Origin of the sequence: Pseudomonas marginalis (genome assembly GCF_900105325.1) — a bacterium.
Taxonomy (GTDB): Bacteria; Pseudomonadota; Gammaproteobacteria; order Pseudomonadales; family Pseudomonadaceae; genus Aquipseudomonas; species Aquipseudomonas marginalis.
This window is the reverse complement of the sequence record NZ_FNSU01000003.1, coordinates 229,695-460,380: the sequence shown is the minus strand read 5'-3', so window position 1 is coordinate 460,380 and position 230,686 is coordinate 229,695. Positions and strand designations below refer to the sequence as shown.

The following is a 230,686-nucleotide window of genomic DNA, read 5'->3' as shown; positions in this document are numbered from 1 at the left end:
ACCGAGATAGGCCGGGGATCAGTGCATGAAAATTGCGATCAGGATGATCACCGGGATCGGCACGCCGAGGAACCACAGAAGTAATGAGCGCATGGTGTTCTCCTTGAATTAACGAACGTAGGTTTCGGTTTCGACGTACACCACGGCATCGCGGCGACGGCCACCAAAGGTTGCAGCGAAGCTGGCAAAGAAGGCGCCGATCAACAGGGCGACAAAGGTCCACAGCGAGGTATAAGCGGCGACTTTGGCGGCCGTTTCAGCGGCTTGCTTGGCCTTGAGCTTGGCGTCTTCGACGGCTTTACGCGCGTCGCCGTAGACTTTGTCGATACGCGCTTCGGCATCGGCCTGGCTGAGGTTGGTGCGCTGGCTGATCAACTGGGCCAGGTAGGCACGGTCTTCAGCGGCGAGTTGGCCGTCGTTGCTCAGGGTGCGGGTAAAAATGCGCGCAACCACGCCATGGGCAGCGTCATCACTGACGGCAACCGGGCGATCGTCACGAAACAGGCTGTCGACGTAGTAGTCAAAATCGCCGCCGTTGACGCCTTTGGCTGCGCTGCCTGCGGCCTGGGTGATACCGCTGGCCGCACCGGCTGCCACGCTGGCACCGGCTTTCACGCCGCCGGTGACCACACTGCTGACCGAACCGACCACCAGCACGGCAGTGATCAGCGTGGCGACGGCCCAGGCCAGGAAACCATGGGCGGTGTCGCGAAAGTACACTTCATCGCCATGCATATTGGCCCACTTCACCCGCAACCGGCCGGCGATGTAACCCCCCAGGCCCGAGGCGACGATCTGGGTAAAGGCCAGCCAGACAATCGTGGAAATGCCAAGCCCCTTGGCGCTGATGCCGCTGTCGGCCCACGGCGACACCGCCGAGAAACCCAGGCCGAAGCCCAGCAATACCAGAATCAGGGATAACGCAGCCGCCGCAGCGGCCCCGGCAAAGATAGCCCCCCAGGAAACCCCGGAGCGCGCGCTCGACTCTTGCAGCGTGGATGACGATGTGATCATTGTTATGGTGCTCCCGGCAGGAAAAATAGTGTTACAAGTCTCAAAAGGGACAGTGCAGGCAGCATGCCAGTCGCGCTTAAAATTAAATCCGTTGTATTTCAACAGGTTAAGTAAATTGAACTTGCCTGAACCATGCAACTTGCAAGAAATGATTGTTGCAGGCGGGCGTAATGCATTCCCTGTGGGAGGAGATTGCTCCCCGGCCGGTACCCGTCATGAAAGTTGTGTCAGTTTTGCCAACATGAAGTTTTATTTAGGAAGCGTTCAGCCGTTTCTTGGCAAAATGCCCCCACTTCTAGTGTGAATCGCTCACCAGGTAATCCTATGACCCGCATTTTGACCATCGAGGATGACGCCGTAACGGCCCGCGAGATCGTCGCCGAGCTGAGTAGCCATGGACTGGACGTAGATTGGGTGGACAACGGCCGCGAAGGCCTGGTCCGCGCCGTGAGTGGTGATTACGATCTGATCACCCTCGACCGCATGCTGCCGGAACTCGACGGCCTGGCCATCGTCACCACCCTGCGCACCATCGGCGTATCGACGCCGATCCTGATGATCAGCGCCCTCTCCGACGTCGACGAGCGCGTGCGTGGCCTGCGCGCCGGCGGTGATGACTACCTGACCAAGCCTTTCGCCTCCGACGAAATGGCCGCCCGCGTCGAAGTGCTGCTGCGCCGCAAAAGCACGGTCAAGGAATTCGAAACCGCCCTGCGCGTGGCCGACCTGGAACTGAACCTGATCAGCCGCGAAGCCAGCCGTGCCGACCAGCCCCTGAGCCTGCTGCCCACCGAATACAAACTGCTGGAATTCCTGATGCGCAACACCGGGCAGATCCTGTCGCGGATGATGATCTTCGAGGAAGTCTGGGGCTATCACTTCGACCCGGGCACCAACCTGATCGACGTGCACATCGGCCGCCTGCGCAAGAAAATCGATCCACCGGGCCTCCCGCCGCTGATCCGCACGGTACGAGGTTCCGGTTATGTCATTGCTGAACCCCTCTAAGGGCTGGCGCTCATCCAGCAGCCGCTTGCTGGCGCTGTACAGTTCGTTGTTCGTGGCCTGGAGCTGCATCCTCATGGGGGTGCTGTATTACGAGGTCTCGGGTTACCTGAGTGACCTGTCGCGCCATTCGCTGATGCAACGCCAGCACCTGTTCCAGCGCTTCGACGGCGAAGAACTGGTGGAAGCGTTGACCACCAGCATGACCTTCGACATGAAGGGCGTGGACGCCTACGGCCTGTTCGATGAGCAGTTCCGCCCCTTGAGTGGGCCGATCCGCGCGATTCCCCCCGACCTGCCGCTGGACGGCAAGATCCACGCCCTGGCCAATTGCGTCGACTCCGACGACCCCAAACTGCCCAAGGACAGCTGCGACGCCGTCGCCAGCCATACCGACGACGGCCGCTGGCTGGTACTGGTGCGCGCCAATGGCTCGCTGTTCGGGGTGACGCGGATCATCTGGCATGCCCTGCTATGGGCGCTGTCCCTGACCATTATCCCCGGCGCCGCCGGCTGGCATCTGTTGCGTCGCCGCCCGCTGCGCCGGATCCGCGGGATCCAGGCCAGCGCCGAAGCCATCGTCGCCGGCGACCTCACCCACCGCTTGCCGCTGTCCAACCGGCGTGACGAACTGGACATGCTCGCGGCCATCGTCAACGCCATGCTCGATCGCATCGAGAAGCTGATGAACGAGGTCAAGGGCGTGTGCGACAACATCGCCCACGACCTGCGCACCCCATTGACCCGCCTGCGCGCGCAGCTCTACCGCATCCGCCAGGAGGCCGAGCAGGACTCCGGCTACGCGGTGAAACTGGACGACGCCATCGCCGAGACCGACACCCTGATGGCGCGCTTTCGCGGGCTGCTGCGTATCTCCGAGCTGGAAGACCACCAGCGCCGTTCCGGTTTCCTGGTCATGGACCCGCTGCCGCTGCTGCGCGAGTTGCATGACTTCTACCTGCCCCTGGCCGAGGAAGGCGAATTGCAGTTGCGACTCGAAGTCCCCGAGTCCCTGCCATGGATCACCGGCGACCGCGCCCTGTTGTTCGAAGCCCTGGCCAACCTGCTGAGCAACTCCATCAAGTTCTCTCCAGCGGGCGGCGCAGTGATCCTGCGGGGACTCAACGATGCCGGCAGCACGCGCATCGAAGTGCACGACTCCGGGCCCGGCATACCGGCGGCGGAACGCGATGCGGTGTTCCAGCGCTTTTATCGGGTGGATGAAGGCGACCAGCAAGGCGGGTTTGGGTTGGGTTTGTCGATCGTGGCGGCGATCATCAACCTGCATGGGTTCAAGCTGGAAGTCGGCACCAGCGAGCAAGGCGGCGCGCGCCTGGTGCTGGAGTGTCGCCAGCAACTGATGCCCGAAGCCTGATCCATAAGCCAGTGAGGTCAAACTAGGGGGGCTTGCCCCAATGCCAGTCAGTTAAGGAGGAACACTGTAACTGTGGTGAGCGGGTTTGCTGTGGTGAGCGGGCTTGTCGAATCGTCGCACCGCCCGCGCTGGGCTGCGAAGCAGCCCCAATCAGGCTCCCTGTGTTCTGTCAGGTAAACCGCAGCGCCTGGTTTTGGGTCTGCTGCGCAGCCCAACGCGGGCGGTGCGACGATTCGACAAGCCCGCTCACCACAGGGCAACTCGCCAGTCTCTGAAAGTTGTGAAGATAGCTATCGCCCCTCCCACATTAGTCTTGCATTGCCTGGTAGAACGAATCAGGCCGGGAAGTTGGCGCGCAACGCCTCGACCCCGCCTTTGTACATCCCGGCAAACAGCTCTTCCACCGCCGCCTCCGTAGTACCCGCCGCCGGGGTAAACACACCGGACCAGGTCACTTTCGCCGACGAATCACTCAACGCCTCAACCTGCACGGTCGCAAGATAGGCACTCACCGGAAACGGCGACTCTTCAATGGTGTAGCTGTAAGTACGCCCGACGTTATCGAAGGTCTGCAAACGCTCGACGATCACACCGCCGTCGGCGGTCGTCAGATGGCGCACGCGGCCACCTTCACCGGGCTCGCTCTTGGCGATAAACGGAAGCCAGTCCGGCAGGCTGTTGAAGCCACCCACCAAGTGCCAGACCGTCTCGGCCGATACCGGGATTTCAATCACTGCAGATGCTGTTGGCACGCTAAATCTCCAAAAGTCGTAGGAAAACGTCGTGCACAGCCTGCCACGCCCCGGACTTCAATGCATCAATTCCCGCAAGCGATGCCACGCCATTCCCAACGCCAGCAGCGGCGAGCGCAACGCCTTGCCGCCGGGAAAGGTCATGTGCGGCACCTGGCTGAAAATATCCAGGCCCTGGCTGTGGCCCGCGTGTATGCCTTCGGCCAGCAGCCGCGCGCACCAGTGGGTCACGTTGAGCCCATGCCCGGAATAGCCCTGGGCGTAGAACACGTTCGGGTATTGCTTGAGCCGCCCGACCTGGGGGAAACGGTTGGCGGTGATGCCGATCCTGCCGCCCCACTGGAACGCGATGGCGGTGTCGGCCAATTGCGGGAACACCTTGAGCATCTTGGGCTGCATATAGGCCGCGATGTCTTTGGGATCGCGCCCCGAGTAATGGCAGGCGCCGCCGAACAACAGGCGACGGTCGGCGGACAACCGGTAGTAATCCAGGCCGACTTTCTGGTCGCACAGCGCCAGGTTCTGCGGGATCAACTGATTGGCCTGTGCAACCGACAGCGGTTCGGTGGCGATGATGTAGCTGCCCGCCGGCAGCACCTTGCCGCTCAGGCGCGGTTCCAGTTCCTCCAGGTGCGCATTGCAGGCCAATACCAGGCTGGCCGCGCGTACCGTGCCGCCAGCACAACGCACCTGCACCGTGTCGCCGTGGATCAGTTCCAGCACTTCGGTGTGCTCAAAGATCCGCACCCCAAGGGACTCGGCCACCTGCGCCTCGCCGAGCACCAGGTTCAGCGGGTGCAGGTGCCCGGAGCCCATGTCCACCAAGGCGCCGGCATACTGCGTCGAATCCACTACGTCGCGGATGTCCTGCGGGCCCACCAGGCGGGTTTCATGCACATAACCCAGGCGCGCCAGGCTGTCCTGCTCGCCCTTGAACGCAGCGAACTGCGCCGGGGTGTTGGCCAGCTCGGCAAATCCCCAGCGCAAGTCGCAGTCGATCCCATGCTCGCGAATGCGCTCGCCCACCAGGGCCACCGACTCGATCCCGGCCCGTTCCAGGTAACGCACGCCCTCCTCGCCCACGTACTTGGCGAACCCCGACACATCGTGGCCGATCCCGCGAATCAACTGCCCGCCATTGCGCCCGCTGGCGCCCCAGCCGATACGCCGGGCCTCCAGCAGGATCACCGAGAGCCCGCGTTGGGCCAGTTCGATAGCGGTGTTGACCCCGGTAAAACCAACGCCGATCACACAGACATCGGCGCTCAGGTCGGCGCCCAGTGCCGGGCGCTCCGGCATGGCATTCGCCGACGCAAGGTAGTAGGAACGGGCGTGGTCGCTGGATGGGATCATTTGTTGGTCTTCACTTTGCTCCAGGCGCGCGTCATCAGGCGCATGGTCGCCGGGGTCGGCGTGGTGGAAATATAGAGTTTGTCGAGCACGGCCTGGGACGGGTACACCTCGGGGTTGTTCACCAGTTCCGGGGCCATGAACGCCTTCGCCGCCGGGTTGGCATTGGCGTAACCGACCGAGGCGCTGACCTTGGCGATCACTTCAGGGTCGAGCAGGTAGTTGATGAAGGCATGGGCCTCTTTCGGGTGACTCGCATCGGCCGGGATCGCCAGCAGGTCGAACCACAGGTTGGAGCCTTCCTTGGGAATCGAGTAGGCGATATTCACGCCGTTCCTGGCTTCCTTGGCGCGGTTGGCGGCCTGGAATACATCACCGGAATAACCGAACGCCACGCAGATATCGCCGTTGGCCAGGTCCGAAATGTACTTGGAGGAATGGAAGTAGGTGATGTACGGCCGCAGCGTCAACAGCTTGGCCTCGGCCTGCTGGTAGTCCTCGGGGTTCTCACTGCGCGGGTCCTTGCCCATGTAGTTGAGGATCGCCGGGAACAGCTCATCCGCCGAGTCGAGGAAGGCCACGCCGCACTGGTTGAGCTTCTTGAGATTCTCCGGTTCGAACAGCACCGCCCAGGAATCGATATGATCGATACCCAACACCTGCTTGACCTTGTCGACGTTGTAGCCGATGCCGTTGGTACCCCACAGGTACGGCACCGAGTGCGCATTGCCCGGGTCGTTTTTCTCCAGCAGCTTGAGCAGCTTGGGGTCGAGGTTCTTGAAGTTGGGCAACTGCGAACGGTCGAGCTTGAGGAACGCGCCGGCCTTTACCTGGCGCGCCAGGAAGTGGTTGGACGGCACCACCACGTCATAGCCGGTGCGACCGGCGAGCAACTTGCCCTCCAGGGTTTCGTTGGAATCGAACACGTCGTAGATCACCTTGATCCCGGTCTTGGCCTGGAAATCCGCCAGGGTGGTCTCGCCGATATAGTCGGTCCAGTTGTAGACGCTCACCGTCGGCGCGGCTTGGCCGGCACCGCTGAACGCGGCCACCAGGGCCAGCGGAAGAAGCTTGTTCACAAGACGCATATCGACACCCCTTTTGTGTTTTTTAGACGCTCAACAGCAGGAACTCACGCTCCCAGGAACTGATCACCCGCTTGAAATTCTCGTGCTCGGCGCGCTTGACCGCGACGTAGCCGCGCACGAACTTGTCGCCCAGGTACTGCTTGACCGTGTCGCAGTCCTCCATCCGCGCCAGGGCGTCTTCGAGGGTGAACGGCAGGCGCAGGTTGCGGCGCTCATAGGCGCGGCCTTCTACCGGGGCGCTGGGTTCGATCTGTTCGATCATCCCCAGGTAGCCACACAGCAGGCTGGCGGCAATGGCCAGGTAGGGATTGGCATCGGCGCCCGGCAGACGGTTTTCCACGCGCATCGCATCCGGGCTCGAGGTGGGCACGCGCAGGCCGACGGTACGGTTTTCTTCGCCCCACTCCACATTGACCGGCGCCGAGGTGTCCGGCAGGAAGCGGCGGAACGAATTCACGTTGGGCGCGAACATCGGCAACAGCTTGGGGATGTACTTCTGCAGGCCGCCGATATGGTGCAGGAACAGCGGGCTCATGTTGCCGTCGGCGTCGACAAACACCGGCTTGCCTGTGGCGATCTCCACCACGCTCTGGTGCAGGTGCATGGCGCTGCCGGGCTCGTCGGCCACCGGCTTGGCCATGAAGGTGGCGGCCACATTGTGCTTGAGCGCGGCTTCGCGCAGGGTGCGTTTGAACACGGTGATCTGGTCGGCCAGGTCGAGGGCATCGCCGTGGCGGAAGTTGATTTCCATCTGCGCCGGGCCGTCTTCATGGATCAGCGTATCGAGGTCCAGGCCCTGGGCTTCGCACCAGTCGTAGACGTCTTCGAACAGCGGGTCGAACTCGTTGGCCGCATCGATGGAGAACGACTGGCGCCCGGTTTCGGCACGGCCGGACCGGCCAATCGGGGTTTTCAGCGGCAGGTCCGGGTCTTCGCAGCGCTGGGTCAGGTAGAACTCCATTTCCGGCGCGACAATCGGCTGCCAGCCCCGGTCGGTGTAAAGCTGCAGGACTTTCTTCAGCACGTTGCGCGGCGACAGTTCGATGGGGTTGCCATGCTTGTCGAAGGTGTCGTGGATCACAATCGCGGTGGGCTCGATGGCCCACGGCACCACGTAGGTCGCGTTGGCCACCGGGCGGCAGACCATATCGATGTCGGCCGGGTCCAGCAGGTCGTAGTAGATCTCGTCGTCGACAAAGTCCCCGGTTACCGTTTGCAGCAACACACTCTCCGGCAGGCGCATGCCTCGCTCATGCAGGAACTTGTTGGTGGGCGCAATCTTGCCGCGTGCGATGCCAGTCAAGTCACTGATCACGCATTCGACTTCGGTAATCTTGTGTTCTTTCAGCCAGGCGGACAGCTGATCGAAGGGGGCGTTCATAAGGACCTCATCATGGGGTGGGTGCTGCGCCGGCTTGTACTCGCGGCGCATTGAGGTCTATCTTGGGCCAGCCTTCACAGGCCATCTATCCACTTTGCACGCAGCACAACGCACCAATAGAGTGCGCACGGATCACCCATGACCCAGGCAACCGCTTTGCGCGTACAGGCCTTCACCACCGCTGATGTGGCCGCCCAATGCCGTGCGACACCCGGTTGGGTGCAGCAGTACCAGCAGATGTCCCCGGGGCATTTTGCCGGGCGCGTCCGCTACCTCGACCTGCACGGTGTGCAGGTGTACGAAGAGAGCATGAACACCCGTGTGGAGCAGCACTTCAACGCACCGCCGGGCGCGCTGGCGTTCTGTTTCGATGGCAGCGACAACGCGCTGTATCTGCTCAATGGCGAAAGCCGCAACACCTGGATCACCCCGGAAAACTACCGCGAAGTGGCGGTGGTGTTCGGGCCGCAATTCGTGCAGCGCCACGGCCTGGATGTGGAGACGCTGGAAGGCCTGTTCATGGCGCCGCTGACCTGCCAGCAGAACGCGCTGTTCAGCCGCTGGCTGAGTGGCACCCTGACGCGCTTGTCCACGGTCATCGACCCCGTTTCCCTCACTCAGCAACTGCTCGACGACTGCCTGTTCATCCTCGACAACGCCTGCGTGTGCCTGGATCGCAGCTCATTGCAAAAGCGCAGTGAAGAACGCCGGTTGATGGCGCGCATAGGCGAGTGGGCGGCGGATGCGCCGGACGAAACCGTCAACCTGTTGGAACTGGCGCGGATTGCCGGCGTACCGCTGCGCCAGTTGCAACAAGGGTTCAAGACCTACACCGGGATGAGCCCGGCGCAGTGGTTGCGCCTGCGCCGGTTGAACGGGGCACGGCGGGAATTGTTGAGCGGTGCCGGAACGACCGTGGCCGAGGTGGCGATGAATTGGTCGTTCTGGCATTTGGGGCGGTTCTCTAACAGCTATCGAGCGTTGTTCAAAGAGCTGCCGAGCGAAACCCTCAAGCACTCACTTTGAAATGCATCTGAAAATGTGGGAGGGGGCTTGCCCCGATGGCGATGGGTCAGTCAACATCTCTGTATCTGAACTACCGCAATCGGGGTGTAGAACCGTAGACATCGTTTACATCTGAAACCGGGGACATCGTTTACACATTTGAGGCCTGGACGCGGGTCATACCTCGTCCAAGCCTCCCCAAGGGATAATCACACAGGTACAAATCCCAAGCTTCATCTTCAGCTTCTTTGAGCCCTATCCTTTCCCCGGACAGCGCCTCGCTGATAAATACCAACTTGCCGTTCCACTTGATCGATCCGTCCTGCCTGACGCTTCGAACTTTCATTTCTGCCGGATATTCCACATCGGGCAAGCATCCTGGATAAATTCGGGTGGACGGCACATACAAGTCTCCCGGACGTTTCATGCCGAGCGCTTCGTGAGGGCGTACGTAATTAAACTCATGCCTGAAATGCTCCAGCAAAAGCTGCTGCTCGACTAAGTTTTTCCCTAAGGGCAACTCAAGTTTCAAGCTACGGTGCATTCGTTCATGGCGACCATTCTGGGCGGGTCTTCCCGGCATGGTTCGCTCGGGATAAATACCCAGCCGAATCCACCAAACTGCCAGTGTGGATATTCTTGCCAGGCCAGGAGAGGCGAACGGTACCCCGTTGTCCGAACGGATAACTTCCGGCATGCCGTACTCCTGAAAAAGCCTCTCAAAGGCCTGTTTTACAGGCTGGGTCATGATCTTGGGATGGGCCCTGCACGCTAAAATCAGCCGCGACGCATGGTCTGTGACGGTCAAAGGGAAGCACATCTGAGCATTAAGCATCTTGAACTGCCCTTTGTAGTCAGCACACCACGTCTTGTTAGGTTCGTCGGCCTTTCGCATTTGTGCGTGGGAAATGCTGTGTCGGCGTTTGAAGCGCCGCTTTTTGACGAGCCCAAGTCGGTCAAGCCATTGACCGGCCGTACTTGGAGAGGGCCAGGTGACGGAGGGATCTTCCAGCCGTAATAGCTCGAGAAGCTTTTTCGGCCCCCATTTATCGTGAGCCTCCTTCATCGCGACTACACGGGCCAAAATCTCGTCGTCGGTTTTATTTGGGCTGTTGTGAGGTCGCCGGGACAGTTCGGATAAAGACCTCAAATCGCCGTCGTGCCGGGCAATCCACTTATCGACGGTAGGTCGGCTAACGTCAAAGCGGCGTGCCAACTGGCTTTTGGTGAAGTTGCCAGAAAGCCAATCAGCTACCAGCTTGATTCTTTGATTCATGGGGGACTCTTGGTTCCAGGGCATGATCAGTTACCTCCTGATCATGCGTATTAGCCTGTAAACCATGTCCCCGGTTAGAAATGTAAACGATGTCCCCGGTTTGTACCGGGTGTAGCCCCCTCCCACATTGAATTGCATTTCAAGGTTGGGATTTTAGGAAGGTTGAGATTAGTTGGTTAACCCGCTCCGCCGCCTCCAACTGCACCATATGCCCCTGCCCCGGCAGAATCTCCACCTGGGCCTCCAGCCCCTGGGCATGGCCGGCCGGGATGATTGCATCGTCACTGCCCCAGATCACCAGGCTCGGTTGCTGCCCCACTACGTTGCGCAAATCCAGGCGCTGGCGCCCATCCTCAAACAACTGGCCATTGAGCTGACGAAGCGCCTGGTCCACCCCTTCCAACCGCTTGAACTTGAGCATGTCCTCCAGCATCTGCCGCGTCACCAGCGCCGGGTCGCTGAACAGTTGCATCAGTTGCGGCTTGAGCGCGTTACGGTTATTGGCTTCGGTGAAACCTTGCAAGTAATCGCCATTGATGTCCGCACCCAGCCCGGCGCTGGCGATCAGGGTCAGCGAGGCAACGCGCGCCGGCGCCTGGCCGGCAAGCGTCAGGCTGACCAAGCCGCCCATGGAGTGCCCGGCCAGGTGCACGCGCTCGAGCTTGAGGTGATCGAGCAAGGCCAGCACGGCCTGGCTCAGCTCCTCGGCGTCACCGGTTTGCAGATGCTTGCCAGACTCGCCATGCCCCGGCAAATCCACGGCGATCACCCGGCGCTCGGCGGCCAGGGCCGGTTGGTTGAACAGCCAGTTGTTCAAGTCGCCGCCAAAGCCATGCACCAGCACCAGCGGCGTACCGCCGTCGCCCAGGTCGAGATAGCGCAGCAAGCGCCCGCCCACCTCGACCTTCTGCGCACTCGGCCCGGTGGCTTCGGCTTCGGCGCTGCTTGAGACGAACCCGGCGTTGAAGCTTTCGATCACCGCATCGATCTCCGCCTCGCTGGCCTCACCTTCCACCACGATCCCCAGCAGCGCGCCCACCGGCAAGGTCTCGTCGCTCAGCGCCAGCACGCGGCGCAGCACACCACTGAACGGCGCCTCGACACTGCTGGAGATCTTGTCGGTCTCGACGTCCAGCACTTCCTCGCCCTTCTCCACCCGGTCGCCGGGCTGCTTGAGCCAGACGTCGATGCGGCCTTCGGTCATCGACAGCCCCCACTTGGGCATGGTCAAGGTATGGATCATGCGGCGTTCCTCTTGTCGGCGATCTTCAGCACCGCGGCCTCGATCTTCGCGGCGTTGGGGATGTACAGGTCTTCCAGCGCATCGGAAAACGGCACCGGCGTGTGCGGCGCGGTGACCATCTCGATCGGCGCACGCAGGAACGAGAAGCCCTGCTGGGCCACCAACGCACTGATGTCGGTGGCGATGGAACAGCGCGGGTTGGACTCGTCGATCACCACCAGGCGCCCGGTTTTCTCCACGCTCTCGAGGATGCTGTCTTCGTCCAGCGGGCTGGTGGTGCGCAGGTCCAGCACTTCGCAGTCGATGCCCTGGCGTGCCAGGTTGGCGGCGGCTTCCAGGGCGATATGCACCATGCGGCCGTAGGTCACCAGGGTCACGTCGCGGCCTTCGCGCACAAAGTTGGCTTCGCCGAACGGCACGGTGTACAGCTCTTCCGGCACCTCACCTTGGAGGCTGTAGAGCATCTTGTGTTCGAGGAAGATCACCGGGTCGTTGTCGCGGATCGCCTGGATCAGCATGCCCTTGGCGTCATACGGCGTGGCCGGGCACACCACCTTGAGGCCGGGAATGTGCGTCCACATCGAGGTGAGCATCTGCGAATGCTGGGCGGCGGCGCGCAGGCCGGCACCGTACATGGCGCGCACCACCAGCGGCGTGGTGGTCTTGCCGCCGAACATGTAGCGAAACTTGGCGGCCTGGTTGAGCAACTGGTCGAGGCAGCAGCCGATAAAGTCGACGAACATCAATTCGCACACCGGGCGCATGCCACGGGTGGCGGCGCCGACGGCCATGCCGACGTAGCCGACTTCGGACAACGGCGCATCGAGTACGCGGTCCGGAAACTCCGGGTACAGGCCCTTGGTCACGCCGAGCACACCGCCCCAGGCGTCCTGCTCGCCGGGGGAACCGGTGCCGCCGGAGACGTCCTGGCCGATAATGAACACGCTCTGGTCGCGGCGCATTTCCTGGGCCAGGGCTTCGTTGATTGCCTGCTGATAGCTGATTTTGCGAGCCATGAAATTCTCTCCGAGTCTTGTAGTTATTAGCGGTAGGCGACGTAGACATCACTGAGCAGGTCGGCGGCCTGGGGCTTGGGATCGGACTTGGCCAGGCGCACGGCGTCGTCGATCAACTGCGCGACCTCGCCGTCGATACGTTCGAATTGGGCCGCGTCAAGCCAGCCTTCGGCATTGCAGCGCTGGCGGAACAGTGCGAGGCAGTCGTGGGATTCGCGCAGGTTCTTCACCTCGTCCGGGCCACGATAGGTTTGTGCATCGCCTTCGAAGTGGCCGTAGAAGCGACTCAGCTTGACTTCCACCAAGGTCGGCCCGTCGCCTTTGCGTGCACGCTCCACGGCCACGCCCAACGCCGCGTGTACGGCAAAGAAGTCATTGCCATCGACAATCACCCCCGGCATGCCGAAGCCCACCGCCCGCTCGGCAATGTCCTTGCACGCCACCGACCAGCCGGAACCGGTGGCCTCGGCATAGCCGTTGTTCTCGGCAACGAACAGGCACGGCAGTTTCATGATCGACGCCAGGTTCATCGCCTCGAACACCGCGCCCTCGTTGGAGCCGCCGTCGCCGAAAAATGCGACCGCCACGCCCTGGCTGCCCTTGAGCTTGGAGGCCAGCGCGGCGCCCGCCGCCAACGGCGCACCCGCCCCGACAATGCCGTTGGCGCCGAGCATGCCCTTCTCCTGGTCGGCGATGTGCATGGAGCCGCCCTTGCCTCCGCACACGCCGGTTTTCTTGCCGTAGATCTCGGCCATCATGCCGAACACATCCACGCCCTTGGCGATGCAATGGCCATGGCCACGGTGGTTTGAGGCGATGCAATCTTCATCGTTGAGGTGGGCCATGACCCCCGCTGCGCTGGCTTCCTGGCCGGCATACAGGTGCACGAAACCGGGGATCTCGCCGGTGGCGAATTCAACATGCAGGCGTTCTTCGAAATCACGGATGGTGCGCATCACGGTGTAGGCATGCAGCAATTGATCGGTGGACAGGTGGGTGGACATCTTGTTGTTCTCCAGGTTGTCTCGACACACAAAAGGCTGGCTGCGGCCAGCTGCAAGCGGTTCAGCACAGCCTGTGCCAAGGTGCGATGAAACCTGGCAAAGCCTTGATCCAGAGCAGTGCCGTGCGGTTGTGCCGGGACGGTATGCCTGTGCAGAATGAGACGGTGCATTGCACTGTGCAGGCGGCGTCTCGGCCGGAATGAGACGCCACGTCTCACGCGGGGCTGTTGGTCAGGTCGCCCTTGTCCCCTCGCGCCCACGGGCGCTTAATGGCGGGCATAACAACAAAGATCGAGAACCGGAGGCCTTATGCTCGCCGCGAACTCCAGGGAGCACGTCGACTGCGTCAGTCGCGTGGTCCGCAATGCCGATCGCCTGCCCCAGGCGCCGGTGCCGTCGCTGATTTTCGATTCATGGCGGCGTTCCATGGAACAACACCACCTCGACCCCGGCTCGCTGCAGGGGCCACGCATCCTTACCGAACCCTTGCTCAAGGAATGCCGCGAACGCGCCGAGCTGTTCATGCGCATCGCCGGCGAGGAAGTCGGGCAACTGCACCACCGGGTGCGCCACGCCGACTACTGCGTGATGCTCACCGACGCCCAGGGCCAGACAATCGACCACCGCGTCGACACCACCATTCGCAGCGACTGCCGCAAAGCCGGCCTGTACCTCGGCACCTGCTGGTCGGAAGCCGAGGAAGGCACCTGCGGCGTGGCCACGGTGCTGACCAGCAAGGCCGCAGTGACCGTGCACAAGCGCGACCACTTCCGCGCCGCCTTCATCAGTTTGACCTGCTCCGCCGCGCCGATCTTCGACTCCCAGGGCAACCTGCTGGGGGTGATGGATGCCTCGGCGCTCAAATCCCCGGATGACCGGCGCAGCCAGCACCTGGTGCGGCAGATGGTGGCCCAGAGTGCCCTGGCCATCGAAAACGCCTTCTTTATGCACAGCGCCCGCGAGCACTGGGTGCTCCAGGCCCACAGCACACCGGGCTACGTGGACAGCCAGCCCGACCTGCTGCTGGCCTGGGACCAGGACGGGCGCCTGCACGCGCTGAATAGCAAGGCGCGCCAGGCACTGCGCCGGCGTTTCGGCCAGGTGCCGGAGCATATCGGCGAAGTGTTCGACCTGGATGCGTTGCGCTCGGCCACCGATCAATCAACCCAACACCTGCAATGGCTGGGCGAGCCTGGCATGCTGCACGTGCGGGTCAACGCGCCGCGCCGCAAACCGTCACGGCCCGTTGCGCACACCCAGGTCGACCCACGGGTGGAAGAACACCTGCGCCTGGCCGTGCGCGTCAAGGACCGCAACCTGCCGGTGCTGGTGCAGGGGGAAACCGGCGCCGGCAAGGAAGTGTTCGCCCGCCAGCTGCACGAACGCAGCGCCCGGCGAACAGGGCCCTTTGTGGCGGTGAACTGCGCGGCGATCCCCGAGAACCTGATTGAAAGCGAGCTGTTCGGCTACGTGGCCGGGGCCTTTACCGGTGCGTCCAGCAAAGGCATGCCGGGGCTGTTGGTGCAGGCCGATGGCGGCACCCTGTTCCTCGATGAAATCGGCGATATGCCGCTGGCGTTGCAGACGCGCCTGCTGCGGGTGATGGCCGAGGGTGAAGTCGCGCCCCTGGGCGGGGCCAAGACCCGCACGGTAGACATTCAGGTGATCTGCGCCAGCCACCGCGACCTGGCCGTGCTGGTCGGCGACGGGCGCTTTCGCGAAGACCTGTACTTCCGCCTCGGCTGCGCACGCTTCTACCTGCCGCCGCTGCGCGAGCGTAGCGACAAGCTGGCATTGATCAACCGGCTGGTGGAGCAGCAAGCACGCGGCAGCGGCGTCTCGGTCGGCATCGGCCAAGCCGCGCTGGAACGCCTGCTGGGCTATGCCTGGCCGGGCAATGTGCGCCAGCTGCACCACGCGCTGGCGTATGCCTGTGCGGTATGTGAAGGCGGCACCATCCAGTTGGCGGACTTGCCGGTGGAAGTGCGTGGGGAGCAGGTTTCGCCAGCCGCGGAACCTAGCGTGAGCCCGGAACGCCAGGTGGTACTGGACGCGTTGATCCGGCATCGCTGGAAGCCGTTGCCGACGGCGCAGGCGTTGGGCATTTCCCGAGCCACCCTCTACCGCCGAGTCAACCAACTGGGCATCGACATGCCCGGCAAGCACTGACACAACGGGGGTCAACAATGTGGGAGGTGCTTGCCCCCTCCCACATTTAATACCGTCGGCCTTGGGAGATCAGCGGTAAACCAGCCCGCCATCGATCAACGGCGCCTGCCCGGTCATGTAATCCGCGTCCGGTCCCGCCAGGTAGGCCACCAACCCCGCCACATCCTCCGGCGTTTGCGCACGGCCCAAGGCAATCCCATCCACGTACTTCTTATACGTCGCACCCACTTCAGCCCCGGTAATCTCGGCCATGCGCTTGTCGATCTCCACCCACATATCGGTGCCCACTACGCCCGGGCAGTAGGCGTTGATCGTGATCCCGGCGCTCGCCAGTTCCTTGGCCGCCGCCTGGGTCAAGGCGCGCACGGCGAACTTGGTGGCCGAGTACACGCCCAGCAGCGCGAAGCCTTCGTGGCCGGCGATGGAGCAGGCATTGATGATCTTGCCCTTCTGTTTGAGCGCCTTGAATTTCCTGCCGGCAGCCTGGATGCCCCACAACACGCCCTGCACATTGATGCCCAGGGTGCGCTCGACCTGTTCCGGGCTGACGTCCAGCAGCGCGTCGATCTGCGCGACCCCGGCGTTGTTGACGATAATGTCGAAGCCGCCGAGGGTCTGGTGTGCGTGTTCGACCGCCGCCACCACCTGGTCGCGCTTGGACACGTCGGCGATAAACACCGAGGCCTTGCGCCCCAGGGCCACGACTTCGGCGGCCACGGCTTCGAGCTTGGCGCCATTGATGTCGACCAGGGCGATGTCGGCACCGTCCTGTGCCAGGCGCAGGGCGATGGCCCGACCAATGCCCTGCCCGGCGCCAGTCACCAGCGCAACTTTTCCAGCGATACTCATGACAATCTCCTGCAACGATGAGAGAACGTTGTCTATCGCAGGTACGCGCACGGGCTGTCGAGGCGCAACGGGTTTGGCATAGGCGTTGAGACGCCCTGTCTCAGCGCACGCCCGTGTACCGAACGCTTGTAAAACCTGGCCGTTATGCCTAGCTTATGCGCCCCCCGCCCTGCGCTTTAAGGCCCTCCCCCATGGTTTTGCGTTTTCGTCCTGTCGTCAGTACACGTTTCGCCCTCGGCCTGCTGCTCAGCGGCGGGATCGGCAACAGTTGGGCGGCACAACTCGAGCTGCCGGCGGTGCAGGTCCAGGGCGAGGACGCGTCAGGCTATCGCGCAGACACCGCCTCGGTCGGCGGCTTCAACGAGGCGCCGCTGCTGGACACCCCGGCCTCGATCACAGTGATCAATGCCGCGTTGATCAAGGACCAGCAAGCGCGCCTGCTCAGTGAGGTGCTGCGCAACGACGCCTCGGTGGGCGACAGCTACGCCCCCATCGGCTACTACGAGAATTTCGTGGTGCGCGGTTTCTCGCTGAATGCGGCGAGCAGCTACAAGATCAACGGGCGCACCATCACCGGCGAGCAGAACGTCGCCCTGGAAAACAAGCAGCAGGTGGAAGTGCTCAAGGGCCTGGCCGGTTTGCAGAGCGGGATTTCCGAACCCAGCGGCGTGATCAACTACGTGACCAAGCGCCCGGAAGATGTGCGCTCGGTGACGGTGTCCACCGATGACCGCGGCAGTGGCTATATCGCCACCGATGTGGGTGGCTGGTTTGGCAGCGAGCAGCAATTCGGCCTGCGCGCCAACGTCGCCCATGAAGACCTTAATTCCTATGTGGGGCACGCCAACGGCCAGCGCGACTTCGTGTCCCTGGCCTTCGACTGGAACATCAGCCCCGACGCGGTGCTGCAACTGGACGCGGAATACCAGAACAAGCAACAGCGCTCGGTACCGGGCTACCAGTTGCTGGGCGGCACCGAGGTGCCCCACGATGCCTCGCCGAAAAAACTGCTGGGCCACCAGAGCGGCTCCAGGCAGGTCGGCATCGATTCGCTGAACCTCAACGGCACCTTCGAATACCGCTTCAGCGACCAGTGGAAAGGCAGCGTCAGCGCCGCGCGCAGCAAGGTGGTGATCGATGACTACAGTTCGTTTGCCTGGGGCGGCGACACCAACGGTGTCGGCAACCACTTTACGCCCGCAGGCAACTACGACGTCTACGACTACCGCAGCCCCGACGATACCCGCCGTGACGATGAAGTCCAGGCGGCGATGACCGGCCTGTTCGACACCGCCGGCATCGGCCATGAACTGACCTTCGGCACCAGCGCGTTTCGCCGGGTGATCGACAAGCGCAAGTCCGTCAACGAGTACATCGGCACGGCCAATATCGACGCTGACGCGCCGACGTTCACGCCCACCGACAAGCCGTTGAACGACAGCCATCGCACCCTCGACAGCCGCCAGTACGGCCTGTTCGTCACCGACCGCATCCGCTTCAACGAGCAATGGCAAACCATCCTCGGTGGCCGCGAAGTGCGCCTGGATGAAAAAGCCTTCGACGGTGTCACTGGCAACCAGGCCCGCCATACCCAGCAATACGTGTTTCTGCCCCAGGCGGCATTGATCTACAAACCCGTAGAAAATATCTCGCTGTACACCAGTTACAGCAAAGGCCTGTCCCTGGGCGGCACTGCGCCGTGGTTTGCCAGCAACGCCGATGAAACCCTGGCCCCTACCACCTCGCGGCAAATCGAGGCCGGGGTGAAATACGACTGGCGCCGCATCAGCTTCGCCGCCGCTGTGTTCCAGACACGCCAGGCCTACCAGTACGCCAGGCCGGATGGCGCCGCTACCTTTACCTATGTGCAACAGGGCGAGCAGAAGAACACCGGCGTGGAGTTGTCGGCCAACGGCTGGGCCACCGACCGCCTGCAGATTTCCACCAGCGTGGCGGCGATTCGTGCACGGGTAAGCGGCAGCGGCACACCGGAATACGAAGACCACCAGGCGATCAACGTGCCGAAGCTGCGCGCCAGTGTGTACGCCGATTATGCGTTGCCGTGGGTCAATGGCCTGGCGGTGCTCGGCGGCGTGCAATACAGCGCCAAGAAGTACGCCAACCGCAGCGGCAATGTGGAGGTGGGGGATTATGCGGTGGTCAACGTCGGCAGCCGCTACACCACCAAGGTCGACGGCTACGAGACGGTGCTGCGCCTGAGCGTCGACAACCTGTTCGACAAGCGCTACTGGCGCGACGCGGGCGAGTACATGGGCGATGACTATCTGTTCCAGGGCGCGCCGCTGACGGCGCGCCTGAGTGCTTCGGTGAACTTCTGACACTTACTGCTGTGGCGAGCGGGCTTGGCGAATCGTCGCACCGCCCGCGTTGGGGTGCGAAGCGCCCCTGATGAAGACGAATGGGGTATATCAGGCACTCCTCTGCGCCTGGTTTTGGGGCTGCTGCGCAGCCCAGCGCGGGACAAGCCCGCTCACCACAAAAGAGCCGTCTTCAACCTTTCTTATTTAGGCATCTTGCGAAACCCTACCGCGAGGCGATTCCAGCTGTTGATGGTGGCGATGGCCACGCTCAGGTCGACTTGCTCCTGGGGGCTGAACTCGGCGGCGAGCGCCGTGAAGTCTGCGTCCGGCGCGTGGGTCTGGCTCAGCAGCGTCAGGCTCTCGGTCCAGGCCAATGCCGCGCGCTCACGCGGGGTGAAGAACGGCGTTTCGCGCCAGGCCGACAGGGTGTACAGGCGACGCTCGGTCTCGCCGCCCTTGCGGGCATCGGCGGTGTGCATGTCCAGGCAGAACGCACAGCCGTTGATCTGCGACACACGCAGGCGTATCAGTTCCAGCAGTGGCAGCTCGATGGAGAGTTTGCCGACGGCGGCTTCCAGGGCGAGCATGGCTTTCATGGCGTCTGGGGAAGCGGTGTAGAAATCGGTACGGGCTTGCATGCGGAACTCCGGAACGGTGGGAAGTGGTGGCTAGGTTAGCCACCGGGCCATACGGGAGAAATAGCCAATTACGAGGAAGAACAGGTGACCAATGGTGCGATCAACCTGGTAATGGAATCACCCGCAACGGTCGCACCGACTTATAGGAAAAACTCGAATAAATCTCCTTGACGCACGGCAGCGTCTGCAACACCTCCCGCGCAAACTCGCCGAACGACTCCAGGTCCTTCGCCACCACTTCCAGCAGAAAGTCATAGCGCCCCGATACGTTATGACAGGCCACGATTTCCGGAATATCCAACAGGCGTTGCTCGAACGCCCGGGCGATTTCCTGGGTGTGGCTCTCCATCATGATGCTGACAAACGCCGTCACCCCATACCCCAGCGCCTTGGGCGAGAGGATCGCCTGGTAGCCGCTGATCACCCCGCTTTCCTCCAGGTTCCTGACCCGTCGCCAGCACGGTGAAGTGGTCAGGGACACGCGCTCGGCCAGCTCGGCCACGGTTAAACGGGCATTGCCTTGCAGGGCGTTTAATAACGCTTTGTCGGTGCGATCCAGCGTGATGGGCATGACGTGCCTCTGTTTATTGTTTTTAGCGAGTTTTCATCCCAGGACAAGGGATTTCTCGGCAAAGTTTGGAAAATCCAGCCGTAGTTATAAGCATAGCATTGTAGGAAATAAGGAGCGCCCGACATGAACACTAAACACAATGCATTCGGCTTTTCCACCCGTGCCATCCACCACGGCTACGACCCCAAGGACCACCACGGCGCACTCGTGCCGCCGATCTACCTGTCGGCCACGTTTGCCTTTCCCACTGCCGAATACGGCGCCGCCTGTTTTGCCGGTGAGGCCGGCGGCCATTTCTATACGCGCATTTCCAACCCGACCCTGGCGCTGCTGGAGTCCCGCATGGCCAGCCTGGAAAACGGCGAAGCGGCGGTGGCGTTCAGTTCGGGCATGGGCGCGATTGCCGCGACGTTCTGGACCCTGCTGCGCCCAGGCGATGAGGTGATCGTCAGCCAGACGCTCTACGGCTGCACCTTCGCCCTGCTGCATCACGGTATCGGCGAATTCGGCATCAAGGTGCGTCACGTGGACCTCACCGACCTGGCGGCCCTGCAAGCGGCACTCAGCCCCGCCACCCGCATGGTCTACTGCGAAACCCCGGCCAATCCCACCCTGCAACTGGTGGACATCGCCGCCGTGGCCGCCCTCGCCCATCAACAGCCGAACGTGACCGTGGTGGTGGATAACACCTACTGCACGCCGTACCTGCAACGGCCCCTGGAACTGGGCGCCGATGTGGTGGTGCACTCGGCCACCAAGTACCTCAGCGGCCATGGCGACATCACCGCCGGCATTGCCGTGAGCAACCAGGCCCTGGCCCAGCGCATTCGCCTGCAAGGCCTCAAGGACTTGACCGGCGCGGTGATGTCGCCCCAGGACGCCTCCCTGTTGATGCGCGGCCTGAAGACGTTGGCCCTGCGCATGGACCGCCATTGCAGCAACGCCCAGGCCGTGGCCGAAGCCTTGCAGGCGCATCCCGCCGTGGAGTGGGTGACGTATCCGGGGCTGCGCAGCTTCGCGCAATACGCATTGGCGGCGCGGCAGATGAGCCAGGCCGGCGGCATGATCGCCTTCGAACTCAAGGGCGGGATCGACAGCGGACGACGCTTCATGAATGCCCTCAAGCTGTTCACCCGCGCGGTCAGCCTGGGCGACGCCGAGTCACTGGCCCAGCACCCGGCGAGCATGACCCATAGCACCTACACCCCTGAAGAACGCGCGCATCACGGTATCAGCGAAGGCCTGGTGCGTTTATCGGTGGGGCTTGAGGACGTCGCCGACCTGTTGGCGGACGTGCAGCAAGCGTTGGCCAAGTGCACCCGCGCCGTGCCGCGCCAAACGCTCAAGCCTCTCGCGCCTTCACCTTCAAATGCCGCGCATACCAAGGCCGCTTCGGCACGCGCTTGAACAGGCCCTGCAACAGGTGCTCGTCCTCGCCAAAGGTAATGCGCAAGGCGAGCTTCATGGTCTCCGGGTCCATCTCCATCGACCGGCCCATCTGCAACCCCGGGGTGGTGCTGCAACCGTGGGTGTCCGGGCCCAGCCACGGGTCGCCGACTTCGACCCAGCGTCCCGCTGCGAACCAGGCCACGCCGTTGACGTCCAGGCGTCTGACTTCGCCGGGGTTGAAGCGTTCGTGGGCGCGGTACCAGTCTTCGATACGGTCGTCGATCCAGCCGTGGAAGTGCCAGAACACCGGGTTTACATGGGATGAAAACGGGTCGCCGAGGAAGTCGTTTTCTGCCGCGTACCAGCGAGGGGCAAAGTCTGCCGGGTCGCGGGCCAAGGGTACCGGCGCGCCGTTGGACGGGTCGCGGGGCACCGAGGCCCAGCGCATGTGCAGCCAGTCGTGCAGGCCCAGTTCCATTTCGGAGCCGAGTTGGCCCAAGGTCAGTTTGGCCAGGTAGCGCGGGTCGCGGTACTGCGATTCCCAGACCTGGAAGTTGCTGTGGTAGGTCTCGGCGGCCTTGATGTCGCTGACCCACTGGGTGTATTCGCTGTCGTCCGGGGCTGACCAGGTGGGCGGCAGCGCGAAGCCGTCGTGGTTGTCGAAGTAACGCAGGAAACCCAAGCGGTCGCGCTCCAGCGCCGGTTGCGGTTCGGGGAATACAGGCCACGAGGGCAGATCCTGCATGGAACGCGCGGTGCCGAGCATATGCCGGTGCATGAAGAAGAAATCGATGCCCGAGCCGTTGCGGTCTTTGTGTTTGCCACGGGCGTCACGCTCCTTGCCGCGCGGGCCGGGTTGCCAGCCGATGCCGCGCAGGGCGTCGCGTTTTTCTTCGGAGAGTTTGTGCCATTGGTCACGGGTGGCGTGCCACAGCTGGTGAAACAGGCGGTGCTCCGGAGCAATCAGCCAGGCCAGCAGGGTCGGGTTAAGGCCGATGCGTTGGCGGGCTTCGGGAAACAGCTGTTTGTGGGCGATAAAGCGGTTGTCACGTTCGGTCAAGGCCAGGGGCCGATCCAGGTCGAGGATGTGCCCGCTGAGGGTGCCGCTGCCGGCGTTGGCGAAGTCGGCCCAGACTTCATCGAGGGTCATCTTGAACTCATAGGCGGGCCTGCCGTCGAGGGCATCGCGGTCGATCAGGCGCCAGTAGAGCAAGGCGCCCTCGCCCGTCAGCAGGTCACCGAGCACGCGGTAGCGCGGTTCGCCTTCGCCGCGCAGGTTGGCAGCGGTGTCCAGGTAGCCGCGCAGGCCACGGCCACGGGGGGCGATGTCGAGCAGCAGTTCCAGGCCTTGCAGCGGCAGGCCCTTGAGGCCGGCGTCGCGGCCTTCCAGGCGCAGGCTCCACACCCCGCGCAAGGTGTTGGCCAGGTGCTGCCCGGCGGTGTCGGCCAGGTCCACGGTGGCTTCGCCGGGAGTGATGGGCAATTCTTCTTCGCGCGTCAACTCGCGATGGGCATAGAAGGCGGCAGGCACAGCCGCGCCGGTCAGCGCCAGGCCTGCGATGAACCCACGTCGAGAGATGGTCATTGTCTACCTTAGGAAACGGCTTTATCAGAGCTAGAACGTTTGCAGGCCGGGGAAATTTACCGCCCTGCCCGTGCCGCCTAAATTTCTCCGCGCACCACTCGTTCTTCCCTGATAGCGAAGGCCTCAACTGACTGAGATGGCAATGACAAAACCACGTTCGAAAAAGGCGCTGTACATCGGCTTGCCGCTGGCACTGGCCATCGGTGCCGGCGCAGGCTTCCTGGCCTGGGATCATTGGTTCAAGGGCAATGCCGGCTACCCATTGGCCGTGATCAAGCAGGCCAATGAACTGCAGGACCGCTTGCTGTCGTTCGACAGCCATATCACCGTTCCCATGGATTTTGGCACCGCCGGCAACGAGGCGGACAAGGACGGCAGCGGCCAGTTCGACCTGGCCAAGGCGGCACGCGGGCGCTTGTCCGGCGCAGCCCTGACGATCTTCGGCTGGCCGGAAATCTGGAATGGCCCCAACGCCCCGCACAAGCCTACTGACGGCTTTGTCGAGGAAGCCCGCCACGAGCAGGAGGTGCGCTACAAGATCATCTCCGGCATGGTGCGTGACTTTCCCAATCAAGTCGGCATCGCCTATACCCCGGATGACTTTCGACGCCTGCATGGCGAAGGCAAGTTCGCGATCTTTATCAGCATGCTCAACGCCTACCCGCTGGGCAATGACCTGAATCAGCTGGACCTGTGGGCCGCCCGGGGCATGCGCATGTTCGGTTTCAGTTATATCGGCAATAACGCTTGGTCCGACTCATCGCGCCCACTGCCGTTTTTCAATGATTCCGTCGATGCGCTCGAAGGCCTGTCGGACATCGGCAAGCAAGCGGTGCAGCGCCTCAATGACCTGGGGGTGATCATTGACGTGTCGCAGATGTCGACCAAGGCATTGGAGCAAGTCGCGCAACTGAGTCGCACGCCGATGGTGGCGTCCCACTCGGCACCGCGCGCGTCGGTAGACATCCCGCGCAACCTCAGCGACAAGGAACTGCAACTGATCAAGAACAGCGGCGGCGTGGTGCAGGTGGTGGGCTTCCCGGCCTACATACGCCCCCTGAGCCAGCCGACCCAGGACAAACTCAACACCCTGCGCGCGCGTTTCGACCTGCCGCCGCTGCCCAACCTGGCCATGGCCCTGATGCCGGGGGACGCGATCATCGCGGCATGGCCGGAGCAGAAGTTCGGCCAGTACGCCCAAGGGCTGTACGGGATTCTTGAGGAGGAACCCAAGGCCACGCTCAAGGACTGGGGCGACGCCGTCGACTACACCGTGCGCAAGATCGGGATCGATCACGTCGGCATCGCTTCGGACTTCAACGACGGCGGCGGCATCGACGGCTGGAACAACGTCGGCGAAATCCGCAACGTCACCGCCGAACTGATCCAGCGCGGCTACTCCGAAGCCGACATCGCCAAGCTGTGGGGAGGTAACTTCCTGCGGGTCTGGGACCAGGTACAAAAAGCCGCCAAACCCTTGGCCAACCGCTAATCACCTAGAAGCAAGTCCATGACTGACCGCCGTACGTTTCTCAAGCAGGCCGGGGTATTCGCCGCCAGCCTGCCATTGGGCGCTGCACTCATCCCGCAGGCACTGGCTGCCACCACCACGGATGCCCCATGGACGGGGTTCAAGCAGCTGTTCAACCAGGACCCCGATTACCTGCACTTCTCCAACTTCCTGGTGGCCTCGCACCCCAGGCCGGTACGCGAGGCCATCGAGCGTTACCGCGCCCAGATCGACCGCAACCCAGGGCTCGCCATGGACTGGGACCTGGAGGAAACCTGGAAGCGCGAAGGCCAGGTACGCGAATGGGCCGGCCGCTACCTCAAGGCCACCCCGGCGCAGATCGCCCTGACCGGCAGCACCTCCGAAGGCCTGGCGATGATCTATGGCGGCATCAAGGTGCGCCCGGACCAGGAAATCCTCACCACCGTGCATGAGCATTACGCGACCCAGAACGTGCTGGATTTTCGCGTGCTCAAGGAAGGCACCCAGGTTCGCCGGATCAAGCTGTTCGAGCGGGCCAGCCAGGTTTCTGCCGACGAGGTGCTGGCCAATATCCAGCGTAATATCCGCCCCAACACCCGAGTGCTGGGCATGACCTGGGTACAGTCCGGCAGCGGCGTAAAACTGCCCATCGGCGAGATCGGCAAGCTGGTGGCGGCGCACAACCGCAACCGCGATGACAAGGACCGCCTCCTCTATGTGGTGGATGGCGTGCATGGTTTCGGCGTGGAAAACCTCGACTTCCCAGACATGCATTGCGACTTCTTTATCGCCGGCACCCATAAATGGATGTTCGGTCCGCGCGGTACCGGGCTGGTGTGTGCGCGCACCCCTGAAAACACCTACGTCACGCCCATGGTGCCGACCTTCTCCGAAGACAAGGACTTCGCCACCATCATGACCCCCGGCGGCTATCACGCTTTCGAGCATCGCTGGGCGGCGGATGAGGCCTTCAAGCTGCACCTGCAACTGGGCAAGGCGCCGGTCCAGGCGCGCATCCATGGACTGAACGCCGAACTCAAGGAGCAATTGCTGGCGCACCCGCAGATCGAACTGGTCACGCCGCGCAGCCCAGAACTGTCTGCCGGCTTTACCTTCTTCCGGGTCAAGGGCCAGGACAGTGATCGGGTGGCAGCCTACATGCAGAAGAACCGCGTGGTGATCGACGCGGTGGACCGCGACGTCGGCCCGGTGATCCGCACGGCGCCCGGCCTGCTCAACAACTCCGACGAAATCCAGCGTTTCATGACCCTGCTCAGCCAGCGGTTGTGACGCGCCTTTTTCCCTTTGCACGAGAGGCCCCTATGACGCCACTGCGACTCAACCCCCTGACGACCCTGGCACTGACCGCCCTGTGCGGCGCGCTGCTGCCGGGCCTGGCCCAGGCTGCCACGCCGCAACCGGGCAAAGTGTTCAAGGACTGCAAGGACTGTCCGGAAATGGTGGTACTGCCCGCCGGCACCTTCACCATGGGGACGCCGGAAGACGAAGTCGGCCGTGAGCCGGACGAAGGCCCGATGCATGACGTGACCTTCGCCAAGCCGTTCGCCATGAGCCGCTTCCACATCACCGCCGGCGAATGGGACAGCTATATCCGCCAGACCGGCGTGAAGATCGCCGACGGCGACACCCGCCCCGGCCGCGAATGCATCGCCAGCAAGCCACGCTATCCCCAGGGCCCGCGCCAGCCGGCGGTGTGCATGGACATGGACGACATCAAGCACTATGTGGCCTGGCTGTCGAAAAAAACCGGCCAGCAGTACCACATGGTCAGCGAGGCCCAGCGCGAATACGCCGCGCGCGCCGGCTCCGCCGGACCATTCCCATTCCCGTTCGACGAGGGCAAGGGCTACAGCATCGCCAAGCATGCCAACACCTACGGGCCGGCGGACGGGTACAGCTATTCTTCGCCGGTAGGCAGCTACCCGCCGAATGCGTTTGGCATGTACGACATGCATGGCAATGTCTATGAGCGGGTGGCCGACTGCGAGCACCCCAACTATGTCGGCGCACCGACGGATGGCAGCGCGTGGATGGAGCCGAACTGCGAGGGCTACCAGATTCGTGGCAATGACTGGGGCGAAGCGCCGGTGTTTTCACGCTCGGGCAACCGCAACAACATCTACCCGCAAACGCGGGGGGATTGGATTGGCTTCAGGGTAGTGCGCGATCTCTAAAGCTGACGGGATTTAATGTGGGAGGGGGCTTGCTCCCGATGGGGTGCGGCAGTCGACATCGCCATTGACTGATACTCCGTCATCGGGAGCAAGCCCCCTCCCACAGTCAAATCGTGCGCGGCTTAGACCCCCTTCTGCGCCAACAACTCCAAACCTTCATGCAGCGCCGGGAACAGGCTGTTGTTGAAGTTGTTCCAGCGCAGTTCGAGGATGGTGTCGTCCGGCGAGATCTCGGTCTTGAGTACGTCGTGGAACACCTCGCCGGAGTCGATGCCGTTGTCCACGTAGTGGAAGGAGGCGCCGGTCAGGTACAGCGGCTCGGATGGCGTGGTGGCCTTGGTCACCCAATCCGTAACCGTCAACCCACGCGCACCGTACAGCGCATTCCAGGTCGCATAGGCCCCACGGCGCTCATAGGGCGATTCGATACGGGTGATACCGGGGTGAATGTTCATGATCCTACGGGCAAACGGCGCACCGGGGCGCACCAGCTCGTCCAGGATCACCAGCAGGCCGTCCAGCACCACAATATCGGCCTTCAATTCCACCAGCGTGTCATGCAGGCGGCGTTCGAAGTCCTGCTTGCCGGCGATATGCTCGGCGCTGCCCCGTGGCAGGCGGCGATAGGTGGACGGCACGCTCAACAGCAGGTCGTTGACCAGGTGGCCCTGCACCTGCAAATCCGCCGGATAAAGCCACTGGCGCCCCGGTTTATAGGCAAACCCATAGTCGACCACCAACTGCTGGTCGCGCGGGTTCTGCTCATCGTCGTCATACACCACGCCCACCAGGTTGTAGGCGTCACCCAGGGACGTGTCGTTGAGCGACCCCACCAGAAACTCCAGCACCGACTTCATGTAGCGCTCGTGGTCCTTGTAGGCCACCGGCTGGCCGGCCTTGTCGGCAGCGGCATTGCGCAGGGACCACACGTACACCAGGTTCTTTTTCGTCATTGTTTCGCTCTCGCTGGAAAGATCAGGCACGCGCCGATACGCGTGCGCCTACACCACAAGAACGAACCAGCCCACGCGCAATTTATCCGCCACCGCCACCGCCGGGCACGCCGAGCTAAATAGTCGCGCCAATCCTTCGTTTGTCATGGGTAAGGGTCTGTGTGCCCAGCCCCCTCTTTTTCACTTTCCGGGAAGTACTTATGACCGACCCCAAGCGCGGCGCCTTCAAAGGTTTGCTTGCATTGCTCAGGCCGTTTCGCACCATCGTGACGGTCTCCATCGCCCTGGGCATGGCCGGCGGCCTGGCCATCACGCTGTTGCTGGCGACCATCAACAACGCGCTGCACTCTTCCACGGGTATGACCCAGGGCGTGATCCTGAGCTTTGCTGCGCTGTGCGTGCTGGCGCTGACCAGTTCGATCGTCTCCGATATCGGCACCAACTACGTGGGCCAGCGGATCATCGCCGCCCTGCGCAAGGATCTCGGCGAAAAGGTGCTGTCGGCGCCCATCGAGCAGATCGAACAGTATCGCTCCCACCGCCTGATCCCGGTGCTGACCCACGACGTCGACACCATCAGCGACTTCTCCTTTGCCTTCACCCCGCTGGCCATCGCCACCACCGTGACCCTGGGCTGCCTGGGGTACCTGGCGTACCTGTCGGTGCCGATGTTCCTGATGATGGTGGTGGCGATCATCATCGGCAGCAGCGTGCAGTTCATCGCCGGCGCCAAGGGCATTCGCGGCTTCGACGAGGCCCGCGACCAGGAAGACGAGTTGCAACGCTACTACTCGGCAATCGCTTCCGGCGCCAAGGAGTTGCGCATCCACCGGCCCCGCCGCTACCGCATGAACACCCACCGCATCCAGGAAACCGCCGACCGTATCAGCGATATCCAGGTGCGTTCGGTGAACATCTATATCGTCGCCAAGACCTTCGGCTCGATGCTGTTCTTTGTGGTCATCGGCCTGGCGCTGGCGATGCAGGCCTACAACCCGAACCCGGACCCGGCGGTGATCACCGGTTTTGTGCTGGTGTTGCTGTACATGAAGGGCCCGCTGGAACACGTGGTGGGTTACCTGCCGATCATCGGCAAGGCGCGCATTGCGTTTGCGCGCATCACCGAACTGTCCGAACGCTTCTCTTCCCCCGAACCGCACCTGCTGATGGACGGCAGCGAAGCGCCGACACCGGTGGTGCACAGCCTGGAGTTGCGCGGCGTGAGCTACAGCCCGCCGCCGGTGGAAGGCAGCCAGCCGTTCCACCTGGGGCCGATCAACCTGAGCATCCAGCAGGGTGATATCGTGTTTATCGTCGGCGAGAACGGCTGCGGCAAGACCACCCTGATCAAGCTGCTGCTGGGCCTGTATCAACCCGAGGCCGGGGAAATCCGCCTCAATGGCGAAACGGTGACCGACCCGGCGCGCGATGACTATCGCCAGCTGTTCACCACGGTGTTCGCCGACTACTACCTGTTCGACGACCTGGTCCAGGGCAGCGCCACCCAGTCGCTGGACAGCGCCGCCAAGTACCTGGAGCGCCTGGAAATCGCGCACAAGGTCAGCGTCAAGGACGGCGTATTCAGCACCACCGACCTCTCCACCGGCCAGCGCAAGCGCCTGGCACTGGTCAATGCCTGGCTGGAAGAGCGCCCGGTGCTGGTGTTCGACGAATGGGCCGCCGACCAGGACCCGGCCTTCCGCCGCGTGTTCTATACCGAGCTGCTGCCGGACCTCAAGCGCCTGGGCAAGACCATCATCGTGATCAGCCACGACGACCGCTACTTCGATATCGCCGACCAGTTGGTGCGCTTGAGTGCAGGGAAAGTCGTTGCGGAGTTGGAGCCCGCATAATTTTTTCCGGTTTATGCGAGTGCGAACGTCTCATATGCAGCAATGAGAATTAACCGCATTAAGTACCCATCTGCCAACACTTAAAAAAGAGAAACAACACCATGCCAGTACGGCTTGCCCTCAGCCCATTGAGCACCGCACTTTCCATGCGGCGGGCCCTGAAATTCAACGCTCTGCCCAATAGCCTGGCCCTGGCGGCCAGCCTGTCGATGGCGAGTTATGTGCAGGCGCAAGAGTTCGAATTGAACATCCCCGCGCAGCCGTTGAGTACTGCACTGCAGGTATTTGGCCAACAGACCAACCTGCAAATCCTGTACAGCCCGGAAACCGTGCAAAACAAGCACAGCGTGGCGGTCAGCGGCAAGATGGACCCGGTACGGGCTATCGAGCAAATGCTGGGAGGGACCGGCGTCAGCTACAGCCTGCAAGGCAGCTCGATGATCATCAACGCGCCCGGCTCCGGTAGCGACGCCCTCGAGCTTGGCGCCACCCAGATCAACGCCAACCAACTGGGCACCATCACCGAAGGTTCCGGCTCCTACACACCAGGCACCATCGCCACCGCCACCAAGATGGTGCTGACACCGCGCGAGACGCCCCAGTCGATTTCCGTGGTCACCCGCCAGACCATGGATGACTTCGGCTTGAACGGCATCGACGACGTGATGCGCCACACACCGGGCATCACCGTCTCGACCTTCGACAGCGAGCGCACCAACTATTATTCCCGGGGTTTCCCGATCCAGAACTTCCAGTACGACGGCGTGCCGACCACCCGCAACGAAGGTTACTCGGCCGGCCAGACCCTGAGCGACATGGCGATCTACGACCGTGTCGAAATCCTCAAGGGCACCACCGGCCTGATGACCGGCGCCGGCGGCCCGGGCGGCACCATCAACCTGGTGCGCAAGAAGCCCACTGCCGAGTTCCAGGGGCATGTGGGCCTGGGCGCCGGCTCGTGGGACAACTACCGCTCGGAGCTGGACGTGAGCGGCCCGCTGACCGAAAGCGGCAACGTGCGCGGGCGTGCCGTGGCGGTATACCAGGACAAGCATTCATTCATCGACCACTATGAACGCAAGACCAATGTCTACTACGGCATCCTCGAATTCGACCTGTCGCCGGACACCCTGCTGACCATCGGCGCCGACTATCAGGATAGCGACCCCAAGGGTTCGAGTTGGTCCGGCAGCCGCTCGTTGTTTGATGGTGTGGGTAACGAGATCAGCTTTGACCGTGGCTACAACAATGGCCCGAAGTGGAGCAGCTGGGGGCAATACAGCCGCAGCGTTTTCGCCACCCTGGAACACGCGCTGGATAACGGCTGGATCGCCAAGGCCAACTACAGCAACCAGCTCAATGGCTATAACGCACCGCTGGGTTACGCTTCTCCAAAGCAAAATTCCACCGACAGAGCCTCGGTGTATGCCGCCAAGTACACTGGCAAGACCATCAGTAATAACGGCGACTTCTATCTCTCCGGGCCGTTCAGCCTGGGCGGTCGCGAGCACCAGTTGGTGGTGGGGGCATCGGTTTCGCGTTCGCACTGGGAAGGCAACGACTATTACAGTGCGACCTATAAGGACAGTAATGACTTCCCTCTTTATTCATGGGACGGCGACAGCCTGGAGCCGGATTGGGGCCGCGCTACCGAGAAAGACGACATCACCCGCCAGGCAGCGGTCTACTTCTCGACACGCCTGAGCCTCACTGACGACCTGTCCCTGTTGCTTGGTTCGCGCCTGACCGACTACCGGCTGACCGGCACCAACGACTCGCGCGAGACCGGCAAACTCATCCCGTATGCGGGCGTGGTGTACGACCTTAATAAAAACTTCTCGGTGTACGGCAGCTATACCTCGATCTTCATGCCGCAGCAGCTGCGACCCGACCGCAACAACAAGATGGTCGAGCCTGACGAAGGCGAAAACTATGAACTGGGTGTGAAGGGTGAGTTCTATGACGGCCGCCTGAATGCCAGCCTTGCCTACTTCGAGATTCATGAGTCCAATCGCGCCGAGGAAGACACCGAGTACAACAACAATATGCCGGCCAACTCGCCTGTCGAGTGGGCCTACATGGGCGTCCAGGCCAAGACCAAGGGCTATGAAGCCGAGATTTCCGGTGAGCTGCTGCCAGGCTGGCAGGTGCAGGCGGGCTACACCCACAAGGTGATCCGCGATGACGATGGCAAGAAGTTCTCCACCTGGGAACCTCAGGACCAGCTCAATTTCTACACCAGCTACAAGCTGAGCGGCGCCCTCGACAAGCTCACCCTCGGCGGCGGCGCGCGCTGGCAAGGTGAGGCGTGGCAGGATGTCTACAACCGCGGCAAGAGTGTCACCCAGCGGTTCTCTCAAGACCCGTACTGGCTGGTCGACGCCATGGCGCGCTACCAGATCAGCAAGAACCTCTCCGCCTCGATCAACGTCAACAACGTGTTCGACAAGCGCTACTACACCAACATCGGCTTCTACACGTCGTCCTACTCGGGCGACCCGCGCAACGTGATGCTGTCGACCCGCTGGGACTTCTGATCTAACCCCGGCAACCTCCAGACACCCTGCGCAGCCCGCCTGCCCAGGGTGTTTTTTATGGGCGATGCTTCACCGCCCTCCCCCCATAACCCACCATCGAGTAGGAGGCGGCCTCACAGCCGCCGTCCTCTCACACCACCGTACGTAAGGTTCCGTATACGGCGGTTCAGGTTATGCGGATATACGTCACAGCGATCCGTGCAAGTATTGGGCTTTGACGATTGTGGCCGTCTTACCCCGCTGCGCCGCCTCATCCGCTTCCTGTTCGTCAGGCCAGCATTTTGCCTCGGGCTTCCTTCAGATTCGCAGTCACCCGCGACAACCTTGCCTCTGGCTAGCACTTCCCCTTGCCGGGTGTGTAGAGGACTTGCACCTCCAAGTCGTTTGGCTCACCACCACAATGAGCTAAACAGCGCCAGTCACGGCGCTACGCGCCATGCCTGGCGCACCACAAAAAAGCCCCGGTTCACACCACGTGAGCCGGGGCTTTCTGCCCAAGTGACGGTTACGCCATGGCCGTCACCAGGCTGCGTACAAATTCAGCGTTGTCGATGATGCGCTCATGGTCCACCTCAATCACCACCGACCGCACCACACAGCCCTCGCCAATCACCCGCTGCATGCTGGCTTCGATCAACGCCCGGTGCTGACCGGCCCGGCTCATGGCGGCCCACCAGCAACTGACAGGCGCCTTGAGTGGCTTGAAGTCAGCCTGTTCCATGCGCTTGACCAACGTACGGTCGACGTCCCAGGACACCTGCGCTTCGTTGCCCTCCAACAGCGCTTGCCTGATGTCGAGGAAGGCGTCACCCAGGGTGGCCTCGGCCCATTCGACGAAGCGTGCCCATTGCGTGCCTGCATCGGCGTGGGTGGCCTGCACGTCCTGCCAGGTGGCATGGACAGCCTCTGCAAACGCCGGGAACATCACCCCGAGCAAGTCCACGCGCCGTTCGTTGTCGGATATCTCGCTGTCGTCGGTCACGATTGCCGCTTCCCAGTACGGGGTGAGCCAGCGCGGCGGCGACGAATCGATCCAACCGACAAACTCCACCTGTCGGCCCGCCTGTTCCAGGCGATAGGCAACCTCTACCGCCAGGTTGCCGCCCAACGACCAGCCCGCCAGGCGGAAGGCCCCTTCGGGCTGGGCTTCCAGCAATTGCGCGGAGTAATCCTCGACCATGCTGGACCAGGCCGGCACTTCGGCGCCCTCCTCGGCCAACGCACGGCAGATCACCCCGACCACCGGCCGCTGCTCACGCAACGCCAGGGCGATGGCCTTGTAGCAATGCACCGAACCGTAGCTGGGGTGGAACAGATAGAGCGGCGTGCCTTCGGTGCGGCTGTTAAGCGGCACCAGCAGCGAGCGGCGAGTGATGCCTGCGAGACAGCCGACCTGCGCGCGTACGGTCGGGTTGAGCATCAACTGGCTGACCGAAAGGCCGATGCCGCTGGCCTTGCGAATCCGCTCCTTGAGCATCAGCACCAACAGCGAATGGCCGCCCAATTCAAAGAAGTTGTCATTCAACCCGACGTGTTCCACACCGAGCACATCGGCCCAGATCGCGGCGACTTTCTGTTCAAGCTCGGTCCGTGGTGCTTCAAACCGCTGGGTCGACTGCGTGTCCGGTTTCGGCAATGCCTTGCGGTCCAGCTTGCCGTTGGGGCTCAGGGGCATCTGTTCCAGCAGCAACCATTGCGTCGGCACCATGTAATCCGGCAACTGCACAGCCAAGTGTGCACTGAGGGTTTCACGCCAGCCCTCGCCCTGCGCCTGCAAGACCAGGTAACCCACCAGGTGCTTGCCGTCCACCGCCAGCACCGCCGCCTCGCGCACCGATTCGTGCTCCAGCAGGCGTGCTTCGATTTCACCCAGCTCGATACGCAAGCCGCGCAGTTTGACCTGATGGTCGATACGCCCGGCGTATTCGATCACACCGTCAGGGCGGTAGCGCGCCAGGTCTCCAGTACGGTAGAGGCGCTCACCCTTGATGAACGGATGCGCGATAAAGCGCTCGGCGGTCAAGCCCGGGCGCCGGTGATAACCGCGCGCCAGGCCCACGCCGCCCAGGAACAGCTCACCCAGCACGCCGGCCGGTACCGGCTCGAAATGGCTGTCCAGGACATAGCAGCCCAGGTTGGCAATCGGCTTGCCGATCGGCACTGCGTCGCGGCCTTCATCCACGCACGTCCAGTGGGTCACGTCGATGGCCGCTTCGGTCGGGCCGTATAGGTTGTAAAGCGCGGTGTGCGGCAGTTTGGCGAACACTTGCTGTTGCGCATCCACCGGCAACGCCTCGCCACTGCACACAATGCGCTGCAGGCTGACGCAGGAAGACACGTTCGAATCCTGCAGGAACGCTTGCAGCATCGACGGCACAAAATGCAGTGTGGTGACCTGTTCACGCGTGATCAGGCCGACCAGTTTGTCAGGGTCGCGATGGTCCCCCGGTGCGGCGACCACCAGGCGTGCGCCGGTCATCAGCGGCCAGAAGAACTCCCACACCGAGACGTCGAAACTGAACGGGGTTTTCTGCAACACGGTATCGCGGGCATCCAGCGCGTAGGCCTCCTGCATCCAGCACAGGCGGTTGGTCAGTGCGCAATGGCGGTTGCCCGCGCCTTTGGGTTGCCCGGTGGAACCCGAGGTGTAGATCACGTAGGCGAGGTTTTCGCCGTCCAGGGCGACGCCCGGGTTCGCGTCGCTGTAGCCTTCGCACCCGGCGTCGCCCAGCACCAGGGTTTCCAGGCCTTGGGTAATCGGCAATTGCTCAAGCAAATGGGCTTGGGTCAGCAGCAGTTTCACGCCGCTGTCGTCCAGCATGTAGGCCAGGCGCTCACGCGGGTATTCCGGGTCCAGCGGCACATAGGCGCCACCGGCCTTGAGCACCGCGAGCAGGCCGACGACCATTTCGATGGAACGCTCCACCGCCAGGCCGACCAGCACGTCCGGGCCTACGCCGGCTTCGAGCAAACGATGGGCCAGGCGGTTGGCGCGGCGGTTCAACTCGGCGTAGCTCAGCCGCTGCGTGCCAAATGCCAGGGCGGGAGCCTGCGGCGTCAGGGCGACCTGATCTTCGATCAATTGGTGCACACCGCGCGGCAGCGGGTACTCGCGCGCCGTCGCATTCCAGTCCTCGACGATCACCTTGCGCTGTGTCTGCGGCAGGGATGGCAGGTCCGCCAGGCGCTCCACCTGCGCAAGAGTGAGTGCCTGCAACACCTGCTCGAAGTGCTCGGCCAGATGGACGATGTCCTGCTCGCCGAACGCAGCCGGGTCGTAGTTGAACTCCACGGCCAGGCGTTCACCCATGGCCAGCAATACGGTCAAGGGATAGTGCGTCTGCTCCAGGCTGTCCATCGCGCCGAAACGCAGGCCCGCCGGGGCGCCCTGCTCCAACGCCGCCGACACCGGGTAGTTCTCGAACACCAGGATGCTGTCGAACAGCGCTTCGCCACCGAGCCCGGCCCATCGCTGGATGTCGAACAACGGCGTGTGCTCTTGCTCGCGCAGACGCAGGTTTTGCCCCTGCACCTGCTGCAGCCAGGCGTCCACGCTCAGCTGCGGGCTCGGCGTCGCCACCACTGGCAAGGTGTTGATAAACAAACCGACCTGCTGCTCGATGCCCGGCAACTCGGCCGGACGTCCCGCCACCGTCGCACCGAACGCTACGGTGTCCAGGCCGGTATGCCGTTGCAACAGCAGGAGCCAGGCACTTTGCACCAGGGTATTGAAGGTGACCTTGTGCCGCTGGGCAAAGGCCTTGAGCTGCTCGGTGGCCGACTGCTCCAGTACCAGCCGGTGAATGCCGTTGACCTGGGACACACCCTGCTCGCGCCTGGCACCGCGCGACAGCCGGGTAGGTTCCTGCAGCCCCGCCAGCTGCGCCTTCCAGAAGGTTTCGCTGGTGACCGGGTCCTGTGCCTGCAGCCAGGCGATGTAGTCACGGTAACGCCCGTTCGGCGCGCGCAACACCTCACCGGCGTACTGCTGCAGCACCTCGCCGAACAACTGCGATGAACTCCAGCCATCCATCAGGATGTGGTGGTTGGTGTAAATCAGATGATGGCTGTCGGCACCGGTACGCACCACCACCAGGCTCAACAATGGGGCCTGCTCAAGCACAAAGCCTTCGGCCCGGGCGGCTTCGGCCAGTGCGTCGAGCGCTTCCGCGCGGTCCGCGCGGTGCTGCCAGTCGTGTTCGAGCAAAGGCACCCGCACCGTCTTGTAGACCACTTGCAACGGCTGCTCCAGCTCGGTCTGCCAGAGAAACGCCGTGCGCAGGATATCGTGATGTTCCACGGCAACCTGCCAGGCCGCCTGGAACCTGCTTACATCCAGCCCTTGCACATCGACGCGCATCTGGTTGATGTAGTCGCCGGAACCCTGCCCATACAAGGATTGGAACAGCATGCCCTGTTGCATCGGTGACAACGGGTAAATGTCCTCGACCCGGTTCAACGGCAACGACAGGCCATCCAACTGTGCCTGGCTCAAGCGCGCCAATGGGAAGTCCGACGGCGTGGCACCGGTGTTTTCAGGCTGGCAGCAATGCGCGATCAGTGCCTTGAGTTCCTGGGCATAGTCATCGGCCAATTGCTGGATGCTGGCCGGGTCGAACATCTGCTGGCTGAAGCTCCAGGTCAGGTTCAATTCGCCGCCATACACCTGGCCGTTGATTTCCAACCAATTGCCCAAGGATGCCTCAGGGCTTTGATCGGCCCCTGCAGCGTCACCGGAAGGCGCAAACAGGCCCGGCTCCTCGCTGTCATCAAAACTGGCATCGAACTGGCCCAGGTAGTTGAAGGTAATGCGTGGCTGCGGCAAGCGCGCCAGGGCTTCGCGAACCTGCGGTTGTCCCAGGTAACGCAAGGCACCAAAGCCGATGCCTTTGTCGGGAATGGCGCGCAGTTGCTCCTTGATCCCCTTCAACGAGTCCGTCAGGGTCAGAGCCGGCGTCAGTTTGACCGGGTAGAGACTGGTGAACCAGCCGACGGTACGGGTCAGGTCGATATCGTCGAACAGGTCTTCGCGGCCATGGCCTTCCAAACGGATCAGGGTCGACGCATGGCCGGTCCAGCGCCCGATCACCCGGGCCAGGGCGGTCAGCAACACATCGTTGATCTGGGTGCGATAGGCCGACGGTGCATCCTGCAACAGACGCCGGGTGTGAGTGCTGTCCAGGTGCGTGGTCGCACTGCCGGCATGCCGGTTGCTCAAGCTGGCACCCGGTCTGGCAGCTGGCAGGTCGACCTCGGCGTCGTGCAACTGCGCTTGCCACCATGCCAGTTCGCCGGTCAGCGCATCGCCCTGGGCGTACTGCTGCAGTCGGTGTGCCCAGTCGCGGGTGGAACTGGTCTTGACCGGCAATACCACGGCAACGCCACGGGCGAGCTGACGGTAAGCCGTTTGCAGGTCCTCCAGCAGGATCCGCCACGACACACCATCCACCACCAGGTGGTGGATCACCAACAGCAAGCGCTGTGCTCCACCGTCCAACTCGACCAGTACCGCCCGTATCAGCGGGCCGTGGCCCAGGTCCAGGCTGCGTTGTGCCTCTTCACCCAAGGCCGCGAGTTCGTCGATGTCCTGCAGCGTGCGGTGCCACAGCACGGCGTCGGCCTGGTGCTGTTCGGCACCGCGATAGACGCCCTGCCAGCCACCCGCACCGTCAACGAACTGCGAACGCAACGCATCGTGATGCACGATCAACGCCTGCAAGGCCTGGGTCAGCGTCGTGGCGTCGAGGTGTTCATGGGGTTGCAATACCACCGATTGGTTCCAGTGATGACGCTCGGCGATCTCATCGGCGAAGAACGCTTGCTGGATAGGCAGCAGCAAGGTTTCGCCACTGAGCGCGGCCTGGCTGATCGTCACGCCTTCGACGCCTTGGCGCGCGACACCGGCCAGGCTTTGTACGGTCTGGTGCTGGAACAGGTCCTTGGGCGTGAACCGAATACCCGCCTGGCGAGCACGGCTGACCACCTGGATCGAGATGATCGAATCACCACCCAGCTCAAAGAAGTTGTCGTTCAGGCCCACTTGCGGCAGGCGCAGCACCTCGGCCCAGATCGTCGCGAGCTGTTGTTCCAGCTCGCTCTGCGGGGCCACGTAAGCCTGTTGCAACAGGCTCGCATCCGGTTGCGGCAGGCCCTTGCGGTCGAGCTTGCCGTTGGGGGTCAGCGGCATTTGCGCCAGGAACATGAAGTACGTTGGTACCATGTAATCCGGCAGGCGGGTTTTCAGGGCACGGCGCAGGTGGTCGCGGAATTCGGCTTCGTTGACCAGGCTGGCGTCGGCCGGCACCACGTAGGCCACCAGCCGTTTGCCGGTCGGGCCGTCCTGGGCCACCACCACGGTTTCACCGACACCGTCCTGCTCACGCAAGCGCGCTTCGATTTCCCCCAGTTCGATGCGGAAACCACGGATCTTCACCTGGTGGTCGACACGCCCGAGGTAATCCACCACGCCATCCGGGCGGCCACGGGTCAGGTCGCCGCTGCGATACACGCGACTGCCCGGCTTGCCGAACGGGTCCGGCACGAAGCGTTCGGCGGTCAGCGCCGGACGTTCCAGGTATCCACGGGCCACGCCCTCGCCGCCCAGGTACAGCTCACCGGCGACGCCGATGGGTTGCAGGTTGAGTTGCGCGTCCAGCACGTAGCCGCTGCGGTTGCCCAATAGCGTACCAATCGGTGCATAGACGGCGCCGCAGGGGTCGCCCTTGCGCGCTTTCCACAGCAACGGCGTGACCACGGTTTCGGTAGGGCCGTAGCCGTTGAACAGGTAGGTCGGCTTGAGCGCGCGCCAGGCCAGGTCGTAGCTGGCTTGCGCCACCGCATCGCCGCCAAAGCAGTACACACGCACCTTCGGTGGGTTGCCGTCGCGCTCGGCATGCTCGGCCAGTTGTTGCAGGTACACCGGCGGGAACACCGCCATGGTCACGTTGTGACGGTGCATCTGCGCGTAGGTGTACTCGGGCAACCACAGGCTGTCGTCACGGACCAGCACGCTGGCGCCGTTGATCAGCGGGTGCATCCAGCCTTCGTGGGAGCCGTCGAAGGCGAACGACATGAAGTGCAGTTCGCAATCGGCCGGCGATGTCTCATAACGCTCGCCGGTGGCGATGATGTGCGCCACCAACGGCCCATGGGACACCGCCACGCCCTTGGGCAGGCCGGTGGAGCCGGAGGTGTAGATCACGTAGGCAAGGTTGTCGCCGTGCAGTTTTATCTCCGGCGCGGTGTCGCTGTAGTCGGCCCACGCCTCGGTGCGATCGATGGCCAGGCTGTCCAGGCCCTCGGGAATCGGCAGTTGCGGCAACGCACTGGTGTGGGTCAGCAGCAACTTCGCGCGGCTGTCCTGCATCATGTACAGCAGGCGATCACGTGGGTATTCGATATCCAGCGGCACATACACACCGCCGGCTTTCATCACCGCGAGGAACGCCACCAGGCTCTCGGCACTGCGCGGCATGGCAATTGCCACGCGCACTTCGGGGCCGATGCCACGGGCGATCAAGGCATGGGCCAGGCGGTTGGCCTGGCGGTCCAGCTCGCCATAACTCAGGGTTTGCGCATCGAACTTGACCGCCACCGCAGCGGGGTTTTCGGCGGCGCGGTCGGCAACCATTTCGTGTACCAGACGCTCGGCCGAGAAGCCGGCGTCAGTCTGGTTCCACAGCTGCAGGATGTGTCGTTGCTCATCCTGGCCCAGCAGGTTGAGTTGGCTGATGGATTGCTGTTGGTCGGCAACCATCGCCTGCAACAGGTTTTGCCAATGGCAGGCCATGCGCTTGATGGTCAAGGCGTTGAACAGGTCGGTCGCGTAACCCAAGGTGGCCCAGATGCTGTCGGTGCCTTCATGCACATCCAGGTCCAGGTCGAAATGGGCGGTCTGGCTCTCCCATTCCAGGCCTTCGACGCGCAGTGTGGACAGCGCGAGTTCGGCGCCGCCCAGGCGCGCTTCGGTCTGGTGGTTGAACATCACCTGGAACAACGGGTTAAGACTCAAACTGCGCTCGGGTTGCAGCGCCTCCACCAGTTGTTCGAACGGCAGGTCCTGATGGTCCTGGGCTTCCAGCGCACGCTGGCGGACCTGCTGCAACAGTTGCGTGACCGAAGTCTGCTCATCGATATCGGCCTTGAGCACCTGGGTGTTGACGAAGAAGCCGATCAGCCGCTCGGTCTCGACCCGGTTGCGGTTGGCAATCGGCACCCCGACGCGCACGTCTTCCTGGCCGCTGTAACGGTGCATCAGCGCCTGGAACGAGGCCAGCAACAGCATGAACAGGGTCACGCCTTCGCGTTGCGCCAGGCCCTTGAGGTCGGCAACCAGCGCGGGCGGCAGCTCGACAAACAGGCGCGCACCACGATGGCTTTGCTCGGCCGGGCGCTGGTGGTCGAAAGGCAATTCCAGCACCGGTTGCTCGCCGCCCAGCAAACCTTGCCAGTACGCAAGCTGCCGGGCTTTTTCGCCCGCGTCCATCCACTCGCGCTGCCAGCGGGCATAGTCGGCGTACTGGATCGGCAAGGCCGGCAGTTGCAGATCCAGGCCCTGGCTGTAGGCGCTGTACAACTGCACCAACTCATCGACCATGATTTGCATCGACCAGCCGTCGGAGACGATATGGTGCAGCACCAGCACCAGTACATGCTCGTCCTTGCCCTGGCGCAGCAACGTGGCCCTGAGCAATGGCCCGGCCTGCAGGTCGAACGGGCGGGCGATCTCGGCTTGCACCTGGGCCTTGAGCCGGGTCGGGTCGCTCTCGACCAGAACGATGTCGACCGTGGCCTGCGGCGCAATCACCTGCACGGTCTGCTCATCACCCTGATGCAAATGGGTGCGCAGACTTTCGTGGCGCGCTACCAGCATGTCGAAGCTGCGTTGCAGCGCGTTCAGGTCCAACTGGCCCTTGAGGCGCAACGCGCTGGGCACATGGTAGGCGGCGCTGTCGGGCTCCAGCAGCCAGAGGAACCACTGGCGCTCCTGGGCGTACGACAACACCAAGGGCACATCGCGGGAAGACGGCACCAACGCCGGCGCCGTCGAACCGACCTGCTTGCCCTCGCTTTGCAGGGCCGCGACAAAGCCGTCGAGGCGCGCTTGTTCGAACAGCACGCGCAGCGGCAACTCGATCCCCAGGTTATGCCGCAGGCGCGACGCCACTTGCATGGCCAGCAAGGAATGCCCGCCCATCTCAAAGAAATGATCGGTCAGGCCAATACGTTCAGCACCGAGGATATCCGCCCAGATCGCGGCAACCTGCTGCTCCAGCACACTGACCGGCGCCACCCAACTGTGCAGCGCCTGGCTCGCATCCGGGCGTGGCAAGGCATGGCGATCCAACTTGCCATTGGGGCTCAACGGCAGTGCCTTCAGGAACATGAAGTGCGCCGGCACCATGTAGTCCGGCAGCTCATCGCGCAAGGCCGTGCGAAGCTGCTCACGCAGTGCGTCCTGCTCGGACTCGGCCGTGGAGATGACCAGGTAGGCGATCAGTTGCTGGTCGGCAGCAATCACCAGCGCTTCGCGGACCGCATCCTGGGCCAGCAGGCGCGATTCGATTTCACCCAGTTCGATACGGAAGCCACGCACCTTGACCTGATGGTCGATGCGCCCGATGTACTCGATCACACCATCGGCACGGTAGCGCGCCAGGTCGCCGGTGCGGTACAGGCGACCGCCGCCAGCGGGGTCAAAGGGGTCGGGAATAAAGCGTTCGGCGGTCAGCGCCGCGCGGTTGAAGTACCCCCGCGCCAGCAATGGCCCGCCGATCACCAGTTCGCCGGCCACGCCCACAGGCACCGGGTTGAGGCTGGCATCCAGCAGGTAGATGGCGCGGCCGTCCAGTACGCGACCAATCGGCATCATTTGCGTGACGGCTTCGCGGCCATCGACATAACCCGCGCAATCGAGGGCCGTGACCGTAACAGTCGCCTCGGTGGGGCCGTAGGTGTTGAGCAGGCGCACATGGCCCAGGCCGGCATCGCGCCAGGAAGCCAAACCTTCCGGCGGCATGGCTTCGCCGCCCGCATGCACCTGGCGCAACCGCCCATAGTCCCGCACACCTCGCTCGGCAAAGTCCCGGGCAATCAGGTGCCAGTAGGCGGTGGTGAGGTCGACCACCGAAATCTCATGTTCGATCAGTTGGGTGTAGAAGGTGTCGCTATCCCACAGCTCGCCGCCACGCACCACCACCGCGGCCCCGCAGCAGAGCGCCGGGTAGAGTTGCTCGACGAAACCGTCGAAGTTGAATGTACCGAATTGCAGCACGCAGTCAGCGGCGGTCAGCGCAAACACCTCGGTAAACACCTCGACGTGGCGTGCCAACGAAGCCTGGTCGATGCCCACGCCCTTGGGCCGCCCGGTCGAACCCGAGGTGAACATCAGGTAGGCCAGGTTGGCCGGGAACGCGCGCACCTCGGGGTTACTCGACGGGTACTCGGCCAACCACTGCGGATCGGACTCCAGGCAGATCAACGCCAGGTCGGCACTGATCGGCAGGCGCTCCAGCAAGGGATGCTGGGTCAGCAACAGCTGCAAGCCGCTGTCTTCGATCATGCATTGCAGGCGGTCGCGGGGGTATTGCGGGTCCAGCGGTACATAGGCGCCGCCGGCCTTGAGCACGGCCAGCAGGGCCACGATCATTTCCAGCGAACGGTCCACGGCCACGCCGACCAGGCTGTCGGCGCCCACGCCCTGTTCGATCAGGGCGTGGGCCAGGCGGTTGGCGCGCTGGTTGAGGTCGGCGTAACTCATGCGCCGCTGATCCATGATCAGGGCGACGGCGTCGGGCCGGCTCGCCACCTGCTGCTCGAATTTAATCAGCACGCTGCTGTGGGCGGCACGCGCGGGTTGCGGCGGGTTCCACTCATAGAGCATCTGCGCTTGCTCATCGCGGCCCAGCATCGGCAAGTCGGCGACACACTGCCGGGCCGTGCCTACCACGCTCTTCAGCAGGTTTTGCCAATGCGCGGCGAAGCGCTGCAGGGTACTGGCGTCGAACAATGCGGTCGCGTAGGTCAACGAAGCGTGCAGGCCCTCGGCAGACTCCTGGGTGTCCAGGCTCAGGTCGAAATGCGCCGTATGGCTGTCCCACTCCAGCCCCTGCACCTGCAGCACCGGCAATTGCTGGCTGCCACGGTTGGCATGGGCGTCGGACTGGTGATTGAACATCACTTGGAACAGCGGGTTGTGGCTCAGGCTGCGCTCGGGTTGCAGGGCCTCGACCAACTGTTCGAAAGGCAGGTCCTGATGGGCCTGCGCCCCCAACGCATGCTCCTTGACCTGCTGCAACAGCTGGGCAAAGGTCATGTGCCCGTCGATCTCGGCCTTGAGCACCTGGGTATTGACGAAGAAGCCGATCAGTTGCTCGGTTTCCAGGCGGTTACGGTTGGCGATAGGCACGCCGACACGGATGTCCGACTGGCCGGTGTAGCGGTACAACATCGACTGGAAGGACGCGAGCAGCAGCATGAACATGGTCACGCCTTCGCGCTGCGCCAGGGCGCGCAAGCCCTCGACCACGGCAGGTTCGACCAGCACATCCAGGCGCGCACCTTCGTAACGTTGTATCGCCGGGCGCGGGCGGTCCAGCGGCAGCTCCAGTACCGGCTGCACATCCCCCAGGCGGGCCCGCCAGTAGGCCAATTGCCGGGCTTTTTCGCCCGCCTCCATCCAGCCACGCTGCCACTGGGCGTAGTCCGCGTATTGAATCGGCAGCAGCGGCAGCACTGGCTCGAGCCCCTGGCTGTAACCGGCATACAAACTCACCAGTTCATCGACCATGACCTGCATCGACCAGGCATCCGACACGATGTGGTGCTGGACCAGTATCAGCACATGCTCGCGCTCGCTCAGTTGCAGCAGTTTGATGCGCAGTAACGGGCCGGCCTGCAGGTCGAATGGCCGGGCGATTTCTCGCTCCACCCACCCCTGCAATTCGCCGGAGGTGCCTGCGCCCACGACCTGGTGTTCAATGACCGGCGCAGCCTGTTCGAGCACACGCTGAACGGTCTGGCTCACGTCGGAAAAAAATACCGTGCGCAAGGTTTCATGGCGCTGCACCAGAGTGTCGAACGCACGTTGCAGGGCCACACGGTCAAGCGCACCCGACAGGCGCAGCGCGGCAGGAATGTGATAGGCCGCGCTGTCGGGTTCCAGCTGCCAGAGGAACCACTGGCGCTCCTGGGCGTACGACAGGGCCAGCGGCTGTGTGCGATCGGCGCGGGTGATCTGCGCGACCTCGGCGCCTGCATCCCCCAATGACGCCACGAAGGCGCCCAGCACCGGTTGCTCAAACAGGCTTTTGAGTGCCACCTCGATACCCAGCGCCTGGCGCACACGGGACACCATGCGGGTCGCCAGCAGCGAATGACCGCCGAGCTCGAAGAAATGGTCCTCCAGGCCCACCTGTGGCACACCCAGCACCTCGGCCCAGATCGCGGCCACCTGCCGGGCTTTCTCACCAACCGGCGCCACATAGCGTTTTTGCAGCAGGCTGGCGTCTGGCTTGGGCAGCGCCTTGCGATCCAGCTTACCGTTCGGTGTCAGCGGCAGGCGGGCCAGGAACAGCATGTGCGCCGGCACCATATAATCCGGCAGCACCTCGCGCAGTGTGGCCTTGAACGCTTCGCGCAAGGCGCCCTGATCGGCTTCCGGCGTCAAGGTGTCGGTCACCAGATAGGCCAGCAACTGGTCATGCTCGGCCACCACCACGGCTTCGCGGATCGCACGCTGCTCACGCAGGCACGCCTCAATCTCTCCCAGTTCGATACGGAACCCACGCACCTTGACCTGATGGTCGACGCGGCCGATGTACTCGACCACGCCATCCGCGCGATAGCGTGCCAGGTCGCCTGTGCGATAAAGCCGCTCACCGTTGTGCGCAAACGGGTTGGGCACAAAACGCTCGGCGGTCAACGCAGCCCGGCCGTGATACCCCCGGGCCAGGCCGACACCGCCGATCAGCAGCTCACCGCTGGTGCCTACCGGGCTCGGAGTGAGCTCGGCATTGAGGATAAACAACGAGGTGTTGGCGATTGGCCGACCGACAAACGGCAACGGTTCAGCCAGTAGATGGGCCGCCGACCAAATAGTGGTTTCGGTCGGGCCATACAGGTTCCACACCGCGCCCTCTTGGGCCAGCATGCGCTGGGCCAGGTCGGCCGGCAGCGCCTCGCCGCCGCACAGGCACTTGACCCCGCGCAGTAAGGCGCGGCGTTCGCTGTCCAGGAGCATGCGCCAGCTCGAGGGCGTGGCTTGCACCACACTGATCGCTTCGCGCTGTACCAGATCCAGAATCGCCTCAGGGTCCAGGGACACGTGCTTGTCGGCCAGTACCACCGTCGCACCTGTCGCCAGCGGCACGTAGAGTTCCAGGGCAAAGATATCGAACGAGAACGTCGTCAACGACAACAGCCGCGCGTCAGCGCCAATGGCCAGGGTGCTGGCCATGCCATGGGTGAAGCTGCTCAGTGCGCCATGACGCACCATCACGCCCTTGGGCTTGCCGGTGGAACCGGAGGTGTAGATCACATAGGCCAGGTGCTCGCCCGTCAGTTCGATATCGGGGTTGGCGCTGCTGTAGCGCGCATCTTCCTGTGCGTCCATGAGCAGCAATTGCTGGTCAGCCGCCAGTGGCAGGCGTTCGTGCAGGTCGCCGGCAGTCAATAGCACGCGAGCGCGGCTGTCTTCCAGCATGAAGGCCAGCCGGTCCGCCGGGAATTGCGGATCGAGCGGCACGTAGGCGCCACCGGCCTTCAGCGTCGCCAGCAAGGCCAAGACCATGTCCACCGAGCGGTCGAGGGCCACCGCCACCAGCACGTCCGGCCCGACACCCGCAGCGCGCAGGCGATGGGCCAGGCGGTTGGCGCAACAGTTCAGCTCGCCGTAACTCAGCGCCTGGCCGTTGCACACCAGGGCAATGGCGTCGGGGCGCGCTTGCGCCTGGGCCTCCAGCAACCGATGCACGCCCTCGTCCTGCGCAAACGCCATGGGCGTGTGGTTCCAGCCGTGCACCTGTTGCTGCCACTGTGCATCATCCAACAGGGGCAACTCACCGATACGGCCGCCGCAATCCTGGGCCACCCGGTGCAACAGGCGATGCCAATGGCCAAGGAAACGCTCCAGGCCAGGCGCATCAAACAAGTCAGTGGCATAGGTCAGCGACGCCTGGATACCGTCAGCCGATTCCTGGGTGTCGAGGCTGAGGTCAAACTGCGACGTCTTGCTGTCCCACTCCAGCCCTTGCACTTGCAACCCCGTTACACTGCCGCCACCGCGCTGGGTGTCGGTCTGGTGGTTGAACATCACTTGGAACAACGGGTTGTAGCTCAAGCTGCGCTCGGGCTGCAGCGCTTCCACCAACTGCTCGAACGGCAAGTCTTGATGGGCCTGGGCCTCGACCGCGCGTTGGCGGGTCTGCTGCAGCAATTCACGAAATGTCATCTGGCCGTCGATATCGGCCTTGAGAATTTGCGTGTTGACGAAAAAGCCGATCAGGCGCTCGGTCTCCACCCGATTTCGGTTAGCCACCGGCACACCGATGCGGATGTCAGCCTGGCCGCTGTAGCGGTGCAGCACAGCCTGGAACGACGCCAGCAACAGCATGAAAATCGTCACACCTTCACGCTGCGCCAAGGTCTTGAGGCCTGCCACCAGAGAGGCTTCCAGGGTCAGGTCCAGCCTGGCCCCGCGGTAGCTCTGTAGCGCTGGCCGTGGACGGTCCATGGGCATTTCGAGGACCGGTTGCTCGCCGCCGAGCATGCCTTTCCAGTAACCCAATTGGCGCTCACGCTCGCCCGCCTCCATCCAGCTGCGCTGCCATAGCGCGTAGTCGGCGTACTGGATCGGCAAGGCCGGCAGTTGCAGGTCCTGGCCCTGCACATAGGCGGCGTACAGTTGCACCAGCTCGTCGACCATCACCTGCATCGACCAGCCATCGGAGACGATGTGATGCTGCACCAGCACCAGCACATGCTCCTGGGGCGCCAGGCGCAGCAGCTTGACCCGCAACAGCGGGCCTTGCTGCAAATCGAATGGCTGGGCGATCTCGGCTTCCACCAGCGCCTTGAGTTCGGATTCCTCGGCGTCGACCAGGGCAATATCCACCCGTACCTGATCGGCAATCACCTGCAAGGCACTGTCGCCGTCCTCCTGCAAATGCGTGCGCAGGCTTTCATGGCGCAGCACCAGTGTGTCAAAGCTGCGCTGCAACGCGGCCACGTCCAGTTGGCCGGTAAGGCGCAAGGCCCTTGGCACATGATAGGCGGTGCTCTGCGGCTCCAACTGCCACAAAAACCACTGCCGCTCCTGGGCATAAGAGAGCCGAAGAGGCTCACCTTCCTGGCGCTTGAAAACCGGGGCAATCTCAAACAGGTTGATGCCTTGCTGCTTGAGCATTACCGCCAACGCTTTCTTTTGCTGCGCCGAAAGTGACCCTACCGACTCGATTAATGCTTGCACGCCACGCCCCTCAGGAAGTCAATTTATCCAAATCTTCTGCTGATAGACGTTTGAGAGCCTCCAAGGATTTAGCCAATGCGTCCTGCACCGGCGAATTATTTGTCTGCTGGCCTGCCACATAGGCGCTGAAATCGGCCAGGGTCGGGGTGGTGAAGATCGATTTGACGTCGAATTCGGCGTGCAGCTGCTCGCGCAGGCGCACCACCACCTGAGTAGCGAGCAGCGAGTGGCCGCCCAGTTCGAAGAAGTTGTCGTTCAACCCCACGCGCGGTACCGCCAGGACTTCGGCCCAGATCGCGGCGATCTGCTGTTCCAGCTCGCTCTGCGGCGCGACATACTCCCGCGCGAGCAAACTGGCGTCCGTCTTGGGCAAGGCCTTTCGATCCAGTTTGCCGTTGGGGCTCAGAGGCATCTGCTCCAGCAGCACCCATTGGGCGGGCACCATGTAGTCCGGCAACTGCTGGGCAAGATGGGCGCTGAGCACATCGCGCCAGTCGTCCCCGGCGTTTTGCAGCACCAGGTAGCCCACCAGGTATTTACCGTCGACCGCCAGCACGGCGGTCTCGCGGACCCACGCGTGCTCCAGCAGGCGCGCTTCGATTTCCCCCAGCTCGATGCGCAGGCCGCGCAGCTTGACTTGATGGTCGATACGCCCGGCGTATTCGATCACGCCGTCTGCGCGGTAGCGTGCCAGGTCGCCGGTACGGTACAGGCGCTCGCCCTGGATGAACGGGTGGGCGACAAAACGTTCGGCAGTGAGTGCCGGGCGGCGGTGGTAACCCCGGGCCAGGCCGATGCCGCCGAGGTACAACTCGCCGAGCACACCGACCGGTACGGGTTCGAAGTGGCTGTCGAGGATGTAGCAGCCGAGGTTGGCGATCGGGCGGCCAATTGGTACCGCATCGCGGCCTTCGTCCACGCAGGTCCAGTGGGTTACGTCGATGGCGGCTTCGGTCGGGCCGTACAGGTTGTAGAGACCGGCCTGGGGCAGCTTGGCGAAGACCTGCTGCTGGGCATCCACCGGCAACGCTTCACCACTGCACACGATGCGGTGCAGAGTATGGCAAGTCGCAACCGTCGGCTCCTGCAGGAAGGCCTGCAACATCGACGGGACAAAGTGCAGCGTGGTGACCTGCTCGGCATTGATCAGGCGCACCAGTTTGCTCGGATCGCGATGATCCCCCGGCGCGGCGACCACCAGGCGCGAGCCGGTCATCAACGGCCAGAAGAACTCCCACACCGATACGTCGAAGCTGAACGGGGTCTTTTGCAGCACCGTGTCGCTGACATCGAGGCGGTAGGCTTCCTGCATCCATTGCAGGCGATTGGCCAGGGCCGAATGGCGGTTGCCCGCCCCTTTGGGCTGTCCGGTGGAGCCCGAGGTGTAGATCACGTAGGCGAGGTTTTCACCGTCCAGGGCGATGCCTGGGTTGGCGTCGCTGTAGCCCTCGAAGGCAGACTCGCCCAGCACCAGGGTTTCCAGGCCTTGAGGAATCGGCAGCTGTCCACGCAAGTGCGCCTGGGTCAACAGCAGTTTCACCCCGCTGTCGTCCAGCATGTAGGCCAGGCGTTCGCGCGGGTATTCCGGGTCCAGCGGCACATAGGCGCCACCGGCCTTGAGCACCGCGAGCAAGCCGACCACCATCTCGATGGAACGCTCCACCGCCAGGCCCACCAATACGTCCGGCCCTACGCCGGCCCCGATCAGGCGGTGGGCCAGGCAGTTGGCGCGGCGGTTCAGCTCGGCGTAGCTCAAGCGCTGCTCGGCAAATACCAGTGCCGTGGCGTCCGGCGTGCGCGTCACCTGCTGTTCAATCAGCTGATGCACACAGTGCTGCAACGGGTAGTCCCGCGCCGTGGCGTTCCAGTCCTGTACCACTTGCCGGCGTTCGGCCACATCGAGCATCGCCAGTTCGCCCAGGCGCTGCTGGCCGTCCTCGAGCATGGCTTGAAGCAGGTTGAGCAGATGGCGGCCGTAGGTTTGCACCGTGTCCGGGTCGAAATGCGCACGCGCAAAGCTGAACTGCACCGACAGCGTGTCACCGACGTCCACCAGCACCGTCAGCGGGAAGTTGGTCTGCTCGCGGGAATCCGGCAGGCCAAAACGGATACCGCTGCCGCCACTCTGTTCCAGGGCCTTGGACACCGGGTAGTTCTCGAACACCAGGATGTTGTCGAACAGGGCTTCACCGCCCTGCCCGGCCCAGCGCTGGATATCGTACAGCCCGGTGTGTTCATGCTCGCGCAACGCCAGGTTCTGCGCCTGCACCCTTTGCAACCAGTCGGCCACGGTTTGCTCGCCCTCCACTGCGCAGATCACCGGCAGGGTATTGATGAACAGGCCAATCTGCTGCTCCACCCCCACGAGGTCTGCCGGGCGCCCGGCCACGGTGGCACCGAACGACACCACCGCCTGCCCGCTATGGCGCTGCAACAGGACCAGCCACGCCGCCTGGACCAGGGTGTTGAGCGTGACCTTATGGCTGCGGGCGAAGGCCTCGAGGCGCCCTGTCAGGGGGCGATCCAGGCTCAGCGCGTGCTCGCCATGCCCGTCCGCCGCCATGGGCTGGCTGCGGCCCAGGCGAGTCGGCGCTTGCAGTGCACTCAACTGCTCGCGCCAGAAGGTTTCGGTCGCACCGGCATCACGCTGCTGCAACCAACCGATGTAATCGCGATAGCGTCCGGCCGCTTCGGGCACTGCCACGCCGGCGTAACGTTGCAGCACTTCACCGAACAGTCGCGAATTGCTCCAACCGTCCATCAGGATGTGATGGCTTGTGTAGATCAGCTCATGGCGTTGCTCGTCGGTACGCACCAGCACCAGACGGACCAGCGGTGCCTTGGCCAGCTCAAAGCCCTGGCGACGCTGGGCTTGCTGCAGGTCTTGCAACGCCAGCTCCGGCTCCGGCATGGCGCGCCAGTCGAGAAGTTCGATGGGCAGCCGTGCCTCGCGGTACACCACCTGGCATGGCCACTCCAACTGGCCCTCCCAGAAAAACCCGCTGCGCAGCACGTCATGGGCCTGCACCGTGGCATCCCAGGCCCGCTGGAAGCGCGCCACATCCAGGCCCTCGGCCGTCACGCGGATCTGGTTGATGTAGTCGCCGGCGGCCTGTTCGTACAGGGTGTGGAACAGCATGCCTTGCTGCATGGGCGACAAGGTGTAGATGTCGTCAATCCCGTCGGCGGCCAGCGGCAAGGACTCAAGCTGCTGCTGGTTCAGGCGTGACAACGGGAAGTCCGAGGCCGTCACGCCGTGGTTGCCAGGGGTGCAGCAATGTTCCACCAATGCCGTCAGCTCACGGCTGAAGGCCTGGCTCAAGGCATCGATCTGCGACGCCTCGAACATCAGCGGGCTGAAGGTCCAGCCCATGTGCAGTTCACCGCCGAATACCTGGCCGTTGAGGGTCAGCCAGTTGCCCAGCGGCGCCTCCGGGCTCTGCTCGGCTCCGGCGCTTTCCGCTGCGAGTACAAACAAACCGTCCGGCTGGTCAAAACTGGCGTCGATCTGGCCCAGGTAATTGAAGGTGATGCGCGGCACCGGCAATGCGCTGAATGCCTGGCGCGTGGCCTCGTCGCCGAGGTAGCGCAGCGCGCCGAAGCCCAGGCCCTTGTCCGGCACGGCGCGCAGTTGCTCCTTGATCTGCTTGATCGAGGCGCCAAGGGATTCGGCCGGGGTCAGGCGCACCGGGAACAGGCTGGTGAACCAGCCCAGGGTGCGGGTCAGGTCGATATCCTCGAACAGGTCTTCACGGCCATGGCCTTCCAGTTGGATCAGGCTTGAAGCCTGCCCGGTCCACTGGCAGATGACACGCGCCAGGGCGGTCAGCAGCAGATCGTTGATCTGGGTGCGATAGGCCGCAGGCGCCTGTTGCAGTAATTGCCGGGTGTGCTCGGCGTCCAGTCGGCTGACCACTGTCTGCGCCAGGCGGCCAGGACGCGCGCCTTGGGGATCACGGCAGGGCAGATCGGTAGGCACGCCCTGGAGCTGTTGCAGCCAGAAGTGTTTTTGCGGCTGTACCGCTTCGCTGCGGGCATGGGCCTGCAAACGCTCGGCCCAGGCCTTGAACGACGAGGTCTTGGCCGGCAACGGCTGTTGACGGTAGAGGCTTTGCAGGTCCTCGAGGAACACCCGCCAGGACACGCCGTCCACCACCAGGTGGTGCATGACCAGCAACAGGCGCTGGGAACCATCGGCCAGTTCGGCAAGCACCGCACGCAACAAGGGCCCCTGTTGCAGGTCGAGGCTGCGCTGGGCTTTTTCGCACAGCGCGGCCAGTTCGTCGGCATCCGCCACCGCGGCCTGCCACAACACCTCCGGGATGGCGGCTGCATGCTCGGCCCGCCACCCTTCGGCGGGCTGGCTGAAGCTCAGGCGCAGCCCATCATGGTGGTGGACGATGGCGTGCAAGGCCGCTTGCAGTCGATCTGCCCGCACCGGCTCGCGTGGCGTCAGCAGCAAGGACTGGTTCCAGTGGTGGCGGTCCGGCAGGTCCATCTCGAAGAACAGCTGCTGGAACGGCAGCAACGGCGTCTCGCCCTGCACCGGCCCCTGGTCAAACACCTGGGCAACCCGCAACTGCGCCACCCGCGCCAGGCTGCGCACGGTCTGGTGCTGGAACAACGCCTTGGCGGTGAAATGGATACCGGCGGCGCGGGCGCGGCTGACCACTTGGATCGAAATGATCGAATCACCGCCGCGCTCGAAGAAGTTGTCGTTCAAGCCTACCTGTTCGACGCCCAGCACCTCGGCCCAGATATCCGCGATCTGCTGCTCCAGGGCACTTTGCGGGGCCTCGTAGTGGTGGGTGGCTTCGGGTTTGGGCAGCGCCTTGCGGTCGAGTTTGCCGTTGGGGCTCAGGGGCATTTGCTCCAGCAGCATCCATTGTGCCGGGACCATGTAGTCCGGCAGGTGCTGGGCCAGGTGGGCGCCGAGGACCTCGCGCCAATCATCGCCAGCGTCCTGCAGCACCAGGTAGCCCACCAGGTATTTACCGTCGACCGCCAACACGGCAGCCTCACGGACCCGCGCGTGCTCCAGCAGGCGCGCTTCGATTTCCCCCAGTTCGATGCGCAGGCCGCGCAGCTTGACTTGATGGTCGATACGCCCGGCGTATTCGATCACGCCGTCTGTGCGGTAGCGTGCCAGGTCGCCGGTACGGTACAGGCGCTCGCCCTGGATGAACGGGTGGGCGACAAAACGTTCGGCAGTGAGTGCCGGGCGGCGGTGGTAACCCCGGGCCAGGCCGATGCCGCCGAGGTACAACTCGCCGAGCACACCGACCGGTACGGGTTCGAAGTGGCTGTCGAGGATGTAGCAGCCGAGGTTGGCGATCGGGCGGCCAATTGGTACCGCATCGCGGCCTTCGTCCACGCAGGTCCAGTGGGTTACGTCGATGGCGGCTTCGGTCGGGCCGTACAGGTTGTAGAGACCGGCCTGGGGCAGCTTGGCGAAGACCTGCTGCTGGGCATCCACCGGCAGGGCCTCGCCGCTGCACACGATGCGCTGCAGGCTTTGGCAGGTCGACACCGCCGGATCCTGCAGGAAGGCCTGCAGCATCGACGGCACGAAGTGCAGCGTGGTGACCTGCTGTTGATTGATCAGGTTGATCAGCCTGGCCGGATCACGGTGATCACCAGGCGCTGCGACCACCAGGCGCGAGCCGGTCATCAGGGGCCAGAAGAACTCCCACACCGACACGTCGAAGCTGAACGGGGTCTTCTGCAGCACCGTGTCGCTGGCGTCGAGGCAGTAGGCTTCCTGCATCCATTGCAGGCGGTTCAGCAATGCCGAATGACGGTTGCCTGCCCCTTTGGGCTGGCCGGTGGAGCCAGAGGTGTAGATCACGTAGGCGAGGTTTTCACCGTCCAGGGCGATGCCTGGGTTGGCGTCGCTGTAGTCCTCGAAGGCAGACTCGCCGAGCACCAGGGTTTCCAGGCCTTGGGGAATCGGCAGCTGCTCACGCAAGTGCGCCTGGGTCAGCAGCAGTTTCACCCCGCTGTCTTCCAGCATGTAGGCCAGGCGTTCGCGCGGGTATTCCGGGTCCAGCGGCACGTAGGCGCCACCGGCCTTGAGCACCGCGAGCAGACCGACGACCATGTCGATGGAACGCTCCACCGCCAGGCCCACCAGCACGTCCGGCCCTACGCCGGCCTCGATCAGGCGATGGGCCAGGCGGTTGGCGCGGCGGTTCAGCTCGGCATAACTGAGCGACACCCCATTGAAGCGCAACGCCGGTGCATCCGGCTGCGCCTGCACCTGGGCCTCGATCAACTGATGCACCCACTGCCCTTGGGGGTAGTCGCGCGCGGTGGCGTTCCATTGAGCGAGTATTTGCTCGCGCTCAGCGACGTTGAGTGTCGCCAGGTCGTGCAAGGGCAATGCAGGATTCGCCACGGCTGCCCGCAACAGGCTCAGCCAATGTTCGGCCATGCGTGCGACGGTGGCAGCGCCGAACAGGTCGGTGGCGTAGGTCAGGGACGCCCAGATCGCGTCGCCGCTTTCCTGGGTGTCCAGGCTCAGGTCGAACTGGGCGCTGTGGCTGTCCCATTCCAGGTTGGCCACGCGCAGGCCCGGCAACTGCTGCGCGGCGGCTGGGGAGTTGGCCTGGTGGTTGAACATCACCTGGAACAGCGGGTTATGGCTCAGGCTGCGCTCCGGTTGCAGGGCTTCGACCAGTTGCTCGAACGGCAAGTCCTGATGGGCCTGGGCCTCCAGCGCACGGCGCTTGGTCTGCTGCAGCAGTTGGGCGAAGCTCATGTGGCCATCGAGGTCGGCCTTGAGCACTTGGGTATTGACGAAGAAGCCGATCAGCGATTCGGTCTCGACGCGGTTGCGGTTGGCAATCGGCACGCCGATGCGAATATCCTGCTGGCCGCTGTAGCGGTACAGAAACGCCTGGAACGCGGCCAGCAACAGCATGAACATCGTCACGCCTTCGCCCTGGGCCAGGGCTTTCAACCCTGCCACCAGTGCCGGTTCCAGCGCGATGTCCAGACGCGCGCCACGGAAGCTCTGTTGCGCCGGGCGGGGTTGATCGAACGGCAATTCCAGCACCGGCTGCGTGCCGCTGAGCAATTCGCGCCAGTACGCCAGTTGACGGGCCTTCTCCCCCGCTTCCATCCAGCTGCGTTGCCACAGCGCATAGTCGGCGTACTGGATCGGCAGCGGCACCAATGCACAGTCCTGGCCCTGGCTGTAGGCAGCATAGAGTTGCATCAACTCCTGCACCATCACACCCATCGACCAGCCATCGGAGACGATATGGTGCTGCACCAGCACCAGCACGTGCTCCTCTTCGCTCACTGCGAGCAAACTGACCCGCAGCAACGGGCCTTGCTGCAAGTCGAAGGGACGGGCGATTTCGGCTTCGACATGGGCCTTGAGCTGCGCTTCGTCGACTGCACTTTCGGCGATCTCGACCACCCCGTGGGCCAGCACCTCCTGAGTACGTGCCTCGGCGTCCAGGTGCAGGCGTGTACGCAGGCTTTCATGGCGCGCCACCAAGGTGTCGAAACTGCGCTGCAGGGCGGCCTTGTCCAGCTGGCCGCTCAGACGCAGGGCGCCGGGGACGTGATAAGCGTCACTGTCCGGGTCCAACTGCCAGAGAAACCACTGCCGTTCCTGGGCGTAGGACAACGGCAGCTTCCGGCCGTCCTCGCGGATCGAGGCAATCGGCAGCTGGGCGAAGCTCATGCCCCGGCTTTGCAGGCGCTGGTAGAACTGCTGGCGCTGTTCCAGAGGCAGGCGAAGAAAGCGCGAAACCAGATCGATATTAGGGTTGGAAAGCATGGGTCAAATCGCCTCTAGTTCGCTCAAAAAATCACGAAGATCATCAAAGTCTTCCGCGCTGCCGGCGCGGAAGGTGGCAGCCGCCTGCACATAGGCGCGCAGCGTTTCAGTCTGGAACACTTCCACCAGCGGCACTTCCAGGCCCAGCTCGGCCTGGACCCTGGAGGTGATCTGGATGGCCAGCAGGGAGTGGCCGCCCACTTCAAAGAAGTTGTCGTTCAAGCCGACCTGCGGCAGGCGCAGCACCTCGGCCCAGATCGTGGCGATCTGCTGTTCCAGCTCGCTCTGCGGGGCCACATAGGCCTGTTGCATAAGGCTCACATCCGGTTGCGGCAGGCCCTTGCGGTCGAGCTTGCCGTTGGGGGTCAACGGCATTTGCGCCAGGAAGATGAAATGCGCCGGGACCATGTAGTCCGGCAGGCGGGCCTTGAGTGCGCGACGCAATGCGTCACGGAACTCGGCTTCGTTGGACGGGGCGGACACCGGAACCACATAGGCCACCAGCTGTTTGCCGGTCGGGCCGTCCTGAGCCACGACCACCGTCTCACCGACGCTGTCCTGCTCACGCAGGCGCGCTTCGATTTCCCCCAGTTCGATGCGGAAACCACGGATCTTCACCTGGTGGTCGACACGCCCGAGGTAATCCACCACGCCATCCGGGCGGCCACGGGTCAGGTCGCCGCTGCGATACACGCGACTGCCCGGCTTGCCGAACGGGTCCGGCACGAAGCGTTCGGCGGTCAGCGCCGGACGTTCCAGGTATCCACGGGCCACGCCCTCGCCGCCCAGGTACAGCTCACCGGCGACGCCGATGGGTTGCAGGTTGAGTTGCGCGTCCAGCACGTAGCCGCTGCGGTTGCCCAATAGCGTACCAATCGGTGCATAGACGGCGCCGCAGGGGTCGCCCTTGCGCGCTTTCCACAGCAACGGCGTGACCACGGTTTCGGTCGGGCCGTAGCCGTTGAACAGGTAGGTCGGCTTGAGCGCGCGCCAGGCCAGGTCGTAGCTGGCTTGCGCCACCGCATCGCCGCCAAAGCAGTACACACGCACCTTCGGTGGATTACCGTCGCGCTCGGCATACTCGGCCAGTTGTTGCAGGTACACCGGCGGGAACACCGCCATGGTCACGTTGTGACGGTGCATCTGCGCGTAGGTGTACTCGGGCAACCACAGGCTATCGTCACGGACCAGCACGCTGGCGCCGTTGATCAGCGGGTGCATCCAGCCTTCGTGGGAGCCGTCGAAGGCGAACGACATGAAGTGCAGTTCGCAATCGGCCGGCGATGTCTCATAACGCTCGCCGGTAGCGATGATGTGCGCCACCAACGGGCCGTGGGACACCGCCACGCCCTTGGGCAGGCCGGTGGAGCCGGAGGTGTAGATCACGTAGGCAAGGTTGTCGCCGTGCAGTTTTACCTCCGGCGCGGTGTCGCTGTAGTCGGCCCACGCCTCGGTGCGATCGATGGCCAGGCTGTCCAGGCCCTCGGGAATCGGCAGTTGCGGCAACGCACTGGTGTGGGTCAGCAGCAACTTTGCACGGCTGTCCTGCATCATGTACAGCAGGCGATCACGCGGGTACTCGATATCCAGCGGCACATACACACCGCCGGCTTTCATCACCGCGAGGAACGCCACCAGGCTCTCGGCACTGCGCGGCATGGCAATTGCCACGCGCACTTCGGGGCCGATGCCACGGGCGATCAAGGCATGGGCCAGGCGGTTGGCCTGGCGGTCCAGCTCGCCATAACTCAGGGTTTGCGCATCGAACTTGACCGCCACCGCAGCGGGGTTTTCAGCGGCGCGGTCGGCAACCATTTCGTGTACCAGACGCTCGGCCGAGAAGCCGGCGTCAGTCTGGTTCCACAGCTGCAGGATGTGTCGTTGCTCATCCTGGCCCAGCAGGTTGAGTTGGCTGATGGATTGCTGTTGGTCGGCAACCATCGCCTGCAACAGGTTTTGCCAGTGGCCGGCCATGCGCTCAATAGTGGCTGGGGCAAACAGATCGGTGGCGTAGCTCAGGGAGGCACGCAGGGTCGCCTGGCTTTCCTCCACGTCCAGTGCCAGGTCGAACTGGGCCACGCCTTCATCCCAGCTCAGCACCTCGACGTCCAGTTCGGTGAGGCGCTGCAGGTGATTGGCTGCCGAGGTCACGCGATGGTTGAACATCACCTGGAACAGTGGGCTCAGGCTCATGCTGCGCTCGGGCTGCAGCGCTTCGACCAACTGCTCGAACGGCAGGTCCTGGTGGGCCTGGGCTTCGAGGGAACGTTGGCGTACCTGTTGCAGCAGTTGCACAACGCTCATCTGCCCGTGGATATCGGCCTTGAGCACCTGGGTATTGACGAAGAAACCGATCAGCCCCTCGGTTTCCAGGCGATTGCGGTTGGCAATCGGCACCCCGACACGCACGTCTTCCTGACCGCTGTAGCGGTGCAGCAACGCCTGGTAGGACGCCAGCAGCACCATCGGCAACGTCACTCCGGCGCTCTGCGCCAGGCGACGCAAACCGGCCAGCAGCTGCGGTTGCAACTCGATGCCCAGGCGAGCGCCGCGATGGCTTTGCACGGCCGGGCGCAGGTAGTCGAAAGGCAATTCCAGCACAGGCTGCACACCGCCCAACTGCTCACGCCAGTAGGCCAGTTGACGGGCCTTCTCTCCCGCCTCCATCCATTGGCGCTGCCACACGGCATAGTCGGCGTACTGGATCGGCAAGGCCGGCAGGGCTGGCGTCTGCCCGTGGCTGAAGGCGGCGTACAGTTGCACCAGCTCCTCGACCATCAGTTGCATCGACCAGCCATCGGAGACGATATGGTGCTGCACCAGCACCAGCACATGTTCGTCCTCGGCCAGGCGCAGCAACCGGGCCCGCAGCAACGGCCCGCGCAGCAGGTCGAATGGCTGCGCAACGACGTCAGCCACCCGTGCCTTGAGGCTGGCTTCATCGGTGTCGACCAAATCGATTTCAATCAGGCCCGAGTCTTCAATCACTTGGACCGTACCGGCGGCGTCCTGGCGCAAATGGGTGCGCAGGCTTTCATGGCGTGCCAGCAAGGTGTCGAAGCTGCGTTGCAGCGCCGCCAGGTCCAACGGGCCTGTCAAACGCAGGGCGCTGGGGATGTGGTACGCGGCGCTTTCGGGGTCGAGTTGCCAGAGGAACCATTGGCGTTCCTGGGCATACGACAGCAGCAACGGCTGGCTGCGATCGGCCTTGAGCAGCGCCGGCGCGACCACGCCCTCCTCACCCAGGGCCACCACGAAGTCACCCAGCAACGGGTGTTCGAACAGGGTCTTGAGCGCCACTTCCAGCGCCAGTGCCTGGCGCACCCGCGATACCACCCGCGTAGCCAGCAGCGAATGCCCGCCCAGCTCGAAGAAATGGTCGTCAAGGCCGACCTGGGGCACGCCCAGCACCTCGGCCCAGATCGCCGCGACCTGTTGTTCGCGCGGGGTGACGGCGGCCACATGGCTTTTCAGCAACAGGCGGGTATCGACCTTGGGCAAGGCCTTACGGTCGAGCTTGCCGTTGGGGGTCAAGGGCAGGCTGTCGAGGAACATCACGTGCGCCGGCACCATGTAGTCCGGCAGGCGCTCACGCAAGGCCGCTGTGTAGGCTTGCGCCGGCTGTGCCGCAGACGTCACCAGGTAGGCGATCAAGCGGTCGTTGTCGGCCAGCACCACGGCTTCGCGAACGCCTTCATGCTCGCGCAGGCAGGCTTCGATTTCGCCCAGTTCGATACGGAAACCGCGCACCTTGACCTGATGGTCGACCCGGCCGATGTACTCCACCACGCCGTCGGCACGGTAGCGTGCCAGGTCGCCGGTGCGGTACAGGCGCTCGCCCGGCGCGCCGTACGGGTTGGGCACGAAACGCTCGGCGGTGAGGGCTGGCCGCGCGTGGTAGCCGCGTGCCAGGCCGACGCCGCCGATCAGCAGTTCACCGGCCGCACCCACCGGGCATGGACTGAGCCCGGCATTGAGGATGAACAACGCGGTGTTGGCGATCGGGCGCCCGACCAAAGGTTGCGCCTCCAGCAGGCGATGGGCCGCCGACCAAATGGTGGTTTCGGTGGGACCATAGAGGTTCCATACCGGGCCTTGCAGGTCGAGCATGCGCTGGGCCAGATCGGCCGGCAGCGCTTCGCCGCCGCACAGGCACTTGATACCGCGCAGCACATCGGCACGTGGGCTTTCCAGCAGCATACGCCAGGTGGACGGCGTGGCTTGCAGTACGCTGGCGGATTGGGCGGTGACCAGGTCGATTATCGCCTCCGGGTCCAGCGCCAGTTCCTGACCGCTCAGCAGCACCGTGGCGCCGACTGTCAGCGGCACGTACAGCTCCAGGGCAAAGATGTCGAACGAGAACGTCGTCAGCGACAGCACCCGCGCCTGCGCGCCGATGTCCAGGGTGCCGGCCATGCCGCAGGTAAAGCTGCACAGCGCCTGGTGCGGCACCATCACGCCCTTGGGCTTGCCGGTGGAGCCGGAGGTGTAGATCACATAGGCCAGGTGTTGCGGCGTGACGCTGACCTGCGGGTTGTATTCGTCACCGCCGGCGTCCTCGACCAAAAGCACCTGCAGGCCTTGCGGTTGCACCAGGCGCCCAATCAGCGGCGACTGAGTCAGCAGCACCTGGGCGCGGCTGTCTTCGAGCATGAAGGCCAGGCGCTCCGCCGGGAATTGCGGGTCCAGCGGCACATAGGCGCCACCGGCCTTGAGGGTCGCAAGCAGGCCGACCACCATGTGCAGGGAACGCTCCACATGCACCGCCACCCGCACGTCCGGGCCAACGCCCGCCGCGATCAGGCGATGGGCCAGGCGGTTGGCGCGGCGGTTGAGTTCGCTGTAGCTCACGGCCTCGCCATTAAATTGCAGCGCGATGGCGTGCGGCTGTGTCAGGGCTTGTGCTTCGAACAACTGGTGGACACAGCGCTCGCGTGGGTAGTCGACGGTCGTGTGGTTCCAGTCTTCGACCATCTGCTGCCATTGCGATGGGCTGAGCATCGCCAGTTCGTCCAGGGCCTGGGAGGCATCGTTGACCACTGCGCGCAGCAGGTTCTGCCAGTGCACGGCCAGGCGCTCCAGGGTGGCGGCGTCGAACAGGTCGGTGGCGTAGGTCAGGGATGCCCAAAGGCCGTCGACGGACTCCTCGGTTTCCAGGTTGAGGTCGAACTGGGTCGTGTGACCGGTCCAATCCACCGGCTGCAGAGCCAGGCCAGGCAGTTGCACCGGGCCGGCGCGCAGGTTGTCCTGGTGATTGAACATCACCTGGAACAACGGGTTATGGCTAAGGCTGCGTTCCGGTTGCAGCGCTTCTACCAGTTGTTCGAACGGCAAGTCCTGATGAGCCTGGGCTTCCAGGGCACGTTGCTTGACCTGGGCCAGTAACTGGTCAAAGGCCATCTGCCCGTGCAGGTCGGCCTTGAGCACCTGGGTGTTGACGAAGAAGCCAACCAGACGCTCGGTTTCCAGGCGATTGCGGTTGGCGATCGGCACCCCGACGCGGATCTCGGCCTGGCCGCTGTAGCGGTGCAGCAACGTCTGGAACGACGCCAGCAGGAGCATGAACAAAGTCACGTCCTGGCGCTGGGCGAGTGCCTTGAGCTCGGCCACCAGGGCGTTATCCAGGTGTACACGCCGACGCGCACCGCGCTGGCTTTGCACCGCCGGGCGCGGGTGGTCCAGGGGCAGTTCCAGCACCGCGTGTTCGGTGCCCAGGCGCGCACGCCAGTAATCGAGTTGGCGTTGTTTCTCCCCGGCCGCCATCCAATCGCGCTGCCACACGGCATAGTCGGCGTACTGGATCGGTAAGGCCGGCAACGGCGCCTGGCCTTGATACAGCGCCAGCAGTTCGTCGACCATCACTTGCATCGACCAGCCGTCGGAGATGATGTGGTGCTGGGTGATCACCAGCACATGGTGCGCGGCCGTGATCTCCAGCAGCATGACGCGCATCAGCGGACCGTTGAGCAGGTCGAACGGGCGTTGGATCTCTTGCGCGACCGCCTGCTCGATGGCCGAGTCTTGCACCTGCTGGCGTTGGATCACCATCGCCAGGTTGGGCTGGATGACCTGCCAGGTGTGCTCAGCCTCTTCCACGAAGGTGGTACGCAGCGGTTCATGACGCTGCACCAAGGCCTGGAACGCGTGCTCCAGTGCCGGGATATCCAGCTCACCGCGCAGGTGCAATGCGGTCGGTACGTGGTAGGCGGCGCTGCAGGGATCCAGTTGCCAAAGGAACCATTGGCGTTCCTGGGCGAAGGACAGTGCCAACGGACGGTCGCGCCCCAGCGCCACCATCGGGCTGGCAGTGCCGGCCTGCACCCCTGCGCAGGCCGCCGCGAACGCTTCCAGCGTCGGCTGCTCGAACAACGCTCGCAACGGCACGTCCAGCTTGAGGTCGTGACGCACGCGGGAGATCACCTGAGTGGCCAGCAACGAATGGCCACCGCGTTCGAAGAAATGGTCATCGAGCCCCACCTGCTCGACGTGCAACACCGTTTGCCAGATCGCCGCCAATTGCATGTGCAGCGGGCTTTGCGGAGCGCGGTAGACGTGTCGCGCCTGGCTCAGGTCCGGCAGCGGCAGTGCGCGGCGGTCAAGCTTGCCGTTGTTGTTCAACGGCAGGGCATCGAGCACCAGCCAATGCCCCGGCACCATGTAATCCGGCAAGGACTGGCGCAAGACCGCCGCCAGCGCCTGGGTATCCAGTGGTTGGCCGTGGGCCGCGACCACGTACGCGACCAACTGCGTACCGGTGGCACTCGGCTGCGCAACGACGGCAGCTTCGCGCACCCACGGCAGGGCTTGCAGGCTGGCCTCGATTTCGCCCATTTCGATACGGAACCCGCGGATCTTCACCTGATGGTCGATACGCCCCACGTACTCCAAGGCGCCCGCCTCGTTGTAACGGGCCAGGTCGCCACTGCGGTAGAGTCGCGCACCGGGAACCGTCGAAAACGGATCCGGCAGGAAGCGCTCGGCGGTCAACGCCGGGCGGTCGAAGTAACGCTGGGCCAGGCCGAACTCGGCACCGATGCACAGCTCGCCAACGCCATCGGTGGCCAACAGCTCGAAACCGCTGTCGAGTACATACAGCGAGCGACCATCGCTCGCCCGGCCAATCGGCACACCGAACGCATCACTGGCATCCGCCAGTTGGCACTCATGCACGCTGGACACCACGGTGGCCTCGGTCGGCCCGTAGGTGTTGACCAGGCGCACGCCGCCCAGGCCGGCCGCGTGCCAGGCGCGCAGCCCTTCCACCGACATGGCCTCGCCGCCCACATGCACCTGGCGCAGGTTACCCAGGGCGCGACCATCGGCCGCGCACTCCTTGGCCAACAGGTACCAGTAGGCCGCCGGCAAGTCCGCCAGGGTCACGCCCTGCTCGACGATTTCCCGTGCCAGTTGCCCGGCATCCCACAGTTCATCGCCACGCATGATCAGCGCGGCGCCCACACACAGCGGCGGGTAGCACTGTTCGACAAAGCCGTCGAAACTGAAGGTCGCGAACTGCAGCACGCGGTCCTCTGCACACAGTTGGCTGTAGACCTCGGCGCTGTCGCAGAATTGGCCGAGGGCCGCATGGTCGATGGCCACGCCCTTGGGTTGGCCGGTGGAGCCCGAGGTGTAGATTACGTACGCCAGATCGGCAGCGGCAGCGTGGGTGAGTGGGTTGCTGGCAGGGTAGCCGGCCAGCTCGGTACCGGAGACGGTGAAGTCCAGACGGGCCAGCCCTTGCGGCAGCGGCAGGTCGGCCAGCAACCCGGCTTCGCTGAGCAACAGGTCCAGGCGGCTGTCCGCCAGCATGTAGGCCAGGCGGTCGGCGGGATAGTTCGGGTCCAGGGGCACATAGGCCGCGCCGCTTTTGAGCACGGCCAGCAGGCTGACGATCAGTTGCGGGCCGCGCCGCGACGCCAGGCCCACGCGCTGGCCCGGGCCCGCGCCCAGTTCCAGCAGGCGATGGGAGAGCCGGTTGGCATGGGCATTGAGCTGGGCATAGCTCAAGCGCGCTTCGCCAGCCTGTACCGCCAGCGCGTCCGGTGTGGCAGCAGCCTGGGCCGCAATGCGTTCGTGCACGCGCAGCTGGCGTTGGGCAGCGCCCGGCGACTGGCTCAGTGCAAGCACGTCGCGTTGTGCGGTGGAGTCAAGCAATTGCAGGTTGCCAAGGGGCGCCTGGGCATCCGCGAGCAACTGCACCAGCAGGTGGTGCAGGTTGGCGCTCAAGCGTGCGACCTGTTCAGCGCTGAACCGCGCCCGGTCGTAACTGAACTCCAGGCGCAGGCTGGCCCCCAACTCAATGCCCAAGGTCAAAGGGTAATGGGTGCGTTCATGGTTGTGAATATGGCCAAACGCCAGGCCTGCGGGTGCGCCCTGCTTCAGGGCCTCGGCCACAGGGAAGTTTTCGAACACCAGCAAAGTGTCGAACAATGCGCCCTGCTGACCGGCCCAGCCTTGTATGTCGTACAGCGGCACATGCTCGTGGTCACGCAGGCTGAGATTCAGGGTTTGCAACTCGTTGAGCCATTGGGCGGCCGGTTGGGCTGGCGAAGGCGTACTGACGATAGGCAGCGTGTTGATGAATAGGCCCAGTTGCTGCTCGATCCCCGGCAGCGGTGCCGAACGCCCGGCGACGGTCGCGCCAAAGGCCACGCAATCCTGACCGGTGTAGCGCTGCAGCAACAGGCTCCACGCTCCTTGCAGCACGGTATTGAGAGTGATTTTCTGGCGACGGGCGAACTCGCCGAGGGCCTGTGTGAACTCGCCCTCAAGGATCAATTGATGCTCAGCCGTGCCCAGGCCATCGACCGGCGCGCGCAGCGCTTGCGCGAGCAAGGTGGGTGTTTGCAACGGCGCCAGGGCGGCTTTCCAGAACGTCTCACCCGACGCTTGCTGTTGCAGCCAGCCCAGGTAATCGCGGAACTGCCCCAGCGGCGCGGGCAAGGCCTGGCCGGCATAGTGGGCGATGACTTCACCCAGCAACTGGGCGTTACTCCAACCGTCCATGAGGATGTGGTGACTGGTGAAGATCAGATGCCAGGCGTTACCGGCGCCCCGCACCAGCATCAGGCGAAACAGCGGCGCGGCATTAAGCGCGAAGCCCTTCTCGCGTTCAGCCTCGGCAAGCGCATCGAAGTCGGCATCGATGTCTTCGATCACGTGCAACTGCACGTCGACCTGACGCTGGATGACTTGATGGGCACTGTCCAGGCCCAGCCAGTGGAAGCTGCTGCGCAGAATGTCATGGCGGTCCAGTGCCGCCTGCCAGGCGCGGCCGAACGCCAGCAGGTCGAGGCCGTCGATATCCACGCGCAACTGGTTGATGTACGCCTGGGCTTCTGGCGCGTAGAGGGTATGGAACAACATGCCCTGCTGCATCGGCGACAGCGGATAAAGGTCGGCAATCGCCGGCCCCGCCACGGGCAACGCGTCCAGTTGCTGTTGGGTCAAGCGCGCCAGTGGGAAGTCCGAAGGGGTAACCTGCCCTGCCGGGGTGGCTCGGCAATGCTCGATCAAGGCCTTGAGCTCTGCCGCGTAGTCATCCGCCAACTGCTGCACCGTCGACGCCTCGAACATCTCGCGGCTGAACCCCCATTGCAGCGCCAGCTCACCGCCGTACACCTGCCCTTCCACGGTCAACCAGTTGGCCAGCGGTGCCTCGGCATCCTGGGCCTGGCCGCTGCCCTGGGTAGACGGTACAAACAACACGGATTCGTTGAACTGGCGGTCGAACTGGCCCAGGTAGTTGAAGGTAATGCGTGGCGCGGCCAGGTTCGCCAGGGCTTCGCGGGCCGCAGGCGGGCCGAGGTAGCGCAGCAGACCGTAGCCGATGCCTTTGGCGGGCACGGCACGCAGTTGCTCCTTGACCGCCTTGATCGCAGCCGACAGCTCGCCGCAGGCTTGCAGGCGTACCGGGAACAGGCTGGTGAACCAGCCCACGGTGCGGGTCAGGTCGACACCGTCGAACAGGTCTTCGCGGCCATGGCCTTCCAGCTGGATCAGTGCGGCGTTCTGGCCGCTCCAACGGCTGACCACCCGCGCCAGGGCCGTCAGCAGCAGGTCATTGACCTGGGTGCGGTAGGCCGCTGGCGCGTCCTGGAGCAGTTGACGGGTGTGCTCGGCGTCAAGGCGGATTTCGAGCTTGCTGCCCAAGCGGTTTTGCAGGCCGCCCTGGGGGTTGTCGCACGGCAAGTCCGCGTCGGCCGACTGCGCCTGCCAGTACGGCAGTTGGTCGTCCAGCGCGCGGGCATGGGCTTGCAACTGTTCGGCCCACAGCTGGTAGGCGCTGGTCTTGGTCGGCAACGCTGCCTGGCGGTAAGCCTGTTGCAGGTCTTCCAGGACGATGCGCCAGGAGACGCCATCGACCGCCAGGTGATGGATCACCAGCAGAAGGCGCTGGCTGCCATCGGCCATGCTCACTAACGCGGCACGCAGCAGCGGGCCTTGCGTCAGGTCGAGGCTGCGCTGGGCCTCATCGCACAGCGCCGCCAGTTCATCGTCGCTGCCGGCGTGGGTCTGCCACAGGCCCGGCGCGGTGACCGGCGCGGCGTAGGCTTGCTGCCAGGTGTCGGCCTGTTGCACAAAGCGCAGGCGCAAGGCGTCGTGATGGTTGATCACATGGGTCAGGGCGGCTTCCAGGCGTGCCGGTTCCAAGCGCTCGCGCGGGGTCAACAACAACGATTGGTTCCAGTGGTGACGCGCGGGGATCGCCTGGGCGAAAAAGCCTTGCTGCACCGGGGTCAGGATCACCTCGCCGCTGGCAGGGCCTTGGTCGATCACGGTGGAGTGCTCGAAGCCGGCCACCAACGCCAGGCTGCGCACGCTCTGGTACTGGAACAGGTCGCGCGGGCTGAGGCGAATCCCCGCCTGGCGCGCGCGGCTGACCACCTGGATGGAGATGATCGAATCGCCGCCCAGTTCGAAAAAGTTGTCGTCCAGGCCCACCTGCTCGACGCCGAGCACATCGCTCCAGATCGCCGCCAGGGCTTTTTGCAGGTCGTCTTGCGGCGCGATATAGGCCTGTTGCGGCGTTGCATCCGGTAACGGCAGGGCCTTGCGGTCGAGCTTGCCGTTGGCGGTCACCGGCAGCTTGGCCAGGGGCACCATATGGGTCGGCACCATGTATTCCGGCAGGCTACCGAGCAGCCAGGCCTTGAGGTCGGTGGGCGCCTCGCCCTCCAGCACCAGGTAGGCCACCAGTTGTTTGCCGCCGTGCACCAGCACCACCGCCTCACGCACCGCTGGGTGTTGCATCAGGCGTGTCTCGATTTCACCCAATTCGATGCGCAAGCCGCGCAGCTTGACCTGGTGGTCGAGACGGCCAAGGTAGTCGATCACACCGTCATCACGCTGACGCACCCGGTCGCCAGTACGGTACAGGCGCGCGCCGTCACCGAAGGGGCTGGGCACAAAACGTTCGGCGGTCAGTGCCGGACGGCGGTGGTAGCTGCGCGCCAGGCCGGTGCCGCCGAGGTACAACTCGCCGGCCACGCCGGCAGGCACCGGGTTGAGCTGCGCGTCGAGCACGTAGGTGCCGAGGTTGGCGATCGGGCGGCCGATGGGCACGGCGTCACGGCCTTCGTCGATGCAGGTCCAGTGGGTCACATCGATGGCCGCTTCCGTCGGGCCATAGAGGTTGAACAAACCAGCCTGGGGCAGCTTGGCGAACACCTGCAGTTGCGCGTCCAGGGGCAAGGCTTCGCCGCTGCACACAATACGCTTGAGGCTTATGCAGGCCTGCACGTGCGGCTCATGGATAAACGCCTGGAGCATGGACGGCACGAAGTGCAAGGTGGTGATCCCGTGCTCGCCAATGGTCTCGATCAGGCGCGCCGGCTCGCGGTGTTCCCCAGGGGCGGCGACCACCAGGCGGGCGCCGGTCATCAACGGCCAGAAGAACTCCCACACCGACACATCAAAGCTGAACGGGGTTTTCTGCAGCACCGCGTCACTGGCATCCAGGCCGTAGGCCTGCTGCATCCAGCACAGGCGGTTGACCAGTGCGCGATGGCTGTTGCCGGCGCCCTTGGGCTTGCCGGTGGAACCGGAGGTGTAGATCACATAGGCCAGGTTCAGCGCGTGGATGTCGACGGCGGGCGCTGCGACGCTGTAAGCGTCGAGCCAGCCGGGCGCCTGGTCGAGGCGCATCACCCGAATGCCTTCGACAGGCAGCAGTGACAGCAGGCTGTGCTGGCTGAACAGCAGCTGGATGCCGCTGTCTTCGATCATGTAGGCCAGGCGTTCCTGGGGATATTCGGGATCGAGGGGGACGTAGGCGCCGCCGGCCTTGAGCACAGCCAGCAGGCCGATGACCATCTCGATGGAACGCTCAACGCAGATACCCACCAGCGCATCAGGACCGACCCCGTGGTCGCGCAAGGCATGGGCCAGTTGGTTGGCACGGGCGTCGAGTTGCGCATAGGTCAGCATGGTCGCGCCGAACACCAGCGCCGGCGCATCCGGGGTGCGCTGTACCTGGTCTTCGATCAGGTGATGAATGCCCCGCTCGGTGGGATACGCTTGTGCGGTCTGGTTCCAGGCGTGCACCAGCCTCTGCTGCTCATCGACGGCCAGCATCGGCAACTCGCCGATACGCTGTTCGCCATCGGCCACCATGGCCTGCAACAGGCTGATCCAGTGGCGTGCCATCCGCGCGATGGATGGCGCGTCGAACAGGTCATTGGCGTAGGTCAGCGCGGCGTGCAAGGTGCCGGATTTTTCATAGGTGTCGAGGGTCAGGTCAAACTGGGTGGTGCGGCCTTGCCACTCCACCAGGGCCAGCTCCAGGCCGGAGGCGGTGCTGACCGAGGCGATGTCGGCCACCACCGGCTGATGGTTGTACATCACCTGGAACAGCGGCGTATGGCTCAGGCTGCGCTCGACCTTCAGGGCTTCCACCAGGCGCTCGAAGGGCAATTCCTGGTGCGCCTGGGCGCCAAGGGCGTGCTCCTTGATACCTTGCAGCAACTCGGCGACGCGGGTTTGCCCGCTCAGCTCAGTACGCAGGACTTGCGTGTTGACGAAGAAGCCGATCAACCCCTCGACTTCCGTACGGTTGCGGTTGGCGATCGGCACGCCGACGCGGATATCGCCCTGGCCGGTGTAGCGATGCAGCAACACATTGAAGGCGCCGAGCAGCAGCATGAACAGGGTGACGTTGTGCTGTTGCGCGCAGGTGCGCAACTGCGCGGCCAGCGCCGGGTCAATCGCGAAGTTGTGGCGGGTGCCCTGATAGCTGGGCATGGCTGGGCGCGGGTGGTCCGTTGGCAGTTCCAGCACCGGATGCTCATCACCCAGCCGCGCCTGCCAGTATTCCAATTGACGGGCCTGTTCCCCCGCTTCCAGCCAGCGGCGCTGCCACAAGGCGTAGTCGCTGTACTGGATCGGCAGCGCCGGCAATGGCGGCGCTTCGTTGCGCTCGTGGGCGTCGTAAAAACGGATGAACTCGTCGATCAGCACGTTCATCGACCAGCCATCGGAAACGATATGGTGCAGGGTCAGCAGCAGCACGTGCTCCTGGGCATCGAGCTTGAGCAGTTGCACGCGCAGCAGCGGGCCGTGTTCCAGGTCGAACGGCAGCAACGATTGGCGGCTGGCCGCATCGTTGACGGCGTGTTCGCGTTCGGCCGGGGCCAACGCCGTCAGGTCCAGTTGCTCAATGGCCAGCGACGGCTGTACGGCCACCTGCATCAGGCGCTCATCGGCCTGGCGCTGGAACACCGTACGCAGGGTTTCGTGCCGGGCCACCAGACTGGCGAACGCCTGCTCCATGGCGCCAAGGTTCAGCGCACCCTTGAGGCGCACGGCGCCCGGCAGGTTGTAGGCGCCGCTGTTCGGGTCCAGTTGCCAGAGAAACCACATGCGCTGTTGCGCGTAGGACAGCGCCTGGCGATCCTCTGCCTCCACGCCGGCCGGAATCGGAAACCGCGAAAAATCCACCCCTTCTTTCTGCAATGCCTGCAGGAACAGCTGGCGTTTTTCCAGGGGCAACCCGATAAACCGGCGAGCAAGTTTCAAGGAGTCTTCAGCATTCATTTGTTGGAGTCCGGAGCAATAGGCAGGAAGCACAAAGGCACGTCGTCCCTATAAAACGAACCGGAGAGGGAAAAATTAGCGGGGGATGGGAGGCGCAGAGCGAGCTGTCATCAAGGGTTACATCAATCCCGGGAACGACACACGAACCCCAGCTAGCATTGACGGACACCATCTTTTGCAACTACATTTAGTTACACGCAGGGAACGCCGTGTCCAAAAATGAAAAGCTGCTCGCCAAACTGCTCAACGAGCACATGGCATTTACCTGGCCCGAGCTCGTCACGCTGCTGCGTCGTCTTGGCTACGCACAGATTGAGGGGGCTGGAAGCCGCGTCAAGTTCGACATCGGCGATCCGAGTGCAATGATCACCTTGCACAAGCCTCATCCCGGCAACGAACTGAAACACTACATTCGGCGCCAGATCATCGAACAATTGAAATCAGGAGAACTGATTCAGTGAACAACCAACTGAAACACAATGGCTACATCGGCTCTATCGAAGCCAGCCTCGAAGATAACTGCCTGTTCGGCAAGATCCTGTTCATCAAGGCACTGGTGAGCTACGAAGGCAAAACCGTCGCCGAACTGGACGCTGCATTTCGCGAAGCGGTGGACGACTACCTCACTACCTGCCAGGCCCTTGGGCAAACACCGGAGAAGCCGTGCAAAGGCTCTTTTAACGTGCGGGTCGGCCACGATCTTCATCTTGCCGCCGCCCTTGAAGCGACACGTAAAAAGGTGACCCTGAACGACCTGACGCGCCAGGCGCTGAACGAATTCCTGCAACATCACCGAGCGGACCCCTGCCCCGTGATTGGCTGACGTTTCATTGCCAGGATGACGCTCAACCCAACCGCCGATAGCCCAACACCGCTGACCCCATCACCACCGCCCCCGCCGCCAACGCCACCCAGAACCCGCTGGCGGCGCCAAAATGGTCGATCATCCAGCCGGAGCTGGCGGCACCGATGGCCACGCCGATGCTCAGGCCGGTGATCAGCCAGGTCATGCCTTCGGTCAGGCGGCTCGCGGGCACGCTCTTTTCCACGAGGGCCATGGAAACGATCAGGGTGGGGGCGAAGAACAGTCCGGAAATGAAGATGGCCACCGCCAGACCCGGAATGTTGCTGACCATCAGCAACGGCAAGGTGGTCAGCGCCGTGGCCGCGCCGCAGAACAGGAACTGCCGGGGCAGCGGCGCCTTGAGTTTTAGGGTGCCAAAGGCCAACCCCGCCAGGCACGAGCCGATGGCGTACACCGAAAGCACGATGCTTGCCGCCGCCGGTTGGCCCTGGTGCTGGGCAAAGGCCACGCTGACCACATCCACCACACCCACGATCACCCCCATGGCCAGCAGCAGGATCATCAGGATCAGCACCGACGGTGACGCGATCAGCCAGCCCTGATGGTGAGCGTGGTGCTCATGCACCGGGGGTTCGGTCGCGCGTTGCAGCACAAACGTGGTAACCCCAACCGCCAGCAGCAACGCGGCCACCAGAGGCCCGGCTTCGGGGAACAGCACCACGCTCAAGCCCACCGAAATCGGTGGGCCGATGATGAAGCACACCTCATCCAGCACCGATTCCAGGGCAAAGGCGGTTTGCAGCCTGGGCTGGCCGCGGTACAGCTCGGTCCAGCGCGCCCGCACCATGGCCGACATATTCGGCATGCATCCCGCCAGGGCAGCAAACAGGAACAGCGTCCAGGTCGGCGCCTGCAACCGCGTGCACAGCAACAGCATCAACAGCGCCCCGCCGCCGATCAAGGCAGCAACCGGCAGCACCCGGCCTTGGCTGTACCGGTCCACCAAGCGTGACACCTGCGGCGCGCAAAACGCAGTGGCCAGGGCGAACACCGCCGCCACCGAACCGGCCAGGCCATAACCGCCGTGCACCAGGGAAAGCATGGTGATCAAGCCAATACCTGCCATGGACACCGGCATGCGTGCCAGCATGCCGGCCAATACGAAGGCCCGCGAGCCGGGAACCTGGAACAACTCGGCGTAAGGGTTTGCCATCCTGCTCAACCTCTTCCTGATGCCCTGGAACTTGCTATCCGCAGTGATCAAGGCAAAATACATACGGTGCGTATGTGGCGAATCATGCGTAACATACGCGGCGTATGTCAATCTTTCACTTGCCCATTGTGAGTCCTGCCCATGAGCCGAGCCCGTGCCGAAATGATCGAAGACACCCGCGCCCGGCTGCTTGCCAGCGCACGGAAGGCCTTCGCCACGCAAGGCTATGCCAACACATCGATGGACGATTTCACCGCCCACGCCGGTCTGACACGCGGCGCGCTGTACCATCACTTTGGTGACAAGAAGGGGCTGCTGGCCGCCGTGGTTGCTCAACTCGATCGTGAGATGGACGCATGTTTGCAGCGTATCTCAGACGAAGCCCAAGACCCATGGAGCGGTTTTTGCGAACGCTGCCGCGCTTATTTGCGCATGGCCCAGGACGGCGAAATCCAACGCGTTGTGCTGCAGGATGCGCCGGCTGTATTGGGCGATACCGGCTCCCAGCAACACTGTGTCGAGTCGTTGCGCCAACTGCTGGAAGCCCTGATGCAGGCGGGCATCGTCCCTGGCGCACCGAGCCTGGCGCTGGCGCAGTTGATCAATGGCAGCCTGGTCAACACCGCCCTGTGGATCGCCCGGTCAGAACATCCGGATGAGCGTCTGGAGCAAGGTTTGCAGGGCCTGGAACTCCTGCTGCGCGGCCTGAAACTCACACCAACCGCTTGATCTGCTTATGCCGCCACACCAGCCGGTAGTACGCGGCCTGCAACCCCAGCATCGCCAGGTACGTTACCGGGAACGCCATCCAGACGCCTTCCAGGCCGAAGTGCGCATTCAACAGGTACGCCATCGGTAGCTCGACACACAGCACGCAGAAGATCGAGATCGCCACCGGCATCAGCACCACGCCGCTGGCGCGCATGATCCCGCCGATCACGGCCTGGAAGCCGAACACGAGGATGCTCCACAACATGATGTGCAGCAGGTGCTCGGCATTCACGCGTGCGGCGTCATCGGTGATGAACAACCCGAGCAACCAGTGCGACAACAGATAGCCCAGCACGATCAGGCCACCGGTCAGGCACGTATTGATCAACAGCCCGGTACGCAGGATCGGCCCGATACGCTCCAGCCGCCCGGCCCCAATCGCCTGGGCCCCGAGGATCGAAGCAGTGATGGCAATCGACAGGGCCGGAAACTGCACGTAGTTGACGATCTGCGTCACCGCCCCATAGGCCGCCGTGGCCTGGGACCCATGGCCATTGACCAAGGCAAGGATGACCAACTCCGACAGCGACAACACCACCATCTGCAAGCCTGTAGGCAAGCCGATGCGCAGGACTTTGCCGAGGATGACGCGGTCCAGGCGCAAGGCCGCGAGCAGTTCGCGGTCCGGCGCCATCACATGGTTTTTATGGCGCAGGCGCAGGATCAGAAACAGCATCGCGGAGGCATTCCCCACCAGGCCTGCGTACACCGCGCTCTGGATCCCCAGGGGCGGCAGGCCAATCCAGCCGCGAATCAGCGCCGGGGTCAACAGCAGGCCGACCAGGGTCGAGACCATCAGCGCCAGCAGCGGCGAGATCGTGTCGCTGACCCCGCGCAACAGCTGGGTATAGAGGATAAATACCAGCAACAGCGGCATGATCAGCATCATCATCTGGGCATAGCCCACGGCATCGTCGAGCACATCCGCAGGCGTACCCAATGCCTGCAACGCCGGGCGCGCAAACAGGCTGCCCAGCACCGCTGCGATCAGGCCCACCAGCGCGCCGAGGGTCAGGGTGGCACCGGTAATCGCCTTGACCATCCCGGTTTCCTGGGCGCCCCAGGCCTGGCCAATCAGCACCGAAGCGCCGGCCCCCAGGCCGATCACCAGGGCAATGAAGAAGAACACGATGGGGAACATCCCCGACACCGCCGCCAGCGCCTGGGTGCCGAGCATCTGCCCGACATAAATACCGTTGAGGGTGCCGGAGAAGCTTTGCAGGAAATTGGACAGCACCATCGGTGCCAGAAAGATCAGGTAGACCTGCCACAGCGGGCGTTGCAAAGGGCTTTGCATGAAAAACGGGGCCTCGGAAAACTAAAGCGTCCGAGGGTTATACCGTAATTGGATCCTATCTTCCTGCGCTTTGCATGATGGATGGGGCGCCAACACTCGCTGGTTCCGATGCCCACATTGGATCTTCAGCGTCACCCCGACTCAGGTCGCCACTCAAAAACGGCTCGGCGTGCCGATGGAATATGCACAGTCCAAGGAAGGCGCGGTGCTGCTCAACGTAGCCGCACGCGTGGTCGCACGCAATGACCAGCCGGAACGGGCGCAGAAACTCAACGCCTTGTTTCTGGCCGCCGAGGCTCAGGCACCGGCATTGGAAGAAGGCGACCAGATTCCGTCGAGCCCGACTACGCCGACCACCGACAAGACCCGAGCACGGGTGGACGCGATGCACAGTTACTTGCAGACGGCGAGTTGATCATTCCCACGCTACGTGGAACGATCATGGGGCGATGGGTAACGCACGTTTGTGGGCGGTCTTCAGGTAGGCGCGTTCCACGATGTCCCTCACCCGCTCACTCACCGGCTCACCCATCAGGTACGCATCGATCTCCTCGTACGTGCAGCCATAGGCCTGTTCATCCAGCTTGCCCGGCGCCAGCTCTTCGAGGTCGGCCGTGGGCTGCTTGTGCACCAGGTTCGCCGGGGCGCCGAGGGCACTGGCCAGCAGGCGCACCTGGGTCTTGGTCAGGCCCGACAGCGGGGCCAGGTCGCAGGCGCCGTCGCCGAATTTGGTGAAGAAGCCCATCAATGCTTCGGCGCCATGGTCGGTGCCGACCACCAGACCGTTGTGCAGGTTGGCCACGGCGTACTGGGCGATCATGCGGGTGCGGGCCTTGACGTTGCCCTTGATGAAATCCACCTGGGCGGCGCTGGCTTCGGTGGCGCTGAGGCTGGCCATCAGGCCGTCGACGCTGGCGGCGATGTTCAGGGTGTCGATGTGGTCCGGGGTGATGAAATCCAGCGAGGCCTGGGCATCGCTCTCATCGGCCTGGGTCTTGTAGGGCAGGCGCATGGCGATAAAGCGCGCGGCGTAGTCCTCGGCCCGCAGTTGCTCCACCGCCAGTTGGCACAGGCGCCCAGCGGTGAGGGAGTCGACGCCGCCGCTGATGCCCAGTACCAGGGCCTTGCAGCCTGAATGGCGCAAGGTGGTCTTGATGAAGTCGAGGCGCCGTTGGATTTCCTGGGCTTCACCGCCCTTCACCAATGTGCGATCGATGTTGAGTTCCTGCGCGATACGTTCCTGCATGTCACACCTCCACGTTGCCGACATTGAATACCTTCGCTGCGTACTGCAAAAACGAGGGGTCTTCGCAGACGTTCTTCACCGGGTCATCGGAGAACTTCACCACCGGTTCGCCGTGTACGCGCACCAGCTTCATGACGATGCTCAGCGGCTCGACGCCTTCCACATCGCAAGCCAGACTGGTGCCCATGCCGAAACCGAACCTGGCCTTGCCACGGATGTGCCGCAGGATCGGCAGGCACTTTTCGAAGTTCAGGCCGTCGGAGAACATCAGGTCCTTGGTCATCGGGTCGATACCCAGCTGTTTGTAGCGGGCCAGCACCTTGTCGGCCCAGGCGATGGGATCACCGGAGTCCTGGCGCAGGCCGTCATAGAGCTTAGCGAAGTACAGGTCGAAATCCTTGAGGAAAAAATCGGTGCTGATGGTGTCGGTCAAGGCAATGCCCAGGCGGCCGCGGTATTCACGCACCCAGTTTTCCAGGCCGGCGTTCTGGCTTTCGCGCAACCGCCCCAGTTGCTGATGCACCATCATCCACTGGTGAGCCATGGTGCCGATCAGCGGCAGGTCGAATTCGTAAGCCAGGTGCGCATTGCTGGTGCCGACGAACTGGCCGGGGAAGTCGCGGCGCATGATGTCCACCACTTCGCGCTGGGCCTTGAACGACAGGCGCCGGCGCGTGGAAAAATCGGAGACGCGCAGGTCGGCCAACTCCTCGCGGCTGAGGTTTTTCTCCAGCCAGTCGAACTTCTGGTAGAGCTTGCGGGTGACGTCTTCCAGGGTCACGTCGGGGTATTTGGCGCGGTTGCGCAGCTCGCTGACCAGCGCCAGTACCGGTTGTTCGAACATGATGCAGTGCAGCATCGGCCCGACCACACGGATGTTCAGTTGGCCGTCGACTTCGCTGACGTGGATATAGCGCAGGTTGAAGCGGAACAGGCCGAGGAAGCGTTCGTAGTCGGGGGTCAGGTATTCGCGAAAGCGTGGGTTGAACAGAAAGCGCAATTCGCCCTCGCGCATCTGCAGGCCGGCCATGTTCTCAAGCTCGGCGCGCAACTCGGGGATCAGGTGACCGAGCTTTTCCTTGGCGCGCACGATGAAGTTGTATTCCACATCGACATTCGGGTGCTGGTGCAACACCGCCTGCATCATGGTGAAGGTGTAGTAGTCGGTGTCGAGCAAGCCCTGGATCACCGGGGCTTCGTAGTCGTAGGCACTTTCCATGGTGTATCTCCTTAACGCGTGGCCATCGCGGCCAGTTCTTCGCGGGTGCTGCTGATGACGGCACCGGCCTTGAGCAACTCATTGACGGCCTGTACACCGCCCTCCTCGCTGATCCCCCGGCACGCCGGCAGGTGCAGGACCACCTCCAGGCCGGCCTTGAGCAGTTGCAAGGCGGTGGTCTTGACGCAGTAGTCCAGGGCCAGGCCGCCGACGATCACGCGAGTGACGCCCTGGGCCTTGAGGTACTCGATCACGCCAGTGGAGAGTTTGTCGTGCAGGTCGTGATAGCAGGCGCCATAGGGGTGCAGGTCGGGTTCGACGCCCTTCCAGATGAAGTAGTCGTAGTCATAGGGCGTGGGCAGCTCGTCGAGCAAGGTAAAGCCTTCGGTGCCCGGCACGCAGTGGCTGACCCAGGTCACATCGGCGTGTACCAGGCCGGTGGGCTGGAGCATCTCGCTGTGCTGGGCGACCACCCAGGGTGCATGCGGGGTGTGGGCGTCCTTGCTGCCGACGCGGTGGCCGGCGAGGCTGGCCATGTAGTTGAGTTCGGCACCGATCCGGTCACCGCCGGCCACCGGCAACTCGTTGGGGCACAGCGGCGTGAAGCTCTTCTGGGCATCGACGTCGAATGAAGCAATGGCAGTTTTCGCAAGGGTCATGGCGGTTCTCCTGTGGCCTGGAAACAAAAGTACACGTCATGTACTTTCATTGCAAGAAACATTTATTTATCTATCCTGACGCAGGTACATGACATATCTGTTCGATCCGTTAGACTGTGCCCCACCGCTGTTCAGAAGGACGTCACATGCCCCTTAGCCCCTACCTCCATACCGTCGACCTGTGCGTGCTGTGCTACTGCCGCGCCGCCGGGGAACTCCAGTTGTTGCTGAACAAGCGCGAAGCCGAGCCCTTCGCCGGGCATTGGGCGTTGCCGGGGGTGGTGGTGAATGGCGGCGTGCAAGATCTGAGCCTCCAGGATGCGGTGGAACGCTTACGCGCCAGCAGCAAGGTCGGCCTGGAGCTGGCCTGGAGCGAGCAAGTGGGCACGGTGGGCGATGCGTTTCGCGATCCGCGTTGCTGGTCGTCGTCAACGTACTACCTGGCGATCGTCGCGGATGAGGTGGCGCCGAGTGAGCATCAAGGCTGGTTCCCGCTGCAGGCGGTGGCCGATGGCAGCATCAAGTTGCCGTTCGATCACAACAGCATCGTCGCGGCCGTGCAGGAACGCCTGTTTTCCAAGACGCTGTACAGCAGCTTGCCGCTGATGTTCCTGGGCAATGAGTTCAGCGCGCCGGAGGCGACCACGATCTTTTCCCTGGTGCTGGAGCGGCCGGTGCTCAAGACCAGTATTCGCCAGCGCTTGTTGAAGCTGACGGAAGCGGGATATTTGCGCGAGACGGGGCGCAAGAAGCAGGGTGAAGGCGGCAGGCCCCAGGCGACGGTGGAGAACCTGAAGCCTGGGGCGGTTTACTTCTTTGATCGCAGTTTTGCCGACTAGGCGCCCTTTTCAAGGACGATGACGTTCAAATGTGGGAGGGGGCCCGCCTATCTTGCTGATTCCTGGCTGGCCGCAGAGCTGGTATGCAGGGCGCTATGTAATGCCCCAACTGGTGGACGCTGCTTATCGAGTCATTGCGGTCGATCCTCGTGGTATGGGGAAAGTGATGCACCCATACGCACGGAGCTCATTCCACGTAACGGAGCCACAAATGCGTCCGGCCGGAGATCGCCTGTGCGACTGCACAAATGCGTGTCTGTAGGTCTTCATCGCTGGTGTTGTAGAGCGCACAGAAGTCTTTGGCTACGACGTTAGCAAGGGATGTATCAGGCGGTTCAGCACGAATGAAGCCGATGTAAGAAGCACCTACGCCCATCAACTCATAGCCATGTGCTTCTGAAAAGTGACGCGCAACCGCAAAGTTTTTCGCAGGATCCAGGTCGGACGTGAAATAGCCATTCGGGAAAGCCGCGAGTGCCTGGCAAGACTGCTGAACGGGCACCAGGAGCGCTGAAAGAGGCTGCTCTAGAAGAGAGACAGGGTCGTTCTGGTAAGCGATCCACTCTTGCAGGGCCTGCTCATCGAGTGTCAAACCATGAGCGCAAGCATCTTCGAAAGATGTGACTGCAGCCAAGTTCATGAAATTGCGATAGCAGATTGCAAACTCCGCTTTCGTAGTCGGATAGCCTATGTATTCACCATTCTCGAAGCACTCTGGAGGTAAGCCCGCTATGTCCTGCTCCGATGCATCGTCCATCCCTAAATTGTTGCGCGCATGCCCCGAGGTGTAGCGGGCTTGGTGCAGATCATCGAGCGAGAACAGAGGTTTAAAGCCTGGGTGCGCCACAGCAATCTTACGACGAGCTTCGGTCAGATCGTCAACGCTGGTAATTGCGCTCACGCCGTACTCATCGCATGTACCTACAGACGGATTATCACGCATACCATTACCGCGAAATTCGATATCCATAAACCGTGGCCTCCTCCAGGCTGTTACTGAATTGAGTGAGTAATCCTAAGCGTTCCAGGATCATCATATGAAGATCTGCCTCCAAGCGACAACAGGACTTGGTTTGACTCCCCTGCCATCACAGAGCAGCACGCTACGCTAACGTTGACGTTCGTACTCCAAGGTCATGTTGATGTGCAAAACTGGCTTACCATGCAATTTCTAATCGACTCAGGGAAGAAAGCGCAGCGTTGGCACTGGCTTGCAACGCAGATCCACCCAATAAATTGTGGAGGTAACAGGATGGACAGAAAGCAGACTGCAGAGGTCAATCAGGACATTGAAGCGTCAATTTGGCGAACTGCTAATTGGCTGAATAAACCGAGCCTTTGCCAAGTCTTTACTGACGGCACCTTGGAGATGGTTACCGACGCCCAAACCGACTTCTGGCGTGAAACGCACTACGGATTCATACGCGACAGCGGACATTTCTTAGGGTTTTCAACCTCAGGAAGCTTTACTGCTCAGGTCAGAGTTAACGCCGATTTTCGCGAGCTCTATGATCAAGCCGGAATTATGGTCAGGCTCAATGAGGAGACTTGGCTCAAGGCGGGGATAGAATATAACGATGGAATGCCAATGATCAGCAGCGTGCTGACCCAAGGCCGGTCGGATTGGGCGCCTAGCTGCTTCACCGGTAACCCAAATGATTTCTGGCTTCGTTTAACCATTTCCGATGGAGCACTACGCTTGCAGTACTCAACGGACGGCGTGACTTGGCCATTGCTCAGGCTTGCACCCTTTCCAGAGGCGGAAAGCTATACGGTTGGCCCTATGTGCTGCACACCGGAACGGCAAGGGTTGAGGGTAAAGTTTTCTGAATGGTCTTTGAGTCAGCCCATCGGGCGAGACCTGCATGATTTGAGCTAGCCAGTATGTCGAGCAGGCAATCAAGCAGATGACTTTTTGATCCATCGGGGACTCTCGATTCCATGACATGGCCAGTTACCTCCTGGCCATGATTCATACATGTAAAGGTGTCTGCGGTCTGTACCGGGGCAAGCCCCCTCCCACAGTTTTGATTGGGGAATGACTTCAGCTCATCCAGTTGCCGCCGTCGACGTTGTAGGTCTGGGCCACCACATAATCAGCCTCCTTCGACGCCAGGAAAATCGCCATCCCGGTCAAATCCTCGGCCGTCCCCATCCGCCCGAACGGCACCTCCGCCCCCACCCGCCGCTTCTTCTCGCCAGGCGCCAGGCCTTCATGCCTGGCGAACAACGCATCCACCCCGTCCCAATGCTCGCCATCCACCACGCCGGGGGCGATGGCGTTGACGTTGATGCCCTGCTTGATCAGGTTGAGCCCCGCCGATTGCGTCAGGCTGATCACTGCCGCCTTGGTCGCGCAATAGATCGCCACCAACGGCTCGCCACGCCGCCCGGCCTGGCTGGCCATGTTGATGATCTTGCCGCCGTGACCCTGGCAGATCATCTGCCGGGCGGCGGCTTGCAGGGTGAACAGCGTGCCGGCGACATTGATCGAGAACAGCCGATCAAAGCTGTCGCGGCTGATGTCGACGATGGGCGCCAGGTCGAACAGCGCCGCGTTGTTGACCAGGATGTCGAGCTTGCCGGCCTGGGCGACCACGGCGGCAATTGCGCTGTCGATGGAAGCCTGGTCGGTGACGTCCATCGCTACCGCGTAGGCCTGTGGGCCAAGCTCGGCGGCGGTGGCCTGGGCCCGCTGCAGGTTGATGTCGGCGATGGCGACGGTCGCGCCTTCAGCGATATAGGCCTGGGCAAACGCGCGGCCAATCCCGCGCGCCGAGCCGGTGATCAGCGCGCTCTTACCTTCGAGTCGTTTCATAAGGCAGGTGTCCTTTGAACATTATTTGGGATAGCCGGCGCGTTTCATTTCGCGCTCGGTGGTGGACTGCGCCTGGAGCAACGCCTGCTCGACCGACATGCCGCCCGTCAGCGCCGCCGAGAACAGCTTGCCGACGGACGTGCCGATGGCCTGGAACTCGGGGATGGTCACGTACTGGATGCCCACGTACGGCACGGGTTTGGCCGACGGGTGCGCGGGGTCGGCGTGCCGCATCATCTCCAGGGTCACCTGGGCAAACGGTGCGGCCTGGAGGTACGACGCGTTATAGGTGGACTGGCGGGTGCCAGGCGGTACGTTGGTGATGCCTTCTTTATCGGCGACCAACTGGATGTAGTCCTTGGACGTGGCCCAGGCGATAAAGGCCTTGGCGGCGTCCTTGTGCGTGGACGTGGCCGGGATGGCCAGCGACCAGGCGTACAGCCAGGAGGAGCCTTTGTCGGTGACTTCGGTGGGGGCCGCGGCGAAGCCTACGCTGTCGGCGACCTTGCTCTGGCTCTTGTCGGTGGTGAAGGAGCCGGCGACGCTGGCATCGACCCAGATCGCGCACTTGCCGCTGTTGAACAACGCCAGGGTTTCGTTGAAGCCGTTGCTGGACACGCCGGGCGGGCCGTATTGCTTGAGGGTGTTGACGTAGAAGTTGGCGGCGGCGGTCCATTCGGGACTGGTCAACTCAGGCTTCCACTGCTCATCGAACCAACGCGCACCGAAGGCGTTGGCCATGGTGCTCAGCAGCGCGATGTTCTCGCCCCAACCGGCCTTGCCGCGCAGGCACATGCCGTATTGGCCGTTGTTCTTGTCGGTGAGCTTGGCGGCGAATTCACCGAGCTGCGTCCAGGTCGGGTGCGCCGGCATGCTCAGGCCGGCCTGCTTGAACAGGTCGGTGCGGTAGTAGGTGACGGTGCTTTCCCCGTAGAACGGCAAGGCATACAGGGTGCCGTTGACCGACAGGCCCTGGCGCACCGAGGGGAAGATATCGTCGGCGTCGTAATCGGCCGGCAATTGGGTCAGTGGTTCCAGCCAGCGCTTGGCGCCCCACAGCGGGGTTTCGTAGGTGCCGATGGTGAGCACATCGAACTGGCCGCCCTGGGTGGCGATATCGGTGGTGAGGCGCTGGCGCAGCACGTTTTCTTCCAGCACCACCCAGTTGAGCTGGATGTCCGGGTGCTGCTGCTCGAACACCTTGGAGAGGCGTTGCATGCGGATCATGTCGCTGTTATTGACAGTAGCGATGGTCACGGTGTCGGCTGCCTGGCTGGGCAAAGCCAAGGCCAGGCCGGAAAGCAGGAACAACGCTTGCGGAATCTTGGACATAGCGGTTTCCACCTGTTGTTTTTGTTGTTGAGGGCCGATTACAGCAGCTTGGGCCTAGCCCTCACAAACGCATGGCGCATGCGCGGCTGATACTTTTTTAACCGCTGGTTCAGGATCAAAAAAGTATCAGTGCCGGGCGAAACCGGGGGTAGCGCAGGTAGTGCCACCCGCGTATTTTGAGGCGACTGCACCCATAGAAGAGGCATCACCATGCCCGTCAGTCGCGCCAAGCTGTTCGAACACCGCCCCGCCGAGCTTGAGGTGATCCTGCCCGAGCCGCAGCACTGCTTTCGCTGGTTCGAGCACGACTACCCTTACGATCTGGCGCGCTGGAACCACCACCCCGAATTCGAAATCCACCTGATTCGCCAGGGCAGCGGCAAGTTGGTGGCGGGCGACTATATCGGTGCGTTCAGTGCCGGGCATGTGGCGCTGATCGGCCCGGACCTGCCCCACGACTGGATCGGCGAACTGGCGCCCGGCGAACACCTGGCCGGCCGTGACGTGGTGCTGCAATTCGACGGCGCCGCCCTCCTCGCCCTGCGCGACACCCTGCCGGAACTCGGCGACTTGCACGCGCTGTTCGAACAGGCCCGGCGCGGCCTGGAATTCAGCGGCGACACCGCCGTGCAGGCCGCACGCTTGATGGAGGCCATCGGCAACGCCCACGGCCTGCAACGGCTGACCCTGTTCCTGCAACTGCTCGAGAGCCTGAAAAACGCTCCGGCGCAGCAGGTAAAGGCCCTGGCCAGCCCCTGTTACGCCCCGACCCTGGACGCACGCAGCGCCGAGCGCATCAACAAGGCCTTCGACTACCTGATGCGCGAACTCACCGGCGACGTGCGCCTCTCGGTCATCGCCCAACAGTTGGACATGAGCGAACCGGGCTTCTCACGTTTCTTCAAGCGCAACACGGGCCATGGGTTTATCGACCTGATGCGCAAATTCCGCGTGCAACGCGCCTGTCGGTTATTGCTGCAAAGCGAGATGTCGGTGGCGGATATTTGTTTTGAAGTGGGCTACGCCAACCTGTCCAACTTCAACCGGCACTTTCGGATCGAGATGCACCAGACGCCCAGTGAATATCGCCGCGAACCGCCGATACACCTGTTCAACCCCATCGAGAAAATGACACCCAGTCATTTCTGATCAAAAGGTCGAGTAATTCGGCTTTTTTCCATGACATTCAATCCATTAAGCAAAGTTGGTACAGCCTGTGCAACCGTTTGCGGTACGAACTTGACCGCCAAGTTCACCACGACCCGATGAATCGGGTTCAAACCGCGTACGAATAGGGACTTTCAATGCACCCCACCTCAAAGCCCCGTGCCTGCTTTGGTGTTTCCTTGCTACTGGCCGCCGTAACGGGAGTACTCAGCGCGCCCATTTTGGCGCAGGAAAAATCCGTGGATGACTCAGCACAGGGCGAAACCCTGAGCCCTGAGGCCAGCCCGGCGAAAAAAGGCGTCTATCTGTCGGAATGGTTCAACCAGGATCTGACACTGATCGGCAGTAAAGACATCAGCTTCGGCCCCAAGCCCCAGGATGATGTCTACCTGGAATACGAGTACTTCGGCCGCAAGGGGCCCTTCGAGTTGTACGGCTACATCGACGTGCCGAAGATCCTCGGCATCGGCAACAGTAACGACAAAGGCGCGTGGGACCATGGCTCGCCGGTCTTCATGGAGCACGAGCCGCGTATCTCCATCGACTACCTGGCCGGACGCAGCCTGGCCATCGGCCCGTTCAAGGAATGGTATGTGGCGTTCGACTGGATCTACGACCACGGCAGCAATAAGGCCAACCGCGCCAACACCCTGTACAGCGGCCTCGGTACGGACATCGACACCCATTCGCGAGTCAACTTGTCGGCGAACTTCTACGGGCGTTACCAGTGGGAAAACTACGGCGCCAGCAATGAGTATTCCTGGGATGGCTACCGCGCGCAGATGAAATACATCGTGCCCATCGGCAAGTTCGACAACGGTGCGTCGCTGACCTATATCGGTTTCACCAACTACGATTTCGGCTCGGACCTGCACAAGGACAACCCGGCGCGCACCGCCAACGCCCTGGTGGCAACCAACGTGCTGCTGTATTCCTTCACCCACCTGCGCTTCACCCTGGTCGGTCGTTATTTTCATAACGGCGGCAACTGGGAAGATGGCAGTGAGTTGAACTTCGGCGAGGGTAACTTCCGCGCCCGCTCCGACGGCTGGGGTTATTACGCCGGCGTTGGCTACCAATTCTGATCAAGGAGTATTAGATGAATACATTTACCCGTCTTTCGCTGGCCGTCGGCCTTGCCCTGCTGCCCCATGTAGTGCTGGCTGATTCTGCTGCCCCCATCAAGCCCAAGGTGATGCTGATCACCATGTTCGCCCCCGAGGCGCAAACCTGGATCGACCGCCTGGAACTCAAGCAGGAAGTGCGCGTGCCGGGCCTGTCCGCCGAATACCCGGTGATCCGCTGCAACACCCGGGACGTGTGCCTGCTGGTGACCGGCATGGGCCAGACCAACGCCGCCGCGTCCACCCTGGCCCTGGCGTTGTCGCCCAAGTTCGACCTGCGCCAGAGCTATTTCCTGATCGCCGGGATTGCCGGGATCAGCCCGAAACACGGCACCATCGGCACTGCCGCCTGGGCCCACTACCTGGTGGAGTTCGGCACCCAGTGGGAGCTGGATTCGCGGGATGCGCCCAAGGATTGGCCGACCGGCTACCTTGGTATCAACACCAAGGGGCCCAACGAAAAGCCGCCGCTGGACTACAAGACCGAAGTGTTTGAACTGAACCCCAAGCTGCAGGCCAAGGCGTTCGCCCTGTCGCACACAGTCGAACTTACGGAAAGCAAAGAGTCCGCCGCCTGGCGCAAACACTACCCCGCCGCGCCCGCCAACCAGCCGCCGCAAGTCACCCGCTGCGACACCCTGGCGGGCAATACCTGGTTCTCCGGTACGCGCCTGAGCGAACGCGCCGAGGTGTGGACCAAGTTGCTCACGGATAACAAAGGCGAGTACTGCACCACCCAACAGGAAGACAACTCCACGTACGAAGCCTTGCTGCGCGCCAGTCGCGAGGGGTTGGTGGACATCCAGCGCCTGGCCGTCGTACGTGCCGGTTCGGACTTCGACCGCCCATACCCCGGCTACAGCGAAGTCGACAACCTGCTCAAATACGCCGACCAGGGCGGGTTCGTACCGGCGCTGGAAAACCTGTACCGCACGGGGAACCCGCTGGTACAGGCGATCCTCAACAACTGGTCGGCCTGGAAAAAAGGCGTTCCAGAAGCCTAGTGCCGCTCAAAAAGTGTCAAGGCAGGAAGATGATTTTGTCCGCGCTGCCTTGGTTCACCTCCCCATAGCATTGCACCCCATCGACCAGCGCCACCTCGCGCAGGCCGGTGGGCAGCGGCAACAAGCCTTCGTCGAAAAAACGTCCGAACTGCTCCAGCATCACCGCGCACTGCTCACAGTTGTAGAGCAATGAATTGATCCCCACCACCGAGCCGCCCTTGCGATACAGGGCCAGGGCCGGCAGTTGTACGTGACCGTCCACCGGCGCGGCAATGATCGCGATGCGACCGAACGGCGCCAGGCCTGCCACGGCCGCCGGCAGCCAGAAACCGGTGGTGTCGAAGATCACATCGGCGCCGCCCTTGAACACCGCATTGACCTGCGCGCCCAGCGCCTCGGGCTTGCCCAACGCAATCGCGTCGAACCCTTGCCCCTGCAATACCTCGACCTGATCAGCCTTGCGCACCGCTGCCAACACCTGCGCACCCAGGACCCTCCCCAAGGCTAATGCCGCGCTGCCCACCGCCCCATTGGCGCCGATCACCAGCAAGCACGTGCCTTTGTCCACGCCACTGCGCTGCAGCGCATCCCAGGCCGTGGTGTAGGGCACACCCAGGCTGGCGGCCTGGGCAAAACTCAGGTGGGCAGGTTTGTGCGCCACGCCTTTGGCCGACACGGTGAGGTATTGGGCGTGGGAACCGTCGGCGAAAAAGCCCAGGTCGCGACCGGTGCCCCAGACCTCCTGCCCCACCAGCGCCTGCGGACCTTGCACCACCACGCCGGCGAAGTCGCGGCCAGGTATGCGCGGCACGGTGGTGTAGGGGAAACGCCCGAGTACGTTCTTCACGTCGCTGGGGTTGAGGCCCGCCGCCTTGATCCGTACCAGCACTTGATCGGCGGCCGGCACCGGCGTCGCGACGTCGACGAAGCTCAGGGCGGCAAGGTCGCCAGTGGTGGAAAATTGCAGTGCTTTCATTGCCAGTATCCATCGAAGGGAGAAAAGGAATCAGGACAACCAACCGCTGACCAACTGCCGGCCCATGGGCCAGAGTTTTTCGCCGAGCAGCATGCCCATCAGGCCCACCAGCGCAATGGCAGGCGGTGCGGGCGAACGGAAGTCCAGCGCGCCGTAGATCACGCCGACAAAGAGGCCAATGGCAAGGGAGATCAGGTAACTCATGGGGGCGACGCCTGTTGGGTTGATGGGCTTAGTGTAGGGAGCCCATCCCGGCAGCATCGGCCAAGGGCTTCAGGATTTCGGCCAACTCACGTACTGGGAAGGCGCCATCCCCAGTTCACGCCGGAACATGTCGCTGAAACTGCTCGGCGAATAGCCCAGGGAACGCGCGACAGCACTGACCGACTGGCCCTGGATCAGCTCGGCCACCGCCGTGGCCAATTGCACCTGGCGGCGCCATTCGGCAAAGCCCATGCCCAGGTGGTGCTGGAACAGTCGCGCCAAGGTGCGCACGCTGGCACCTGCCGCTTCCGCATGCTGCTCGAAAGGAATCTCCAGGGACGGCGCCGCCATGACCGCCTGGCACGCGCTGATCAGCCGGCGATCGGCCTCCACCGGCATGGCGATACGGATCTGCGAGCGGCGTGCCCGTTGCAACTCCAGCAGGGCCAGGCCGACCAAGGCGGCGTAATATCCCTCGTCACCGCTGTCGCCCTGTTCCACCAGCGTGACGATCAACTCACGCAGCAGCCCACCGACTTCAATCACTTGCACCTGGCTGTCCAATGTCGCCGCCAAGGCCGGACGCAAGTAGATATTGCGCATCTGCAAATCCGACACCACCCGGATGCCGTGCTCCACGCCCGGCGGCAGCCAGACCGCGCGCTGGGGCGGTACCACCAGGGCTTCACGAGGCGTCTCGACCCACATCACGCCGCTCATGGCATAGAGCAATTGGCCCCAGTCGTGGCGATGGGGCTCCACGTACAGGCCACGCGGGTAGGTGCGCGCCAAGGGTTGCACGGGGACGGCATGATCACTGAGGTCGGGGGGTGCGGCCAGGGCCATGGGGAGCACATCTATCGGGAGTCAGCCGCCATGGTAATGACCACCGCCGGACAATCCGAGTGAATTTTTGCCGCCGAGGGCGATCACTTGCTTACACCACCAGGGTTGAGGGGCCAATGAATAACGCAAAACTGTTTGTGATCGACTACACCCTTCATGAGGAAGCCAAGTCATTCATTATTCGTCTGGAAAAGCTGGATACCTTGGAGGCCTGGCATTGGGCAAGCTGTGACGCCGGCGTGGGCCGTATCGGCCGTTTCGCCCGCGAGCGGGTGAAGAAAACCAGCCAGGAACAGGCCGAGAAATTCGGCATAAAAAACGTTCAATGGCGCCGCTCGGATGCGCGCGCCCAGGCTTGATCAAGGAGAAATGAGCATGGATTCAATCAACGGCAAGGCGCGCATCGATTACACCCGGGACACGTTGTTCGGGCCATTGGCCAAGCATGTCGAGTGCCAGGTGAGCGTGCAGCATAAGCCCGGCTGGCTGGTGCTGAAGGTGTTCCAGCCGCTGCCGGACGATTTGCATGATGCGCAGACCCTGGTGCTGGCCCTCGAAGGTCGACGAACCAGCGGCGTGGTAAAAGACAGCCGGCGCTTGTCCGACCACAGCCTGCGCCTGGAGCTGGAACCCCAGTAATCGATACGCAGGGAGCCCGCTATTCAGGCTCCCTGCGAACGTATTCAGCCTTTAGCCGACTTGGCGCACTCGCACCCCGTCGCCGCCGCACAAGGCTCGCCATGGGCATGGTGCTCGGCGCAGCCCTGGCAGCAATAGCCCTTACCGTCCTTCATTACCGCATCGACGCCCAGCACACACTTGCAATGTGGGCAGGCACAGGTTTGATCAGGCATGGCCAGACTCCTTCTTCATGGTCGTCCGGTGCGGCGGTTGCCGGCACCTTAAGCAGTGACTGCCAGGCCTCGGCGATGGTTCAAACCATCAGTCGGTGCGCGTATTGCTGCGGTACATGAACACCAAGGCCAGAGCCAGACACACCATCGCCAGGATGCGGCTGCTCGACAGTTCGACAGCCGGGTTGCCCAGCCAACCGAAGTTATCGATCAGCATGCCCATGCCCAATTGCCCTGTGATCACGGCCACGGTTGCCACTGCAGTACCGACCACCGGCACGGCCCCGACCATCACCATCATGTACACCACGCCGAACAATGCACCGGTCAGTTGCCATTTGGGCACGTCCAGCAGGCTGAGGACCTGGGCCGGTTCGAAGAAGAAAATCAGCAGCGCGGTGGTGAGCGCGCCCACTGCGAACGTCAGCAGACTGCTGCGCAACACGCCCACCGCCTGGCCGAGACGACCATTGATTGCCGCCTGCACACTCAGCACCGCACCGGCAGCAATCACCAGCACCAATAACAGAATCAGATTCATCGCCTTACCCTCGTGCAATCAGAACAAGTGCCGCCACAATCAACGCCAGGGCTATCCAGCGCTCGCCATTGACCCGTTTGCGTGCGGTGCCGAACCAGCCGAAATGGTCGATCAGCACGCTCTTGCCCACCTGGCCGGACAAAATCGCGATCATGGTCATGGCAATACCGATGTGCGGCGTGGCCAGGGTCAGCACCACCACATACATCGGCCCCAGGAACCCACCGATCAGTTGCCAGCGCGGCAACTCGGACAACGCCGGGCCCTTCTGCGGGCCGCTGAACAGCAGCAGCAAAAACAGAATCGCCGAGCCGACGCCGAAGATGCTCAAGGTTGCCCATAAATGCCCCACCTGGACGCCCAATGGCCCGAGCAACCCGGCCTCCACCGACAGGCCCATGCCCGCCAGGATCACCAGCGGCAACAACAGCAACCGTAAAAGGCTGTTTTTTGGCCTGGCTTGCGCCACACCCTCGATAGAACTGGCCTGCATACATCACCTGCGCGTCAATAAAGGAAACATGGCGCGCATTATCCGGTGGCCTGCCTGTGCGATAAATGGGAGTATGCCGACAACACCTTTGCGCACTACGCACAACCCGGAGGCCTGATGCAGGGCTTGAATGAATTGAGTTTCAAGGCGCTGCGCCTGTTCGTCGCGGTGCTGGATCACGGCAGCTTTTCCGAAGTGGCTCGCCGCGAAGGCCTGGCGCCCTCCTCCATCTCCCGGCAGATCCAACTGATGGAACAGGCCCTCGGCCAGCAGTTGCTCTACCGCCACACCCGCGCGGTGAGCCCCACCGAAGCCGGGCGCCTGCTGGGGCGACACGCGCGCTTGATGCTCGAACAGCTGGAAGCCGCCGGCCAGGCCCTGCAGGAACAGGAAAGCGAACCCAGCGGCCTAGTGCGCATCAACGCGCCGATGGTGTTCGGCCAGCGTCACCTGTCACCGTGGCTGGGCGAGTTATGCCGGCGCTACCCGAAGCTGCAACTGGACATCCAGCAAACCGACACCTTCGTCGACCCGCTGCAAGACGGCACCGACCTGCTGTTCCGTATCGGCGTGCTCAACGACTCCAGCATGCAGGCACGCATCTTCGCCCCCCAGCGCTTTCGCCTTGCCGCCAGCCCCGCCTACCTGGCCCGCCAGGGCACGCCCCAGCACCCCGAGGAACTGCTCCATCACCAGTGCCTGGCCTACAAGGGCATCACCGGCCAGCAACGCTGGTTCTTCCGCAAAGGCCAGGGCGACTGGACACCCTACAGCGTCAAGGGCCCGATCACCGGCAACCACGCCGACACCCTCACCCACGCCGCCGAACAAGGCCTGGGCCTGGTGGTGTTTCCGTCCTGGCTGATCGGCGAAGGCCTGCGTGCTGGCACCCTGCAAGCGGTACTGACGGAATATGAAGTGGCGACCACGCTGGAGCCGCAGCAGATCGCTGCGCTGTGGCCGGGGAGCCGACGACTGTCCCTGAAGGTGCGCACGGTGATCGATTATTTTGTGGAGTGTTTTGGGACGGTGCCGTATTGGGATCGATGAGCGGTTGAGGAATTTTCCGAGTAGTAAAAGTAGGCTCGGTCTGATTTAACGGGCCACTCTATTTTGGACCGGGTGCATTGGGGCAGACTTTGGCGATGTCTTTTTGGAGAGATGCCATGGTTTTCATGTACCCAAAGCCGTCGCGCGCTGAACGTGTGGCGGCAACCAGCGGTCGGCTCGTCTTGGATAGCTCACCCAGTTTTGGCTATATTTGGCCAAAATACGCGGAGCACCTCATGATTACCGTACCCTTGGGCGAAGCAAAGAATAACCTGTCAAAACTGGTGGATGACGCCGCCGCCGGCAAAATTATCACCATTGCCAAGCATGGACGTGCGATGGCGCAACTCGTCCCCGTGGGGAAATCCAAAGGTCAGCGAATTGGCGCGATGAAAGGAAAGCTCGTTGTCCCCGAGGACTTTGATGCGCCCCTGCCAGCCGATCTGCTGGATGCGTTTGAGGGCAGCCATCCATGAGGGTGCTGCTGGATACCCATGTTCTGCTCTGGGCACTGACTGACGACCCGAAGCTATCCAGCAAAGCCCGACGACTGATCGAGAATGCCGCAGAGATCTACGTCAGCGCGGCAACCTTCTGGGAAATGGCGATCAAGGTCGGCCTTGGAAAACTCGATGCAGACCTGGACGAAATCCGGGAATACTGCCTTGAAAGCGGTTTCGTCGAACTGCCCATCACCTCGGAACACGCGATTGCCGTCAAGGATCTTGAGCCTCATTACAAAGACCCTTTTGATCGGCTTATCGTAGCGACAGCCATCAGTGAACCGATGAGACTATTGACCGCCGATACGCAGATTGCCCAGTACACATCCTTGGCAATCCTGGTATAGCCCGCACCCACGGCCTGGAACTCAGAACACCCACTGCCCAATCAACCACGCATTGGCGCCACTGATCAGCGCAAACAGAAACCACGCCAACACCCGAGTGTGCAGGCGATTGACGAACGGCCCCATCAGCTGCTTGTCGCCGGTCATGCGGATCAACGGGTACAACGCAAACGGCAACTGCAGGCTGAGCACCACCTGGCTGAGGATCAGCAGCTTGCCAATGGCCTGGTCGCCCATCAACCACACCCCGAGAAACGCCGGGATCAGCGCCAGCCCACGGGTGATCAGGCGGCGTTGCCAGCAGGGAATGCGCAGGTTGAGGTAGCCCTCCATGATCACTTGCCCGGCGATGGTGCCGGTAAAGGTCGAGCTTTGCCCGGACGCCAGCAAGGCGATGCCGAACAGGATGCTGGCAAAGGCGCCGCCCACCAGCGGGTCGAGCAAGCGGTAGGCGTCCTGGATCTCCACCACCTCAGTGTGCCCCGTCTTGTAGAAGGCGGAGGCGGCGAGTATCAGGATCGCGGCGTTGACCAGCAGTGCCAGGGCCAGGGAGCCAATGGTGTCGATCCGGGCCAGCTTGACCGCGTCCTGTTTGCTGGCGAGGTCTTTGCCGATCAGGCGGGTTTGCACGATCGAGCTGTGCAGGTAGAGGTTATGGGGCATCACCGTGGCGCCGAGAATACCGATGGCCAGGTACAACGGCGCGGCATCGCTGATGGCCGACAGGGATGGGGTGAAGCCACTGAACACATCCGGCCAATACGGTTTGATCAGCACCAGCTCAATGAAGAAACACACGCCGATGGTCGCCACCAGCGCCAGCATGATCGCCTCCAGGCGGCGAAAACCACGGTTTTGCAGGGCCAGGACCAACAGCGTATCGAAGGCGGTGATGACAATACCGGTGGTCAGGGAAACGCCCAGCAGCAGGTGAAACGCCAGGGCGCAGCCGAGTACTTCGGCGAGGTCGGTGGCGATGATGGAGATTTCCGCCAGCACCCACTGGGTGCGTGCGGAGCGTTTGCTGTAGCGCTCACGGCACAGTTGCGCCAAGTCCTTGCCGGTAGCGATACCCAACCGCGAGCACAGGCACTGCACCGCCATCCCCGCCAGGCTGGCGAGCAATACCACGAACAACAGGCTGTAGCCGTAGCGCGACCCGGCTTCGATGGCCGTGGCCCAGTTGCCTGGGTCCATGTAGCCGATGGAGATCAGCAGGCCGGGGCCGGCGAACATCAGGATGCGCTTGAAGAAGGACGCCTTGGGGTCAACGGCAACGGAGCCGGCCACTTCCGGCGGGCAGAATGGAGCGGTAGCGATTTTCGGCAGGCTGAATTTCACGCGGTATCCCAGGCAAACATACTCGACAGGGGCTCAGCTTATCAGTCGGACGCAACCGTGCGCATCACCGTCTCCCGAGGCAGGTCAAACGCCTCCACGACCTGTACCACCAGGTCCATCTCCTGGTTCAAGGCTTCACGCTCCATGCGCTGGCGAATCACCCCGATCACCACCACGGCCAGGGTGGTGATCGAGTACGCCGGGCCGGAAAACGCCCGTACACCGCTCACCAGCAACATCGCCGCCGCCAACGCCTGGCCGACCACCGGGATCGCGGAGGCCGCACCACGACGCAGGATAAACCCGGTCAACCCGGCCAGCGCCGTGCCGCTCAACGCCGTAGTGGCTGTTCGGCCGACATCGAAACGGCTGAACAGACCCAGCTCCTTTTGCGCCGCCGCCTTGAGTTCAGCGTCGAATACCTGGCGGTCGGCGTGGCTGAGTTTGTCCTTGTACTGCTCGAGCAGTTTTTCCGCGACCTGGGCTTCGAGGTCAGCCAGTGCCACCGTTTCAACGGGCTCGGCAAACTTGATTCCCAGTCGCTGCGCCACCTCTTCGGCAATCTGCCGATAGTTCACGCCATGGCCACGGGCAAGGTTCATAAAGCTGTCGCCGCCCATGCGCTGCAACTCGATGGCCAGCTTGAGCGGCTCGCGTACCGTGGCGTCAATCGACGCACTGCGCTTTTGCGCCATCAATTCGGCCAGGAACGCCAGCTCCTCCGGCCGCGCCTGCACCAGGGCCGCAAGCAAGTCGGTGTCCTCTTCGGCAAAGCGTACCTCGCTACTGCGCTGGTCGGCGCGGATCACGCCGCGCCGCTCATGCAAGAGGTCGGTGTACTGCACCACGGTCTGCAACTGCGGCCAGTACGCGGCATGATCAAAGGTAGCCAGGTGCACATTGGTAACCTTGGCCTTGAGTGCCGGCGTCACCGGGATCGCATACCGGCCGATGCACCGCTCGGTGTCCGGCTTCATGGCCAGGGCCCAGTCCTTGCTGGAGTGGCAATTGATCACCCGCCCCTTGAGCGGCGCACACACCTCATCCCAAGGGCTGGACGTACAGATCGCTCCGCCCATCAACAGCAGGTTGTCCAACGGCAGTTCCCGTGCGGTATCCGGGCTGGCAAGCAGGCTCTTGACCAGAATCCGCGCCCCCAGGGAATGCCCGATCAGGTTGATACGCCGCACCTGCAGCGCCTCGCCATGCAGGTAGCTGGCCAGCTCCGGCAGTAAGCTCCTGGCCACTTCCTCCACCCGCGCCTCGACGCTTTTGTAGTGGTCGAGAAAATAGGCAATCGCCTTGCCCACGCCGACGGTCGCGGCACCGATGCTGCCACCACCCAGCATCGCGGCGATCACCTCCTTGAAGGGCGCAAACAGGTTTTCCAGAAAATGCCCCGCCGGCCAGAACAGCATCAGGTTGGTCGAACCCTCGATACCCGCCAGCTGTTGCTTGAAATTGCCCAGCTGTTGCCGGTTAAAGAACGCCGAGTAACCGTGAACATAGAGATTGAGCACATCGCCCTGAGGCTCGCCGCACAATACGAACGTGGGCTTGCGGGTGCGGTGCATTTCATCCCACTGGTGCTGCATGGGCCGGTGACTCCTGGTAACGAGGGACGGCGATAATAACAAAGGGAGGCCTGTAGAACGGTGAATCCTGACCGGCGTGGCGGTCGCGAAGGCTCAGAACTGCGCCGCAGCCTTTGATTTGGCCAGGTAGCGCGCCGGCGAATCCCCCAGGTTGCGCCGGAACACGGAGGTGAATGCACTGGAACTGCTGAACCCCAATTCGAACGCGACATCGGTGATGGACGTGCCATGGCTTAGCCGTGCGGTGGCTTCCAATAGGCACACCTGCTGGCGCCAGGACACGAACGTCATCCCCGTGCCCTCGTAGAAATGGCGGGTGAAGGTGCGCCGACTCATGTTCGACCAATCAGCCATCTCGTCGAGGGTGATTTTCTGCGTGGGCGCATCCAGGAAGCGCTGACACGCTCGCGCCAGCCGCGGCTCGCACGGCAATGGCGCGCTGAGTGGCAGCTCGGGCATGGCTCCGATTTCATCAATCAACAGCGTCAGCACGCAGTGATGCCTCACGCTGGGTAATGCCGAGGAGTCGATAGCCAGCGCCGCCTCCAGTAAATGCCTGAGCAGGGGCGACACTTCAAACACCTGGCAGCGGTCCTGCAACCGCGCCCGCTTAGCGGCATCGGTGTCCAGGTAGGTATTGAGCATCACCACATCCCCGCGCATATGCATTTCATGGGGCACACCACCCGGCACCCAGATCGCCCGTTGCGGCGGTACCACCCAGTTGCCGAGATCGGTGAACATTTTCAGCGCGCCGGTGGAGGCATAGGCGAACTGCCCACGTGAGTGCGTGTGCCGCTCAAAGACGGTGCCGCAAGGGTATTCGCGCAGCGTTACCACGGCTTCTGGGCTGGCGGAATCAAAGGTCGGAATCATGGCCCGATTCTGTCAAAAGATGGCCTTGCATAGCAAGCGGGCCAACCCGCCACTCCCCTAACATCAACGCCCTCGAAAAAGCGTCATGACCAAGGGAACATTCCATGCTGAAAAAACACCTGGCGCTAGCCGTGCTCGTCACCCTGGTATGGGGGGTGAATTTCCCCATCACCAAACTCGGCCTGCGCTCGGTCGACCCTTTTGTCCTCACGGGCATCCGCTTTTCCCTCGCCGCCCTGCCGCTGGTGTTCTTCATCAAGCGCCCCGCCGTCAAATTCAGCTACGTGGCCGCCTACGGCGTCATCTTCGGGCTGGGCATGTGGGGCGTGATCAACTATGGCATCGAGAGGGGTGTGAGCCCCGGCATCGCGTCATTGATCATTCAACTCAGCGTATTTTTCACCATGGGCTGGGGTTGCGTGTTGTTCAGGGAAACACTCCGCGGGACGCAAATGGCGGGTGCATTTATGGCCCTGATCGGCCTGGCAGCTATCATCTCCACCCGAGAAGGCAGCCACGCAGTGCTGGGTGTGATGTTGATCGTACTCAGTGCGCTGGCCTGGAGCGTGGGTAACGTCATCATCAAGAAGTCGGGGGTCACTGAGGTCTTCTCGTTCATGGTGTGGGCCAGCCTGTTTCCGCCGATCCCGTTATTTCTCATGGCTTGGCTGATGCATGGCAGCGCGCCGTTCGAAGGCTTGCAATCCAGCCTCGACATCATTGCGATCCTGTCCATTCTGTTTCAGGTGTACCTGGCGACGCACTTTGCCTACTGGGGCTGGAACTCGCTGCTCAAGCTGTACCCGGTGTCCACGGTGGCGCCACTGTCGTTGTTGATTCCGGTGTTCGGGATCAGCAGTTCGATGCTGCTGATTGGCGAGCGCGTTCCCTCGCCAGACCTGATCTCGATTGCGATCATCATCGCCGGCCTGGCCGTGGGTTTATACCGCAAGCCGGTGTGAACCGCCCGCCGCCAGACACACACTGGCGTGTTGTCCCCTCAAACGCAGCAAAAACACAATTTTCGAAAGGTAAAAAGCGCTCTAATACCCTCCTGTCGATTGGTTTTAAAGATCCTGGAGTTCGCAATGCCCCATGAAGGCAATCTGTTACAAGCAGCCGTGGTGTTCCTGCTCGCCGCCGTGCTGACCGTGCCCCTGGCCAAGCGCCTGCAATTGGGCGCGGTGCTGGGCTATCTGTTTGCCGGCGTGATCATCGGTCCGTCGGTGTTGGGCCTGATTGGCAACCCGCAAAGCGTCGCGCAGTTCTCCGAACTGGGCGTGGTGTTGCTGCTGTTTATCATCGGCCTGGAGCTGTCGCCCAAGCGTTTATGGGTGATGCGCAAGGCGGTATTTGGCGTCGGCCTGGCCCAGGTGCTGCTCACCGGCCTGGTCATGGGAGCGGTGGCGTTGTGGCTGTTTGGCCAGTCGTGGAACAGCGCAATCGTGCTCGGCCTTGGCCTGGCGCTGTCGTCCACCGCGTTCGGCCTGCAAAGCCTGGCCGAGCGCAAGGAGCTGAACCAGCCCCACGGGCGCCTGGCGTTTGCGATCCTGCTGTTCCAGGATATCGCCGCGATCCCGTTGATTGCCATGGTGCCGCTGCTGGCCGGCAGCGATCATCCGACCACCGAAGCCCAGGGCCTGCAACACGTCCTGCAGATCCTCGGCAGTATTGCCGTGGTGATCATCGGCGGCCGCTACCTTCTGCGGCCGGTGTTTCGCATCGTCGCCAAGACCGGCCTGCGCGAAGTGTCCACCGCCACCGCCCTGTTGGTGGTGATCGGCACCGCCTGGCTGATGGAACTGGTGGGTGTGTCCATGGCCCTCGGCGCCTTCCTCGCCGGCCTGCTGCTGGCGGACTCGGAGTACCGCCACGAACTGGAATCCCAGATCGAGCCGTTCAAGGGCCTGCTGCTGGGGCTGTTCTTTATCAGCGTGGGCATGGGCGCCAACCTCAGCCTGCTGCTCAGCTCACCGCTGGTGGTGATCGGCCTGACCCTGCTGTTGATCGGTTTGAAGCTGCCGCTGCTGTACGCCGTGGGCCGCATGGTAGGTGATCTCAACCGCGAAAGCGCCCTGCGCCTGGGTGTGGTGCTGGCGGCGGGCGGTGAGTTCGCCTTTGTGGTGTTCAAGATCGGCCGCGACCAGGGCCTGTTCGAACCGCACCTCTACGACGTGCTAGTGCTGACCATCACCCTGTCCATGGCCGTCACCCCGCTGTTGCTGCTGGTCTGCCCCAAGCTGTTCAAGCCCAAGGTCAAGCCGGTGGAAGTACCGGAGGAATACCGCACCATCGAAAGCGATGCGCCGCGCGTGGTGATCGCCGGCATGGGCCGTATGGGGCAGATCGTCGCGCGGATCCTGCGCGCGCAGAACATCTCCTTCATCGCCCTCGACACCTCGGTGGAAACCATCGAGCTGACCCGCAGTTTCGGCGGCATGCCGGTGTTCTACGGTGATCCGCAACGTCCGGAGATCCTGCACGCCGCCAAGGTCGACCAGGCCGAGTTCTTCGTGATCGCCATGGACGACCCGGAGATCAACATCAAGACCGCCGAACTGGTGCGCAACCTCTACCCGCACATGCAGATCATCGCCCGTGCGCGTAACCGCCAGCACGTGCACCGCCTGGTGGACCTCGACGCCTCGCCGGTTCGCGAGACCTTCTACTCCAGCCTGGAAATGAGCCGTCGCACCCTGGTGGGCCTTGGGTTGACCCAGGCCCAGGCCGATGCCCGCATCACCCGCTTCAAGCACCACGACCTGCAAGTGCTCGCCGCCCAGCACGCGGTGTACGACGATGCGGCCAAGGTGATGCAAACCGCCCAGGAAGCCCGGGCGGAACTGGCGCGACTGTTTGAGATGGATCGGCTTGAGGAAGAGTCCGACAAGGTGTGAGGCTAAGGGCGAACGATATTGCGAATTTTCTGACAGAATGTGCCGCAATCTCGTTCACCCCTGGAGCGCTTCATGGCCACGTTCACCAAGACCGCTATCCTGCTGGCCCTCGCGCTGACCGCCGGCAGCGTCTTCGCCGCCGCCAAGCCGGCCACGCAAACCATTTCCACCTTGGGCGGTAAGTTCAACTTCAATCTGCCCAAGGCTTACGCCGCCGAAACCCTCCCGGCCGGCAAGGCCGAGGACGGCACCGCTGATACCCAAGGCACGATGTACGCCAACCAGACAACGAAAAGCGTGGTGATCGTCGCCGAAACCGTGCGTAACGACGGGGTGAGCATCAAGGACAACGACCCGCAGTTCCTCGATGGCGCCGTGGCCGGCTTCGTCAAGGACCAGAGCGCTGCCCTGCCCGACTTCAAGAAGCTGAGCGAGAAGAAACTGACCTTCAAGGGCCTCGGCCTGCGCCAGGTGGACAGCACCGCCACCCAGGGCGGTGGCAAGACCTTGAACTCCACGTTTCTCGGCGGCTCCGGCAACCACTTGCTGGTAATCCAGGCGATCTCGCGGGCCGATGATACGAAGGGGCATGCAGAGCTGGTTAAGCAGATTACCGGCGGCAAATAACAAAGAGTCCTGACAACGCCCATCAAATGTGGGAGGGGGCTTGCCCTAATGCCAGTCAGTTAAGCGTACATCGCCTCCTGTAGGAGCGAGCTTGCTCGCGAAAAACGTCAACGATAACGCGTGCGTCCTGAATGAACGCGGCGCCTGTGAGTTTTTCGCGAGCAAGCTCGCTCCTACAAAAAGCCTTAACTGACTGGCATTAGGGCAAGCCCCCTCCCACCTTCATTCAGCGCGCTCACTTCAAATTTGTTTCCAGCCACGCTTTCAAGTCCTGCACTTCCGCCTCACTGACGGTGTGGTTCATCCCCGGATAGCCATGAAACTCCGGCTTCAACCCAAGCCCCACCAACACCTCATTCGCCCGCGTCGCCGACGCATACGGCAGTGCCTGGTCCAGGGTGCCGTGGCCGATAAAGATCGCCAATTTGTTCAAGCGCTCATCCGGCTTCAGCTCAGCCTTGAGCACCGGCAGCACGCTGCCACTCAATGCCGCAATGCCGCGCACCAGCTGCGGGTCGCGCAAGGCCACCTCATACGACATGATCGCGCCCTGGCTGAACCCCACCAGGAACACCCGGTCAGGCCGGGTGTGATACTTGGCGGTGGCTTTGCCGACAAAGTCCTTGATCAGCTTGGCGCTGCTCTGCAAATCAGCGGTCACACCATCGTAGTCACCGTCACCCGGCGCCTTGGTAAACCAGCGAAAGCCATTCGGCTGCACCGGCGTCGGCGCACGGGCCGACAGGTAGGTCCAGGTGGACGGCAGCGCGTCCTTGATGCCAAACAGATCTTCCTCATTGCTACCGAACCCGTGCAGGAAAATCACCAGCGGCTCGTTGCGCGCATCGCCCTGGGTCTGTTCCAGGTACGCCAGCGGCAAATCGGTGTGCAGCTCGGAATCAGCGTGGGCAACGCCGGCCACCAGGGTCAGTGCGAGGGCAAGCAGTTTGAGCATGGGACGTTACCTCAGGGTTTGCGCAACAAGTAAGTGTCCATGATCCAGCCATTCTCCAGGCGCGCCGCCTTGCGCACCCGTTCGATCTCTTCAGCCACTTCACTGACTTTGCCGCTGATCAGGATCTCGTCTGGCGTGCCCAGGTAAGCACCCCAGTAAATATCCAGGTCCTGATCGGCCACCGTACGGTAGGAATCTTCCGCATCGAGCATGACCACCAGGGTATCGGCATCGCTGGCCTGCCCCGCCGCCAATCGACGCCCGGTGGTGATCTCGATGGACTTGCCGATACGGTTCAACGCCACCTTATGCTGGGCCGCCAGGGCCTGCACGCTGGTGATACCGGGGATCACTTCGAATTCAAAGGCGCAGCGGCCACTGGCCAGGATCGCCTGCAAGATGCGGATAGTGCTGTCGTACAGCGCCGGGTCGCCCCAGGCCAGGAACGCACCGACTTCACCGTCGGCCATTTCCTCGTTGATCATGCGCTCGAAAGTTGCCTGCTTGTCGCGGTTGAGGTCCTGCACAGCAGTCGTGTAGTCGATCTCGCCACGTACGCGCTCGGGGCACTCGGCCTCGACAAAGCGGTAGCCAGGTTCGGTGATGTAGGTCTCGCAGATCTCGCGGCGAAGGTCGATCAACTTGTCCTTGCTCTGGCCCTTGTCCATCAGGAAAAACACGTCGGTGCGGTTCAGCGCTTTCACGGCCTGCATCGTGATGTAGTCAGGGTTGCCGGCGCCAATGCCGATGATCAGGATGCGTTTCATGGGTTGCTCTCATTGCGGGGCGTGGATTTTGCCATGTTCACGCACTCAGGCGTGAGTTTCCAGGCGCAGGCGCCACACCGTGTTGAAGCGCAGTTCGGTAGCGGACAGGGGCTCGACATCGATCCGATAGAACATCGACACCGGAAACTGCATGACGTGCAACATCGCCGCGCGGATCACAAAGGGATGGGTAATGGCCACCACGTGCCCGGGTTGCGCCTCAAGCGTTTTCATCCACGCCGCGACCCGCGCGCAAATCTGCTCGACCGACTCGCCACCGTGGGGCGCACGGGTGCTGTGGGTCATCCAGTCCATCAACGCATCGCTGCGTAACTGACTGATGGCCTGGCCCTTCCAGTTGCCAAAGTCGCCATCGCGCAAGGCCTCTTCAATCACCGCCTGACTGCCGAACAACCCTGCCGTTTGCCAGGCGCGTGCCTCGGGCGCGCACAGCAGACGCGTTTTCTTCTTATAGCGCCCGGCCAGGGACAGCGCCGCCGCTTGCCAATCCATGACCACGGACTCGTTATCGGGAAAACGCCCGTACTTTTGAGCGGGTGTGGCGGCATGGCAAATGAGGCTCAAGCGGGAGGCCTGCATCACTGCTCACTCTGCATCGGGATAGCGCCTCGTATAAACCTGATACACACGTGCGGAACCGCCGAGTTTAACCATACCACTCCCTACAAGCCACGCGTCATACGTCGGACGCAGCAAAGTGCAATTACGGTGTCGTTATTTCCCTGCCCATTACGAGAAAACCTCATGATTATCACGCCCCAGGCGATTGTCGTACAGCCGCACCCGGTCTCACAGGAGGCCGGTCAGAACAATGGCGCGTCAGAACATCCAAGAGCCAAACGATCACTTACTCAAACTGTCACACAGTGGCCTGTGAATCCGCAGCCCTCCCCAACGGATGCACGTTTTCAACGCATCCAGAAACAAAGCAAACACCTTGTGGAGAAAAGCGACAGTGAAATGGCAAGCCAGTATTGCGCCGCATTGATGTTGCTGGAAAGTCGCAAAAAGTCCGTGATAAAAAACGGTGGTCAACTTCCAACGATCACTGACATTCCACCATTTTCCACCTTCGGCCAGGCGTGGGCACTCTTCGCTCAAGCACTCACTCAAGAGCCGTTTGCACGCTATGCCAAGGAAAATAACATCGATATTTCCACGATCAGATGGTTCCCCCACGCGGATGATATGGAATGCAGTATCAATGGCAAAATTCAACTCTTCTCGAGCCATACGCCCGGCTGGAAAGAAGCCAGCGCAGGTGTTGCAGCGGCGGCAAAAGAAGTAGCCGCCGGTCGACTTGAATCGTTTCGGTACACCGGCGCACGCAACGCGCCCATTGACGTGGTGAGCAACTTCTATGGCGAAGCCTTCTCGAACTTTCCAAACGACCTGCCCAGTGCGATACGCGACTTGCAGTACAACAATAAATTCAAAACCCTGATGCCCTTAAACGGCCCACTTACGCCGCAAGCCACGCGCGTCAGGACGGCACAAGCCGAAGTAGAGAACGCCATCGCCATGGCAACCTATAACCACACCAGGGGGGTAGCTGACGCAAACCACACACCGACACCTTCGGAACGTGTCGAGGAAGCCGACCGGGAACTGGCGCGCATGCTCAGCAGGCTGGTGACAATCAAAGCCATGAACCCCCGCGCCGACGCGACCAAGGGGGTCCTCATCGGTACCCCTGAAGATTCGTCCTATGTACAGGCAGCACAAGCCTATAAAGAGGCGCTCTCCAGCGACGCGTTCAAGCGCTTCATGCAAGCACACAACCTGGATATCGAAAGTGTAGTGATCCATTCGGATGGGCGTCTGTCTGCCTGGGGGCCAGACTCAGACGGCCGCATCAAATGGCTCACACTTCCCGCTGAACATAAACAGTGGGCAGCCCTTCAACCTGCCATCTTGAAAGTGGCCCGCGAGATAGGAGGTAGCGGGCCGATGGCCTTGCCGAACTACAACTACGGAGACTATCTCTACCCGATAGCGGGCATTATGGAATTTTACGGCGTACGCGAACATTACGGCTCACCGCAGTGGGCCGAACAAAACGCGGGGCTCATTCGCGACGGTTTCCCCGCCCTGCTCAAAGACAATCCTCCGAACGACGCCGCCTCCCTTGTGGTTCGCGAACGCCAACAGGCAGCCAAACAGCGCGTGGCGCGCAGGGAAGGACTCCCAGTTCCCAGCTTCGCCACTCCCACACCGCCGTTCAGACGCAACCTGGTCGATGCGGCCATACCCACGCCGCCCGCCCCGCCGACCGTTGGGCCCGTGAACACCATCGGCCAGCGTCTGTTTGAAGGGGAACCGAACATGCAAGCAGTGGTAGCCGGATTGCTCAAGGACGCCATCAATAAGGCATCCCCCTCATTGAATGTGGATGTCCAGCAGTTGGCCTTCGCCGTCCCCGACCCGGCAAATCCCGGTCAATACCTGGAAATACCCCTGATGGAACTGGCGATTAACCACATCGCCGGCGCTGACGCTCCCGTGTTCAGCAGTGACGGCAAGTTTGTCGACACTCGTGCGGACGTGCAGGCACGTACAGGCGATCCTGCGGGCACCGCGCTTGACATCGATAAATCAGCGCTCCAACAGGCGATCAGCCAGTTGCCCGGCAAGCTGAACGAAGCGCTTCAGACAGCCAAACTCGATTATTGGGGCAAGCCACCTTTCAACGAACCGGCCCCTGGTTTAGGCGCCGACACGGCGGTGAGTGTCACGCCCATTTTCGCCGGAGATCGTCGGTTGATGCTCAGTGAACTGATACGTAGCAACCTGCGCCTGGCCAGCCTGAAACACCCTGGGCTGGATGACTTGCAACGCGAAACCCTCGACATGGCGGTAAGGTATCCCCAAGGATCGACACGTCCCAAATTGGCTGACGGCTCCGAAGTGATCGTGTATAGGTTCTCCAGCACTGACAGTAGTCGTCCCGATACCCCGCAATATCTAACCCCCAACCTGGTCATGGAACGTAAGGTGGCGGGACGTACGATCGTGCTGGTGTGCGAGCCAAGCGGCAAGGTAACCCCCTATGCCTCGTTGGCCGCAGTCAAACAGGCCTGGGACCAAAACCTGAAAACACAACAGCCGACCACAACGTTCAGCACCGCCCTCACCCAATTGGACGTGAATGCGTTCTACATCCAAGCAAGCATTATTATCAACAGCAAAGCAGCGGATGCAGTCACCACCGACTCCACACTGCTCGACTCGCAGCCTCCTGGGCAGCCCCAGAACAAGATGTCCGACTGGATAAAAAATACCTCCGATGCCAACCGCTTCATCCTGCATGAGCTCACCATGGAACTGGCGGGCTACATGCATCGCAACAACGAACACACCTATAACAGCGGTATCCCGGATATCCGCACGTATATCCAGGACCAATTAAAAACGCTCGCACCGCCTCCTATCCCCTATGACAGCAATGATGTGGAAGTGATCTTCCACACGCCGTATGGAGCCCAGGCCAACGGGTTCGGCACCCTCAAAACCACTAGAATGTCCCTCACCGACGCGCTCATTCAGAACCTTGCAGGGTTACCGGGCGGCAGCATTGAGGTTCGTCACAAACCGACGGGGACGCTGATACCCACACTGGGGCAAAGAGATGCCCTCAATGAGCTGATTGAGAAAATCAATGTCGGCAAAAACTATCCTGAGCTACTCAAAGGCGAGTTGCTTGACGACCCCGCCAAGAAAACAGAGCGTCAGTTACGCTTTGCGCAACAAGTGCCCATTGAGCTGAAGATGAAAGCCTTGGAACTCACGGCCAAAGGCACTGAGGGTTTCGATAACGCCATGGGGTACCGGTACCTCCAGGCAATACTGGATCCCACGCCAGGGCAAAAATATGTCAATGGCAAGGAGATCACGATGCGTCCATTGGCGTTCGTGCGCGAGCCCGGCGTGAAGCCTGACGTAGTCGAGAATATGTTCCTGATTGAACCCAAGGACAGCACGCACGGCCCGCATATTCTCTATCGCCCACTGATGGCCGATGCACCTTTGCTGCAGTTTCCTTCGCGCCAGGCATTGATGGAAGCCATCCAGAAGCCCGGAAAGTTGCAAAACGATATTCTTGCCTGGCTACCGGATGAACCTACCCGCACTGTTTATAACCATGGCGGGTTCAGCGAACCTCACCTGCACGCTAACCGAGTCATTGCTGATGACTTCACTGCATTGCGTACCCCGGATGCGCCGACGCTCGCCACTTCCGGTACTGCGATTGATGACCTGCAAGCAAAATTGCAATCAGGCCAATTGATGAACCACTTGTACGAGGCCAATGCCAAGGCCGTGACAACGTTGGCCGAACGGCAGACGGTGTCGAACTCGGAAAGTCGCTGGGCGACACTGAAAGAAGGTGGATTTCTCCTGCTCAACGCGGCATTGCCAGCCCTGCGCGGTCCCGCAGCCGTCATCGGCCTGGCGTTGCAGACTCAGGGAATCCTTGGCGATATCGAAACCCTGGCCAATGAAAAGGACGGCCACAAGGAAGCCGCCGTTACCGATCTGTTGACCAACCTCGCAATACTGGTACTTCACTTACGTACACGCTCTCCAGGCTCAGCATCTGCGGCACATTCAAACTCAAGCAATACCGTCGGCATGTTGCCCGAAGTTGCGCGATCGCCAATAACGAACAATATCGTGGCGTTGGGAGGGCGCATCGAAAACGTCAAGGCCATCGATGGTGGCGTTCAAACTTTTGAAGATGTCTACAACGGTGAAAAACGCATAAATATTATCGGGCATGGATATGAGCCAGAACCGGGCGAACCGACAAAACTAATGGGCGAAGGTGGAAGAAAACTATCAGCCAGCGACATATATTTTGAGCTCTTGAGCCGAGGCATCGACATTAAAGACTATAAAGCAGCGCGTATCCTCACCTGCTACTCCGCAAATGGAGGTGATAAAGCTCTCGCTACCGATCTACATGAAGTTACAGGCGTACCGTTCAAAGGCTTTGAAGGAAAAGTGTACTCAGGCTTTGCACTGGGCACTCACCCCCAAGACGTATTCAATGATTTTGTAACTGACTTTACAAAAGAGTTTCCTGCACTATCTAAAGATGAAGTCGACACACTCGCAGGCCTTACGATGCAACAAAAATATGTCCAAGACTACACCAGCGCCACGGCGAGCAAGCCACACGGCAAGCCGATACAGATAAATATCGGAACCACTGAAAAACCCGTGGTTGCGACAGTCGAGACAAATTACAAACCTTCTCGTTTCGGGCCACCAAAAGTCAAACTATCCCCCAGCGATCCCAGCTTCATCCCCACGCGACAAGATGCGACGATACGCAGCTACGATGACTTCCGAGACTTTGAAAAACTATCAGCGCCCGAACAGAAGGCCCAGAGTATTCTGATGATCCCGTCTGAAAATAAACAATTTGAATTTTTCATTGATGGATCGGGCAAAAATCCAAATAACCGATTAAATATCGTGGGGAGTGAAGTCACCCTAGACACATTTGAAGGGTCCTTGAATGAAGCCACCTCTCAGACGCCGGAAAGCCTTGCCACACTGATCGCCCCGGTGCGCGACAAAACAAAATCCACCTCACTTAGATTGCTCGTCGATAAGGCTGCCCAGACGGCCTTCCCCCAGAAGCTGGCCAATGCCACTGGCCTGACCGTAGAGGCTCCCATGGGTAACGTCCCTTTCTTTGAAGTCACAGAAGGCAGGTACTGGCTGATGCGCGATTCTCGAAGTGAAGTGGAGCCAGCGGTAAACGAGTGGAAAACCTTCACACCCGAGTGAGGGGTGCGCACGGCCGTCGCCGCCTTAACGGTGGCGGCAGCCTGCCCAGCCTCCCAGAGCAGTGAACGGCTCGATTTGCAAAGCTGTTTCCACTAATCAAACCACTCCCGCCGCCCCTCGAACGTACCGACGATCAACTCGACGATCATCTGCACCGCCTCGGGGTGGCGCACCTGCGCATTCACCGCCAGCCACACCTGGCGCTGCATGCTGTCCTCGGCCAACAACCCCGGCAACGCCACCAGCCCCCGGTCGAAGCTGCTCATGTAGTGCGGCAGCAAACCGATGCAGGCGCCGCAGCGGATCATCTCCAGCATCAGCGAATAGGCATGCACCTGCACCACCGCCGCCTGGCGTTGTTGCACCACCTGGTTCCACGGCTGCAGCGCCTCGACCTGGGCGTCCGGCTGCCATTGCACCAGCATGTAGTCAGCCAGGTCTTCCACGCTGTCCGGGCGCGTGGTCAGGCGTGAATAGCGCTTGGCGATATGCGGCAGGTACCGCAATCGCGCCAGCGCCCGCGGCGGTTCGGTGACAAAGCTCGGGCCGGGCACCGGGCCGTCGGTGTCCGCCAGCCACAGCACCACATCCACGTCCACCGCCTGCAGGGACAGGTGGCTGTCGAGGGAGATGATCTCCAGGCGCACGCTGGCATTGCGGCGCAGCAAGGCGATCAGGTCGCGGCCGAGGATGTCGTGCAGGATCGGCTCGGCCACCGCCAGGCGAATCAGCGGCTGTTCCAGTACCGGCAGGCGCCGTTCATGGGCCAGGGCGATCAGTTGGGCCTGCAATTGCTGGCCGTCGCGGCTGAGCACCAGGCCGTTGCCCTGGTAGCTGAACAGCGCATGGCGCAGGTGCTCCTCCAGCTGGGCCAGGCGCTTGCGCAACAGGGTTGCCTTGATATTCAGGCTGCGCGCGGCCTGCATGAAACAGCCGCAGCGCGCACTCACCAGAAAGTAGCGGGCCACCTCCGGGTCGATCTCGCTGGCCAGGGCCAGCCAGGCACTGCGTGGCTCGGTAGGTGCACGGTAAGCAGTGGGCCCCTGTGGGGCAGACGGTTCGAGAAATGCCATGGGAGACTCCCTGTCTGGTTGGTCTGTGCATCCAATGCGGGTTGAGGCGTGTTACTCCAGCACTTTGTTCAACTCGGCGCCGTCGATACTCAAGGTCGCGGTGTTGAGCATGCCTTCCAGGTAGGCCTTGGCGATCTGTTCCTGGCGCTGGGCGCGCAGGGCCTGGGTCAGGCGTTCACGCAGCTCGTCCAGGGTGGCGGTGCGCGCCGGTTGCTGGCCGATGAGCTTGAGCACATGAAACCCGGCCGGGCTCTGCACCACGTCCGAGACCGCACCGACCTTGAGCCGCGCCACCGCGCCGCGCACCTCCGGCACCAGTTGCTGCAACGGCTGCATCCCCGAATCGCCACCGCGCGCGGCGCTGTCGGGGTCCTGGGAAAACTGCGTGGCCAGGGCGGCAAAATCAGCCGGTGCGGCCTGGGCCTTGCGGCTCAGTTCCTGGGCCTGGCGCCGTACGGCATCGAGGTTTTGCGGGTCATTCACCGCGAGGAAAATCTGGCTCACCTGGTACAACGGCGGCGTCACCCATTGCGCCTTGCCGCTGTCGTAGGCCTGTTGCAACTCGGCGGCGCTGGGGTAGTCGGCCGGTACCTGGCTGACCGACAGCATGTAGTCGCGAAACACGATCTGCTCGGCGGCGGCGCGGGTCTGCTGCTCCACCTCCGGGCGCTGGCGCCAGCCCTGGGCATCGGCCTGTTCAAGCACGGCTTTTTGCGCCAGGCGTGAGCGGATCCAGGTTTCCAGGGCGCCACGGTTGCCGCGCAGTTGCTCGCGGGATTCGGCCGGCAGGCTGGCCAGCACGCTTTTCAGCTCCACCAGGTCGATCTGCTGGTTGCCCAGGCGCGCCACCGCTGGCCCGCTCGGCGCGGGATTGATCACCGGCGCCGGTTGCTGCGCCGCCACCGGGTCGCTGCCCGGTCGCAGGCTCAACGCCACGGCCACCACCAGCACAGCCAGCGCCCCCGCGCCGAGCATCAGGGTTGGCTTTTTCACAGCACCGCCGCCTCTTCACCCACCGCGGCAGCCTGCAACTGCGCGGCCTGCTGGCTGTACTCACGCAGGTAGACGATAAACTCCTGCAACAGGCGATCCCACAATTCCAGCTGGCTGCGCAGGTGCGTGACGCCAACGCCGGCCACCACCACGTCCATTTCCATCAACAGGAACTCGCCCTGCACCGACAACCGTGCAAAGCGCCGCGAGGCGTTCCATACCGGGGCCAGGCCCTCGGGCAACTCGCCCTGTACCCGCAGCGCGCAGCTGTAGGTGAAGTCCACATAGCTGCCCTGCTCCGCCGCCGGGTTACCGAAGCGCACGGCAAAGCCGATGCCCTGGCTGGCGCTGAGCAACTGCACGATGCCGTTCTGTTCGCTCTGGTTAACCCGGTAGCCGGCGCCCTGCAACAGGTCGGTGAGGCTCTGGACGGTGACGCTGGTGATCAATTCGCTCATGGTGATCTCTTCCTTGTCTATCAGTGATTGGCGGCTGCCTGGGGCGCATCAAAACGGCTCTTGTACAGATCGTCGCCAAAACCCTGGGCCAGTTCCTCGAACTTGACCCGTGCGCTGCTTGCGAACGGCTGGCGAATGCTCATCACCTCGGCCACATCGATTTTTTCGTAGGCTGCGAGCAACTGCTGGGCCACGCCGTACATCTGTTGATTCTTGACTGAACATTGCTGCACTTGTGTGTCACGTTCGCTTAAGGCCGCCTGCAGGCGCGCGCGCTCGACTTCTTTACCCTTGGCCAGCACCAGCAATTCGTCATAGGCCTTCTTGAACTTGCCGATCTGCTCGTTGCTCGCCGCCACCTGGGCCTGCGCCTGGCTGTGCAGGCTCTGTTGCTGGCCGGCCAGTTGCTCAGCCATGCCACGGGCCTTTTCCAGCTCGGCGGTCAATTGCTTGATGTGCGCCTGGGCCTGTTTGGCCTGGTTTTCGGCGGCCAGCCGTGCGGCACTGGCCTGGGCCTGTTCGCTTTGCAGCGCCTGCAATTGCTGGGTGGTGCTGCGCAGTTGCGTACGCAGGCGCTCCTCCATGCCTTCGGCCGACGCGCCGGTACTCACCAGCAGCAGTAACAGCGCGCAGATTCGTGTGTTCATGTGGCGTCTCCCTGCGCATCAAAAGCGCGTGTTGAGTTCCAGTTGCATCACATCGACTTCGAACGGCTGGCCATACACTTCGGAGGCGCTCAACCAACGCGCACTGGCGTAGATGTTCTTGTCGATACCGTAGTTGCCGCCAATGAAATAGCCCTTGGCGTTGGTGCCGCCCAGGTGGAACGACGAGTCGTTGAAGCCGTCGGGCAAGGCGTCGGGCTGGATGTACTTGTAGCCGGCCAACACATTCCAGTCGCCGCGCTTGCGCATCTCCAGGGCGCTGCCGAGGGTGAACGAGACCATCAGCGCATTGCCGCCACTTTCAAACTGGCCGTTGCTGTTGATGTTGTTGACGATCTCGCCTTCGCTGCGCTTGAGCATCTCGCCCTTGTCGTAGGCCAGGTTGTGGATGAAGTTGGCCTGGCTGCGCAGCTTGAAGTCGCTGGGCAGTTCGCTGTCCCAGACCAGGTTGAGGTCCAGCACATCGAACTTGGACGCCAGGCCTACGTACTGCGGGTCGGGTGTGCGCGCAGGATCCGCCGGGTTGGTGGTGTTGTTGCGCAGGTTGAATACCGTGTTGCCTTTCTGCATGAAGGCCACGCGCGTGCCGTCGGTGTCGCAACCTGCCGCGCCCTGCCAGGTGGAGCAAGGGCTGGAGCGCTCGCCTTCGATGTCCTGGAACTGGTAGTAAGCCGCGGCGAGTTTGAGGCGGTTGCTGCGGTTGATCTTCCAATCCGCGCCGATCTGCCCGCCAAACAGCCATTTGGTGTCGCTGTCTTCCTTGTCGATACCATTGGTGCTGGCGGTGTCGGAGGTGTACTCCACCGGGAAGGCGCCGAGGGTACCGAACAGGCCCCACTCGCTGTTGAGGCTGTGGTTGAAGATCGCCGCCACGCCGTCGAAGTTGAGGTCGTTGGAATACATCATGTCGGTGGAATAGAACGGGTTGCCGATGCGCCCGGCGGTCAACGTCATGTAGTCGGTGGTTTTCCAGCTCAGGTAACCCTGGTCGAGCCAGATGTCCTTTTTGCCGAAGCCGCCGCCCAGGGTCTGGGTGGTGGACACCGGGTTATTGTCGGAGCCGGTGGCGATGCGAATGCCGGCGGTCCATTCCGGCGAAATCACCGCTTTCATGCCCAGGCGTGCCCGCAGGCGGAACAGGTTCTCGCGGTCCTCGCGGGTGTTGATCAGCGGTGGGAACTTGGTGTTGGAGTTTTTGTTGACGTCGTATGGGCCGGTGTCATTGAGCTTGGCAAAATCGGTGATGTTGTTGCTGTTATTGCCCGAGAAGTAGCGCGACTCGTCGCGCAGACGAATATCGCCATCAAAGCTGATGCGCGAGATCCAGTCGGGGAACGTATTGGGCTGCGCCCAGTTTTCCTGCTTGGCGGTGGACATGACTTCGGCTTTGACCTGGTCGCGGATCTGGTCGCGCACCGCCTGCGGCACGTACTGCACGCGCACATCCCCAGGCGCGGTCGCCGGGCCGCTGGCAACCACCGGCGCGGCGTTGGCCTGGCGGGCCTGCTGGGCTTCCTTTTCGGCCTGGGCGATCAGCCCATTGGCGGTGTCCTGGGTCAGCACACCTTGCTGCACCAGCAGGCGGATCAGGTTGATGGTGACGTTTTCCGAGGGCGCAACCGGGGCTGCCGCCGCCTGCCCGACCAGGGTCGCGATGACCATGCCAACCGCCAGGGTCAGTCGATTCACGGGGGAAATCATGTGTACGCAACTCCTGTAAAAAACCGTAGGTAAGAGGTTTCGTGCAATCAATCCGGACGCCGGCCCTTGAGGGACAGGCGCATGGGCAGCGTCAGCGACGCCGGAGGTTTCTGGGCGGCGCGGGGCGCACGGATCAGCGCCAGCATCTGCGCGTCGGTGTCGGCATCCCCGCTGGACTTGGCCACCAGCGCCTTCGTCACCTGGCCGTCGGCGCCCAACCACAGGTCTATCTGTATCGCAAAGGCCTTCTTGCGCAGCTCCGGGTCTTCGCGCATCAGGCGCTGATAGGTACCGGCCAGGTACTGCTTGTACGTGCCGGTCCCCAGCCCGCCGCCGCCACTGCCGGCCATGCCGCCGCCCTTGCCGGCGCCGATATTGAAACCGTCGTTACCGGACTGCGCATCGCCGTCGATCTGCATCGGGTTGGCCAGGTCTTCATTCGGTGAAGGCGGTGCTTCCTCGGCCGGCTTGACCTCTTCGGGTTCAGGGCTGGGCACCGGCTCCGGGACTTTCTCTTCAACCTGGGGCTCGGGCTCCTTGGGTTTTTCCGGGGGTGGCGGCGGCGGCGGTGGCAACGGAATAATCGTCGGCACCTTCGGCGCTTCACGGCGTACGCCACTCATGTCATTGGCCCACTGCCAGAGAAACCAGGCCGCCACGGCGCCCAGCAACAGGCCGGCGCCCCATTTCAATGGGCGCAACGGCGGTTTGTTCTTCACCGGCAATGGCGCGATCGGGATCTGTGCGGTCATCACTCAGCCCTGGCTCGGTTTGCCGGTGACCAGGCCGACCTGGGACAGCTCCAGCCGGCGCAGCAGGTCGAGCACCTCGATGACTTTCTGGTACTGCACCATCGCATCGCCGCGCACGATCACCGGGAAGTCCGGGTTCAGCGCTTTCTCGATGCGCAGGCGTTCTTCCAGTTCGCCGAGGGTCACCGGGTACGCATCGAGGAACACCTGGCCGCCGTCATTCACGGAGATGGCCTTGGTCTTGGCCTCCGACAGCGACACCGAGGCGCTGGCCTTGGGCAGGTGGATCTGGATCCCCGAAACCTGGGCGGTGGCGGTGAGGATAAACATCACCAGCACTACCATCAGCACGTCCACCAGGGGCGTGATGTTGATGCTGTCGACGGCGGCATCATCGTCATCGTCGTGTGAGGCATTTACGGAAGCCATGGCGATTCTCCTCAGGCCGGAACCGATGCGTGATGGTCGCGGCGGTGCGCGGTTTCACTGTGCTGGCTCTCGCCGTGCATCTCCGCCAGGCGGGTGATGAACTCGTCGACGAATACGCGCATGTCGGCGCTGACTTCCTTGTTGCGCGTGATCAGGCGGTTGTAGCCAAACAACGCGGGGATCGCGACGAACAGGCCCATGGCCGTGGCCAGCAACGCCGCCGCCATGCCCGGAGCGATGGCGTTGATGTTCACGTCGCCGGCCATGGCCGTGCCGAGGAACACCACCATGATCCCCAGCACCGTACCGAGCAGGCCGATGTACGGGCCGCCGGCGATGGCGTTGGACAGGGTCGACAATTTGGAACTCAGGGCCTGGTTCTCACGGGTGCGCACGCCGTCCATGGAGCAACGGATCGCTTCGATGGTCGCCGCCGACACCGACGAGGTGTCGGCGCCCTGGGCACGCCGGGTACGGATCTCCTTGACCGCCACCAGGTACAGGCGCCACAGCGAAGAGTGGGTCAGGCGCTCAGCCAACTGCGCGTCGTCGGCATACATCTCCAGGCGCGTGCCGATCTGGGCGAAGTGCTCGCGGAATACTTCGTTGGCACTGCTGAGGCGGCTGACCTGGCGGTTCTTGCGCAGCATGATGACCCACGACTGGAACATCATCGCCACCAGCACCAAGATGATCACCCAGGCGTCCACCGGCACGGCGTTGAGCAAAAAGCCCAGGCTGCCGAAGCCGAAGCCGGACTGTTCTTCATCCACGCCGTAGGCCACCAGTTTCGACTCGGCGCCCTGGGCACTCGCATCGGCCAGCAACAGCGCGGCCGGGCGCGCCACCTTGGACAGGCGCAGCTCATCCATGGCCCCGGCGAACGGCAGGTGCGCGCTGCCGGCTTCCGGCAGGTCGGCGCCGACCGCCAGCTGCGTGTTGAACCCAGGCATGGCCACGGCGAGCGTGGCGCTTTCACGGCCATTCACATACAGCGTGACCTTGTCGCCCTCGGCGGTGAACGCCAGGTGCTGCCATTGGCCAGGGTTCAGCGGTTGGGTCGACACCGCGCGCTGGCCGTCGATCTCCACAAACGGCGAGCCCTGGTTCAGGCCCAGCAACAGGCTGTGGGCACCGTCACGTCGGGCCAGTACGATTTGCTCACCGCTGGCCTGGTCCAGGCGCAGCCAGGCGCTGAAGGTGAAGGCAGCGCCGGCGGCGTGTTGCAGCGACGGGCTGGCCGGCAACAGCAGCGGCTGGCCGCCGAACTGCAAGGCGCGGCCGATCACGCCGTCGATGCTCGCGCCGGTGGCGTTCAACGCGGTGTTGGCGTAGGCCGTGGTGTCCCGTGGCGGCGTCGCGTTGGCGCCATCGAAGTGATAGAGCGCGGTGTAATTCGGATCGAACGTCAGCTGGCCATTGGCGGTGGCCGGGGCCTTCTGGTTGCCGTAGTACATCCAGAAGTCCTGGCGCTGGCCGCCTTCGACCTTGGGCACATCGACCCAGATCAACGCCATGCCCATCAGCGGGTCGAAGCTTTCGATCTGGTGATTGAACACGGTCTTGTCATCGGCACTCACAAAGCGCAGGTCGGCGCCGTCGTCCTTGACCCCGTCAAAGGTGAAGTTGCCGGTGTGCAGGCGCACCAACAGTGCGGTGCGGCCCAGGGCCTGGCTGATCGCGGCGCCCTGGGCGGTGGTGTCCACCGAAATCTGTTTGCGGTAGTGCCAATCGTCCTGCCACCAGGCATGGGCAGTGGCCGGGAGCGCGAAGCCCAGGCAGATCAACAGGCTCAGGAATAGGCGTTGCATGGGTGAAGTCTCCGGAAGAAAAAGTCAGAAAGTCGCCTGCACACTGAAGTGCAGTCGCGAGTCCTGTTTCTGGGTGTTCGGTCCATCGAGCAGCGGGTAACCCCAATCCAGGCTGCCGGACAACCACTTGCTCAAACTGGCGCGGGTGCCCAGGCCGACACTGGCCAGGCTGTATTCGTCTTCCTGCTCGGGCAGCGGGTCGTGCAGGCGCATGCGCGCGCCTTCGGCGAACGCATAGAAGCGCCACTCCTGCACATAACTGCCGAGGAACTTGGCCAGGGACGGCGTGCGCAGTTCCTGGGAGAGCAAATAGCCCTCGTCCCCGGTGCGCTCGGCCGCCAGGTAGCCGCGCACCGAGGTGGCGCCGCCGGCGGAATACTGCTCGTTGGACACCAGCGGCCCGGAGGCCAGCTGGAAAGCGCCCTTGGAGGCCGACTGCCAATCGTTGGCGAAGGTATAGGTGTAATTCAGGTCGCCCTTGAGCACGGCAAAACTGGCACTGGCCTTGTAGCGCTTGTAATCGAACTCTTCGGCGTCGCTGCCGTAGCCAAAAAATGCACGGGTGCCGACCACCAGGTTCAAGCCCAACCCCAGTTGGGATTGCTCGGTGTAGCGATAGCCGTTGTAGCCCAGGGTGAACGGCGCGTACTTGAGCGGCACCTGGTCGCTGCTGGCGCCGAACTTCATCTGCTCGTCGAAGTCCTTGAAGTCCACCCCGAACGAGAACGAGTTGGCCCAGTTGCCCGCCGCCGGCAAACTGTAGATGGCGGATACGCCATAGGAATGGCCCTTGCCCAAGACGTTGCTGCCGCCGATGGTGGCGATGTTGCTGTCGGACTGGTAACCGGAGAACTGCAAGGTCCAGCGTTCGTTCAGCGGCGCACTGTAGGAGCCCGACCAGACCTTGGCATTCTCGGTGTCCTGGGGCGCGGTGAAGTAGGTCAGGGAAATGCTGTGGCCCAGTTGCCAGAGGTTGTCGTAGCCCAGGGTGGCGACCGAGCGCAGCTTTTCGGTGTCGGCGCTGTAGTCGTTGTTCAGGCCGAGGCTGGCGTGCCAGGGGTTCTGGTCCTCGACCTGCAGATCCACATCCATGGTGCCGGGGCGCTGGCCTTCACGGACCAGTGGCGTGACCTGCCGACCGGCACTGCGGTTGAGCCCGGCCAACTGGGTTTGCACCGTGGTGAAATCCGGTACCGCGCCTTCCTTGAGCCCCGGCACTTCCTCGCGGATCTCCACCGGCGAATAGTGCTTGGCGCCGACCACACGCACGCGGCCGACCTTGGTTTCGCTGACCTGCAGATAGACGATGCCGTCATCGACCTTCTGTTCCGGCAGCTCGACAAACACCGACTGGTAGCCACGCGCCTGGTAGATCTTCTGCAACGCATCGCGCGCGCCTTCGATATCGTCCAGGGTCTTTTGCGGGCCAAGGAACGGGTACACCGCCTCCTCGATCGTCGCCGCATCGAGCACGGTATTGCCGCGCACGAAGTACTCATTGACGTCCACCTTACGCGCCGGGGCCTCACCACCCTCCTCGGCCCACACCGGTTGCGCCAGGACGCCCAGCGTCAGGCAGCACAACGCCAGCGTTGATTTGAACAGATGCTCCACACCGCCCCCTAACTGTCTAAGATTTTGCGCCGTCGCCGATTGCACGGCGTCTGGCCTGCTCAATTGCTGCTGGTCGAAAGATGGCTGTGCCGCGCCAGCCAGGTGTGCAGCAAAGCGAAGTTCAGGGAGAACTCCGGCATGTGCAGCAAGGCGCCACAGAACACTTCACCGATGATGGTCTGGATCAACTGCACGGCCTGCGGGTTGTTCAACAGGCTGGCGATGTCGCGCTGCAAAGCGTGGATGCTCCACACCTTCTGGTTCAGCTCCAGGCCGACGAACCAGCGGAACAGCAGGTTGTAGTTCAGTTGCTCGTGCAACTGCTGTTCGCTGGGCACCGAATACAGCAGTTGCAGCAGCAGGATCTGCACCACGGTCTGCGGCGCGATCGACATGCCCGACGCGGCCTGGAGCAGGTCGCGATGCTGCTCGAGCACCTCGTCGATCTGCGGGCGCAACAACACCAGCGAATGCCCCGCCGGGATGTAGCTGGACACTTCCTTCAAGGCGCCCTGCCAGTCGTCCTGGGAGACGATCCACACCCACGGCGCGCCGTAGCGGTACACCGAAACCGGCTTCTTGCGCGCAGCCTCGACGATCTTCGACAGGCGCTGATCGAGCTCTTGCATGCCTACTTTCGAGTAACGTTCCATAGTTCCCATTGCCCCACTCCTGGCGTCCCGCTGACGGCTGGGGAGGCGGCTTGTGGCGGCCTCCAGCGCGTTACATAGGCAAGACGGAAGTGGCTGTGAGCTACCGAACTTTTGTCATGAAAGCTTCATTTTGGATTGTGAGGGGGGCAATTTTTCTGGAGGCTGCATTGGCGGCCCTAGAGCTGAGCGGAGTTGTGCCCGGTGTACTCGGTTGGAAATGTGGGAGGGGCGGTGCGACGATTCGACTTGCCCCCGATGACGGCCTCTGGGCCGACCTTTTTTTTGGATTGGACCGGGTACATATCCGTTGCTGCGGTAACGGCCACTTAGGGTTCCGCTCTTACAGCGGGTCACTTTTGGAAGAGCGCCAAAAGTAACCAAAAACGCTTCGCCCCACCACTCGGCACCTCGCCCAGGCTCGGTGTGCCCGTAATCCGACAGTGATTTGGGGGGCCGCCGCCACGCGCCATCCATGGCGCGGGGCGGCTAAACCGGCATCCCTGCCGGTTTACCCCCCAAATCACTATCGAATTCCGGCCAGCGTGGTTAACGGGGCGCCTAAGATCAAGATCAAAAGCAAGATCAAGAGCAGCTCGCTTCGCATCGTGTGTAAGCGCGCATCGGATTTGGCACTATTTAACGCAATGATTGGCACCAAGAGTTACCCTTTCAGCTTTTGGAATTAGCGCGAATCTTGGCATTACCGCATTACCAACTGGTCGCACTCAAATTCCCTTGCGTGTAACTGTAGCTCCAGAGCTAGTGCTGCCGTCGCTCCTCATAAAACGCTCTATTTTCACGGTCATTTTTGGCTTCCAAACCGTACCTGCCAGCCCAAGTTCAGTTGTGATGCTTTCCAATAGCATTTCATCAGCGCCAAAAACATGTTTATGACAGTGCTCAGCAACTGCAAGATTGAATCGATGAAGCTTTTCAGTTTCAACGTTGCAGTGTCCTGTCCTGCCTAGCGTCCCACTGGCGACCAGGGCGGATTTTGAGCTCAGTGGCAACAAGACTTGGGCATGAGGGGAGCTGTAGCCAATAGGATGATTTCGAGCGGCGGTAGATGTCGGCAGCAATATTACTGGCGAATCTGAGGTCAAAAAGAACTGTTCCTCGCTGGCCGCATGGAGAATCATCCAGTCGCGAGTCAAAATAGCTCTAGCGATAGTTTCCATTACTTTAAGAGAGCGACTACGTGCATATCCTTTGTCAATCTGGACATCGTAAGTTCCCTCACGGGCCATCTTTGCAAGCCTTCCGGCTTGTTCCCTCAGTAATGAATGATCGGCGTCGACCCCTTTCATATTCACCAAGTCATTAAAAATTTTTTCTTCGTCAGTCATAGTCAAAAAAGAATTTGCTTTCACAAACTCCTCGTAGACTCCGCTAGTTTCAGCAATCGCGGCAGGGGTCCGAACGGCTGCCAGGCCGATAAAGACCGCGAAGGTTTCGCGTTGCTCGGCACTTATACGCTTACCCTCTGTAAGAGACTTCAAAATAGGTGCTGCCGCAGATTCGATTTGACTGAACAGAACTTCAAGATCAAATCTTTTGCGATCATATTTATCTTCAAAAGTATAAAGATTACTCACGACCGCAACGTTCTTCGGGCGCTGTTTTCTGAGCTTGCCGCTTACTCGGTCAAAAACCGATAACCACCCTGAAGACGAAAACCCCTCTAGGTAGAATCTTGGGACGAAGTGTTGACGTGTTGGTCCAGAGAGCCAAGGCTTCGCCGTCAATGTGTCAAAGTTATCCATCGCCTTGTGTTCTCCAAGGGCGCCCCCACTTTCAAGTCTCATCTGTATACACCAAAAGCAAGCATGACCATCAAAATCCTGGTGCTTTACCGATTGCCCGCCAGTGAACCGTCACCCCAAAGTTAACCGTATCGTTGAACAGCCTGTACTGAGTATTGCTCACCGCATAAGCACCAGCCGAGTTGCCATCTCCGTCTGTGGCGTTGGGAGTTACTTTGTTGCCGAAGCAGTTGTAGACCTCAGCAAACGGGGTCGGAAAGTCTATAGGGCCACTCACTCCATCCGCACCTACACCGCCTTGCCCCCACTGCTCTAAAAGCCCTGTGGCGTGATCCAGACGCCATCCATTGGCCCCCATCAAAGCCGTGTTTTTGTCTTGTTTATGAGACAGCAGCTCGTCGACCTGAGCTTCTGTGTAAGCGTCCTCGATGCCGTAACCAGCAAGGCTTACAGCCTTTGCGGCCTTCGTTGCGAGGATGTTCGTCATCGTCGTAGCAAAGTTCGGATCATCGCCTAAAGCGGTGGCAAGCTCCCTCAATGTGTCCAGGGTGCCCGGCGAAGAGTCGACCAGGGCGGCAATTGCAGCCTGGACGAACGCGGCATTCGCGATCTGCTTGGTGTTCGCCCCAGGTGCGGGGGTTGGTGCTTCCGGTATACCGGTCAGTTTTGGCGAGTTAACCGGTGCTTTGAGCAGTAGCAGTTCGTCGGTCTCAGGCTTGGTGTAGTAGTTCAAGACGAGCTGCCGGACTGCCTTGAGCAGTTGGGTATTATCTTCAGCATTCAGGTTTGGTAGGTAAGCCAGAATGAAGTTGCACAGCTCTTCCTGGATGATGTTCAGCCACTCGGCCTTTACCGGAGTGGGCGGCACACCACCGGCTTCAGTTCCATAGCGGAACAGGCCTGCGGCGGTGCATAAATCGGTAAACGCTGAGATTCTTTCCATTTCATTGTCCGGTGGCTACACAGAGTGGCAGAGGCATTGCGAAAGCGGCCTACGGAAAAGCTGATGCTGCTGTGAACGTGTCATCGGCGAACCGCCCACCCGCGCCGAATGCTGCACTCCACAACGCCTCATCCAGCGCCTCAACCTGGGCGTATGTACGGCCCGACACCGTGAGGTCTTCACAATAGGCGCGATAAAAGATGTCCGACGGACACTGGTTGACCAACGCGCCACCCGAGCCGATGTTGCCGAATACCATCGCTGATGCGGCCGCCGAAACGGTGTCAGCGGCCCCCGCCTGAGCAGTCATGGCACAGAACCGGTTCGCCACAGAGTTGATACCCCCGACGATCTTGCTACTGCCTGCCACCTTCGAGGTGGGGCCGGTGGATGCGAAGTAGCCAAGGTAACTGCCACCGGTACCGATCTCCATGAAGCGGTGGCCAGCTAAGGACGCACGGGTGCGCCGTGCCCACACTGAGATGTAAAACATGTGGGTCTTGTTGGTGATCATGTAATCGCGGATCGAGGTGGCCAGGTTGATTTGGGCGCCTCGACTATTGCTGCTGTTGTTCACCTGGCTATAAATGCCCTGGAGACCCTTTTTACTCGTGCGCTCAAACAACGCGTCTGCAGCCTGCGAGTTATTAAGAAACGAGCCCGCCAGCGATGCGGCCGAGCCGCCTCCCAAGATTACGGCTGCCTCCGCATAGGCGATGTTGGGAATAGGAGTGCCGGTGATCGGTACCCCTGTGACCTGTCCTAGGCTGTGGCCCAGGTCAAACAGGTAGAGCGAACCCGCACTTAGCACCCCGTCAGCACGCAGAATAGGGAGCGTTGTATCGGTAAAGGTGACGCCTTCCAGTACTGTTTTTTGCCCGGCCATTACCAGGACCTCCGGTTGATTTCATAGGCGATACGACGGGCGATATGCCCATTGCTGATGGTGGTGTTGTGAATGATGTCTAGCCGCAGAGAACGGGGAACAACCCCCTTGGCCACGTCATCTAGATCGTCGGCGCTGCCGTTGTTGAACTGCATCAGCCATTCGCGGATTTTGATTACACGGTCGCCATACTCGGTGGTCGCCCAGTCCTCCAGTGCCACGCAGTTGTTATAGGTGCTGGTACCTACACCCTCACCAGTGGAGGCTCCGGGTGTTGGATTGCCTCCGAGCGGTGGTGTGATGATCAGATAGCGCTTCTCGGCGGTTTTCTGGACGCCGACCATGGCACGGATGTCGGACTTGATCTGCTCGACGTTGTCGAGGTTGTTGCGGCCCATCCAGATGATCTGGGTATAGAAGCCTTCACCAGGTACATCGGGCACGAAAGGTGACCTGGGCGCGCTGTATCGGGCCTCTCCGGCCGCATCCCTGGTGAACGTATAAGCGTCTGATTCGTCGCCTGCCTCGCTATGCTCGCAGGTCAGCGTGCCCTGGATGCCGCCTAACGTACCTTTCAGCGTGAAGGTTCCTGAGTTGGTTGCGGGGGTAGACAGTGGCAAGGTGCTCAAGGCGGTGACAGCCACCGAACCCGATGCCGGGATCTGGTTGCCCGTTACGGTCAGCAATGCACAACCGGCGCCGAAACGTGCGGCAATCTGGCGGGAGGTTTGCCCGCCAATCCCGCCGTTGACGATTGTCCGAGCACTGATCAGTGGTGCGAGTTGCTCGCGCCAAGTGACCTGGCTGCTGTTTGCTGTCAGAGAGTCCCCCACACAGAGCAGGTCGACCAGCGGCTTGAGATACTCAATACCCGTCACATCAGGAATGTGTACATCAAAGTTACCAACGGTTTTTCCGGCCGTGGTGATGCCCAAAGCGATGCGCCCCACTGAATCGACGACAGCCCAGACGTAGCCGGATTCAGGACTCAGCTGAACGGCAATGTAGCCAGATAGATCGGCCCCCAGAGCCGCACGGAGAACCGCGCCAGTGCCGAGTAAAAACTTACCAGTGACAGTGCCGTCGAGGCGTAGAGCCAGGCCTATTCGCCCCTGGGTGTCGGTCACCGCCCAGACATATCCCGTCTCAGGGTCGAGGGCTTTGGCAATGAACCCATCTAGGTCGAGGTTCAGGGTTGTTCGATTGACCGTGCCGTCCCTGAGTACGAATTTACCGACCATTGATCCGTCAATTTTGCAGCCCAACGCCATCCGACCAGCCGAATCAACTAACGCCCACACGTAACCCGATTCAACGCCCAGGCGGATGAATCTCAACTCCAGTTCGCTAAACGTACCGCTTTCCACCGCTGCTGTTCGCGTGCCCAGTTCAGAGACAGCCCCCAAGGACGGATCGTCGGACACATGTCGAGCCTCCGTCGCGCTGACCCGGACGTAGAGGCTTCGAGACATCGTCGGTGAGGCAGGTTCGACATAGAAAGATTGGTTGTTCGCTGTTGCGGCTAAGCCAAGAGCAACTGTGGCATACACCTTGCCATCCGCCATTTGCGCGCTGAGGTCAGCAACCGCGTCTGGCATCGCCTCTTGATAGAGTCGGGCCTGCTTGGCAAAGGTCGGCACTGGCCCTGATTCCGTCAGCACATCCGTCTGTGCATCACCATTCAAGATTTTGCGCTGCAGCTCCGAGGCGGCTTGAGCTTTTGCAGCGGCCTCTGAAAGTTCGCCAGCATAGGAAGCCAGTGCCTCAATGCTTGTTTGATCAGCCATTGGATGTACTCATGTTGAGAGGCAGAACGTAATTCACCGCGTTGAAAATCTGGTCGGCCGCTTTGGTCACGACATCGACTACCTCATCGCCATATCCAAAAATCACATCGGTGTTACCTGGTCGACGCGTAGTGATTTGCACCTCCATGGCGACACTTTGATAGGCGGTGAGTGGAGCCTCCACGCGCCAGGTAAATGGCCAGTCGCCCGAATAAATTGGATCGCCGGCATTCAGCCGTCCGACCACAGGAACCCTGAACATCACCACGTCCGCCGTAACACCGTAGAGCGCGGCCAGGCGGATGAAATAGGGGATGGATTGACCGCCCAGATCCGCCATGGCGGCCTCGACCGCCTGTACTCGATCATCCATCGTGGCGCCGTCAGTTGGTGTGAGGTTGTAAACGCGCTCCCAGTCGACGATGTAATCACCGGCTGAGGCCGGAAAGATAGCGGCACCGACCGCCTCTAAACCTGTTAGAGCGTCCCCCAGAGCCACGCTTTCAGCCGTAATTTGTGCCAGAAGTACTTTGCCCTTCGGGTCATACGAGACTGGCGGGAGCAAAGCCTGAAGCTGCTCAACAAGAATTTCGCTCATGTCAACGGCTCCAGAGTGACATTGCCAAGGCGAATCCATCTGACCATAGCGGGATCGCTGGAAGCCGAGACATTGGCCGCAGGTGTGACTAGGTCGAAGTCCACCACCCCTGCAAGACTACTGATCGCTGCAGTAAGACGAATGCGATAGAGGGTTTCCAGTGGTACCAACGGATCGATGACACCGGCCGCTGCAGACTCGACAGCGCTTTGCAGATCCGCCAGCACGTAACCGACTGCCGGTGCCAAACGTAGCGCCAAGTCCACACTGAGCACGGCAGGTGTGAACACCCAGACATCAGCCCCGGCCGGGGCCACGCTATCGATATAGGCTTGGCACGCGGCGATAATATCCAGAGATGAAGGCCCACCTGCCGAGGTGATGACCACGTCAATCGAGTTGCCGCCACGTCGCTTGGGAATAACCAACACCGTGGATACACCGTCCACCGACAACGCCCAGCGTCGGTAGTCGGCCAAGTTCCCACCGCTCGGCGGGTTACGCAGAACGTCAAGGTAACGGGCTAATAGGCTCTCTTGCTTCTCGTCGTCAGTACCGCCTTTTAGCGCGGCCAGAGTGCAAGCACTGTCCACTCCTAATGGGGGACTCGTCAGAGTCGCTGCGCCCTCCAAACCGTTAAGCGCTGCGCCGGTATCGGTTGTGGTTACCGGTGCAACGGCAGTGCCATCAGCGCCCAAGGTAACCACCGCCGTGGTTTTGACCACGGTACCGCTAGCGTTATGACGGGCCTGAGAGGCAACTGGGAGTGTGCGCCCGGCTGTGCCAGTGATAGCGATAGTGCTACCTGCCACCGTCGCCGACTTCGGATACACGTCGCGGGTGGCGGCGTGCTTCTTGAGTTCGTCGAAGTCCGCGCTATCAGGGAATATCTGCCTGGCAGTCCATGCACTTTGCTGGTGGATACCTTCTGCCACTGCCGAAACTGAGCTGGCGCGCACGTAGTTGTCGCTGTCACTGGTGATGTCGGCGTCCGGTAACAGCGACCGTATATCCCGCAGTGCGCGAGTCCGAATGGTTTCGAAAGAGGGAGCGGAGTAAGGCATTAGATCACGCTCACAAGATGTTCAAAGGTCTGGCGACCGGCCGGGGCTTCGACTTCGATCAGCAATCGCAACCAACCGTCGTGCTTTTGCTCGGCGGTCACATCAATAGAGGTTGCCCTGCCGTCATCGATTAGGTCCTTGAGCGCCTGCTGGGAGTACTGCACGGCCAAATTACCAACACGGGACTTGTCTTTTTCCCTGCGTAGTTCATGAAGTCGCGAGCCCAGTAACGGATCGGCCCAATAGCTACCCAGCGGAGTTCGTAGCCGCAGGTACACCGCGTTCGCCAACGTTGAAATTCGCTGGCCTGTCAAATCGCCTGTAGTTGGGTTTATGCCTGCGTCCATGGGGAAGCAGAATGCCCCGCATGCGTGCGGGGCTGTATTTCAGGAGGGCGTAAGGTGACTTATTCTTGGGGAATACCGATGTAATCTCGCTGCCACGGCGTGAGCTGCGTTACATGGATGTATTCTCCTGGATATTCGGGTGGCAGATTGAGCTGTGGAGTCCCCTGCGTCGATACTTCGACAGGCTCCGCAACCAAACCCACAACAATCCCGTCGCTATACAGAGCCCAGGCTGCTACGCGCTTAACATTGTCACCATCAGTTTCACTTGTGCCTACGTAGAACCAATCTACACAGGGAGTTATCTGGATTATCTTGCTCATTTAGTGATTCACTTCTGTATTAGGAGCCTGGAGCATAACTGTAATCAATGCGCTAAAACGCCGTTGGCATGATCAAATTGACCAATGACATACTTCGAGCAGCTTTCCTGATAGATGACAAGTCACGGCCTCCGAAAGAAGGCTCGGATACCCGGTGCTACTGCTGAGGGTTTGGCGGATTTCCCGTCGGGTGAGCATGCGCGTTATATAGTTCGCGGTCGGCCTGCATGCTACGGGTATGGTCGATGATCTCGCCTGCAGACTGGATATTGCCCTCGGCCTGGACTTCGCCTGTGGTCTCAATCAAGGGCGTTTCGAACCGAACCTTGGTACTGGCTTTGACTAGGAGCGTTTCTGTCATGACCTCGATCACGCGGCCGCGCTTGAGGTGCACGTGGTCGCCCTCATCGGAATAGATGGCCACCTCGCCATCCTCCAGCGTAATGCGGTACCGGGCGTCTTCACTGGCGATCACGACCGTGTGTTTGCTGTTTCCACCCACTGGAACGGCGATGTATTCCGCACCAGGTAAAGGCGCCGAAGTGAAGCCGTAGTGCTGGAACAGCTCACCCGCGACTGACTCGTCAGCCAAGCCCTGCATCTCCACACCGATCAGCTTGCCATGTGTATTGCGAGCGGCCACAGCACGGAACGCCTGGCGATAGTTCACTCGCTCGTTTTTGGCTTGCTCACGCATCATTCGCCCCATGCTGCGCATCAACCTCTCCTTATTTCTTCAATGAAAGCAGCGTCTTGATTGACCTTGCCCTTGTGTTTCTTCAGGGGGTTACCGTCAAGAACCCACATTTTGTCTTCGCGAAGCCGCAACTCTGTTATTGCGCCTTGCCGGGTCAGTCGTAAGGTCCTGGACATCAAGAAGAACACCGCATCCAGGTTGTGCGGCTCGCTGCGAACAATCACCCGCTGACCAGGTGTCCATACACGGCCGTTGCCGGCTCGATGACCTTTGACCACAGCCCGGATCTCGAAACCCTCCAACTTGCTGTCAGCGAGAACCTTGCGGGCGCGGGTGGTGGCCATGTCCTGACTTTCGCTCGAACTGTCGATCACCACCTTGGGGCGAAAGATCCCACGGCGGGCCAGGCTCTCGTCTTGGACAACAGAGCGCAGGTGCGAGCGAGTAGTGTCGAGCCCGTCATTATCGTATTGCCCGTGCTGGCCGAGGACAGTCACCTGGCTGAATCGACCGGCGATAGATCGGCGTACAGAAAGACGCTCTACGTTGTTGCCCTGACCATCGAGACGCAGGATCAGCGTGCCAACAGGAGCCGACGTATAGTCAGGACCACCGACGACGAGCAAGCCGTCGGGCTCGACCCAAGGCCATAAGCCGTTGGCCTCGGCCACCTGCAGGAGCGCCTCCCATGCGGTTTGACCGGGCTCGATTTGGACGCGACGCCTGATCTTTGCGTTGGCCGCTCGAATCTCAACACGGGTGATCCCTAGCGGCGTGACAACCTGTTTGATGATGTCGGCTAGCGAGGCCTCTCGCATTGAAACAAACGGAGTTGAACAATCAACCAGCACAGCAGCTTTGTCCCGGCCGGTGACTCGGATCGCGATACCTCGACGCGAAATGTCATGCTCAAACTCATCAATCTGACCGGTCAATACGCGATCCCGACCTAAGGTCAATTCACAGCTAGCACCTTCAACCAGGACGCTCGGCAATTGGATTGTGTCGCGGGTGAACAGCTCCAATTCAAATGCGTCGGACGGGGTAAGCAGGTCGGACTCTACCGACCAACTGTCCCAGGTCTCATTGGTAAGGCCTCCAATGGACAGCCGGATAGATTCTTCAGTTTGCATAAGCCTTCAGAGCCGTTCCGGCCGCTATGCCATAAGGCGTGCGCAATGTTGGATTGAGGCGCAGCAGCTCGGCAGCACGAGTGTTATCTCCATACCAACGATGGGCGAGCAAGCGCAGGCTTACCGTGTTATCGACAACACGTGCGATCAATGGCGGATGCTGCAGGATCACCTGGCGCGCCCGGATCTGGATTAGTGCAGCTATCGTTCGAAGGCCCTCGATGACCGGAAGCGCAGCCTCGATGTCGTACAGGCGACGGTGGAGAAGGATTGCGGCCTGGATCAAACTGCGCACCAGGTTAACCAGGCGCTCCAGTTCCTCTGGACTCAGTGTTAAGTGGTCAGACTCGGCCTCGATCACGACACCCACGGCTTCGGCATAGCTCAGGGCCAGCTCCGTGATTACCAAGACGACCAGACCAAAACCAATTGCCTCAAGAGGGTCCGAAGGCATCGAGTCCGGCACCGAGTCCTCGCTTGGTTCTTCACCCTGGCGAGCCTTGACTAGCAATGCTGATGCGATTCGCGCCACGTCGGCGGGAAGCGAAGTTGCACCAGGTATCGTCGACGGCATGCCTGACCTGGCTAACAGCTCATTGGATGAGCTAGGAGTACTTCCCTGAATGGCGGCACGGATCTCGGTGGGCGTGCGAGTTAAATCAGTAAGCGGGTCGAACGCGGTGGAGGTACTTTTGGCCATGGAGGCGACCCCAGACACCACACCCAGGATCTGAGAGCGCATTTGTTGCAGACGCAATGTAATGCCTGGCAGGCCAAGCGCTTTCTCAATCAGTCCTGTCCAGCCACCACCAATCCATGACTGAACTTCAGACACTAACGAGTCGAGTCGCCCGAACAGATCGAGAACGCCGTCCTGCCAACTGGCTTCATCTGCCATCTCAAGTGTGGCCACGTCGACGAATTCAAACTGTCGAGCGAAGAAAGCCTGACCAGGTGTGTGCTCCAGGAACTGCAAAGCGACTTCGGCGTAGTCTGGCCGCTCCGCACGATGGCTCACCTGGTACGTTGCATTTACTACAGTCACACTGCCATAAATAGGATGGATCAGCTCAGCACTGCCACGAGTGTCTAGCGCTCGAAGTAGGGTTTGTAGTTCAAGCAAATAGTTCTCGCCGAAGATCACCGCCTGCAATGCAAACTGGCGAGCGCCGCGCCCTAGATCTTCGACATCATCACCGTCCACGTAGGGCACGCCGTGCTGGCCAAGAGAGCGTTGCCCAGTCAGATCCTCTGCCATCACATTAAACGGTACGCCGCGATAAGAGGCGTCCAGTAAGTCTTTAGCCCAGGTCATTGTCCGCGCCTCAACTGCACGTCAAGGCGGCGCTCCAACTCCGCGAAAATATAGTCCGAGTCAGTCCGTATCTCGATTACTAACGGCTTGCCCATCAGTTCGTTTAGCTTTTGAGCGGCTGCGATGGTGGCCATGCCGGAGTCAACCGCTCGGCCAGCCACACCAGCCGCCCAACTGCTCGCGCCGGATACCGAACCGCCTGCTGCTGTCAGGCCGGTTTCATTCTGTGCCAGGCGCCGGGCCTGCTCTGATGCCCAGTTGGATGATTGGCCGGGATTCTGTTCCAGGAGGGATATGCGATTGCGATAAAACGCTGTTTGGTAGGTGCGCTGGCCGTCGTCGATCAGTTTATTGCGTGAAACCATGGCCAAGCGGTCTTCGTCGGTATTCTGACCCGTAGAGCTTCCGAGTTGAGTGGCTGTGAATCCGAGCGCAACCGGGCCTAACCATGGGGCGATGAAGCCACCCGGCTTGCCTTTACCCTTGCCTGCTGAAGATCCACCCGGAAGATCGGGGACGCCACCATCCAGAGGCATTCCACTAGGCCAGTTTGTGACGAATACTGATGTAACCCCTGTAGCCTCCTCGAGCACCTTACCCACAGCAATATTTTTTATGGTTTCCGGGCCACCAAGAAACTTGTTCAGCAATGCCCCAGCACCAGCTTTGGCACCACGTCCCGCGTAATAACCGCCGACGCCAAGCGCTGCGCCACCTGCCAGCATCTGTTCACCTGACAGGTTCAGATCGTCCAGGAGGTAACTTCCAAAGTCAGCAAAACCCTTATTCAAGGGTATGGCCATGCGATCAATTGCCTGGCCAAGAGTGGCTTTCATCCTGGAGGCTGTACCGCTGGCGCTAGCGGTGTTTTCCTTCAAATCTCGGCCAATCACTGGGCCCGCGCCGTCGACTTTCTTCGACTGCTCGGCAAAGGTAGTGAGACGGTCGCCGGTTAGCATGATGCGGGCACCACGCACTGTATCCTGGTCCATTCCTTTGAAGACGACTCCCATGAATTTGGCGCGCTTTTCATCGGTATTCATCTTGTCGTACTTACGCTTCAAATCGCCAAACACGTCTTGAGGATTACGTGAGCTACCGTCCTTATTAAAAAATCCAACTCCTGTTGCTTTGGTGACTTGATCCCGATATTGCTTATTACTGAATATTCTCAACGTCGACTCGGTCAATGTGCCTAACCGGTCAGGTTGCATTTCTACTGTGGATAACGTTTCAGTGAAGGCCAGCGCCTGAGCGATAGACATACCTGCGGCCGACGCGGCTCCGCCGATTTTGGGGAATAGGTCAGCGAGGTTTTCAAGTTCGGCATTACCTAAGCGACCTGCAACAGTCATCTTTTGCAGAAGCTCTAGTGCAGCTCCATCTTTGTTCAAATTAATGTTAAAAGCGCTGGCGCCTGCTACGACCGCCTTCCCTAGGACTCCTGAGTCTGCACCCGTTACTGCAGTCGTTTGTCCGATAGCATCAGCAGTCTTCCTTGCAGCGTCATAGTTCACGCCAGACGCAATCAGGGTGTTAAAACCGCTGTCGACTTCTTCACGGCTTACACCGTATGTCCTTGCAATCCGCCAGCCCTCGTTTCTCCATTCGTCTTTTTGAGCTGGCGTCATATCCGCAGTTTGCCGAGTCCTGACCAACTGGCGATCAAGCTTTGCGCTACCCGTTAACCCTGACACCACACCCACACCCACACCTAAACCAGCCAATTGGCCCTGTGCAGTCGATCCCAATCCTTTAATGCGGTCGAATTCTCGCCGAACACCCGCCGCCACTGTCTTCAGCATGCGCAGGTTGCGGCCTCCGTTTTGGGCAAGGCGACGAAAGCTATCTTCAGTGCGTTCAACGCTACGGCGCAGTGGTTCGGTGCCTTCCTTCGCGGCGCGCACCAACTCTGCCTTGGTTTCTCGTGCGGCCTGGCGGCCGATCTGACCCATCTGTTTGAGGTCAGCCTGTGTTTGGATTACACCTTGGCGAAAGACGTTTGAGCCCTGGGAGGAAGTGTCCCGCATGGCCTGGCGGATAATCTTGTAACTGGCCGCACCGACTTGGCCAGTTTTGCTCAGTGCGGTGGACGCTTTGTTGCTGTCGTCAGCTAGAGCCTTGGCACCATCTTTACCTGCCTTGCGCAGGTCACGCTCAAGTGCCTGAACCACGCGTCGGCTATTGCCTGAGTTGGCCTGGATGCGCAACGCGACGCGCAGATCGGAACTCATCTAAGTTACTCCAGGTATAGAATTACGTATGCATGAGAGGCCCATAGTTGGGCCTCACTTGCTGTCTACTTGGCTTTTGTTCTTCAACCGCTTACTGACGTAGCGTTTGCCTTTGCGCTTACCTATCACCAGATCGATGCGGTTCTCGACCTCTGCTTTCGACATGCGCCGGATTTCCTCTAATCGGTATCCGTACCGGACGAGGACGTGCTCGATGCGTCGCCAGTCGGCGATGCCGCGCTCGGCGGCATGAGCTTTTTTTCCAGTTCTTCATCCGCTTCAGCGATCAACGCCAGATCCGATTCGGCCAGCGACTCGCGCAGCAGATCGGTGGTCAGTGCCTCAATAGGAATGTCACCAACCGACAAGAGCTGATTACGGTAGACCTCCAGTGTCACCAACTGAAGCGGTCCGTTGGGGTGCTGCTCCTGGGCCTTGATCAGGTCGCCGGTCATGCCTACACGCAGCGTGAACGCTTTATGAAAGGTGCCTGCGTAAAACACACCGATACCCAATGCCTTCGTGATGGTCAGGCCTTCCCATTTTTTTTCGATCTGACTCACAGCATCACTCCTCGTAGTAGTTCAAAGCGCTGACAGTCAGGTCGCGAGTGGCTTCGCCTTCGACCTGGTACTTGCTACCCATCTCGACCAAGGAGCAACCAGTCCAGGTCTCGCGCTTTCCACCACCTTCCTGCGGATAAATAGTGATTTTCGCGTCAACCAGGGCACGCCAATTGGGCTCCCCAGTTTTCGGAATGGCTACGGAGATACGCAGATCGTGTTCCTCCATACCCTTGGCCGTGCCCAGCGGTTTACCGGTACGGTTCATCGTTTTGACGATGGTGCGACCGGTTTTGAGCGTGGGCTCCAGGCTGGTTACTTCGTAATCGGTGCCGTTCAGCTCCATTACGATTAGCCCTACATAGGTATCAGACATCTAATGTCACCTCTTACAAGATCAAGTCGATACGGCCAGCGAACACGTGCAGACCGTTGACGACATCTGCGGGGATGCTGGAGTTGAGACGGCTTGCGCTTTGAGTTGAACGCTCGACCACCAAACCTGCGGCATTGGCGTCGACCTCTTCGACGATCTCCAGCTCTTCCAGCTTTTTGAGAACGTCCAGCAACTCGCCACGAACAGCCGGCGGGGTCTTGCTGGAAAGTTTCGAGCGAGGGTATCGGAGTCTGATACGTGTCCGGCATGCGGTGCGCACGTAGTAAAAGGTGCGCATGGTGGTCAGATCGAGCATCGACTCGTCATCGGCCCCTGCAGCCGACTTCGTGTAAGTGCTGATCGCTCGAACAATCTGAACGACATCACCAGCGGCCACTTCCAGCGGGGTTATACCGTTGGCCAGTGCGGTTTCCTGCTCTGTGCGGCCGAGGCGGCTATTAATCGCCGGGGCGTTAATACCAGTCAAAACTAGAGTGTTGAGTGGCCGTGCCGGATCTTCCTCGGATGCGACGACTGCGGCGTATGCCGCTGCAACCTGGCGTGCGGTTGAAGTGGTTCCTGGCAATAGTGCGACGCTGATCGCCCCCGCATTAAGTGCGGTAGCCAGTGCAATCGACGATGACAGGGTCGAAACCACCGCGCCAATACCAATAATGCTTTGTTGCTCAATGGAGTCAGTGTAGGTGTCGATGTGAGTCCTAAGAGCCGTCATTGCTGTTGCACTGAACCACGCCGGTACCAGGATGGTGAATCCACCCAGGGCCGTAGCATCCAACGCGGGCGCAATGTCAGGCTCAGCATCACCTTGGACGACGACACCGACTATTGAGATAGCCACATAGCGGTAGGCCTTGATGGCGGCATCAACCATTTCGGCGGCGACCGCCCCGGCCAAGGTTTTTGCCTCGGCCGCACTGTAGACCTGGGTTGGAACATTGGCTGCGAGGGTGGCGCCAGCGCCCAGCGGCACGATCAAACAAATGCTTTGCGCGTTGGTTGGTAGGCTCCTGACGGCCAGGCTGGTGTTGAACTCAAAATAAGCGCCCGGCTTACGGATAGAGGCTGGGATAGTGTCGAAGGCGATGCTCATTCAGCAGGCTCCTGTGTGGTCTTTTTGGCACTGCTGCGGCCCTTGCTGAGTAACAGCTCGCCTGCGGCAATGCGACGACGGTAGTAAGAGGTGTTCAGCACCTCGACGGGGTCTTGGCCTGCCTCGATGTGTTTACGGGGATCACCCTCTATCGGGACCATGTGGCCGGGTGCGGCGGTGACGAGCATTACAGTCCCTCCAGATTAATGATGTCGCTGGCAACCGGTTCAGGTTGACCAGGTTGTACGTAAACCATGTCGATGCCTTCCAGGTCCGGCAGGTCCTGCTCTGGCTTGGTCCAATCCAACTCAATCGAAAACGATTGCCCCAGGACCGACATGTAGTCGCTTTGAAACTTGCCGTTAACCAGGTTGGATAACTCGGTTGGCTCAATGCGTGCTCGATCCGGCCAGGGTTGCCAGTCCACAAGCTGGTGCATGCAGGCTTCCCAAAGCGCATAGCTGCCAATATCTGTGGCAGTTGTCCCGCGCCTGGTCTCCCGTTCACCCCGTGGATGGCGCGTAACGATCACCAGGCGAAACGTGATCGGAACGCCGTAACGACTTTGGCTGCGCTTACGAAACACGGCCCTCGGCACCATCAGCAGTACGGCCGGGCAGCGCTTGAGTAAGCCGTCTAGCAAGTCCGGGTCGCCCAGTTCACCGCCGTAGCTGTCAACGGTAAGGCGGTGGACCTTCGGAACCAGCTCCCTCAGGCGAGCCACAATCAAGTCCTCCAGCTCGCCCAGCATTACAAGTTCCTCAACGTGGTACGGCTCATCAGACGAGGCTGGTGGCTGATCTGCAGGCGAGACTCGCCGCCGTCAGAAGCTCCACGTTCCTTGTCCTCTGCGGCCAATGTTTCCAGCCGCTTAAGCACGTCTTTGTAGAGCACGCGCACAGTCGACTCTTCCTTGCCCGCATCGTCGTAAAGGTGATAGCGAGCGATCTCGGCCAGATCGGCAGTTACCCATTCGGGGGCCTCCTCACCGGCCGGGCGAAACCGCAGGTAAAACGACACCTCACTACGTGCCCGCGTTACGGCGTCGGCGATCCTGGCCAGCGTCGCAACGGCGATGGCCACGTCCTCAGGCGGCCATTCGTCCAAGGGCTGGCCAGCAGCAGCGGCCACCACTAGCGCCGGTTCGATAGCACGCTCGGTGTCCGGCACCGCCACTTCCGTGATGTCACGGGCGCCGAAGCGGACAAGTAGCTGGCTGGCGGATGGCAGTGAAAGGTTCACTATTGACCTGCCTTGGCTTTGCGGGATTTCGCGGGTGGTTTATCTGCCAGTGTCTTGGCCGCTTCACGCGCCTGATCTTCTTTGAGGGCGTCTTCCCAGAGAGAATCAAGTTCGCCGTCCGGCGCGCCTATCGCCTTGGCTAGTTCATATGCCCGATCCTCCATGAGGGCATCTTCCCAGAGGGCATCAAGTCCGATATTGCCCGCACCTGGGGCGACGGGCAGAAGCACTCCATCACCCAGAGCTGCAGCGTCTGCTTCAAGCGTCTGCGACTGAACGTTTTGTGAGGTGTTGGACGCTTCCGGTAGCGCGGCGGACGACGTAAGTGCATGGCGCGGCTCCCACTCTGGCTCCAGATCTACTTCCACGCAGGTGACAATCAACTGAGGCTCTTTGACCAGGTCACGCCATTGCTCAGACGTGAAGTCGCCCGGTTGCCAGGTGATCGGCTGGTCGGAATGGCCGACGCCGCAGCGACGAAAGCCATTTCGCCTGGCGGTAATAACGATGACAGTCGTCATGACGCCCCCTTAGGCCTCGCCAGTCGAGCCGAACGCCAGTTGCCAGAAGCCATAACCACCGGCTGCCCGTGCTTCTGCCCCGAACTTGAATTTTTTACGGCTGAAGACATCGTCCGCTTGCGGATCCGTCTGCTGGACGAAGTCCGGCGCCTTGCGTTCCTGGTAGATGAAGGGGCGAACAGGCTTGCTGGTGTCCAGCAGGAACCAGGCGGTGTCCGAGATGATACGAGTGGAGACAACCAGCTCGGCAGTACCTTTGTAGAGGTTGACCTTGCCGTCTTCCAGGCGATCAGCAGTCAGCAACGCCTTAGCGGTGTCTTCCAGGCCGGGGCCGACCAACAGAATCGTCGGCCGCACATTCAATGGGCGGCCATCATCGTCCTTGAACTTGCCCATGGCAGTACGGGCCGCACCGTAACTGGCCTTGGCTGCTGCCTGGGTCGCAATAGACAGCGCGGCGGTCCCCTTATTACTGACGCTGCCCTTACCGACGGGATGGTCCGTGTCGAAGAAGTACTGCTTGTCATAGCAGAGGTTGTCGAAGGCACCGTTGACCAGCTCGTACACAAGTTCATCGGGCAACTGCTTGGCCGAGAATCCAGCCATTTGTGCCTGGGGCGCGTAGATGCCGAGTTGATCGTCTTCAATGTGGTTACGGTCGACCTCGACGGTGGCTTCGAAATCTTCGTTTTCCACGGTATAGGCGTAAGCCTTCAGGCTCTTGACGTGCTTTTCCCCGACCCAACGGCGCATCTTTGGAAACGCCGATAACCAGGCGTAAATGTTGCTGCCGGTAGAACTGGGCACCTTCATTGCGATCTTTTCCCAGGTACTGGGCGCTTCCGCAAAGGCGTTGTTGAACAGGGTTTTCAGGGCAACGAACGCCAACTGAATCGAGGCTTTGTTAACTAACATGCGCAATGCGCTCCTATATATAGAGGGAGTTACTCAACCCATACGCCGTCGGCATCAATACCGACGATGCGTCCGGCGGCGGATCGGGTGCCGCCTGCATCAGTAGCCGCAACGGTTTCGTCATCGACGATGTAAGCGGGCTTGAACAGGTGCGCCTGAGTGATGGTGCCGTCATTGGCCCAAAGGAATGCCTTGCCATGGCGGATCTCGACCTGCTTAGCGCCAGCAGCACCGCCTCGGTTGTCGACTTCCTCCTCAGCGCGGCCCAAGTAGGACAAGCCGAGGGCCGTTGAGCCCGGTGCGGCAAAGCCGGTGGCCGATGCGACCACCAGAGAGCCAGCGAAGATATGGACGTTGGCCGCGATGGGGATCACCAGAGTCTCGGTATCCTTCATCGGAGTATTACGATCTTGGGTCAGCGACACGGCTTACACCTCGCTCTGTTTGGTTTTCGCGAAATCGACCGGATCTACGCCCAACAGCTTGCACATGGCTTGCTCTTCGGAGTTGAGCGCGGTGACGGTGTTTTCGGGTTGGCGGCCGCCCAGGTTGCTGGCGTCAGCAACAACCGGCGCGGCATCCACGAAGGCTTTGAAACGACTCAGGCCCGCTTCGTCCTGACACATGGCGCGGTGGTAGTCCACGGTCGCCGGGGTGATCTTCCCGGCCTGAGTGGCAGCAGTAATGACCGCGTCGACGGCCTTGGAGTGTTCTGTTTTCTTGTGCTCGGCGAGTGCCTGTTCGGCATTCAGTGCGCGAGACTCCACCGCGTTGTAATCAGCGCGAGGCACGAACCGCTCCAGGTTGCCCGACTCGGTGTTGAGTGCCTGGTTAGTAGCGTTCAGTTTGGCGGTGGTGGCCGTAAAGACCTGTTCTGCGGTCGCCGTCTCAGGCAAACCAAGTAGCTTTAAAAGCTCTGGTGAGGGTTTCACAGGTACATTCTCCAATTGCTCTTGATTGAGAGCTGTCATGACGAGGTTGGGGATGTTGGTAAGTGCTGCGCTGACCATGCGCACGATGCGTTTGGTCTCATCGTCGTAATCGAAAACAGGGGAAAGGAATCGGTACTCTTTGTTTTCTACCTGGAGTTCGCCGCGTGGCGTCCATTCGGCCAGGCCCCACAAAGCACCGTCGCGTATCTCCAACTGTTTGATCCAAGCACCGGCCGGTGCTTCCTGGCCAAGAGGGGCGCGGCGCTGGGTGGCATGCTCCCAGTCGATGGGCAAATCGATTGCCCGGCTGGAAAAGTTGGTTTGCACGAACTGATGGGCCACGTCGTCGAACAGCCAGGTGCGGCCGTCACGGCCAACAACGGTTGGGCCTGCGGGAATGAGTTCCACCCACTCGGGCGCCTTCCCATCGGAAAGCTCGACGGAGCTGTAGATCTCTGAGTTAACGGCGAGTTGAGTTTTCATGCCGCCAGTGTCGGCGGGCTATCGAAGGCGGGGAGTTTCGGCGCGGCGTAAGGTTTTAATCCGTGTTGCACCCCTGGGGGGATACACCGTCAGCCCATTCTATACGTAGAGAATGGGGAATCGTGTCTCACGGGCGCGTTGCGGTTGGCATTCTGAGCCAATCTAACGCGGGTCTAACGGTTGTTGCTGACCCTATCGGCGGCGGATGTACCGCGAACAGCTCAGCGCGCCGCAAAAACGATTACAGGCGATCAACCTGTAAAGCCTTCTGTGAGGTAATCGCCCACGATGGCCAGGATCTCGGTTTCATCCTCCGAAGACAGGCCAAGATATGGCCGGGCCTGCATTTCCGTAGAGCTTGCACCTCGGGTTGCCCACTGGGAAAAGTTGGATTTGTTCTTTTTCACAAAGCGGTTGCCCACCGATCCATCTTTCCCCTGACGGTAGTAGACCTGCTGTGACCTGGCTGCATGCTCGATCTTGCCGCCCAACTGGTGGATAGCGCCGTACACCCGATCAGTGCCAAACGCCAGTTCGTTGTTGCTGACGTTGTGGCGCAGAGTGTCCTGCAGCGTGCCTTTCTCACGCAGGATGCGACCACCTTTCTTGCGGGCCAGGGTCGACGGTGCAAGCGGCGCCCAAGGCGAGCCGTCCGGGGCGACCTGCTGGCGAAAGCGGTCATCCGTGGATTGGTGCAGGTATTCGGCTATGTCGTTGAGTGGCGTCGTCAGATCGCCCAAGCGCTCGATCAGGTCATCCAGGCTCTTGCCCACCGACGTTGTATCAACGGATACCTCAAGCATTGAACCGGCCATGTGTTGCTCCTATTCGGTACGCCGATAAAGCAGAACGCCCAGGCGCAACGCCTCAAGGTACTGCTCACTGTCATCTACAAACCCGGTGACACCGGTCCAGCCGTCCGCGCCCTGATCGAACACGGCCACGGCAGGCTCGGCCTTACCCTTTACCTGGACGTGCGCCAGGAAGCGGCGGCGTAGTACCGCCTTGCCCTGGTCGGGTTGCCATTCCAGACGTGCCCATATTTCGTCGGGCGTCTTGATGGCTTCAGCCAACAAGAGGAGTTCACGTGCTTTGATTTCCTGAGGCAACGCTATTGCGCCGGTTTTGGCACCGCTGAACATCTCCCGGCCGATGACCAGGGCATCACCCGTCACATCGCGGAATACTGCAGGTGTCGCATCGGCGGCGCCAAACTCGCCCAGGAACTGGGTTACAGCATTCGCTGCAGGCACTTTGGCAGGGAGCAGGCGCTTTGCTGGTACCGGGCGAGGTTGCGGTAAAGGGCCACTCGGCTGGCGGTTAGGCAACCCTTGCCCAGGGGCTTGAGCTGCTGACGGCGAGGGCACAAGGTCACGGGTGCGCAGCTGGGGCACGGAGTTCGCCAGTCGGGACTGTCCTGGTGAGTATTCGAAACCTGGATCAATCCCCTTAGGCACTCGTACAGTGCGTGGGCCGTTGGGGCTGTTCGTGCCAATAACCCGCTCCTCCCACTCAACGGCGGGCGCCGGACCAATCGTCAGGCCCTGGCGCTCCACGTCCCTGGCCGAGAGCATGAACTTCTTGCACTTGCAGCCCCAGCCGTTTTGCGGGGTATGGGTTGCCCACCACGGGTCATCGAGCGGCAGTGTGGTGCCGTTCCAGGACAAGTGCATGGGCCGTGGGTGGGCACTGTCGCCATGGCGGTAAACCGCGTAGGGGCGGCGCTTGCGCAATTCCGGGTCTGCCATCTGGGCTTCGCGCCCAGCGTTGTAGGACTGGCGCAGATTGGTTTCCCAGATGACATTGGTGCGCCAACCACGCTCGCCCTGGTACTGCCAGCCATGTTTACCCACGACCTGGTCAAAGTCTTTGCGGAACTGCTCCAGGGTAGTCCCGCTGGCGATGGACCTTTCCACCGCGCCGCGTAGATCGGTCAGCAGATCGCGTCTTACGGCACCGGCCACGACAAAGGCGTAGTCGTGCTCAGCGGCGTAAACGTCCGTCCAGGCGCGGGTTGGCAGGTCGACCTTTCCTCTGAAATAGTCAATCTGTTCCTTGAAAGGTAGTGAACCATGAGAGACAGCCATTTATAGTCCTTGCCTAGCGCACTGTTTTTGCGGTGAGTCAATTTCGAGTAGCCAATACGACGAAGGGGTGATTCATGTCTATTAACGAAAAACACCTAGAAGTGGTTCTGACAACCCTCCTTGCTGACTTCGGCTTGGCCGTCTCAGCAATTGTCATTGCGATCAAACGACAACCAGGTTTCGATGTGGCCGCATATGATGCGGATATTGAGACAATGCTGGCGATTCCTGACCGTTCTAAAACATTTCGCACAATACTTGAAACGACACTTTCGTCCGAAGAGACTAAAGTCCCCTGAGAATGTCATCGCGGCCAGCCAGGCTGGCAGCAGCCAAACCGTCGGCAATGGCGTCCGCCAACTGGATGGTGGTCATCAGCGGATAGGCTTCAATCAACCGATCCCGAAACTCTTCCAGGCTATGGACTGTGTCTAGCAGTTCTTTGAGCTGCTCGACCATGTCATCCATGTACACCCCCACTGATCGCTCCATCGTCTGCACCTGGTTATCCACGATGTCCGGCGCTACCTTTGGCTTGGCCGGCGTCTGCTCACTGTTAGCCGCCTGAGCCAATGCCTTAGAAGGCACAGCCACAGGTGCCCCCAGCACCTCCGCGCCTGCAGCCGGGGCTGGGAGATTGAGCTTGTCGCGAATGACCGACTGTTCGACCCTCAATCCAAGTGGCACCAGCTCCTTCAAGGCGCTGATAAGAATCTTGATGTCTTCAGGCTGGGGCACATCAAGAATCAGCTTTGGATAATTTCGACCTGGTGCAAAGTTCAGATCGCACCAGGGCCGCACAAAGTAGCGGTTCAGCGTATTGGATTCCGCCTTGGCATCAGCCTGCAGCAGATCCAGTCGTACTTCGTTGTGGATCGTCGCCTGGGCCTGGCTGGACCCATCGTCAGTGGACATGGTCTGGCCGACCACGGCTTTGCTGACCTGCTTGTCCCACCACTCGGCCAGGCCTTTAAAGAAGTCACCGGCGCCGGCCACGTTCGCAGCCTGGGTGAAGTCGATGCGCATGCTGTCCGGGATCACAGCTGCAGCATCGCTGCCGAGGTTGGCCACCGCCGACATGAGGGTCGCAATATCGTCCTTGCTGGCACCTGGTCCGTATCGCCCAACGCGCATGGGCATGCCGAAGATGTCGGCGAAGCCCATCCAATCCTTCCAGGTCCAGGCTTTGCACATGTAAGCCACAGCAGCTAGTCGTGCCAGGCCACCCCGGATCGGTAGGCCTGATCGGATGCGCGGCAGGTGGACAATGAACTTGTAAGGCGCCAAGGCCACGCCGTTGACCATGTCAGCCTCATCTAGCAGGCGCAGCTCCCGGCCGGTGTCGCGGTCGAACTGGAAGAAGCGTTGGTCCCTTGGTTCAAAGCGCGCAGGATTCCAGGTCTTGCCGCTGCGGTCCCACATGATTTCGGAGACGGCATAGGCTTTGCCCATGGCGTCGGTCAGGTCGGCCTGCAGTTCACCGAACTCCGGAGAGTCGACTATTTCCTTGAGCTGGTCAGCCCGGCGCACGTCCTCTGCGTCGTCGCTAGCGGCTTCGACACGAATAGCCAAGCCCGATATTGCCAGTTTGCGGGTACCTAACACCGAGGCGTAATGCAGATCTTTTTCTTCCATTTCCTCGGCAAGGGTCAAGTAATCGTGGGCGTTGCCCTCGGCGGCGCCCTGCAGGATGGCGGCGAGCCGTCCAGGCGTTAGGCCGCTGGCCACCGACTGATGCCAAACCTGACGGATGCCGGTGGTTTGGGCAGCGGCCAACTCCTCGGTGAGCTTGTCGTACTGGATCGGTCGACCGTATTGGTCGACGATTTTGGATTCAGCCATTACCAAATGCCTTTTTTGGAGCGCCAACCGGCGCCGATCTGGATCTCGCGATCATGCTGGGATGCAGGCTGGACTCGGTGATATTCGATGATCTCGACTTCCTGGCGGGACGCGTAGTCGGCCAGGACAGCAGCGATACCGGCGTCGCCGTGACGTTTAGGTCCGGCCTTTTCGCCTTTCTCGTTGGTCCGCTTTTCCGGGATGCGGGCGACGCCCTTGACCATGCGGAAGGCGCGAACGTCGCTGACCACGTCTTTGTCGGCCGGGATGTCGTAGAAGGTGTCGTCTTCCAGGGATGCCTTGAACGGGGGCATGTTGTCGCGATACCAGCCCTCGGTGAGCATCACCCGTTCAATGCGGTTGAAGCCGTACTCGATGGCGGTTTCTTCCGATAGCTGCGAGCCGTTGCCCCTGGCGTCATCTGCACCTTTGAGGAAATTGGGCAGGCGGTCGATGATGTAGAACTTGATCTGCCGTTGTTGTTTGAACGGGACGTTGCGCAACTCGACCACAAAGGGTGTGCGTTTGCGTAGGTTCTGCTCTTTGAGCAGCGGCCAGATGACCGAGAGGTCGCCGGAGCGGGCGAAGTCCATGCCATAGAAACTCTGTACGTCCAATGGGATGGCCGACAGCAGCGGGAGCAGATGCTCTTCGCACCACTCCAGGGATTCGGCCAAGCGCAGGGGTTCGGCGGTGGTTTCATAGCCCTGCGGATACGCCAGACGCAGCACCGGCACGACGCGGTTACTGCGCTGTTCGACCAGGGCCATACTGAGAAAGGCGCCGCCGCCCTGTGAGGGAACGCAGTCAAGTTCCTCCTCAGCAGCTTCTCCGTAGAAGTCATATACATCCTGAACCCAGGCCGCTTCTTCCTCAGGCTTGTACTCAATACCTTTACGCAGGCAAACCCGATGGTAAAGGCCATCGGCCACAGCTTCACGAAACGAACAGCGGAACAGCTTGCCCTTGCGCTTGCCTGCCCGAATATCGTTGATCAGTTCATTGAAGGCGTTTTCCGTGCCGTCGTGGGTGCTGATTACATGTACTTCACCGCCCCAGATCAGCAGCGCCAGAGCGGCTTTCAGCAACTCGGCCAAGTCCTGGTGGAACGCGGCTTCGTCAATCACGACAACACCCTGACGGCCTCGCAGGTTGGATGGGCGACTGGTCAGCGCGACGATGCGGTGCCCGCTGGGAAAACCGATGGTGTAAGTCTTGATGTGCTTGTCTGGATCGCTGTCGGGCCAGATGCCTTCTTCGATCTGTTCAGCGGCATAGTTGTAAGCTCGCGCCCACATGGCGCATGCCTGGATGTACTCCACAGTCATGTCCTGGTTGTAGCCCAGGTAATAGACGGTCTGACCTCCCGCCGACTTTTCGGATGCTGCGACCAAGACGTTATCTGCCGCCTCGGCCCAGGTGAGGCCGATACGCCGTGACTTCTCGCCCACCTTGAGTGGGGCACGGATGCCGATCCACTCTTTTTGGTAGTCGAGCAGCACTGCCGGGGCAACCAGGGTGGCGGTACTGTCCAGGATAAGGGGGACACTCACGATGCCATCCCCAGGATTTCGCGCCGGATTTCGTCAGCTGTCGACTGAGTCATGCCGCCTTTCTTAGCGATCTTGTCAACGCGGGCCGCTGCTGTTTCGACCTTCTCCCGCCACTCGGCCTGCCATTTCTTCTGCACCACCGAGGCCTTGCCCAGTTCCGCGACGGCCTTGGCCACCTTGGGCAAGTCCATTTGATCGCCATCACTCATCAGCAGCTTGAACAGGTGTTCCTGGACCAGACGCATCAACGCTTCATTGACGGCACCTTCTTCATCTGGGGCAGCGGCCACCACAGCGCGAGCCTGCTCGCTGGCCATCTTCAAAGCGGAGAGCTTGGACTCGAAGTCCTGACCGTAACGATGCAGTGCCGACTTGCTGATCGAAAAACCCTGGTTCGACAGCTCGTTGGCCAGGGTTTCGTAGTCGCTGAAATTGTTCTCGGCCAACGCCTTATCGAGCCAGTTTTTGACCGACTTGGGCAGGCTGGCGACTTTGCTGCGCGGGGGCATGGCGTCAGCTCCAGTATTTTTCTGGTCGTGCGATACCTGGATTACAGTCGATGGTGTACTCGGCCACGTCGACGCCATAGTGGGTCAAGCCGCAGATCCATGCTCCGCTGGATTGTTTCTTCAAGGTCGCCAAGCTACGGTCGGCCAGATAATCCAGTTCGCGCCGTAGCTCCAGGCTGGTGGCGTCGGGGAAGATGCCTTGGATAGTCGACAGCACCACAGCTTCATGAGGATCAACGGGCCTCGACGTGTTGAGGGTGAGAATGATGTACCAACGCAGGGATTCCCGGCGCACCTTGGCTGGATCGATGTTCATCAACGTAGTCCTTTGAGCTGTACGTTTTCTAACTTGAGTGCCAGGCCGTCGAGCTTGGCTTCGATAATGGATTGGTTGCGTACCCAATCCTCGCGGCGGACGTAGTTCAAAGGCATTTCTCCGCGCAGGCGTTCTAACCCGATCTCAACCTGACGCAGCCGTTCACTGTCCTTGTCGACCACGGCAAACCGTTGATCTAGGCGCCGCTCCATTTGCACCAGGAGCATTTTCATCACACCGACAAAGGCGCCGAGAATGGTCACAGCGATACTGATCATCTGCCACACAGGCATTTCAAAGGTCGCCATCAAGCCTTGCTCCTTTCGCGACGTGTTTGGCACTGCGCGCAACGTTGCACACCAGGTATGGCCTGGCGCCTTTCTTCTGGGATCGGCATGTCGCAATCAGCCACCTGGCAAAACTCGGCCGAGGGGCCTGTTAAAACTTCTTGCTGTGCCAAATGAGTCGCTAAAGCGCTTTCGTTGTGCAGAGCTTCGAGTACGCTCGCGTAGTCACTTGCTTTCATTGCGTGTCCAATTGATCAGGCTTGTGAGCTGCGCCCGGCAAACGCCATGCAGCTCGGCGTTACGCACCTGGTTGGTCAGGAGTTGTTCCTGGGTGACGCCTGAGTCGAGGTCATCAGTGGTTCCGGTTCCGCTGGCAGGCGCAGGAGTTCGGCTGGAGCTGTTCGGGGTTTGCACTGGGGGAGTGGCGGCAATTCCGTTGGCTGTGTTCCACACGCGGACAAAGCCAGTGGTGAACACAGCAACAGGCAGCGGCTCAGGTTTCGCATCCAGGGCGCGACGGTAGAGTGTGGTAACACGGGCAATATCTCCTTTGAGTCGGTCGGTGGTTTTGCGCAGACTTTCTTTCGTGTCGGAGAGCTGGACAGCCAATTGGTCATTCCTGGCCTGCTCTTTAAGAAGATCTGCATTGGCCTGTTGCGCGGCACTGGTCGCCGCTTCGGCGTCGCTCTGCTTTTCCTCTGCACGCGCTTGTTCTGCCTTCGCAAGTGCCCTGTCTCCCTCAGACTTTGCTAAGGCATAACCGGCGTCGTATCTGGACTGGCCAAAGTCATCGAGCACTTTAATTGCCATGCCAAGGACGAAAAGAATGGCCAGGATCGGCAGGGATTTCAGGAACAGGCTTTTCATAGGCAGATACCTTTTCCCCAGCCTGCGTCTTCATACAGCCGTTCCCACCGCAACAGGATCAGACGGGGGTATTGACGGTTCTCCTTGAAGGCAGCGGCCGAGCGACCGTTGTTGAACCGCTCGACAGAATTGAACCAAGTCAGCGGATCGGCGCCCTTAGCCGATGCCAACTTGCGGTCTTTAATCACCCAGCCCAGACCGCCGTTGTATGCAGAAAGCATCATGGCGCCCTCATCACAGGGCGTACGTGCCTGGACCCGATCCGCCAGCCAGCGGTCATAACTGACCAGTGCTTGCATAGACCAAACCGGGTTATACGGCTCAACCTTGGCGAGAGCTTTGGGGAATAACTTGGCTAGCCAAGTGGCGGTCGAGGGCATCACCTGGCCCAAGCCTTGCGCACCGACAGGCGATTTCGCGTCGAACTTCCAGCGGCTTTCCTGATGGATCTGCGCGGCAAACGTGGCCACGGGAGCATCCAGGCCCCACTCGGCCTGGGCGATACGCGTTAAGTCACGGCGGTAATGCTCTGCCTCGGCAGGGATTTCGGCACGCGCAAAAGTGGATAAGGCAAGCCCGACAATTGTGGCCAGGCATCCGGCGCCTATATATAGAAGAACTCTGCGCATATTCAGAGCCCCAAGGTCAGGCCGAGGACGCAGGCCAGCACGACCAGTGCGCGGCGGATACCGGCCAGCGGTTGTGCGGTGCGCATTACTCTGTTCGGACGGGCATAGGGGAACAGCGCCCGGTCGATCCAGTAGCCAAGAACACCGCCCAGGGTTACCAGGCCAGCTTTGTAGAGGACTACCGGCAGTTTTGTCGGAGCCACCAATGCCAATCCGATCAACAGAATCAGCGTGATGATGGTCCAGTCGGTCATACGTGGCGCACGGGGACGCCGCTTCAAGAAATAAGGAGTCATGGGTTCGCTCGTGAGGAATTTAGGGATGCACGCAAAGCATTCAGGTGCCGTGCTGCGACTACGGCATTACCAGGGACATACACCGGCTCGCGGTACGTGGTGGTAGCCGGACGGGTGGTAGTTACAGGTGGGCGAAGTTTCTCTTGCTCGCGCACGTGCTGCTGGATATGCGCTTCACCCTGGGAAACATGCGCCTGCACTAAGTCCAGCCAGTCGGCGGGGACTTTACTTAGGAGGACATCACGAGCAAGGTCATCCCCAGCGGCAAGGATGAGCCGTGCATATTGGCGCGGCCGGTTGGGCCGGAAGGCTTTTGGGGAAGCGGGATCTGTGCGCATGGTACGAGCCTGCCGTCATGGGGAACGGAGCTAGCTTCGCGCGTAGTGGGGAGTGTTGGAGTTTCGTCGTCGCGTAAGAAGGTTCCCCGCTCAAGGGCGGGGCACACTCAGAATGTTGATCTTTGCAGCATGTGGAAAAGTAGAGGCACCACAAGAATCAAAGACAGCCATACAACCAGAGGGGCTTGGCTTTTTCCTAATCGCCGGGAGCGTAGATAGAGGTAAATAAAGATCAATCCCCAAAAGAAGCTCCACCATATAGATGGGCTTTTATGGCCAGCCTTTCGGAGGTTTGTTATATCCCACCAGCAACAGCCTACATTCACTAGCCAAACGGTTGTTGCGACAGCCCCCAAATATCGCGATTGACCGCCAATAAAAATAATCGGGGTCAATGCGATTAACCAAACCCACAAATCAGAAATTCTGTCTCCAGCCAGAGGAGGCGGTGTCGCCAAAAACTCCTGTTTAAGGTCACTCGTCTCGATGGTCATCCACTTCGACATACCTGTATACCAAACGAGCGTGCCCCGACCTATCTTGTTCGCCCTTATAAGATTTTTAATTTCTTGTTCGGCAAACGGCCCAACTCGCTCCCCTCGGTTCTCATAAAACCACTGTGTATCATTCATCAGTGGATGCTCCCTTTTTCAATGTCTTCAAAGCCGAATAGATCGGGCTCACTCTTGCGATGCAGGGCTCGCTGCTTGGCGATGATGTCATAGATGGTTTGATTCACGAGGCGATACTTTCTGGCTAATTCTAACGGTTGGAGTCCTTTTTCTTTCCAGTCATGAAAGATCGCGGCGTCCCGCATTCCCCGCTTCAACGAGTCGCCCCGAGGCAGGTAAATTACGGAGCCGCCCAGGGCATCGCAGATCGCAAACACTACGTGCCGTGCCAGTTCAGCAGCCGTAGCACCTTCTTTCATCTCCCCGTTTAGCTTGGCTTCGGCGATTTCTACCATCTCTCTCAGCGTCCCTTCCCAGCGGTTCAGGACTGTTGGATCTTGCATGTGAGCCAGTACTTTGTTCGGGTCGAGCTTATCGGAGTCATCCGGGAACAGTTGGTCAGTCATTGCGTCGGTCTCCCGTGCCGTTTGGCATCGTATGTGAGGGCAGCAACCAGTTTTCTAAGTTGCTCTGAATCCAGCCAATCGACACGCTCTACCTTGAACATGCGCAATGCCATGCCGTCCGCGTAGGCCCAGGTACGTTTGGCCTCAGCCAGAAAAGCGCCAACCTTGCTCATCAATTTCTGGCGATCAACTGGCGTAACTGGCGACTTGCGGCCCGCCTTACTGGCGCGTTTGGGCTTCCATCCAAGACGCTGCAGCTCAGCCAGCACGGCCCCGATCTGCAAAGGCTTCAAGTCTTTCGCCGATTGAACACCACTAATCCGGTCCAGCAACGCACGGTAGGTTTCGTCGTCCAGGCCGAGGTCTTTTTTAGCGATATGAATTTTGCTGAGCTGGGTGTTTCGTGTGTTCATTGCGTTCCCCTTCGCTAACACGGCGCTCGCTGAGCGCTAGTTGAGTGCAAGCTGTTCTTGTCCGTTGACCCCATGGTTCAGACGCACATCACCTGCTGCGAGGATGCCGTGCATCGCATCGGTTAACGAACGTACGCCGTTGCCCTTGCTGGCATTGCGGTCTCGTCCGCTGGACTGCACAGTTTCGGGGTGATGTTTGAGCATGTACTCCACTGCGGCTGGTGATGGTTCATCGTTACCGGCAAAGGCCATAACCTGCTGGCGAACACCCCACACCCAGGCTCCGCAGAACACATCAGCGCGCTTGGTCTTGGTCGCGGCCTTGCATCGCTTCAACTGAGTGTTGATAAAGTCGCGTCTGGACTGGCGCACCTGGCGCAGTAACAGCGTCATGGTGTAGCTGGCCAGCTCTGCCAGTTCACCGATAAAGCGCCATTCACCGATGCCCGCCATGAACAGCACTTTGCAGGCATAAGCCTTAGTGACCGCGCTGGCCAGGTTGGCTTCCCATTGCGTTGGTTTGATCTTCGAGCCGCTACGGGCTGCACACTCGTACACCTCGGAGAGCTGTATGTCTGACTCCTCAAGGCGGTGCTTTTCCATCAAGGCACGAGCTTGCCGCATCGCTGCTGCAGCTTCGTGCGGGTTGTCGCTCGCCGCTAGGCGCAGGAGTTTCTTGATTTTTTCCAGGGCTTTGCTGTGATCCATATTGTCCTCGGCTGCTCATCAGTGCCGGACCACCACGTCCGGCAGACCAACCCGGCAAGCCGGGTGGTTTCGCATCAGTGAATCGTAGGTTTGTCATCCGAAAGCTCACGGGCGGCACGGCATTTTTCGCAGTCACAAGGCGCTCCGCGAATGAGCCTCGGTGCAAGGGTTACTAACCCAAGAGCAAGGCGTGCCGCTGGGCCTTCTAAGCCTGACGGGCCAGAGAGATTTACGGCGATGCCAAAGTCATCGTCATCTTTGATTGTGATGGTGTACTCAGCCATGGGTGTCTCCTCAGCGTTGCTTGTGAAATGTGATGTGGTAATCGCGGGCAATTTGGCGCACGTACTTCTCGCTCATGTGGTGCTTACGGGCTATCCACCTGGGGGAGTTACCCATGGCTGCATCAGCCATAATCAGTCCCGCATGCTTGTCGGCATCAACTGGCGGGGCTTCGGGCTCTTTAGGTACGACGACCTCCGGGCTTACCGCAGGGGCGGTCGGTGCAAATAGATGGGCATAGACCGGGGAGCGCTCCGGGTTGATGGTGAAGGTCGCCGGGGCGCTGCTCATCTTGTGGCCGACTTCTTGAATCTTGCCGCCACGAACCACGAACTCCGCTGTCAGGCGTTCAAGGTTGGCGCGCTCGATCTCGTGTTGCGCCGAGTGGATCGGCAGCGGATCGCTCCGGGTATCGTGATAGCGCTCCATGATCAGACCCCCAGCGCACGAAAGCCGGATTGATTGTTTTCGCCTAAGAGCTGTATGAACTGCGCGATGGCGGTAATGCCCTCGCGTTGCCCCTGAGCGTTGCGTACACCAGGAACAAACATTGTTGTCTTATCCCAGTCAGCATTGGTCGCTAGGATCTGGCGGACAGTCTTGTCCTCACCCTCGGCCAAGCCAAATGCCCCTTCTGGGACATAGCCCCCAAAATCGATGTGGCCGGAAATGAAGCAATAAGCGGTGACGGTCTTTTTCATTTTAAACTCCCGCAATATCAAGGCTGATCGCTTCGTATTGGTCGGTATCACCGACACGCTGGTACACGCGGATGTAGGACTTGGAGCCAATGACCTGGCACGCGTCGCCAATAGCCTGCATCGCCCGCTGCCAGCGTTCATCCTTGATTTCGAGGCGACGTAGCGCCAGTACCCGAGCGGTGCGGATGTCACCTTTCTGGTCAGTACGAAAGGCGTCATTTACCAGCGTGACTACCTCGGGACGTGCCCCGGCGGTCCAGTCGCGTAGGCATTCGTCAATCAACGCTCTTGCAGCCTGTAAGCGCTCGTCGAAGGCGATGCTTTCCTGGACTGCACGCATGATCTTGTAACGACCGTCAAAGCTGATCAGGCTGACATTGCCCTTCTTGCCGCCGATCTGGGCCCCGTACTGCTCGGCACTGAGTTCCACGAACGCCTCAATATCGCCAAACGCCGCAGCCTTAAACTTTGCCAGTACCGAGTTGGCGCTCCGGGCTTGCTCAACCAAGGCGAGTACCAGGGCGTCCCGTTCCAAGTCGATAGGCTTGATCATCGCTTCGGGGATCAGGCGTTTTTGCGCGTCAACCCGGTAGCCTTCGGGAATGGTTTGTTGTTGGGTCATTGTCAGTTCCTCAATGGACGGTGCTGTGGGCCCAGTCTTCTGGGCGGGTGGCGCTGATGGGCTCGCGCCATTCCAGGGTCACGCCCTGGAACTGCACGACGTAACGGGTGCTACCGGCGCTGGGGTGCCGTTGGTAGCCGGTGACTGGTTGAGTGCCGACAATCTTGAATCCGGCAGCAGGTTCGATAGTCAGGCTGTTCTCCATAGGCTCAATGCGTAGCAGGCGAACGCCCATCTGTTGCAACGTCCGTGCGCACTGATTGAACACCCGCAGGCGGTCGGCCAGGCGCGGGGTCAAGACTTTCAATGGAGTACAACTAGTGGAGGCGAGCATGGGCATTCTCCTGGTTGCAGCAGTCGGGGTTGATCGGGCAATGCTGGCAGGCACGCCACCGCTGCATAGCCTGTGGGTTATGGGTCGGTGCCGGTTTTTCGCGATAGCTTTGGCACTGATCGCTGGTGACGTTGTCGTCGAGGGCGACACATTCAATGCGGCCCAGGGTTTCCATTACCCGCCGCTCAACACCAGCAGTACTGGGTGATGAATAGCGGTTGGATAGAACCAGGCTGACAGCTGTACGGCTCATGCCGATGCGCTGACTGGCCTTGGTCTTGTTGGTGGCGGCAACTTCGGCGGCAAGTAGGCGCACGAACAACGGCGCGTCCTGGCCCCAGGCGGTGAGATTGACCTGGTTCATTCGGTCACGACCTGGGCAGCCTTACGCCACACCACTTGATCTAAGTTCGGGTCGTAGACCTGGTCGAAGTCACGCTGGTAGATGGGGTGTTTGGGGCCGCTATACCGCGACCGCACCAGACAAAATCGCGTTTTAACGCCTGGTGTTCCGCCTGTGCGAGTCACGTAGCCAGCCTTTGCCAGGCCCGACAAGTACACATGAGCGCCGAACTCACTTATGGATACACCGTTAACACTGGCTGCGGCTGCGGCCTCAGCGGCGGTGAACTCCCCAAGAATGCGCAACGCCCGCCAGATGTTTTCTACACCACCTGCGTGGGTCGAACGCTTGCCGTGATGGTTGACCCGTGGAGCTTCGACGCCTTCATCTTTGAGTAGCGTCCATTCGGAATCGCGGCGGTCGATGTTGCGGATTTTGCTGACAATCCCGGCCTTTTCCATATCTCGAAAATAGGCGCGTACGGCTTGATCGTCTTGGTTCGATTTGCGCGCAACAGTGTAGATTGTCAGTGCTTTAGGTCCTGCGTTGACAGCGCGGATAGCTTCCCAAATGTATTGGCGAGGGGACTTACCGCCCACCATCACCAAATCGGCTCTGATCCTTGGCATCCCTCAGGCCCTCCGCGACGGAGCTTCGCCGGTAAACCAGCCGCGTGTGCCCCATCCGGCAAGATCAATGCTGTCGATGGCCTGTGCTTGAGTTTCGCTGTAGACCTTGTAGAGGTTGACGGCAACACGGCGCAGGCATCCGCTGACCTTGACACGCAGATCCTCTAGCAGATCGTCGGAAAAACGCAGCTTCGGATAGCTGGCCTGGGCCAAAGCACGCAGATCGTCGAGGGTAGCGCGCTGCGCGGGCACCCATTCCAGCACTCTGTTATGCAGGCGCTCCAACTTGGCCAGACTGGCGGGCACGCGCTCTTCACCGATCAGAACGATGGTGCCTTCACTGGCGTTGTAGATGTCGGTCAAAACATTGGCGACGGCCTTTTCGAGCAAATACTGCACGTCGTCAATCAACAGCGGGCGACCGCTCCGGGATAATTGCTCAGAGACCTGGTCAACCATCACCGATAAAGTGGTACCCGGTACGATGCCCATTTCGCGCAAGATAGCTTGAAGAAAAGCCTTCTTACTCCAGGTGTCGCGGCATTCTACGTAATACGCACGATGCTGGTTTGCAGCGAAAGCGGCACCAACGCTTTTGCCCAGGCCGCTTGCGCCGTACATGACCACAAGCCCAGGTAACCCTTGGGGGCGATTATGGGTGCGGGAAATAGCAGCGGATAAGAGTCCGACGTTGGTCAAAGGTACGATTTTATTAACACTCATAATTCGACTCCTGGAGGTTTCGGGTTAAGCGCGGGCTTGGTCGGCGAAAGCAAACATCTGCTGAATCGACGTGAAGTCCGAGTGTTGCGGGTAACGTGAATGCCACTGGCTTTCTTCGGGCGTCAGTGATTCGCCGCTGGTGAGGCGAGCGTCGAGTTGCTGCCAGAATCGGTAGCGGGCGATGGGGTCGCCTGGTAGTTCGAAGGTCGGCGCCTGCGGTGCCGACAGTTGGGCAAATCGCTGGGCCTCGGCGAGTTGCTCAGGTGACAGGTCGTACTGGCTTGAATGGCCGGGGATAACGCGCATTTCGACGTCTTGCCCGGTAATGGTTTTGGCTTTTTTAACCAGACGGCTCAGTTGGCCGCGTTCGCGTTTGTCGCTGGCTTTTTCCAGCATAGTTTTCGGCATGGCCGGGCTAGCGTTGCCATCGAGCAGCGCTTCGCCGATCAGATCGCCCTCAAGGGAGTGGACCCAAACACGGCTAGCGTCACGGAAGTCATAGGCGACGCGGACCTGTTCCCCATGGAAACCGTCCAGGTCTTTGAGAAAGTAGGTGCCGCTGTTCCATTGCACCTGGCAACGGTGGACCGTGCGTTCAACTTGAGGCCGGGTCAGGCTTTCAACGATGTCGGCACTCGCTAACAACGGCTCCCAGCCTTCGGCCTCTGCTGCTTTCCATGCTTCCATGGGGCTTTGATGGCGCTTACGCATCGTCTGGAGGTCACGAAACCTCGGCAACCCACGATGTGGGCGACGGTTATAGTCGTCGAGCGCTTGTTGCAATGCAGTAAAGAACACCGAAAATTCCGGCACTACCGTTGGCGCCATGCCCAGTGCAAGCTGTTTGCGGGAGAGTTTGTGGGTTTTGGTGGCGGCCTCTTTATCCATGTCGGCGCCGATGTAGCTGTCGAAGGTTTTTGCGAGCCTGACCAGGATGGTTTTGTGAGGTCGCTCGATCACGCCACGCGCCTGAGAGTTGTAGGGCAGGGAGTGCGTAATGGTGCCCCCCAGGCGGTCGTTTACTTCGTAGACAACAGCGTTGTCAAAGCCGCTGCCGTTGTCGACGTAGAACACTTTGTACATGCCGCACCGACTTACACCGTCGCGCAAGGTATCCAATGTGGCCAAAGTCGACTCGGCCAAGTTGACCGAGAAGCCGACGATGCGTCGAGTCCCCCAGTCAATGACCATGGTGATTTCAGGGCGGAAGATTTGCCCTGTCAGTGGGTTCATGACTTCCGCGTCAAAGGTGTGACCGTCGGCCACCCATACGTCATTTGGCCAGAGCATGTCGGCTTGGCGACGGTTATACGCTTTTAGAGCATTCAGTTCGTGCGGCCCCATACGGCCACGCTCACGGACTGACGGACTGAGTTTTTTCAGCCAGCGGCGCACGGCATGAATACTGGGGCAAACGCTGGACTGGATGCCCTGGTGTACCTGTTTGAACTGCTCGTATGCCGCCTCGACACTCGGCTTTTGCGGACGCTGGTAGTGCTTGAGGAATTCCTCCGCCCAGGTTGGAACGCTCATGTCTTTTTGACGGCGGGCGGGGGCCAGGCCTATTTCTCCATGGGCGCGGTAGTCGGCCAACCAGCGTTTGAGCGTGCGCTCCGACAGCGTGCGGTCTTCTGTTTTGCGGTCGTTGGCGCGGATGACTCTGTCATTCAGGTAGGGGCTGAGTTCGCCGCTTTTCGCCAGTTCGACCAAGGTTGATATAGCGCGGTTTTGGCTTACGACCTTGCTCATGCGTTCGATTTCACGCACGAATGAAAGACGGGCACTCATCACAGAAGACTGTGAATCGTTCAAGCGTGACGGCTTTTCTAAGTCACGTCCCGTGGTAACTACGTAATCTACTGCAGCGTGTAAGTCGGTGGCTTCTGCAAGCGATGCAGTCAACAGCGCGGCCTGGGTGTTTTTCGGCAGTACTGAAAGTGTGTACTCAATGGCTTTACTGCCAAGGCGTTGTTGGCCTTCCCATCGTTCACGCTTAGCTCGCAATTGAATAGCGCGCTCAGTTCCTGGCATACCGGGTAACCCAGCCAGTTCGCCCGCTGAATACCAGTTACGCATGATGGCCACCCAAAGCACGTTTGAGCTCCCGAGCTTTGCGACCGGCATCATCACGCAAACGCTCAAGACGGCCTAACTCTGCATTTAAGGCATCACGCCCATATGCAATCCGTCCGCCGCGTTGATGGGCAAGCCAGTTGGTAAGTACGTGACAGCTGCAAACCTCCTCCAGTAGTGGCGCTCTATAGAACGGTAAATTGTGATCTGTACGCGCAGGGCTCGACCAAGCGTCAAGCATGTGCTTGCTTACTTCATCTCCCGAAAGGCGAGACATACGAGCCGCTATCTCATAGCGGTCTAAATCGGAACCTTTGAGGATTTCGCTAATCAGTTCACTTACCTGAATTGCGTTATTACCGTTACCGGGCAAAGCTAAAACCGGCTGGGGAACGGCGAAGATGTCCAGAGTTCGATCATCTTTGACTTTGCGCATGTTTATCCCTCCGTGCCGTTTTTACGGTGCCGAAGGTCATAAGCTGGGTTATGCTCATGGCTACAAGTTGCGTTCTTCTCGGCACGTTGTGACCTGATCCGATATGGGGTGCCGTTGAGGTTCCACCGGTCAGGCCACAAGTCGATTGGCTCAAGGCCAAGCGCCTTGGCTATAGCTCTTTCCATTCGCGGGTATGCGGTACGTTTCGCATTTTTTACGGCGGTGTCTGAGACTTTTAGCTCACGCGCCAACTTAGCCAGCGAAGTGCCTTTAGCGCGTAACTGGTACTTGATCCATTCCCAACGTAGGGTTGGGTTCAGAGGGATTTCGGTTTTGTTCATGCCATACATCCATTTTTAACCACCGGACAGGGTGGTTTTTTTGGGGTGTCTAACGTCACTTACGGCATAAACATAGCCGGTTAGTTCCTTGCGGTAAAGCGAAAAACGGCATTTCGCTAAGCCGGAAGCGGCAATTTAATAAGCGGTGTAGCTATGTCATTGGTTTTAAAGGGTTTAAATCGAATGCGAAATTTCGTTTTCGTTTGTTATGAGATTTCGCTTTCTCTCTGGGAGAAAGCGAAATGAGCGAAGATCTGGCAGCACGTATAAGAGAATGCGCCGACATGGCCGGAAGCGGCGACGAACTTTCGCGCTTAACGGCTATCCCTCGGCGTACTCTGGAGTATTACCTGACCGGGCAGCGGGAGCCCAAGGTGGCGCGCTGCGTTGAGATAGCTAAGGCGGTGGGCGTTGACATTGGATGGCTAGCATCAGGCGACGGCGATAAACATAGAGGTACGGCGGCAGCTTCCGAAGAGAGCACGTATGTATATGTGCCGTTGTACGATGCCTATTGCAGCGGTGGGCACGGCTCTTGGAACGAGGGGGCGAGAGTGCTGACCAAGCTCGCCTTTACGGCGTACTCATTTCGCAAGAAGGGTCTAGATCCGACCAGGCTGTCCGCAATCCGCGTCGACGGTGACTCTATGCTCGGATTGTTGAACGACGGCGATACAGTTCTAATCGACCATGGCCGCAACTCCCTTGAGGGAGAGGCTGTCTATGTCATCCACTTGGATGACCATCTGTACGCAAAGAGACTTCAACGCCAGTTTGACGGGTCAATCCATATCATCAGCGAGAACAAGGCTTACAAAGATATGGTGGTGCCCAAGGACAGGCTGAATGATCTACGAATCATTGGTCGTGTGGTGTGGGCTGGCGGCTGGATTTAATCGCGGCATGACCGATGCCAAAGAGCCCGCAAAGCGTGGGCTCATCGTTCAAAATAGTCTGATTTTGGTTTTGCAGCTATTTGGCATCACTTTTAAAGCCGTCGCAAACTAGGCTACTCGTAAAGGCCCGTATTACCTGGCCTGTCACGTGTTGTCCTGCTTAATCCAGCTTCTTCCCACCAGATCCCTACCGGTGCCAAAGCTGTCACTAACTCACATCGTGGTGACCGTTGGGGCTACACAACAGTGTGAATGGAGCTGACCCCCCCTGTTGTATCGCGAGCTGTTGCTATTGCTCTGTTTTTGATTTTGATTTTGATCTTAGGCGCCCCGTCAACCACGCTGGCCGAATGCAGGTTTGAATCCGTGGGTAACCCGGCAGGACGCCGGGTTAGCCGTCCTGGGCCAGGGATGGCCCATGACGGCGGCCCACGGATTCAAGCCTGCGTTCGGGCATGCCGAGCCTAGGCGAGGCACCGAGTGGTGGGGCAAGACCTTTTGGTTACTTTTGGGGCGTTTGCCAAAAGTGACCCGCTGTAAGAGCGGAACCATAGGCAGCCGTTACCGCAGCAACGGATATGTACTCATTCCAACTCCAACAAATGGTCGACCCAAAGGCCGCCATCGGGAGCAAGTCGAATCGTCGCACCCACAGTTTTAACCGAGTCTCCCCCACCATACCGGTCGGCTAATAAGAAGCTCGCCACCCTTCTGCTTGCGCAAAAAAATGGGGCGATCACTGATCGCCCCGAACGGTACATCGAGAGGTCCTTCTGAAGTTCTACAAACTGATCTGCTTACGCTCCTCATCCGTCAACCGAGCCCGCGCCTGTTCACTCAGCGGCCCCGCGCCCAGCACCTGCACCGGGCTGTCGGGGTTGTAGCCCGAGGTTTTCCGAGGTTCCGGTTCACGCGACAGCGGCTCGGTGCCCAGGCTCAGCACCTCCACGGTCATGATCGACGGCCGGCCCTGTTTGGCCGCCGCCTGCTGGCTGCGCGCCGCGTCTTCTGCGGCCTGGGACGCCGCCGCCCCCGCTGCGCTGGCCGAGCTCATGGCGCCGGTGTTGACGGTGGCCGACACCGGCACCCCGGACGACTTGCCCTGGGTCTGGATGTTCGCCGCGTTCACCACCCGCAGGGCGGCGATGTTGACGTTACCCGACACCCGAATCCCCGCCTCGCCCGCATCGATGGTGCCCATCGGCGCGATCAGGTCGATATCCCCCGCCGGCACTTCCGGGATCGGGTTGAGCGTGGCGATCCCCGCCCCCGTGCTCGGTACCGACGGCGACAGGCTCACGTTGCCCCAGTTGTCATAGACGCGCTTGGGCGGCGTGTACACCACGGTGGTCTTGGAGCCACGACCGGCGTTGATGTCGCCCTCGCTGGTCCAGGCCATGATCGAGCCGCCGAAGGTGGTCATGATGCGGCTCTGGCCAAGCAGGATGCTGCCCAGGGAGTACAGTTGGATATCTCCAGCGCCCTGGGTGATCACCCCAGCCGTGGACGGCGGTGCGGCGCCTTCGATGCCGAACGTCTGGCGGCCACCCGGCGTGAGCATCTGGATCGAGCCACCGAAGTTGGTGTGCACGCCCGCGCCGCCGAACATCGTGATGTCGCCTTTGTAGGTGATCGGGTTGCCGGCCACGTCGGTCTCGGGGAACAACCGGGCAATCGCGGCACGACCACGCACATAGCTGCCCTGGCGCACACTGCCGTCCTGGTTGTACTCACGGCCGGCGGCCTTGAGTTCGGCAAAGTACACGTCGCGGGCGAAGATCCGTTGTTGTTCGGCGGGCAGTGCGGCGTAGTAGGTCCGCGCCTGTTCGCTGTCGCCGGCGAAGCCGAAGCGTTCGGTGAGCCAGGTAACCAGCTCGTTTTCGTAAGTCTTGGCCACCTTGGCGCCTTGCAGGGATTCACCCGCTTGCGCCAGGTTGGCGGGGTTCAGGTAGGCCTCGACGAAGCGGCGGTAATCCGGGCCATTGGGGCCCATGCCGGCTTGCATGACGATGCTTGCGCCAGGGCGGCTGTCGCCCGCCGCCACAGCACCCAGGCTGTTCACCGCGACTTTGTCTTCCATCTGGATGTTGCGCCCCGCCGTCAGTTCCAGGGTACCGGGGCCGGCAACGTTAAAGCTGCTGTAGAGGATGTCGCGGCCAGCGCTGGCGATGGAGATATCGGTGGGGCTGTTGTGCACGAACAGGTTGCCGGTAAAGGTGTATTGCCCCGTATCCGTGACACCTGCGCTGGCACCGCTCAAGCGCGTGCCGCTGCCGACAATATCGCGTCCGGCTTGCATCCATACCGGGCCTGCGCCTTCGTAAAAGGTTTGCCCGAACCGAGCGTCACCCACCCCCGTGATCGTGAGGGCGCGCCCACTATTGACGCCCAGCAGGTCCCCGTTCAGCGCATAGAAACGCGCGGGCTCCAGGGCATCACCCCAAGCCATGCTGGCGGTGTTGGGGCCAAAGGCAAACAGCGGGGAAACCGTCAAGGTTGCAATGTTGCCATCGCTGGAAAGATTGCCACTGCCCACTATTGCCGTTTTTTGATCCGTCAGGAAACCGGCGAAGGCCGGACGCAGAATAGTCGCCAGGCTATTGGGTGCTGCACTGGAGCGGCTGATCGTCAGATCGCCGCCGGAGATCGAATCCCCGGCCAGCAATTCCAGTTGTCCATTGGACGAAGGTGCGAGTACCAACGCCCTGAGCGGCTGCACGGTGCCAGGATTACTGGTCGAGGCGCTGCCGTAATAGAGACTGCCGTTAGCCGCAACCGCACGCAATGTCGCGGGATAGACCGCCGCCATATCGGTTTCCAGGGTCTGGGTCAGCGGCGTGAGGTTGCCCCCGGCAGAGAACAGGTCCACTGCTGTGCGGTCGGTCCACAAGCTGAACCAGCTTTGTCCGATCCCGTTGACCCCCTTATTGACGAAGGTCAAGGCGTTCATCTGCGGCGCGCGCCCAGGGTCGGCGACGTCCTGCAACACCAGGTCGCCACGGGTGGACAGGCCGAAAGTGGCGTCGCCCGGCAATAGGCTCAAACCACCCGAGGCCATGGCCGAAGTGGAACGCAAAGGATCGTAGGCGCGCACTTCGCTGGGGCTCTGGTCTGTGAACCGGTTGCCATAACGCAGCGTCAGGCTGCCCAGGGCGCCACCGGTCAATTGCACGTGCCCACGCAGGTTCACCAGCGCACCATTGAGGTGGTCTGCGAAGGTCTGGCTGGCGGGGTTAACCGCTCCGCCGACCCGCAGGTTCAGATCACCGCCACCCGTCAGTTGCACACTGCCATCGGCCCCGACCCGACCGGTGCTGCCGACTGCCAGTACCAGGCCTTGGCTACGGCGACTGACGTTCAGAGCTGTTGAAGAGACAGGGCTGATGAGTCCTGCATCGCCACCCACATCAACATTCAGGTTGCCGCCTCCCAGGGTGCCAAACCCGGTGAACCCGACCATCTGGTCCGAGCGGTCGCTGGCGACGTAGGAACCAAAGTTGATCCACCAGGCGGTGGCTTGCGCCTGGCTGCCACTGAGGCCGTTGCCCTGACGCCACAGCCAGTTGCCGACGTTGGCGGAATCCTGGCCTTGGTCGCTGGGTACCGGACGACCAACGCCATTCTGCGCCGGGCTGGTGATATTGCCCGTCAGGTTACCGCCCACTTTAAGCAGCAAGTTGCCGCCAGTGTCCGGATACCAGGCACGGTACAGGCTGCCCGTTCCCCCATCGACCAGCTTCTCGTTGCCCCCGCGTTACCCAGCACCTTGTTGTTGCTGCCCACGGCGCGCTTGAGGTTATAAGGATCGTTGGCCGAGGTGCCGGTGGACGAACTGCCCGCGGTATAGACCCCGAACAGCGACTCCATGCTCAGGTTGCCGGCGGCCAGCAGGTCAAGGTCTGCAGCGCCGGTGCGGATTACGCTGAAGCGAGTGCTGCCACCCACCAGCAGCGTGTAGTCCTCACCACTGGTAACGCAGTAGTCCGGGAGATCGTCACATATACCCGGGTATTGTATTGCGTCGAAATCAACCGGTTGGCCCACCATGCTTTCATCGCCGAACCACTCCTTAGAGCCCTCCTCGGTCCAGACCTGGGTTCCTTTCCCGAACGTCCCATAGTGACTGTCCGCCAAGCGCAGATTGCCGCTTACCGGATGCGGTTGCAGCAGGCGACTGTCGGCTGCCTCGGTGTCGGCCCCCGCAACCAGGCGAATCGACCACGACTGCGCACCCTCCTCCAGCATGGGAGCAATTGCCCAGTTCTTGCCTGGATGGCCGGCGTCACGCAACGTCACCGACTCCACGCCGCCCGGCAGCTTCACGTCTGTCCCCGACGGCAACAGGGCGCCCCGGGGCAGCGCTTGGCTGGCGGTCAGCGTCACCTTGGTGGCCAATGGCACGCCCTTGGGCCAGATCAAGCCGTCGACACTGGCTGACGTGCTCAACAGGCTGCCGGCATCCAGGACACTGCCGATGGCGAGGGTCTGGCTCTGAGTCAGCAACGTGCCCGCCGCGAACAGCACATTGCCCGAGGCATCCCGAACAGCCGCCGCCAACACCGTACCCGCCGGGAGTACCAACGGTTGTTTGAGCGTAGCCGCGACGGGCAATCGGGTGCCCGCCGGCAGAAACAGGGGGTTGGTCAGTACATCGAAATTAAGCGCAGCGCCCGCAGGGAACACAGTGCCCATCTCCAGGGTCACGCCGCTGCCCGGTACCACCACGGTGCCGCCGGTGTAGTCGATACCGGCGCGCAGCCCCCAGCCATTGTCATCGTCGGTGGGCGGTGGCGCGGCAAAACCGTCGTTGATGCTGCCATAGATATTCAGGTCGCCACCGGCGCGCAGGGTCAGGCTGCCGGACTCGGTCTTGGCCGTTGATTTGAGGCTGGCGTAGCGATAGCTGGAGAGGTCCAGATCGCCCTGCACCACCAGGTCGCCGTCCGGGGTTTTGCTGATGATTTCCACACCGGGGCGCAGGTGGAAAACATCGCCGTAGGTGGCGTTGTTCAAGCCGGCGAGCTTTTGCAGCAAGTTGTTGTTAACGCGCGCGGCATTGATGAAATCCTTATTGGATGGATCGACGACTTTCTTGAGGTAGTCCTGATCAATAACTTGGTAGGGGCGCCCGTTGGGGGTTTCGTCAGTTTTGGTCGGGGCATCGTCGTAGGTTCTCATGCCATTGAGGGCGATCGAACGCGCGCCTTGGATAGTCAACTGCCCACTGGCGTCAATGGCGATGTCATCGCCGCCCACGCGCGGCGCATTGAGCTCCAGCGTGCCACGGTTGCGCCCGTCATTGCCGGTCGCGGCCTCGGTGCCATGGCGCAGGTCGATGCGCGCGCCATTGGCCAGGGTCAACTGGCCTTGGCCAGAGCTGAGGACCACGATGGCGCGGTTGGGCGAGTCGATGATCTTGCCGTAGCTGTCCACGCGTAATTGCGTGCCATGGGCGTCCAGCACGGCGCTGCCGTCGAGGGTCAGGCCGTTTTTCGCGGCCAGGTTGATGCTGCCCACGCGCTCACCGCTGGCATCTACCAGGCCGGTCACGCGCAGGCTGCCGTTGTCGATCGAGACGTTGACGTTGTTGGCCTTGACGTCGTTGCCGATGGTCAGGTCGCCCTGCTTGAGCTGGAAGCTGCGCGCACCATAGACCTGGCCCTGATTGAGGCGCTGGTTGAGCGCGGCGAACTGGTCGCTCAGGGTGCCACTGGCAGCCAGCCGCTGGGCCTGGATTTCAACCGAACCGGCCAGGTACGGCACCAGCGTGCCGCCAGCATCGTAGTAACCGCTGCTGCCGGCGACGATTTTGCCCGACAGGTCGACGATGCCCGCCGCGCCGTCCACGGCCACTGCGCGCAACCGGCCCGCCTGGTTGTGCTGCGCCGACAGGTCGATGGTCGAACCGGCCGCCTGCAGCACATTACCTGCGCGGCTTTCCAGCAGCACTTCACCTCCCGCGCTGTACTTGGTCAGGTCGTTGAAGGGGATGGCACGGCCTGCCACATCAATCGATGCGACGTCGGTCAGCACCACATCGCCACGGGCACCCAAGGTCACCTTGCCGCTGGGCAGTACCACGGCACTGGCCAGGCGCAGGCTGTCGCCCTGCAACGACAACTCGCCGCCGATACCGTCCACCTTGCCCACCGTGCCCTGCGAAGCGCTCACATCAATTGCACCACCAGCGGTAATACGGTTGACCGAACCGGCCTCACCGGTCATCAGCGGCGTGAGGATATTCAGGTTGCCGCCGCTGTAGGCAAAGCCCTTGATCGCATCAAACGCGCCCTGGCTCTGGTACACCGAGAGGCTGCCCTTGTGGTTGGCGGTGATGCGCTCACTGGCATTGAGGTTGACGTTGGCAAAGCCCAGGGCGAGGCGGTCGAAGGTATTGGTCGTGCTCGGCTGGGCAAAATCCCCATAGCCGAATTCGATACGCTCGGCATTGATGTCCAGGCGCCCGCTGCCGCTGCCGGCACCGCCGGTCACCGCCGCCACAGGCGGCGCGACGGCACCTTGCCAGATCAGGTTGGCGGTGTGGATAGTCGCCACGTCGTTCAAGCCGCCAGAGCCGTAGATCGCCGGCGTGGACAGCATCAGGTTGCTCAGCAACGACTTGCCGGTCACGGCGTCATAAGTGTCCAGGGTGGTGGTGCCGTAGAAGTTAAAGCTGTCACGCGCCGACAGTTGCAGAGTTTCCAGGGCCGGGGCGCCGAATTGGGTGTCGCCGCGCAGCAGGCGCTCCAGCACTTGCTGGTTGAGGGTCATGCCCACCGGCAGGCGATTGTTGGCGGCTGCAGCGGCCAAGGCTTCGGGGCTGCCGACGTTGATGCTGGACACGCCCAGGTTCAGGTGGCGAGTGCCATAGCGCACCTCATCGCCCATCTGCAGGGTGCTGTCGGTCAAGGTAACGATGCTGCCTTCGGAATACAGGGCTGTCTGGCCGCTGCAGGGCGCGCTGTCGCACACGCCTAACTGGATGCCTCCACTGATGAGTCCACCCAATGACGGCGCGGCAATTACGTTGAGCAAACCGTTGGACACCGCCAGCACATTGCTCAGGTTGTAGATAAAACCGTCACGTGCGTCGTAGCTGGCCTTGCCCTGGCCTATCGTGTTGATCGAGGCGCCTTGTTCGAGCGTAATTTTTCCGGTGGAGGTCACCAGTAATACCTCCGGTGCCGCCAGTTTCGCGCCGTCGCGCAGGATGATGGAACTGATGATGCTGCTGGGGAGGTTGATGTAGTTGCCACCCTGGCCGTACGTGACATAGGTCATTCCACCGATCAGCAGGCGAGCCGCGCCCATTGCATTCAGGCTGTCCGCATCCACCGTAATGCCTTTGAAATTGGCGGTAGCCGCGTTGCCTGCCGCGACAATTTCGATGTCCCTTCCCAAGCTGCCCTTTTCTTCGTTTATCAGCGATACGGTACCGCCGTAACCGCCGTCAGCGGCCTCGAAGCGGCCGATCCCCTGGAACGAAAAGGCATCCGCACCTGCGCCTGGCCGCAGGGCCAGTTGCAGGGTCTTGGCATCCACCGGCAGCAGTGCCCGAGGTACACCAAGCCTGGTGGCGTCGGCCACGGCGAACTGTGCGTAGCCGGTTTCGTTGTATTGGGAGTAACGACGCAACCTATCGGCCGACGTGAGAATTACCTGGCTGGCCGTACTGTTGCTGATCCCGGTATTGGCGATGGACAAGCGCCCTGCCGTGGCCCATGAGCCATTGCGCAACGCCTGGGTCACACCGTCGGTGCCCAACCCGGCCAGGCCGTTGATCTCGAGCCGGAAAGCCCCAGGCATCAACGCATAGGTGGACGGCATCAGGGTATAGGTGCCGGCCGCCAGGCCCGGCACGCCGGCGCCGATTGTGATCTGCTGGCCGATCAACGGATCGACCGCGCCACCTTCCGGCGCCACCGGGGCATAGCCCGGTTGCACGCCCGGCACAATCGCATAGATCGGGTTGGTGCTCAGACCCGGCAGTACAAACCCGCCGTTCGCACCGAACTGTACCAATGGGTTGTAACGTGCATCGGTAGAGCCCCCGCGCCCGGAAATAAATCCGGCGCCGAGCAGTTCGCCACCGCCGGACAGATCCACCGTCGCCTGCGGCAGCACCGTCAACTGCTGGCCACCGAGAATCACCCCAACGTTCAGGCTGCCCGCACTGTTGCCGCCACCCTGGCCGATAAACGTCACTGTCTTGCCGTTGTACTTGTAGATCTGGCCATCCACGGTACCGCCGTAAGGCAATACCAGGCCCTTGCCACTCACCGAAGTGAGGCTGCCCGGCAGCAGTTGCACGTTGGTAGAGCCCAGGTTGCCAATCTCGATCAGCCCCAGTGGCGCACGCACCACCCCGCCCTGCTTGATGGTGGGCCCGCCCAATTGCAGACGACCAAAGGCCGAGTAAGGCATGGCGGCATTGCTATTGGCGGTGCGTGCGATGGTCAGGGTGCGTGTCGGATCGTAATTGAAGCCTGTGTCATTGCTGGCAGCATTATTCAGATAGCCCGCCAGTACCCGGGCGCCGACCTCAGTCGCCGGATACAACTGCGCCGCGCGCAGGGTCATGTCACCACTGGTCACTAATTGCGTGCTGATGCCCTGGGCAATCACATCTGCCCCCGCCCCCGCCAGGAAGCGCAAGTCGCCCTGGCTGGTCAGTTGCACATCATCAAACCCCCGCCGTTCGAGGCTGGCCTGGCTGTTGTCGGGCCGCAACAGATAGCTCTTGTTGCCGAACACCACATTGCCACGCACGTCGATCAGGTTGGCGTTGGCGTTGAACTGCGCCGTGGTGGCCAGCGCGGAGGGATTGGGCAACACCGGCACCGCGCGGGTATAGGCTTCCTTGCCGGATTCTGCCGGCGCGAGGATGCCGGCCAACAGCAGGTATGGCGCCGACAGGTTGACCCGCGAACTGGCCGCCGCGTTTTCACTGAGGTTATAGCTGCCACCGTACAGGCGCAGGCTCTGGCCCATGTTCAACGACACGTCACCGTCGAAACTCAGCAAGCCGTTGCTGAGCAGCGCCAGGTTGTCAAACCCGCCGGCGCTGACCTGGTCCACGCCGAGGCGGCCATGGCCGTACTCGAGGCTGGAAGTCGGGCTGGCTTGATGGGTCTGGCTGAGCACCAGTTCACGCACCTTGAGCACACTGTCGTTGACGCCGGCCTTGAGGTAATACGGGCTTTCCAGGGCCAGGGCCAGGCTACCGCCCGCAGCACCTGCGCCACCCGCGCGGGCAACAAAGCTGCCGTCCAGGTACAGGCCGTTGTTCGACGCAAAGCTGATGCTGCCGCCATTGCTGGCCATCGGCACGCGGCCCTGGCCGGGAACATCCAGCATCGCCTGGGCACCGGACGCGTCCAGGCGCGCGCCGTCGCGCACCACCACAAACAGGTCACTGGCCTTGGCGATGCCGGTGGCCAGGTTGATATCGCCGCCGATGCTGATGGTGCCACCATTGCGCACCTGGCCGTAGACATTGCCACGGTTGCTCACCGCCGTGACCGCACGCGACGCCACGTCGATCAGCGCGTTTTCACCCACCCAGATCGAACGGCTATGGCCGGCGGCGTTGGCCGCTTCCGAGCCCGTCGCCGTCAGGCCGCCCAGGCTGACGCTGCCGCCCCAGGCGTTGAGGCTGCCGTTCATGGTCAACTGGCCGACGCTGCGCAGGTTGATGGCCTGGCCTGGGTCGACAGTGATCACCGCGCCCTGCCCCACGCTCAAGGCCGTGGTGGCCAGTTCAGCCGCCGTGGAATTCAGATTGCCGGCGGTCAAGGTCAGGCTGGCGCCACGGCGCTGGGTCAGTACGCCTTTGGCAGCGTCTTCCTGGTACAGCGCCGGCGTCCAGCGTTCAAGGGCGGTGGCCGGGTCGCTGCCCGTGGCAGCGGCCGAGGTCTGCTCGCCAATACGGTAGACCGGCGTCGTGACGTCGACCTGGGTACCGTCCGTGACCAGCAGCCCTTCATTGCCGGTGATGTCATAGGCCGAGAAGCCCTTGTTGAAAAAATCCCCCGCCAGTTGCACGGTGCCAACATCGGGCGCCGTGGCGCTGTCGCCGATCTGTACTTTGCGCGCCTGCAACGCCAGGGTGCCGCCACCGCTCACGCCATAACCGCGAATCTCGCCGTCCAAACCCAGGGTACCGAGAGACGCCAAGGTCACGTCGCCGCCCTTGCCACCGTTGAGCTTGCCATCCAAGCCGAGGGTGCCACCGGAGGAAGTGTCCACCACGCTGCCGGCCGCCAGGTTCACACCGCCAGTGCTGCGCAGCGACACCTTGCCGCCGTTCACATAGGCCAAGCCGCTGCTGTTGGCCGGATCCAGCAGCAGATTGTTCCAGCGCCCGGTGGCATCCAGCGTGACCCCGCTGGCCACGTTCAGCGTGCCGCTGCCGTTGAGGATGCTGTCGCCCACCGCACCGCCTTTAAGCGGGTCGACCTGGCTGAGGATATTGCCCGCGTTGAGGCTGCCGCCGTGGGCCGTGAGGTGGGCGTTGATGTCGACCCTTGGCCCGAACAGGGTGATATCGCCGCCATCGGCCACCTTGAGCGCTCCGTTGACGGTGACCTGCTGCTTGGCCGCGACCTTGATCGCGCCCAACTGATAGCCATTGAGTTGGTCGCTGTCGAGTACCATCTTGCCCTGGCGGTCCGCGGGCAGCGCGGTGGTGAGGTCCAGGCCATCGGCGATTTTTTGCGTACCGCCCTCGATCAACACCTCGTCCGCGTTTGCGCCCAAGGCATAGCGCAGGGTGCCGGTGGTCTTGTTGTAGATAGGCGTGTAGCCGCCAATGATCAATTGCGCGCGCTGGGCCATGGCCTTCTGCGACTGCTGGTAACCGTCGAGGTTGATGTTCGGCGCCTGGGTCTGGCGATCGCCCTGGAACACGTCACTGATCACCTGGCCCTCGAGCACCGCACTGGTGGTACCGATCACCAGCTTGCCGGCATCGCGGCCCACCGTGTAACCGCTCTCATAACGACGCTGCTTGGCGATCATCGGGTTGTAGTAGTAATCGGTCTGGCCCCAGCGCTTGCTGGTGTCTTCATACCCCTTGTAGAACCCGGAATAGAGAATGTCGCCCGGCGCGTTGGACAGCTCATACAAGCGCCCATCCGGGCCCTTGAGCCAGGTCTGCTGGATATAGCCGGCCTGCACATCCACGGTGCCGCCCGACAGGTTGATCTGCGCGTCCTTCTGGGTCACCACGTCCTTGCCGGTAAACGTCACGGTACCGCCCTGGGCCATCCACTCGCCCACCGAGTGGCCTTGGGTGCCCAGGTAGCCGCCCACTTCCAGCAAGCCGCCAGCGGTGTACCAGCGATCCGTCGCATAGCCGTTGGTGCCTGCGGGCACAAACACCAGCTCGCGCAGGTCGACCCACACATCGTTATTGATCAACTGCCCATCGTCACGGTTGACCGGTGCGTCGCGCTGCTCGTTGCCCTGTACGTTGATCTTGATGTTGTTGGATTCCATCGACACCTTGACACCGACCGCCCCGGAGACATCGATCATCGCCCCGTCGCGTACCAGGCTGCGCCCGGTGGCACTGACCGCGACCTGCCCACCGGTAGCCAGGGTGATCGAGCCTTTCTGGAAGTCCACCGTGCCGCCGCTGACGATCTCGATGCGTGATTGGTCGGTGCGGTCGGCCACGGCGCTGAGGTTGTTGAACTGGCCGGTGATCAGGTTGGCGGGCGTGCCGTCGAGCTTGATCAGGCCGTTGTCCTTCTGGCCGTTGAGCGCGGTGCTGCCGCTGCTGTCGAGCAGGATCGCGGTGGTGCTGCCCTCCCCAAGGGTCACGCTGCCGGTGGTGTCGGTAGCGGAATTTAGCAAATGGATGGTGCCACGGGTGTCCACCGACGTGCTGGCCAAGGCCACGCCATTTTGCTGCACCTGGTGCCCGGTCAGGGTGATGTCACCGGTGGACGCCATGATCAGGCCCGTGTTGCTGACCTTGCCTGCGCTGCTGCCGGCCTTGAGGCCGGTGGCCACTTCATTGCCACGGGTGGTGGAGCGGTCATTGCCGGTGGTGCCGACACCCTTGCGGATGTAAAAGCTGTCGCCGGCGGCCAGGGTGGTCTGGCCCTTGGCGGTAGTGAGGGTACCGGCGTTTTCCACTTCCGAGCCCAGCAGCAAGGCATAGCCGCCGGCGTCGGTGGAGGTGGCGGGGTTGTGGGTCTGGATCAATGCGCCGCGCTGCACCTCGACCTTGCCGGCCGCGTCAGTGAAGGTCGGCTGGGTGCCGGTGGCGTTCACGTAGATACCGCGCTGGGTGAACTGCTCATCGGTGATGTTCGCCGCCGCCGCCACCAGATTGCGCACGTTGACCTGGCTGGTGCCACTGAACACCACGCCGTTGCGGTTCACGATCATCACCGTACCGGCGCCGTTGATCTGGCCCTGGATTTCGCTCGGGCGCGCATTCGGGTCGTTGACGCGGTTGAGCACGGCCCAGCTCGACTGCTGCTGGAAGTCGACGCTGGTGTTGCGCCCGACGTTGAAGGTTTCCCAATTGAGGATGGCCTTGTCGGCGGTCTGTTCGATGGTCACCGTGGTCTTGCCGCCGGCCTGGGTCTGCACCGGGCCCTTGGCGTTGGTCCAGCCCTGGGTCAGGCTGTTATCCACCTGCAGGCCACCTTTGCCGAGGCCGTCTGGAATCGTCGAGACTTGGCCAAACGCCGCCTGACGCCCCGCCGCTTGTGCTGCCTGCTGTGCCGCAATCGCCGCGACGCTGGTGTTCAAAGTGCTGATGGAACGCGCCAACTGCTGGTTGACCCGCGCCTGCTGGTTCAGCGAAGGAATCCCCTGCACCTGCCCGGCACTGATCCGCGCCGCCGTCGCCGCCTGGGTCGCACCTTTATCGGCAAACCAGCTGGAACTGAACGCCGTGGCCGCATGGGCATTGCCCGCCACCATCAACAAGGCGATGGCCTGGGCCAGGGGCTTGAGGCGCAGCACAGTTTCTTGGGCTTTCAGGTTAACCGGCGATTTGCAGCGGACCATCGGGGATCTTCCTTCTTTGTTATCACGCAGGGAGCAAGACAGGCTCACGTATGAGGGTTAGGCGGTTGGCGAGGGACGGGACTGAACTTCTGTCACGCAAAGTTCATAGAGGGCTGTTAACGGCTCGAAAAAACCGCACAAACGCAAAAATCAGCAACGGCACAGGCCGTTGCTGATCAGGTCGTGCAGATCGTTGAAAGCGAGGGTTACAGCGGACGACCGATACCGTTGCAGACGTTGGTGTTGCCGATGCTCAGGGCGTTGCTCGCGGTCAGGAAGCTGGCGCGAACGGTGGCTTTCCAAGCGGTTGGCAGCGGAACGAAAGCGTTGGCGGTGATGGCTGCATCGTTGTTGTTGGAGGCGCCGTAGTGCTTGGTGAAGAAATCACGCACTTGGCTGGTCTGGGTGGCATCGGCGTAGCACTGGCTGAAGATCAGGTTGGTAAAGCCCAGGATCGGGTAGCCCGAGGTTGGGTAAGGCTGTACACCGGCGGTGTTGTCCGGACCGAAGACTGGAACCCAGGCGTCCGGGTTGGAACGATCAGCGGCAGCCGGTACCGGTACTGCGCCGATGGCGGCAGACACGTTGGCGGCGGCAGGCGAAACGCCCTGGGTGTTGGTGGCGACGTTTTTGCCCACGCGAGCCACTTTGGTGGCGTCGTCCAGGCCGGCCAATGTCGGGGCGGCGAAGTCCGGGCTCATGTAGGTGATGCGGCCATCGCCGGCGGCCAGGGCAGTCATTACACCTTGGCTGCCAGTAGCAGCAACGGCGCCGGCAGGCAAGCCACCGGAGAAACTGGTGCCGAAGGTGGTGGTGACGGCGAAGTTGCCTGTTTCTGCGTTGCACTTGGCATTCAGGAAACGGGTGAACAGCTCAGTGGTGCCACTGCTTTCGCTGCGATAAACCACAACGATCGGACCGGTACGGCCAGAACCGGAAATCCCGTCCCAGGTATTGATACGGCCCGAGAACACGCCGCACAACTCTTGAACGCTCAGGTCTACAGCGGCGGAACCGCTTTTATTGAAAGGAATGGCAACCGAAGTCCCCACCGATGGCACCTGGATCAACTTGCCCCAAGTCGGTTGCTTGGCAGAGGCGTAGGTCGACAACTCAGTGGCGCTCAGCTTGGAGTCGCTGCCGGCCCAGTGCACGTTCTTGTTCGTCACGCCCGCCTGGAACTTGGTGTAGTCGTTGTTCAGGAAGGCTGCCTTGCCGTTGCCGCTGCCGACACCGATGTACTGGGCGAAACCGGCCGTCAGCACGCCGGAGGTCTGGTACAGCGCTTGTGGCAGGGTGGCACCGCCGCCGTTGATGTCAGCCATTGCAGCCTGTGCCGAGCACAGTGCGGCGAGGGTCATGGATACCGCGAGAACGTTGCGCTTAAACATGAAGAATCTCCTTTCGTCGTGTTTGTACGTTGGGGTAGATGGCTCTTGCATGACGCCATGGCTTCGGTCCCAGGCCGTGTCTCGGGGGTGGCGAGGGGTGAGGCCATGGGTAGGAAATTTCGCAGTTTCCGATGACAGCAAAAGGAAAAAACCTCGGGAGGAAGGGCTTGATTTTTAAAAAGATTCTCGGGTGTTTTGGTCATGGTTTTGAGCGGTTTGGCGGCAGGTGACAGCGAGGTTTCAGCGTGGGTTTAGTCAAGGCGGCGCGGGCTGTGGCGCAGGGCCTGGATGTGACGGAATGAGGAACCCGAGGTTGGGAGCCGGCGATATCGGCCTGCCCCAAAACCAGCCTCAGCAGAGTTTCTGATACACCGCATTCTGCTTTACTGGGGCTGCTTCGCAGCACGGCGCGGGGCAAGCCCGCTCACCACAGAGGAACTCACCCGTCTCTGAAAGTTGTGTAAATATCCATGGCTATCAGGGGCAAGCCCTCTCCCACATTGGTTTTTTGGTGTGTTCAGGTCACCAGTTGGTTGATCTCGATGATCGGCAACAGCACCGCCATCACAATCACCAACACCACCGCGCCCATCACCACGATCATCAGCGGCTCCAGCAACGCGGTCATGCCCATGGCCCGCCGTTCGATATCTCGCGACAAGGTCTGCGCCGCCCGCTCCAGCATCGGTGGCAGCGAGCCGGTTTTTTCGCCACTGGCGATCAGGTGGATCAGCACCGGTGGGAAGACTTTTTCCACCGCCAGTGCCGGGGCCAGGTTGACGCCCTCACGCACCTTGGCCGTGGCATCGTTGACGCATTGGCTCAGGCGCTCATTGGAGAGGGTTTGCCGCGCCGCTTCCAGGGCCCGCAGCAACGGCACCCCGGCACCGCCGAGAATCGCCAGGGTCGAGGCAAAGCGCGCGGTGTTCAGGCCCAGCACAAAGCGCCCGATCAGCGGCAGGCGCAGCACGCGGCTGTGCCAGTTCAAGCGCGCCACCGGGTTACGCAGGTACAGGCGCCAGCCCCAGAAACCACCGACAATCCCGCCGAAACACAGCCAGCCCCACGCGCGGATAAAGTCGCTGGCGTTGAGCATCGCCAATGTCAGCCCGGGCAGATCCTGGCGCGCCTGGGAAAACGCGCTGACCACCTGGGGCACCACGTAGCTGAGCAAAAAAATCACGATGCCGATGGACACCAGCCCGACCACACCGGGGTAGATAAAGGCGGTGAGGATCTTGCCGCGCAGGTTGTTGCGCTCCTCGATGTAGTCGGCCAGGCGTTCCATCACCTGGGCCAGGTCACCGGACTCCTCCCCCGCCGCGGTCAGTGCGCGGTAGATCGACGGAAAGTCCCGTGGCCGTGCCGCCAAGGCATCCGCCAGACGCATGCCGCCGCGTACATCGGCACGCACGGCGGCCAGGGTCTGGGCGATGTGTTTTTTCTCCGCCTGTTCCACCGTGGCGCTTAATGCCGCCTCCAGGGGCAGGCTGGCGCCGAGCAGGCTCGCCAGTTGCCGCGTGGCCCAGGCCAGGTCGTTGTCCGACAGCTTGGCGCTGAACAGGCTGCTGCCGGCGGCGCTTTGCTGACCGCCCTCGACCTGCACCAGCAGCGCGGTCAGGCCACGGCTGCGCAGCACGGCAAATGCCCCGCTCTGGCTGTCGGCCTCCAGGTGCCCGGCCTCGACTTTGCCGCTGGCATCGGCGGCTTCATAGCGATAGCGATTCATCAGGCGTCCCGTGTCACGCGCAGGATTTCTTCGGGCGCGGTGGCGCCGCTGCGCACCCAGCGCTCGCCGTCTTCACGCATGCTGAACATCCCCGCACGCCGCGCCGCCACGCGCAGATCCTGCTCGCCGGCGCCCTGGTGGATCAGGCTGCGCACCTCGTCGTCGACGCAAAACAATTCATGGATACCGGTTCGCCCGCTGTAGCCGATCTGGTTGCACTGCGCGCAGCCCACCGGGCGCCAGGTGCCGGGCGCGGCCGGGTCTTCCTGTTTGCAATGCGGGCACAGGCGGCGGACCAGGCGTTGCGCCAGCACGCCCAGCAGTGACGAGGCCAGCAGGAACGGCTCGACGCCCATATCGATCAGGCGGTTGACCGCCGACACCGCATCGTTGGTGTGCAGGGTCGCCAGCACCAGGTGCCCGGTGAGCGAGGCCTGCACCGCGATTTGCGCGGTCTCCAGGTCGCGGATTTCACCGATCATGATGATGTCCGGGTCCTGACGCAGGATCGCCCGCAGCGCCAGGCCGAAGGTCATGTCGATCTTGGCATTGACCTGGATCTGGCTGATGCCCGGCAGGTCGTATTCCACCGGGTCTTCCACGGTGAGGATATTGCTGGTGCTCGCATCCAGCCGCGCCAGGGCGGCGTACAGGCTGGTGGTCTTGCCGCTGCCCGTGGGCCCGGTGACCAGCACGATGCCGTGGGGCTGGCGGATCAGGGTATCGAGCCTGGCCAGTACCGAGGGCGCCATGCCGAGGGTTTCCAGTTGCAGACGGCCGGCTTGCTTGTCGAGCAAGCGCATCACCACCCGCTCGCCATGCCCGGTGGGCACGGTCGACACGCGAATATCAATCGGCCGCCCGGCCACGCGCAGGGCGATACGCCCGTCCTGGGGCAGGCGTTTTTCGGCGATGTCGAGCTGGGCCATGATCTTGATCCGCGACACCAACGCGCCATGCAGCGCCTTGCGCGGCGACACCACATCCCGCAGGGTGCCGTCGACGCGGTAACGCACCACGGAGTGGGTTTCATACGGTTCAATGTGAATATCACTGGCCTCGTCCCGCGCGGCCTGTGTGAGCAAGGCGTTGATCATACGAATCACCGGCGCGCCGTCCTGGGTGTCGAGCAGGTCGGTGATCTCGGGCATGTCCTGCATCAGGCGGTCGAGGTCGACCTCGTTCTCTGCCGCGCCCACCACGGCGGCGGCGCTGCCCGTATCGGCATAAGCACTGGCGAGAAGGCCGTCGAGTTCATCGTCGCGTACCTGCTCAACCCGCGACTGGCCGAACTGGCGCCGCACTTCGCTGATCGACCAACCGGGGGTGGAGGGGCAGACGGTCAGCAGCATGCCGTCGTCGCCGGGACGCAGGAGGATGCGTTGGGATTTGGCCCAGGCGTAAGGGAGAAGGCTCACAAGACATCTTCCTGACCGAGCGCGGTCCAAATGTGGGAGGGGGCTTGCTCCCGATGAGGGTGTGTCAGCCAGCCAATTTGAAACTGACCCATCGCTATCGGGAGCAAGCCCCCTCCCACATTTAGATCTCCACTCGAACTCATGGCCGTGCATTTCCAGAAACCGGCACCGCCCGAATCACCGCCCGCGGCCCCTGCTGCTGCCCACCCGGAATCGCCTTCTCCACCGACGGTAATTGCGGCGCCTGCACATCCGGCATCGCCCAGCTGTGCTCCGGCTGCAACCCACCCTGGGCACGACGCATGAATTCATAGCGGTTCAAGGTAATGCTACGCCCCGCGCCACTGTCGCGAATAATGTAAGGCCGCAGGAACACCATCAGGTTAGTCTTGCTCACACTGCGCTTCTCATTGCGAAACAACGCCCCCAACCCCGGAATATCCGAGAGCCACGGCACCGCGTCATTGCTCTGGCTGTAGCCGTCCTGCAACAGCCCGCCCAGCACCATGATCTGCCCGTCGTCGAGCAGGATGCTGGTATCGATCGCGCGCTTGTTGGTCACCGTGCCCGCCGACACCGACGCCCGTGTGTCCACGGTGCTGACCTCCTGGTAGATATCCAGCTTCACCGTGCCGCCTTCGGAGATCTGCGGGCGTACATTCAGCTTGAGCCCCACCTCTTCGCGCTGCACGGTCTGGAACGGGTTATTGCTGGTGCCGCCGCCACCGGTCACATAACTGCCGGTGACGAATGGAATGGTCTGCCCCACGAAAATGCTCGCCGCTTCGTTGTCCAGGGTCAGCAGGTTCGGCGTGGACAGCACGTTGGTGCCGCCCTTGCTCTTCAAGGCACGGGCCAGCACCTTGAGGTCGAGCACCTTGCCGATCCCCGGAATATCCACAGTGCCATTGACCACGCCGATATTCAGGCCCTTGGGCAGCACATCAATACTGGTGGGACTGGTCGGCGTGCCCACGACACCGCTGCCGCCCAGGTTCACCCCGCCGAAGCCGCCTCTGCCCGCCAGGTTGCCGGCCTGCCATTGCACGCCGAACTCGGTGGCATCGTCCTCGCCCACTTCCACGATCAGGCTTTCGATCACCACCTGGGCGCGGCGCTGGTCAAGCATGTCGATCACTTCCCGCAGGTTGCGGTACAGCGGGTCCGGCGCGGAGATCAGCAGGGTGTTGGTGGTGGCGTCGGCCTGGATGGTCACGCCGCCGGCGCTGAACGCGGTGTCCTGCTCGTTGGCGGTATTGCCGGTACTGGTACCGGTGCTGGAACCGGTGGCTTGCCCATAGCCCGACTGCACGCCACTGCCGGTGGGCGTGCCGCTGCTGTTCTGGGCATTACTCGTGCCCTGGCTGTTATTGCCATTGCTGCCCATGGCGCTGAGCTTGCCACGCCCATCATCGCTCACCCCGGAATCGCTCTCGCCGGTGAGCAGCCCGCGCAACGACTGGGCCAGCTTGGCCGCCTGGGCGTTGCGCAGGTACACCACGTGCATATTGCTGGGGTTGCTCTGGGCATTGTCGAGCTTGTAGATGAGGTTGCGTGCCAGCTCCGTACGTTCGGGGCTGCCGGAACGGATGATGATCGAGTTGGAGCGCGGGTCACCGACCACGTTGATCTTCTGGGTCTGGTCGGCGCCCTGGGTTTCCAGCAGCTCGGAAACCATGGCGGCGATGTCCACGGCAATGCCGTTCTGAATCTGCACCACATCGGTATCGATGGCGCTGGGGGTGTCGATGCCGCTGATGATCTGGGCGACCCGCGCAAGGTTTTCCGCATAGTCAGTGATGACGATGCTGTTGTTGCCGGGGTAGGCGTTGATCGGGTTGTTCGGCGACACGATGGGACGCAGCACCGGGATCAGGTTCACCGCATTTTCGTATTGCAGGCGGAAGGTGCGCGTCTGCATGCCACTGCTGCCGGCACTGTAGATCGGCCCGCCGAGCAACTTGGCATCGGCCTCCGGCACCACCTGGGCCACGCCGCCCACATCCACCACACTGAAACCCTGCATGCGCAGCGCCGCCAGCAGCATGTCGTAGGCCTGATGGGCCGGCACCTGGCCTTCGCTGACCAGGGTGAGCTTGCCCTTTACCCGAGGGTCCACCAGGAACTGCTGGCCGGTGGCACGGGACAGCGCGCGCACCACCGCCTGGATATCGGCATCGACAAAATTGAGCTGCACCGGCTGGTCACCCAGCGGGTTGCGCGCCTTGACCGGCGCCGGGGCCTGGCCACGGACGCTGTTGGTCACCGGGTGCTGGACCCGCGGTTTCGGTGCTTCGTCGCGCTGGCGATCCAGCAGGGTATCGCCGCTGCGCCGGGTATCGGCCAGGGGTTGGCCAAGCTCACTGTCCACCAGTAACGGCGTGGTTGACGGGCTGCTGCACGCACTCAAGGCCAGCAACAGCAACGGCGCGGCCTTGCGAAAAGGGAGGACTGACCACTTCATGAAGCTTCCTTAGCGCCAGGCGCCTGATCCATGCGAACGGTCCCGGACACAGTGCCGGCCGAGTTATCGACGGCATCCGCAGCACGTTGCAAACGCGCCTCGGACACCTCCAGGGAAAATGAACGGGCATTGCCCAGCAGCCAGGCCACCACGGCGTCGGCCGGGGCGTTGTCGAAGGTCAGGCGCCAACCGCCGGCGTCCAGCGCCTGCACCTGGTAATGCCCTTGCAGGCCGGCACTGTCCAGGGCCTGGCGCAACGCGGCTTCGTCGGCCTGGCGCGGCGCGGCGACATCCTGCAACAGCACCTGCAAGGCTTCGGCCTGGGCGCGCAGCCTGGGGGTTTCGGCCTGCCAGTAGTCGATCTTTTTCAACGCCGGCTGCACCAGCACCAGCCAGGTCAGCAGGCTTGCCAACACCAGCCCGGCGCCGATCAGCAGGCGTTTCTCGCGCAGGGCCAGGCCGCTCCAGAACACCTGGGCCTGGGTGCGCAGGCGCAGCCACCTATTCATCGCCGGCCTCCGGTTTTTCCGTGGCCGGCGCCGGGCCGATGCTCCAGCCCTGCTCATCGCGCATGGCGGCAAAACCGGCCTGGGCCAACGCGGCCTGCCACTCACCCTCGGCCGCCGGGTTGCGGCTGTCGGCGAGTAACGCCAGGTGCAAGGTGCCCTGCTCAAAGTTCAGGTTATCGACGCTGCCCACCATAAAGGGCAGGTTGCTGCCTGCCAGTTGCAACAGGCTGCTGAAGCGTTGGCCCGAATCGGCAGCCGCGCCGCTCTGACGTGCGGCCAACTGTTGACGGGCCTGCTGCAAAGGGTTGAGCACCACCGGTAATTCAGGAAACGCCTGGCGCACCTGTTGGTTCATCAACGCCTTGAGCCGTTGGCCTTCGTCGACCTGGCGCGCGGCATACAGGTTGAGGCCGACGGTCCAGATGGCAGCGGCCAGCGCCACACAAGCCAGCGCCCTGCCCCATCCGGCACCGGAGGCTTGACCGAGGCGAGCATGCAAGCCCCAGCCAGGCACCGCGCCGCTCCAACGCTGCGCCTCCGCCACCAGCGGCACGTCGAGCGCCTGCAACCCCAGCGGGTGCACAGCGCCCTGTTGCAGGCTGTCGCGGGTCAACAGATAGCCGTCGTCCAACGCCGCCGCCCCCACCGGCAACGCATAGGGCGCCGGGTACAGGCCGCGCAGCTTGAGCTGCACCTGGGCCAAGACCTGGCCCAGTCGCTCCAGCCCGGCCTTGGGCACCCAGCCCACCTGCACGCGCCCATCGCTTTCGCGCGGGCCGTGGGCCACGTGCATTTGTTCCACCGGCCCGAGGATCAGCGCCTGGGCCGCACAGGCCACCGCCGCCTGGTTTTTTGCTGCGGGCAATGGCGGCAGCTCCAGGCTGGTGAGCAGGCTGTCATGCGGGTGCAGAAAGCAGTCCACCGCCTGCCGGCTCTTGCCCAATTGCGCCAGGCTTTCCTGCCCCTCGGACACCACCACGCCACGCTCGATCCAGGCAAATTTCACCTGGCTTTCAGCACTGACCTGATCCAGCGGCGGCAAGGCAATGCGCAAGCGTTTCATACGCCCACCCGCGACCAGATCACCTTGGGCTCACGGTCTTCGGGGCGGTGCAGCAACGCGTCGATTGTCACCCGCCGGCGCTCGCGTCGCGCCTGGCCCTGGAGGCGAAACCACTCGCTGGTAATGCCCACTTGCACCGCTTCCAACTCCACATGGGGCAAGTGCAGACGGTTGACGAAATCCCCACGGTTGATAAACCAATGCCCGTTGTCGCGCTCGGCCACCAGCCCGTGGGCCTGGGACAGGCTGAGCTGCGGCACCACCGCGCTGAGCACTTCGGCGCTGGCAGTGTTGCCGTTGACCCAGGTATTGCCGGGCAGCACGCTGACGTACGCCTGCAGGCGCTGCAACACCTCCGGGGTCAGGCCTTCGAGGCCACTGAGGTCGTCGAGGCTGCGCAGCATCGGGTATTTGGCGGGCTGCCCGTTCTGTTCATAGGAAGCAATCACCCGCTGGCTGATGCGCCGGCTCACGGCCGGGGCCACGCCCAGGGTGCGGCACAGGCGCTCGAAGCTCTGCAATTGCTCGGCGTCGGGCTGCTGGCGGTTAACCAGGTTGCGCAGGTTGAACTTGCCCTGTTCATCGTCTATCCGCCCCTCGAACACGCCGGCCTGGGCCCGCGCCCAAGGTTGGTCAAGGCGGGTCAGCACGTCCTTCTGGCGGGCTTCCCAGAGCATCTGCCGGCTGCGCTCAAGACCGCCCAGCAACAGCCATTGGCCCTGCACGCGCGACTGTTCGGCTTCCAGGCTGCGGGTGAATACGGTCTGGCGCGTGAGCATGCCGCCGGCGATCACCGCCACCACCGCCGCGATCAGCAAGGCACTGATAATCGCCATGCCGCGCTGCTTCGCCGCTGGGGGCGAATACCCTTTCATGGCGCGCCTTACAACTGCCAGGAGCCGATATCGGCATTCACGCCATCGCCATCCGGTTGGCCATCGGCGCCCAGGGAGAACACATCGACCTCACCGTTGGCGCCCGGATTGAGGTAGTGGTAAGGGTGGCCCCAAGGGTCGTTGGGCAAACGCTCGAGGTAGGCGCGCCAGTTATTGTTCTTGGCATCCGCCGGGCGTTCCACCAGCACTTTCAGGCCCTGGTTCATGCTCGGGTAAGTGCCGTGGTCGAGGCGATACAGCTTCAACGCCTGCATCAACCCGCCGATGTCCTGTTTCGCGGCGGTGGCCCGCGCCTGGTCCGGGCGATCGAGGACCTTGGGCACCACCATCGCCGCGAGGATCCCGAGGATGACCACCACCACCATGATCTCGATCAAGGTGAAGCCACGCTGGCCGCGAGGGCCTGGCAATGGGGATGTTAGGCGCGCGATATCCATCTCGACATTCCTTGGCTTGGGTACATTTCGTGGCGCAGTGTTGCAAGAACACATGTCAGTCGTATTGAAAATCCTCGGGAGTTTCGGTCGCCAATCGGTCAACTGCCGGCGCTAGTCTGCGGGCCTGTTTCCCTGCTTTGAGAACCCCATGTACGGCCGTCGCAAGGAGCAAGGTTTTACCCTGATCGAGGTGCTGGTGGCGCTGGCGATTATCGCTGTGGCGATGGCTGCTGCCATCCGCGTGGCCGGGTTGATGACCCAGGGCAACGGCCTGCTGCGGGACAAATCCATGGGGTTGCTGGCGGCGCAGAGTCGCCTGGCGGAGTTGCGCCTGGAAGGGCATTTGCGCGACGGCACAAAGACCTTCAGCTGTGACCAGGGGCGCTTGAAGCTGCGGTGCGAGCAGACCATCAGCCGCGATGGCCGCCTGTTTCAAGTCAACGTGCAGGTGCTCGACGCCAGCCACGAGGCGCCGCCGCTGGCCCGCGTGGAGACACAGGTCAGGGCCGAGTGAGCCGCGGCAAGGCCGGCCCATCGGGCAATTTGTCGAGGTTGACGCGCAGCTTCTCGCCGCCGCGCTCGATCTCGACCCCATCGCCTTCGATGGCCGTGAGCCGCACGCCCGGGCTGAGGCGCTCGCCCAGCAGGAAACTGCGCGGCGGGCCGTCGTTGAGACTGAGGATCGCCACCGCACCGCGCGCCCCGGCCAGCACCCCAGAGACCTTGACCTGCAACGCAGCCGGCGCATTGGAAAACCATTGCAGCGCCGGATTATCGCTGCGCGCCGCCAGCACCTGGGGCGCGGCCTGGGGCGTATGGGACTCGGCGGACGTCAGCAACAGCGGCGTCCAGACCGCCACACCGGCCAATGCCGCCAGCAACGCCACGATCTGTACACCGTGGGCCGGTGAGAAACGCAGGGTAAATGCCATGGGAAGGACCTCCTGTTTGTCCATGGCACCAGCCTACAGGCCAATTCGCACGTTTTTATTTCACAAGCTCACCAGCTTTCGAGGGGCCTACCGATGAAACAGCAAGGCTTCACCCTGATCGAGTTGATGGTGGTGCTGGTGATCATCGGCATCGCCAGCGCCGCCATCAGCCTGACCATCAAGCCCGACCCGCTGCACCTGCTGCGCAAGGACGCCGAGCGCCTGAGCCAACTGCTGCAAGTGGCCCAGGCCGAAGCCCGCGCGGACGGCCGCCCGATCACCTGGCGCGCCGACGCCAAGGGCTTTCGCTTCAACCGTCGCACCGACGATGGCAGTGGCGTCGAAGCGTTCCAGGGCGACACCCAACTGCGCCCGCGCCTGTGGGAAAGCACGCCGATGCACATCAATATCGAACCCCGGCAAACCCTGGTGCTCGACGCCGAATGGATCAACCCACCCGTGCGCATCGTGCTGTCCGACGGCCAACACAGCCTCAGCCTGCAACGCGACACCGCCGGCTTGATGCGCGTTGTGAGCCAGCCATGAAGCGCTCCGAACAAGGCTTCACCCTGATCGAAGTGATGGTCGCGATCATGCTCATGGCCGTGGTCAGCGTAATCGCCTGGCGCGGGCTGGACAGCGTCACCCGCGCCGACCAGCACCTGCAGGCGAGCAGCGAACAGACCGAAGTGCTGCTGCGCGCCCTCAACCAACTGCAGCGCGACATCAGCCTGCGCGCCAGCGTCGAACTGAACACCCCGGAGCCCTCAAAGAACAGTGCAGAAAAGCTCGATGGACCGGCGGCGGTCACCGTGCGCAGTTCCGACAGCAAAGGCTTTCGGCTGGACATCATTCGCAGCGCACCCATCGCCGGCGATGGCCTGCAACGGGTGCGCTGGTGGCTCAAGGGCGACAGTTTGTATCGCGCTGCGGCACCCGCGCGGGATCGCTATCCGCTGCCGGCGGCGAAGGATGGCGTGGTGGTGTTGAGCGGGGTCCGTGACCTGCAGGTGCGGGTGTGGGAGGCGGATAAGGGCTGGCGGCAGTTGAGCGGGAATCGGCGTGAGGATCCGTTGGGGCTGGAGATCAGTTTGGTGCGGGAGACGCCGCAGGGGGTGGAGAAGTATCGGCAGGTGGTGGGGCCATTGAGATAGCCGTCCCAAACACGCCCCCCGTAGATACCTTGTTATCACATTGAAAATAGGCAGGTACTTCTAACTCAACAACACCACCCCACCCGGCAACTCCGTACACTTGGCCCCATACGCATCCCGAATCAACAACGCCACCCCTGCCAACTGCTGCAGGCTGAACCGCGCCTGGACGCGCCGTTGGCCAAGTTGCTTGTTGAGCAGCACCAGCATCCCCGGGCGGTAGCGGTTGATTTCGTCCACCACCGTGGCCAGGGTGGCGTTGTTGAAGACCAGCACCTGTTCGCGCCAGGCCACGACCGCCTGGGTGTCCACCACCACCGGTTCGCCCAGGCCGGCCGCGTCGTAGCTCAGTTGCCGGCCGCTCTCCAGGCGCACGCTGCGCCCGGCCACGGCCACCGACAGCCAGCCCTCGATACAGGTCACGCACACCGTGCGGTCGGTGTTGCGCAGATTGAAACGTGCCTGCGCCGCGCTCACCCAGCCTTCGCCCGCCAGCATCTTGAGCGGTTGTGCGGAATGGGCGATCACCTCGACTTCGCCTTCGAGCAATTCAAGCCCCTGGCCCACGCGGCTGACGCGCGTCTGGGTGTTGAGTTCCAGGCTGACGCCGTCGCTTAACAGCACTTGGCGCTGTTCGCCGACTTCGGTGCGATAGTCCGCGGTGAGGCCGGCAAAACCACCGGGGGAGCCGACCTGCACCATGACCACGGCTGCCGACGCGGCAATTGCACCGCCCAGGAATGCACGGCGTCCAAAGCTGCGTGGTTGCGAGACTGAATCGAGGGCCGGGGCCAGTTGCTGCCACATCGCCTTGGCCTGCTCGAACGCCTGGGCATGCTCGGGGCTTTGCGCACACCAGGCCTTGAGCGCCTTGGCATCGGCCACGGTGGCGCGGCCCGAGGTCAGCAGGACCAGCCAGTCGCGGGCTTCATCGTGCAGGGGGCTGGCGGCGGAGTGCCGGGGGGCACAGAGGCTAAAAATGTTCAAGCGCGCAAATACTCACGGTTTTATCAGGGACTCGACTCTAAGACGGTTTTCCGGCCCCGGGACCGAACCGCTGGATCACTTTTCTTTCCAGGCGCTTGGCGCAGTGGCCCAGGGCGGCCTTGATTTCCTTCTCGACCATGCGCGTGGAAATGCCGAAACGCTGGGAGATTTCCAGGTGCGGGGCTTCTTCCAGGCGGGCGGCGATAAGGATCTTGCGGCGGCGGGCCGGCAGTTCGTAGAGCGCCTTGACCAGGGACTGGATTTCTTTCTGGCCGCCCACCACCCGTGACGGGTCCTGGGCTTCGTCGGCGCTTTGCAGCAGTTCTTCCACCTCGCTGCCGGTGAGCAGGCGCGCGTCGGCCTGGCGGCGGTCGGCGGCGATGTTCAAGGCCATGCGGTACAGGTAGGCATTGGGTTGCGCCAGGTTGGGCGGCACTTCCATGCGGTCGACCCGCAGGTAGGTTTCGTGCAGCACATCGTTGGCCAGGTCCTCCGAGCCCAGGCGCTTGCGCAAACGCACCTTGAAGTCGTCGTAGGAGGCCAGGAACAAGCCGACCATCGTACTGTGCCCGGTATTTTTCATCCGCCCCAGGCTCCGTTTGCTGCTGTGCATTCCATGCGCATTCCTGTGGTGTCGGGCATCAAAAGTAAAGTCACCGGTTGACGCAGCGAGCTCGGTGCCGGTCGTTCGACCCGCGTGGTGCCCAGGTTGCGTACCAGTGCTTCATCGCGTTGTTCGTCGCCGGTGGAGCTGACCAACCGACTGTGTTCGATCAGCCCTTGGGGGTTGACCCACACCTGTACCAGCGCGCGGAAACTGCCGGGCCGGGTCAGCGGCGAGCGGCACAGGCTGGCCTCGATGGCCTGCTGCAAGGCCGTGGCGTAGCTGTTGTTGATCCGTGCGGCGTTGCGTGCCGCCGCACCACGGGTGGCAGGCGGCTGGCTGACCGCGGGCAACTGCAAGGTGAACGCATCATCGCGTGCATAACGCGCCATCAGGCCACTCCCCGTCAGCAACATCGCCAGAGCCTCCTGCGCCGTAAAACGCCCGCGCACACTGATGGAACGCCGGCCCCGCGTCAGTTCGCGGTCGACCAGCACCGCCATTCCGGTGGCGCGGCTGTACGCTTGCAGTGCATGTTCCAGGTCCTGCGCCGGCAGGTTCAACAGCAGCAGCGATGACTCCGCCTGCGCGACGCGACCACCGGCCAGCAGCAACAGCAAGAGCAGGGCGCATACGGCGCGCCTCCAGCCCCCCTGTTCACCCCCTGCTCTGCATCGCTGCACGGCCGACGCGCCCTAGAAAACCGTCATCCTGAGGCCAATTTATGAACCTGATGTTACGGTGATAGCAAAAAAAACATCACGGTGACGAGAGGCCCGCTGCACTAGACTTGTACACCAACCGGCCCCCCCCCTCGGGCCCGCCAGGAGGCCTTGATGAAACGCTTACCGCTCCTCGCCAGCCTGTTGCTGTGCGCGGCCCTGCCCTTGCACGCCCACGCCGGCAACTGCGCCGAAGTCTCGGTGGATGGCTACAAGGCGCCCGACTATGGCTGCCTGAGCCAGCAGATGGGCAACGACACGAATGCGGCCAAAGCCGCGAAGAAAAACCGCGAGGCGCAAGGCATTGCCGTGGAAAAACGCCAGCCGAACAAGGTCGGCCTGGCCACCCCGGCGGCGACCAGCGTGCGCATGGGCAATACCTTCGGCACCTCGGTGAAACCACAGCGGCCTTGAGTTGTTCGATAACTGTTTGAGCAACACAGCACCCATGTGGGAGGGGCATAGGTATCTACACAACTTTGTCTAAACGCTGTCCCCCCGGCAGATAGAGCTGTTGTGGTGAGCGGGCTTGTCGAATCGTCGCACCGCCCGCGCTGGGCTGCGAAGCAGCCCCAGGAAAGAAGAACGCGGTGTATCAGACACTCTGTAGAGGCTGGTTTTGGGGCTGCTTCGCAGCCCAGCGCGGGCGGTGCGACGATTCGACAAGCCCGCTCACCACCACCACCACCACCACCACCACCACCACCACCACAGTTACAGTGTTCCTCCTTAACTGACTGGCATCAGGGCAAGCCCCCTCCTACATTGCCCCCAGTGTTTCCCGGAGCAGTTTTCAAGCCGCGTGGCTTTCCTTTTTCAAGCTGTCCATATCGATCACGAACCGGTACTTCACATCGCCCTTGAGCATGCGCTCATACGCCTCGTTGATGCCCTGGATGTCGATCATCTCCACGTCCGAGACAATCCCGTGCCTGGCGCAGAAGTCGAGCATGTCCTGGGTCTCCTGGATCCCGCCGATCAGCGAGCCGGCCAGGCTGCGGCGCTTGAAGATCAGGTTGAATACGGTTGGCGACGGGTGCGGGCTGTCCGGGGCGCCGACCAGGGTCATGGTGCCGTCGCGCTTGAGCAGGTTGAGGAACGCATCGAGGTTATGCGGCGCGGCGACGGTGTTGAGGATGAAGTCCAGGCTGTTGGCGACCTTGGCCATTTCGTCCGGGTCCTTCGATACCACCACCTGGTCGGCACCCAGGCGCAGGCCGTCTTCGCGCTTGTTGGGCGAGGTGGTGAACAGCGTGACATGGGCGCCCATGGCATGGGCGATCTTCACCGCCATGTGCCCCAGGCCGCCCAGGCCCACCACACCGACCTTCTTGCCGGGCCCGACCTTCCAGTGGTGCAGCGGCGAATAGGTGGTGATGCCCGCACATAGCAAGGGCGCGACGGCGGCCAGGTTGGAATCGTCGTGGGAGATGCGCAGCACGAACTTCTCCTTGACCACGATGCTGTCCGAATAGCCGCCAAAGGTATTTTCACCGCCGAACACCGGGCCGTTGTAGGTGCCGGTAAAACCGCTCTCGCAGTATTGCTCCTCGCCTTCGGCACAGGAAGCGCAGTGCTGGCAGCTGTCGACCATGCAGCCGACACCGGCGAGGTCGCCGACCTTGAATTTCTTCACATTGCCCCCCACCGCCGTCACGCGGCCGACGATTTCGTGGCCGGGTACCGACGGGTACAGGGTGTTGTTCCACTCGTTACGCGCGGTGTGCAAATCGGAGTGGCACACGCCGCAGTAGAGGATGTCGATCTGTACGTCGTCCGCCCCCGGCGCGCGGCGCTCGAAGGTAAAAGGCTTGAGGGCGTCCGTGGCGTTCCGGGCGGCGTAGCTGTAGGTCTTGGCCATTTCGTTCACCTGTGTGATCTGACGGTAGAGGTCAGTGGACCAGCATAGACGCTGAACCGTTCAACCGAGCACGTTTGTACAATTTCCATCGCGTCCCTGCCCCTAACCTCACGGCTTTCAATCCCGTAGAAGTGCTGGAGAGTGGGCATGGGCAGCAAAGCAATCAAGGTATCTGTGGCATTGACGCTGCTGGCGAGCGCAATGATGGGCAATGCCTTCGCGGCAACCCCGAGCGTGGCCGTGGCGCCGCAATACGACACCAGCCACGTGTATGTGGCCCCGGCGGATGTGGAGCGTTTCGCCCAGAGTTTCCTCGCCACCTTTGGCGGCAAGAGCACGCCCCAGGTGGTGGTGAACGTGCTGCCGGTGCCGAGCAGCACCACCTCGCAACTGCTGCAGACGCCGGCGGGCACGGTGTCGCTGTTCGGTTTCACCACACCCATCCCGCACCCCTTCGGCCAGGAACGCAACGGCTACCTGGTCAAGGACATGGACGCGGCGCTCAACGCTGCGCGGGAAAACGGCGCCGCCGTTATCGTCAGCGACTTCCCGGACCCGATCGGGCGTGACGCCGTGGTGCAATGGCCGGGTGGCGTGAACATGCAGCTTTACTGGCACACCAAGACCCCGGACTACGCGGCGTTCCAGACCGTGCCGGAAAACCGCGTGTACCTGTCCACCGATCGCGCTGACGCCTTTATCAAAGCGTTTCTGGGTTTCTCCCACGGCAAGGTCCTGGCCGATGACAAACACGCGCCTGGCGTCGATGTGGGTCAGGCCACTGGCACTTACCGTCGCGTCGATATCGAGTCGCCATTCGGGCGCATGGCGGTGCTGGTCACCAACGGCCACCTGCCCTACCCCTTCGGCCACGAGACCACCGGTTATCAAGTGCCTGACCTGACGGCCACGCTGGGCAAGGCCACCGGTTCCGGCGCTAAGGTCTTGGTGCCGGCCTTTGACAGCAAGGGCCGGCGCAGCGCCGTGGTGGAATTCCCCGGCGGCTACGTCGCGGAAATTCACCAGCTCCACGCCGCAAAATGATTCGCCGCACAGGCTGGGGCCTGGCCGTGCTGTGGCCGCTGCTGCTCGGCAGCGCCCACGCCGACGAGCAACCGACACGACCGGCCATCAAGACCAATCGCTGGCAGGAGGACTGGTCGGTGCTGCGTGACCCGGCGTTACGCACGCAACCGCTGGACAGCTTGAAGTACATCCCGCTGTCCAGCGCCAACCCGTTCACCTATTTGTCATTGGGGGCGACACTGCGTGAGCGCTTCGAGATGAACGATGCCAGTGGTTTTGGGGTGAAGGACGTGAAGCGAGATCGCTACCTGATCCAGCGCTTCCAGGTGCACGCCGACCTGCACTTGAACGAATACTGGCGGCTCTTCACCCAACTGGAAGACGTACGCGCCTACGACAAGACCACGGTCGGCGGCGCCGACCAGAACCGCGTCGATCTGCGCCTGGCCTTTGCCGAATACGTCAATGCCTTCGGCAGCGGCACGCTCAAGGCCCGTGTCGGGCGCCAGGACTTCGCCTTCGACTTGCAGCGTTTCATCTCATCGCGGGATGGCCCGAATGTGCGGCAATCCTTCGATGCGCTGTGGGCCGATTGGGAAACGTCCAACTGGCGCTTTATCGGGATCGCCAGCCAGCCGGTGCAGTATCAGGACGAGCGGCACTTCGACGACACATCCAACCGTGACGCGCGCTTCCACATGCTGCGGGTCGAGCGGCTGGTGGGCGGCAAGAATGAGCTGTCGGCCTACTACGGCGTGTACGAACGCAGTGCCGCGCATTACCTCGACGCGGACGGCGATGAAACCCGCCACCTGTTCGACGCACGCCTGGGCGGTGCGGCCCTGGGGTTCGACTGGGACATCGAAGCCATGCTGCAAAGCGGCTCGGTGGGCAGCAAGGATATTCGCGCCTGGGCCGGGGGCAGCCGCACGGGGTACACCTTCGAGAGCCTGGCGTGGAAGCCGCGCATCGGCCTGCAACTGGACATTGCCTCGGGCGACCGCAAGACCGGTGACGGCACCGTCGGCACGTTCAACCCGCTGTTCCCCAACGGCTACTATTTTTCCCTGGCCGGCTATACGGGCTACAGCAACCTGATTCACGTCAAACCGTCGATCACCGTCAAGCCCATCGACAAGCTCAGCGTGCAGACCGCCGTCGGCCTGCTGTGGCGCCAGACCACCAGCGACGCGGTGTACACCCAGCCGAACCTGCCCGTCGCCGGAACCGCAGGCCAGGGTGAACGCTGGACCGGTGCCTATGGTCAACTGCGTACCGACTATGTGTTTACGCCGAACCTCACCGGCGCGGTTGAAGCGGTGCACTACGCCGTGGGCCGCACCTTGCGCGATGCCGGCGGCGATGACAGCAATTACCTTGGGGTCGAGCTCAAGTTCAGTTGGTGACCCCAGGCAAGCACACCCGTACAAGCCCCCGGCCCGGTTTCGGGCAATAGTGAGGCTGGTTTTTCAGTCCCTCAATCAAGGAGTTTTCCATGAGCACATTCGTTGCCAAAGACGGTACCCAGATCTACTTCAAGGATTGGGGCAGCGGTAAGCCCGTGCTGTTCAGCCACGGCTGGCCGCTGGATGCCGACATGTGGGAATACCAGATGGAATACCTCAGCAGCCGTGGCTTTCGCACCATCGCGTTCGACCGCCGTGGCTTTGGCCGCTCGGACCAGCCGTGGACCGGCAACGACTACGACACCTTCGCCGACGACATCGCGCAGCTGATCGAACACCTGGACCTCAAGGACGTGACCCTGGTGGGCTTCTCCATGGGCGGCGGCGACGTGGCCCGCTACATCGCACGCCACGGCAGTGCACGCGTGGCCGGCCTGGTGCTGTTGGGCGCAGTGACGCCGATCTTCGGCCAGAAGCCCGATTACCCCCAGGGCGTGCCGACCGAAGTGTTCGACGGCATAAAGGCCGGGTTGCTGAAAGACCGTGCGCAGTTCATCGCTGACTTCAACACGCCGTTCTTCGGCATCAACAAGGGCCAGGTCGTTTCCGAAGGTACGCTGACCCAGACCCTCCAGATCGCCATGCTGGCGTCCCTCAAGTCGACCGTGGATTGCGTCACCGCCTTTTCCGAGACCGACTTCCGCCCGGACATGGCCAGGATCGACGTGCCGACCCTGGTGATCCACGGTGACGGCGACCAGATCGTGCCGTTCGAGACCACCGGCAAGGTTGCAGCCGAGATGATCAAGGGCGCCGAGCTGAAGGTGTACAAGGATGCGCCCCACGGTTTTGCCGTGACCCACGCTCAGGCCCTGAACGAAGACCTGCTGGCGTTCCTGAATCGCTGAAACACCCGCTCCTTTGGCCGGCACGCCACTCCCCTGTAGGAGCGAGCTTGCTCGCGAAGATCGTCAACGATGACGCAGTAAATCAGATTTGACGCGTCGCTATCGAGTTCTTCGCGAGCAAGCTCGCTCCTACAGGAGTTGGTTTACCCGGCCTTTTTTTCCAGTGCCAGGCGCCCTGGTCCGGCAATCAGGATGCTGGTGAACATGATCAACAGCAGCCAGCCGAATTGCCCTTCCAGCAGCGTCCACTCCGGATGCACCACCACCATAGCAATCAACAGCACCGCCAGAATCGGCAGGCACGCCAGGCGCACCAGCACCCCGGCGATGATCAGCAGCGGGCACAGCACTTCGGCGAAAATCGCCAGCAGCAAGGTGACATGGGCGCCTAGGTGAAACGGGTCTTCGATCTGCTTCAACTGCTCGCTGTAGTTGAGCAACTTGGGCAGGCCATGCACCCACAGCAGGAACAGCGCCCCGCTGCCTCGCAGAAACAACAGCCCCAGGTCCTGGTGTCTTGATTCGTTCATATGCGCTCCGGTGGGTTGACAGGTTATCGACGTCGATTGTGTCCACGGCGCGGTACGCATGCTTGCAAGCCTGTGCTGACTAATCCCCCGTTCCGGCAAACCCCGCGACGATTTCATCGATCACCGCCCGCACCCGTGCGGTGTGGCGCAGGTCGGCGTGGGTCACCAGCCAGACGTCGTAAGGCAACGGCCGCGCGCGCTCCGGCCACAGGCGTACCAGCCCGTCGCGCTCGCCGGTGAGGATCGGGATTTCGCCGATGCCGATCCCGGCGGCGATAGAGCGGCGCACCAACAGGCTGGAACTCAGGGCGGCGACGATGCGCCCACGGCCCAGGGGTTCCGAGACCAGGGTCATGTCCTTCTGGGTTTGCAGGTACGGTTGATAGACCACAAGATCATGCCCTTCAAACAGGCTGCCCGGCTCCGGCGTACCCTGGCGATCGATATAGGCCTGGGACGCAAACAACCCCACCGGCCAGCGCGCGAGACGCCGGGCGATCAGGTCGGGGCTGTCCGGGCGGGTGTTGCGCACGGCGATGTCGGTCTCGCGTTTGGCCAGGCTCAGGAACTGGGTAGACGCGTCGAGCTGCACGCGCACATCCGGGTGCTGGACGTGCAGGCGCGCAATCGCCGGGATCAGGAAGTCGATGGCCAGGGAGTCGGTGGTGCTGACCCGTACGGTGCCGGTCAGGCGGTCATCCAGGCCCTGGATCTGGCGCTCCAGCTCCAGGGCCGAGCGTTCCATTTTTTCCACCGAGTACAGGGCGGCCTCGCCGACGGCGGTCAGGGCGTAGCCTTCGGAGGTGCGCAGGAACAGCGTGGCACCCAGGGACTTTTCCAGGGCGTTGACCCGCCGCCCGACTGTGGCCTGGTCGACCCCCAATACCCGTGCGGCCCCGCGCAACGTCGACTCGCGGCAGACCGCCAGGAATACCCGTGCATCATCCCAATTCATGCTGCCTCCTTATGCTGCATATCTGCATCAAAGCGACGTGTATTCGCTGCATTATTGCATCCAAAAACCTGGATATGCTGGGCACCAGAGAAAAATACCCAGGACCGCCATCATGCTCGACACTCACGCCCCACCCCGCCGCTCCGTGTGGCTGCCGATCTTCGCAGGCCTGTGCGCCAGCCTGGTCAGCATCGGCCTGGCACGTTTTGCCTATACGCCATTGATTCCGTCGCTGATCCAGGCCCACTGGTTCAGCGCCAATGACGTGGTGTACCTCGGTGCCGCCAACCTGGTGGGTTACCTGATCGGCGCGCTGATCGGGCGGCCCATCGCCCAGCGCACCTCGAACAGGACCGCGCTGCGCCTCATGATGGTTGCGGTGACCCTGGCGTTCTTCGCCTGTGGCTTCCCGCTGTCGGTGGTGTGGTTCTTCGCTTGGCGCCTGCTGTCGGGGATTGCCGGTGGCGCAATCATGGTGCTGGTGGCGGCGACCGTGTTGCCCCATGTACCGGCCGCACGCCGGGGTCTGGCCAGTGGGGCGATCTTCCTCGGCATCGGCCTGGGCATCGCCGGCTCCGGCACCCTTGTGCCGCCGCTGCTGAGCCTGGGTTTGCAGCAGACCTGGTTCGGCCTCGGCCTGTTGGCCCTGGTGCTGACCGCCGCCAGCTGGTTCGCCTGGCCTGCGGGCACGCTGCATGAAGACGCGCCGCCATCCGGCGCGGCCGTAGCAACGCCTTCCGGCGTGTACCTGCTGTTCGCCCAATACGCCTTTATGGCCGCGGGGCTGGTACCGGCGATGGTGTTCCTGGTGGATTACGTGGCCCGTGGCCTGGGGGCCGGGGCACATATCGGCGCGATGATCTGGGTGATGTACGGCCTGGGGTCGATTGTCGGGCCGGTCACTTACGGGTTCCTCGCAGATAAACTGGGGGCGCGCTTGAGCATCCGCGTGGTGCTGGTGGTGCAGGCGATTGCCGTCGGTGCGTTGCCGTTTGCCGGCTCGTTGACTGGCCTGGCGGTGCTCGCGGTGATCCTCGGTTCTTTCCCGCCGGGCATCGTGCCGTTGGCGCTGGCGCGGGTGCACGAACTGCTCCCCAACCATCATCAGCAGCAGGTCGCGTGGAGCCGTGCCACGGTGTCCTTTGCGACTTTCCAGGCGCTCTCGGGGTTTGCCTATTCCGCCCTGTTCAACGTCAGCGGAGGCCAGCATGCGCTGTTGTTCATGATCGCCGCGGGGGCGATAGTGGTCGCCCTGGCCCTGGAACCGGGCATGCGCCTGCTGAACCGTCGGCCGTCCGACGCGGTCCCAATCCATACGCTCATCGCTGCAGGTAATCTGAAATGACGCTTCCCAAAGAAATGACCCTGATCGAAATCACCACCCCCGGTGGCCCCGAGGTGCTGCAACCACGCCGGGCAGATGTACCGGTGGCGGGCCCCGGCGAGATCCTGATTCGCGTGCATGCGGCCGGTGTCAATCGCCCCGACGCCCTGCAACGCGCCGGCAAGTACCCGATGAAACCCGGCATGAACCCGCTGCCTGGCCTGGAAGTGGCAGGCGAAGTGGCCGCGCTGGGCGACGGCGTGAGCGAATTCGCCGTGGGCGATAAGGTCTGTGCCCTGACCAATGGCGGCGGCTATGCGCAGTTCTGCACGGTGCCCGCCAGCCAGGCGCTGCCGATTCCTGAAGGCATGGACTGGATTCAAGCCGCCGCCGTGCCGGAAACCTTCTTCACCGTGTGGGCCAACCTGTTCGGCCTCGGCGATGCCCACACCGGCCAGCGCGTGCTGATCCACGGCGGCACCAGCGGCATCGGTACGACCGCGCTGATGCTGTGCCGCGAATTCGGCATCCAGGCCTTCGCCACCGCCGGCAGCGCCGACAAATGCGCGGCCATTGCCCAGCTGGGCGGGGAGCCGATCAATTATCGCGAGCAGGATTTTGCCGAGGTCATCGCGCAACAGACCAACGGCCAGGGTGTGGATGTGATCCTCGACATCATGGGCGGCTCGTATCTGAACAACAACCTCAAGGCCCTGGCCATGGACGGCCACCTGGTGATGCTGGGTTTCCTCGGCGGCGCCAAGGCCAACGACGTCGACCTGTTGAGCATCCTCGGCAAGCGCGCGGTGATTACCGGCTCGCTGTTGCGTGCGCGCAGCAAGGCTGAAAAAGCCGCGATTGCCGAACAGTTGCGCGAGTACATCTGGCCGGTACTGGAAGCCGGGCGTTGCCTGCCGATCATCGACAAGGTGTACGCATACACCGACGCCGCCCAGGCCCATGCGCGGATGGAAGGTGGGGACCATATTGGCAAGATTGTGTTGCGGGTGGAGTAACCAGCAGGCAACACAAAGCAAATGTGGGAGGGGCAAGCAGCAACCTGTAGTGAGCGGGCTTGCCCCGCGCTGGGCTGCGCAGCAGCCCCAATAAGAGCGCTGCAGTGTGTCAGGCAGCTCCGGGGCTGTGTTTGGGGCTGCTGCGCAGCCCAGCGCGGGGCAAGCCCGCTCACCACAAAAAGCCCGCTCACCACAGTTAATAGTGTTCCTTCTTAAATGGCTGGCATCAGGGCAAGCCCCCTCCCACATTGACCGCGCTCTTACTCGGAATAGGTGGGGTAGTCGATGTAGCCCACCTCACCGCCACCATACATCCCCTCTTCCCGCAGCGGGTTCAACGGCCAGCCCTTGAATAGCCGTTGCGGCAGGTCCGGGTTGGCAATGAACGGCCGTCCGAACGCAATCAAATCCGCCAGCCCGGCGTCCACCAGTTTCGCGCCGCGTTCAGCGGTGTAGCGACCGGCGTAGATAATGCGACCGCTGAAGGTGCTGCGCACGGCTTCACGGAAGCTGTCGGGCAGCACGGGGGCGTTGTCCCAGTCCGCTTCGGCGATGGACACGTAGGCGATGCCCGACTGTTCCAGCACCTTGATCGCTTCGATGTAGGTGTGGTGCGGGTCTTCTTCCACCAGGCCGATGTACACGCGGTCCTGGTCGGTGCCGCTGAACAACGGCGAGAACCGCACGCCCAGGCGCTCCGGCCCGACCACCTTGCTGACGGCTTCGACGATCTCGCGCAAAAAACGCAGGCGATTGTGCAGCGAACCACCGTACTCATCGTCGCGCTGGTTGGCATGGGCCGAGATGAACTGGTTGACCAGGTAACCGTTGGCCGAATGAATTTCCACGCCGTCAAACCCGGCGTCCAGGGCATTGCGTGCGGCCTGGGCGTAGTGCCCGACCAATTCTTCAATCTCGAGCACGCTCAAGGCGCGAGGCACCGGCGGTTGCTTCAATTCACCCGCGCCAGGCCCGGTCTCGATAAAGGCCTTGGCTTGCCGGGCTTGAATCGCCGACGGTGCCACCGGTGCGGCGCCGTCAGGCTGCAAGGCGTTATGGGACACACGGCCCACATGCCACAACTGGGCAAAGATCACCCCGCCTTCGGCATGCACCGCGTCGGTGACCTTGCGCCAGCCGTCGATCTGCGCCGGGGTGTAGATGCCCGGCGTCCAGGCGTAACCCTGGCCACGGGGTTCGATCTGCGTGCCTTCGCTGACCATGAAACCGGCCGTAGCGCGCTGGCGGTAATACTCGGCCATCAGGTCGGTGGCGATATCGCCGGGCTGGGCGCTGCGCTGGCGTGTCAACGGTGGCAGCACGATACGGTTGTTCAAGGTGTGATGACCCAGTTTGACCGGGGTACTTAAAACGCTGTTAGTCATTGGGGTATTCCAAATTCGAGACGAGCAAAAGCATTGGCGACTGTTGCAAGTCGCCAATGAATGAAAGGGGTAATTAACTTACGCGGTGAGTTTGAGCAGCGCCTTGGCCACGTCACTGGAACTGGCAGGGTTCTGCCCAGTGATCAGCAAACCATCTTCGAGCACGAAGGATTGCCAGTCGGCGCCCTTCTGATAGTTGCCGCCCAGTGCCTTGAAATCATCTTCAATCAGGAACGGCACCACCTCGGTCAGGCCCACCGCCGCTTCTTCCGAGTTGGAGAAGCCGGTGACGCGACGGCCCTTGACCAGCGGCTCGCCATTGACCGCCTTGACGTGGCGCAAGGCGCCCGGTGCGTGGCAGACAAAGCCGATGGGCTTGCCGGCACGCTCGAAGGACTCGATCAGGGCGATGGACACCGGTGACTCTGCCAGGTCCCACAGCGGGCCGTGGCCGCCTGGGTAGAACACGGTGTCGAAGTCGTCAGCGTTGACCGTGTCCAGCTTGACCGTGCTGGCCAGGGCCTGTTGCGCGGCAGGGTCGGCGGCAAAGCGGCGAGTCTGCTCGGTTTGCGCGTCGGGCGCGTCACTCACCGGGTCCAGGGGCGGCTGGCCACCGGCCGGGGACGCCAGCACCAGTTCGGCGCCGGCGTCCTTGAACACGTAATAGGGTGCGGCAAATTCTTCGAGCCAGAAGCCGGTCTTGCGGCCGGTGTCGCCAAGCTGGTCGTGAGAGGTCAGTACCATTAATACTTTCATTTTCCAGTGCCTCGATCAGTGAATGTCTGTGTGTCCAGGGCAACCCAACAGCTGTCGGGTCAGCAGCAACGCCTCCTCGAAAGGCGCGGTTGTACGGGTGATCTTGCTCATCACGCTGGTCCCCAGCCACAGCGCGTACAGGCGCCGGGCCAGGCTTGCAGGGGCTTGGTCGACGTCCAGGGAACCGTCCTCAAGGCCACGCTGTATGGCGATGGCGAGTAGATCGATGGTGCGCGACGTGCCACGTTCCAGCGCCAGGCGCATGGGCTCTGAAAGGTCTGACACATCCGCACCCAGTTTGACGGCAAGGCATTTGCCCGCATCGGTGCAGCCGGTCTGGTTGTCGATCCAGGCCTGCCAATAACGCATCAACTTGGCGTGCTGGGATAAACCGGGTTGGTCGAACAGTTGCTGCATGCCATGCACGTAGTTGTCGAAGTAGGTGTCGAGCAACACGACACCGAAGCCATCCTTGGAGTTGAAGTAGTGATAGAACGAACCTTTAGGCACCTGGGCGGCTTGAAGTATTTCGTTCAAGCCCACCGCAGAGAATCCTTTACGGCCAACAATCAACTGCGCCGTGTCGAGAATGGTCTGCCGTGCACTTTTAGTTTCGCTGCTCATGCTTCACTCCGTCCGATTAGACCAGTCGTCTAGTTCGTTGAGGGAATGTTAGGGGCCGCGCCAACCCCTCACAATGTCATATGCGCAAGGATTCCGGACATGACCCGAAGTCGGTTGCCGTTTTCCCGGCAGCCGCCGACAATCCACCCTCCCACGCCCCTGGAGACATGCGATGCACAGCGTTGCGCTGATGGTTTACCCGAACTTCCAATCCCTGAGCCTCAGCCTGGGCTCGGTGTTCGAGTGCGCGAACCTGCTGCGCGGTGAGCCCGCCTATGAGTTTCACCTGGTGTCGGAAAGCGGCGGCGCGGTGATGACGTCCCAGGGCTTCTCGGTGAACACCTCGCCCCTGCGGCCCCAAGGCTATGACACGCTGATCGTCAGCGGTTACCTGGAGTTTCGCCTGCCCGAGGCCAACCTGCTGGAACTGGTCAAGGCCGCCTCGGCTCAATCGCGGCGTGTCGCCTCGCTGTGCATGGGCATCTTCGTGCTGGCCGAGGCCGGCTTGCTCGACGGCAAGCGCACCACCACCCACTGGATCCACGCGCCGGCCTTTCGCAAGCGCTATCCGGACATCCGCCTGGAAGAAGACAAGCTGTTTATCGTCGACGGCCAGGTATGGACCGGCGCCGGCATGAGTGCCGGGGTGGACATGGCGCTGGCCATGGTGGAGAACGACCTGGGCAGCGACCTCGCCCGGCGCATTGCGCGCAAGCTGGTGATCGCCCAGCGCCGGGGCAGCGAGCAATCGCAGTTGTCTGCACTGTTGGAGCTGGACCCCAAGTCCGACCGTGTGCAACTGGCCCTGGCCTACGCCCGCGAAAACCTCACCCACGACCTGTCGGTGGACGCCCTGGCCGAGGTGGCCCGGCTGAGCCCGCGCCAGTTCAGCCGGGTATTTCGCGAAGAAACCGGGCAGACGCCGGCCAAGGCCATCGAATCCCTGCGGGTTGAAGCCGCACGGGCGATGATGGAAACCAGCCGTCATCCGGTGGAAGTGGTGGCCCGCGAAACCGGCTTCGGTGATCGCGAGCGCATGCGCCAGGCGTTTTTAAGGGCGTTCGGGCAGCCGCCGCAGGCGATGCAGCAAACCTTTAATGCAACACCGCCCGCGTAACCAGGTAACTCATCAACTGCGGATCATCCGCCAGTTCAAGGGCCTGCACCGGGCGCGGCAGGTTATCCAGCACCGTACGCCAGAACGCCTGGGACACTTCGTCCTGGTCATAAAACCGCACCAGCCAATCCGCCTCGCCACTGCACAGCACCTGAGTGGCGATGGCGCGGCCGATGCCTTTGCGGCGATAGCGCTTGAGGATAAACAGGTCGGCCAGTTCCAGGGCGTCGATGCCCGGCAACTCGCTGCCTTCGATCAGCAGAAAGCCGGCGATATAGCCGTCCACCAGCAACAGGTTGGCGCTCCAGTGCGGGTCTTGCCAATAGCGGTTCAGGTGCTGGTCATGGATGTAGAAACGGCCGTCCGCCTCGACATCTTCCTGCTCCCAGTCCGACGATTCATAGGCGTAGTACTGGTAGAGATTGCGGATCAGCTCGGCTTCTTCGGGGCCGGTCTGGATCAATTCCACGGTGGTTTCAGGCATGGGGCTCTCGGTCAAAAAACGCAGGGCGCCATTGTTCACAAAACCTCGGCGCAGTCCAATAGTGCCGCGAACCTTTCTACTTGCTGAACCGATTGCAAATAGCGGCGAGCCCTGCCGAAGCGCTGAAACATTTCGAATAAACTCCGCCGGCTCGCCACTTTTTCAAGGACACGCACTTTGACCAACGTTTGTACCGCCGGCCTGGATGTGGGCTTCGCCTCCCTGGATTACCTGCAGATCTTTATCCTGGGCGTGATCCAGGGCATTACCGAATTGTTGCCGGTCTCCTCCACCGCCCATATGCGTGTGGTGCCTGCCCTGCTCGGCTGGCAAGACCCCGGTTCGGCGTTTTCGGCGGCCATGCAGCTGGCGGCACTGGCGGCGGTGGTCAGTTACTTCTGGCGCGATGTGCGCCAAGTGACCACGGGCAGCATCGACGCGGTGCGCCGGGGCGACTACAACGATCCATGGTTCAAGCTGGCCGTGGCGATTGTGTTGGCGACCATTCCGATCGGAATTGCCGGGCTGGCCTTGTCGTCGACCCTGAACGCCTGCAATTCGCCGTTGCGCGGGCTGCGGGTGATCGGTATTTCCTGCGTGGTAATGGCGGTGCTGCTGGCGGCGGCCGAGCTGCGTGCCCGGCATACCCGCGAGGTCAGCCAGATGCGCCTGCGCGATGCGCTGATTGTCGGGGTCGCGCAGATCGGCGCGTTGATTCCCGGCGTATCGCGTTCCGGCTCGACCCTCACCGCGGCCCTGTTCCTCAATTTCAAACGCGAAGAGGCCGCGCGTTTTTCCTTCCTGCTGGGCCTGCCCGCCATCGCCCTCGCCGGCTTGAAGGAGTTGTGGGTGCTGGTGCATGCCGATATGCCCGCCCATGCCTGGCCGCATTTGCTGTTCGGGCTGGTGGTGGCCAGCGTCTCGGCGTTCTTCGCGATCTGGGGCCTGATGAAGTTCCTCGAACGGTTCTCCACCTGGCCGTTTGTGATCTATCGCGCGCTGCTGGGGGTGTTCCTGATTGTGGCCGTCAGTACCGGGCTGCTGGGTTGATATAACACCCCGTCTCAACCCGGCATCAATCTCATGTGGGAGGGGGCTTGCCCCGGTACAAACCGGGGACATCGTTTACATTTCTAACCGGGGACATGGTTTACAGGCTAATACGCATGATCAGGAGGTAACTGATCATGCCCTGGAACCAAGAGTCCCCCATGAATCAAAGAATCAAGCTGGTAGCTGATTGGCTTTCTGGCAACTTCACCAAAAGCCAGTTGGCACGCCGCTTTGACGTTAGCCGACCTACCGTCGATAAGTGGATTGCCCGGCACGACGGCGATTTGAGGTCTTTATCCGAACTGTCCCGGCGACCTCACAACAGCCCAAATAAAACCGACGACGAGATTTTGGCCCGTGTAGTCGCGATGAAGGAGGCTCACGATAAATGGGGGCCGAAAAAGCTTCTCGAGCTATTACGGCTGGAAGATCCCTCCGTCACCTGGCCCTCTCCAAGTACGGCCGGTCAATGGCTTGACCGACTTGGGCTCGTCAAAAAGCGGCGCTTCAAACGCCGACACAGCATTTCCCACGCACAAATGCGAAAGGCCGACGAACCTAACAAGACGTGGTGTGCTGACTACAAAGGGCAGTTCAAGATGCTTAATGCTCAGATGTGCTTCCCTTTGACCGTCACAGACCATGCGTCGCGGCTGATTTTAGCGTGCAGGGCCCATCCCAAGATCATGACCCAGCCTGTAAAACAGGCCTTTGAGAGGCTTTTTCAGGAGTACGGCATGCCGGAAGTTATCCGTTCGGACAACGGGGTACCGTTCGCCTCTCCTGGCCTGGCAAGAATATCCACACTGGCAGTTTGGTGGATTCGGCTGGGTATTTATCCCGAGCGAACCATGCCGGGAAGACCCGCCCAGAATGGTCGCCATGAACGAATGCACCGTAGCTTGAAACTTGAGTTGCCCTTAGGGAAAAACTTAGTCGAGCAGCAGCTTTTGCTGGAGCATTTCAGGCATGAGTTTAATTACGTACGCCCTCACGAAGCGCTCGGCATGAAACGTCCGGGAGACTTGTATGTGCCGTCCACCCGAATTTATCCAGGATGCTTGCCCGATGTGGAATATCCGGCAGAAATGAAAGTTCGAAGCGTCAGGCAGGACGGATCGATCAAGTGGAACGGCAAGTTGGTATTTATCAGCGAGGCGCTGTCCGGGGAAAGGATAGGGCTCAAAGAAGCTGAAGATGAAGCTTGGGATTTGTACCTGTGTGATTATCCCTTGGGGAGGCTTGGACGAGGTATGACCCGCGTCCAGGCCTCAAATGTGTAAACGATGTCCCCGGTTTCAGATGTAAACGATGTCTACGGTTCTACACCCCGATGAGCATGGGTATCTACACAACTCTTAAAGGCTGACACATAACTCTGTGGTGAGCGGGCTTGTCGAATCGTCGCACCGCCCGCTCACCACAGAAGCCTAATTGCCACAGATTCCGTATTCACTGGAAGTTGTGTAGATACCTATGCCCCGATGAGGGCGTGTCAGTTGATGCAACTTTAACGGACCCAATGCTATCGGGAGCAAGCCCCCTCCCACAGTTTTGACCGTGCCAGGCGGCCTTACACCTCAGGCCGCACCACCGTCTGTGGTTGCTCCTGAGCATGGTCAGGTTGGTGTACGCCCCCCCATTTGAACTGCTTTGCTTTACAGCCCGCCCGTACGCTCCGCCAGTGCTTCGAGCAGGTCGGCCGATGGCACGAAAAACAACCCGCCGGTGACCGCCGTGCTGAAGTCGAGCAAGCGGTCGTAGTTGCCTGCCGGGCGGCCGACGAACATGTTTTCCAGCATCTGCTCCAGCGGCTGCGGCGAGCGTGCGTAGCCGATGAAGTAGGTGCCGAACTCCCCGGCCCCTGGGCGGCCGAAGGGCATGTTGTCGCGCAGGATTTTCACTTCTTCGCCGTTCTCGTCGGTGATCACGGTCAGGGCGCTATGGGCATTGCTCGGCTTGGCGTCTTCGCCTAACTCGATATCCGACAGTTTGGTACGCCCGATCACCTTCTCCTGGGCTTCCACCGTCAGGCCGTTCCAGGCGGTCATGTTGTGCAGGTATTTCTGCACCAGCACGTAGCTGCCGCCTTCGAATCCGGGATCTTCGTCGCCAACGATAGTGAAACCCACGGCCTTGCGCCCCACCGGGTTCTCGGTGCCGTCGACAAAGCCAATGATGCTGCGCATGTCGAAGTAGCGGAAACCCTGGACTTCATCCACCACCTTCACGCTATCGCCCAACGCTGTCATCAGCTGGGTAGCGAGTTCAAAGCACAGGTCCATCTGCTCGGCGCGGATATGCAGGAGGATGTCGCCGGGCGTCGACACCGCCATGCGCCCTTCTACACCGAACTCCCGAAACGGGTGCAACGCCGCCGGGCGCGGTGCGCCGAACAAACGGTCCCAGGCCTGCGAGCCAAAGCCGCAGACGCAGGTGAGGTTGCCCGCCGGCACGCGCTTGCCCACCGAACGCACCAGCCCGGCGATGTCTGCGCACCAGGCGCGCACGCTGTCTTCACTGCCGGGGGCGACGGTGGCGACCATAAAGATCGCGCTGCTGGTGATCGGGTGGCAGACGGACTGCGGTTCAAGAGGCGGCTGAACGGAGGAAGTCGGCATGGGGCAAATCCAGGCTAAGGGCGGGAGTGAACCCGCGCAGGTTAGCAGATCATTTCCGACACGCCTGCCACACGTCGCGAATCAAGGCCTTGAGCTGCAACGCCTCGGCCCAGCGGTCACTGATTTCACGCCCATCGGCGCCGGTGATGGCATAGGGCGGCGGGCCCAGTTCGCAGGTGAAGGACAGGCTGTGCGGGGTCTCGGGGCGGGCCAGCCAGTCCTCGATCCCGTAGCGCCACCACTGGGTAAAGCGCTGCACCCAGGCCTGGTGCTGGGGGAACGCCAGCGACACCTGCACCTGTTCGCTGCTGGCCACACGGCCATGAAAGCCCCAGCTGTGGCGCAGAATCGTGCGGATCTGCTCGTCGTCTTCGGCGGCGCCGGGCTCGGGCAACTCGCGGCCGACCACGTAGTGAGACAGGTCGGCCAGCAGCTTCAAATCGGGCATCTGCGCCAGCAGGTCGAGGGTGAACAGCAGGTCGTTGGTCAGGCGATAGCGGTGGGTTTCCAGCAGCACCGGAAAGTCCACCTGCTCGGCCAGGCGTTGCCAGCCTTCGATCAAACGGGCGGCCTCGGTTTGGGTGCGCGGGCGCACATCGGCTTGCAGGGTGAGGTGGTGGCAGCCGTGGCGGCTGATCACATCCAGTGCCGCCGCCAGGTCGTCGACGCTTTGCGGGAACAACTGGCCTTCGATCTGCAGGCCCCGCGCCGTGGCGGCGGCGTGCAGGCGCGCGACATCGGCGGCTTGCCAGTAGTGATCGGTAATGCCGTCGAAACCGGCGGCCTTGATGCGGTCGAGTTGGACCTCCATGGGGCCGGGCTCGGTGTGCATCGCCCACAGGGATTGGAATACCAGGAATTGGCGCATATCAGCCTCGCAGCAGGTGTTTGAGGGACACGTCGGGGTCGGCCAGGCTGGCCGCGTTCAGGGCGATGCGTGCGCTGATCAGCCGCTCGCACAGCTTGACGTCCTTGGCCACGCTATTGCCGGGGCCCCAGCCGCAGGCGCCTTGCAAACGTTGCTCGGCGTCGAGGTAGAACAGCAACAGGCCCGCGGCCGGCAAGGCACGGCTGACGGTCAGCGGCGTGATCACGCCCACGGTCTGCAAGCCCCAGTCGTACTGGTCGGACCAGAAGCCGGGCAGCGCTTCGAACGGCTCATCACGCCCGAGCATGTTCAGCGCCGCATGCCGCCCTTGGGCCTCGGCATTGCGCCAGGTTTCCTGGCGCTGGTACTCACCGCCGAGGCGAAACTCGCACACGTCACCTGCCGCGTAGATGTCCGGCGCGCTGGTGCGCAGGTGCGCGTCGACGCGAATGCCCTGCCCCACCTCCAGCCCCGCCGCCACGGCCAGCTCGATATTCGGTTGCATGCCGATGCCGACCACCACCAGGTCGCAGGGCAGTAACTGCCCGTCCACCAGTTGCACCGCCTCTGCATGGATCGACTCCAACGCCACATTCAAGCGTACGTCGACACCCTGTTGCCGATGCACCTGCAGCAGCGCTTCGGAGATGACCGGCGCCAGCACCCGGCCCGCCAAGCGCGGCCCGGCTTCGAGCACCGTCACCTCACAGCCCAGGCCACGAGCGGTCGCCGCGACTTCCAGGCCGATAAACCCGCCGCCGATAATCACCAGCCGCGCTCCGGGCTGCAACGCGGATTTCAGCGCCAGCGCTTCATCATGGGTGCGCAGGTACAGCACGTTGGCCTGCGCCTGGGGCAAGCGTCGCGCCCTGCCGCCAGTGGCCAGCAACAGCCCGGAGTAGCTCAACCACTGGCCGTCGGCCAATTGCAGGCGGTGTTGCGGCGGGTCCAATTGGCTGACCGGGTTACCGGCGATATGTTCGATGCCCAACTCGGCGAGCCGGGCGCTGTCGCACAGGCTGCAGCCGGCCAGGTCCATGTTGCCTTGCAACAGGCCCTTGGACAGGGGCGGCCGCTCGTAGGGCACGTGCGGCTCGTCGCCGATCAGGATCAGGCGTCCGCTGTAGCCTTCTTCACGCAGGGTCAGTGCCGCGCGGCCACCGGCATGGCCGGCGCCGACGATGATCAGGGCGGCGTCCATCATCAAGCCGTGACGGCGAGCAAAACCCGCCCCGCTTCGACCCGTACCGGGTAGGTCTTGAGGTTGACGCACACCGGCGCGCCCAGGGCCTTGCCCGAGCGGTAATCGAAGCGCCCGTTGTGCTTGGGGCACTCGATCACATGGTCCATCACCAAGCCGTCGGCGAGGTGGATTTTCTCGTGGGTACACAGGCCGGCGGTGGCGAAAAACTCATTGTCCGCCGAGCGGAATACCGCGTAGGTGTGCGCCCCGTGGTCGAAGCGCAGCACGTCTTCCGCGTCTATTTCGCCCACGGCGCAGACGTCGATCCATTGATCGTTCATGGCGTTTTCTCTTGTTCTTGGGTGGGATTCAGCCGGCAGTGGCTTCTGCATGCATCGGGGCCCTGGCGGCCGGTTCAGCACTGGGGCGGATGGGACGCTGGACGAAGTAAGTCGGATCGCTGCGCTGCTTCCAGATCGTCGGGATGATCTCCCTGTACGCCTCGAACAGGTTGGCGTACGGCGGCGGGCAGTCGCTGCGGATCTCTTCGTGCAATTGCGCCAATGCGTGGTACGGCACCATCGGGTACATGTGGTGTTCGAGGTGGTAGTTCATGTCCATGTAGATAAAACGCAGCACGCGGTTCATGTAGATGGTGCGGCAGTTGCTGCGGTGGTCAAGCACATCTTCGGCCAGGCCCACATGCTGGGTGAGGCCGAACACGTAGCCGAGCCAGGCGCCGTAGATACTGGGCAGCCCGACCAGCATCAGCGGCAGCCAGCTGTGCAGGTACAACGCGGAGCCGATCACCAGCGCATAAATGCCGACCCAGATACGCGCAGCACGGAACACCTTCGGCCACTCGGATTCGGGAATGAAGTCCGCCTCCTGGGCACTCATCTGGCCGATGGCATGGCGCGCCACGCCGCTGAAGGTCTTCCAGGCCAGGGGCAGGTTGAACAGGCTGAGAAACATCATCGGCAGGCTCGGCGGGCGTGGCTCGACGATCTCCGGGTCGCGGCCGACGACGATGGTGTCGGTGTGGTGCCGGGCATGGCTCCAGCGCCACACGTGGGGTTCGAAGATGCACATGAAGCTTGCGACCTGGTACAGCACGTCGTTCATCCAGCGGGTCTTGAACGCGGTGCCGTGGCCGGTTTCGTGCCAGCGCGGGTTGGACGCGGTGCCGTACAGCACGCCATAGGCGAGGAAGAACGGTACGCAGGCCCACGTGCCCCAGAACCAGTAACCGCCGAAGCCGGTGGCGAACAGTGCACTCACCCACATAGCGGTGTCGAGCAAGGCCGGGCCGTCGCGGCGTTGCATCAGTTCTTTCATGCGTTTACGGGAAATCGGCGATTGGTACCAACTGGCCGAGACCAGGCCTTTTTCCGCCGCGCGGGCGGCTTCGGGGCCGGTGAGGCTGTAGTCGCGCCGAGCGGTGTGAGCGGTGTGTTCAGGCATTGTTATTGTTCTCCGCAAGCGAGAGGTTTCAGGTGCTTTGCGAAACCAACGATAGAGCGCGGCTAAATCACTCTCAAGGCCTTGAATCCATTCCCTATCAAGCTATCATCCAGGCCCAGCGGGGCTTGATAGTTTTCTATCAAGACGCTCAAGGGGGCTGTCATGAACAACAATAAACGCCCGACCATCGCCACCGTCGCCGCCCATGCGGGCCTCAGCGTGGCCACCGTCGACCGCGTGCTGAATGCGCGTGCGCCAGTCAATCCGCAGACGGCCGAGCAGGTGTTCCAGGCCGCCGAAGCGGTGGGCTATTTTGCGGCGCGGCTGATCGGCCAACGCATACGCGAACGCCGGCCGACTTATCGCTTCGGCATCCTGCTGCTGGGCACCGCCCAGGCGTTCTATGCCCACCTGGCGCAGTCGATCAGCGAGGCGGCGCAGCATCACGCCACCGCCAACCTGACCTGCCAATTCGACTACATCAACGACCGCACACCCAGCGCCATCGTCGCGCAGATCGAACAACTGGCCGTGCAGTGCGATGGCCTGGCGGTGGTCAGCTTCGCCCACCCGCTGATCAACGCCTGCCTGGCGCAGATCCGCGAGGCCGGTGTGCCGGTGGTGGCCCTGCTCTCGGATATTCATGAGCAAGCCCTTGAACCCTATGTGGGCCAGGACAACCACGTGGTCGGGCGCACCATGGGCTGGCTGCTCGCCCGCACCTGCGGCGCACGCAAAGGCAGCGTGGGGATCCTGCTCGGCGGCCATCGCTTCCTCGGTCACCAGGCACGGGTCGAAGGCCTGCACAGCTACCTCGCCGAACACGCCCCGGGGCTCAAACCGCTGGAGCCGCTGATCAACCTGGACAACTGCGACATCACCGAAGAAGCCACCCTCGACCTGCTCACCCGCCACACCGACCTGCGCGGCTTGTGTGTGGTGGGCGGCGGCGGCGACGGCATCATCAGCGCCCTGGCGCAGCTGCCCAAGCGCCCGGCGTTGTGCTGCATTTTGCAGGAGTCCACGGCGCTGTCACGCCAGGCGCTGAGCCAGGGGTTGATCGATGTGGTGATGGATTCCCAGCCCAGGCAGACGGCGAACGCGCTGGTGCAGTTGCTGGTGGAATTGCAGAGTGCCGAGGGGTTTGATCCGGGGCGGCATCGGGTGCATATCGCGCCGCAGATTGTGACGTCGGAGAACAGTGGAGGCTGAGGGCAATTGATCAGCGATCCTGAAAGGCCGCCACCTCACGCACAAACACCTCAGCCTGGGCCTTGAGCCACTCAAACAGTCGGGCAATCGCCGGTTCGGCCCGTCGTCCGCTTCGACAAATGATGTAGTACGCGACGGGCGACATCATCACTGGAGCCTGCAGAGCGACTAACGAGCCGTCCGTCAAGGCGTCATAGACCAACGCCGTGCGACCCAAGGCAATCCCACCACCCTTAGCCGCCAGGCTGATGGCCAGGCTGGAATCCGGAAAGCGCGGCCCACGGTGATACGGCGGCGGTGCTAGCCCCTGAAAGGCAAACCAGCTTTCCCACCCCGGGCACACATGATCGTCGGCCCGGTGAATCAACGGATATTGCGCGATCTGCGCCCATGCAATATCGCCATTTACCCGCTGGAACTGCGGCGAGCACACCGGGAACACCGCATCGCGCATCAGCAGTTCGACGTGATGGTCCGGGTAGTCGCCATTCCCCATCACGATCGCCACGTCAAATTGATGCGCCGCAAGCTGAGTGCTGCTGATATCGGCGCTGGTCAGTACCAGGTCCAAGTTGAGTGAGGCCTCGGCGTGCGAGCCGTGCATTCTTGGAATCAGCCACGCAGCACAGAGCGAGGAGGTGCAAGAGAGACTCAGCGGTTGGGGAGTATTCGGATTGAGTGTCTGCAATACCACTTCAAGCGCATTGAAAAAATCCTCGGCCACCGGTAATAGCGCGTGCCCTGCGGCAGTGAGTTTCACACCCCGCGAATGCCGCTCGAACAACTGCACACCCCACCATTCTTCCAGCCCCGCAATTTGATGGCTGATGGCACTGGCGGTGAGATTCAACTCGGAGGCAGCACGCGCAAAACTGCCGGTCTGCGCGGCACTGACGAAGGCTTGAAGCATCGGCGTGGGTGGAGGGCGCTGGGCCATCAGGTGCTCACTTTGATCAGGATGATCCCGCAAACAATGACGAACGCCGAAAGCATCCGTCGCCAGCCGAACCGCTCATGGAAGAACAGCGCAGCAATGATGGCGCCGATAATAACACTGGTTTCCCGCAGCGCTGAGACCTTGGCCACCGCGTCCAGCGACAGCGCAAACAGCACCAGGCCGTAGGACGCCAAGTACAAAACGCCGCCCATCACCCCCACCCGCCAATGACTACGTACAGCCTGCTCGAATGCCGGCCGCTCCTTGAAAAACGCCAGCAACGGGATCGGAATGCTCTGGAATACCGTGAGATAAATGATGTACTGCACCACGGTCTCACTGGCTCTTACCCCTTTGGCATCCACCACCGTGTAGGACGCAATAAACACCCCCGCACACACGGCCATCAGAATCGGCTTGAACATCTGCGCCGTCATCTTGCGCACAAACGTCAGGCTGATAATCCCCCCGCAAATCAACAGCACCCCCGCCATGGCCTGGACTGACAGCTGCTCATGCAGCAAGAAGTAGGAAAACAGCGCGACCAACACCGGCGGCACGCCGCGCATCACGGGGTAGACCTGGCCGAAATCGCCGGTTTCATAGGCCTTGATCAAGAACAATCGATAGACCGTATTGAGCACCACGGAAACCAGCACATAGCGCCACACCTGCGGGTTTGGCACATTGACCAGCGGCAACGCCGCCAGGCAGATCAGCAATGCGGTACCGTCGACCATGGCCAAGGTCATGAAGCGGCTGCTGCCGGCGCGGACGACGGCATTCCAGGTGGCGTGCATGAAGGCGGAGATCAAGACGAGGGTGATGGCGATGTCGGAGTTGTCCATGGGGCTCGGCTGTGGAGAGAAGCAAAGGGCCGCCATTTAACGCGTCCCTGTGTTCCGGCCAGAAGCGAAAGCTCGTCAGCGTTGCCGTCAAAATCCGTCATGGCAGACCGCTCGTACAGATAAAAACCAATCAATAGATGGCTTACGCAGCCACTGCCTGAACGCAGTAAAAATGTGTGTGGGGGCTTGCCCTAATACCGATCAGTTAAGAGATAGAACGTGCAAACGGTAACCTGTGGTGAGCGGGCTTGCCCCGCGCTGGGCTGCGAAGCGGCCCCAATAAGGTCACCGCAGAGTGCCAGAATCAATCGAGGTGAAGGTTTTGGGGCTGCTGCGCAGCCCAACGCGGGGCAAGCCCGCTCACCACAGTTACAGTGTTCCTCCTTAACTGACTGGCATTAGGGCTTGCCCCCTCCCACATTGACCGCGTTCCATTGTTGGTTTGGTGGCGTTTTGTCATGGTTTGTAAAGGGCCAGCAAGGCCGGTCCCTTTTAATTGCAGGACGTTTCCTAGACAATCCTGGCCGCCTTGTGCCTGCTGGAATCGGTGGCTAGTCTGCGGTCCGTCACTGCTCATCAGTGATCGGGTTTAGCAGCCTGACGTCAATAGGCACACGGTTCACATCTGCGTTTATGGTGGCTGTGCGCGGGGCACCTTCGGGTGCGCTGGTTTTCCTATTGACCGGTCTGCTAACCCGCGTACAGCTGCCACCCTCGTTTAGCAGCGTTGGCGGTAGCTCCTTAGCTCAATAGGAGTTGCACAATGAATAAAGTCGTACCCGATCCACCCCACGATCCCGCCAAAGACCGCGCCGCGTTCAACCGCGCCATCGATCACTATCTCCCCACCCAAGGCTTTCACTCCGTCAACGAAGACCTGAGCTTTGAAGATGCCCTGCTCTACACCGCCAGTTTGCTCGACAGTGCGTCGGCGACTGCGTTGGATTGTGGGGAGCAACTGGAAAGCCCGGAGCGGGCGAAGATCTTGGCGGTGTGGCATTTGCTGGAAATTGCCAAAACCACTGTGGATCGCTCCATCAACTGCCTGAAACGCGGTTAAACATGTGGGGGGGCTTGCTCCCGATGGCGGTGGGTCAGTTAAGTAGATGTCAACTGACACTCCGCTATCGGGGCAAGGGTATCTACACAACTTTTCAGACCCTGACAAATCTCCCTGTGGCGAGCGGGCTTGTCCCGCGTTGGGCTGCGTAGCAGCCCCAGTCAAGAAGATCGCGGTGTATCAGACACTCTGTAGAGGCTGGTTTTGGGGCTGCTGCGCAGCCCAGCGCGGGACAAGCCCGCTCACCACGACAGCCCTATCCGCCGCGCTTTCAGCGTTGAGCCACATTTCGATCTTACGCGCCGCGAAAATCTGCGGCATTCAGCCCGAACCGACTCATCTTGTTGTACAGCCCACCCCGCGATACGTTCAGTTGCCGGGCGGCCAGGCGGATGTTGCCGCCGGTGCTTTTGAGGGCGGCGACGATGGCGTGCATTTCGTGGCTGCTCAGGTCCTGGGCGGGCTGAGGTTCGTGGTGGCGCAGCGTGGCGCGCGGTCTGGTTTCCAGGGGTAGATCGGCGGCCTGGATCAGTTCGCCCGTCGCCAGGTTGGTGGCGCGTTCGATGCTGTTTTCCAACTCGCGCACATTGCCTGGCCAGGCGTAGGCCGAGAGCAATTCCAGCGCATCCGGGGCAAAGCCCTGCACCGCTTTACGCAGCGAACGAACACAGCGCGTGAGGAAGTGCCGCGCCAGCAACGGGATGTCTTCACGGCGCATGCGCAGCGGCGGTACGGTCAGGTTCAGGACGTTGAGGCGGTAGTAGAGGTCTTCACGGAACGCGCCTTCGGCCACCGCCTGGCTGAGGTTGCGGTGGGTGGCGGCGATGATGCGTACGTCCACTGGCCGTGAGCTTTTCGCGCCGACGCGGGTGATCTCGCCTTCCTGCAACACCCGCAGCAGGCTGACCTGAGCGTCGAAGGACATATCGCCAATCTCATCCAGAAAGATGGTGCCGCCATCCGCCAGTTCAAACTTGCCCGCCGACCCGCCCCGGGCCGAGCCGGTAAACGCGCCTTCGACGTGCCCGAACAGCTCGCTCTGCACCAGGTCCCGTGGGATCGCGCCGCAGTTGACCGCCACGAACGGGCCGTTGGCGCGGTCGCTGGCGTTGTGGATGGCCTGGGCGAACAGCTCCTTGCCGGTGCCGCTTTCGCCGAGGATCAGGGTGGTGGATTCACTGCGACTGGCGATGCGTCCCAGGTGCAGCGCGTCCTGGATCGCCCGCGACGTGCCCTGGATGGTGTCGAAGGTGTAGCGCGCCTGGGTGCTGATGATGCGCCGGGTGATTTCACGGATGCGGCGGTTCTCGCGCAGGGACACGATCACCCCGCCCTGCTCCAGCGGGCACACCGAGACCAGGCAGGCGAGCTGGCTGCGGTCGTGCAGGTGGAACGTGCAATCGAGGTCACGCACCGGCTCGCCGCCGCGTAGAAGCATGGCGTCACTCAGCTCACTGCGGCCCAGGCGCTGGAAGGGGCTGCCGATCAGCTCCAGCCCCACCCCGAACAGTTGCCGGGCATAACGGTTGAGCGCCTTGATGCAGCCGCGCTCATCGAGCACCACCAGGCCTTCGTTAAGCACTTCGAGCACGGTTTGCTGCTCTTCCAACAGCGCTTGCAGGTCCATCTGGCGGGAGACCGCTTCGGCAGCCGCTTGCACGGTGCCGAGGGTGTGAAAGTGAAACCAGCCGGGTTCGGCGGTGAGGGTCAGCATCGCCAGGGTCTGGCCCTGGGCATTCCTGATCGGCGCGGCGGCGCAGTGCATACGGCGTTGGCGCAGGCCGCTGCCGAAGTTCTCCTCGGCCAGCACGTACACCAGGCGGTCTTCGGCCAGGGCCAGGCCCGTGCAGTTGGTGCCCTGGACCGATTCGAGCAGGCGGCTGCCGACGGGGGTGATGTCCAGCCCGCAGAAATACAGGGTGGTGCCCTCGGCGTCGGTGAGGTTGATATGCCCTCGCGGGTTATAGGCCAGCAGGCCATGCATGACCTGCGCAGCGGCGGCGATCAGGACACGGTGGGTGGCCAGGGTGGCAGCAAGGTCGTGGGGCGCCACAAAGCGGTACTGGCTGTCATCCGGGTCGATACCCGCCTCGACACTGCGGCGCCAGGAATCCCAGATCACCTGCCGCACCTCGGCCGGGCGCTGCACCTGCCCGGCCAGGCACGCGCGCCACGCCTGTTCCAGCGCAGCCACGGGGCCGTCGTTCAGCGCCGCAGGCCCCAGGGCCGTCAGGTAGTCGAGGTCTTGTACGCTGAACGCCATGCTCATCGGGCGGTATCCATGTTCATGTTTTTGACATGTCAGTATAGGCATGTCATCAGAATGAACACATTCTGTTTATTGTATTTTATAAACCCTTAATTATCAGTCGCTTGTAAATTGGCATAACCTTTGCTTCTGCCCCTTTGCCAGTCAGGGCTGTCCTGCGGCCAACAATAAAAAGGGGTTATTTCATGAGTACACAGAACATCCGCCTGGGCTTGATCGGCGCGGGTCGCATGGGCAGTTTCCACGGCCTGACCGCTGCGCGACACATCCCTGGCGCAACCCTCGCCGCCATCGCCGACCCCACTCCCGGCCAAGCCGCACGCCTGGCGGCCGAACTGGGGGTAGCCAAGGTCTACACCGACCCGCAACAGCTGCTCGACGACCCGGACATCGACGGCGTCCTCATCGCCGCCCCCGCCCGCAGCCACGCCGAACTGGTGATCAGCGCCGCCCGCGCGGGCAAGGGGATCTTCTGCGAAAAACCCATGGCCATCACCCTCGACGAAGCCGACCGCGCCATTGCCGCCGCGGCCGATGCGCGCGTGCCGCTGCAGGTCGGTTTCAATCGGCGTTTCGCCAAGAGCTTCCGCACGGCCCACCTCGATGTGGCGGCCGGCCGCATCGGCACGCCGCAGTTGTTGCGTTCGCTGACCCGCGACCCGGCACTCAACAACCCGGCCAATTCGCCGCAATGGGTGATCTTCCTGGAAACCCTGATCCACGACTTCGACACCCTGCGCTACCTCAACCCCGGTGCCGAAGCGGTGCAGGTGTATGTGATGGCCGACGCATTGATCGCGCCGGAGTACAAAAGCAAAGGCTTCCTCGACACCGCCGTGGTCGCGATCCGCTTCGACAACGGCGCCATCGCCACCGCCGAGGCCAACTTCCAGGCGGTGTACGGCTACGACGTGCGCGGCGAAGTGTTCGGCAGCGCCGGCATGCTGAGCATGGGCAGCCTCAATGACTCCGACCTGGTGCGCTACCTGGCCGAGGGCATCCAGGCCGACACCCAGCGCATGGACACCGACCTGCTGCGCGACGCCTACATCGCCGAACTCAACCACTTTGTCGACTGCCTACGCACCGGCGCCAAACCCATGGCCAGTGGCGAAGACGCGCGCGCCGCCCTGGCGATTGCCCGCGCCTGTATCGAGTCGTTCGAGACCGGCAAGGCCGTGGCCGTGCAGGGAGCCCGCTGATGAGCCCGTTCAAACTGGCGATCAGTGCCGAGATGGTGTTTCTCGACCTGCCCTTCGTCGAGCGCGTGAAGCGCATCCATGCACTGGGTTTCAGCGCGGAGATCTGGAATTGGACCAATAAAGACATCAGCGCCCTGGCCGCCACCGGCGCCGATTTCACCTCGATGACCGGCTATATCAGCGGCACCCTCACCGACCCCGACGGCATCCGCCAACTGCTCGACAGCGCGCGCGAATCCATCGGCGTCGCCGAGCGCTTGAACTGCCCCAGCCTTAACCTGCACGGCACCGGCCTGGGTGACGGCGGCCTGCCGGTGCAGCCCGTGGGCCAGACCACCGGGCGCATGTGGCTGAGCGCGTGCAAGGCGCTGGAAAAGATCGCGCGCCTGGGCGAAGACGCCGGCCGCGTGTTCCTGCTGGAAAACCTCAACACCGAGGTCGACCACCCCGGCACCCCGTTCGCCCGCGCCGACGACACCCTGGCGCTGATCGAAGCCGTGGGCAGCCCGCACCTGAAGATGAACCTGGACCTGTACCACGCGCAGATCGGCGAAGGAAACCTGATCGAGTTGATCCAGCGCGCAGGCAGCGCCATCGGTGAAATCCAGGTGGCCGACGTGCCCGGACGCAAGGAGCCTGGCACCGGCGAAATCCACTACCCGGCCATCGCCAGGGCCCTGCACGCCATGGGCTACACCGGTGTGGTCGGCCTCGAAGGCTGGGCCAGCGGCGACAGCGAGTTGGCCCTGGAGCGTTTCCGCCAAGCGTTCACCCTATAACAATAAAAGGAACACCCTCATGCATCGCTATTCATTGCTTGTTGCTGCGTTTTTACTGCTGTTCAGCCAATGGACCTTCGCCGCGTATCGCATCGGCGTGAGCATCGCGCGGGTCGACGATAACTTCATGACCTACGTGCGCACCGGCCTGGAAAATGCCGCCAAGCAACAGGACGTGCAGATCCAGTTCGAAGACGCCCAGGGCGACGTGGTGCGCCAGCTCAACCAGGTCGAAGGTTTTCTCAACCAGAAAGTCGACGCCGTGATCGTGCTGCCGGTGGACACCGCCGCCACCGCCAACATGACCCGCGCCGCCGTGGCGGCCAAGACGCCGCTGGTGTACGTCAACCGCCACCCGGATGAGCGCACCTTGCCCAAGGGCGTGGTCACCGTGGCATCCAACGATATCGAGGCCGGGCAATTGCAGATGCGCTACCTCGCGGAAAAGCTCGGCGGCAAAGGCAATGTGGCGATCATCATGGGCGACCTCGCACAGAACGCCACCCATGACCGTACCGAAGGCGTCAAGCAGGTGCTCAAGGACTTTCCCGGCATCAAGGTGGTGGAGCAGCAAAGCGCCGAGTGGCAACGCAACAAGGGCATGGACCTGACCAGCAACTGGCTGCTGGCCGGCACGCAGTTCGATGCGATTGTGGCCAATAACGATGAAATGGCGATTGGCGCGGCCATGGCCTTGCAACAGGCGGGCAAGGCCAAGGGCGAGATCGCGATTATCGGCATCGACGGCTTGCCTGACGGTCTGGCGGCGATCAAGCGCGGCATGCTCACGGCGTCGGTATTCCAGGACCCCAAGGCCCAGGCCACGCAAGCGGTGCAGTCGGCGATCAGGATGATCAAGGGCGAGCCGATCGAGTCCGAGGTGTGGGTGCCGTTCGAGCTCATCAAGCCCGAACAGGTGGCGGTGTTCGAACAGCGCTACAAGTAAATCGAAGATCAGTGATCGTTCCCACGCGCGTGGGAACGATCAGCGAATCAGTCCAGGTCACTTGCATCATGGCGTTCGGGCAACTGTTCCTCGCCCGACACCCGATTCACCCGCCGCCCACGCTGCACCGCCGGCCGCGCCTCAATCGCGTCCGCCCAGCGCTGTACGTGCTTGTACTCGTGCACCGAGAGAAACTCCGCCGCCCCATACAAGCGGCCTTTGACCAACCCGCCGTACCACGGCCAGATGGCGATATCGGCGATGGTGTATTCATCCCCGGCGATGTATTCGCTCACGGCCAGGCGCTGGTCCAGCACATCCAGCTGGCGCTTGGTTTCCATGGCAAAGCGGTTGATCGGGTATTCCATCTTGCTCGGCGCATAGGCATAGAAATGCCCGAAGCCGCCGCCCAGGTACGGTGCGCTGCCCATCTGCCAGAACAACCACGACAGGCATTCCGCACGGGCCCCAGGCTCGGTGGGGAAAAAGGCGCCGAACTTCTCGGCCAGGTACTGCAGGATCGCGCCGGACTCGAACACGCGAATCGGCTGGGCGCCGCTGTGGTCCATCAAGGCCGGGATCTTCGAGTTCGGGTTGACCCCGACAAAGCCGCTGCCGAACTGGTCGCCGTCGCCGATCTTGATCAGCCAGGCGTCGTATTCCGCGCCGCTGTGCCCCAGGGCCAGCAGTTCCTCGAGCAGGATGGTGACCTTCTGCCCGTTGGGCGTAGCCAGGGAATACAGCTGCAGCGGATGCTTACCGACCGGCAATTGCTTTTCATGGGTAGCGCCGGCGATGGGCCGGTTGATGCTGGCGAAGGTGCCGCCACTTTCGGCGTCCCAGGTCCAGACCTTGGGTGGGACATAGCTGGATGAATCGGTCATGCTCACTGCTCCTGAGGCGCTTGGGATGGATGAATTCAAAGCGCATCTTACCGATTGGCTCACATTCAGATACCCCCACATGGCCGACAGACTCGAAGATATCCTCGCCAATCACCTGAAGGTCGTGTTCTGCGGCATCAACCCCGGCAAGGGTTCCGCCGCCCTCGGCCTGCATTTCGCCAACCGCAGCAACCGCTTCTGGCGCACCCTGCACCTGGCCGGCTTCACGCCCCATGAAATCCGCCCCGAACACGGGCGTATGCTGCTGCACTACCACTGCGGCCTGACCACGTTGGTGGATCGTCCCACGGCCAGCGCGGGCGAATTGGCACGGCATGAGTTCACACAGGCCGCGACGAACTTCGAACACAAGATCCGCCACTGCGCGCCGCGCTTCGTGGCGTTCATGGGCAAGCCCGGCTACAGCGCGTTGAGCGGCCAACGCGAGATCGCCTGGGGCTTGCAGCCAAAAGTGTTGGGCGGCGCGTCAGTGTGGGTGCTGCCCAATCCCAGCGGACGCAACCTGGCGTTCAGCCTGGAGCAGTTGGTGCAGGCGTATCAACAATTGCGCCGGGCGACCGAGTGCCCTTAATCTCTTGGCTCGTCACCCTGATAGCAATGGAGGCTTCATGAAACTGATCGGCATGCTGGACTCGCCCTACGTGCGCCGCGTGGCCATTTCCCTGGACCTGTACGGGGTGGATTTCGTGCATGAACCCTTGTCCGTGTTCCGCACCTTCGACGAATTTGCGCAGATCAATCCGGTGGTCAAGGCCCCTACCCTGGTGCTGGACGACGGCACGGTATTGATGGACTCCAGCCTGATCCTGGAGTACCTCGAAACCCTGGCCCCGGCTGACAGGAAGCTGTTGCCCCAGCATCCTGCGGCACTTGCCAAGGACTTGCACGTTCTGGGACTGGCGCTGGCAGCCTGTGAGAAGAGCGTGCAGATCGTCTATGAACACAACCTGCGCCCGGCCGAGAAACTGCATGCACCGTGGCTTGAGCGCGTGACCGGCCAATTGCTCGCGGCCTATGGATTGCTGGAGAAGCAGCTGGGCGACAGCGAAGCACTGACCCAGGCGTCGATTACGGCGGCGGTGGCGTGGTCGTTCAGCCAGTTCACCGTGGCATCGGTGGTCAAGGCGGATGCATTTCCCAACCTGCAACGGCATGCCGAAAGGCTGGAGCAGCATCCGGCGTTCAAGCGTTACCCCATCGCCTAAGCACCGCAGTTCAAATGTGGGAGGGGGCTTGCCCCCGATAGCGGTGTGTCAGTCAGCAGATGTATTACTGAAAGACTGCTATCGGGGGCAAGCCCCCTCCCACATTGGCCTGGGTTGCATGAAGGATTGAGTCAGGCTCAGACCCAGCCGCCATCCACAATAAAGTTCTGCGCCGAACACATCGCCGAGGCATCGGAAGCAAGAAACAGCGCCATATTGGCGATGTGTTCCGGCAGTACGCTGCCGGGCAGGCACTGGCTGCGGCTGATCAGTTCCTTGGCGGCGTCATCCACCCACATGGACAGCTGTTTTTCGGTCATCACCCAACCGGGCACCAGCGTGTTCACACGGATACGGTTCGGCCCCAGCTCCCGTGCCAGCGCGCGGGTCATGCCGTGGGCGGCGGCCTTGCTGGCGGCGTACACCGGGTAGCCGGCGGAGGCCATCATCCAGCCGACGGAGCCGAGGTTGATGATCGAGCCGCTGCCGGCGCGTTTCATCATCGGCACCACGGCCTTGGCGGCAAAGAAGGCGTGTTTGAGGTTGACTGAGATCAGCTTGTCGAAGGTTTCCGAGTCGACTTCTTCCAGGGTGTGGCGCACGTCATTGGCGGCGTTGTTCACCAGTACGCTGATCGGCCCCAGGGAATGCTCGAAGCGCCCTATGGCCGCTTTGTAGGCGATTTCATCGGTGATGTCGCAGCACACGAACTCCACGGCATGCCCCTGGGAACTCAACAGCGCCGCCAGGCGTTCGCCCTGGCTTTGCGCGCGGTCCACAAACCCGACCCTGGCACCCTGCGCGGCGAAGGCCCGCACCATGAATTCGCCGATCCCCGAGGCGCCCCCGGAAATCAATACGGTCTTGCCCTTGAGGTCGGGATAAACGGCGTGTTCAGTACTCATAAAAGGATGCCTCGATCAATTAGTCTTATTTTATTTTACGAAATCGGCTTTAAAGGCTATAAATTCGCTGTCCAACCGACAAAATATCGCTATTAGTAGAACTATTCCACTCAAAACAACAAAAGGAAGTTCGACCATGAAGCACCCTCGATACCTGCTGTCCGGCCTGGCGCTGTCCATGATGATCGCCAGCGGCGGCGCCCAGGCGGCCGGCCTGAGCAGCGAGCAAAAACCTTTCGGTAAAACCAACGACGGCACCGCTGTCGAACAGTACATCCTGCGCAACAGCCACGGCATGCAAGCCACGGTGATCACCTACGGCGGCGTGTTGCAATCGCTGAAAGTGCCGGACAAAAACGGCAAGGTCGACGACGTGGTGCTGGGCTTTGACGACGTGCAAGGCTATCAAAGCGGTACGGCGTTTTTCGGCGCAACCATTGGCCGCTTCGGCAATCGCCTGGCCGGCGGCGCCTTTGAACTCGACGGCAAGCGCTTCCAGGTGCCGCTCAACGACGGCCCCAACTCACTGCATGGCGGCGCCCAGGGCTTCGACAAGCAGGTGTGGAAGGCCGAGCCGGTCAAGGACAAGGATTCGGTCGGCGTGAAGCTGAGCTACCTGTCCAAGGACGGCGAGATGGGCTTTCCCGGTAATTTGAAAACCGAAGTCACCTATCGCCTCAACGACAGGAACGAACTGCACATCGACTACAAGGCCACCACTGACAAGCCGACGGTACTCAACCTCACCAACCACAGCTACTTCAACCTGGCCGGTGCGGGTAACGGCGACATCCTCAAGCACGTCACTACGTTGCATGCCAGCCATTACACCCCGGTGAATGCCACCTTGATTCCTACCGGCGAACTGGCACCGGTCAAGGGCACGCCGATGGACTTCCTCAAGCCCACCCCGATCGGCCAGCACATCAAGGAAGATCACCCGCAGCTCAAATTTGCCGAGCCGAAACAGGGCGGGTTTGACTTCAACTGGGCGCTGGACACCAAGGGCGACGTCAAGCAACTCGCCGCCGAGGTGCACGACCCGGCGTCAGGCCGGCGCTTGCAGCTCTACACCAGCGAACCGGGCGTGCAGTTCTATACCAGCAACTTCCTGGATGGTTCGGTGAAGGGCAAAGGTGGCAAGACCTACCTGCACTGGAGTGGTTTCACCTTGGAGACCCAGCACTTTCCGGATGCGCCTAACCAGCCGACGTTTGCCTCGACCCGTTTGAATCCGGGGCAGACGTATACCCAGAACACCGTCTTCAAGTTCTCCGCTGATTAACCTGACAGCAACCCGCTTCGGTTAACGAAGCGGGCTTTTTTTGGGTTCATCACGGATTACCGGGAAAGACGCTCTTGATCTTCATGAAGAAGAATTCGCTATCCCGGTAACCGTACGCCATCCGTTTGATGACCTTTATTCGATTGTTTATTCCTTCCAACTGACCGGTGTGCATCGGCCAGCGAACCCGACTGACGATGCCCCGCCAATAACCCTTTAGCCGTTTGGCAAACTGGATCAGAGCCGGTATTTCGCTTTCATATGCATGGCGCAGCCATTGCTTCCAGGCCGATCTCCAGGTCCAGGCAGTGCTCGGTGTCCAGAGCGTTTTGAGTTCAGCCTTCATCAAATAAACTGTCATCAGCGATTGGTTGGCCTCCAATAAATCCTGCAAATGGACCTGTTGTTCCGGCGTTTTCAGGTTCTGTGGGTTACGCAGCAACAGCCATCGTGCCTGCTTGATGACCTTGCGAGCCGGCTTGTTATGACGCAGCCGATTAGCTTCGTCGACGCGGACCCGATCAATCACCTCTCGGCCATATTTGGCCACCACATGGAAAAGGTCGTAGACCACTCGCGCTTTCGGGCAATGCTGGCGAACCTCCAGATCAAAAGCAGTATTCATGTCCATCGCCACCGCTTCGATTCGAGCGCAGCCCTCCGGCCCCAGTTCCTCGAAGAACGGCCTGACTGCCGCTCGGCTACGGCCTTCACCGATCCACAGCACTCGTCGTGTATCGGCATCCAGCACAACGCTGGCGTAACGATGACCTTTGAATAACGCGAACTCGTCCATGATCAGGCGTCGTGGTTGCGCCTTCGGCAACTCACTCAACACCGCCTGCAAGGCTCGACGCTCCAGCAACCGAACAGTGTCCCAATGCAGTCCAAACATCTGGGCCACGTGCAGGGTGGGAAGGCGCTCGCAGGCCTGAATGACCGCCTCGGCCAAGCGGCGCGTCATGCGGGCATAGCGATCCAGCCAACTGACGGCCTCCATGCGTTTTCCACAGTCGCGGCAGCCAACACGCCTGAGCAAAATGCTGAGGCGCACCGCGCGACCGAGAATGGGCAGATCACGAACGGTTCGCTCACAATACTCATGAGTGGTTGAACAAGGTTTTTGGCAGCCGCCGCAGGAAGGGAATCGGGTGGCGTGGGGAATCAGATCGATCTTTAGAGCGTCACCATCGGGCTTGATCGTGACGACAGAAAAGCCCTCCCAAAAAGGAAGGAAAGTATTAATATCACGCATAAGAACGCCGGTTTTTTAGATGTGTTTGCTCGCACGAACATCATCAATCAAATCGGCGTTCTTGTTTCTGTGTTTCCCGGGATTCCGTGATGAACCTTTTTTTGTGGTGAGCGGGCTTGCCCCGCGTTGGGGCGCGAAGCGGCCCTAAAACCCGCCACCCGGTTCAGCCTGGAAGAATGCAGTGACTGTGTTGGGGCCGCTTCGCGCCCCAGCGCGGGGTAAGCACGCTCACTACGACGGGCTTGGTTACCACCATCAGCGTTGTTTCATGCGGTCGATGACCACCGCCAGCAGCAGGAGCGAACCGCTGTGGTGAGCGGGCTTGCCCGCGTTGGGGCGCGAAGCGGCCCTAAAACCCGCCACCCGGTTCAGCCTGGAAGAATGCAGTGACTGTGTTGGGGCCGCTTCGCGCCCCAGCGCGGGGCAAGCCCGCTCACTACGACGGGCTTGGTTACCATCATCAGCGTTGTTTCATGCGGTTGATGACCACCGCCAGCAGCAGGAGCGAACCGCTGTGGTGAGCGGGCTTGACCCGCGTTGGGGCGCGAAGCGGCCCTAAAACCCGCCACCCGGTTCAGCCTGGAAGAATGCAGTGACTGTGTTGGGGCCGCTTCTGCCCCAGCGCGGGCAAGCCCGCTCACTACGACGGGCTTGGTTACCACCATCAGCGTTGTTTCATGCGGTCGATGACCACCGCCAGCAGCAGGATCGAACCGCTGTGGTGAGCGGGCTTGCCCCGCGTTGGGGCGCGAAGCGGCCCTAAAACCCGCCACCCGGTTCAGCCTGGAAGAATGCAGTGACTGTGTTGGGGCCGCTTCGCGCCCCAGCGCGGGGCAAGCCCGCTCACTACGACGGGCCTGCTTACCACAATCAGCGTTGTTTCATGCGGTCGATGACCACCGCCAGCAGCAGGATCGAACCGCGGATCACATACTGGTAGAAGGTGTCGATGTTCTTCAGGTTCATCGCGTTCTCGATGATCGCCAAAATCAACACCCCGGCAATCACATGGCGGATCATGCCGATGCCGCCGCTCAGCGACACCCCGCCCAGCACGCAGGCGGAAATCACCGTCAGCTCGAAACCCTGGCCGATCATCGGCTGGCCCGAGGTCATGCGGGAGGCGAGGATCACCCCGGCCAATGCGCCGATCAGGCCGTGCACGGCGAAGATCAGGATCTTGGTGCGGTCGACATTCACCCCCGCCAGCAACGCCGCTTCCGGGTTACCGCCGATGGCCATGGTGTTGCGCCCGTAGGTGGTGTAGTTGAGCAGCCAGCCGAAAAACAGGAAGCACACGATGGTGATCAGGATCGGCACCGGCACGCCCAGCAGTTGGCCATTGCCAAAGATAAAGAACTGATCCTGGGACACCCCCACCGCCTTGCCGTCGGCAAAGATATAGGCCAGGCCGCGCACGATCTGCATGGTCGCCAAGGTGGTGATCAACGCATTGACCCGCAGCTTGGCGATCACGATGCCGTTGATCAGCCCCACGACCAGGCCCATCAGCAGCGCCGCGCCAATGCCCAGCATGACGCTGTCGGTATCGCGCATCACAATCGCCGCCACCACGCCGGCGCAGGCAATCACCGAGCCTACCGACAAGTCGAAGTGCCCCGATGCCAGGCAGAACAGCATGGTGCAGGCGGCGATGCCCACGGTGGAAATCGCCAGGCCCAGGCCGCGCATGTTCAACGGCGAAAGGAAGTTATCGATGAGCAAGGCGCACAGGACAAAGATGCCCACCGCTGCCAGCAACATCGCCCAGTTGTCGAGCAGTGCGCGCATATCGAGGGGTTTGCGTGCCGTCGGCAGCGCGTTGTTTTGAGTCGTCATGGTCTTCTCTCAGTTCGCCAGGCCGCGCGGCAGGGCCAGTTGCAGCAGGTTGGATTCGGTCGCGTGTTCGCGGGTCTGTTCGCCGCGCATCGCGCCTTCGCACAGCACCAGGATGCGGTCGGAGATGCCCATCACTTCCATCAGGTCGCTGGACACCACGATCACCGCAATGCCCTGGGCCGCGAGGTTATGGATAATCTGGTAGATCTCGGCCTTGGCGCCGATGTCGATGCCGCGGGTCGGCTCGTCGAGCAGCAGCACCTTCATCGGCATCGACAGCCAGCGGCCAAGAATGGCTTTCTGCTGGTTGCCGCCGGACAGGTACATGATCTTTTGCGCGGCAGTCGGGGTTTTGACCTTCATTGCCTTGATCTGCTGGTCGGCATTGCCCTTCTCCCAGCCATCGCGCAGCAACCAGCCGAACGAAGAGTGGGCTCCACGGGCGCTGATATTGATGTTCTCGGCGACGCTGGACAGCGGAATGATGCCTTCCTTCTTGCGATCTTCCGGGCACAGCAGCACACCGGCGGCGATGGCGTCGCGGGGTGAGCGCAGTTGCAGGGCCTCCCCGCATAACTCAAGGCTGCCGGCGCTGGCGCGTTCCAAGCCGCTGAGCAAACGGAACAACTCCGTGCGCCCTGCCCCCACCAGGCCGAACAGACCGAGAATCTCGCCCTTGCGCACCTCAAAACTGACCGGCTCACGCAAACCCGGACCCAGCAAACCGTCGACCTTGAGCGCCACCTCACCGTGCTCGCGCGGGCGGTAGTCGTAGATGTCCTGGATGTCGCGGCCGACCATGCAGGTCACCAACTGGTCGTGGGTCAACGCGCTCATGTCGTCGAAGGTGCGCACGTAACGGCCGTCCTTGAACACCGTGACCGCGTTGCAGATGCGGAACACCTCTTCCATGCGGTGCGACACGTAGAGCACCACTTTGCCCTCGTCCCGCAGGCGCGTAATGATCGCCATCAAGCGGTCGATCTCCCGCGCCGACAGGCTGCTGGTCGGTTCGTCGAAGGCAATCACATGGGCGCCACGGGACAGCGCCTTGGCGATTTCCACCAGTTGGCGCTGGCCCAGGGACAGGCGCCCGAGTTTTTCCTCGGGGTCGATTTCATCCGCCAGGCCCTTGAGACAGGCCAGGGCCTGCTTGCGCAGCAGGCCCCGGTTGACCACGCCGAAGCGCGAGGGCAAATGCCCGAGGAACAGGTTTTCGGCGACGGTCATTTCCGGCACCAGGTGCAGCTCCTGGTGGATCACCGCTACGCCGCTGGCGATGCTGTCGGCGGCGCATTTGAACGCCATGGTCTGCGCGCCGATCTGCACCGTGCCGCTGCTGGGAATATAGGCGCCGCCGAGGATCTTCAGCAGCGTCGACTTGCCCGCACCGTTCTCGCCCATCAGGGCGTGCACCTGCCCCGGGTGGGCGGTGAAGCTGATGCCGTCCAGCGCCTTGACCCCGGGAAAGGTTTTGCCGATAGCGTCAAAACGCAGGGCCGCCGCCGTCATTTCCACAGCCCGATCTTGGTCAGTTCTTCCTGGAAGTTGGCGCGGGTGATCAGGGTCACTTCATCCATGGCCGTGTACTTCGGCGGTTCGGTGCCCTTGGTGACCCACTCGTACATCATCAGCGCGGTGTTGTAGCCTTCGATGTGCGGGCTTGGCAGCATGGAGCCGAAGAAGCCGCTGTTGGCCTTCTTCAATTCGCCGATGGCGTCGGTGCCATTGATGCCGATGCCGATCACATTGGCCGCGGCGAAACCGGCGCTTTCAGTGGCGCGCACGCCGCCGAGCACGGTGTTGTCGTTCATGCCGCCGATGATCAGGTTTTTCGCGCCGCTGGGCAGCTTGACCAGGGCCGAGTTGGTGGCGTCCATGCTGCCGGGGACGTCGAGGGTTTTCAGCGCGGCGGTGAGGATGTGGTCCTTGGGAATGCCGGCTTCTTCCAGGGATTTGATCGAGCCGTCGGTGCGTTTTTTGCCGGTGTCGAGTTCATTGAAGGTGTTGATCACCGCGTAGGTGTCCTTCCAGTCCCAACCGCGTTTTTTCGCCTCGGCAGCCATGGCCGCGCCTTGTTTCTGGCCCACTTCAAACGCGGCCATGCCCAGGTACGGCACGTCTTCCATGAAGTTGCCCTTGGCGTCGACAAAGCGATCATCCACGGCAATCACTTTCAGGCCGTTGGCCTTGGCCTTGGCGACGATGGCCGGGCCCAGGGACACATCCGGCGGGCAGATCACAAAGCCCTTGGCGCCGTTGGCGGCCAGGCTGTCGATGGCCGAGAGGGTTTTCTCGCCATCGGGCACGGCGATCTTGATCACGGTAAAGCCATGTTCCTTGCCGGCTTTTTCGGCAAAGGCCCATTCGGTCTGGAACCACGGTTCCTCGGCCTGTTTGACCAGGAAGCCGATTTTCACTTCTTCAGCGGCCAGCAACAGCCCGCTCAAGCTCATGGCCGAGACCGCCACAGCGGCGCAGCACAGGGAACGGATACCACGACGACGATGATTCATACGGGTGACTCCTTGTTGTTGTTTTTTGTTTGCTGTTTTTTGTAGGAGCGAGGGGGACGCCTAGTTCTTGCTCGCGAAAAACGTTAACGATGACGCGTACATCCTGAATGCACGCGGCGCGCTCAGGCTTTTCGCGAGCAAGCTCGCTCCTACAGTGAAGCGGTGCAGCTAACCGGCAAAGCGATGGCAAGGCATGCCGGGTACATCGACTTCGATGGCCAGCACCGCACCGTCCAGAGGGTGATCCAATGGGCTGGCGGCGCTGGTGATATACAAAGTGGTGAGGTTGGGGCCACCGAATACGCAACTGGTGGGGCGACTCACGGGCAACTCGATAATGCGGTCCACCTCCCCCTCGGGCGTCAGGCGCAGCAGGCAACTGCCGTCCCAACGGGCGTTCCAGATGTAGCCTTGACTGTCCATGGCCGAGCCGTCCGGCCCGCCACGCTCATGGGGGCCGAACCACACCTGTGCCGGCTCGAGTTGGCCGTCGGCCTGAATCGAATACTGGTAGAGCGTGGCGTCCAGGCTGTCGCCGAAATGCACCTGGCGGCCGTCCTCGCTCCACAGTAAGGTGTTGGGAATGCCCAGGCCGTGAAGCAACGGCGTGACCTGCGCATCCGCATCGATGCGAAACAGGCCGCCGGAGCGCCGCGTGATCGGCAAGTCTTCGCCGTGTTCGCCGATGTTGTTCTGCATCGTGCCCAGCCACAGGCGGCCCAGGGCATCGCAGCGCGCTTCATTGCCACGGTTGCCCGGTTGCGGGTCGGCCACGCACAACAGGGTCAGGGCTTCGGTGGCCAGGTCCAGACGGTAGACACCGCTGCTCAGGGTCACCAGCGCATCACCGCGTTCGCACGGGATAAACGCCGAAACGTGCTCGGGCAACTGCCAGATCTGCAACTGCCCGTCCATCAGGCGCAGGGCCTGTTTGCCGGCGATATTGACCCAGTACAGCGCCTGGGTCGGCACGTCCCAGAACGGGCCTTCCCCCAGTTGCGCACGGTGCTCAGTGACAGCGGTACACGACATGACGCCTCCTGATAAGTGTTTACAGCGAGTCGCGGGATGGCGTGCCATCCACCAGGCGCTGGATGCGCAACGGGTTGGCGTTTTTCAACGCGTCAGGCAGCAGGCTATCCGGGTAGTTCTGGAAGCACACCGGACGCAGGAAACGGTCGATGGCCAAGGTGCCGACCGAGGTGCCACGGGCATCCGACGTCGCCGGATACGGGCCGCCGTGCACCATCGAATCGCAGACTTCGACGCCGGTCGGGTAGCCGTTGAGCAGGATGCGCCCGACTTTCTGTTCCAGCAGCGGCGTGAGTTCGGCGAACTGTTGAAAGTCTGCCGGTTCGCCAATGATCGTCGCCGTGAGCTGGCCGTGCAGGCCGTGCAAGGCAGCGCTGAGTTGGGCTTGATCAGCAACTTCGACAAACACCGTGGTAGGGCCGAAGACTTCTTCCTGCAGCACTTCATCGCCATCGATCAGCAAGCGCACATCGGCCTTGAACAGCTGCGGTTGCGCCTGATTGCCCGCCTGGGTGCTACCGGCCAAATGCTGAATGCCAGGGTGCGCCAGGAGTTTTTCCAGGCCTTTGCCGTAGCTGCTCAGGGTGCCGGCATTGAGCATGGTTTGCGCCGGTTGCTCACCGATCAGTTGGGCGACCTGTTGGGTAAACGCGGTGAACTGCGGCGAAGCGATACCGATCACCAGGCCAGGGTTGGTGCAGAACTGGCCGCAGCCTTGCACCACCGACGCGGTCAGATCCCGAGCGACAGCATCCGCCCGCGCTTGCAGGGCCTGGGGTAGGACGATCACCGGGTTGATGCTCGACATCTCGGCAAACACCGGGATCGGCTGCGGGCGTGCCGCGGCCATATCGCACAAGGCGCGACCGCCCTTGAGCGAGCCGGTAAAGCCCACTGCCTGGATCGCCGGGTGCTTGACCAGCGCCTCACCGACGCCGCCGCCGAAGATCATATTGAACACACCGGCAGGCATCTCGGTGGCTTCAGCCGCACGGATGATGGCATTGGCCACCTGTTCAGCCGTGGCCATATGCCCGCTGTGGGCCTTGAACACCACGGGGCAGCCCGCCGCCAGCGCCGCAGCGGTATCACCACCGGCCGTGGAAAACGCCAGGGGGAAGTTGCTCGCGCCAAACACGGCCACCGGGCCCAGGCCAATGCGGTATTGGCGCAGGTCCGGGCGTGGCAGCGGCTGGCGATCGGGTAACGCCTTGTCGATGCGTGCGCCGTAGAAATCACCGCGACGCAGCACCGTGGCGAACAGGCGCATCTGGCCACTGGTACGCCCACGCTCGCCTTTGATACGGGCGGCAGGCAGCGCGGTTTCGCGGCAGACCAGCTCGATGAAGTTATCGCTCAGGCCATCCAGCTCGTCGGCGATCGCGTCCAGGAACTGCGCACGGCGCGCGGCACTCAACGCACGGTACGCCGGATACGCAGCGGCGGCGGCCTTGGCGGCGGCGTCGACTTCTTCCGGCGTGGCCTGATAGAAATCCTGCGGCAAGGTTTCGCCCGTGCTGGCATCGACGCTGTGCAGCTTGACGCTGCCGTTGGCGCTGCGCTGGCCGCCGATGTAGTTGTGGCCGAGGAACTGGGTCATGTTGATCTCCTTAAAGGGGGGTGACTTGGCCGGGTTCAAAGGCCGCATCGCTGCTGCCGACGCCATTGACCAACGGCGCGCCGAACTCGGCCTGGCTGATCTCGAACACATCGCCCGGTTGGGTACGTATACCATCGGCGAATGACAGCGTGGCGGTACCGAAGAAGTGAATATGCACATCGCCCGGCTTGAGGAACTGGCGGTATTTGAAGTGGTGGTACTCAAGATTTTCCAGGCTGTGGCACATATTGGCCTCGCCACTGAGGAATTCGTTCCGCCAGATTTCCTCGCCGTTACGCAGGATGCGGCTGGTGCCGGCCAGGTGCTGGGGCAACTCGCCCACGCGCAGTTCGGGGCCGTAGCTGCAGCTGCGCAGCTTGGAATGGGCCAGGTACAGGTAGTTTTTGCGCTCCATGATGTGGTCGGAGAACTCGTTGCCCACTGCAAACCCCAGGCGATAGGGCTTGCTGTCCGGGCCGATTACATACAGGCCGCCGATTTCCGGTTCTTCACCGGCGTCTTCGGCAAACGGTGGCACCGGGAAGGCTTCGCCTGGGCGCACGACGATGCTGCCGTCGCCCTTGTAGAACCATTCCGGTTGCACACCGGCCTGGCCGGCAGCGGGCTTGCCGCCCTCCACGCCCCATTTGAAGATGCGCATGGTGTCGGTCAAGGCGCTCTCATCGCCGGCCTGCTGGTGCATTTTGTCCCGCGCCGAGGCGCTGCCCAGGTGGGTCAGGCCGGTGCCGCTGATGAGCATATGGGCCGGGTCCGGGTGGTCCAGCGGTGGCAAAATCTTCAGGTCGGCCAGCAGTGCGGCGTAGTCATGGCTGTCGCCCAGGCCCAGGCTCTCGACCTGCTGCTGCAACTTGACGCCCGCCTCGATGGCGGCCAGCGCCAGTTCGCGCACGCTGCGCGCGGTACGCACTTCGCGCACTGTGGCGCCTTCTACAACGCCGACCCGGCGTTCACCGTTGCTTGACTCGAACTGAACTAAACGCATGAAACTTCTCCCAGATTAAGTACGTGTGGCGCCACGGGCGCTGGCGGCGAATTGATCGGCGGGCAGTACGTGCTTGCGCTCCAGCAGGCGGTAGACCACGCCGGTCAAGACCAGCCCGAACACCATGACCCCGGACAGGAAGTACAAGCCCGAGGCGAGGTTGCCGGTGTATTCCTTGAGCGCACCGATCACGAACGGACCGATATAGCCGCCGAGGTTGCCCACCGAGTTGATCAAGGCAATGCCCGCCGCCGCACTGGCGCCGGCAAAGAAGCGCCCCGGCAAGGTCCAGAACACGGCGGTGCAGGAAAACATCGCAAACGCCGCCAGGCACAGCGCGGCCATTTGCAGCACCGGCACACTCAGCCAGGCGCTGAAAAACAGGCCGATGGCGCCCAGCACATACAGCACGGCCAGGTGGCCGTAGCGATCATTCAGGCGGTCGGAACTGCGCGGGATGATCAGCAGGCCGATGATGCCGAAGATGTACGGCACGGCGGAGATAAAGCCGGTGACCAGGTCGGTGCCGCCAAACTGTTTGATCAGGGTCGGCAACCACAGACCCAGGCCGTAAATGCTCAGGGTCACCGGCAGGTAGAACAGCGCCAGCAGCAATACGCGTTTGTCCTTGAGGGCATGCAGCGGGTTGCCGTGGCGGGTCTGGCCGTAGGCTTGCAGGTCCTTGGCCAATTCATCGGTGAGCCAGGTTTTTTCCGCGTCGCTCATCCATTTGACCTGCTTGGGGCCATCCGGCAGGTAGCGCAGCACTGGCCAGGTGAGCAGGATCGCCGGGGTGCCGATCACGATGAACAGCCACTGCCAGCCATGCAGGCCGAGGATGCCGTCCATGCCCAGCAGGCCGCCGGACACCGGGCCGGTGATCATCATCGCAATCGGTTGGGAGAGGATGAACAGCCCGAGGATCTTGCCGCGATGGCGCACCGGGAACCATTGGGTGATGTAGTACAGGACGCCGGGAAAGAACCCGGCTTCGGCAGCGCCGAGCAGGAAGCGCATCACATAAAAGCTGTGCGGCCCTTGCACGAAGGCCATGCCGATGGTGATCGCGCCCCAGGTGATCATGATCCGCGCGAACCAACGCCGTGCGCCGAAGCGGTCGAGCATCAGGTTGCTGGGGATCTCGAAGAGGAAGTAGCCAATAAAGAACAACCCCGCGCCCAGGCCATACGCCGCATCGCCGATACCGACGTCGGCGCCCATGTGCAGCTTGGCAAACCCCACGGCGGAACGGTCCACGTAGGCGATCAGGTACAGCAGGATCAGGAAGGGAATCAGTTTCAGCGTGATGCGCCGAATAAGCCGCAGTTCCTGGCTCATGGGGTCGATCTCCGATTGTTGTTTTTATAGAAGCTCGGGGGACGCCTCTCGCGGAAATCCGCCAGGGTCATACCTCAGTTAAGCCAGACTATATAGTAGGACTATTTGCAAAACAACTCTTCCAAAGCATCGATTTTGCGCTTATGTTTAAGCACGCATAGAACATATAGTCATACAATAAGAGAATCGATCATGTCTGATAAAAAGCCCGGCCTACGCTCCGCCCAGTGGTTTGGTACCGCCGACAAAAACGGCTTCATGTACCGCAGCTGGATGAAGAACCAGGGCATTGCCGACCATCAGTTCCATGGCAAGCCGATCATCGGCATCTGCAATACCTGGTCGGAGCTGACCCCGTGCAATGCGCATTTCCGCCAGATCGCCGAGCACGTCAAACGTGGCGTGATCGAGGCCGGTGGCTTCCCGGTGGAATTCCCGGTGTTCTCCAACGGCGAATCCAACCTGCGCCCCACCGCCATGCTCACTCGCAACCTGGCGAGCATGGACGTGGAGGAAGCCATCCGCGGCAACCCGATTGACGGTGTGGTGTTGCTGACCGGCTGCGACAAGACCACCCCGGCCCTGCTGATGGGCGCCGCCAGTTGCGACGTACCGGCCATCGTGGTCACCGGTGGGCCGATGCTCAACGGCAAGCACAAGGGCCAGGACATCGGCTCGGGCACCGTGGTGTGGCAGCTCAGTGAACAGGTCAAGGCCGGCACCATTACCCTGGATGATTTCCTCGCGGCCGAAGGCGGCATGTCGCGCTCGGCGGGCACCTGTAACACCATGGGCACTGCGTCGACCATGGCCTGCATGGCCGAGGCACTGGGCACGTCCCTGCCCCACAACGCGGCGATCCCGGCGGTGGATGCGCGGCGTTATGTGCTGGCCCATATGTCCGGCATGCGTGCGGTAGAGATGGTGCGCGGAGACTTGAAGCTGTCGAAGATCCTCACCAAGGAGGCGTTTGAAAACGCCATCCGCGTGAACGCCGCCATCGGTGGTTCGACCAACGCCGTGATCCACTTGAAAGCCATCGCCGGGCGCATCGGCGTCGAGCTCGACCTGGACGACTGGACCCGCATCGGTCGCGGCATGCCGACCATCGTCGACCTGCAACCGTCCGGGCGCTTCCTGATGGAAGAGTTCTACTATGCCGGCGGCCTGCCCGCCGTGCTGCGTCGCCTTGGTGAAGCCAACCTGATCCCGCACCCGAACGCCCTGACCGTCAACGGCAAGACCCTCGGCGAGAACACCAAGGACTCGCCGATCTACGGCCAGGACGAAGTGATCCGCACCCTCGATAACCCGATCCGCGCCGACGGCGGCATTTGCGTGTTGCGCGGCAACCTGGCGCCACTCGGCGCGGTGCTCAAGCCGTCGGCAGCCAGCGCCGAGCTGATGCAGCATCGCGGCCGTGCGGTGGTGTTCGAGAACTTCGACATGTACAAGGCGCGCATCAACGACCCTGAACTGGACGTGGACGCCAACTCGATCCTGGTCATGAAAAACTGCGGGCCCAAGGGTTACCCAGGCATGGCCGAAGTCGGCAACATGGGTTTGCCGGCGAAACTGCTGGCCCAAGGCGTGACCGATATGGTGCGGATCTCCGACGCGCGCATGAGTGGCACCGCCTACGGCACCGTGGTCTTGCATGTGGCGCCGGAAGCCGCTGCCGGTGGACCGTTGGCCACCGTGAAGGAAGGTGACTGGATCGAACTCGACTGCGCCAATGGCCGCCTGCACCTGGACATCCCCGACGCAGAGCTGGCGGCGCGCATGGCCGACCTGAAACCGCCGCAGAACCTGATCGTCGGCGGCTACCGCCAGTTGTACATCGATCATGTGCTGCAGGCCGACCAGGGTTGCGACTTTGACTTCCTGGTGGGTTGCCGTGGGGCTGAAGTCCCCCGGCATTCCCACTAATTGGGATGCTATGATGCCGCGAATTTAAGTCAGAGCATCCCTGTCGTTATGGATCACCAGCCGCCCAAGCCGCGCAAGAGCATGCATGCCCAGATCGTTCAGGACTTGGGCATGCACATCGTTTCAGGTCGCTTCAAGCCCGAAGAACGGCTGCCCATGGAGGCCACGCTCTGCGAGGAGTACAAGGTCAGCCGTTCGGTGTTGCGCGAGGCGACCCGGGTGCTCAGCGCCAAGGGCCTGGTGTATTCCAAGCCGCGGGTGGGCGCGGTGGTGCGGCCGCGCTTGAAATGGCACCTCCTCGACCCGGACGTGTTGTCCTGGCTGATGCAGTCCACGCCCCACAGTGAATTCTTCAATACCCTGGCCGGTGTGCGGCGCATCCTCGAGCCGGAGATCGCCGCCATGGCCGCGACCACCGCCACCGATGAAGACATCGCCACCATCGAAAAAGCCTACCAGGGCATGGAAACCGCGCAGACCCACGAACAGCTGCTGCAGGCCGACCTGGACTTCCACCGCGCCATTGCCGATGCCACCCGCAACGACCTGCTCGCCTATATGTGCAACATGCTGTCGTTGCCGCTGCGCGAGTCGATCAACATCACCAACCGCCGCCCGGACATCCAGGGCCTGAGCCTGCCCCGGCACAAGGCGATCCTCACCGCGATCCAGAACCGCGACGCCCTCGGCGCGCGGCATGCGTCGCTGGTGCAGCTGGATGACACGCGAGTGGCGTTGGATACGGTGATGAATGTGCTGACGCCGCTATAACCCGATAGAGCCTCCACGCTCAACTCGGCGCAAGGGTCAACGCGTCGACATCACGGCCGACTTGACCGGTAGCTCGGAATATTGCGGGTGCTGCTTGACGAAGGTGCGAACGGACTGCTCCTGTCGATCCACCACACAGATGCCAATGCTGGGGTAATCAACGGTGCAGGTCCCCAACGCAAGGAGTCCGCAGTTTTTCACGCCATAGATCGCGGCCGGGCGAGCCGCGAGCGGGCAACCATAGGTCATTTCGCCCACGTAATTGATTTGTCCATTGGTGACGGTAAAGCGCAGCGGCTTCGAGTAGGGTCCCATCACGCCACGACGCGAGCCAAGGTCACTGACTTCATAGGTGCCTCCAGGCAACCATGCCGAGTAGTAGTCCTTGGGGCCCCAGCCATAGTCTTTGCCGGTGTCCACATTGTGAAAGCTCATCCAGGTTCCGTAGGGCCCACCCTCGATCAGTGCGCCCAGGACAAGACCTGCGTTTTCGGCGGAATAGACTTTTGAATCCAATGCCATTTCAGGTGGCAATGCCGAGCAGGCACTCATCAAGGCCACGGTTCCGATCACAAACAACTGACTTATTTTGCGCATTCAATCCTCGGTCCATCGAAAAAAGTTCAACTTTGCCAGTATCATGCGGCACTTCTCAACATCGGCGTTAAGGATGCCCCCCCTTCCATGAGTAATTTATTTGCAGGCCGTGCGCTCGGCGCAACATTTTTCGCGTTGATATTGAGCGGCTGCAGCGTGTCGGGTACGTACCCCGATGCCACCGGACCGGATGCTGCCAAGCTACGATTTGTCAGCGACATGAGCAGCGCCACGCTGAGTGTAATAGATGCGCAACATTGCGATGGACAGACCACCGGCATCCTTAACAATCTGTTCCTGGCCAACACCCGCAGGCGGGCGGACATGTCGATGCCGCCGGTCTCCGAAAAAACGCCCTACCTGGAAATCCGCTTGCCCGCCAACAAAGAACTGTTCCTGCACTTGAATACCCAAGGCACAGGTTCGGTGTGCGGCATGGCTTTCACCCTCACTCCGCAAAACGGCGCGGAATACGAGGTGACGTTCACTGGCGCAGGCCGCCAGTGTGTGACGACACTCAAACGTCTGCATTCAGTAAAAGGCCAGGTGGTGCGCTCACCGGTCCCGGTGATCAATAAAGGGCTGCCCAGCTGCGTAGGTGCCAATGCGCTGTTCCCCGCGCCGCCGAAAGGCCTCCCCGCCACCCCGGAGCGTGATGCCTTGGCCGAGCAGATTATCGCCCCGAGCATCATTGCGGAAATGAAACCCCAGGCCAGCCCGCTGGACGACAGCGCGCGCGATCACGCAACTGATCTGGTGGTCAACAAGCGCAAGGCCCAGATGAACCTTGATCTGCCGGATGCCTATTGGGCGCAGTATCGTCAGAACGTCGTGAACTACCTGGTCCAGGCTCAGGGCGTAAAGGCCAAAGCACTTGAGCAGTACAAGGTTGAGTACCGTGCGCGCCTCTCACGGCTGGACACGCCCACGTTAAGAACCCTGGTGCCCGATACCCCGGCCACCGACATCACTCAGGCATTGGCTGTCAACGGTGCGATGCTGCAGTACTACCGGCAGTTGAATGGATTGCTGGAGAAAGAAGCAATGGCCGACAACTGGGCACACATGGCCGAATTGGATAAGCGTTATGGCGTGTGTGAGCGGTATGCGCAGTGCTGGCAGAATTGAAGGACCTGACGACGCCTTGTGAAACTTAACGCCAAGGGCTTGGTGTATGCCAAGCCCGGATGGGCGCGGTGGATCAGTCACAGCGTCATCGGCCGATCTACCGTCATCGGGGCATAGGTATCTACACATTTTGAGCAAGCTTGCGCATAGATACCGTCTTATCAAATACCGCGCAAATCCGTAGATACCCATGGTCATCGGGGGCAAGCCCCCTCCCACATTGAAACCGTGTAGGCCGTTAGAGGGTGTAGGCGATGCCGACCTGCACCGTGCGCGGTTCGCCGGGGTAGGCGTATACGTTGCCGAACGCACCTTCTTCATAGTCGCGATTGAACAGGTTCTTCACGTCCAGGTTCAGCCGCACCTTGTCGTTGACCTTGTAGTAGCTGAGCAGGTCGACCACGGTGTAGGCATCCATCGAGAAGGCGTTGTTGGAGGTCTGCCCGGCCCGTTCATCCACATACTTGCCACCCGCGCCGAGGCCCAGGCCCTTGAGGGCGCCGTCCTGGAACTCGTAGACGTTGAGCAGGCTGAAGCTGTTACGCGGGATGTTCAGCAAGCGCGTGCCGCTGCGCAGGGTGTTGTCCTTGGTCACTTCGGCATCCACGTAGGCGTAGCCACCGATCACACGCCACTCGGGGGTGATATTGCCCGCCACGTTCAGGTCGAAACCACGGCTGCGCACCTGGCCGGCGGCGACGCTGAAGGTGGAGTCGAGAGGGTCGGTGGTGAGCACGTTTTTCTTCTCGATCTGGTAGATCGCGGCGTCGACACTCAGTTGACGGTCCAGGGCTTCCCACTTGATGCCCATCTCGTAGGATTTGCCTTTCTCCGGTTCAAAACCACCGCCCTGGCGACTGGCGCCGGTGTTGGGCTTGAACGAACGCGCGGCGTCGGCGTAGACCGCAACGGTGTCGGTGAGGTCGTAGATCACGCCCACGCGTGGGGTGACGGCGTTGTCGCTGGCTTCCCAGCTTTTACCGCC

Annotated in this window: 186 protein-coding genes, 1 other RNA gene and 3 pseudogenes (1 of these 190 running past the window's edge); 55 read left to right on the top strand and 135 right to left on the bottom strand. The window is 61.9% G+C overall.

Going from position 1 to position 230,686, the window contains the following annotated elements; genetic code table 11:
• Positions 1–108 precede the first annotated feature (108 nt).
• Positions 109–1,014, bottom strand: a complete 906-nt coding sequence (locus BLW22_RS11450) for a hypothetical protein (RefSeq protein ID WP_065927953.1) — start codon at positions 1,012–1,014, stop codon at positions 109–111.
• A 324-nt stretch (positions 1,015–1,338) separates the two neighbouring features.
• Here BLW22_RS11450 and BLW22_RS11445 point away from each other — a divergent pair, with 324 nt between their 5' ends.
• A complete protein-coding gene (locus BLW22_RS11445) occupies positions 1,339–2,022 on the top strand; it encodes a response regulator transcription factor (RefSeq protein ID WP_027606536.1) in 684 nt (227 codons plus the stop codon).
• Positions 2,000–3,394, top strand: a complete 1,395-nt coding sequence (locus tag BLW22_RS11440; protein ID WP_065927954.1) for a sensor histidine kinase — start codon at positions 2,000–2,002, stop codon at positions 3,392–3,394. Before BLW22_RS11445 ends, BLW22_RS11440 begins: the two co-directional genes overlap by 23 nt.
• 335 nt (positions 3,395–3,729) lie before the next feature.
• On the opposite strand, the gene BLW22_RS11435 is transcribed toward BLW22_RS11440, so the two are convergent.
• From BLW22_RS11435 to BLW22_RS11420, 4 genes are read right to left on the bottom strand one after another with little or no spacing between them, the layout of a single operon-like run.
• Positions 3,730–4,146 carry an SRPBCC family protein gene (locus tag BLW22_RS11435; RefSeq protein WP_065927955.1) on the bottom strand — a complete coding sequence of 139 codons (417 nt, stop codon included), beginning with the start codon at positions 4,144–4,146 and terminating at the stop codon, positions 3,730–3,732.
• 57 nt (positions 4,147–4,203) lie between these two features.
• Positions 4,204–5,499 carry an NAD(P)/FAD-dependent oxidoreductase gene (locus tag BLW22_RS11430; protein WP_074846351.1) on the bottom strand — a complete coding sequence of 432 codons (1,296 nt, stop codon included), beginning with the start codon at positions 5,497–5,499 and terminating at the stop codon, positions 4,204–4,206.
• The gene (locus BLW22_RS11425; RefSeq protein WP_027606540.1) at positions 5,496–6,584 is read right to left on the bottom strand and encodes a polyamine ABC transporter substrate-binding protein; all 1,089 of its coding nucleotides are present in this window, start codon (positions 6,582–6,584) and stop codon (positions 5,496–5,498) included. The genes BLW22_RS11430 and BLW22_RS11425 overlap by 4 nt, the downstream gene beginning before the upstream one ends.
• A gap of 22 nt (positions 6,585–6,606) precedes the next feature.
• Positions 6,607–7,965, bottom strand: coding sequence for a glutamine synthetase family protein (locus BLW22_RS11420; RefSeq protein WP_065927979.1), 1,359 nt, complete (start codon positions 7,963–7,965; stop codon positions 6,607–6,609).
• Positions 7,966–8,103: 138 nt separating this feature from the next.
• On the opposite strand from BLW22_RS11420, the gene BLW22_RS11415 reads away from it, so the two are divergent.
• Positions 8,104–8,991, top strand: coding sequence for a helix-turn-helix domain-containing protein (locus BLW22_RS11415; protein WP_065927958.1), 888 nt, complete (start codon positions 8,104–8,106; stop codon positions 8,989–8,991).
• 130 nt (positions 8,992–9,121) lie between these two features.
• Here BLW22_RS11415 and BLW22_RS11410 read toward each other — a convergent pair whose 3' ends face one another.
• The 4 genes from BLW22_RS11410 to BLW22_RS11395 form a co-directional block, all read right to left on the bottom strand.
• Positions 9,122–10,270 (bottom strand): integrase core domain-containing protein, encoded by a 1,149-nt coding sequence (locus tag BLW22_RS11410; RefSeq protein WP_065924691.1) that lies wholly within the window; start codon positions 10,268–10,270, stop codon positions 9,122–9,124.
• 115 nt (positions 10,271–10,385) lie between these two features.
• On the bottom strand, positions 10,386–11,489 hold the full coding sequence (locus tag BLW22_RS11405) for an acetoin dehydrogenase dihydrolipoyllysine-residue acetyltransferase subunit (RefSeq protein WP_074846348.1): 1,104 nt from the start codon (positions 11,487–11,489) through the stop codon (positions 10,386–10,388).
• A complete protein-coding gene (locus BLW22_RS11400; RefSeq protein WP_027606544.1) occupies positions 11,486–12,505 on the bottom strand; it encodes an alpha-ketoacid dehydrogenase subunit beta in 1,020 nt (339 codons plus the stop codon). Before BLW22_RS11400 ends, BLW22_RS11405 begins: the two co-directional genes overlap by 4 nt.
• A 26-nt stretch (positions 12,506–12,531) precedes the next feature.
• Positions 12,532–13,509, bottom strand: a complete 978-nt coding sequence (locus BLW22_RS11395) for a thiamine pyrophosphate-dependent dehydrogenase E1 component subunit alpha (RefSeq protein ID WP_065927960.1) — start codon at positions 13,507–13,509, stop codon at positions 12,532–12,534.
• A gap of 309 nt (positions 13,510–13,818) precedes the next feature.
• Here BLW22_RS11395 and BLW22_RS11390 point away from each other — a divergent pair, with 309 nt between their 5' ends.
• Positions 13,819–15,678 (top strand): sigma-54-dependent Fis family transcriptional regulator, encoded by a 1,860-nt coding sequence (locus BLW22_RS11390; RefSeq protein WP_074846345.1) that lies wholly within the window; start codon positions 13,819–13,821, stop codon positions 15,676–15,678.
• Positions 15,679–15,747: 69 nt separating this feature from the next.
• On the opposite strand, the gene BLW22_RS11385 is transcribed toward BLW22_RS11390, so the two are convergent.
• Entirely contained in the window at positions 15,748–16,527 is a 780-nt protein-coding gene (locus BLW22_RS11385; protein WP_074846342.1) for an acetoin reductase, read from the bottom strand.
• 191 nt (positions 16,528–16,718) lie between these two features.
• Here BLW22_RS11385 and BLW22_RS11380 point away from each other — a divergent pair, with 191 nt between their 5' ends.
• Positions 16,719–18,866: a TonB-dependent siderophore receptor gene (locus BLW22_RS11380; protein WP_074846340.1), complete on the top strand. Its 2,148-nt coding sequence runs from the start codon at positions 16,719–16,721 to the stop codon at positions 18,864–18,866.
• Positions 18,867–19,048: 182 nt separating this feature from the next.
• Here the strand turns inward: BLW22_RS11380 and BLW22_RS11375 are convergent, their stop codons facing one another.
• Both BLW22_RS11375 and BLW22_RS11370 read right to left on the bottom strand, forming a co-directional pair.
• A complete protein-coding gene (locus BLW22_RS11375) occupies positions 19,049–19,486 on the bottom strand; it encodes a carboxymuconolactone decarboxylase family protein (protein ID WP_065947716.1) in 438 nt (145 codons plus the stop codon).
• A 100-nt stretch (positions 19,487–19,586) separates the two neighbouring features.
• Positions 19,587–20,057 carry an Lrp/AsnC family transcriptional regulator gene (locus BLW22_RS11370; RefSeq protein ID WP_065927964.1) on the bottom strand — a complete coding sequence of 157 codons (471 nt, stop codon included), beginning with the start codon at positions 20,055–20,057 and terminating at the stop codon, positions 19,587–19,589.
• A 123-nt stretch (positions 20,058–20,180) separates the two neighbouring features.
• On the opposite strand from BLW22_RS11370, the gene BLW22_RS11365 reads away from it, so the two are divergent.
• On the top strand, positions 20,181–21,464 hold the full coding sequence (locus BLW22_RS11365) for a methionine gamma-lyase (RefSeq protein ID WP_235865584.1): 1,284 nt from the start codon (positions 20,181–20,183) through the stop codon (positions 21,462–21,464).
• On the opposite strand, the gene pvdP is transcribed toward BLW22_RS11365, so the two are convergent.
• Positions 21,400–23,031, bottom strand: coding sequence for a pyoverdine maturation tyrosinase PvdP (gene pvdP / locus BLW22_RS11360; protein ID WP_074846338.1), 1,632 nt, complete (start codon positions 23,029–23,031; stop codon positions 21,400–21,402). The two genes, BLW22_RS11365 and pvdP, sit on opposite strands and share 65 nt — an antisense overlap.
• A 142-nt stretch (positions 23,032–23,173) precedes the next feature.
• Here pvdP and pvdM point away from each other — a divergent pair, with 142 nt between their 5' ends.
• The 3 genes from pvdM to pvdO are packed head-to-tail and all read left to right on the top strand — an operon-like array spanning position 23,174 to position 26,718.
• The gene (gene pvdM, locus BLW22_RS11355; protein WP_065927966.1) at positions 23,174–24,523 is read left to right on the top strand and encodes a pyoverdine-tailoring dipeptidase-like protein PvdM; all 1,350 of its coding nucleotides are present in this window, start codon (positions 23,174–23,176) and stop codon (positions 24,521–24,523) included.
• An 18-nt stretch (positions 24,524–24,541) separates the two neighbouring features.
• Entirely contained in the window at positions 24,542–25,813 is a 1,272-nt protein-coding gene (gene pvdN / locus BLW22_RS11350) for a pyoverdine-tailoring periplasmic protein PvdN (RefSeq protein ID WP_074846335.1), read from the top strand.
• 32 nt (positions 25,814–25,845) lie between these two features.
• A complete protein-coding gene (gene pvdO / locus BLW22_RS11345; RefSeq protein WP_074846332.1) occupies positions 25,846–26,718 on the top strand; it encodes a dihydropyoverdine dehydrogenase in 873 nt (290 codons plus the stop codon).
• A gap of 122 nt (positions 26,719–26,840) precedes the next feature.
• Here the strand turns inward: pvdO and BLW22_RS11340 are convergent, their stop codons facing one another.
• Positions 26,841–27,671, bottom strand: a complete 831-nt coding sequence (locus BLW22_RS11340) for a formyl transferase (RefSeq protein WP_065927969.1) — start codon at positions 27,669–27,671, stop codon at positions 26,841–26,843.
• Between the two features lie 200 nt (positions 27,672–27,871).
• Here BLW22_RS11340 and BLW22_RS11335 point away from each other — a divergent pair, with 200 nt between their 5' ends.
• Both BLW22_RS11335 and BLW22_RS11330 read left to right on the top strand, forming a co-directional pair.
• On the top strand, positions 27,872–29,524 hold the full coding sequence (locus tag BLW22_RS11335; protein ID WP_074846329.1) for a cyclic peptide export ABC transporter: 1,653 nt from the start codon (positions 27,872–27,874) through the stop codon (positions 29,522–29,524).
• A 101-nt stretch (positions 29,525–29,625) separates the two neighbouring features.
• Positions 29,626–32,061 (top strand): TonB-dependent siderophore receptor, encoded by a 2,436-nt coding sequence (locus tag BLW22_RS11330; protein WP_065927971.1) that lies wholly within the window; start codon positions 29,626–29,628, stop codon positions 32,059–32,061.
• 505 nt (positions 32,062–32,566) lie between these two features.
• On the opposite strand, the gene BLW22_RS35690 is transcribed toward BLW22_RS11330, so the two are convergent.
• Genes BLW22_RS35690 through BLW22_RS11315 form a run of 3 tightly spaced genes read right to left on the bottom strand, consistent with a single transcriptional unit; the run spans position 32,567 to position 69,353 of the window.
• On the bottom strand, positions 32,567–47,527 hold the full coding sequence (locus tag BLW22_RS35690) for a non-ribosomal peptide synthase/polyketide synthase (RefSeq protein WP_328586401.1): 14,961 nt from the start codon (positions 47,525–47,527) through the stop codon (positions 32,567–32,569).
• Positions 47,528–47,537: 10 nt separating this feature from the next.
• Positions 47,538–55,319 carry a non-ribosomal peptide synthetase gene (locus BLW22_RS11320; RefSeq protein WP_074846323.1) on the bottom strand — a complete coding sequence of 2,594 codons (7,782 nt, stop codon included), beginning with the start codon at positions 55,317–55,319 and terminating at the stop codon, positions 47,538–47,540.
• Positions 55,320–55,322: 3 nt separating this feature from the next.
• Positions 55,323–69,353 carry a non-ribosomal peptide synthase/polyketide synthase gene (locus tag BLW22_RS11315; protein ID WP_074846320.1) on the bottom strand — a complete coding sequence of 4,677 codons (14,031 nt, stop codon included), beginning with the start codon at positions 69,351–69,353 and terminating at the stop codon, positions 55,323–55,325.
• A gap of 209 nt (positions 69,354–69,562) precedes the next feature.
• On the opposite strand from BLW22_RS11315, the gene BLW22_RS11310 reads away from it, so the two are divergent.
• On the top strand, positions 69,563–69,814 hold the full coding sequence (locus BLW22_RS11310; RefSeq protein ID WP_065924405.1) for a type II toxin-antitoxin system HicA family toxin: 252 nt from the start codon (positions 69,563–69,565) through the stop codon (positions 69,812–69,814).
• Positions 69,811–70,176 carry a type II toxin-antitoxin system HicB family antitoxin gene (locus BLW22_RS11305; protein ID WP_065924404.1) on the top strand — a complete coding sequence of 122 codons (366 nt, stop codon included), beginning with the start codon at positions 69,811–69,813 and terminating at the stop codon, positions 70,174–70,176. Before BLW22_RS11310 ends, BLW22_RS11305 begins: the two co-directional genes overlap by 4 nt.
• Positions 70,177–70,198: 22 nt before the next feature.
• Here the strand turns inward: BLW22_RS11305 and BLW22_RS11300 are convergent, their stop codons facing one another.
• A complete protein-coding gene (locus BLW22_RS11300) occupies positions 70,199–71,371 on the bottom strand; it encodes an MFS transporter (protein WP_065949028.1) in 1,173 nt (390 codons plus the stop codon).
• 141 nt (positions 71,372–71,512) lie between these two features.
• On the opposite strand from BLW22_RS11300, the gene BLW22_RS11295 reads away from it, so the two are divergent.
• Entirely contained in the window at positions 71,513–72,100 is a 588-nt protein-coding gene (locus tag BLW22_RS11295; RefSeq protein WP_074846317.1) for a TetR/AcrR family transcriptional regulator, read from the top strand.
• Here the strand turns inward: BLW22_RS11295 and BLW22_RS11290 are convergent.
• Positions 72,084–73,439, bottom strand: a complete 1,356-nt coding sequence (locus tag BLW22_RS11290; protein ID WP_065924401.1) for an MATE family efflux transporter — start codon at positions 73,437–73,439, stop codon at positions 72,084–72,086. The genes BLW22_RS11295 and BLW22_RS11290 overlap by 17 nt on opposite strands.
• A gap of 121 nt (positions 73,440–73,560) precedes the next feature.
• Between BLW22_RS11290 and BLW22_RS11285 the strand changes: the two are divergent.
• Positions 73,561–73,848, top strand: a pseudogene (locus tag BLW22_RS11285) (ABC transporter substrate-binding protein); the annotation flags it as partial.
• A 30-nt stretch (positions 73,849–73,878) separates the two neighbouring features.
• On the opposite strand, the gene nadE reads toward BLW22_RS11285, so the two are convergent.
• Genes nadE through BLW22_RS11270 form a run of 3 tightly spaced genes read right to left on the bottom strand, consistent with a single transcriptional unit; the run spans position 73,879 to position 76,563 of the window.
• A complete protein-coding gene (gene nadE, locus BLW22_RS11280) occupies positions 73,879–74,685 on the bottom strand; it encodes an ammonia-dependent NAD(+) synthetase (RefSeq protein ID WP_065924399.1) in 807 nt (268 codons plus the stop codon).
• Position 74,686: 1 nt separating this feature from the next.
• Positions 74,687–75,904 (bottom strand): nicotinate phosphoribosyltransferase, encoded by a 1,218-nt coding sequence (pncB, locus tag BLW22_RS11275; RefSeq protein ID WP_065924398.1) that lies wholly within the window; start codon positions 75,902–75,904, stop codon positions 74,687–74,689.
• An 11-nt stretch (positions 75,905–75,915) separates the two neighbouring features.
• Positions 75,916–76,563 (bottom strand): nicotinamidase, encoded by a 648-nt coding sequence (locus BLW22_RS11270; protein ID WP_065924397.1) that lies wholly within the window; start codon positions 76,561–76,563, stop codon positions 75,916–75,918.
• 146 nt (positions 76,564–76,709) lie between these two features.
• Between BLW22_RS11270 and BLW22_RS11265 the strand changes: the two genes are divergently transcribed.
• Together BLW22_RS11265 and BLW22_RS34430 are read left to right on the top strand one after the other, a co-directional pair.
• Positions 76,710–77,402 (top strand): NUDIX hydrolase, encoded by a 693-nt coding sequence (locus tag BLW22_RS11265; RefSeq protein WP_074846314.1) that lies wholly within the window; start codon positions 76,710–76,712, stop codon positions 77,400–77,402.
• Between the two features lie 31 nt (positions 77,403–77,433).
• Positions 77,434–77,664 carry an alpha/beta fold hydrolase gene (locus tag BLW22_RS34430; protein ID WP_137213013.1) on the top strand — a complete coding sequence of 77 codons (231 nt, stop codon included), beginning with the start codon at positions 77,434–77,436 and terminating at the stop codon, positions 77,662–77,664.
• Here BLW22_RS34430 and BLW22_RS11255 read toward each other — a convergent pair.
• Entirely contained in the window at positions 77,590–78,372 is a 783-nt protein-coding gene (locus tag BLW22_RS11255) for a DUF4253 domain-containing protein (RefSeq protein WP_074846311.1), read from the bottom strand. The two genes, BLW22_RS34430 and BLW22_RS11255, sit on opposite strands and share 75 nt — an antisense overlap.
• A 282-nt stretch (positions 78,373–78,654) precedes the next feature.
• Here BLW22_RS11255 and BLW22_RS11250 point away from each other — a divergent pair, with 282 nt between their 5' ends.
• Entirely contained in the window at positions 78,655–79,281 is a 627-nt protein-coding gene (locus BLW22_RS11250; RefSeq protein WP_083381361.1) for a DUF1349 domain-containing protein, read from the top strand.
• Positions 79,282–79,446: 165 nt separating this feature from the next.
• Here the strand turns inward: BLW22_RS11250 and BLW22_RS11245 are convergent, their stop codons facing one another.
• Complete coding sequence (locus tag BLW22_RS11245) at positions 79,447–80,220, bottom strand: L-iditol 2-dehydrogenase (protein WP_074846305.1); 774 nt, start codon at positions 80,218–80,220, stop codon at positions 79,447–79,449.
• A 21-nt stretch (positions 80,221–80,241) separates the two neighbouring features.
• Positions 80,242–81,552 (bottom strand): ABC transporter substrate-binding protein, encoded by a 1,311-nt coding sequence (locus BLW22_RS11240; protein WP_065924394.1) that lies wholly within the window; start codon positions 81,550–81,552, stop codon positions 80,242–80,244.
• Between the two features lie 210 nt (positions 81,553–81,762).
• On the opposite strand from BLW22_RS11240, the gene BLW22_RS11235 reads away from it, so the two are divergent.
• The 3 genes from BLW22_RS11235 (at position 81,763) to BLW22_RS11225 (ending at position 84,847) form a co-directional block, all read left to right on the top strand.
• The gene (locus BLW22_RS11235) at positions 81,763–82,701 is read left to right on the top strand and encodes an AraC family transcriptional regulator (RefSeq protein WP_074846303.1); all 939 of its coding nucleotides are present in this window, start codon (positions 81,763–81,765) and stop codon (positions 82,699–82,701) included.
• A gap of 155 nt (positions 82,702–82,856) precedes the next feature.
• Positions 82,857–83,804, top strand: a complete 948-nt coding sequence (locus BLW22_RS11230; RefSeq protein WP_065949036.1) for a nucleoside-specific channel-forming protein Tsx — start codon at positions 82,857–82,859, stop codon at positions 83,802–83,804.
• Between the two features lie 14 nt (positions 83,805–83,818).
• A complete protein-coding gene (locus BLW22_RS11225) occupies positions 83,819–84,847 on the top strand; it encodes a purine-nucleoside phosphorylase (RefSeq protein WP_065949037.1) in 1,029 nt (342 codons plus the stop codon).
• Between the two features lie 16 nt (positions 84,848–84,863).
• Here the strand turns inward: BLW22_RS11225 and BLW22_RS11220 are convergent, their stop codons facing one another.
• The 3 genes from BLW22_RS11220 to BLW22_RS11210 form a co-directional block, all read right to left on the bottom strand.
• Positions 84,864–85,823 carry a quinone oxidoreductase family protein gene (locus tag BLW22_RS11220; protein WP_065949038.1) on the bottom strand — a complete coding sequence of 320 codons (960 nt, stop codon included), beginning with the start codon at positions 85,821–85,823 and terminating at the stop codon, positions 84,864–84,866.
• A 30-nt stretch (positions 85,824–85,853) separates the two neighbouring features.
• Positions 85,854–86,027 carry a DUF1427 family protein gene (locus BLW22_RS11215; protein WP_017849167.1) on the bottom strand — a complete coding sequence of 58 codons (174 nt, stop codon included), beginning with the start codon at positions 86,025–86,027 and terminating at the stop codon, positions 85,854–85,856.
• Between the two features lie 69 nt (positions 86,028–86,096).
• The gene (locus BLW22_RS11210) at positions 86,097–86,873 is read right to left on the bottom strand and encodes an AraC family transcriptional regulator (RefSeq protein ID WP_065924389.1); all 777 of its coding nucleotides are present in this window, start codon (positions 86,871–86,873) and stop codon (positions 86,097–86,099) included.
• 116 nt (positions 86,874–86,989) lie between these two features.
• Between BLW22_RS11210 and BLW22_RS11205 the strand changes: the two genes are divergently transcribed.
• Positions 86,990–87,232, top strand: a complete 243-nt coding sequence (locus BLW22_RS11205; protein ID WP_065924388.1) for a DUF6555 family protein — start codon at positions 86,990–86,992, stop codon at positions 87,230–87,232.
• 16 nt (positions 87,233–87,248) lie between these two features.
• Positions 87,249–87,512: a hypothetical protein gene (locus BLW22_RS11200; RefSeq protein WP_027607511.1), complete on the top strand. Its 264-nt coding sequence runs from the start codon at positions 87,249–87,251 to the stop codon at positions 87,510–87,512.
• A gap of 44 nt (positions 87,513–87,556) precedes the next feature.
• Here the strand turns inward: BLW22_RS11200 and BLW22_RS11195 are convergent, their stop codons facing one another.
• From BLW22_RS11195 to BLW22_RS11185, 3 genes are all read right to left on the bottom strand, one after another.
• A complete protein-coding gene (locus tag BLW22_RS11195; protein WP_074846300.1) occupies positions 87,557–87,727 on the bottom strand; it encodes a metallothionein in 171 nt (56 codons plus the stop codon).
• Between the two features lie 88 nt (positions 87,728–87,815).
• Positions 87,816–88,268 carry a DMT family transporter gene (locus BLW22_RS11190; protein WP_065924387.1) on the bottom strand — a complete coding sequence of 151 codons (453 nt, stop codon included), beginning with the start codon at positions 88,266–88,268 and terminating at the stop codon, positions 87,816–87,818.
• A gap of 4 nt (positions 88,269–88,272) precedes the next feature.
• Positions 88,273–88,761, bottom strand: a complete 489-nt coding sequence (locus BLW22_RS11185; RefSeq protein ID WP_027607513.1) for a DMT family transporter — start codon at positions 88,759–88,761, stop codon at positions 88,273–88,275.
• 117 nt (positions 88,762–88,878) lie between these two features.
• Here BLW22_RS11185 and BLW22_RS11180 point away from each other — a divergent pair, with 117 nt between their 5' ends.
• The 3 genes from BLW22_RS11180 (at position 88,879) to BLW22_RS11170 (ending at position 90,661) form a co-directional block, all read left to right on the top strand.
• Complete coding sequence (locus BLW22_RS11180) at positions 88,879–89,811, top strand: LysR family transcriptional regulator (protein ID WP_065949053.1); 933 nt, start codon at positions 88,879–88,881, stop codon at positions 89,809–89,811.
• 116 nt (positions 89,812–89,927) lie between these two features.
• On the top strand, positions 89,928–90,287 hold the full coding sequence (locus tag BLW22_RS11175; RefSeq protein WP_235865582.1) for a type II toxin-antitoxin system Phd/YefM family antitoxin: 360 nt from the start codon (positions 89,928–89,930) through the stop codon (positions 90,285–90,287).
• The gene (locus BLW22_RS11170) at positions 90,284–90,661 is read left to right on the top strand and encodes a type II toxin-antitoxin system VapC family toxin (protein ID WP_074846296.1); all 378 of its coding nucleotides are present in this window, start codon (positions 90,284–90,286) and stop codon (positions 90,659–90,661) included. Before BLW22_RS11175 ends, BLW22_RS11170 begins: the two co-directional genes overlap by 4 nt.
• Positions 90,662–90,682: 21 nt before the next feature.
• Here the strand turns inward: BLW22_RS11170 and BLW22_RS11165 are convergent, their stop codons facing one another.
• The 3 genes from BLW22_RS11165 to BLW22_RS11155 all read right to left on the bottom strand — a co-directional run bounded on the left by BLW22_RS11165 (position 90,683) and on the right by BLW22_RS11155 (position 94,473).
• On the bottom strand, positions 90,683–92,002 hold the full coding sequence (locus BLW22_RS11165; protein WP_065924385.1) for an Nramp family divalent metal transporter: 1,320 nt from the start codon (positions 92,000–92,002) through the stop codon (positions 90,683–90,685).
• 41 nt (positions 92,003–92,043) lie between these two features.
• Positions 92,044–93,597 (bottom strand): DUF726 domain-containing protein, encoded by a 1,554-nt coding sequence (locus BLW22_RS11160; protein ID WP_074846293.1) that lies wholly within the window; start codon positions 93,595–93,597, stop codon positions 92,044–92,046.
• 93 nt (positions 93,598–93,690) lie between these two features.
• On the bottom strand, positions 93,691–94,473 hold the full coding sequence (locus tag BLW22_RS11155; protein WP_065924383.1) for an AraC family transcriptional regulator: 783 nt from the start codon (positions 94,471–94,473) through the stop codon (positions 93,691–93,693).
• A gap of 104 nt (positions 94,474–94,577) precedes the next feature.
• On the opposite strand from BLW22_RS11155, the gene BLW22_RS11150 reads away from it, so the two are divergent.
• The 3 genes from BLW22_RS11150 to BLW22_RS11140 all read left to right on the top strand — a co-directional run bounded on the left by BLW22_RS11150 (position 94,578) and on the right by BLW22_RS11140 (position 97,997).
• On the top strand, positions 94,578–95,435 hold the full coding sequence (locus tag BLW22_RS11150) for an EamA family transporter (protein WP_074846290.1): 858 nt from the start codon (positions 94,578–94,580) through the stop codon (positions 95,433–95,435).
• Positions 95,436–95,561: 126 nt separating this feature from the next.
• The gene (locus tag BLW22_RS11145; protein WP_065949041.1) at positions 95,562–97,370 is read left to right on the top strand and encodes a monovalent cation:proton antiporter-2 (CPA2) family protein; all 1,809 of its coding nucleotides are present in this window, start codon (positions 95,562–95,564) and stop codon (positions 97,368–97,370) included.
• Between the two features lie 72 nt (positions 97,371–97,442).
• Positions 97,443–97,997 (top strand): DcrB/PsbP domain-containing protein, encoded by a 555-nt coding sequence (locus tag BLW22_RS11140; protein ID WP_074846287.1) that lies wholly within the window; start codon positions 97,443–97,445, stop codon positions 97,995–97,997.
• 235 nt (positions 97,998–98,232) lie between these two features.
• On the opposite strand, the gene BLW22_RS11135 is transcribed toward BLW22_RS11140, so the two are convergent.
• From BLW22_RS11135 to BLW22_RS11125, 3 genes are read right to left on the bottom strand one after another with little or no spacing between them, the layout of a single operon-like run.
• Positions 98,233–98,952, bottom strand: coding sequence for an alpha/beta hydrolase (locus tag BLW22_RS11135; RefSeq protein WP_074846284.1), 720 nt, complete (start codon positions 98,950–98,952; stop codon positions 98,233–98,235).
• Between the two features lie 11 nt (positions 98,953–98,963).
• A complete protein-coding gene (cobF, locus tag BLW22_RS11130) occupies positions 98,964–99,719 on the bottom strand; it encodes a precorrin-6A synthase (deacetylating) (protein WP_065924378.1) in 756 nt (251 codons plus the stop codon).
• Between the two features lie 45 nt (positions 99,720–99,764).
• Positions 99,765–100,319, bottom strand: coding sequence for a histidine phosphatase family protein (locus tag BLW22_RS11125; RefSeq protein ID WP_074846282.1), 555 nt, complete (start codon positions 100,317–100,319; stop codon positions 99,765–99,767).
• Positions 100,320–100,484: 165 nt separating this feature from the next.
• On the opposite strand from BLW22_RS11125, the gene BLW22_RS11120 reads away from it, so the two are divergent.
• Complete coding sequence (locus BLW22_RS11120; protein ID WP_143045122.1) at positions 100,485–105,539, top strand: dermonecrotic toxin domain-containing protein; 5,055 nt, start codon at positions 100,485–100,487, stop codon at positions 105,537–105,539.
• 92 nt (positions 105,540–105,631) lie between these two features.
• On the opposite strand, the gene BLW22_RS11115 is transcribed toward BLW22_RS11120, so the two are convergent.
• The 34 genes from BLW22_RS11115 to BLW22_RS10955 all read right to left on the bottom strand — a co-directional run bounded on the left by BLW22_RS11115 (position 105,632) and on the right by BLW22_RS10955 (position 137,008).
• Complete coding sequence (locus BLW22_RS11115) at positions 105,632–106,612, bottom strand: LysR family transcriptional regulator (protein ID WP_065939816.1); 981 nt, start codon at positions 106,610–106,612, stop codon at positions 105,632–105,634.
• Between the two features lie 51 nt (positions 106,613–106,663).
• Positions 106,664–107,605, bottom strand: a complete 942-nt coding sequence (locus BLW22_RS11110; protein WP_074846275.1) for a peptidylprolyl isomerase — start codon at positions 107,603–107,605, stop codon at positions 106,664–106,666.
• Positions 107,602–108,063, bottom strand: a complete 462-nt coding sequence (locus BLW22_RS11105) for a YbjN domain-containing protein (protein ID WP_074846272.1) — start codon at positions 108,061–108,063, stop codon at positions 107,602–107,604. Before BLW22_RS11105 ends, BLW22_RS11110 begins: the two co-directional genes overlap by 4 nt.
• Positions 108,064–108,083: 20 nt before the next feature.
• Positions 108,084–108,710, bottom strand: coding sequence for a DNA repair protein (locus BLW22_RS11100; RefSeq protein WP_065924372.1), 627 nt, complete (start codon positions 108,708–108,710; stop codon positions 108,084–108,086).
• Positions 108,711–108,728: 18 nt separating this feature from the next.
• Entirely contained in the window at positions 108,729–110,429 is a 1,701-nt protein-coding gene (locus tag BLW22_RS11095) for a putative porin (protein WP_074846269.1), read from the bottom strand.
• Positions 110,430–110,476: 47 nt separating this feature from the next.
• The gene (locus BLW22_RS11090; protein WP_065949047.1) at positions 110,477–111,181 is read right to left on the bottom strand and encodes an energy transducer TonB family protein; all 705 of its coding nucleotides are present in this window, start codon (positions 111,179–111,181) and stop codon (positions 110,477–110,479) included.
• Between the two features lie 3 nt (positions 111,182–111,184).
• Positions 111,185–111,610, bottom strand: a complete 426-nt coding sequence (locus BLW22_RS11085; RefSeq protein ID WP_010211136.1) for an ExbD/TolR family protein — start codon at positions 111,608–111,610, stop codon at positions 111,185–111,187.
• Positions 111,611–111,621: 11 nt separating this feature from the next.
• The gene (locus BLW22_RS11080; RefSeq protein ID WP_065949048.1) at positions 111,622–113,421 is read right to left on the bottom strand and encodes a DUF2341 domain-containing protein; all 1,800 of its coding nucleotides are present in this window, start codon (positions 113,419–113,421) and stop codon (positions 111,622–111,624) included.
• 24 nt (positions 113,422–113,445) lie between these two features.
• Positions 113,446–115,035: a ShlB/FhaC/HecB family hemolysin secretion/activation protein gene (locus BLW22_RS11075; protein WP_065949049.1), complete on the bottom strand. Its 1,590-nt coding sequence runs from the start codon at positions 115,033–115,035 to the stop codon at positions 113,446–113,448.
• Positions 115,036–115,094: 59 nt separating this feature from the next.
• Complete coding sequence (locus BLW22_RS11070) at positions 115,095–115,688, bottom strand: transposase (protein WP_074846266.1); 594 nt, start codon at positions 115,686–115,688, stop codon at positions 115,095–115,097.
• Between the two features lie 725 nt (positions 115,689–116,413).
• Entirely contained in the window at positions 116,414–117,451 is a 1,038-nt protein-coding gene (locus tag BLW22_RS11065) for a DUF4238 domain-containing protein (protein ID WP_159440244.1), read from the bottom strand.
• A 70-nt stretch (positions 117,452–117,521) separates the two neighbouring features.
• Positions 117,522–118,394, bottom strand: coding sequence for a gp53-like domain-containing protein (locus tag BLW22_RS11060; RefSeq protein ID WP_074846260.1), 873 nt, complete (start codon positions 118,392–118,394; stop codon positions 117,522–117,524).
• A gap of 49 nt (positions 118,395–118,443) precedes the next feature.
• Positions 118,444–119,280: a hypothetical protein gene (locus BLW22_RS11055; protein WP_074846258.1), complete on the bottom strand. Its 837-nt coding sequence runs from the start codon at positions 119,278–119,280 to the stop codon at positions 118,444–118,446.
• Complete coding sequence (locus tag BLW22_RS11050; RefSeq protein ID WP_074846255.1) at positions 119,280–121,067, bottom strand: SGNH/GDSL hydrolase family protein; 1,788 nt, start codon at positions 121,065–121,067, stop codon at positions 119,280–119,282. The genes BLW22_RS11055 and BLW22_RS11050 overlap by 1 nt, the downstream gene beginning before the upstream one ends.
• Entirely contained in the window at positions 121,060–121,665 is a 606-nt protein-coding gene (locus BLW22_RS11045) for a putative phage tail protein (RefSeq protein ID WP_074846252.1), read from the bottom strand. Before BLW22_RS11045 ends, BLW22_RS11050 begins: the two co-directional genes overlap by 8 nt.
• Positions 121,662–122,729 (bottom strand): baseplate J/gp47 family protein, encoded by a 1,068-nt coding sequence (locus BLW22_RS11040; RefSeq protein ID WP_074846249.1) that lies wholly within the window; start codon positions 122,727–122,729, stop codon positions 121,662–121,664. Before BLW22_RS11040 ends, BLW22_RS11045 begins: the two co-directional genes overlap by 4 nt.
• A complete protein-coding gene (locus BLW22_RS11035) occupies positions 122,729–123,076 on the bottom strand; it encodes a phage GP46 family protein (RefSeq protein ID WP_074846247.1) in 348 nt (115 codons plus the stop codon). Before BLW22_RS11035 ends, BLW22_RS11040 begins: the two co-directional genes overlap by 1 nt.
• Positions 123,077–123,135: 59 nt before the next feature.
• Positions 123,136–123,399 (bottom strand): hypothetical protein, encoded by a 264-nt coding sequence (locus BLW22_RS34420; protein WP_143045120.1) that lies wholly within the window; start codon positions 123,397–123,399, stop codon positions 123,136–123,138.
• Positions 123,400–123,556: 157 nt separating this feature from the next.
• Positions 123,557–124,117, bottom strand: coding sequence for a phage baseplate assembly protein domain-containing protein (locus tag BLW22_RS11030; protein WP_083381360.1), 561 nt, complete (start codon positions 124,115–124,117; stop codon positions 123,557–123,559).
• Positions 124,117–125,229, bottom strand: coding sequence for a phage baseplate assembly protein (locus BLW22_RS11025; RefSeq protein WP_074846243.1), 1,113 nt, complete (start codon positions 125,227–125,229; stop codon positions 124,117–124,119). Before BLW22_RS11025 ends, BLW22_RS11030 begins: the two co-directional genes overlap by 1 nt.
• Positions 125,219–126,544 (bottom strand): DNA circularization protein, encoded by a 1,326-nt coding sequence (locus tag BLW22_RS11020; protein WP_074846240.1) that lies wholly within the window; start codon positions 126,542–126,544, stop codon positions 125,219–125,221. Before BLW22_RS11020 ends, BLW22_RS11025 begins: the two co-directional genes overlap by 11 nt.
• Positions 126,541–128,778 (bottom strand): phage tail tape measure protein, encoded by a 2,238-nt coding sequence (locus tag BLW22_RS11015; protein ID WP_074846236.1) that lies wholly within the window; start codon positions 128,776–128,778, stop codon positions 126,541–126,543. The genes BLW22_RS11020 and BLW22_RS11015 overlap by 4 nt, the downstream gene beginning before the upstream one ends.
• A 179-nt stretch (positions 128,779–128,957) precedes the next feature.
• Complete coding sequence (locus BLW22_RS11010) at positions 128,958–129,341, bottom strand: hypothetical protein (protein ID WP_074846233.1); 384 nt, start codon at positions 129,339–129,341, stop codon at positions 128,958–128,960.
• 4 nt (positions 129,342–129,345) lie between these two features.
• Positions 129,346–129,717, bottom strand: a complete 372-nt coding sequence (locus BLW22_RS11005; protein ID WP_074846230.1) for a phage tail protein — start codon at positions 129,715–129,717, stop codon at positions 129,346–129,348.
• Positions 129,718–129,730: 13 nt separating this feature from the next.
• Entirely contained in the window at positions 129,731–130,828 is a 1,098-nt protein-coding gene (locus BLW22_RS11000) for a phage tail sheath C-terminal domain-containing protein (protein WP_074846228.1), read from the bottom strand.
• Positions 130,825–131,016 carry a DUF2635 domain-containing protein gene (locus BLW22_RS10995; protein ID WP_074846226.1) on the bottom strand — a complete coding sequence of 64 codons (192 nt, stop codon included), beginning with the start codon at positions 131,014–131,016 and terminating at the stop codon, positions 130,825–130,827. The genes BLW22_RS11000 and BLW22_RS10995 overlap by 4 nt, the downstream gene beginning before the upstream one ends.
• The gene (locus tag BLW22_RS10990) at positions 131,016–131,579 is read right to left on the bottom strand and encodes a phage protein Gp37 (protein WP_074846223.1); all 564 of its coding nucleotides are present in this window, start codon (positions 131,577–131,579) and stop codon (positions 131,016–131,018) included. Before BLW22_RS10990 ends, BLW22_RS10995 begins: the two co-directional genes overlap by 1 nt.
• The gene (locus BLW22_RS10985) at positions 131,579–132,070 is read right to left on the bottom strand and encodes a phage protein Gp36 family protein (protein WP_074846220.1); all 492 of its coding nucleotides are present in this window, start codon (positions 132,068–132,070) and stop codon (positions 131,579–131,581) included. Before BLW22_RS10985 ends, BLW22_RS10990 begins: the two co-directional genes overlap by 1 nt.
• Positions 132,070–132,591, bottom strand: coding sequence for an HI1506-related protein (locus BLW22_RS10980; RefSeq protein ID WP_074846217.1), 522 nt, complete (start codon positions 132,589–132,591; stop codon positions 132,070–132,072). The genes BLW22_RS10985 and BLW22_RS10980 overlap by 1 nt, the downstream gene beginning before the upstream one ends.
• Positions 132,592–132,600: 9 nt before the next feature.
• The gene (locus BLW22_RS10975; RefSeq protein ID WP_074846214.1) at positions 132,601–133,506 is read right to left on the bottom strand and encodes a Mu-like prophage major head subunit gpT family protein; all 906 of its coding nucleotides are present in this window, start codon (positions 133,504–133,506) and stop codon (positions 132,601–132,603) included.
• Between the two features lie 29 nt (positions 133,507–133,535).
• Positions 133,536–133,931 (bottom strand): hypothetical protein, encoded by a 396-nt coding sequence (locus BLW22_RS10970; protein ID WP_074846211.1) that lies wholly within the window; start codon positions 133,929–133,931, stop codon positions 133,536–133,538.
• 3 nt (positions 133,932–133,934) lie between these two features.
• Positions 133,935–134,921 (bottom strand): phage protease, encoded by a 987-nt coding sequence (locus BLW22_RS10965; protein WP_074846208.1) that lies wholly within the window; start codon positions 134,919–134,921, stop codon positions 133,935–133,937.
• Positions 134,922–135,172: 251 nt separating this feature from the next.
• Entirely contained in the window at positions 135,173–135,736 is a 564-nt protein-coding gene (locus tag BLW22_RS10960; protein ID WP_074846206.1) for a phage virion morphogenesis protein, read from the bottom strand.
• Positions 135,737–135,745: 9 nt separating this feature from the next.
• A complete protein-coding gene (locus tag BLW22_RS10955; RefSeq protein ID WP_074846203.1) occupies positions 135,746–137,008 on the bottom strand; it encodes a PBECR2 nuclease fold domain-containing protein in 1,263 nt (420 codons plus the stop codon).
• A gap of 74 nt (positions 137,009–137,082) precedes the next feature.
• On the opposite strand from BLW22_RS10955, the gene BLW22_RS10950 reads away from it, so the two are divergent.
• The gene (locus tag BLW22_RS10950) at positions 137,083–137,307 is read left to right on the top strand and encodes a hypothetical protein (RefSeq protein WP_074846201.1); all 225 of its coding nucleotides are present in this window, start codon (positions 137,083–137,085) and stop codon (positions 137,305–137,307) included.
• Here the strand turns inward: BLW22_RS10950 and BLW22_RS10945 are convergent.
• From BLW22_RS10945 to BLW22_RS10830, 24 genes are all read right to left on the bottom strand, one after another.
• Positions 137,294–138,850, bottom strand: coding sequence for a DUF935 domain-containing protein (locus BLW22_RS10945; RefSeq protein ID WP_074846197.1), 1,557 nt, complete (start codon positions 138,848–138,850; stop codon positions 137,294–137,296). The two genes, BLW22_RS10950 and BLW22_RS10945, sit on opposite strands and share 14 nt — an antisense overlap.
• Positions 138,850–140,403, bottom strand: coding sequence for a hypothetical protein (locus tag BLW22_RS10940; RefSeq protein ID WP_074846193.1), 1,554 nt, complete (start codon positions 140,401–140,403; stop codon positions 138,850–138,852). Before BLW22_RS10940 ends, BLW22_RS10945 begins: the two co-directional genes overlap by 1 nt.
• Positions 140,400–140,912, bottom strand: coding sequence for a DUF3486 family protein (locus BLW22_RS10935; RefSeq protein ID WP_074846190.1), 513 nt, complete (start codon positions 140,910–140,912; stop codon positions 140,400–140,402). The genes BLW22_RS10940 and BLW22_RS10935 overlap by 4 nt, the downstream gene beginning before the upstream one ends.
• A gap of 4 nt (positions 140,913–140,916) precedes the next feature.
• A complete protein-coding gene (locus BLW22_RS10930; RefSeq protein WP_074846187.1) occupies positions 140,917–141,228 on the bottom strand; it encodes a hypothetical protein in 312 nt (103 codons plus the stop codon).
• The gene (locus BLW22_RS10925; RefSeq protein ID WP_074846184.1) at positions 141,228–141,536 is read right to left on the bottom strand and encodes a hypothetical protein; all 309 of its coding nucleotides are present in this window, start codon (positions 141,534–141,536) and stop codon (positions 141,228–141,230) included. Before BLW22_RS10925 ends, BLW22_RS10930 begins: the two co-directional genes overlap by 1 nt.
• Positions 141,536–141,625 (bottom strand): TraR/DksA C4-type zinc finger protein, encoded by a 90-nt coding sequence (locus BLW22_RS35955; protein ID WP_405045528.1) that lies wholly within the window; start codon positions 141,623–141,625, stop codon positions 141,536–141,538. Before BLW22_RS35955 ends, BLW22_RS10925 begins: the two co-directional genes overlap by 1 nt.
• Before the next feature lie 115 nt (positions 141,626–141,740).
• The gene (locus BLW22_RS10915; protein ID WP_074846180.1) at positions 141,741–142,382 is read right to left on the bottom strand and encodes an efflux RND transporter periplasmic adaptor subunit; all 642 of its coding nucleotides are present in this window, start codon (positions 142,380–142,382) and stop codon (positions 141,741–141,743) included.
• Entirely contained in the window at positions 142,379–143,011 is a 633-nt protein-coding gene (locus BLW22_RS10910; RefSeq protein ID WP_074846177.1) for a transglycosylase SLT domain-containing protein, read from the bottom strand. The genes BLW22_RS10915 and BLW22_RS10910 overlap by 4 nt, the downstream gene beginning before the upstream one ends.
• Before the next feature lie 2 nt (positions 143,012–143,013).
• Entirely contained in the window at positions 143,014–143,307 is a 294-nt protein-coding gene (locus tag BLW22_RS10905) for a putative holin (protein ID WP_083381358.1), read from the bottom strand.
• 445 nt (positions 143,308–143,752) lie between these two features.
• On the bottom strand, positions 143,753–144,277 hold the full coding sequence (locus tag BLW22_RS10900) for a DUF4339 domain-containing protein (protein WP_074846171.1): 525 nt from the start codon (positions 144,275–144,277) through the stop codon (positions 143,753–143,755).
• The gene (locus BLW22_RS10895; protein ID WP_074846168.1) at positions 144,277–144,723 is read right to left on the bottom strand and encodes a Mor transcription activator family protein; all 447 of its coding nucleotides are present in this window, start codon (positions 144,721–144,723) and stop codon (positions 144,277–144,279) included. The genes BLW22_RS10900 and BLW22_RS10895 overlap by 1 nt, the downstream gene beginning before the upstream one ends.
• Positions 144,720–145,136 carry a gp16 family protein gene (locus BLW22_RS10890; RefSeq protein WP_074846165.1) on the bottom strand — a complete coding sequence of 139 codons (417 nt, stop codon included), beginning with the start codon at positions 145,134–145,136 and terminating at the stop codon, positions 144,720–144,722. Before BLW22_RS10890 ends, BLW22_RS10895 begins: the two co-directional genes overlap by 4 nt.
• Positions 145,137–145,172: 36 nt before the next feature.
• Positions 145,173–145,844: a DUF2786 domain-containing protein gene (locus tag BLW22_RS10885; RefSeq protein ID WP_074846163.1), complete on the bottom strand. Its 672-nt coding sequence runs from the start codon at positions 145,842–145,844 to the stop codon at positions 145,173–145,175.
• Between the two features lie 5 nt (positions 145,845–145,849).
• Positions 145,850–145,919, bottom strand: an RNA gene (locus tag BLW22_RS10880) — hammerhead ribozyme type II.
• 219 nt (positions 145,920–146,138) lie between these two features.
• Positions 146,139–146,555 carry a hypothetical protein gene (locus tag BLW22_RS10875; protein WP_074846160.1) on the bottom strand — a complete coding sequence of 139 codons (417 nt, stop codon included), beginning with the start codon at positions 146,553–146,555 and terminating at the stop codon, positions 146,139–146,141.
• A 2-nt stretch (positions 146,556–146,557) separates the two neighbouring features.
• A complete protein-coding gene (locus BLW22_RS10870; RefSeq protein ID WP_074846157.1) occupies positions 146,558–146,827 on the bottom strand; it encodes a host nuclease inhibitor protein in 270 nt (89 codons plus the stop codon).
• A 1-nt stretch (position 146,828) separates the two neighbouring features.
• A complete protein-coding gene (locus BLW22_RS10865; RefSeq protein ID WP_074846154.1) occupies positions 146,829–147,449 on the bottom strand; it encodes a DUF3164 family protein in 621 nt (206 codons plus the stop codon).
• A 10-nt stretch (positions 147,450–147,459) separates the two neighbouring features.
• Complete coding sequence (locus tag BLW22_RS10860) at positions 147,460–147,783, bottom strand: hypothetical protein (protein ID WP_074846151.1); 324 nt, start codon at positions 147,781–147,783, stop codon at positions 147,460–147,462.
• A complete protein-coding gene (locus tag BLW22_RS10855; RefSeq protein WP_074846148.1) occupies positions 147,767–148,147 on the bottom strand; it encodes a hypothetical protein in 381 nt (126 codons plus the stop codon). The genes BLW22_RS10860 and BLW22_RS10855 overlap by 17 nt, the downstream gene beginning before the upstream one ends.
• Positions 148,144–148,755 carry a hypothetical protein gene (locus BLW22_RS10850; RefSeq protein WP_235865581.1) on the bottom strand — a complete coding sequence of 204 codons (612 nt, stop codon included), beginning with the start codon at positions 148,753–148,755 and terminating at the stop codon, positions 148,144–148,146. The genes BLW22_RS10855 and BLW22_RS10850 overlap by 4 nt, the downstream gene beginning before the upstream one ends.
• 3 nt (positions 148,756–148,758) lie before the next feature.
• Entirely contained in the window at positions 148,759–149,478 is a 720-nt protein-coding gene (locus BLW22_RS10845; RefSeq protein WP_074846143.1) for an AAA family ATPase, read from the bottom strand.
• A 24-nt stretch (positions 149,479–149,502) separates the two neighbouring features.
• A complete protein-coding gene (locus BLW22_RS10840) occupies positions 149,503–151,554 on the bottom strand; it encodes a Mu transposase C-terminal domain-containing protein (RefSeq protein ID WP_074848133.1) in 2,052 nt (683 codons plus the stop codon).
• Positions 151,547–151,987, bottom strand: coding sequence for a hypothetical protein (locus tag BLW22_RS10835; protein ID WP_074846141.1), 441 nt, complete (start codon positions 151,985–151,987; stop codon positions 151,547–151,549). The genes BLW22_RS10840 and BLW22_RS10835 overlap by 8 nt, the downstream gene beginning before the upstream one ends.
• Before the next feature lie 2 nt (positions 151,988–151,989).
• Positions 151,990–152,328 (bottom strand): helix-turn-helix domain-containing protein, encoded by a 339-nt coding sequence (locus BLW22_RS10830; protein WP_074846138.1) that lies wholly within the window; start codon positions 152,326–152,328, stop codon positions 151,990–151,992.
• Between the two features lie 242 nt (positions 152,329–152,570).
• Here BLW22_RS10830 and BLW22_RS10825 point away from each other — a divergent pair, with 242 nt between their 5' ends.
• Positions 152,571–153,224: an XRE family transcriptional regulator gene (locus BLW22_RS10825; RefSeq protein WP_074846135.1), complete on the top strand. Its 654-nt coding sequence runs from the start codon at positions 152,571–152,573 to the stop codon at positions 153,222–153,224.
• 781 nt (positions 153,225–154,005) lie between these two features.
• Here the strand turns inward: BLW22_RS10825 and BLW22_RS10815 are convergent.
• The 9 genes and pseudogenes from BLW22_RS10815 to gspG all read right to left on the bottom strand — a co-directional run bounded on the left by BLW22_RS10815 (position 154,006) and on the right by gspG (position 176,160).
• Positions 154,006–166,253, bottom strand: a pseudogene (locus tag BLW22_RS10815) (filamentous haemagglutinin family protein).
• A 206-nt stretch (positions 166,254–166,459) separates the two neighbouring features.
• Entirely contained in the window at positions 166,460–167,644 is a 1,185-nt protein-coding gene (locus BLW22_RS10810) for a substrate-binding domain-containing protein (protein ID WP_027607538.1), read from the bottom strand.
• 517 nt (positions 167,645–168,161) lie between these two features.
• Positions 168,162–169,373, bottom strand: coding sequence for a type II secretion system inner membrane protein GspF (gspF, locus tag BLW22_RS10805; RefSeq protein ID WP_074846133.1), 1,212 nt, complete (start codon positions 169,371–169,373; stop codon positions 168,162–168,164).
• Complete coding sequence (gene gspE / locus BLW22_RS10800) at positions 169,373–170,791, bottom strand: type II secretion system ATPase GspE (protein WP_074846131.1); 1,419 nt, start codon at positions 170,789–170,791, stop codon at positions 169,373–169,375. The genes gspF and gspE overlap by 1 nt, the downstream gene beginning before the upstream one ends.
• A gap of 139 nt (positions 170,792–170,930) precedes the next feature.
• Positions 170,931–173,255, bottom strand: a complete 2,325-nt coding sequence (gene gspD, locus BLW22_RS10795) for a type II secretion system secretin GspD (protein ID WP_074846128.1) — start codon at positions 173,253–173,255, stop codon at positions 170,931–170,933.
• Positions 173,252–173,764, bottom strand: a complete 513-nt coding sequence (gene gspM / locus BLW22_RS10790) for a type II secretion system protein GspM (protein ID WP_065926280.1) — start codon at positions 173,762–173,764, stop codon at positions 173,252–173,254. The genes gspD and gspM overlap by 4 nt, the downstream gene beginning before the upstream one ends.
• The gene (gene gspL / locus BLW22_RS10785) at positions 173,757–174,827 is read right to left on the bottom strand and encodes a type II secretion system protein GspL (RefSeq protein ID WP_065947770.1); all 1,071 of its coding nucleotides are present in this window, start codon (positions 174,825–174,827) and stop codon (positions 173,757–173,759) included. The genes gspM and gspL overlap by 8 nt, the downstream gene beginning before the upstream one ends.
• Positions 174,824–175,702 (bottom strand): type II secretion system minor pseudopilin GspK, encoded by an 879-nt coding sequence (gspK, locus tag BLW22_RS10780; RefSeq protein ID WP_159440243.1) that lies wholly within the window; start codon positions 175,700–175,702, stop codon positions 174,824–174,826. The genes gspL and gspK overlap by 4 nt, the downstream gene beginning before the upstream one ends.
• 8 nt (positions 175,703–175,710) lie before the next feature.
• A complete protein-coding gene (gene gspG, locus BLW22_RS10775) occupies positions 175,711–176,160 on the bottom strand; it encodes a type II secretion system major pseudopilin GspG (RefSeq protein WP_049708805.1) in 450 nt (149 codons plus the stop codon).
• 148 nt (positions 176,161–176,308) lie between these two features.
• On the opposite strand from gspG, the gene gspI reads away from it, so the two are divergent.
• Positions 176,309–176,674 carry a type II secretion system minor pseudopilin GspI gene (gspI, locus tag BLW22_RS10770; RefSeq protein ID WP_065926283.1) on the top strand — a complete coding sequence of 122 codons (366 nt, stop codon included), beginning with the start codon at positions 176,309–176,311 and terminating at the stop codon, positions 176,672–176,674.
• Here gspI and BLW22_RS10765 read toward each other — a convergent pair.
• Positions 176,661–177,092 (bottom strand): type II secretion system protein N, encoded by a 432-nt coding sequence (locus tag BLW22_RS10765; RefSeq protein WP_027607547.1) that lies wholly within the window; start codon positions 177,090–177,092, stop codon positions 176,661–176,663. The genes gspI and BLW22_RS10765 overlap by 14 nt on opposite strands.
• A gap of 93 nt (positions 177,093–177,185) precedes the next feature.
• Between BLW22_RS10765 and gspH the strand changes: the two genes are divergently transcribed.
• Together gspH and BLW22_RS10755 are read left to right on the top strand one after the other, a co-directional pair.
• On the top strand, positions 177,186–177,638 hold the full coding sequence (gene gspH / locus BLW22_RS10760; protein WP_027607548.1) for a type II secretion system minor pseudopilin GspH: 453 nt from the start codon (positions 177,186–177,188) through the stop codon (positions 177,636–177,638).
• Positions 177,635–178,246, top strand: coding sequence for a type II secretion system protein GspJ (locus tag BLW22_RS10755; protein ID WP_065926285.1), 612 nt, complete (start codon positions 177,635–177,637; stop codon positions 178,244–178,246). The genes gspH and BLW22_RS10755 overlap by 4 nt, the downstream gene beginning before the upstream one ends.
• Positions 178,247–178,306: 60 nt before the next feature.
• Here the strand turns inward: BLW22_RS10755 and BLW22_RS10750 are convergent, their stop codons facing one another.
• From BLW22_RS10750 to BLW22_RS10740, 3 genes are read right to left on the bottom strand one after another with little or no spacing between them, the layout of a single operon-like run.
• Positions 178,307–179,233: a FecR family protein gene (locus BLW22_RS10750; RefSeq protein ID WP_074846125.1), complete on the bottom strand. Its 927-nt coding sequence runs from the start codon at positions 179,231–179,233 to the stop codon at positions 178,307–178,309.
• A 37-nt stretch (positions 179,234–179,270) separates the two neighbouring features.
• On the bottom strand, positions 179,271–179,816 hold the full coding sequence (locus tag BLW22_RS10745) for an RNA polymerase sigma factor (protein WP_027607555.1): 546 nt from the start codon (positions 179,814–179,816) through the stop codon (positions 179,271–179,273).
• The gene (locus BLW22_RS10740) at positions 179,813–180,457 is read right to left on the bottom strand and encodes a secretin and TonB N-terminal domain-containing protein (RefSeq protein WP_065926293.1); all 645 of its coding nucleotides are present in this window, start codon (positions 180,455–180,457) and stop codon (positions 179,813–179,815) included. The genes BLW22_RS10745 and BLW22_RS10740 overlap by 4 nt, the downstream gene beginning before the upstream one ends.
• A gap of 216 nt (positions 180,458–180,673) precedes the next feature.
• Here BLW22_RS10740 and BLW22_RS10735 point away from each other — a divergent pair, with 216 nt between their 5' ends.
• Positions 180,674–180,973: a hypothetical protein gene (locus tag BLW22_RS10735; RefSeq protein ID WP_074846122.1), complete on the top strand. Its 300-nt coding sequence runs from the start codon at positions 180,674–180,676 to the stop codon at positions 180,971–180,973.
• Positions 180,974–181,352: 379 nt separating this feature from the next.
• On the opposite strand, the gene BLW22_RS10725 is transcribed toward BLW22_RS10735, so the two are convergent.
• On the bottom strand, positions 181,353–182,420 hold the full coding sequence (locus BLW22_RS10725) for an NAD(P)-dependent alcohol dehydrogenase (RefSeq protein WP_074846118.1): 1,068 nt from the start codon (positions 182,418–182,420) through the stop codon (positions 181,353–181,355).
• 147 nt (positions 182,421–182,567) lie between these two features.
• Between BLW22_RS10725 and BLW22_RS10720 the strand changes: the two genes are divergently transcribed.
• The 3 genes from BLW22_RS10720 (at position 182,568) to BLW22_RS10710 (ending at position 185,760) form a co-directional block, all read left to right on the top strand.
• Complete coding sequence (locus BLW22_RS10720; RefSeq protein WP_065926249.1) at positions 182,568–183,464, top strand: VOC family protein; 897 nt, start codon at positions 182,568–182,570, stop codon at positions 183,462–183,464.
• The gene (locus BLW22_RS10715; RefSeq protein ID WP_065926248.1) at positions 183,461–184,852 is read left to right on the top strand and encodes an alginate export family protein; all 1,392 of its coding nucleotides are present in this window, start codon (positions 183,461–183,463) and stop codon (positions 184,850–184,852) included. The genes BLW22_RS10720 and BLW22_RS10715 overlap by 4 nt, the downstream gene beginning before the upstream one ends.
• An 89-nt stretch (positions 184,853–184,941) precedes the next feature.
• Entirely contained in the window at positions 184,942–185,760 is an 819-nt protein-coding gene (locus BLW22_RS10710) for an alpha/beta fold hydrolase (protein WP_027607561.1), read from the top strand.
• A 143-nt stretch (positions 185,761–185,903) separates the two neighbouring features.
• On the opposite strand, the gene BLW22_RS10705 is transcribed toward BLW22_RS10710, so the two are convergent.
• Both BLW22_RS10705 and BLW22_RS10700 read right to left on the bottom strand, forming a co-directional pair.
• Positions 185,904–186,290: a DoxX family protein gene (locus BLW22_RS10705; protein ID WP_074846116.1), complete on the bottom strand. Its 387-nt coding sequence runs from the start codon at positions 186,288–186,290 to the stop codon at positions 185,904–185,906.
• A 79-nt stretch (positions 186,291–186,369) separates the two neighbouring features.
• The gene (locus BLW22_RS10700) at positions 186,370–187,245 is read right to left on the bottom strand and encodes a LysR family transcriptional regulator (protein WP_065926246.1); all 876 of its coding nucleotides are present in this window, start codon (positions 187,243–187,245) and stop codon (positions 186,370–186,372) included.
• A gap of 112 nt (positions 187,246–187,357) precedes the next feature.
• On the opposite strand from BLW22_RS10700, the gene BLW22_RS10695 reads away from it, so the two are divergent.
• Together BLW22_RS10695 and BLW22_RS10690 are read left to right on the top strand one after the other, a co-directional pair.
• Positions 187,358–188,590 carry a YbfB/YjiJ family MFS transporter gene (locus BLW22_RS10695; RefSeq protein ID WP_074846113.1) on the top strand — a complete coding sequence of 411 codons (1,233 nt, stop codon included), beginning with the start codon at positions 187,358–187,360 and terminating at the stop codon, positions 188,588–188,590.
• Positions 188,587–189,585 (top strand): NAD(P)H-quinone oxidoreductase, encoded by a 999-nt coding sequence (locus BLW22_RS10690; protein ID WP_074846110.1) that lies wholly within the window; start codon positions 188,587–188,589, stop codon positions 189,583–189,585. The genes BLW22_RS10695 and BLW22_RS10690 overlap by 4 nt, the downstream gene beginning before the upstream one ends.
• A 260-nt stretch (positions 189,586–189,845) precedes the next feature.
• Here BLW22_RS10690 and BLW22_RS10685 read toward each other — a convergent pair whose 3' ends face one another.
• The 3 genes and pseudogenes from BLW22_RS10685 to BLW22_RS10675 all read right to left on the bottom strand — a co-directional run bounded on the left by BLW22_RS10685 (position 189,846) and on the right by BLW22_RS10675 (position 192,350).
• Positions 189,846–190,970 (bottom strand): alkene reductase, encoded by a 1,125-nt coding sequence (locus BLW22_RS10685; RefSeq protein WP_027607566.1) that lies wholly within the window; start codon positions 190,968–190,970, stop codon positions 189,846–189,848.
• 78 nt (positions 190,971–191,048) lie between these two features.
• Positions 191,049–191,726: a type 1 glutamine amidotransferase domain-containing protein gene (locus BLW22_RS10680; RefSeq protein ID WP_027607567.1), complete on the bottom strand. Its 678-nt coding sequence runs from the start codon at positions 191,724–191,726 to the stop codon at positions 191,049–191,051.
• Positions 191,723–192,350: pseudogene (locus BLW22_RS10675) on the bottom strand (TetR/AcrR family transcriptional regulator). Before BLW22_RS10675 ends, BLW22_RS10680 begins: the two are co-directional and overlap by 4 nt.
• A 172-nt stretch (positions 192,351–192,522) precedes the next feature.
• On the opposite strand from BLW22_RS10675, the gene BLW22_RS10670 reads away from it, so the two are divergent.
• Positions 192,523–193,467 (top strand): GlxA family transcriptional regulator, encoded by a 945-nt coding sequence (locus BLW22_RS10670; protein WP_074846103.1) that lies wholly within the window; start codon positions 192,523–192,525, stop codon positions 193,465–193,467.
• On the opposite strand, the gene BLW22_RS10665 is transcribed toward BLW22_RS10670, so the two are convergent.
• Entirely contained in the window at positions 193,445–193,951 is a 507-nt protein-coding gene (locus BLW22_RS10665) for a GNAT family N-acetyltransferase (RefSeq protein WP_043293772.1), read from the bottom strand. The genes BLW22_RS10670 and BLW22_RS10665 overlap by 23 nt on opposite strands.
• A 177-nt stretch (positions 193,952–194,128) precedes the next feature.
• Here BLW22_RS10665 and BLW22_RS10660 point away from each other — a divergent pair, with 177 nt between their 5' ends.
• Together BLW22_RS10660 and BLW22_RS10655 are read left to right on the top strand one after the other, a co-directional pair.
• Positions 194,129–195,001: an undecaprenyl-diphosphate phosphatase gene (locus BLW22_RS10660; protein WP_065926239.1), complete on the top strand. Its 873-nt coding sequence runs from the start codon at positions 194,129–194,131 to the stop codon at positions 194,999–195,001.
• A 137-nt stretch (positions 195,002–195,138) separates the two neighbouring features.
• Entirely contained in the window at positions 195,139–196,287 is a 1,149-nt protein-coding gene (locus tag BLW22_RS10655) for an integrase core domain-containing protein (protein ID WP_065924691.1), read from the top strand.
• Positions 196,288–196,662: 375 nt separating this feature from the next.
• Here the strand turns inward: BLW22_RS10655 and BLW22_RS10650 are convergent, their stop codons facing one another.
• Genes BLW22_RS10650 through BLW22_RS10630 form a run of 5 tightly spaced genes read right to left on the bottom strand, consistent with a single transcriptional unit; the run spans position 196,663 to position 201,140 of the window.
• Positions 196,663–197,625, bottom strand: coding sequence for a Dyp-type peroxidase (locus BLW22_RS10650; protein WP_074846101.1), 963 nt, complete (start codon positions 197,623–197,625; stop codon positions 196,663–196,665).
• Positions 197,626–197,674: 49 nt separating this feature from the next.
• The gene (locus tag BLW22_RS10645; protein ID WP_074846098.1) at positions 197,675–198,493 is read right to left on the bottom strand and encodes a sugar phosphate isomerase/epimerase family protein; all 819 of its coding nucleotides are present in this window, start codon (positions 198,491–198,493) and stop codon (positions 197,675–197,677) included.
• A gap of 1 nt (position 198,494) precedes the next feature.
• Positions 198,495–199,694: an NAD(P)/FAD-dependent oxidoreductase gene (locus BLW22_RS10640; protein WP_074846095.1), complete on the bottom strand. Its 1,200-nt coding sequence runs from the start codon at positions 199,692–199,694 to the stop codon at positions 198,495–198,497.
• A gap of 2 nt (positions 199,695–199,696) precedes the next feature.
• On the bottom strand, positions 199,697–200,017 hold the full coding sequence (locus BLW22_RS10635; protein ID WP_027607575.1) for a MocE family 2Fe-2S type ferredoxin: 321 nt from the start codon (positions 200,015–200,017) through the stop codon (positions 199,697–199,699).
• 28 nt (positions 200,018–200,045) lie between these two features.
• The gene (locus BLW22_RS10630) at positions 200,046–201,140 is read right to left on the bottom strand and encodes a fatty acid desaturase family protein (protein WP_074846092.1); all 1,095 of its coding nucleotides are present in this window, start codon (positions 201,138–201,140) and stop codon (positions 200,046–200,048) included.
• A gap of 162 nt (positions 201,141–201,302) precedes the next feature.
• Between BLW22_RS10630 and BLW22_RS10625 the strand changes: the two genes are divergently transcribed.
• Positions 201,303–202,352: a LacI family DNA-binding transcriptional regulator gene (locus tag BLW22_RS10625; protein ID WP_074846089.1), complete on the top strand. Its 1,050-nt coding sequence runs from the start codon at positions 201,303–201,305 to the stop codon at positions 202,350–202,352.
• Positions 202,353–202,362: 10 nt separating this feature from the next.
• Here BLW22_RS10625 and BLW22_RS10620 read toward each other — a convergent pair whose 3' ends face one another.
• Both BLW22_RS10620 and BLW22_RS10615 read right to left on the bottom strand, forming a co-directional pair.
• The gene (locus BLW22_RS10620; RefSeq protein ID WP_065926233.1) at positions 202,363–203,289 is read right to left on the bottom strand and encodes a LysR substrate-binding domain-containing protein; all 927 of its coding nucleotides are present in this window, start codon (positions 203,287–203,289) and stop codon (positions 202,363–202,365) included.
• Positions 203,289–204,137: an EamA family transporter gene (locus BLW22_RS10615; RefSeq protein ID WP_074846085.1), complete on the bottom strand. Its 849-nt coding sequence runs from the start codon at positions 204,135–204,137 to the stop codon at positions 203,289–203,291. The genes BLW22_RS10620 and BLW22_RS10615 overlap by 1 nt, the downstream gene beginning before the upstream one ends.
• Before the next feature lie 763 nt (positions 204,138–204,900).
• Between BLW22_RS10615 and BLW22_RS10610 the strand changes: the two genes are divergently transcribed.
• Positions 204,901–205,197, top strand: coding sequence for a DUF6124 family protein (locus BLW22_RS10610; RefSeq protein ID WP_074846082.1), 297 nt, complete (start codon positions 204,901–204,903; stop codon positions 205,195–205,197).
• 295 nt (positions 205,198–205,492) lie between these two features.
• Here the strand turns inward: BLW22_RS10610 and BLW22_RS10605 are convergent, their stop codons facing one another.
• Positions 205,493–207,466, bottom strand: coding sequence for a sigma-54 interaction domain-containing protein (locus BLW22_RS10605; protein ID WP_074846079.1), 1,974 nt, complete (start codon positions 207,464–207,466; stop codon positions 205,493–205,495).
• Between the two features lie 185 nt (positions 207,467–207,651).
• Between BLW22_RS10605 and BLW22_RS10600 the strand changes: the two genes are divergently transcribed.
• The 3 genes from BLW22_RS10600 to BLW22_RS10590 are packed head-to-tail and all read left to right on the top strand — an operon-like array spanning position 207,652 to position 210,393.
• A complete protein-coding gene (locus BLW22_RS10600; RefSeq protein ID WP_065923814.1) occupies positions 207,652–208,668 on the top strand; it encodes a Gfo/Idh/MocA family oxidoreductase in 1,017 nt (338 codons plus the stop codon).
• On the top strand, positions 208,668–209,447 hold the full coding sequence (locus BLW22_RS10595) for a TIM barrel protein (RefSeq protein ID WP_065947655.1): 780 nt from the start codon (positions 208,668–208,670) through the stop codon (positions 209,445–209,447). The genes BLW22_RS10600 and BLW22_RS10595 overlap by 1 nt, the downstream gene beginning before the upstream one ends.
• Positions 209,448–209,466: 19 nt before the next feature.
• Positions 209,467–210,393 (top strand): sugar ABC transporter substrate-binding protein, encoded by a 927-nt coding sequence (locus BLW22_RS10590; protein WP_027607581.1) that lies wholly within the window; start codon positions 209,467–209,469, stop codon positions 210,391–210,393.
• A gap of 47 nt (positions 210,394–210,440) precedes the next feature.
• Here the strand turns inward: BLW22_RS10590 and yghU are convergent, their stop codons facing one another.
• Positions 210,441–211,277 carry a glutathione-dependent disulfide-bond oxidoreductase gene (yghU, locus tag BLW22_RS10585; protein WP_065923812.1) on the bottom strand — a complete coding sequence of 279 codons (837 nt, stop codon included), beginning with the start codon at positions 211,275–211,277 and terminating at the stop codon, positions 210,441–210,443.
• A gap of 79 nt (positions 211,278–211,356) precedes the next feature.
• Between yghU and mug the strand changes: the two genes are divergently transcribed.
• Positions 211,357–211,869, top strand: coding sequence for a G/U mismatch-specific DNA glycosylase (mug, locus tag BLW22_RS10580; RefSeq protein WP_065923815.1), 513 nt, complete (start codon positions 211,357–211,359; stop codon positions 211,867–211,869).
• A 37-nt stretch (positions 211,870–211,906) separates the two neighbouring features.
• Positions 211,907–212,503 carry a glutathione S-transferase family protein gene (locus tag BLW22_RS10575; RefSeq protein ID WP_074846076.1) on the top strand — a complete coding sequence of 199 codons (597 nt, stop codon included), beginning with the start codon at positions 211,907–211,909 and terminating at the stop codon, positions 212,501–212,503.
• 137 nt (positions 212,504–212,640) lie between these two features.
• Here the strand turns inward: BLW22_RS10575 and BLW22_RS10570 are convergent, their stop codons facing one another.
• Positions 212,641–213,408: an SDR family NAD(P)-dependent oxidoreductase gene (locus BLW22_RS10570; RefSeq protein WP_065923810.1), complete on the bottom strand. Its 768-nt coding sequence runs from the start codon at positions 213,406–213,408 to the stop codon at positions 212,641–212,643.
• Between the two features lie 136 nt (positions 213,409–213,544).
• On the opposite strand from BLW22_RS10570, the gene BLW22_RS10565 reads away from it, so the two are divergent.
• Positions 213,545–214,693, top strand: a complete 1,149-nt coding sequence (locus BLW22_RS10565) for an aldose epimerase family protein (protein ID WP_074846074.1) — start codon at positions 213,545–213,547, stop codon at positions 214,691–214,693.
• 49 nt (positions 214,694–214,742) lie between these two features.
• On the opposite strand, the gene BLW22_RS10560 is transcribed toward BLW22_RS10565, so the two are convergent.
• The 8 genes from BLW22_RS10560 to BLW22_RS10520 all read right to left on the bottom strand — a co-directional run bounded on the left by BLW22_RS10560 (position 214,743) and on the right by BLW22_RS10520 (position 225,276).
• The gene (locus BLW22_RS10560) at positions 214,743–215,948 is read right to left on the bottom strand and encodes an ISL3 family transposase (RefSeq protein ID WP_065924368.1); all 1,206 of its coding nucleotides are present in this window, start codon (positions 215,946–215,948) and stop codon (positions 214,743–214,745) included.
• An 870-nt stretch (positions 215,949–216,818) separates the two neighbouring features.
• Positions 216,819–217,787, bottom strand: coding sequence for an L-arabinose ABC transporter permease AraH (gene araH, locus BLW22_RS10550; RefSeq protein ID WP_065925854.1), 969 nt, complete (start codon positions 217,785–217,787; stop codon positions 216,819–216,821).
• Between the two features lie 9 nt (positions 217,788–217,796).
• Positions 217,797–219,299, bottom strand: coding sequence for an L-arabinose ABC transporter ATP-binding protein AraG (gene araG, locus BLW22_RS10545; RefSeq protein WP_065925855.1), 1,503 nt, complete (start codon positions 219,297–219,299; stop codon positions 217,797–217,799).
• A complete protein-coding gene (locus BLW22_RS10540; RefSeq protein ID WP_065926374.1) occupies positions 219,296–220,303 on the bottom strand; it encodes a substrate-binding domain-containing protein in 1,008 nt (335 codons plus the stop codon). Before BLW22_RS10540 ends, araG begins: the two co-directional genes overlap by 4 nt.
• A 168-nt stretch (positions 220,304–220,471) precedes the next feature.
• Positions 220,472–221,335: an SMP-30/gluconolactonase/LRE family protein gene (locus tag BLW22_RS10535; protein WP_074846071.1), complete on the bottom strand. Its 864-nt coding sequence runs from the start codon at positions 221,333–221,335 to the stop codon at positions 220,472–220,474.
• A gap of 19 nt (positions 221,336–221,354) precedes the next feature.
• On the bottom strand, positions 221,355–222,935 hold the full coding sequence (locus tag BLW22_RS10530; protein WP_065926376.1) for an aldehyde dehydrogenase (NADP(+)): 1,581 nt from the start codon (positions 222,933–222,935) through the stop codon (positions 221,355–221,357).
• A 10-nt stretch (positions 222,936–222,945) separates the two neighbouring features.
• A complete protein-coding gene (araD1, locus tag BLW22_RS10525; protein ID WP_065926377.1) occupies positions 222,946–223,938 on the bottom strand; it encodes an AraD1 family protein in 993 nt (330 codons plus the stop codon).
• 15 nt (positions 223,939–223,953) lie between these two features.
• Positions 223,954–225,276 carry an MFS transporter gene (locus tag BLW22_RS10520; protein ID WP_053139479.1) on the bottom strand — a complete coding sequence of 441 codons (1,323 nt, stop codon included), beginning with the start codon at positions 225,274–225,276 and terminating at the stop codon, positions 223,954–223,956.
• A gap of 192 nt (positions 225,277–225,468) precedes the next feature.
• Between BLW22_RS10520 and BLW22_RS10515 the strand changes: the two genes are divergently transcribed.
• Complete coding sequence (locus tag BLW22_RS10515) at positions 225,469–227,205, top strand: IlvD/Edd family dehydratase (RefSeq protein WP_074846068.1); 1,737 nt, start codon at positions 225,469–225,471, stop codon at positions 227,203–227,205.
• Between the two features lie 48 nt (positions 227,206–227,253).
• The gene (locus tag BLW22_RS10510; RefSeq protein ID WP_065926379.1) at positions 227,254–227,976 is read left to right on the top strand and encodes a FadR/GntR family transcriptional regulator; all 723 of its coding nucleotides are present in this window, start codon (positions 227,254–227,256) and stop codon (positions 227,974–227,976) included.
• A gap of 36 nt (positions 227,977–228,012) precedes the next feature.
• Here BLW22_RS10510 and BLW22_RS10505 read toward each other — a convergent pair whose 3' ends face one another.
• On the bottom strand, positions 228,013–228,573 hold the full coding sequence (locus BLW22_RS10505) for a hypothetical protein (RefSeq protein WP_027603616.1): 561 nt from the start codon (positions 228,571–228,573) through the stop codon (positions 228,013–228,015).
• Between the two features lie 87 nt (positions 228,574–228,660).
• Here BLW22_RS10505 and BLW22_RS34095 point away from each other — a divergent pair, with 87 nt between their 5' ends.
• On the top strand, positions 228,661–229,701 hold the full coding sequence (locus BLW22_RS34095; protein ID WP_083221121.1) for a hypothetical protein: 1,041 nt from the start codon (positions 228,661–228,663) through the stop codon (positions 229,699–229,701).
• Between the two features lie 238 nt (positions 229,702–229,939).
• Here the strand turns inward: BLW22_RS34095 and BLW22_RS10495 are convergent, their stop codons facing one another.
• Positions 229,940–230,686: the 3' end of a TonB-dependent siderophore receptor gene (locus BLW22_RS10495; RefSeq protein WP_065926380.1), read on the bottom strand. Its footprint extends 1,380 nt past the window's final position; only the last 747 of its 2,127 coding nucleotides appear in the window; its start codon lies off the right edge, out of view — the gene reads right to left on this strand; the stop codon is at positions 229,940–229,942.

Excerpts from the sequence above, each read along its gene's own strand:
- BLW22_RS11450 (WP_065927953.1), bottom strand. The coding sequence starts at position 1,014 with ATGATCACATCGTCATCCACGCTGCAAGAGTCGAGCGCGCGCTCCGGG.
- BLW22_RS11445 (WP_027606536.1), top strand. The coding sequence starts at position 1,339 with ATGACCCGCATTTTGACCATCGAGGATGACGCCGTAACGGCCCGCGAG.
- BLW22_RS11440 (WP_065927954.1), top strand. The coding sequence starts at position 2,000 with ATGTCATTGCTGAACCCCTCTAAGGGCTGGCGCTCATCCAGCAGCCGC.
- BLW22_RS11430 (WP_074846351.1), bottom strand. The coding sequence starts at position 5,499 with ATGATCCCATCCAGCGACCACGCCCGTTCCTACTACCTTGCGTCGGCG.
- BLW22_RS11425 (WP_027606540.1), bottom strand. The coding sequence starts at position 6,584 with ATGCGTCTTGTGAACAAGCTTCTTCCGCTGGCCCTGGTGGCCGCGTTC.
- BLW22_RS11420 (WP_065927979.1), bottom strand. The coding sequence starts at position 7,965 with ATGAACGCCCCCTTCGATCAGCTGTCCGCCTGGCTGAAAGAACACAAG.
- BLW22_RS11415 (WP_065927958.1), top strand. The coding sequence starts at position 8,104 with ATGACCCAGGCAACCGCTTTGCGCGTACAGGCCTTCACCACCGCTGAT.
- BLW22_RS11410 (WP_065924691.1), bottom strand. The coding sequence starts at position 10,270 with ATGCCCTGGAACCAAGAGTCCCCCATGAATCAAAGAATCAAGCTGGTA.
- BLW22_RS11405 (WP_074846348.1), bottom strand. The coding sequence starts at position 11,489 with ATGATCCATACCTTGACCATGCCCAAGTGGGGGCTGTCGATGACCGAA.
- BLW22_RS11400 (WP_027606544.1), bottom strand. The coding sequence starts at position 12,505 with ATGGCTCGCAAAATCAGCTATCAGCAGGCAATCAACGAAGCCCTGGCC.
- BLW22_RS11395 (WP_065927960.1), bottom strand. The coding sequence starts at position 13,509 with ATGTCCACCCACCTGTCCACCGATCAATTGCTGCATGCCTACACCGTG.
- BLW22_RS11390 (WP_074846345.1), top strand. The coding sequence starts at position 13,819 with ATGCTCGCCGCGAACTCCAGGGAGCACGTCGACTGCGTCAGTCGCGTG.
- BLW22_RS11385 (WP_074846342.1), bottom strand. The coding sequence starts at position 16,527 with ATGAGTATCGCTGGAAAAGTTGCGCTGGTGACTGGCGCCGGGCAGGGC.
- BLW22_RS11380 (WP_074846340.1), top strand. The coding sequence starts at position 16,719 with ATGGTTTTGCGTTTTCGTCCTGTCGTCAGTACACGTTTCGCCCTCGGC.
- BLW22_RS11375 (WP_065947716.1), bottom strand. The coding sequence starts at position 19,486 with ATGCAAGCCCGTACCGATTTCTACACCGCTTCCCCAGACGCCATGAAA.
- BLW22_RS11370 (WP_065927964.1), bottom strand. The coding sequence starts at position 20,057 with ATGCCCATCACGCTGGATCGCACCGACAAAGCGTTATTAAACGCCCTG.
- BLW22_RS11365 (WP_235865584.1), top strand. The coding sequence starts at position 20,181 with ATGAACACTAAACACAATGCATTCGGCTTTTCCACCCGTGCCATCCAC.
- pvdP (WP_074846338.1), bottom strand. The coding sequence starts at position 23,031 with ATGACCATCTCTCGACGTGGGTTCATCGCAGGCCTGGCGCTGACCGGC.
- pvdM (WP_065927966.1), top strand. The coding sequence starts at position 23,174 with ATGACAAAACCACGTTCGAAAAAGGCGCTGTACATCGGCTTGCCGCTG.
- pvdN (WP_074846335.1), top strand. The coding sequence starts at position 24,542 with ATGACTGACCGCCGTACGTTTCTCAAGCAGGCCGGGGTATTCGCCGCC.
- pvdO (WP_074846332.1), top strand. The coding sequence starts at position 25,846 with ATGACGCCACTGCGACTCAACCCCCTGACGACCCTGGCACTGACCGCC.
- BLW22_RS11340 (WP_065927969.1), bottom strand. The coding sequence starts at position 27,671 with ATGACGAAAAAGAACCTGGTGTACGTGTGGTCCCTGCGCAATGCCGCT.
- BLW22_RS11335 (WP_074846329.1), top strand. The coding sequence starts at position 27,872 with ATGACCGACCCCAAGCGCGGCGCCTTCAAAGGTTTGCTTGCATTGCTC.
- BLW22_RS11330 (WP_065927971.1), top strand. The coding sequence starts at position 29,626 with ATGCCAGTACGGCTTGCCCTCAGCCCATTGAGCACCGCACTTTCCATG.
- BLW22_RS11320 (WP_074846323.1), bottom strand. The coding sequence starts at position 55,319 with ATGCTTTCCAACCCTAATATCGATCTGGTTTCGCGCTTTCTTCGCCTG.
- BLW22_RS11315 (WP_074846320.1), bottom strand. The coding sequence starts at position 69,353 with ATGAATGCTGAAGACTCCTTGAAACTTGCTCGCCGGTTTATCGGGTTG.
- BLW22_RS11300 (WP_065949028.1), bottom strand. The coding sequence starts at position 71,371 with ATGGCAAACCCTTACGCCGAGTTGTTCCAGGTTCCCGGCTCGCGGGCC.
- BLW22_RS11295 (WP_074846317.1), top strand. The coding sequence starts at position 71,513 with ATGAGCCGAGCCCGTGCCGAAATGATCGAAGACACCCGCGCCCGGCTG.
- BLW22_RS11290 (WP_065924401.1), bottom strand. The coding sequence starts at position 73,439 with ATGCAAAGCCCTTTGCAACGCCCGCTGTGGCAGGTCTACCTGATCTTT.
- nadE (WP_065924399.1), bottom strand. The coding sequence starts at position 74,685 with ATGCAGGAACGTATCGCGCAGGAACTCAACATCGATCGCACATTGGTG.
- pncB (WP_065924398.1), bottom strand. The coding sequence starts at position 75,904 with ATGGAAAGTGCCTACGACTACGAAGCCCCGGTGATCCAGGGCTTGCTC.
- BLW22_RS11270 (WP_065924397.1), bottom strand. The coding sequence starts at position 76,563 with ATGACCCTTGCGAAAACTGCCATTGCTTCATTCGACGTCGATGCCCAG.
- BLW22_RS11265 (WP_074846314.1), top strand. The coding sequence starts at position 76,710 with ATGCCCCTTAGCCCCTACCTCCATACCGTCGACCTGTGCGTGCTGTGC.
- BLW22_RS11255 (WP_074846311.1), bottom strand. The coding sequence starts at position 78,372 with ATGGATATCGAATTTCGCGGTAATGGTATGCGTGATAATCCGTCTGTA.
- BLW22_RS11250 (WP_083381361.1), top strand. The coding sequence starts at position 78,655 with ATGGACAGAAAGCAGACTGCAGAGGTCAATCAGGACATTGAAGCGTCA.
- BLW22_RS11245 (WP_074846305.1), bottom strand. The coding sequence starts at position 80,220 with ATGAAACGACTCGAAGGTAAGAGCGCGCTGATCACCGGCTCGGCGCGC.
- BLW22_RS11240 (WP_065924394.1), bottom strand. The coding sequence starts at position 81,552 with ATGTCCAAGATTCCGCAAGCGTTGTTCCTGCTTTCCGGCCTGGCCTTG.
- BLW22_RS11235 (WP_074846303.1), top strand. The coding sequence starts at position 81,763 with ATGCCCGTCAGTCGCGCCAAGCTGTTCGAACACCGCCCCGCCGAGCTT.
- BLW22_RS11230 (WP_065949036.1), top strand. The coding sequence starts at position 82,857 with ATGCACCCCACCTCAAAGCCCCGTGCCTGCTTTGGTGTTTCCTTGCTA.
- BLW22_RS11225 (WP_065949037.1), top strand. The coding sequence starts at position 83,819 with ATGAATACATTTACCCGTCTTTCGCTGGCCGTCGGCCTTGCCCTGCTG.
- BLW22_RS11220 (WP_065949038.1), bottom strand. The coding sequence starts at position 85,823 with ATGAAAGCACTGCAATTTTCCACCACTGGCGACCTTGCCGCCCTGAGC.
- BLW22_RS11215 (WP_017849167.1), bottom strand. The coding sequence starts at position 86,027 with ATGAGTTACCTGATCTCCCTTGCCATTGGCCTCTTTGTCGGCGTGATC.
- BLW22_RS11210 (WP_065924389.1), bottom strand. The coding sequence starts at position 86,873 with ATGGCCCTGGCCGCACCCCCCGACCTCAGTGATCATGCCGTCCCCGTG.
- BLW22_RS11205 (WP_065924388.1), top strand. The coding sequence starts at position 86,990 with ATGAATAACGCAAAACTGTTTGTGATCGACTACACCCTTCATGAGGAA.
- BLW22_RS11200 (WP_027607511.1), top strand. The coding sequence starts at position 87,249 with ATGGATTCAATCAACGGCAAGGCGCGCATCGATTACACCCGGGACACG.
- BLW22_RS11195 (WP_074846300.1), bottom strand. The coding sequence starts at position 87,727 with ATGCCTGATCAAACCTGTGCCTGCCCACATTGCAAGTGTGTGCTGGGC.
- BLW22_RS11190 (WP_065924387.1), bottom strand. The coding sequence starts at position 88,268 with ATGAATCTGATTCTGTTATTGGTGCTGGTGATTGCTGCCGGTGCGGTG.
- BLW22_RS11185 (WP_027607513.1), bottom strand. The coding sequence starts at position 88,761 with ATGCAGGCCAGTTCTATCGAGGGTGTGGCGCAAGCCAGGCCAAAAAAC.
- BLW22_RS11180 (WP_065949053.1), top strand. The coding sequence starts at position 88,879 with ATGCAGGGCTTGAATGAATTGAGTTTCAAGGCGCTGCGCCTGTTCGTC.
- BLW22_RS11175 (WP_235865582.1), top strand. The coding sequence starts at position 89,928 with ATGGTTTTCATGTACCCAAAGCCGTCGCGCGCTGAACGTGTGGCGGCA.
- BLW22_RS11170 (WP_074846296.1), top strand. The coding sequence starts at position 90,284 with ATGAGGGTGCTGCTGGATACCCATGTTCTGCTCTGGGCACTGACTGAC.
- BLW22_RS11160 (WP_074846293.1), bottom strand. The coding sequence starts at position 93,597 with ATGCAGCACCAGTGGGATGAAATGCACCGCACCCGCAAGCCCACGTTC.
- BLW22_RS11155 (WP_065924383.1), bottom strand. The coding sequence starts at position 94,473 with ATGATTCCGACCTTTGATTCCGCCAGCCCAGAAGCCGTGGTAACGCTG.
- BLW22_RS11150 (WP_074846290.1), top strand. The coding sequence starts at position 94,578 with ATGCTGAAAAAACACCTGGCGCTAGCCGTGCTCGTCACCCTGGTATGG.
- BLW22_RS11145 (WP_065949041.1), top strand. The coding sequence starts at position 95,562 with ATGCCCCATGAAGGCAATCTGTTACAAGCAGCCGTGGTGTTCCTGCTC.
- BLW22_RS11140 (WP_074846287.1), top strand. The coding sequence starts at position 97,443 with ATGGCCACGTTCACCAAGACCGCTATCCTGCTGGCCCTCGCGCTGACC.
- BLW22_RS11135 (WP_074846284.1), bottom strand. The coding sequence starts at position 98,952 with ATGCTCAAACTGCTTGCCCTCGCACTGACCCTGGTGGCCGGCGTTGCC.
- cobF (WP_065924378.1), bottom strand. The coding sequence starts at position 99,719 with ATGAAACGCATCCTGATCATCGGCATTGGCGCCGGCAACCCTGACTAC.
- BLW22_RS11125 (WP_074846282.1), bottom strand. The coding sequence starts at position 100,319 with ATGCAGGCCTCCCGCTTGAGCCTCATTTGCCATGCCGCCACACCCGCT.
- BLW22_RS11120 (WP_143045122.1), top strand. The coding sequence starts at position 100,485 with ATGATTATCACGCCCCAGGCGATTGTCGTACAGCCGCACCCGGTCTCA.
- BLW22_RS11115 (WP_065939816.1), bottom strand. The coding sequence starts at position 106,612 with ATGGCATTTCTCGAACCGTCTGCCCCACAGGGGCCCACTGCTTACCGT.
- BLW22_RS11105 (WP_074846272.1), bottom strand. The coding sequence starts at position 108,063 with ATGAGCGAATTGATCACCAGCGTCACCGTCCAGAGCCTCACCGACCTG.
- BLW22_RS11100 (WP_065924372.1), bottom strand. The coding sequence starts at position 108,710 with ATGAACACACGAATCTGCGCGCTGTTACTGCTGCTGGTGAGTACCGGC.
- BLW22_RS11095 (WP_074846269.1), bottom strand. The coding sequence starts at position 110,429 with ATGATTTCCCCCGTGAATCGACTGACCCTGGCGGTTGGCATGGTCATC.
- BLW22_RS11090 (WP_065949047.1), bottom strand. The coding sequence starts at position 111,181 with ATGACCGCACAGATCCCGATCGCGCCATTGCCGGTGAAGAACAAACCG.
- BLW22_RS11085 (WP_010211136.1), bottom strand. The coding sequence starts at position 111,610 with ATGGCTTCCGTAAATGCCTCACACGACGATGACGATGATGCCGCCGTC.
- BLW22_RS11080 (WP_065949048.1), bottom strand. The coding sequence starts at position 113,421 with ATGCAACGCCTATTCCTGAGCCTGTTGATCTGCCTGGGCTTCGCGCTC.
- BLW22_RS11070 (WP_074846266.1), bottom strand. The coding sequence starts at position 115,688 with ATGGAACGTTACTCGAAAGTAGGCATGCAAGAGCTCGATCAGCGCCTG.
- BLW22_RS11065 (WP_159440244.1), bottom strand. The coding sequence starts at position 117,451 with ATGGATAACTTTGACACATTGACGGCGAAGCCTTGGCTCTCTGGACCA.
- BLW22_RS11060 (WP_074846260.1), bottom strand. The coding sequence starts at position 118,394 with ATGGAAAGAATCTCAGCGTTTACCGATTTATGCACCGCCGCAGGCCTG.
- BLW22_RS11055 (WP_074846258.1), bottom strand. The coding sequence starts at position 119,280 with ATGGCCGGGCAAAAAACAGTACTGGAAGGCGTCACCTTTACCGATACA.
- BLW22_RS11050 (WP_074846255.1), bottom strand. The coding sequence starts at position 121,067 with ATGGCTGATCAAACAAGCATTGAGGCACTGGCTTCCTATGCTGGCGAA.
- BLW22_RS11045 (WP_074846252.1), bottom strand. The coding sequence starts at position 121,665 with ATGAGCGAAATTCTTGTTGAGCAGCTTCAGGCTTTGCTCCCGCCAGTC.
- BLW22_RS11040 (WP_074846249.1), bottom strand. The coding sequence starts at position 122,729 with ATGCCTTACTCCGCTCCCTCTTTCGAAACCATTCGGACTCGCGCACTG.
- BLW22_RS11035 (WP_074846247.1), bottom strand. The coding sequence starts at position 123,076 with ATGGACGCAGGCATAAACCCAACTACAGGCGATTTGACAGGCCAGCGA.
- BLW22_RS34420 (WP_143045120.1), bottom strand. The coding sequence starts at position 123,399 with ATGAGCAAGATAATCCAGATAACTCCCTGTGTAGATTGGTTCTACGTA.
- BLW22_RS11030 (WP_083381360.1), bottom strand. The coding sequence starts at position 124,117 with ATGCGCAGCATGGGGCGAATGATGCGTGAGCAAGCCAAAAACGAGCGA.
- BLW22_RS11025 (WP_074846243.1), bottom strand. The coding sequence starts at position 125,229 with ATGCAAACTGAAGAATCTATCCGGCTGTCCATTGGAGGCCTTACCAAT.
- BLW22_RS11020 (WP_074846240.1), bottom strand. The coding sequence starts at position 126,544 with ATGACCTGGGCTAAAGACTTACTGGACGCCTCTTATCGCGGCGTACCG.
- BLW22_RS11015 (WP_074846236.1), bottom strand. The coding sequence starts at position 128,778 with ATGAGTTCCGATCTGCGCGTCGCGTTGCGCATCCAGGCCAACTCAGGC.
- BLW22_RS11005 (WP_074846230.1), bottom strand. The coding sequence starts at position 129,717 with ATGTCTGATACCTATGTAGGGCTAATCGTAATGGAGCTGAACGGCACC.
- BLW22_RS11000 (WP_074846228.1), bottom strand. The coding sequence starts at position 130,828 with ATGAGCATCGCCTTCGACACTATCCCAGCCTCTATCCGTAAGCCGGGC.
- BLW22_RS10995 (WP_074846226.1), bottom strand. The coding sequence starts at position 131,016 with ATGCTCGTCACCGCCGCACCCGGCCACATGGTCCCGATAGAGGGTGAT.
- BLW22_RS10990 (WP_074846223.1), bottom strand. The coding sequence starts at position 131,579 with ATGCTGGGCGAGCTGGAGGACTTGATTGTGGCTCGCCTGAGGGAGCTG.
- BLW22_RS10980 (WP_074846217.1), bottom strand. The coding sequence starts at position 132,591 with ATGACGACTGTCATCGTTATTACCGCCAGGCGAAATGGCTTTCGTCGC.
- BLW22_RS10975 (WP_074846214.1), bottom strand. The coding sequence starts at position 133,506 with ATGTTAGTTAACAAAGCCTCGATTCAGTTGGCGTTCGTTGCCCTGAAA.
- BLW22_RS10965 (WP_074846208.1), bottom strand. The coding sequence starts at position 134,921 with ATGAAAACTCAACTCGCCGTTAACTCAGAGATCTACAGCTCCGTCGAG.
- BLW22_RS10960 (WP_074846206.1), bottom strand. The coding sequence starts at position 135,736 with ATGGCCGGTTCAATGCTTGAGGTATCCGTTGATACAACGTCGGTGGGC.
- BLW22_RS10955 (WP_074846203.1), bottom strand. The coding sequence starts at position 137,008 with ATGGCTGTCTCTCATGGTTCACTACCTTTCAAGGAACAGATTGACTAT.
- BLW22_RS10950 (WP_074846201.1), top strand. The coding sequence starts at position 137,083 with ATGTCTATTAACGAAAAACACCTAGAAGTGGTTCTGACAACCCTCCTT.
- BLW22_RS10945 (WP_074846197.1), bottom strand. The coding sequence starts at position 138,850 with ATGGCTGAATCCAAAATCGTCGACCAATACGGTCGACCGATCCAGTAC.
- BLW22_RS10935 (WP_074846190.1), bottom strand. The coding sequence starts at position 140,912 with ATGCCCCCGCGCAGCAAAGTCGCCAGCCTGCCCAAGTCGGTCAAAAAC.
- BLW22_RS10930 (WP_074846187.1), bottom strand. The coding sequence starts at position 141,228 with ATGAACATCGATCCAGCCAAGGTGCGCCGGGAATCCCTGCGTTGGTAC.
- BLW22_RS10925 (WP_074846184.1), bottom strand. The coding sequence starts at position 141,536 with ATGGCGACCTTTGAAATGCCTGTGTGGCAGATGATCAGTATCGCTGTG.
- BLW22_RS35955 (WP_405045528.1), bottom strand. The coding sequence starts at position 141,625 with ATGCCGATCCCAGAAGAAAGGCGCCAGGCCATACCTGGTGTGCAACGT.
- BLW22_RS10915 (WP_074846180.1), bottom strand. The coding sequence starts at position 142,382 with ATGAAAAGCCTGTTCCTGAAATCCCTGCCGATCCTGGCCATTCTTTTC.
- BLW22_RS10910 (WP_074846177.1), bottom strand. The coding sequence starts at position 143,011 with ATGCGCAGAGTTCTTCTATATATAGGCGCCGGATGCCTGGCCACAATT.
- BLW22_RS10905 (WP_083381358.1), bottom strand. The coding sequence starts at position 143,307 with ATGACTCCTTATTTCTTGAAGCGGCGTCCCCGTGCGCCACGTATGACC.
- BLW22_RS10900 (WP_074846171.1), bottom strand. The coding sequence starts at position 144,277 with ATGAATGATACACAGTGGTTTTATGAGAACCGAGGGGAGCGAGTTGGG.
- BLW22_RS10895 (WP_074846168.1), bottom strand. The coding sequence starts at position 144,723 with ATGACTGACCAACTGTTCCCGGATGACTCCGATAAGCTCGACCCGAAC.
- BLW22_RS10890 (WP_074846165.1), bottom strand. The coding sequence starts at position 145,136 with ATGAACACACGAAACACCCAGCTCAGCAAAATTCATATCGCTAAAAAA.
- BLW22_RS10885 (WP_074846163.1), bottom strand. The coding sequence starts at position 145,844 with ATGGATCACAGCAAAGCCCTGGAAAAAATCAAGAAACTCCTGCGCCTA.
- BLW22_RS10875 (WP_074846160.1), bottom strand. The coding sequence starts at position 146,555 with ATGGAGCGCTATCACGATACCCGGAGCGATCCGCTGCCGATCCACTCG.
- BLW22_RS10870 (WP_074846157.1), bottom strand. The coding sequence starts at position 146,827 with ATGAAAAAGACCGTCACCGCTTATTGCTTCATTTCCGGCCACATCGAT.
- BLW22_RS10865 (WP_074846154.1), bottom strand. The coding sequence starts at position 147,449 with ATGACCCAACAACAAACCATTCCCGAAGGCTACCGGGTTGACGCGCAA.
- BLW22_RS10860 (WP_074846151.1), bottom strand. The coding sequence starts at position 147,783 with ATGCTCGCCTCCACTAGTTGTACTCCATTGAAAGTCTTGACCCCGCGC.
- BLW22_RS10855 (WP_074846148.1), bottom strand. The coding sequence starts at position 148,147 with ATGAACCAGGTCAATCTCACCGCCTGGGGCCAGGACGCGCCGTTGTTC.
- BLW22_RS10850 (WP_235865581.1), bottom strand. The coding sequence starts at position 148,755 with ATGCCAAGGATCAGAGCCGATTTGGTGATGGTGGGCGGTAAGTCCCCT.
- BLW22_RS10845 (WP_074846143.1), bottom strand. The coding sequence starts at position 149,478 with ATGAGTGTTAATAAAATCGTACCTTTGACCAACGTCGGACTCTTATCC.
- BLW22_RS10840 (WP_074848133.1), bottom strand. The coding sequence starts at position 151,554 with ATGCGTAACTGGTATTCAGCGGGCGAACTGGCTGGGTTACCCGGTATG.
- BLW22_RS10835 (WP_074846141.1), bottom strand. The coding sequence starts at position 151,987 with ATGCGCAAAGTCAAAGATGATCGAACTCTGGACATCTTCGCCGTTCCC.
- BLW22_RS10830 (WP_074846138.1), bottom strand. The coding sequence starts at position 152,328 with ATGAACAAAACCGAAATCCCTCTGAACCCAACCCTACGTTGGGAATGG.
- BLW22_RS10825 (WP_074846135.1), top strand. The coding sequence starts at position 152,571 with ATGAGCGAAGATCTGGCAGCACGTATAAGAGAATGCGCCGACATGGCC.
- BLW22_RS10810 (WP_027607538.1), bottom strand. The coding sequence starts at position 167,644 with ATGTTTAAGCGCAACGTTCTCGCGGTATCCATGACCCTCGCCGCACTG.
- gspF (WP_074846133.1), bottom strand. The coding sequence starts at position 169,373 with ATGAATCGCTATCGCTATGAAGCCGCCGATGCCAGCGGCAAAGTCGAG.
- gspD (WP_074846128.1), bottom strand. The coding sequence starts at position 173,255 with ATGAAGTGGTCAGTCCTCCCTTTTCGCAAGGCCGCGCCGTTGCTGTTG.
- gspM (WP_065926280.1), bottom strand. The coding sequence starts at position 173,764 with ATGAATAGGTGGCTGCGCCTGCGCACCCAGGCCCAGGTGTTCTGGAGC.
- gspL (WP_065947770.1), bottom strand. The coding sequence starts at position 174,827 with ATGAAACGCTTGCGCATTGCCTTGCCGCCGCTGGATCAGGTCAGTGCT.
- gspK (WP_159440243.1), bottom strand. The coding sequence starts at position 175,702 with ATGAAAGGGTATTCGCCCCCAGCGGCGAAGCAGCGCGGCATGGCGATT.
- gspG (WP_049708805.1), bottom strand. The coding sequence starts at position 176,160 with ATGGATATCGCGCGCCTAACATCCCCATTGCCAGGCCCTCGCGGCCAG.
- gspI (WP_065926283.1), top strand. The coding sequence starts at position 176,309 with ATGTACGGCCGTCGCAAGGAGCAAGGTTTTACCCTGATCGAGGTGCTG.
- BLW22_RS10765 (WP_027607547.1), bottom strand. The coding sequence starts at position 177,092 with ATGGCATTTACCCTGCGTTTCTCACCGGCCCACGGTGTACAGATCGTG.
- gspH (WP_027607548.1), top strand. The coding sequence starts at position 177,186 with ATGAAACAGCAAGGCTTCACCCTGATCGAGTTGATGGTGGTGCTGGTG.
- BLW22_RS10755 (WP_065926285.1), top strand. The coding sequence starts at position 177,635 with ATGAAGCGCTCCGAACAAGGCTTCACCCTGATCGAAGTGATGGTCGCG.
- BLW22_RS10745 (WP_027607555.1), bottom strand. The coding sequence starts at position 179,816 with ATGAAAAATACCGGGCACAGTACGATGGTCGGCTTGTTCCTGGCCTCC.
- BLW22_RS10735 (WP_074846122.1), top strand. The coding sequence starts at position 180,674 with ATGAAACGCTTACCGCTCCTCGCCAGCCTGTTGCTGTGCGCGGCCCTG.
- BLW22_RS10725 (WP_074846118.1), bottom strand. The coding sequence starts at position 182,420 with ATGGCCAAGACCTACAGCTACGCCGCCCGGAACGCCACGGACGCCCTC.
- BLW22_RS10720 (WP_065926249.1), top strand. The coding sequence starts at position 182,568 with ATGGGCAGCAAAGCAATCAAGGTATCTGTGGCATTGACGCTGCTGGCG.
- BLW22_RS10715 (WP_065926248.1), top strand. The coding sequence starts at position 183,461 with ATGATTCGCCGCACAGGCTGGGGCCTGGCCGTGCTGTGGCCGCTGCTG.
- BLW22_RS10710 (WP_027607561.1), top strand. The coding sequence starts at position 184,942 with ATGAGCACATTCGTTGCCAAAGACGGTACCCAGATCTACTTCAAGGAT.
- BLW22_RS10705 (WP_074846116.1), bottom strand. The coding sequence starts at position 186,290 with ATGAACGAATCAAGACACCAGGACCTGGGGCTGTTGTTTCTGCGAGGC.
- BLW22_RS10700 (WP_065926246.1), bottom strand. The coding sequence starts at position 187,245 with ATGAATTGGGATGATGCACGGGTATTCCTGGCGGTCTGCCGCGAGTCG.
- BLW22_RS10695 (WP_074846113.1), top strand. The coding sequence starts at position 187,358 with ATGCTCGACACTCACGCCCCACCCCGCCGCTCCGTGTGGCTGCCGATC.
- BLW22_RS10690 (WP_074846110.1), top strand. The coding sequence starts at position 188,587 with ATGACGCTTCCCAAAGAAATGACCCTGATCGAAATCACCACCCCCGGT.
- BLW22_RS10685 (WP_027607566.1), bottom strand. The coding sequence starts at position 190,970 with ATGACTAACAGCGTTTTAAGTACCCCGGTCAAACTGGGTCATCACACC.
- BLW22_RS10680 (WP_027607567.1), bottom strand. The coding sequence starts at position 191,726 with ATGAAAGTATTAATGGTACTGACCTCTCACGACCAGCTTGGCGACACC.
- BLW22_RS10670 (WP_074846103.1), top strand. The coding sequence starts at position 192,523 with ATGCACAGCGTTGCGCTGATGGTTTACCCGAACTTCCAATCCCTGAGC.
- BLW22_RS10665 (WP_043293772.1), bottom strand. The coding sequence starts at position 193,951 with ATGCCTGAAACCACCGTGGAATTGATCCAGACCGGCCCCGAAGAAGCC.
- BLW22_RS10655 (WP_065924691.1), top strand. The coding sequence starts at position 195,139 with ATGCCCTGGAACCAAGAGTCCCCCATGAATCAAAGAATCAAGCTGGTA.
- BLW22_RS10650 (WP_074846101.1), bottom strand. The coding sequence starts at position 197,625 with ATGCCGACTTCCTCCGTTCAGCCGCCTCTTGAACCGCAGTCCGTCTGC.
- BLW22_RS10645 (WP_074846098.1), bottom strand. The coding sequence starts at position 198,493 with ATGCGCCAATTCCTGGTATTCCAATCCCTGTGGGCGATGCACACCGAG.
- BLW22_RS10640 (WP_074846095.1), bottom strand. The coding sequence starts at position 199,694 with ATGGACGCCGCCCTGATCATCGTCGGCGCCGGCCATGCCGGTGGCCGC.
- BLW22_RS10635 (WP_027607575.1), bottom strand. The coding sequence starts at position 200,017 with ATGAACGATCAATGGATCGACGTCTGCGCCGTGGGCGAAATAGACGCG.
- BLW22_RS10630 (WP_074846092.1), bottom strand. The coding sequence starts at position 201,140 with ATGCCTGAACACACCGCTCACACCGCTCGGCGCGACTACAGCCTCACC.
- BLW22_RS10625 (WP_074846089.1), top strand. The coding sequence starts at position 201,303 with ATGAACAACAATAAACGCCCGACCATCGCCACCGTCGCCGCCCATGCG.
- BLW22_RS10620 (WP_065926233.1), bottom strand. The coding sequence starts at position 203,289 with ATGGCCCAGCGCCCTCCACCCACGCCGATGCTTCAAGCCTTCGTCAGT.
- BLW22_RS10615 (WP_074846085.1), bottom strand. The coding sequence starts at position 204,137 with ATGGACAACTCCGACATCGCCATCACCCTCGTCTTGATCTCCGCCTTC.
- BLW22_RS10610 (WP_074846082.1), top strand. The coding sequence starts at position 204,901 with ATGAATAAAGTCGTACCCGATCCACCCCACGATCCCGCCAAAGACCGC.
- BLW22_RS10605 (WP_074846079.1), bottom strand. The coding sequence starts at position 207,466 with ATGAGCATGGCGTTCAGCGTACAAGACCTCGACTACCTGACGGCCCTG.
- BLW22_RS10600 (WP_065923814.1), top strand. The coding sequence starts at position 207,652 with ATGAGTACACAGAACATCCGCCTGGGCTTGATCGGCGCGGGTCGCATG.
- BLW22_RS10595 (WP_065947655.1), top strand. The coding sequence starts at position 208,668 with ATGAGCCCGTTCAAACTGGCGATCAGTGCCGAGATGGTGTTTCTCGAC.
- BLW22_RS10590 (WP_027607581.1), top strand. The coding sequence starts at position 209,467 with ATGCATCGCTATTCATTGCTTGTTGCTGCGTTTTTACTGCTGTTCAGC.
- yghU (WP_065923812.1), bottom strand. The coding sequence starts at position 211,277 with ATGACCGATTCATCCAGCTATGTCCCACCCAAGGTCTGGACCTGGGAC.
- mug (WP_065923815.1), top strand. The coding sequence starts at position 211,357 with ATGGCCGACAGACTCGAAGATATCCTCGCCAATCACCTGAAGGTCGTG.
- BLW22_RS10575 (WP_074846076.1), top strand. The coding sequence starts at position 211,907 with ATGAAACTGATCGGCATGCTGGACTCGCCCTACGTGCGCCGCGTGGCC.
- BLW22_RS10570 (WP_065923810.1), bottom strand. The coding sequence starts at position 213,408 with ATGAGTACTGAACACGCCGTTTATCCCGACCTCAAGGGCAAGACCGTA.
- BLW22_RS10565 (WP_074846074.1), top strand. The coding sequence starts at position 213,545 with ATGAAGCACCCTCGATACCTGCTGTCCGGCCTGGCGCTGTCCATGATG.
- BLW22_RS10560 (WP_065924368.1), bottom strand. The coding sequence starts at position 215,948 with ATGCGTGATATTAATACTTTCCTTCCTTTTTGGGAGGGCTTTTCTGTC.
- araH (WP_065925854.1), bottom strand. The coding sequence starts at position 217,787 with ATGACGACTCAAAACAACGCGCTGCCGACGGCACGCAAACCCCTCGAT.
- araG (WP_065925855.1), bottom strand. The coding sequence starts at position 219,299 with ATGACGGCGGCGGCCCTGCGTTTTGACGCTATCGGCAAAACCTTTCCC.
- BLW22_RS10540 (WP_065926374.1), bottom strand. The coding sequence starts at position 220,303 with ATGAATCATCGTCGTCGTGGTATCCGTTCCCTGTGCTGCGCCGCTGTG.
- BLW22_RS10535 (WP_074846071.1), bottom strand. The coding sequence starts at position 221,335 with ATGTCGTGTACCGCTGTCACTGAGCACCGTGCGCAACTGGGGGAAGGC.
- BLW22_RS10530 (WP_065926376.1), bottom strand. The coding sequence starts at position 222,935 with ATGACCCAGTTCCTCGGCCACAACTACATCGGCGGCCAGCGCAGCGCC.
- araD1 (WP_065926377.1), bottom strand. The coding sequence starts at position 223,938 with ATGCGTTTAGTTCAGTTCGAGTCAAGCAACGGTGAACGCCGGGTCGGC.
- BLW22_RS10520 (WP_053139479.1), bottom strand. The coding sequence starts at position 225,276 with ATGAGCCAGGAACTGCGGCTTATTCGGCGCATCACGCTGAAACTGATT.
- BLW22_RS10515 (WP_074846068.1), top strand. The coding sequence starts at position 225,469 with ATGTCTGATAAAAAGCCCGGCCTACGCTCCGCCCAGTGGTTTGGTACC.
- BLW22_RS10510 (WP_065926379.1), top strand. The coding sequence starts at position 227,254 with ATGGATCACCAGCCGCCCAAGCCGCGCAAGAGCATGCATGCCCAGATC.
- BLW22_RS10505 (WP_027603616.1), bottom strand. The coding sequence starts at position 228,573 with ATGCGCAAAATAAGTCAGTTGTTTGTGATCGGAACCGTGGCCTTGATG.
- BLW22_RS34095 (WP_083221121.1), top strand. The coding sequence starts at position 228,661 with ATGAGTAATTTATTTGCAGGCCGTGCGCTCGGCGCAACATTTTTCGCG.